Origin of the sequence: Mycobacterium lepromatosis (assembly GCF_000975265.2) — a bacterium.
GTDB classification, from domain to species: domain Bacteria; phylum Actinomycetota; class Actinomycetes; order Mycobacteriales; family Mycobacteriaceae; genus Mycobacterium; species Mycobacterium lepromatosis.
In genome coordinates, this window is record NZ_CP083405.1 from 57672 (window position 1) to 288357 (window position 230686).

A 230686-nucleotide genomic window follows, 5' to 3' on the forward strand; every position below is an offset into this window, starting at 1 on the left:
CATATCCGCTACGGCGGGATGTATATACGAAAGCACATTAGGGCGCTGGGCGACGATTTGAAGTAATTTCTCTTCGGATCGGTTGTCGGTCGCGTTTGGAGCCAGTACGGCATCAGACCCAACAAGTTAATTTGGTAGAGGAGGTATGAGAGCGATAGCTTCGTCGCTATTATCAGAATTCTAGCCGGAGTTGGTCAGATGGCCGATCGGTTTATGAGAGGTCAGTTTCAACAGAACTTGTTTGACTTGGCCCCCACGAATTCACGAATTCGTTGCCACCGTGCCGCAACTAGACTTAGATGGTTCCTCAGGTCGGTAAAATTGCGCAACATCAAAAACATAGAGGACTGCTTCTTCCCCACCAGTCGGTTGCTGGTGCAACCGGTGTCGCCCCGGATAGCGCGGCTCCCTCTGGACGACTAACCGAGTGCGCTGCAATGAAGCCGAGGTAGGCCACGCTGGGTCGCACCGTGACCAAACTTCTGGTAAGTTAGGAGGCCGCCCCCGGAAGAAACTGGGAACCACCGGACAAGACTGCTGCAGCTGCCAACACCAAGATTAGCTTCGATGTCTCCATAAGTTTGATCTTCGAGTGGAATCCGCGCTGCTCCAGCCGGTGATCATGACGTCACCGTGCAGACGGCAACGTCGTCCCAATCGACTAGCAGGTAGCCCAATATGCTTTTGCCACCAGAATTCTCACAATTGTAGTTAACAGGGCAACCGGGTTCATCGTCGCGGCTGTTTCTCGCTCTAACCTAGTATGCGTAAGACATGTTATTGTCAAATAGCCCGGCGACGTATTGTGCCAATACAGCCCGTAGCGCTACAGGCCCGTCCGTAACTGTTGGCCACCGCGGTCTTCTCTCCGCCGGTGGTACCCGGCCGTCATCCGAACAAATCTGGAGTCACCCAGATCAGGGCTATCGGGCGCGTTTAGCGCAGCCATTATGCGTCTGCCAACGCCACCCAGATCAGATTTAGCGGTGCGGAGGGTGGGGCTTTGCAGCACGGTGTCGTGCATGACCCTCACCGTCGAAACCGGAACCGATAGGACCGACCGCCACATCAGGGGTGATTCGCTGTCGTGCGTTGACGCCATATTACGCGGGCGATACGCTTTGACGTGTTGCATTTGTCAACCGCACGGCGGGTACAGTTACTTCACTACCTGCGGTGGGTGTCACTCCAGGGTTGATGTCTCCCCTGCTCGCCCCCAGGCTGAGGGTCCATGATTGAGTTGCCTATCCGAACCTGGCGTATCGTCCGTCGTCGCCGGTTTAGCATGGTAACGTCGTGCCCCGAGATGTCCGGCATTGACGCTGGAGAATACCTGGAGGACCGGGATACTGAGCTTGATCAGGATCACTGGCGGGTACCAGCATTGTGATGAAATGCCAAAGTTGGTCTCGGAAGGCTCGGTTTAGTGAACGGAGTCTTGACCACCAGTGTTGGGGGTTTCTGGGTAGGTGGCGATTTCTGCTCGAGCAGATTTTTCAAGGTATGTTTAGGCGGTTTCCAGTTTTGGATTCCATGACCCGCTCAGTGGTGTCGGAGACGACGTTGATATTGGCCACATGTGTCGAGTTTATCCATTTATTAATTGCACAACACGCTCATTGACGTCTATCTCAATACCATTGTCTAGGACAATGATTGCCCTAGGATCTCGTCGAAATTTTGTCAACATCCCACTTAGCTTGTGCAATTAACCTGGTTATATGCCGGTACCAGGGAAGCATCGTTGCGAGATAATCCTGCAACGTCATCAATTACTTGATATTAGCATCGCTAGCGGAGTCTGCAAGCGTTAACGGTTCTTCGAAGAACACCACTGTCGAAGACTAGGCTCTTCTGTACCGGGTGGTCTCCAAAACATCGATGACCTTTCAACACAACCTATTGAACTCTTGTATCCGGCCATTGAAAGGTGTCCTAATTGGCGTCTGACACCTGCCCGAATAGGGCATTTACCCAACATGCTCACTCGTTGTTTGCGGAAATGCCCATCTTCTCTTCATCTCCCAGCCACTTGCTGGCCACATTGATCATTCCTGTCGAGGATCCCTACGCCACAGCGCCAGTCCGCCGAGCACCAGCAATGTCTACAGTAATCGTGCGCTGAATTGGCTCGCGTTCTGTGCAGCTTGAGCCAGCGATCGAGGCGTTACTTCACCGAATACGATGCTACTCGTCGATTCTGATACCACAAGATTATGCTTATTAAGCGTAACCGACATTAAGGGGAGCTAGCGGCAGCAATTTAGTGATTAAAACGCCGAGTGTTTCATAAAGCGATTGCCCTTCATGTACTAAGCCGATTACGGTACAGGACCGCCGGCTTCGTAATACCCGGCTGGCTGGTCATTAATTCGTGCTAAGCGACAAGAATGATAGCCCGTGACCCATACTGATACCGCGACACGGCTACCAACTAGCCGCCAGCCCAACAGTAACCAGCAACGCCGCCCACCGCAACACCAAGTCCTTCGGGTTTATGCCGCCACAACGATGCGTTTAAGTCGGCGGCGGTTCGCTAATCGGGCGGGAAAGGGCGGACAACCTAGCGGCGAGCTGCTCCCTGGCGGCTTCGTTGTAAGCGGTTGCCGCGCTCTGCGCGTTCTGCAAGGCCGCGTTGATCCGATCGGCGACCACCTCGTGACCAAACTCCCGCAAAGCGCCACTTTCGATATGGATATCGGTGAGCCACTGATATCCGTTAATCGTTACTTCGACGGTCTTTTCTTGATCCGAAGCCTTGAACACTCCGTCGTTCATTTGGTTACATTGCCCGTCCAGAGCAGACTGAAATTGCCCCAGCAGAGCTATTATCTGAGCTTGCATTGGATCCAAATCCATTACTTTGACTCCTTGCCGTCTTGGCAGTGGCGATTACCGATAACGTTTCAGTCCACGCCCGATGCCCGGGGTAAAGCACTTCGTCGTCTTGCTTTGCTAAGGGCTCTTGGTTTTAGAACTTCCGTTTTCCCCACAATGAATCATTCCCATGCCACCGCTGCCCATCACGCAGCCCGTGGGAGGCACTGCCACGACCTGTCTCCTGAGATGTCGGACGTCGTAAGGGGCCGGACAGATTCAGCTTCGATATTGACATACCTAGGATTCCACCGCCACCGAATGGCATCGGCTTCAACCTGGCACCCGATGTCACCGGCACATGCAGTGCATCGTACACGGCACTTGTCAGCTTCACGCCCGTGGGATAGCTAGGTGCCATCACTAGGAGACCCCCGGGAGGACATCGTGGGAGGCGTTGAGAACCACGACCGGTACCGTCCTTCAGACTTTTTATTATTCTTCATTGTGTAGTCGAGTATCAAGATACTGTTGACTCGTGTCCAACAGCGGGTCGATTTTGGCCACGGCGGCCAGTTTGGGTGGCTGCACTTTTTCGATAGTGCACTTGCTGTTGTACTAAGAAAAGTACCCACTAGACTTTTTCTGATAAGTCGCGTAGGTCTGCATGCACTGCTGTCTGGTGGGCTGGTTCGGTAGTCGGGTTGTATTCACTTCGAGCATCTGTGCATAAGACAGCTTGAGGTAGTTCGTACAGGACGTGAACTGGGATTTCACCACGAATCCACTCTTCCTAGCCATCGCGACGCTCGCTTGCACCATACGGCCAAAACCACTTGCTTTGTTGCTCCATTGAATCCGTGTCTGCGGCCGTCGCGTCACCTGTCAATTCTGGAAAGGAAGAAAACGCTTATACTCTTCTTACAACTTCTAGTTTGTAACTAATCCAGATATCCTTAAAGCTTGCGGCTGATGCCCCCTGTTCAGGTTGTTCGATTTGTGTGGCAGCTTTTTTATATGGGTGAAGTCGCGTTCGCCTGATTGCACGGCCGCGGCTGTACCTTTGGTTCCGGTGGAATGGTCCGACACAGAAACTTGGCTGTCGTTGTTCCAGACCGACGCCGATTCCTCAATCAACCTCTCCATAGGTCTTGATCGCATTCCGCATAGAGTGCGCCAGTTTCTGCCACTCCTGATATCCCGCCGCAAGATAGGTCCGCATGTTGTCGGATTCAAATTGAGTTGTGGGACCGCGTTGACTGCGATCTGAAGAGCACACGCGTCGGTAACTACATTAGTTTGGTGCTATCGCCAGTACTCCTAGCATCCCGGCGGCCCTGGCCAGGAAGCTCAGTCTGCTCCACCGTCATCGTCTGCGGTTGTGTCATGTCACATTCCGCCTCCTTAGTACTAAAGACATTTAGCGTCGTTAATGCTCGCGGTTGCCGAGCTAGGAATTCTTTTGGGCCCCGGCGTCATAATCTCGTGTGGACGATGAACTGCGGCAGCGTAATCGATACATCAATCATGCTGCGTTGCAGCAGCGCACGCTATATCATAGTTTGTCACTATTCTTCGGTAGCGCCATTTGGTAATGGCTCTCCTCAGGGGGGGAAATTTGGCGAATCGGCAACTTGCGATGTCGTGGAGTGCCGATGGTGTCTTGCTTAAGTATTACCCGCTCGCTGCCGGGGTAGGGGCCGAGATAGGTTATCGCATTTGGCCACGCCACTTTCGCCACCGGCCCGATGTGACCGCCGATCAATCTGGCGAATTTCTCGAATTGCTGCCCGAGTGTGACGATGCCACCTGCGGCCGCCGCACGCACCACGAACTGTGTGAACGTCTGGACGTCACCCAAGCTGACGCTCACGTCGACATCGTCGAATGGCATGTAGACCGCACACCGGTTCACCGTCTCGCCGACGAGTACACCCGCTGATCCGATTGGCAGCTGGCAATGCTGGTAGGCGACGAAGCTTTGACCCAACAATGCCGGCTGCTGGGCACCGCGCAGGCGATAAAATCCACATGGCGTTTTTGGTTCCCCGCGCGTCGTCAGTACCACCGTGGCCTGTGGAATCTTCCCAGGAGCCACCCGGACCCGGGTGATCGTGTGGTCGGCCCGTGCTGACCACCATGCATCCGGACCAGCGGGTGCGGTGTAGGCTACGCTGTACGCGTCTCGCCCCTGGATCATCGACCACTTCTCTTGCACGAAGCCGACATCGGTAGCGTGGTCGACCCTGTCGAAGCTCTGTCCGCAGACAGCGTCCACACCATGGCTAGCCAACTGATCTGCGATACGCGTTGTGGACGCAATCAAATAACGAGCCAGCCCCGCTGCGCCGGCGTCACGCCGCTGTGCGGACTTCCGGGTGCGCACAGGGTCGGCACGCAGCATGACCCAGGTTCGACGATACGCGGGCGCCGGGTCGGCACCGATCACCTGCTGGTACAGATTCACGACGTCGGGTGACGCGGCGTGGCCGACACGGTAACCTGCCGACACGACAACCGCTTCCAAGTCCGGACAGTGCACCGACAGCAGGTGCTCTAACAGCTGGGTCTCCAGCAAGTCGTCGGTCTGCGCTTCCCCATCGACGATGACTGTCGGCGTAAATGGTCTGGGAATCAGTTCAATGACCGATACTAGAAACCCGTTTTGCCAGCGCATAGCAACTTGATCTGCAGGTTTCACGGTGGCACCGATCACCGACTCCGACGGAGTGTCCAACGGCTTACGACTACGCCGGGAGAATGAATAGAGCGCCATCAGCCAGCCGCTTAGCCACCTGCCGGAAAATTGGACCAGGGTCAGAATCACGACCAATACCACTAGCGCAATGCCGGCCCACCAGTATTGGGTGCGGAAAAACAATATGATGTATGTTGGAGCCAACGCTGCGACGAGCAGTGCACGCCCCACGCTGAAACGTAGCCATATTGGATTTCTCATGTGCGTCGTAGTGCTCGCCTAACCAATACACCTAGTCCCAGCGTTATCGACAAGCCCAAGATCCGTTGAGCCACAACCATGATCGTCTTGCGATCAGGTCCCGACGTTATGACCGGCGGCGGAACGCTTCTTACATTGAATGGCTCTGAAGCGGACTCCGGCGGAACATCCCAGGTAAGCGCTGCCACAGCATTGATGACACCCGCGCCGACGACGTCGTCGATGCCTCCTCCGGGATGTCGCGCGGTGGCGGTGATCCGGTTGATGATCTGGGTCGGCGTCAGGTCAGGAAACCGCTGTCTTAGCAGGGCTGCCAAACCTGAGACATATGCGGCGGCAAACGAGGTACCGGCGATTGAAATCGAACCCTCATCGTCTTGCAGCGCGTTCACCGGTTCACCGTTATAGCCCAGCGCAGTGATGTTTTCCGTCGGTGCCGAGACGCCTACCCATGGTCCGTGCACCGAGAATCGGCTCGGCATCCCATTCTGTGCGATACCACCGACGGTGAGTACCAAAGGTGCATACCACGCCGGTGTGACGATTGTCTGCACCTTGCTCCAGCCGCGTGGGTCGTTGGGCATTGATACGTCAGGCATCGGATTCTGCGTGCAATCCCCGCCGGTGTTGCCTGCCGCGACTACGATCACCACACCCTTGACGTTGACCGCGTAGTTGATCGCTGCGCCCAATGTCGATTCATCGATCGGCCTATTTGGCTTGTAGCAGGCTGTTTCACTAATATTGATCACGTTCGCACCAAGATTGGCGGCGTGCACTACCGCGCGGGCCAGGCTGCGGACCGACCCAGCCGCCGGTATCGCGTTGGGATCATTGGTGTTGGGTTGCACGCCTACCGGCTGAAAGGCCTCTGAGGTTTGTCGTAACGAGAGCAGACGCACATCTGGCGCGACGCCGATGAATCCGTCTGTGGGCACGGGCCGGCCGCCGATGATAGACGCGATAAGCGTTCCATGCGCGTCGCAGTCGGATAGCCCGTTGCCAGCTTGATCGACAAAGTCGCCACCAGGTTCCGCCGGGACACGGGGCGAGACCTCGACACCAGTGTCGATCACGGCCACTGTTACCCCGGCCCCGGTAGCGAACTTGTGCGCGTCATTGACACCTAAGTAGGTGTTACCCCAGGGCGGATCGTGGAAACTGGAATTCGGCAACGTTGTGGGCGCCACGCACATCACCTTCTGTTCGGTGGGCTGGTCAGGCCCCGTCACATCGGGCGGTACCGCGCCCGGGTCAATCGAGGGTGGGTTGATCGCCAGAGCGGGAGGCGCAAACAGCAACGCCAACGTCACCGTCATCAGCAAGATACGGTGCACCTCCGACTACCCCATTCATGTCTCTAAGCTGCTGTGCTGGTGGCTCGTCACGCGTGGTTGCTCGAGGACGATCTGCTCGGACATTGGACCTGCGTTACGCACCCGCGTGCATTTTAGACTCAACAGCTGAGTAATCCGCGGTGGTCTTAGCCAAGTTTTGTTGTTCTTGTGGGACGTCTAGTCAGTGTGAACATGTGGTCGAGTCGCTCGTCGACGCTGATCTGGTTATGGGCTGGTGAGTCTGTAGCCAAGCTTGACGTCGGGGTCCGACCTGTGGAAGGGCCACGTACTACTGCTTCGAGCATGCCGGTCAGAATTTTGCTTCTCTTGAATGAGGACTTTGGACGATCTATCCACTATGTAGTGGGATGGATTCAATTGGAAAGCAAGCCAAGTGGCAGCACAACGCAGGAACAAGCCAGAAGCTTGCGGTAGTGTCGGGTCCGGGGGAGAGAGATTCCTGAAGCCGAACACGAATAGTGATCGACCAAATCGGGGCGACGGTTCAGCCGTGTGTGAGACGTGCCCGCACGCACCGGGGCCATAGTCGGCCATAGTCGAGTTGGCCCAGCAGCTCATCGAGGCCGGCATCGAGAAAGTTACCGTCGAGTCCACCGCGGGCTACTGGCGGATCTGGTACTACCTGCTAGGGGTGGCGTGGCTGTCCGGTGCAGCTGGTCAAGACCCGGGATGTGGAGAATGTGCTGGGCTGGAACAGGACTGATAAGCTAGATGCGGTGTGGTTGGCCAAGCTGACCGAGAAGGGTCTGCTGGGATCAGTTTTCGTGCCATCGGCCAAGTTCTATCCGCTGCTTCTCTACTACACCCGCCTGTGGGTGGATTTGACCCGCGACTACACTTGCTATTGGCAGCGGCTAGAAAAAACTGTTCGAGGACGCGCTGGTCAGAATATCGTCGGTGGCCTCAACCCTGATCACGCTGTCCACACGGGACATGATCGAGGGCCTGATTGTTGAGCTACCCGCCGACACCCGGGCCATCGATCACCGCACCGGCGCCGATGCGCACGGAGCCAGCACAGGTACCGACATCACTCCCGATCCCAACACTGGCGGCGCCAAACCGATTCTGGTCGACCCCGCTATCGTTGCAGAATGCGTTATCAGCACCGTTGAGCATCTCACGGAATTTTTGAGTATTAGCGTTAGCAGTGCGCAAAACATCCTGACTGAGGTCGACACTGACATGAACCGCTTAACCAGACGTGAACGCCTAGTCTCATGGGTCAAGGCTATGCTTACGGACAATTTCGTCCGGGCCGGTTAGCGGCGCTGACAAGACCAGCAAGAGCAACCCATATCTGATAAGGTGTACTCGGCGAGGCCGAAGTCGCCAAACTTGCGATTACCACTCCCACCGCCTAGTCAAAAGCTGAGATAGGCTACCGGGTTACCATTAGCCCTGTCCTGCCCCATACGCACTCTGCAAAACGACACCCAATTCCGCCGGGTCGCTTTCGCCTAACCACTAGCCCTAGTCATTTTCCTGCTAGTCAGGACAGGTTCGCACTAGGGGGCGTACCACGCGTCGACGCGCACCGGCGTCGAACAGCTGGGTAGTGCCTGTGACGTAGTGGGCCTCGTTGAAGGCGAGGCAGAGCGGGTGACCATCAAAGTTGCCATTAGCGTTGAAAGAGCGTGGGTGCTGTTTGTGTCACGCGGATTGCATACGCCGCGGCGCCCCAGATCGGGGGCTTAGCAAACGAGGATGGATGAAGATTGTGCACACTGCTACCTCAGGAACTGAATTTTTCACACGCGATACGCAAGTATCAGTTGACAGCTAGTTAATAACGCCATTGAAGAACGTGCGGATGTCGGCGCCTGCGGCGGCGATCCAGGCCAGTTCTTTGTCGGTCAATGCGACCGAACAGTAGAAACGTTGAGTGGCCAGATCCTTCTCGTCTGCATGGACTGCCTTGGCGGATGTTCTGATTCTGCAACACTACACCGCATCACATTCAAATCACCACCAGCACATTCTTTTTCCAAGCACGTATCAAAATGACCGCAGCGATTACGTCCCTGGCGTGCAGCGCTTGTAGATTTTTTTGCTGTCACCTGGCCCGTTTCGCTGCGGTGCTGAGTGGCAACCACGAATCTCGCAGCCATTTGGCGCACTCCACTACATTGTGCGCAAATCGCCAGTCTCGCATCATGCTTACTCCGCGCATGTCGGCCGGGCATACGGTAGACATGCAATGTCGCACACACCGTGTTTAGAGCTTCGCTGGTGACCAGCTCGACTATCGTGGTACGCGGCTTCCTGTAGTGTGTAGTGATTTCAACCAGGTCATCGAGTGTATAGGTTTAACCGCAAGATGCGGTTAAACCTATACACCAAGAAGGTTTTCCTGGTGAGCAATTCATCGAATTCCTTTAGTAGTCCGCGGCAATGTAGCAGAAGTCGAGTAGGTGCACCTCGAGAGCAGCTAAACAAGGTTTTTTTAGGGGTTTCCATGTCGATCATGGCTGGACGATTGTCCTGATGGCGCTCCATCAACGAAGAAAAACTCATCCATGAACAGAATGTGGCCCGGTAAACGGTTGATTAGTTAGTTGGTCTTAGGTCCTGAGGCACCGATGTGTTCACCACAAAATTCGGCCTACGTAACCTCGATAATTTCGGAACGACTTACGATGCCAAGACCGGGGTATATCTTTTTCAGCGTCTCGGTGGTAGTGGTCTTGCCGGTACCGGAATCCAATCGGCTAGCATATAGCTAGTCTGATTGGCCACTGGAAGCCCGGTAGCCAGCCGCAGCGCCCAGACCTAGACTGATTTTCTAGCTCGGCCACCGCACGCTTGCCTTCGGCCAATCCGACTTGATTGTCAAGCAACGCCCGGCCTTCCTCCGGGAGTTCGCTGCGCCGCTCTTCGTGCTCTTCCTTGCGCCGCTGTTGAACGGATCACTGGGTGATTATGTCTCATTTGTTGGTGCGGGTTTTGATGTCGTCTTCGTCGGTGACCACGAAGTGTAGCACTGGGTCGACTAACGCCTGCCTGGCAGACCCCATAAGCACACCACTTCGACAACCAAATCTAGGCTGCATCTTGGTCGTCTAGCTGGCGATGCTCCATACCGCACACTCAGCTCAGATCAATTTCGATCAAAGGAAATTCGGCTTCGTCGATTGCTATGATGGCGGTATCGGAGTGTCGATTAAGCAATTTGATCGTACAGATATGTCCTACGCGTAACTCAACGCAGTCGAGGGTGACACACGCGCACACACCTGCTCCAGATGAGCAACGGCATGGACAGTCAAGGTGTTCGTTGCTGCGGTGCGTGACCACCCACATCATTACTACTTGCGGCGGAAAGATCGCAGCTGCAACCGAGATGACGTCCGGCCAGCGCTGGGTGGCAAACATCAAGTAGGCCTCGATATGCTTCTACCATCGATGGTTCTCCCAAGAATCCATAAGAGATGAATCCGCCAGCAACGCTTCTGCTTTGTCGGATGGCGATCATCAATGAATGTATCTAGAAAACGCCAATCCTGCATGCTATGCTTCGGTCACCGAAAACAGATACGGCCTGCCTTTGATCGACACCTACAGGAGCACGCAGAGTCGGTTAATCGCACGTGTTAGAGCTACTTTACTAGCAGCAGTGCATTATCATCTGAAGCGGTTCAGCCGAGCCAGGTGTAGGGTATTGACGAATCGATCTCCGTAGTCTCCTGTAAATACACGCGGGCAAACGCACTATCGCTATCGAGTAGCGCCATCGCTTGGTGTAACCGCTTGCGTGTTGCCATCGTGGTGCTACTGGTCTTGTTGGTCATTGGGATTCATCTACCGGCTAGAGCTCAGCACTTTGCAAGTTTCTGCTCAGAAGCTACGCAACGGTTCTCGACGCTTAACAACTCGGCCTTTACCTTATACACTTGCTCAGCAGCAGGTACTTCCACCGTAGCTAGACCTGTCTGTGTGATCAGTACATGGCGCTCACCCGGTACGACTCGTCTAATTTTTCCACTAAGATAACTGTGTTCGGACGCGGCGTAGGCACAGGAATTCCGTTCACCACACTGACCGGTGTTCCCTACACTAAACTTTGCATGATCGCTAACAACTATATCGAATATTTGAATACTTTTCCATCACTGCTTATTTCGCGTGTGAATTGCTATTCATCCGCCTTCCCAGGCGTATCGGATCACAAACTACTTAGCCAACGAGTATTCGGCGGTGATGTGCACGCTATTGAAGTACCTCGCATCGTCCAGCGGCAACATAATACGATTTCCACCACCGACCTTGCTCAGCCGTACGACCGACGGTTGGAGTGGGAAACGAATGTCCTGGCAGTAGTCCACGACGGATGCAGTGCAGCGACAGCATAGGGCCACACAGATTGACCGCTACAGGTCTTGTGCCTGTTCAACCTAGCAATGTAGGTAGCATCATGCTAAGAGAAGCATTCGGCGGTTGTGCGGTTCGGACTGTAACAGTGGCGGTGGCCAGTAGCCGGGTCAAGGACGAAAAACATGGTGTTCTAGGTGATCCCACCGGCACGCATCGACCGAGATTGAGCTAGTTTCTCCAAAGTGATGTCCGTGGGGGAATATCAATTAGGTGGTCAACCAGCTGTAATCGCCGCGCACCGAGTGTTAGCCTCCCCCGTTCAGCACCTCTACCGTCGATCGGCTTAACGCTGTTTAATTTCGAAGATATCGATGGTGTCCGCAACTTTCGCACTAGTATCTCGTTAGCGCATAGCCGCTATGCGGCTATGCGCTAACGAGATACGCCGCTGCAGGGCTTCAGCATGTCGAAGGTTGAAATTTGCATAATTGATCTAAGCTTCCCTGCTGTCCGGCGTAAATTGGTATCCCAATCAATATGCCTTTTATTCTTGGGTAGTTGCCAAAACTGCTTAGCCACTACACTAAACTACACTTAAAGTAATTTTTTCTGATCTACAGAACAGCACAAAGATTTTACGCACAAAAGTGAGCTAAATTTTTACCTAACAGTAACTTTACTGTATAATTTAAAATCCATACTTAATTAACTGAGTGTATGTATAGGAATTCCCAAGCAGTTACATTTCCTCCACCACGATACCATCCTGGTAACAAACTCCACCACCAGCGCTATCATTGATCACCACACGCGGTTCGTTCTACTTAACTACTTAATTGTTCGATCATGTAGAAACTATAAGCTCACTCATAACAACAACGACTGACATCACCCCACAGGGATGTTGATGATAATTTCAATCACCAAAAGCTATGATGGTACCAAATGTATCCACTCACCATCTATCCCTACCAGGATAGAGACAAAGATGATCTCCGACTTTGATCGCACCCGTTATTGCTCTCGCCGAACTCGAGTAATTAGCGAAGCCACTACGACGGCGGCTCTAATCTGGCTGGCTAATACCAGAACCATATTGCGAACGTGGCAGTCGAAGAGGGTGGCTACCGCGGTTTACTGGATTACGTGAGCCGAAGCCGCGAGTGGAATCATTTACTCCACAGGCACACCAGAAGTTATCGCGGCCGACGAAATCTACGGCACTGTAGACTGACTTGGGTGGCTACCCAGCCTGCCAGCTTGCGTGCTTTCTGCAAAACCCGATTGATCATCTGGTGGGCATCAAACCTCGGATACTTGGCCCACAATAACGCTGAGACTTCATTGGCGTAAGCCGCTGGAAAGCGGGTTCCCCAGACCGGTATGTTCACCTAGCCCGGGTAGATAAATAGGTAGGAATTTACAGGTCCCAACCTATTTCGGGCGAAAATCTCATAATCCCGACGTCGGGTTCCTTGGCCTCCACCCAGGGCTTGGCTACCACATCACTGCCACGTATCTGCGTGGACCGCATGCCGGCGAAGATAATGGCAAAAATCGTGGGTGGCGAGTTTACCCATGCTAGGCTCGAGTCGACGGGCAACTGTTCGACTTTTTTGTTGCCGTCCCCGCGAAATCGGTTCGCCCGCAGCGAGAAGTCGTTGCCGGCGTTTATAGCCGACAGCACAGCCTGCTTGGGGTGGCCTCGGCGCGCACTGATTGGGTCACTACGTTGGACAGGTCCTCGTTTGGCGCGGTAATTGAAGAAGGCCATCGTCGCTCTCGGTAACGCGTCGTTCGCCGAGGCCAACATCTCCACGCCATCGGGAAGCTCGGCGGTCTTTGGTGTTCGTACGATAGCGCGTATGTTGCAGCTCGACATCATCGTTCACGTTCGGCAACGAGGAGATTAGCTACCATTTTTGGTCGTACCGGTTACCGCGATTGTTGTGTTCAGTCTGTTCCTTGAGCATCACATATACTGCGTTGCAGGAAATTCTTTAGGCCATGATCGGACAAACCACTCTAACGTTTTTACCGTAACCGAAGCCCTATCCTCTCACGACGAGGTCACCACGATCAGCGCATCCAGATCGCGTAGGGACTTCCCGGAGGATGGTGGAGTCCAGGGTTGAGCGGCAGTGGACGACCGAGATTGTGAAATGCTGGTCCAGTCGTCATGCGGCTTCCCAGTCGATGGCAGGGTCGAGTACTCAGTGTGGACCGGTGGCTGGTTCGCCGCCGAGGTACGTGCAGGACTGCGAAATTCATGCCGATACGTGCAATCACTTCCACGAAAGACTACCGGTTCTGGTCAGCGATCGGATCCCAGAACGGGCCGCCAGCTTGCGGATGGATTCTACCGTTAAGTCGGCCGAATGCTGCACCGGCGTCACTCGCTACGATGTGGTCCTACTTGTGGCGTTCGGCGAGGATCAATTTGACACAGGTAGCGACCTACGTTTTCTGACGCCGCTCTTGCTCAGCACCCCGACCTGGTTGGTTGCCGTCAGGGGTGGTCTGGATGGCCGCCACGAACTGGGCTGCCGCGCGTTGCGCAATTGCCGATGCGCTGCCTGGCCGAGGTCACCGACTGGGTGATTCTTCACCAACTGTGGTCGGTGGGTGTCACCGCGGCACCGTCTGCTAGAACGACAGTGTCGTCCCAGAGATTCGGTGCGGGCGGCGGGTCGATTTTGGCCACGGGCGACCAGTTTGGGTGGCCGCGTTGCCGGCGGACCAGGTATTAGGTGGGGAGCAGTCCGGTGGCGGGGCAGGGCGGTTCGTGCAGAAATCTGGGTAGGCCCTGACGGAAATGCCGGGGTTCACTTACATCTGCGGATTCCTGGACTACGGACTGGCCTGGTCGTGTGATCGAGGCGTCTCACCCGCCGGACCACAAACGATCCCGCAAGAATTGAATTGGTTGTGCTAGTTTATGGTTCTCCCAGGTGCCAGGCTGTCGACCCCATGCCACCGCCTGACTGCGGGCCGCTCCTGACTGATGAACTCCGCGACCAGCTACCGACGTCGGACTCGCGACCAGTGTCTGCCCAGGATCAGTCATAGGATGGTTCGCTGATTGACGGAACGCCGCCCATAGTGTCTTAATAGCTATATTTAGATTTTTATTAGTTCATTTTAACTCTTTATTATTTTTGCGCAAAATCAGCGGCGGTACCCTAGTGTGTCGCTGCAACTTATTCGCCATGTCCTGAGCGCAGGTGTGGGTGATGCCAGCGGCATTTCTGCCAGGCTTTATCCTGTCAAAGCTGTTCGGTTCATCCGGTTCTGCGACTCGAACGATCGTGGTACTGGGCGCCCATCGGTGTAGCGGCAAACTTGTTTAAACGGATTGATTGTATGGTCCATTGAACGGCCGCGATTCGGCCAACCGCGGATAGAACGCCAATCGCTGCGCGACATGTCGCAACAGTGGTGATCGGCAGCTGTGACGACTTTACGCCGACGTACTTCGGCGGGCTAGTATTAGGAAAGTTGGCATGTCACGCGGGTTTTGTCATAATCGTTTTACGATTTGTCGGTACCGGTTACAGGGCGACCGCCCAGTGTTGCACGGACGGATAGCCAATCGGATTATCTCCGCCTGACGAGCAGGCTAGCGATAAGGCGGAAGGAGTCGAGTCTGCCGCTTCCAGGCAGGGCTTCGCCGGAGCCGTTGATGAGGGCCACGCAGAACGTTCTGGTGAAGGGTTAGGTAAGGAATGACGGCCAAGCGCGTCGGGTTGTATAACCCGGCGTTCGAGCACGATTCGTGCGGAGTAGCCATGGTAGTCGACATGTACGGTCGGCGTACCCGCGATATTGTGGACAAGGCGATTACCGCGCTGCTTAACCTTGAGCATCGTGGTGCGCAGGGCGCTGATCCGCGCAGTGGTGACGGCGCAGGCATCCTTGTTCAGATCCCGGACGCATTCCTGCGGGCAGTCGTGGATTTTGAGCTCCCCGCTGCGAGCAGCTACGCCACCGGCATTGCGTTTTTGCCGCAGTCGTCCAAAGACGCCGCGGCTGCCTGCGCCGCGGTGGAGAAAATCGCGGTGGCCGAGGGGCTGCATGTACTGGGTTGGAGAAACGTGCCCACCGACCCTTCGTCGTTAGGTGCGTTATCCCGTGATGCAATGCCCACCTTCCGTCAGGTGTTCATGGCGGGGGCCACCGGCCTGACGCTAGAACGCCGTGCCTACGTGATCCGCAAACGTGCCGAGCACGAACTCGGCACCAAAGGTCCCGGTCAGGACGGTCCGGGACGCGAAACTATATACTTCCCAAGCCTCTCGAGCCAGACGTTCGTCTACAAGGGCATGCTCACCACTCCGCAACTCAAAGCGTTCTACCGGGACCTGCAAGATGAACGGCTGACCAGCGCACTGGGCATCGTGCATTCCCGGTTCTCCACCAATACTTTCCCGTCCTGGCCGCTTGCGCATCCTTTCCGGCGCATTGCCCACAACGGCGAGATCAATACCGTCACTGGCAACGAGAACTGGATGCGGGCTCGCGAGGCGTTGATGAAGACCGACATCTTTGGGTCGAAAGCTGACCTGGAGAAGCTGTTCCCGATCTGCACTCCGGGTGCCTCCGACACCGCGCGCTTTGACGAGGTGCTAGAACTTCTGCACCTGGGCGGGCGCAGCCTGGCCCACGCGGTGCTGATGATGATCCCTGAAGCCTGGGAACGCCACGAATCGATGGATCCTGCGCGACGGGCATTTTACCAGTACCACGCTTCCTTGATGGAGCCGTGGGACGGTCCGGCGTCGATGACATTCACCGACGGTGTTGTGGTGGGTGCCGTGCTCGACCGCAATGGCTTGCGCCCGTCGCGTATCTGGGTCACCGACGACGGCTTGGTGGTGATGGCTTCCGAGGCCGGCGTATTGGATCTGGACCCGTCTATAGTGGTCCGCCGGATGCGACTGCAACCGGGCCGGATGTTCCTAGTTGACACCGCGCAGGGGCGCATCGTCTCTGACGAAGAGATCAAAGCTAAACTGGCTGCCGAGCACCCTTACCAGGAATGGCTTGACAAAGGGCTGGTTCCAATTGATGAGTTGCCGACCGGCAAGTACGTGCGGATGCCGCATCATCGACTTATCATGCGGCAGTTGACCTTTGGCTACACCTACGAGGAACTCAATCTGCTGGTAGCACCCATGGTCCGTGCTGGTGTCGAACCGATTGGGTCTATGGGCACCGACACCCCGATTGCGGTGCTGTCTCAGCGTCCCAGGATGCTTTACGACTACTTCCACCAGCTCTTCGCTCAGGTGACCAATCCGCCACTGGACGCCATTCGCGAGGAGGTGGTGACTAGCTTGCAGGGTACCACCGGGGGTGAGCGTGACCTGCTCAGCCCCGATGAAAACTCCTGTCGCCAGATTTGGCTGCCACAGCCGATTCTGCGCAATTACCAGCTGGCCAAGCTGGTCAACCTCGACCCTGCCGACGAGATCAATGGACGCCCGCATGGCATGCGGTCTACAGTGGTGAACTGTTTGTATCCAGTCGCCGATGCCGGCGCTGGGCTGGCTGACGCGCTGACTAAGGTGCGCGCGCAGGCATCGGCGGCGATCGCTGACGGCGCGCGAGTCATCATCTTGTCCGATCGCAATTCCGACGAGCAGATGGCTCCGATCCCGTCGCTGCTTTCCGTTGCGGCGGTACACCATCATTTGGTGCGTGACCGTACCCGCACCCATGTGGGTCTTGTGGTGGAATCCGGTGACGCCCGAGAGGTCCACCACATGGCGGCGTTGATCGGCTTCGGCGCGGCGGCGGTCAACCCCTACCTGGTGTTCGAGTCGATCGAGGACATGCTCGACAGAGGTGTCATTGATGGAATAGACCGCAAGACAGCGTTGAACAACTATATCAAGGCTGCTGGCCGAGGTGTACTGAAAGTAATGTCTAAGATGGGTATTTCGACACTAGCCTCTTACATCGGTGCGCAACTGTTCCAGGCAGTCGGCATCTCTGAAGACGTGCTGGACGAATACTTCAGCGGGTTGAGTTGCCCAACAGGCGGAATCACCCTCGACGACATAGCTGCTGAAGTCGCAGTCCGCCACCGGCTGGCCTACCTGGACCGGCCGGATGAACGCGCGCATCGCGAACTTGAAGTTGGCGGGGAATACCAGTGGCGCAGGGAAGGCGAATACCACCTGTTCAACCCGGAGACTGTCTTTAAGCTGCAGCACGCCACGCGTAGTGGACAGTACAAGATCTTCAAGGAGTACACTCGTCTCGTCGATGACCAGAGCGAGCGGATGGCTTCACTGCGTGGACTACTCAAATTCCGTACGGATGCGCGTCCCCCGGTTCCGCTGGATGAAGTCGAACCTGCGAGTGAAATCGTTAAGCGTTTCTCGACGGGAGCGATGAGCTACGGTTCGATTTCCGCTGAGGCGCACGAGACCCTTGCCATTGCGATGAACCGTCTGGGTGGTCGATCAAACAGTGGCGAAGGTGGCGAGGATGCCACCCGCTTTGAGCCCGATCCCAATGGGGATTGGCGACGCAGCGCTATCAAACAGGTCGCTTCTGCGCGGTTCGGGGTTACCTCGCACTACTTAACGAACTGCACTGACATCCAGATTAAGATGGCGCAGGGTGCAAAACCCGGTGAAGGGGGACAACTGCCGGGGCGGAAGGTGTACCCTTGGATTGCTCAGGTCCGGCACTCCACCCCCGGTGTTGGCCTGATCTCCCCCCCACCGCACCACGACATTTACTCTATCGAAGATCTGGCTCAGCTGATTCACGATCTGAAAAATGCGAACCCGTCGGCTAGGGTTCATGTCAAGCTTGTCTCGGAAAACGGGGTGGGCACGGTGGCTGCGGGGGTATCCAAGGCGCATGCCGACGTGGTCCTGGTCTCGGGGCACGACGGTGGTACTGGCGCGACCCCGCTGACATCGATGAAGCACTCGGGTGCGCCATGGGAGCTGGGGTTGGCCGAGACCCAGCAGACATTATTGCTTAATGGATTACGCGACCGAATCGTGGTCCAGGTAGACGGTCAACTCAAGACAGGTCGTGACGTGATTATCGCTGCATTGCTCGGTGCTGAAGAATTCGGCTTTGCTACGGCTCCATTGGTAGTAGCTGGCTGTATCATGATGCGGGTATGCCATCTAGACACTTGCCCGGTTGGCGTCGCTACCCAGAATCCTTTGCTACGCAAGCGGTTCACTGGCAAGCCTGAGTTCGTCGAGAACTTCTTCATGTTCATAGCTGAAGAAGTTCGGGAATATATGGCACAGTTGGGCTTTCGAACTTTCAATGAGGTGATCGGTCAGGTGGGTGCGCTTGACGCGACGTCGGCGCGGGCGCATTGGAAAGCGCACAGTATCGATCTGACACCGGTGTTGCACGAGCCGGATTCGGCATTCATGAACCAGGACTTGTACTGCAGTTCGCGCCAAGATCATGGTCTGGACAAGGCGCTCGATCAGCAGTTAATAGTTATTAGTAGGGAAGCGCTGGATTCCGGCAAGCAGGTTAGATTCTCTACAACTATCGGCAACATCAATCGCACGGTAGGCACTATGCTCGGTCATGAATTAACGAAAGCCTTTGGTGAGCAAGGACTTCCAGATGGAACCATAGAAATCACGTTCAAGGGCTCCGCGGGCAACAGCTTTGGCGCCTTTGTACCCAAGGGGATTACTCTGCGTGTCTACGGAGATGCCAACGACTATGTCGGCAAGGGCCTGTCTGGTGGACGAATTGTGGTGCGTCCGTCCGATAATGTGCCGCTGGACTATGTTGCCGAAGATAACATTATCGGCGGCAACGTGATTCTGTTTGGCGCTACCAGCGGTGTGGTTTACTTGCGCGGAGCTGTAGGCGAGCGGTTCGCGGTTCGCAACTCCGGGGCCCATGCGGTAGTGGAGGGTGTGGGTGATCACGGTTGCGAGTACATGACTGGTGGCAAGGTAGTCATCCTTGGCCGCACCGGCCGTAACTTCGCGGCCGGCATGTCCGGCGGTGAGGCTTATGTCTATGATACCGGCGGCGAACTTGCGGCCAACCTGAACTTCGAAATGGTTGAACTCGAGACCCTTGACTTCGATGACGCAGACTGGCTGTATGCCATAATACAGGCGCATGTAGACGCTACCGATTCCGCTGTTGGTCAACGGATTTTGACCGACTGGTCCGAGCAGCAACGACACTTCGTCAAGGTGATGCCGAAGGACTACAAGCGGGTGTTGCAGGCTATCGCTTTAGCTAAACGCGACGGTGTGGATGTAGACAGGGTGATCATGGAGCCGGCACATGGCTGATCCGGTTGGCTTTTTGAAATACACACAGCGAGAATTACCGAGGCGACGGCCTGTCCCGCTACGGCTGCGAGACTGGAAGGAATTATATGAGGAATTCGATAAAGAGACTTTGTGGAATCAGGCATCCCGTTGCATGGACTGCGGTATTCCGTTCTGTCACAACGGGTGTCCTTTGGGAAACTTGATCCCGGAATGGAATGACTTGGTGCGTGGGGGCCGTTGGCGCGACGCGATTGAACGTCTGCACGCCACAAACAATTTTCCCGACTTCACTGGTCGGTTATGTCCGGCGCCATGCGAGTCGGCGTGTGTGCTCGGCATTAACCAGGATCCGGTGACGATCAAGCAGATCGAGCTGGAGATCATCGACAAGGCCTTCGACGAAGGTTGGGTGCGACCACTGCCGCCGCAGCAGCTGACCGGTAAGGCGGTTGCCGTGGTGGGTTCGGGGCCAGCTGGACTTGCTGCTGCCCAACAGCTTACCCGTGCGGGTCATCGCGTAATAGTCTTCGAACGCGACGATCGCATCGGCGGGTTGCTGCGGTACGGTATCCCAGAATTCAAGATGGAAAAGCGTTTCCTGGAGCGGCGGTTAGACCAGCTGCGGGCTGAGGGCACCGAATTCCGGCCCGGCGTCAACGTTGGAGTCGACATCACTTCTGAGCAGCTGTGTGCTGATTTTGATGCGGTCGTGCTCGCCGGCGGCGCCACCACTTGGCGCGAGCTGCCCATTCCGGGACGTGAGTTGGATGGCGTTCATCATGCGATGGAGTTCTTACCCTTGGTCAACCGTGTCCAGGAGGGAGATGACGTCCTCGGAGACGACGGTCAGCCGCCTATCACTGCCAAGAACAAGAAGGTAGTCATCATCGGTGGTGGCGACACCGGGGCGGATTGCTTGGGTACCGTGCACCGGCAAGGTGCGATCAACGTGCACCAGTTCGAGATAATGCCGCGTCCGCCGGATGCCCGCGCTGCGTCCACGCCGTGGCCAACTTATCCACTGATATATCGGGTATCGCCGGCGCACGAAGAGGGTGGCGAGCGGGTTTTCTCGGTTAACACCGAGGAGTTCGTAGGCAAGAACGGGCGGGTGCACGCGCTCAAGGCTCATGAAGTGACGATGCAAGACGGCCAGTTCGTCAAGGTTGAGAATTCCGTTTTCGAGCTCGAGGCTGATCTGGTGTTGCTGGCTATGGGATTCGTTGGTCCGGAAAAGCCGGGCCTGCTCACCGACCTTGGCGTGCAGTTCACCGATTGCGGCAACGTCGCCCGCGGCGCCGACTTTGATACTTCGGTTCCTGGTGTTTTCGTTGCGGGCGACATGGGACGTGGTCAGTCGTTGATCGTTTGGGCGATCGCTGAGGGTCGGGCTGCAGCGGCGGCTGTGGATCGGTTTTTGATGGGTGCAACCGCGTTGCCGGCACCCGTCAAGCCGTCGTCTGCGCCGCTTCAGTAGTGGCACCAGTTACGCTAGAAACAGGAATATAATTGCTCGGCGGGTCTTTCGCCGTTTGCCAGGTAACGGGTGTCTAATTATCTGTTGGTGGTTGCGTCACACAATGAATCGCTGTGGAATTCGTCTGAACGGGCCGATCGCAGGAGTAATAACTGTGCATATCAAACCAGTACCTCGGTCGCGGGTGGTAAGAATCACCTGGTCTTGGCTTCGACACCCGGTCAAGAGTCACGGTTTTCCCGCCAAACATGAGCGTTTGGTCACCGCTGAAGAACTGCAGCTACTCAGGGTTTGACACCGTAGATCTGTAAGGCCGTTAAGTGTACCGGACGTTTGCTCAACTTTATCGAGTTGTTATCGAGGTGAGCAGACTCGAGTCCCGGAGTCCCTCTGCTAGTGGTTCCAAGATGGCGTCGCTGTGCGGCGGGGCTGTGATACAACACCCAGGTTCAAACTTTCGACTGCCAGCGCGGCCGCGTTCTCGACGACTTGACCCGTAGTTGTGTTCTGGTTCCAGTCGAAGGTGAGCCGACAGCGTGATCTAGTGTGGATCACGTTCGATGTCTGCACAGTGGGCGGCCAGCATGTCGCGGCTTGTGCACGAACGTCCTTGGGTGTGCCACCGACTAAGTTTGAGCCGTCAACGAAGTTTCAGTGCTGAGCATAAGCACGCGGTGATGCACAAGGCGTGTTTCTCTCCGCTGCTGCCGATACGGATTAGTGGATGAGGGCGCTGTGGGCCTTTGGGCTTGTTGCGAGTAATGTTGAACTGGCAGTATTTGCCGTCGAAGTTGGTTAGCACCTGACATGCTTGCTTGCATCGGTCGAAGTGTTACGCGATTTCGTATGCGTCGGACTCCTGTTCGTTCCTGCTGGCGCCGATCTCCAGCTCGAGTCGTTCGCTTGGAGATAATGTTTGGTGGGGCAGCCTATATGGGCTAACACTGCGTGGTGGCAGTAATGAATTCCAGTGACCAGTGTACCCCAGTCGCAGCAGGGTGGTGGCCTGCGTGAGCGCGGTTAGCGTGGGCCAGCCCTCCGAGCAGAACCCATCGCTATCGGTTAAGATCGAATAGAAATGGTAGAAGGGTCCTACCCCAGACTTAAATGCTTTGATGTCGTCGGTCGTCTGCCAGAAGGCCAGCATCTGAGCCCACTTGGTATGTTGTGGTGCGCCTTTAAAGGCGAAGCGTATGCATCCCGCCGGTAGGTGTTGACATCGCGGACTGGACGGCACACCGATGTTGTGGATCTGGTGACCGCACGGCGGCAGATTGTCTACTACGAGGACCGGATCCTCTACGATTCCAGACGCATGATGGCGATCGTAACGGCGCCGACATCGTTGAGTACCTAGAAGACGTCGCACACGAACGTCACGATCAAGCCAACAGCTGGCAGACGCTGCCGGGAACTGGACTTAAAACCGCAAAAGTCATTGTCTAAGATTAAGTCGCTCGTGAACTCGACCCTTTGATCGAATCGCGTTCTACTGCGGACAATCCTGGCCGTCGGTGCCGCGCTGGCCGGCGCGAGGATGTGTATCTGCATCGGACTCCGAGCTTGTTGGAGTGCCTCGATATCGTTGTTGACAGCGTGCATTTGAAACTGCCTATGCATTCGGTCTCGATGACCCGGTGCAGGTGCTCACCGTTTTGCAACGACCACGTTAACGTGTTGGGGCCTCCGCTCTGGTAGCTGTTCGCCGCGCTGATTATAGAGGTGACGTTCACCGCCTAAGGCGGTATTAACCCGTACGGCATCGCGGTGGAAATCAACTCCTGTCCTGATCACCTTGACGACCACGCTGCTGCCCTGGTTGGTTCTGGACATCGGATGCGTGTTCAGCATCGGCATTGATGCACACGCGCCCCGATAGTTTTGGCTATGGTCGCCCAGCGCGCTGTGGACCACGAGCGTTCTCGTTGACCGGATCGTCAACACTTGTCCGTCCCGCGCTTCGCTGCAACGAGCATCTTGCCTTTGATTCGATCGATCGGTGTGACCACCACCGCGTCGATCTATGCGGCCGATATTCGGTTACCGACCCAATGCTGTTCGACGGACGTGTAGAACTAAACCCAGGTCCGCATGCAGGGTGGACGCTTCACACCGCACGAAACAGGTGTTCACATGGGGGTGTGAGGAGGTTAGCGATATATTGCTGGCCCAGATGTGTACCAAGGTGTCGAGCACCTAGGACTCCGGGAAGTGAGGCTGGTTGGTGGTGAACGAGGCAAAAACAGCGCCTGCTTGTTCATCAGGTTGAGCGCGGTCCAATTCTGTGACGGGTAGGGTGAGTGTGTGGTTCCGCATCGCATTTGCGTTCGGCCTCTATACAACATTGGCTGTGTAGGCGATCCACTTCTGAATGAAGGTCGACCACAATTCCCGGCCCTCGACATTGTCTCTGGCGACTTAGCTCGCACGGGTCACTGCTTTTTTGTGGGATCCAAAGTTTTAGAAGAATTGCTTGATCCCGGTGCGCCACCTATTGCCGCGTTTCATATTTCGATTTTTGATGCGGGTTTCGATGGCGCCGTCCGCCTTGTTAAACACGCGGTCCAGCAGTGTCAGCAGCATGGCTTCCTTGGAAGCGAAGTAGAATGTTGGTCGTGAGATGCCGGCACCTTTGGCGAAGTAATAGACCGAGATTTCGGTAAGCGGTCGGTCCTCAAGAAGTTGCTCAGCGGCGGCCCGGGAGTGCCAGTTCGCGGTCGTCACCGGACGGGTGTGTGCTGCGCCGAACCCGGCTTTGCGAAGTTTGGTCGGCAGCGGAAGCGGTCACGACAGGTAGCTTACTCCACGTCGAGACTGTCAACGCAACGTTGACGACTTCGACACAGCGTTGATAGCATGGCTGTCATGACTGAGAACGAGTACCTGGATGTTGTCATCGTGGGCGCCGGTATCTCCGGCGTGAGCGCAGCCTGGCACCTGCGGGATCGTTGTCCGACCAAGAGCTATGTCATCCTGGAAAAGCGTGCCGCCATGGGTGGCACTTGGGACTTGTTTCGTTACCCTGGCATTCGTTCTGACTCTGACATGTATACGTTGGGTTTCCGCTTTCGTCCATGGACCAAGTGTCAAGCGATTGCCGACGGTAAGTCCATCCTCGAATACGTCAAGAGCACTGCCGCCATGCGTGGTATCGACAAGTACATTCGGCTTAACCACAAAGTCACTGGCGCCGACTGGTCGAGTATGGAAAACCGCTGGACCGTGCAGGTTGAAAACAACGGCATGATCCGCATGATCTCGTGCTCATTCCTGTTTTTGTGCAGCGGTTACTATAACTATGAGCAGGGTTATTCGCCGACCTTCCTTGGCTCGGAGGATTTCACCGGTCCGATTATTCATCCACAGCACTGGCCAGAGGATTTCGATTACGCCGCTACGAACATCGTCGTGATCGGCAGCGGCGCCACTGCAGTCACTTTGGTTCCTGCGCTTGCGAATTCGGGTGCCAAGCACGTAACGATGCTGCAGCGCTCCCCTACCTACATCGTCTCTCAGCCGGCCAAGGACAAAATTGCCGCCAGGCTCAGTCGATGGCTACCCGACAAGTATGCGTACACTGCGGTCCGCTGGAAGAATATCCTGCGGCAATTGGTCCTGTACGGAGCTTGTCAGAAGTGGCCGCAACAGATGCGAAACATCCTGTTGGGCCACGTATCGCGTCGGCTTCCCAAGGGCTATGATGTGCAGAGGCACTTCGGTCCGCACTACAACCCGTGGGAGCAGCGGCTGTGTTTGGTACCTGACGGTGACTTGTTCCAAGCCATTCGCAAGGGTGTGGCCGATATAGTCACTGATACCGTTGAACAGTTTACCTCGACCGGCATCCGGCTCAAGTCGGGGAATGAGTTGTCGGCCGACATTATAATCACTGCAACGGGATTGAACCTGCAGCTGTTTGGTGGTGCTATCGCAACCGTTGACGGACAGCCGGTGGATCTCACTAAGACGATGGCGTACAAGGGTATGATGCTGTCGGGCTTGCCCAATATGGCCTACTCGGTAGGATACACTAATGCGTCATGGACGCTTAAGGCAGACCTGGTATCGGAATTTTTTTGTCGGCTGCTAAATTATATGGAAGCCAACGATTTTGGAGCTGTGGTAGTGGAGCATCCGGGTTCCGATGTCGGAGAGCGGCCGTTCATGGATTTCACCCCTGGTTACGTGCTGCGCTCGCTTGATGAGTTACCTAAGCAGGGTTCCCGCACGCCGTGGCGGTTAAACCAGAACTACCTGCGTGACATTCGGTTGATCCGATGCGGCAAGATCGCTGACGAAGGACTCCGTTTCGCTAAAAAGACTGCTCCCGTTACGGTTTAGTGGCGATAGCAAGTGCGGCGGAGCTGGAAGAAGTTGGTCGTAACCATCCAGCCATAGTAGCTAAGCCGGGGGTCATTACAGTTAGACGACGACAATGCCGTCGTCGTCGCTGTAGGCGACTTCTCCCGGCACGAACGTCACACCACCCAGGTTGACCTCGACGTCGCGTTCCCCGTCGCCGATCTTAGTGCTTTTGCGAGGATTGGTGCCCAGCGCTTTGATGCCAATGTCGATACCGCGCAGTGCGGCCGAATCTCGTACTGCGCCATTGACTATTAGGCCAGCCCAGCCGTTGGAGCGGGCTAATTTGGCGATCACGTCACCGACTAAGGCGGTGTGCAGGGAACTGGCGCCGTCGACCACCAGCACTCCACCCGCACTCGCCTGGGCGAGCACTAATTTGAGTAGCGCATTGTCCTGGAAACAACGGACGGTACTGATCTGTCCGGCGAATTCCGAACAGCCGCCGAACTGGCGGAACTGAAGATCGCAGCTGCGTACGTCGGCCTCGATGCTGTCGACGAGGTCGGCGGTTGGCCGAAATAACACGGTCACTGCTGAGACTTTGGTCTGTCGGTAGGCGGTCAGTGACGTCGCATTTGGCGGATCAGCAGCAGGGCCAGTAGACTGAGTGCCAGCGCGGTCACCAGGGCCACCGGCGAATTGCTCGCTTCCAGCGTCCCAGCGCTGTTGGAGACCGGGTTGCTAGCGCTCTCTACGGCTGACTGCGCTTGTTCCGCAACGTTTTTAGCAACATCAAGTTGGTCGTTATTTTCGATTCGCTGCTGCAGACAAGGCGGTTGATTGGCTGCCTGCGGTGGTGTGGGATTGGGGTTTTTAGGTGGAACTTTTTTGGCCGGTGCTTTAGCGGCTTTGGTGGGTACTTTCTTGGCCGGCGGTGTCGATGTTCCGTCGGGTGCGCTGTTAGGTGGATTTTGTGGGTCTGCCATGCGACCGCTCCTTTGCAGCTTTCTCGTCACATATCAGGTCATAGAATGCTCGAGTTTTATCATGCCAGCAAACGCTTGGGCGTATCGTTTGTCAGCCCCGTTACGGCCTGCGCCGTACTGCCCACCGTGCCCTCGCAGCACCCCGAAGGCCACAATGACCACACCAAACGTCCAGTCCAAGATATCACTGCCCGAATCTGTGGCAGCGGCTTTTGATGCGGCTGTGTCGGTAGGTGCCGTCTGTCGAAACGGCCACGACTTGGAAATACCACTTGGCCATCGGAAGACGTCACCCCGTAGTGCACCGGGGAGCTGCTGGCCGGCTCACGCGGTTGCACATTGACGTTAGCAACCGCGCCCCACACTGGTCGTGTAGACGATAGACCACACGTTGCCATCGGACTCGCAAGTGTGCACGGATGCAACTTGTGTAAGTCGGGGACGCGGTGAACGCCATGGCGACCAGCAACGGGCTGACCCACCTCATTTGATACGTACCAAGGGGGACATATCAGGTCACCGCCTTCCGTGTCGAGTGTGTTACGGACCGGTTGTCAACCGTGGACGTGGTCAGGTCAACCCCCAGCAGTGCTATAAGGTCTGCTTCGATGCTGTCGAGTTGCGATGAGATCGCGGAATGTGCTGCCCGGCGACGTGTGACCGGCATATTCTCCACGGCGGCGACAGCAGCCGAAAGATCGATGAGTCGTTCAGTGATCGTGGAGACGAACTGCTTGGTCGCGGCGTCTTTTGGCTTTTTCTTTTGTACGACCAGCACCGATTGCTCGGATCTGGCGATGCGCGCCGCCAGCCGCGCGCTGGGTCCGGAGAACTGGCCGATCTGAGCTAGCGGGATGCCGAGCCGATCCGCCCGACGCTTGTCGATTAGCGCGCGGGCAGCTATGGCTGTGCGATATATCAACGGCATCACGATCGGAGCCAGCAGCCGAGACACTGTCAACATCCGGCGGATCCGAGTCGGCGATAGCAACTTGCCTTCCTTGGCTGCTTTGAGTTCTGCCTCGGCGACTTTTAGAGCCACGCGGTCGCTGTTTCGCTGAGCTTTGAGTTGGGCTTTGAGGGCCTTGTCGGTGGTGCGCTGGGCGTTGTTCAGACGGCGAGCTTCATTTTTGGCGGCCAGCCGGGCCTCAAGTTTGGCGCGGGCCTTGATCGCATGGGCTTCGGCGCGACGCGTCGCGCGGCTCTTTCGTTGGTGGAACAGTCCCATCCCCGCACCGCCTCTCGGTATCTTGTGAACTATCGCTGTGCGTGTGCGCCGATCGGTGAGTCAATTCTAATCGGAATGAGCCGGCGCAAGGACGCCCGGTCGCACTGGAACGAAGGGCAGCGCGCAACAACAGACCGGTAGGCGAGCTATCGGAGATGAGTGCCGTGCTGTCCGCCTAGTTGACCTACACGTCAAGATGTTCCGCACGTCGTAACTCGTCGACTCGATCCACGATGTTCTGCTGAGCTTGGGCAGACAATCCGACGGTCCGCATCGCGATCCGGCGCACGCCTTCATCACGCATGGTGGCCAGCCATGCCAATTCTTGATCGATTTTTTCGTAGTACTCGTCGTCGGTGAAATAGGCCGGTTTTACGCGGAAGAAGTTGGCAAGGGCGGACATTGTGGCTGACGAAGGGTTTGTGCGATTACCGGAACGTAGCTGTGACAGGTAAGGAGCCGACATGGTGATGCCCTCCGCTCTGAGCGCTGCGATTACCTCGGCAGAGGTGTGCGGCCCGCGCCCGGGTGGATACACCGTGTCGAACAGGCGGTTTAGGCGGGCAGCAAATGTCGTGCTCATCGATATGACCTCCACCGAGCTGAAAGAACGACCGGTTGTCAAGTCAATAAGTATAAGTGTAAACCCAAATAGATTCCGTAATGGTGTTTCCAGTGGACAGTGACACAATCCCTGCAGAGCAAGCAACTGAGACGTTGAGATGTCCACAAGGTTAACCAAATTCTCAGGTTATCCGCAGAAACTACCTCGAGAACTCGAGTGGCATTTACTTTTCCTCTTGCTCGGCGCGGGCCCTAGGAAGATCGTGGAGCGAATATGCTCGAAACCGGGCAACCAGCAGACAACGGAAGTTTGCTATGAATTACTTTTGCTGCCCAGACTTAGCCAGTCGGTTTCGAATGGCCTGGGGCTGGGCTTCGTGGACCTTGCCACCGCTGCTTTACTCCCGGTGGAGACTGTATAGACACGGTTTGGTGATCGGCTCGGGTGCCGACGGCATATTAGTCGGCACCCGGTGGTCTCCCAGCGATTTCTGCTTTTGTTCGGCGCCGACGCAGAATTTGCGACATACCTACACTTGCCGTTGCCAGCGCTACAGCCGCTTTCACGCCGATTGCTACCGGGTCCGCCTCCACAGCGTGTTGTCTAGCAGTAGCCACAAGCCGAACGGTAGGAACTAGCAGGCTCGCCAGTCCGTGCAGCAACTACTCGCCCAGCCGCTGGTGTAGCCAGTATCCTCACACCGATTGCCAGGCAATCGACTAACACCATCCTCACTGTGGTGGCCGGTACATACGCCTGCTCCATTGTGGTCGCTGGCCAATGCTACCGTCGCCAACGTCGTTTTGTCGCTCATCTCGGTGAGCAACGAATGACGATACCAATAGTGAGAAGCACGAATCACGTTTCTCGAGTAGGCAATGCGTTGCCTTGTTTGACTGCGCCTTCCCGCCAAGCCCACACCGCAAAAGCTGGGAAAACATCCGCCAGAGACCAAGGCCACCGGTAAGGCGCTGGAACAGCGTGGCGCCCAGGAAATGGTTGATCGGCACCGATACGCTGTGCACCATGAACGCGGCGATCGCCGCCCCGGTCAGCATCACTCATCACTATATAGCGCAACGCGCAGTTCATGGTGATCAGCTGAGATCTGTCACTGAATTCGGCGAGGAAGCCCTCTGAGGCTTAACAGCGTGCCGGCCGAGCATGAAACACGACCCCTTCGGCACATCTTAGATAACCATGTTAGTCCTCGAACATCGGTTAAAGGTCTCGCCCATCGGATTTTACCGGTTCTCCGGCAGGGCTGTTTGCCAGTATGTCGACTCGACAATTGGGCTACTCTCCTTCTTCGCTAACGCCCCAGACTAGTGGGCAAATCCGGTGGGCGCTAGGAAGGCGATGAATTCGGGCCCACGCGATTCCGTGCCCGAACCATTGCGTCTAAATGTCTTTATGCGGCAAGCAACATTGCAAGAATCGCTGTGTCGGGATGGTTGATTGGATCGACGCCGACGCGACTCACCATGGAGGTGATGGTGCCGTCAGCTTCTGCCTCCACCCAAGCCGCTCGGTGCTCCAGTCCCAAATACGGCAATCCCGGCAGCAGCACGCACCCCGACGCTGCCCCCGTGCATTCCGGCAATGACGGCATCGTTTCTGAAGGCGGATGCAGCATCAGCAATGCCGGCGGCTGGTGGTCTGCGAAATATCCTGGCTGGATAGCTGATTCACCGAAGACTGTGCCTTCAGCTAGCACCAGGCCAACGGTGCCTGCTTCGGGTTCGTCAGGCAACTCCTCGCGTGCGCCGAAGACGGTTGTGGTGGACAGCAGGCCGGGTAATGACGCGACCCGGACTGCGACCATCAATAACTGGGCCCATTCTTTCGTCGAATCAGGCCATCGCCCCGAGATCACAAACCCCTTCAGGGCGCCACGAGAATGGAAAGGGGCAACCCCGATAGGCAAACCTGACCCAGTTTCCATCTCGCCCTCCGCCGGACCGTCTCAATCCTCCGTCCGAGTAACCACACTGGCTCGAGTAATTCAGCATGCCTTCGCTTTCATCGGCGTGCAACTCGACACGACTACCCGTGTTCACGTTTACTTAAGTACCCAAATTAAAGGGCCACTAAAAGCTAAGGCCGCCGTGCGATTCGCGCGACGCTCAAACCTGACTAAGATGGATTCAGTGGAATATCATTCCCTGCATCTTAGATGTTGCAGCTACGTAACGTGATTGCACATCCGCCCAGTTTACGATATTCCAGAAAGCCTTGACGTAATCCGCCTTGACGTTCTTGTATTGCAGGTAAAAAGCATGTTCCCACATGTCGACCTGCAACAGAGGAATGATACCGAGTGGGACGTTGGCCTGTTGGTCATAAAGCTGGAATGTAAGCAACTTGCTGCCGAGCGTGTCGTAACCGAGTACCGCCCAACCCGACCCCTGCAGGCCATTGGCGGCTGCGCTGAATTGAGCGCGGAATTTGTCGAACGACCCAAACGTTTCATCAATTTCAGCGGCTAACCCGCCGGTCGGCTTATCGCCACCGTTCGGCGAGAGGTTCTTCCACCAGATAGAGTGGTTGACGTGGCCGCCCAAATGAAAGGCCAGGTTCTTTTCGTTTAGAAAAATCGCGGAGTGGTCGTCTTTGGCGCGTGCCTCGTCAAGTTTGGCAAGCGCGTCGTTGGCACCTTTGACATATGCGGCGTGGTGCTTGGTGTGGTGGATCTCATTGATCCGACCGGAGATATGTGGTTCCAGCGCTGCGTAGTCCCAGTCCAAATCGGGCAGGGTGTATTCAGCCACGGCGTTCCTTCCTTTGACGTTGGTAGATCGTGTGCCGCTCACTCGCACGGTTGATCCGTGCGGCGACTTAGCGTAGTCAACGTTGCTCCATGATCGCGCACGCCGCAAGAACTACCGCTGAGGGTAGATACTTCGGATATCTGGTGGGGTGAAGTCAAGACAAAACGATGAGGGCGAGAACTGCCAGCAGTACCAGTGCAATGAGCCCGGCTCTTAGTGCAGCGACGCTGTAGGAGTAGTTCCAAGCAGGCGAGCCAGAACCAGAATACGAATTCGACGGAGCCGTCGAACCTGGACCGAGAGAGGATATGGCCATCACACGTCCTTCGTCAGCACACCCACCACTTCACAGTGAGGTGGGTCACAATCAACTGTGGTGATCGAGATCATAATGCCTTCGTCACGGCTTGAAAACCAGCCTAGACATCGATGCATTGCGAGGTAGTGAATCTGCGGATGCTCGATGGACTAGGCGCGTTCGGCAGTTATATGGCGTGCCCATCGCCGGGTCATCGATGGCGTGTCGTTGCTCGGCTAGTGCGGCAAACCCTTTCATTCTTTCTTCGAGTACCTGCTGGGCTGGATCTTTTCGCTCTGCAACGAGCGTGGCCCGCATCGATTTCCAGTAGGCTAGTCTGGTGATCCAGGTGTGTTCCCAGTGCGGCACTCGATGGAATGTTCGCGAACGGCGACGCGAATGGTGTCTCGGTTGTCGCGGGGCCCTGATGGTGCCCCAGGCGGAGAAGCCAACGGCTGTACAGTGGCGGGGTTGGAATATTGGCTTGCCGGCGGGTACTGCGCCGGAGGTTCTCGGCTGGCAGCGCACTCCCCCGGGCTTCCGGTGGATAGCGGTGCGCCCCGGTGCGGCACCGCCGAACCGACGCCGGCGGCGGCACCACATCCCGACCCCGCGTTACGCCGTGATGCCGCGTTGGGGCCTCGCGGACCGCGTTGACCAGGTCCCCACGGGTGTACAAGCACCCCTGAAACCGGTGCCGTCGTTAGCGAAGGTGCGCACCACCCTGTTCGTGTCCATGCTGGTGTTTGTTCTTGCGGCATTGGTTTACGTTGTGCGGTATGTGCTGCTGATTATCAACCGGAATGCGTTGCTGAACTTTTGGGTGGCGGCTACTGTGGACTGGCTTGGGGTGGTTGCCAGTTTGTTCGCGATCGCCGCGGAGCTGGCGTGTGTTGTGGTGTTGACCCGTTGGCTGATCGCGCGGCGGGCTGCCGCATATGTCCACCATGCCGTACCGGAGCAGCGTTCTACCCGGGAGTTAATGGCTGGGTGCCTGCTGCCGCTGGCCAATCTGTTGTTGGCTCCGGTGTACGTCATCGAACTGGCCCTGATGGAAAATTACTACCCCCAGCTGCAGAAGCCGATCTTCGTGTGGTGGATCGTTTGGGCTTTCAGCTACGCGATTTCGATCGTTGCCGTTATTACCAGCTGGGCTAAAGATGCTCAGGGCATCGCCAACAACACCGTTGCGATGGTGTTTGCGTATATGTTTGCTGCAGCTTCGCTGGCTGCCGTTGCCCGGGTCTTTGAGGGGTTCGACTGCAAACCAATCAAACGGCCCGCACATCGCTGGGTGTTGGTAGACTTAGATTGCTCTGTCGTGCACCCATCTGCAGACCCAGTTGAGTTAGAAGGGCAGGAACCGGCAGCATAGTGGTTATGATGGGGGCCGACAAGGTATTATCCGGGCATCCATTTGTGGTTGCTCACCGCGGTGCGTCGGCTGTTCTCCCGGAACATACTCTGGCTGCCTATGAGCTCGCGCTCAAAGAGGGCGCCGACGGCGTGGAATGCGATGTGCGGCTGACTCGTGACGGCCATATGGTTTGTGTGCATGATCGCCGCCTGGACCGAACCTCGACAGGCGACGGTTTAGTCAGCACGATGACGCTGGCCCAGTTGCGCGCTTTAGAATACGGTGTGTGGCACAACAGCTGGCGTCCGGACGGTACTCACGGTGATACCGGTTTGCTTACCCTAGATGCCCTTGTTTCGCTGGTTCTGGACTGGCATCGACCGGTGAAGATCTTCGTCGAAACCAAGCACCCCGTCCGTTACGGCTCGCTAGTGGAAAGCAAGTTGCTGGCACTCCTGCACCGCTTCGGTATCGCTGCACCCGCATCCGCTGACCGATCCCGGGCGGTCGTGATGTCGTTTTCGGCGGCCGCGGTCTGGCGGGTCCGGCGAGCCGCACCATTGCTGCCCACAGTTTTGCTCGGCAGAGCCGGCCGTTATCTGACTAGCGGCGCGGCTACCGCCGTCGGGGCTACTGCCGTCGGTCCTTCGCTGCTGGCGTTGAAGGAATATCCGAAACTCGTGGACCGCGCTGGCGCCCAAGGCCGGGCGGTATATTGTTGGAGTGTTGACGATTACGACGACATCGATTTCTGTCGTAATATCGGTGTGGCTTGGATTGCCACTCGGTACCCAGGTCGCACAAAGGCGTGGTTGCAGAACGGGCGCACCTGTTAGTTCGATGACAGGTGGCCACTGGTGGCGTTAGTTGCCCCTAAGCCGGTTGGTGGTCGAGCCCATCTCGCGGGCGACGAAGTTCCCGAGGTTGAGCAGGTGTTGGCTCCGGAGCGACTAGCGATCTATGCTAGGCTAATCATTAAGTTGAATTCTTCAATCTGCTCTTGAAGGAAACTCTGCGTAAACCGCTCGCTCAGCTAGTCCGCCTCGTCGCGTGCTATGACAGCGAGCCAGCTCACATACTCGGTGGCAGCGTGTCCTGCTCTAATTCCTGAGCTAACACGTCGCGCGGTTTGTCGAATCGATTGCGCGCCGTGTCCATTCCGGGGATTTCGACGTGGATGTCACTGTTGAGCAGACGCTGCACCAGTATCATCGCCTGATTGCTTAACCCGACCGCTTAGCTGTAAAAGTTTCGTTAATTCCGGCAAATCAGCGCTATCAAAATAAACTGCGATAGCCAGATATTTTACATTCCGATTAATTGTGGTAGATATGTTCTTGAAGTAACCCAAATAAATTTAGCCAAACATCTGCCATAATAGCTTATAACGGAACGATAAATCGGGCAGTATATAGTATGCAGCGAAGATCCCACCTAATCCTAATAAATTTTTCCTAGCTATGATTAATCTGTCCTTAAATATTTCCAATAAGTTTTTCTAAGTGAACTTATGTTACGTTTAAGTATGCGAATTTATTGGGTTTATTGGGCCGGTATTGATGTTGTGACCGACATCGGGGTAGGTAGTCGGCCGCTACTGCCGCCCGTAGATGGTGTGCTCTGACAGCAGGGCGTCGAAAGCCAGCGCGTCGAACGATTAACGGGTCGCGTCATGGTTCCACACCACCACCGAGCCGGCCTCATTGGTGGTTAACTCACCAGTTGGCACGGTCAGCGTGGTAGGGGATCCGCGCACTGCTCAGACGAGTCGGGCCAGATCCCACACGTGATCGCCCTGGTCCACGGTGAGTGCGTTGGCAACCGTTTGTGGCACCGAGTATCAGTGCCACGGATCGAGCCACACCGCAGGGCTGTTGGCGCGGTGCAGCAGCGCTGACACGAACTGTTGTTGGTTGACCATTCGGTCCAGGTTTGCCCGCGGTGTAGCCCGAGTGCTGACGTAGCTTAGCGCCTTGCGGCCGTCCAGCTGCTGGCCGCCAGTTGGCCAGTCGAGGCCGGCCAACGGATCGGTGCTTGGCTCGTCCGGGCACAGGGTGACGCCTCCGAGCGCGTCGACAAGGCTAACGAATCCGCTGAAGCCGATCTCGACGTAGTGGTCCAAGCGCAGACCGATAGCCTGCTCCAGCGTCTGGCTCAGCATGGGGCGCCGCCCATCCCAAATGCGGCGTTGATTCTGTCGTAACCGTGACCTGGGATCGACACATACGAATCGCACGGTATCGACACCATCGTCACTCGCTTACTCGAGCTTAGCACCTGCGCGTGTACCAACATACATCGTGTCGGTGCGGCCACTGCCGATCCCGGCGCCGATGGCCAGATCTTGCTTTTGCTCGGCGGTCAGGCCTTGACGGCTGTCCGAACCTACGAGCAGCCAGTTGGTTCCATGGCTGGCGGCTGGTCGGTTGGGGTAGTCCGTCAGTATCGGTTCACGGTGCAGTGACGTATCAAACCAAAGAGTTCCGGCGACAACGCCGCCCGAGACGAGCAACCGGTTGATCAGCAGCATGGGCACGACGAGAGCCGGCCTCAGCGGCGTGGTTTCCACCGCCGGTGGACCGGTTTCGCGACGAATTACCTGCGGGGGCTTCGGCCGGGTTTCCGGCGACAGGATCGGTCTTCGGTGCCGTCGAATATTTGGTGATCAGTTGTTGTTCACTTGGATAATTTACGTGGTTTTGGACCTGCCATCCGGCAAAGCGGCTTACAACTGGTCAAGCATCAGTTACCGTTGGCCCCGCAGCCCGTTACGAAACGGTCAGCTCAGTAACACCCGGATAGCCTGGTTCCGCCCCGTCATGTCGTTGACTAGCTTATGGAAAGGCAAGCCGGATCTCGGTCCACCGTCGTTGCCTTCTAAGCGGAATCGCACGCGGTAACGGGGCCCAGGCCCAATGGGCGCACCTGGCCGTGTCGCAGCTACCCTGGAAGCTTGGTCTATCAATCGGGCGACCACTTCGTTGTGAGTGGTTGCCAGGTGCCAGGATAAGGGTGATTCGATTTCGTCGAACGGATCGGTCGCGCTCATGCAGCAAAGCTTCAACGCTGATGAACTTGGCACTGGATGGAGGTGTCGGTGACCACCACTGATGCGATCTCTATCTGCATCAGCGTGTAGCGAGGGTCCTCCCAGTCGTCACGATCGGATATCGGAGTATCCACTTGCAGCACGCTGGATTCGGATTCTTGGTGGTGATCAGGTCGACTATCCTGGTCAAAGCGGCCGACAGTGCGTGCTGGTGTTCCCAGCGAACGCATCTACACTTTGCCGTAACGCGTATACGTGATTGACCCGAACCCTCCCGTATTTCGTCAGCGTTTCCACCCCCTGATTAGTTAAGCCTACATTAAGCTAGATAGTGAGATGCCTAAATCTAGGTAGTTTAGAGGCTGCAAGAGTGGTTGGTCGATTCGGCGCCACTAGGGTTGTGAGTGTGGCCCGCATCGCTTACCTCGGTCCTGAAGGAACCTTCACCGAGGCAGCGCTGCTCAGGATGACGGCCGCCGGACTGGTTCCTGCTACCGGCCCGGACGGCTTACGGCGGTTGCCGACCGAGAGTACGCCCGCCGCGCTCGACGCTGTTCGTGGCGGCGCTGCGGATTACGCATGCGTGCCTATCGAAAACTCTATCGACGGCTCGGTGGCACCCACGTTGGACAGCCTGGTCATCGGTTCGCCGCTGCAAGTGTTCGCTGAGACAGCGCTGGATGTGGAGTTCAGCGTCGTTGTCAAACCCGGCATCACCGCCGCCGACATAGGCACGTTGGCGGCCTTCCCAGTGGCGGCAGCGCAGGTGCGGCAATGGCTCGCTACCCATCTAGCTGGCGCTGAACTGCGGCCGGCTTATTCCAACGCCGACGCAGCTCGGCAGGTTGCTTACGGCCAGGTCGATGCCGCATTGACGTCACCGCTGGCCGCCAGCCGTTGGGGGTTGGCGGCTATTGCCGCCGGCATCGTCGACGAACCCAACGCCCGGACTCGTTTCGTTTTGGTTGGCCTGCCGGGGCCACCGCCGGCTCGCACCGGAACCGATCGTACTTCAGCGGTGCTGCGCATCGACAACGTGCCCGGAGCGTTGGTGGCCGCACTGGCTGAATTCGGCAGCCGCGGCATCGATCTTACCCGAATCGAATCCCGGCCGACCCGCACCGAACTGGGCACCTACTTGTTCTTCGTGGATTGCGTTGGACACATCGATGATGGTGTTGTCGCCGAGGCACTCAAGGCGTTACACCGTCGTTGTGCGGATGTGTGTTATCTTGGTTCCTGGCCGGTAGAATTGGCTACCGGTCCAAAGGTGTTAGCGCCACCGCTGGACGAGGCTTCGTGCTGGTTGGCCAGGCTGCGTGCAGGCAAACCCGATCAGGCTGCCGAACCACGGGGAGGCAAGCTATGAGCGGTCGTTTGGTGTTGCTACGACATGGCCAGTCCTATGGCAATGTCGAGCGCAGGTTAGACACCCGGCCACCGGGAGCGTCGTTGACGCCGTTCGGTCGTAATCAGGCTCGGGTATTCGCCCAGGCGGCTAGGCGGCCGGTATTGCTTGTGCACTCGGTGGCGATCCGGGCTTCGGAGACGGCTGCGGTGATCGGCGCCGAATTCGATGTGCCAATCCGCGAGGTTCCTGGCATCCACGAAGTCCAGGTCGGTGAGCTAGAAAACCGTAACGATGACAACGCGATTGCCGAATTTAATGCCGTCTACGACCGTTGGCATCATGGTCAGCTCGATGTGCCATTGCCTGGAGGCGAGACCGCCAACGACGTATTGGATCGCTATCTGCCGGTACTGGTCGACCTACGCATGCGCTATCTCGACGACGATGACTGGAACGGAGACGTCCTCGTCGTCAGCCATGGCGCAGCGATCCGGCTTGTCTCTGCGGTGCTGGCCGGGGTGGACGGCAAATTTGCGCTGGAAAACCATGTTAATAATGCCGAGTCGGTGGTGCTGGCACCCGTCACCGACGGTCGGTGGAGCTGCGTGCGGTGGGGAGCCTTGACGCCCCCCTTCTACCCTCCCCCGCACCGACCCGATGCCACCTTGGTGAGCCACGTTGTGACGTTGGGCAGGGACCCACTGGGCTGATCGGACCTGCTCACATCGCGAGCGCGACCAATTCAGCGTATCTATAGCCGGTACCCGCATAGCTGTCAACGTCACGAAGCTGTTTGGCAATCGCTCGGGGCTTACGTGGTCCGCCTCCATGCATTCCGGTTGGTCTAGTAGCTAGCCGATTGAATAGCTGATGACTGTTCCATGGCGTCGATTCACGCTTGCCCGGCGGTCGCGGTAGTCGTCGCTCATCAGCAGTTCATAGCACCGGGCTCAGACAACTACGGGCCATGCTCGTTGCAGAGTGAAAAGATCCAGCCCAGTTGGTATAGTTGATCGTCATAGCCGCCGAAGTGGTGGGCGATTTCGTAGATCCTTTTACCTGGTCGCCGATTTCTTCGTCGGAATCATAGCCATCCAACAACTCCTCACGGTAGATCGTGATGGTGTCGGGCAGTTCTCTAGTGTAGTCGGAGTCCCGCTCGGTCAATGCCACCCCTTTGTACAGTCCGAGTAGGTCGTCGTCCTGCAGGTGGCTATCGGCGATTAGCACGGCCACATTGGTCATCGCGGCCGTCAGTAGGTCCAGTGGATTAGTGCATCGGAGACCAGCTCGTCAAACCGCTGCGGGTCTATCCGCGCAGTCACTCGGCTAATACTCCAGAGCTGGCTTGGCCGGCAGGGGGATGGACCCTGGCCGGACGGCCGCAGCGCTCCGACATCTGCCGGGGGTGGGGGAGCCTACGGCAGGTGCGTCGCAGGCAACAGTGAGGCTACGGGAGCCATCGACGCAGGTGACTGCGGAACCGTCACAGTCGGCTGTTGCTGGGGGAGCGGTGTTTGCGGTCGGCTCGGCGGGCAGGCCGAGTCTCTCCTCTGGGATGTCGGGCGGCGGTATCGGCGGCTGGCTGTTGATCAGCAGGCGCCCTTTAGCGCTGTTCACTAGCGTGGCCCAGCCACCGTTGCCCAGCGTAGCGCCTATGCTACACGCGACCTTACGGCTGCCCGCTGCCCAACTGGACAGCGACAGGGTGGGGTAGATCAGAGTCAGGGTGGTGGTGCGCAGCTCGATCGCCGCCAGATAGCTATCGGTCAGCCGGGTGCATGCGTCCTTGATGAATGTGTCCTGTTCGGATGCGGCCGGAAGGGCATTCGGGAACCTTTCGGCCAGATTGACCGTACCGGTGACCTCCATTGCGTGCGGCGCCACGCAGTCAACGGGGACATCGATCGGCTGGTTGGTCGTAAGGTCGATGCTTAAGCATGTGCCGGCGGGCCAGACCTTGGACTGGTCGATGTTGGCAACTTTGCCCTTGAAGACGACCTGCTGGTTGTTCGCGCCGGGTAGCTGCAAGCCACACAGCATGCGGCGCTCGCCGCTCTGGCGCCATGCCCGGTCACCGGGCCACAACATGCTGGTGGTGTATTTACTGTTGGGATCGAACTTGGTGCCGAGGTAGCGGCGCACGGCCGTCTCGCATTGTTCCTCACTGATCTGTTGAATGCGAGCCGGTGACGGTGGAGCGGCGTTGGGCCCGTACTCCGAACCGGGGAAAGTTCGCATGTCGATGGACTCGGCGACTTCAAATCGGTGATCGTCGGCGCAGTTGACGATCACCGCGGCGCGTGGTGTACTATCTGGCCACATTAGGCAATCACCGCTGGTGGCGCGGTTGAACGCGAATTTACTCTTGGCGCCGGTGCTGGGCACCGGATTGCTGTCGATATAGGTGGCTAGCCGTTCAGGCCCGGTCCTAACGGTAGGAATTGCGGTTACCAGTCCACCAATTAGTAGACCGCCAAGGGCGGTGAGTAGCAGCCCTCGTCGGGTGGCCCTGGCCTGCAAAGTATTCGGTCCCTGGAACTCGACAGGCGGTTGTTCGGCCTCGCCGGTTAGGTCGTCGGCGAGTGCGAGTTCCTCTTCGGACGCGTCCAACATCTCATCCATTCTGGCAGGCCCAACAAAGTTCTTGTGACAAACGTTGCAGATGTACCACTGTTGACCTATTTGTGCGGGTGTTCCGACACGTGTGCGTAGTGTCAAAAGTAGTCTTCAAGCCGTGATCGACCTGCAATTGCTCCGGGACGACCCCGACGCGGTCCGCCGTTCCCAACTTAGTCGTGGCGAAGACCCGGCTCTGGTGGATGCCTTGCTGACAGCCGACACCGCCCGTCGGGCCGCGATTTCGGCCGCAGACTCACTGCGCGCCGAACAGAAGATCGTCAGCAAAAGCTTGAGCTCGGCATCTGCCGAGGAACGTCCGGCGTTATTGGAGCACGCCAAGGACCTCGCCGGGCAGGTGAAAGCCGCTGAAATCGCCCAGGCGGAAGCCGCTACGGCGTTCGCTGCGGCGTATATGGCAATTTCGAACGTCGTTCTGGATGGAGTGCCCGCCGGCGGAAAGGACGACTACGCGGTACTTGATGTTGTTGGCGATCCGCCGCCGTTGAACAATCCAAAGGACCACCTGGAACTTGGCGAATCACTTGGCCTGATCGACATGCAGCGTGGTGCCAAGGTGTCCGGCTCGCGGTTCTACTTCCTCACCGGTCGGGGTGCGCTATTACAACTAGGCTTGCTGCAGCTCGCGTTGCGGCTGGCTGTCGAGAACGACTTTATCCCAATGATCCCTCCGGTGCTGGTGCGCCCGGAGGTGATGTCCGGTACCGGATTTCTGGGCTCCCATGCCGAGGAGGTGTATCGGGTGGACGATTTGTACCTGGTGGGTACCTCTGAAGTGCCGATGGCCGGCTATCACTCCGACGAAATCCTCGATCTATCCGTTGGCCCGCTACGGTACGTGGGTTGGTCGTCTTGTTTCCGCCGCGAGGCCGGCAACCATGGCAAGGACACCCGTGGCATCATCCGGGTGCACCAGTTCGACAAGGTGGAGGGGTTTGTCTACTGTGCACCCACCGACGCCGAGGTTGAACACCAACGTCTGCTAGGTTGGCAACGTGAGATGTTGGCGCGCATAGAGGTGCCATATCGGGTAATCGACGTGGCCGCGGGCGATCTCGGTTCGTCGGCTGCCCGCAAGTTTGACTGCGAGGCGTGGGTTCCGACGCAGGGCAGCTACCGCGAGTTGACCTCGACGTCAAACTGCACCACCTTCCAAGCGCGCCGGCTAGCTACGCGCTACCGAGATGCAAATGGCAAGCCGCAGATCGTGGCCACACTTAACGGCACGCTGAGCACCACCCGGTGGCTGGTTGCGATCTTGGAAAACCACCAACGGCCCGACGGCAGCGTGCGAGTCCCGCCGGCTCTGGTACCGTTCGTGGGCACAGAGTTGCTAGAGTCGACCCGCTGAAGGTGTGATGAACGAGGGGCTTCTTGCCTTCAAGAAGCATTAGAGTGTTACGCGTGGTGAATCCCTCGGGGTGTTGTTGATATCTTTGTGATTGCCCAGCGTGTAGGCGGCGTAAATCATATAAGCGCCTATAGGCCTCTCGCTTAATTGCCATTCTTGGTAGCGCTCTATCCGGGGTCGTCGGGATTTGATGCAGATAAGAAGGTGGTCGTCTGTTCCCCCCCCCCCTTTTCTGGGGCGCCGCCGAAAATCTTCGTAGTTTCTATGGTTGGCATTGTGTTCTATTGATTTGGTTACGCTGTTGTTTTGGTCGGCTGCATGTCGATCGCGTCGGGCTTGTGGGTTCTGTTGATTATCCTCAGCGTCTTGCTGACGAACTACCGGCAGGTAGAGTTCGGATCGAAATGTTACTGGTAGATCTCTCGGATCAGAATGAACCGGAATGATTGCTTTGTGCAGGCGTAAAAGCATAGCGATGACTTGGGTATATCGGTGTGTCGTTATTGACACGCCACAAAAAGTTGACCTTCACTCTGGCCTACCATAAATTTTCAAAACTTCGAGCGCCATTATACGGTGGACATGTGAGCTACTTAGCTGTTGATCAAAGTGCTTGCTACGAGTTGACCGGCGCCAAGTAGAAGTGTGGTGGCGCGCTCACCAGTGATCACACGATGAATAACCTGCTCTACGGAGCTACGAAAGCCGCACTAGATCGAATTGTGCTTGCTGCTGCACACGGACTAGGGTTTCAAGGCGTGCTCGCCGACGTGATCAATTCGGGTCTGGTCGACACCGGCTGGATGACGTCCGAGTTCTGGACGCGATTAACCTTCATGAAATCGGCCGGACGTTGAGTAAACCCTTAAACATTACCATCTTGGTGCACTTTTTGCTGTCCGATTACGGACAATGGGTTAACGGCCAGCTCATTCACTGCAACGGTAGTTGCCCAAAGACCAACTTCCTGTCGGAGCTAGTGCAACATGCAGAGAAATTCTGCTATCACTCCCGTTATGAAACCACTGCTCGTATTCAACTGGGCTAAGTCTCGTCGTCCACCGTTGTAAGTGCTGTGGCGGATTGCGCGTGTCGGCGCTTTCGTCCGATCGTGGCGAAGTACAAGTCAAGTAGGAAAGAAAAAGTAAAAAAGCTACAAGCAAAAACAGCTATGGGCACCGCATACCACGCCGGCAGCTTTCTACGATGGTAAAATTGACAGCAAAATTATATTCGTAATGAGTTAGTTATGGCTGCCCGAAAAAACGGTTGTGCTGGCCATCTGCATCCGTAAGAAATACGGATAGCTTCCCGATCTCTGTACCAAGTTACCCTGCCCGGATACGCCGTGCACAAAGTGTATATTTAAATATCATCCCAGTGCGGTAGCCGCTGTACCAGCTGCGCAATATATGCATTACAGCGGCGAAAACGGCGGTTCTCCAGCAGGTTTTGGCGTAACCCTGTGGGTTTGACGTGATGATCCAGCTGATGACAAGTAGGCCACGGGCGGCGTGGACAAGAAGCGAGATCATGGGTAGTGCAAGATGCGATGTTATACTAGGGATTACGTGCATTCCCGGTTGCAAGGAGGAGGACCTGTTCCGTTAACTGCTTTGACTCAGCAGCTTTATCCAACAGGGCGAGGAACTCCTCGTACCTAGCTTGGAATAAACGCCGAGCTCGGCCGAATTCTGGTCACGTCCAAGGCGATCAAGGTCGACCTGAAGAGCAGGCATACGTCAAGTGTTAGCTAGCGGTGGAAGTCCGAGGTTACCCGAATGCGTAACCGCTGAACGAATAGGACAAATGCCTCGGCGTTTGTACCATCAGATCGCTTCCAGCGCAATTACCTTCGACGTGCCAGAAGGGAAGTGATAGCGGTGCAACGTGATTGCCACGTGATTTAGCTGGACGGGTTATCGTTATAAGATTCCTGCGGAATTGAGGCAATGTTCGGCAACTCCGCAACTGATGGCCCATTGAGCTGAGGAAAAGGCCGTCATCCCATCGCCATTGCCTACCCTATACAGATTGCATATCAGTATGTTTCTCGCGTACCACTCCGAACTCCAATAGATCGGTTTTGGAGGTGTGGGAAGCGGCGATGAATCTCCTCGCCGTCTAGAGTGATCGATGCGGAATTATCCTGATCCCCCTTAACCAGCTGTCGGCCTAAGAAATGTGCTCGTCAGTCAAACACGTTGAAGAACGTGTACAGATATTCGTTGTAGCCACCGATCCGCCAAGACTTAAAGCGCGTGGACAAGAAAATGGTGTTGACCCAGTCCGGCTCGTGATCAAGCGCTACTGGTAAGTAGCCACTTCGGCGCTATCTCGAACTCGTAGCGCATCTTCATTATTAAAAGTTCGTTCACGCGCGACATATTTCGGAAAGCCCAAAAACACAGTGTCAAACATGATCACCAATTCGACAAGGGGGCTAATTCTGTCACCTATAACATTGCTTTGCAACGTGATCAGTTCGAACAGCACATGCGATCTCTCTAGCAGAGGATCGCCTTCCACGAGCTCCCAGCCTGTCTGCTTCGCATTAAGGACGGAAGCCATCTGTTAGGCATAGTTGGTGGTGTACGCGGACTGTCTGGTGCTGAAGATCGCCCCAACTTGCTCGGCCTTGGAGTAGATGGCTCAGCGAATTCAGTGTCCTGCTAACGGATCGACCCGATAAAGTCAGCAAGCCACGGTAGTGCCCGTGCCTACGTATCGGATCCAGGAACACCATGTTGGGGTGGTGCAACTCGTGGTAAGAAAATCATGGCAGCACCACACAGATGGCCCTCACCTGAGTTATGTATCGGGGTGCACGATCCATCTGCCATTGGCGTTTCTGGGTAGCGGATACCTCCTCGGCGTGCGCAGGCATGTTGTAAAACACAGATTACCATATCACAATCGCACCGAAAGTAATGCAGTAGATGTACCATAGACATGGACGAACTAAGGCGTTAGCTATTTCAAATAGACGGGATGAGCGTAGTTTATGTTGACAAAACTTGGCCGTGCAGTCAGAAACCACTAGCGTCGAGTAGCTGATCGGGCCGAAGTCGGGGGTACGCAGGGCTATAGACCGTTAAGTTCAGCTTGCTTTTGGGGCTGGTCAGGGGGTGCTTGACCGAGTTGGTGGTCTCGAAAAATCAGTGAAACCCTAAATTCCGCAGATTGGTTACTGTATAGTCGGGCACATCAGTACCACCGCAACTTTACTTAACATAGTCGGCAGGTGCTCAGCGTGGAAGTTATCCTTGTGTAGATGTAAGACATGCAAGTAGTCGCCATCATCTTAGTGGTGTTCTAAAAATATTTTAGAGTCCTATTTTTCCTAATTATTTATTTTGTTTTCGGGAAAGGGAACCAGGATGCGAAATAGGTTGGATTGCACGAGGTATAGTACGGAATGTTGCCCACGTGGGTCTCGATCAAAAACGTTGGCGCAGCCTACGCCTGTGCCCTACACAACTACCGTCCGGTTTCTTCGTATGCTTGTTTAGGCCGCTGCGATTGGCGGGTATGTGCCGCATCGGGCTTAGCCCGAAGTAGTCAACCTTCGGCCGCCGCACCCGGTCGGTAGTAATCAATGTGCGGCGGGTCTGGCTTGATGCCGTAGGCAGCGGAAAACTCTGCGTACCACACCCGACCGAGGTAGTTTCAGCCCAACGGACAGCTTCGCTACCACTAGGTCGGACACACCGAAACTGCCGAAATCGACATGTCCACCGCAGCAGTCATTGTCGATTTGGGTGCCGGGTGAGCAGGCATAGCCGTGCCCGACCACCAGCTGGTCCACCGGAGGCGGTTTGCCCAGACGTGTTTGTTGTGGCCGGCGTTAGCGTGGCCAGCCGGCAGGTAACTTAACAGTCAAACGGGAATGACCACACCCGGCTAGCTGGTCGTGTACCGTACCCAGCCTCGCGCCGATCGCTCGCACCGCCACATCCGGTTTGCCCGCAGCGTCACACTCCTGCACTGCCGACCGGCCGGGCAGCGCGCGAGCACGCAAGCCATCCCGGATAACCGCCTGGCATCGTGTCTCTGCCCAAGTTAAGCACCCGTGGTACCACAAGAAGTTGAGCCTTCTCGAGCAGGCCGCGCTTCATTGGCGACTTGCCTTCACCACCTCGATCAACTCGTTGCCTAAACTGATGAAAGTCTACCCGAAAAGTAACACCGCTGAGCGTTGACCTAGATTGCATGCAATCGGGTTTTTGGCAGCAAGCTGTCCGGTGACGACAGGTACCTGTGGTGGGGACATCAGGTCAGGTAAGGATAACATCATCGTCTTTGTCGCCCGTTACGACGACGCACTGTCACAGGAGCACTAAGCTAATTGGCTGTGGAACCGACATACGGGGCTGTCATTCAGTTTGTTCGCCTGATTTGGCGGATTCAGGGTCTGAAGATCAGTGTCCGGGGTATAGAAAACTTACCTACCACCGGCGGTGCCGTCATCGCCATTAACCACACCAGTTACCTTGACTTCACTTTTGCGGGTTTGCCTGCTTATCAGCAGGGCCTAGGGCGCAAGGTGCGGTTTATGGCCAAACAAGAGGTATTCGATGGCAAAATTACCGGTCCGATTATGCGCCGCCTGCGACACATCCCTGTGGACCGGCAAGAGGGGGCCGCGTCTTACGAAGCCGCCGTGAGGAATCTCAAAGATGGTGAGCTCGTCGGCGTTTATCCCGAGGCGACGATCAGCCGAAGCTTTGAGATAAAGGAATGCAAAAGGGGAGCGGTGCGGATGTCAGCGGAGGCCAGGGTGCCGATAATTCCGCACATCGTCTGGGGTGCACAGCGGATCTGGACCAAGGACTACCCCAAGAAGCTCTTTCGCCCGAAGGTGCCGATTGTGGTGCTCGTCGGCGAACCGATTGAGCCGGTGTTGAGTGTAGCGCAATTAAAGGCCTTGTTGCACTTTCGGATGCAACATCTGCTGGAACGAGCACAAGAGCTGTACGGACCGCACCCGGCTGGGGAGTTTTGGGTGCCGCATCGGCTGGGCGGTGGTGCCCCTTCGTTAGTCGAGGCGGCTCGCCTCGACGCCGAGGAGGCAGCCGAGAGGTCGGCGCGGCGCGTCCAGCGTGCCAATCGAGCCGGGGCGGCGGAGCGGCGGGTGTCCGGGGATCAGTTGCGCTAACTATCTCGTGTCGGCGGCTTCGATGATGTAACGGTTGAAGGTGGTTAATTCCTTGATCAAGTACGTCGGCACCATCCTGGTGGGCCGGTGCGCTGGGGCGGGTACCTTTGCCGTGGTCGTACAGCGATTATGCATGAAGGGATTGCTCGGCTTATATCCGGAGGCCACCATCACCTCCAGTTTAGAATTAGAATTCGGGGAGTTCAAAACGGGGGTAGCCCGGATGGTAGTGGAGGCGGTCAAAATTGGAGCCGAAGGTGTGATGCCACTGGGCCGTAGCCGAAGCGGCTCACGCTGATCACCCCGATCTGGCTGTCGGGTGGTTTGTCTCAGTGACCGATCCGACTAGGTCGTCCCCGACGCCGACCCAGCCAACGCTCATAGCTTGCGACGTTGACGGCACGTTGCTCGATGAGCACGAAACCGTAACCGCGCGTACCCGCGACGCGGTATGCTCCGCCGTAACCGGCGGAGCATACTTCGTTCTGGCCACGGGCCGCCCGCCGCGTTGGGTGCGGCCGATCGTTGACGCACTTGGCTTTCCGCCGATGGCGGTGTGTGCCAACGGTGCCGTGATCTACGATCCTGCGACCGATCGGGTGGTATCGGCGCGCACGCTGGCCGTTGACATCTTGGGCGAGTTAGTCGAGATCGCAACGCGCGTCATCCCTGGCGCGGGTTTGGCTGTCGAGCGTGTCGGTGATCGCGCCTATGACAGCGCTACCCTACAGTTCGTCAGCTCGGCGGGTTACGAGCATGCGTGGCTCAACCCGGACAACATCGAGGTGTCGATCGAAGATCTGCTTAGCGTCCCGGCTATTAAGCTTCTGATCCGCAAGTCCGGTGCCCGCAGCGCGGATATGGCTGCCGAACTAGCCAAGCATGTCGGGATCGCGGGCGACATCACCTACTCCACCAACAACGGGCTAGTGGAGATCCTGCCGCTGGGAATCAACAAGGCCACCGGCGTCGAAGAGGTCAGACGGCCGCTAGGGATCGCGGCTGGCAACGCGGTGGCTTTCGGCGACATGCCCAACGACGTTCCGATGCTGCTAAGGGCGGGTCACGGCGTGGCAATGGGTAATGCTCATCCCGCCGTGCTGGCCGCCGCCGACGAGATCACTACCCCCAACACCGATGACGGTGTTGCCCGGGTGTTGGAACGCTGGTGGCGTTAACCACTTGCCAGTGAATCTAGAATCTAGGTGTCGCACTCAGCCTCAGCTGTGGAAAACTGCCCGTGTTCCTGTGTTCTGGCATGCTGCCCTTAACGTCCCGGCGGACCGCGAGGGTGAACAGGAACAAGACCTGCCGGGAAGCCGGTCAAGCCTAACAACCATCATTGGCCAGGTTGGCGGCAGACTAATGCCGGGGAGGAGTCCGCAAAACCGCAGCGGCAGGTCGAGCAGGTGTGGCTCGATGCGTCAGCCAAGCGACGCCGTCGATGGGGTGCTGATGGCTGCGCTGGCCGGCTTCGGGGTGGCCGGTGGTGTCGCGGGTCTTAGGTATTTGGTGTTGTCTCAGCTTAACGGTACTGCCTAATGCCCCCAGGGGGCCCGGCCGGCTGGTGATTTGTAGGACAGCTATTGACGATTTGCATGAACTCACCGAATACGTCCGTAAACTCAGACCTTGGTCAGAAAAGGGCTAACATCACCATCGGCAGGGCGTCGGATGCGTTGGTGGCGAGAAATGTTCGGGCGGCACTGTCGGTCCGCTGGGGGGTTGTGTTGCCGACGGCTTCGAGATTCTGTTGACGCCTTGGGTGAGGTTGCCAGTCAGCCTCTCGAAGTTCGACGTGCGATGCTGTCAGTTTTGCGTGATCTGCACCGGCTCTTGTATGTTCGCGCCTGTCGGCAACTCGAGCTGACCATGTTCGTAACTTGGCGAGGCCCCAGGAATTGCAATCGCCCTGCTCTCCAGCCCTTTGATCAGCTTATCTGGCGGGTCGTTGAATTGCGTCCAGAATTTCATACATCAGTGCGTGGACTGTATTTGCCCGGGCAATCGGTGTTGCCGACGTCGCGGTGGGTGAAGATGGAGGGCATGGTCGCGGTGGCGCCAGCCGTAAAGGTGGTGTAGCGGCTCCCCGCTGATTTCAGTGCCATCGTGCTATCGGGGTCGACGCCGTCCAGGCTCTAGGCTCCAGCTGAGCAGTCGGCCGACGGGTCGGATTGGGGTCGGCGTTGGCGCCATGTCGTCAAAGTCGCCGATCCTGGCCACACCCAAGGTGCTGTGGATTGAAGCCACCGGTGTGGAAGGCTTTCCTGACTAGTGGGCTACCCGGCTATGTCTTCGAACACTTGGCCGTTATTTGTCGACTAGCGTGTTGTAGGCGATGTTGCACCAGCCCAGTGTTTGGCTGTGGTAATTGTAGATGGCCTTGCCAATATCGGTCGATTCCAGCGGCGAATAGTCATTGCTAACCGCGTTGTGGTGCACGACCGCGGCACGAACCCCGTTGTCATATTGCGGAGTACCGTATCGCAGTAACTCGTCATCGCCCCCACTCCGCGCGGTGATGATGCTGGGTGCCTTGTCTGGCATGATGACCCCGTCCGGCGGTGTTCATTGCGTTCGGGCCGGCGCTTGCGGTGGCGAAATGAGGATCGCGGAGATGTTCTGGGTGCTTGGTCCGAAGGTCCGAAGGGTAGTTCCTTGGTGGCCGGCTTGTAGTTCAGGCCGTGTTTATTGGGTTATCGGGCTTATCTAATCTTCCGAGACAGCGCCGCGTGGCCGGGTCACTGGACCGCATAGGTGGGACGGGTGATTGCGATTTGCAAAGTTCTGGTGGTGCCGATGCACACTGGATCTGTGCTGCGCGGTCTTTCGTTTCGGATGGCCGGGTCGAAGCATCGTGGGCTGCCGGGTGTGGCTGCGACAGTCTCATATTCGGCTTGGTACTAAGGCCTTCCACGAATCACCGGGGCGTTTTGCACGCACGCGTCTGGCGGCGTCTCGAAATGGTGGAGTCGGGAGCGCTTTCGGGTGTTAGATTTGCAATCCACGAGATGATGACGACTATTACCGCGATAGCGGTAATAGTCGTCATCATCAGGCTGCGGGGACGACACTAGTCGATGTTATGTGTGTATTCATGAAGCGATCCGCCGTATGTGTCCGGAATCTTGCTCAAAGCTTGTTTGTCGGCCCCATAGAGGGGTAGTTGCTGGTAGGATTTTTTGCCGTTAGGCTAAGTGCTACCCGGCAGTGCTGGCAGGTGACAGGTTCTTGACGGGCTTCTACGTGACAGGAATCAGTGATGTCGTGACCGGCGTTACTGAGCCCGACAAGGCGCCGGCTGCACCGCCGTTCTGGACGGCCTGAATGATCGCTGGCATCACCGCACCTTTGATTAGGTCGATGACCTGCATGGTGCCCAAATCGTTCGCAGCTTGAACTAGGTCACTGACAATCCCACCGCTGCTGGTACCGATCGGGCTGGTCGGTGATATACCGTCCAATGTATAGGAATCGCCGATGATCGGATAGGTGCCGTCAGGGCCCGGGTTCAATGCAATTGGCGTGGTAATCGGTACCTCACCGGGGTAGGGTCCGCCCGGGTTCAGGTCCGGTCTCGGGTTGGCTATCATGGGAGTTGTCAGTCCCGTGCCCGGCGCGGTGAGCCCAGGTGTCCCCAGCGCCTGATTTGTCAGACCAGGGCTGGTTACACCGGGATTTCTCAGGCTAGTGTCGGTATCACCGGTGCCAGTTAGCGAAGGGACCAGCGGTAGGTTGATTCCGAACTGCGACAGTCCCTGCGAAAGCACGGACAGCACTTCTTCGGGCAGGTCAGCTATCGATGCTGCTTGTTTGAATTCATAGTGCTCGGCCGCGGGTTTGGCGCCGACAGTCGATTCGTAAACAAGGAAATATGCGCATGGACTCGCGATTGCCAGGGCAGCGACCGTGCTCATGGCTGTTGAAAGCTTGCGTCGGCGTCGGTTCGGCACGGAAGTCTCCTCAATCTGGACTATTTGTGTTGTCGGGCTTGTTTGCCCTCGACGTCTCGAGTGTGCAGGAGTGAGCCCCACCCGGTTGATGGTACGAGTATGGTCGGTGTGACCAGAGTGGTTATATCGAATCGTGAGGTAATTGCGACCTTAGAGTTCGCCCCCTCGATTACCGCCGTTGTCAGCTGTTATTGCCTGGTCGAATCACGACCAACCCGAGCCGTCACATAAGGGTTATGCCCGAAAAGTCAGATACCCTAGGCAGTCCATGACCGTTCGTTTCGATCTCCTCGTTGTTGGCTCGGGGTTTTTCGGCCTGACAATTGCCGAGCGTGTGGCAACCCAGCTGGACAAGCGTGTGCTTATTGTCGAGAAGCGTCCGCATATCGGTGGCAACGCTTATTCTGAAGCCGAGCCGCAAACCGGCATTGAAGTTCACAAGTATGGCGCCCACCTGTTCCATACCTCTAGTAAAAGAGTGTGGGACTACGTGCGGCAGTTCACCGAGTTCACCGACTACCAGCACCGGGTTTTCGCGATGCATAACGGCCAGGTATACCAGTTTCCGATGGGACTGGGTCTGGTGTCGCAATTCTTCGGTAGATACTTCACTCCCGACGAAGCGCGACAGTTGATTGCCGAGCAGGCCTCTGAAATTGATACGGCGGATGCAGAGACCCTTGAGGAGAAAGCTATCTCACTGATTGGCAGGCCGCTCTATGAGGCGTTTGTCAAGGGATACACAGCAAAGCAATGGCAGACCGACCCCGCCGAACTTCCGGCTGCCGTGATTAGTCGGCTTCCGGTGCGATACACCTTTGACAACCGATACTTCAGCGACACCTATGAGGGCCTGCCGGTCGACGGTTACGCGGCATGGTGCACGAAAATGGCCGCCGACGACCGCATCGAAGTGAGGCTTGGCACCGATTGGTTCGATGTTGCCGATCAGCTGCGTGCCGACAGCTTCGACGCACCGGTTGTTTACACCGGCCCGCTGGACCGCTACTTCAACTACGCTGCAGGTCGCCTTGGCTGGCGCACCCTGGACTTCGCGGTGGAAGTGCTACCTATCGGCGACTTTCAGGGGACGCCGGTGATGAACTATACTGATATCGATGTGCCTTTCACGCGCATACACGAGTTTCGTCACTTCCACCTTGAGCGTCATTACCCGATTGACAAGACAGTGATCATGCGGGAGTACTCCCGTTTCGCGGAGGATGACGATGAACCGTACTATCCTATCAACACCGAGGCCGACCGTGCCGTGTTGGCCGCTTATCGGGCCAGGGCGAAGTCCGAGACCGTGTCGTCGAAGGTACTGTTCGGCGGGCGGCTGGGAACCTACCAATATTTGGATATGCATATGGCCATTGCCGGCGCGTTGAACATGTACGACAACATCCTTGCACCGCATTTGCGTGACGGCTCTCCCTTGATGGAGGAAGCAGCGATAGCCACTGCCCAGCAAGCGGCAACGGCTATCGGCAGGGAAGGCGGCACGTCATGACTGCCGTGAGTCTACTTGCCCGAGTCATCCTACCGCGTCCGGGTGAGCCCCTCGATGTCCGCAAGTTGTATTTAGTGGAGTCGAGCACCAACGCCCGGCGTGCGCATGCTTCGAGCCACACTACGTTGCGGATCGGTGCGGAGTCTGAGGTGTCGTTCGCCACGTACTTCAATGCGTTCCCGGCCAGTTACTGGCGTCGCTGGACTATCTGCAAGTCGGTGGTGCTACGTGTCGAGGTGACCGGAGCTGGCCGTGTCGACGTCTACCGTACCAAGGCCACTGGTGCCCGCATTTTCGTCGAAGGTCGCGAGTTCGCCGGTGTTGAGGATGACTCCAGTAAGGCTCAAGTCGTGGAGCTCGAAGTGGGGCTGCAGCCGTTCGAGGACGGCGGCTGGATTTGGTTCGACATCACCACCGACACGAGGGTAACCTTGTGCAGCGGCGGCTGGTATGCTCCCATCCCGGCTCCGGGTAGGGCCAATATCGCGGTAGGCATCCCGACGTTCAACCGGCCTACAGACTGCACCAACGCGCTGGCTGAACTCACCGCCGACCCGTTGGTGGACGAAGTGATTGGGGCGGTGATCGTGCCCGATCAGGGCGTTCGGAAAGTGCGCGATCATCCGGACTTCCCCGCTGTGGCCGCCCGGCTGGGCGACCGGCTTTCCATTCACGACCAGCCTAACCTAGGCGGTTCTGGCGGCTATAGCCGAGTGATGTATGAAGCGCTGAAAAACACTGATTGTCAACAGATTTTGTTCATGGACGACGACATCCGCATTGAGCCAGACTCAATTCTGCGGGTTCTGGCGATGCACCGCTTTGCCAAGAGTCCAATGCTGGTGGGTGGCCAGATGCTCAGCCTGCAGGAGCCGTCGCACCTGCACATCATGGGTGAGGTGGTGAACCGATCGAACTTTATTTGGACCGCTGCGCCGCACGCCAAATACGACCACGATTTCGTCGAATACCCGTTGAACGACAAAGAGGACAAAAGCAAGCTGCTACACCGGCGTATCGATGTCGACTATAATGGCTGGTGGACGTGCATGATTCCGCGGCAAGTCGCCGAAGAATTGGGTCAGCCGCTGCCGCTGTTTATCAAATGGGATGACGCCGACTACGGTCTGCGGGCTGCCGAGCACGGCTATCCAACGGTCACACTGCCCGGCGCAGCGATCTGGCACATGGCCTGGAGCGATAAAGATGACGCCATCGACTGGCAGGCCTACTTTCATTTGCGCAACCGGCTGGTGGTGGCGGCCATGCACTGGGACGGCGACGTCACCGGCCTGGTCCGCAGTCATCTGAAAGCGACGCTGAAACACCTTGCTTGTCTTGAATATTCAACGGTGGCAATCCAGAACAAGGCTATCGACGATTTCTTAGGCGGCCCGGAGCATATATTCTCGATTCTGAAATCAGCTCTGCCTGAAGTGCACCGTATGCGCAAGGAGTACCCCGACGCGGTTGTCTTGCCAGCAGCGACTGAATTGCCGCCGCCTGTGCATAAAAACAAGGTGATGAAGCCACCGGAGAATCTGCTCGCCATCGTCTATCGACTGGTGCGCGGGATATTCCACAATCTCACCGCGGCAGACCCCGAATGCCACAAACGCCCAGAATTCAACGTACCCACTCAGGACGCGCGCTGGTTCCGACTATGCATGGTTGACGGTGTCACCGTTACCACCGCCGATGGATGCGGCGTGGTCTACCGGCAGCGTGACCGGACCAAGATGTTTTCACTACTGTTTTCCTCATTACACCGTCAGCGTCAGCTGGCGTGTCGGTTCGACGAGATGCGCAAGATCTACCGCGATGCATTGCCTGTGTTGTCTAGCAAGCAGAAGTGGGAGGTGGCGTTGTTGCCAACCCCAGACCCTCCCACAAGCTTCTCCGCCGAACAAGAGTCCGAGCATGCCTGAAGATGAGGAGCCTACTGGCGAACTGGCCGCAATGGCGGCTGTTCAATCGGTGCTGGTTGTCCGGCCCGGTGTGCTGCCCACGGCGCGAGGAATGTCGCACTTCGGAGAACACAGCATTGGCTGGCTGGCAATGTCATTGCTTGGCGCGATCCTGGTTCCGTGTCGCCGTCGGTACTGGCTGGTTGCGGGGGTCGGTGTGTTCGCCGCACATGCGGCTGCTCTGTTGATCAAACGGATAGTCCGGCGTACCCGGCCGAACCATCCGGCCGTCGCAGTGAATGTCAGTACACCCAGTCCGCTCAGCTTTCCGTCGGCACATGCCGCCTCGACCGCAGCCGCCGCCATATTGATCGGCCGAGCTAGCGGACTGCCCAAGGGAATAGTTGCCGCGGTGCTAGTGGTTCCGATGGCGCTGTCGCGGATAGTGCTGGGGGTGCACTATCCCAGCGACGTAGCCTTCGGCGTCGTGCTCGGTGCCGCGGTCGCAGGTACTACCGCCCGTTTTGATAGTCGGTTATCAAGCATATGGCCTGCCCAACACGGCCTCAGCGCGGGAGGTGCGCTCAAATGAGCGAAGACGTAATGATCGGGTCTCCAGGGAACCTGGTTATCGGTGTGATGATGGCCCTTCGCCCGCGGCAGTGGGTGAAGAACGTGTTGGTGTTGGCTGCGCCGTTAGCCGGGTTGGGCGGCGGCATGCACTACAGATATGCCGAACTACTGACCGAAGTGTCGCTAGCCTTTGTGGTATTCAGTCTGGCGGCCTCATCAGTGTACCTGATTAACGACGTGCGCGACATCAAGGCGGACCAGAAGCATCCGACCAAGAAGTTTCGGCCGATCGCGGCCGGCGTGGTGCCCGAGTGGCTGGCTTACATGCTCGCAATGGTGTTGTGTGTGGCATCCTTGGTCATTGCCTGGCTACTGACGCCAAATTTGGTACTAGTAATGGTGATCTACATTGGCATGCAGCTGGGATACTGCTTCGGCCTCAAACACCAAGCAGTGGTCGACATCTGCGTCGTGTCGTCGGCATATTTGATCCGGGCCATCGCCGGCGGTGTGGCCACCAATATCCCATTGTCACAGTGGTTTTTGCTGACAGCGGCGTTCGGATCGCTATTCATGGTGGCTGGTAAGCGATATGCTGAGCTGCAATTAGCCGAACGCACCGGTGCGGCGATCCGCAAGTCCCTGGAAAGCTACACTAGTACCTATCTGCGATTCGTTTGGACGTTGTCTGCCACCGCGGTCGTGATGTGTTATGGGCTGTGGGCGTTCGAGCGCGACCGGCACTCGGGCTCCTGGTTCGCGGTTTCGATGGTCCCGTTCACTATTGCGATCCTGCGTTACGCGGTGGATGTCGACGGCGGCCTGGCCGGAGAGCCTGAAGGCATCGCGCTACGTGACCGGGTGCTTCAGCTACTGGCACTAGCGTGGGCCGGAACAATTGGTGCCGCCGTTGTCTTCAGCTAGTCCCGATTTGCCTGGTATCACGGGCCCAAAGGTTCCGGTTATGCGGCGCCGGCTGGTGGGTAGGCAGGCCAGTTGGCCGCTGTTTCCGTACCACATTGTAGTCCGGGTCAGCCTGTGGGTCAGTGTGTTGCTGGTGGCTGCGCTGTTTGGTTGGGGGGCCTGGCAACGACGTTGGATTGCTGACGACGGATTGATCGTCTTGCGCACTGTGCGCAACCTGTTGGCTGGCAACGGACCGGTGTTCAACCAAGGTGAGCGGGTGGAGGCGAACACCTCCACGGTGTGGACTTATTTACTTTATGCGGGGAGTTGGGTCGGCGGGCCGATGCGCTTCGAGTATGTGGCGTTGGCCGCGGCTCTTGTGCTTTCTGTACTCGGCGTGGCGCTGCTGATGCTGGGTACGGGCCGGTTGTATGCACCTAGCTTGCGGGGTCGTCAGGCGATCATGCTGCCCGCCGGTGCGCTGGTTTACGTTGCGCTGCCGCCGGCGCGGGACTTCGCCACATCCGGCCTGGAGAGCGGCTTGGTTTTGACCTATCTGGGGCTGTTATGGTGGATGATGGTCTGCTGGGCGCAGATACTGCGGAATCGTTCGCAAAGCCGGAGATTCATTGGGACACTGGCCTTCGTGGCGGGGTGCAGTGTTTTGGTCCGCCCCGAGTTGGCGCTGATGGGTGGATCTGCCCTGATCATGCTGATGATCGCGGCTAGGACCTGGTCGCTTCGCGTACTGATCATGGTGGCTGGCGGATGCCTGCCAGTTGCTTACCAACTTTTCCGGATGGGCTACTATGGCTTACTGGTGCCGGGTACCGCCTTGGCCAAGGACGCGGTGGGCGACAAGTGGTCACAAGGCATAATTTATCTGTCAAACTTCAACCAACCCTACGCACTTTGGGTGCCGCTGGTGCTCTTGGTGCCTTTGGGATTGTTGTTGTTGATGTCGATTCGTTGTTGGCCATCCTTTATGCGCCCTATGGAGACCCCCAACTGCGGACGTGTGGCCCGGGCGGTACAAAGCCCGCCGGCTGTCGTGGTCTTCGTCGTCGTCAGCGGATTGCTGCAGATGTTTTACTGGATCCGGCAAGGCGGCGACTTTATGCACGGCAGGGTGCTGTTGGCGCCGTTATTTTGTTTGCTGGCTCCGGTCGTGGTTATCCCGGTGGCGCTTTCCGACGGTGGGAACTTTTCGCGACAGACTGGTCATTGCCTGGCAGGCGTGACCAGCCTGCTGTGGCTGGGGGTCGCGGGTTGGTCGCTGTGGGCAGCCAACTCGCCGGGGATGGGTGATGACGCCACCCACGTCAGCTACTCGGGGATTGTCGACGAACGACGCTTCTACGCGCAGGCAACCGGTCACGCCCATCCGTTGACCGCAGCTGACTATCTGGATTATCCGCGGATGGCTGCGGTCTTGGTAGCGCTCAACAACACTCCTGACGGCGCGTTGTTGCTACCATCTGGCAACTACATTCAGTGGGATCTTGTGCCGATGATCCAGCTGCCACCATCTGCACCAGGAAGTCCCTTAGGTAACCCAGTGCTCCAAAACCCTCAGCACACGGTATTTTTCACCAACCTCGGCATGCTTGGCATGAATGTCGGGCTCGATGTTAGGGTGATCGATCAAATCGGGTTGGCAAATCCGCTGGCGCAGCACACCGAACGGCTGCAGCACGGCCGGATCGGGCATGACAAAAACCTCTTTCCGGACTGGGTGATCGCCGACGGTCCATGGGTGAAATGGTACCCAGATATTCCTGGCTATCTCGACCAGGCATGGATTGCGCAAGCGGTAGCGGCTCTGCAATGCCCTGAGACTCAGGCGGTGCTGAGTTCAGTGCGCGCCCCGATGGTCCTGCATCGGTTCATCTCCAACCTGTTGAATTCGTTTGAGTTCACCCAGTACCGGTTCAACCGTGTTCCGCTCTACGAGCTCGCCAGGTGTGGGCTGCCGATGCCTGACGTGCCTCCTGCTGCCCCGCACGAGTGAGCACTCGACGACGAACTCGTAAATGCGTGAAGTTGGCGTTTTTCGGCCGTTGCGCCGGCCCGAACAGCAGGAGTTTGGACAGGCATCGCTCGAATCGGCGGTCGCGACTGATCGGCCGATGCCGTGAAATACTGCCAGTAAAATCGCATATCGAGTCCTCACCTGCGCGGTGACGCCCAGCCAGACGTGTTCGGAAATGTTCTTTCCAGGGCCTCTTGTGGTGTGAAAATCACCGAAAACCGACGCTGAACGGCGATTTGAGTGACTAGCTCGATGACGGTGGAAGCCCTAAGTTGTGGTTGACTACACGGGCACTACAGCGTTTAGCGCATGCAGTCCTACCTGATTAAGGATGCGCCGAAACGTAACAATGCGCGTAAAGGATGAGGAAGCAAGGATGAAGTTTGTTGATAGGTTTCGAAGTGCCTTGGCGGGTATACTGTGCCGATTCGTGGTTGCAGCCATGAGTGCAGCTCTGCTGTCGACTCTGATCGGTGTCGTTGGCTCGGCAACCGCGGCAGCATTCTCTCGGCCGGGACTGCCGGTGGAGTACCTACAGGTGCCATCACCGTCGATGGGACGTGATATCAAGGTGCAGTTCCAAAACGGCGGCGCTAACTCGCCCGCGCTGTACCTGTTAGATGGGTTGCGCGCGCAAGACGACTTCAGCGGTTGGGATATCAATACCACCGCTTTCGAGTGGTATTATCACTCCGGCATTTCGGTAGTCATGGCGGTCGGAGGACAGTCCAGCTTCTATAGCGACTGGTACAACCCGGCCTGCGGCAAGGCCGGTTGCCAGACTTACAAGTGGGAGACCTTCCTGACTAGCGAGCTGCCGCAGTACCTGCAGCGCAACAAGCAGGTAAAACCCACCGGCAGCGCGGCGGTCGGTCTTTCGATGGCCGGCTTGTCGGCCCTGACGCTGGCGATCTACCATCCGGAGCAGTTCATCTATGTTGGCTCGATGTCGGGCTTGCTGGACCCCTCCAACGCAATGGGTCCCTCGCTAATCGGTCTAGCGATGGGTGATGCTGGCGGCTACAAGGCCGTGGACATGTGGGGCCCGAAGGAGGACCCGGCATGGAGGCGTAACGACCCAACGGTGAACATTGGCACCCTGATCGCCAACAACACTCGCATCTGGATGTACTGCGGCAACGGCAAGCCTACAGAACTGGGCGGCAACAACCTACCCGCCGAGTTCCTCGAGGGTTTAGTGCGTACCAGCAACATCAAGTTCCAGGACGCTTACAACGCAGGCGGCGGCCACAACGCCGTCTTCAACTTCCCGGACAGCGGGACACACAGCTGGGAGTACTGGGGTGAACAGCTAAATGCCATGAAGCCTGACCTGCAGCAGCATTTAGGGGCCACCCAGAGCACTTAGCCCATACCGCTAACGGCAGCGAACTTCACAGGTCGCTGCCGTTAGCTATTTCCGGGTAGCTTCAATGCGTGTGGTGTTATTCACTACCCTACGGAGGCGGGTTCGGTTTTCATCGAATAGTGTGCACGCAGCCGGCGATGGAGGTAGGCATGCGGGGTTTGTCAGCAGTTCTGCGGGTGCTCTGTGTCGTCGCCCTGGCAATCGGGGCGGTCTCTGCGTCCATGCTGGCGGGAACCGCCGGCAACGCCAAGGCTGCGAGTTACGAATCCTTGATGGTGCCGTCGGGCGCGATGGGCCGTGATATTCCGGTCGCCTTCATGGCCGGTGGTCCGCATGCAGTGTACCTGCTTGATGCCTTCAATGCCGCTTTGGATGTCAGTAATTGGGTGACTGCAGGCAATGCGATGACCACGTTGGGCGGCAAGGGTATTTCGGTGGTGGCGCCCGCCGGCGGCGCCTACAGCATGTACACCAACTGGGAGAATGATGGCAGCAAGCAGTGGGACACTTTCCTGTCCAGCGAACTTCCCGACTGGCTGGCCACCAAACGGGGTCTGGCGCCCGCCGGCCACGCGGCTGTCGGCGCCTCGCAGGGGGGGTATGCTGCGATGGCGCTGGCGGCCTTCCACCCCGACCGTTTCGGCTTCGCTGGTTCCTTGTCCGGGTTTGTGTACCCCTCGAGCACAAACTACAATGGTGCGATTTTGGCTGGTCTGCAGCAGTTTGGCGGTATCGACGGCAACGGGATGTGGGGCGTCCCGCAGCTGGGCCGGTGGAAGTGGCACGACCCCTACGTGCATGCTTCGCTGTTGGCGCAGAACAACACCCGCGTGTGGGTCTACAGCCCGATGACTATGGGGGGCGATGATGCCGCAATGATCGGCCAGGCGGCCGCGTCGATGGGCAGTTCTCGGGAGTTCTACCAGCAGTACCGCAGCGTCGGTGGGCACAACGGTCACTTTGACTTCCCGGGCGGTGGTGGCAACGGCTGGGGTACGTGGGCGCCGCAGTTGGTTGCTATGTCGGGCGATATCGTCGACGCCATTCGCTAGGGACGAGCCAGTAGTACAGGAGGTGTTGTGGTGACGAGTCGGTATCGTGTATGGGGCGTGTTCGGGTGGTTAGCGGTGTGCATCGTCACCGCACACTGTATGTGCACTGGAACCTTGCCAGTGACCTACCGATTCTGTTAGTAGGAGACCCCGAATGGTCGAGAAGGTGCCGCGTAAGCGTCACAGAATCCTCGCCTGGACAGCCGCCTTGTCGATGGCGGCCGTAGTGGCGTTAGTCATTGTGGCTGTGGTGATCCTGTTGCGTAGCAATGAATCCACGCACAGTGCGGTGCCGTCTGACGTGTTGCCTATTCCGTCTAACGCACCTCACCCACGGAAGCCCCGGCCCGCTTTTCAAAACGCGTCTTGTCCCGATGTGCAGTTGCTTGTTGTTCCTGGCACTTGGGAGTCGTCTTTGCAGGACAATCCACTCGATCCGGTGCAATTTCCGAATGCGTTGCTGCGCAACTCGACTATAACGATCGGCCAGCAGTTTCCCACCTCCCGAGTGCAGACGTACACGATTCCTTACACTGCGCAGTTCCATAATCCGCTAAGTGGTGACAAGCAGATGACCTATAACGACAGCCGTGCGGAAGGCACCCGCGCGATGGTCCAAGAGATGGTCAACGTGAATAACAGGTGCCCCTTGACTAGTTATGTACTAGTGGGTTTTTCGCAGGGCGCGGTGATCGCCGGCGACATCACCAACGATATCGGGACCGGCCACGGACCCGTCGATGACGATCTAGTGCTCGGTGTGACACTGATTGCCGACGGCCGTCGTCAACAGGGAGTGGGCAACGACGTCGGGCCCAACCCTCCGGGTGAGGGTGTCGAGATTACCTTGCACGAAGTGCCGGTTTTGTCGGGGCTCGGTATGACCATGACAGGCGCGCGGCCTGGTGGTTTTGGCGTGCTGGACAGCAAGACCAACGAGATTTGCGCTCCCGGAGACCTCATTTGCGCTGCACCGGCGGAGGCATTCAGTGTCGCTAATTTGCCGGTCACACTGAACACCTTAGCAAGCGCCGCCGGTCAGCCGATCCACGCGATGTATGCTACCGCTCAGTTCTGGAATCTCGACGGAGCGCCCGCGACCGTTTGGACATTGAATTGGGTACATCGGCTTATCGAAGGTGCGCCGCATCCTAAACATGGATGACCCTTAGCCTAGGTTACTAGTGGGCAAAATCATCGTCACCTTGTGATTTGGTCTGCCGCGTGCCACCACTTAACATTAAGAGAAATTTAAGGTCATGTGGTTGACCCGTTCGGGTGGAAGCTAATAGTGGCCAGCGTACGCCTAAATGTGCACCGTGCGAAGGCTGGCCCGCGCGCAGGTGGAACCGTCGGCGAAGCCGACCGAGAGATGTGTCGTGACAGGAGAGGGTCGCATGACTTACCACAACCCGTTCATCGTGAACGGAAAGATCAGGTTCCCGCCTAATACCAACCTGGTCCGTCACGTCGAAAAATGGGCAAAGGTTCGCGGCGACAAGCTAGCCTATCGATTCCTGGATTTCTCCACCGAACGCGATGGTGTCGCGCGCGACATTCTGTGGTCCGAATTCAGCGCCCGCAACCGTGCAGTGGGCGCCCGCTTACAGCAGGTCACCAAGCCGGGTGACCGCATCGCCATCTTATGCCCGCAGAACCTGGATTATCTGGTCTCCTTTTTCGGGGCTCTGTATTCTGGCCGGATCGCGGTGCCGTTGTTCGATCCGGCCGAGCCGGGGCATATCGGCCGGTTGCACACAGTGCTCGACGACTGCACACCCTCGACTATCCTTACTACTACCGGCTCCGCCGAAGGTGTCCGCAAGTTCGTCCGGGCTCGTTTTGCTAAGGAGCGACCCCGCGTCATCGCGGTTGATGCGGTCCCCACCGAGGTTGCCGCTACCTGGCAGCAGCCCGAAGCAAACGAGGAAACCGTGGCCTATCTCCAGTACACATCGGGCTCCACCCGCATTCCGAGCGGGGTGCAGATTACCCACCTGAACCTGCCCACCAATGTAGTGCAGGTGCTGAATTCCCTGCAAGGACAGGAAGGCGACCGTGGAGTCAGTTGGCTTCCGTTCTTCCACGACATGGGTCTCATTACGGTGCTGCTCGCGTCGGTTCTTGGCCACAGTTTTACCTTTATGACGCCCGCGGCGTTCGTGCGCCGGCCCGGTCGCTGGATTCGCGAACTTGCGCGCAAGCCCGAAGACACCGGCGGCACCTTCTCGGCCGCGCCGAACTTCGCGTTTGAACACGCCGCGATGCGCGGGCTGCCTCGAGATGACGAATTGCCACTGGACCTGAGCAACGTCAAAGGCATCCTCAACGGCAGTGAGCCGGTGTCACTGGTGTCGATGCGCAAGTTCTTCGAAGCGTTTGCACCGTACGGTTTGAAACAGATCGCCGTCAAGCCGTCCTACGGGCTGGCCGAGGCGACACTGTTTGTCTCGACCACCCCGATGGACGAGTCGCCCACGGTGATCTACGTGGACCGCTACGAGCTGAACAATCAGCGATTCGTCGAGGTGCCCGCCGATGCACCGAACGCGGTAGCCCAGGTCTCCGCGGGCAAGGTCGGGGTAAGCGAATGGGCGATCATCGTCGATGCCGACACTGCCAGTGAGTTACCAGACGGGCAGATCGGTGAGATCTGGCTTCACGGCAACAACCTCGGTACCGGTTATTGGGGCAAGGAAGAAGAGTCCGCCCAGACCTTCAACAACCTCCTCAAATCGCGGATTAGCGAGTCGCGCGCCGAAGGAACCCCCGATGACGCGTCGTGGGTGCGTACCGGCGACTACGGCACCTACTTCAAGGACCATCTCTATATAGCAGGACGGATCAAGGACCTCGTCATCATCGACGGGCGCAACCATTATCCGCAGGACCTGGAATACACGGCACAGGAATCGACTAAGGCGTTGCGTGTTGGCTACGTAGCCGCCTTCTCCGTCCCAGCCAACCAATTGCCCCGGGTGGTGTTTGACGACCCGTACGCCGGCCTAAAGTTCGACGCCGAGGACACTTCCGAGCAGTTGGTGATCGTCGGGGAGCGCGCTGTTGGCACGCACAAGCTCGACTACCAGCCCATCGTTGACGACATCCGCGCGGCCATCGCTGTGGGGCATGGGGTGACAGTGTGTGATGTGCTGCTGGTGCCGGCTGGAACGATTCCCCGCACTTCCAGCGGCAAGATCGGGCGGCGCGCCTGCCGAGCCGCCTATATTGACGGTAGTCTCCGCAGCGGAGCCAGTTCCCCGACGGTTTGCGCTGCTGAATTCTGAGCAAGGCACACATGGCTGACATAGACGCACCCCCATTGAATAACGATCCCCACGCGAATTTACCGGTTGCAAAAACCGAGATGTGCGTCCGCGACGATGCAGAGCGAAGCGAGGAGGAGGCTCGGCGCACAACACGCATAACAACCGTGCCCGAGATGCGGCAATGGTTGCGCAACTGGGTAGGTAAGGTCGTTGGGAAATCGCCCGACGACATTGACGAGTCGGTGCCGATGGTGGAGCTCGGACTGGCGTCTCGGGATGTTGTGGCGATGGCCGCCGACATCGAAGATCTGACCGGCGTCACCCTGTCGGTCGCGGTGGCCTTCCAGCATCCGACCATTGAATCTCTAGCGACTCGCATCATCGAGGGTGAACCGGAAACGACCGACGACGAAACCGACGCCTTCGACTGGTCGCGTACCGGCCCCGCAGAGCGCATCGACATCGCGGTCGTGGGTTTGTCGACGCGGCTACCGGGTGACATGAACTCCCCCGAGGAAACCTGGCGGGCGCTGCTGGAAGGCCGTGACGCCATCACCGATCTGCCCGCAGGCCGATGGTCGGAATTCCTTAGCGAGCCACGGCTGGCGCAGCGCATCGCGCAGGCCCGCACCCGTGGCGGCTATTTGAAAGACATTAAGGGTTTTGATTCCGAGTTCTTTGCTGTAGCCAAGACCGAAGCCGAAAACATCGACCCGCAACAGCGGATGGCGCTGGAACTGACCTGGGAGGCCCTCGAGCATGCCCGCATCCCTGCGTCGATTTTGCGCGGCGAGGCCGTCGGCGTGTATATCGGCAGCTCCACCAACGACTACAGCTTCTTGGCAGCCTCGGACCCAACGTCCGCCCACCCCTATGCGATCACCGGTACCAGCAGTTCTATTATTGCTAACAGGGTGTCGTACTTCTACGATTTCCGTGGGCCGTCGGTCACTATCGATACCGCATGCTCGAGTTCGCTAGTGGCAATTCATCAGGGCGTGCAGGCACTGCGCAACGGCGAAGCCGATGTGGTTGTGGCCGGGGGTGTCAATGCCTTGATCACGCCGATGGTGACTCTTGGTTTCGACGAGATTGGTGCGGTGCTGGCTCCTGACGGTCGGATCAAGTCTTTCTCGTCGGCCGCTGATGGCTACACCCGCTCTGAAGGCGGGGGCGTGCTGGTACTCAAGCGGGTGAACGACGCTCGCCGTGACGGCGACCAGATTCTGGCGGTGATCGCTGGCAGCGCGGTAAATCATGACGGTCGGTCCAACGGTCTGATTGCACCCAACCAAGATGCTCAGGCCGACGTGCTGCGCCGGGCCTACAAGGACGCCGGTATCGACCCGCGCACCGTCGACTACATCGAGGCGCACGGTACCGGTACCGTCCTGGGTGACCCGATCGAGGCCGAGGCTCTGGGTCGCGTCGTCGGTAGGGGGCGTCCCGCCGATCGGCCGGCGTTGTTAGGTGCAGTGAAAACCAATGTGGGGCACCTGGAATCGGCGGCCGGTGCCGCCAGCATGGTCAAGGTGGTGCTGGCTCTGCAGCATGACAAGCTACCGCCGTCGATCAATTTCGCTGGACCCAGTCCGTACATCGACTTCGATGCGATGCGCCTGAAGTTTATCGACACGGCGACTGACTGGCCGCGCTACGGAGGCTACGCGTTGGCCGGGGTGTCGAGCTTCGGTTTTGGTGGCGCCAACGCGCACCTGGTGGTGCGCGAAGTGTTGCCGCGGGATGTCATCGAGCCTGAGCGGCAACCCGAGACCCCTGTGCCGGCAGTTACCACGACCGAGACAGCCGCACTGGAAGGCCACGTGCTGCAGTTTGACGAATGCGGTGAAATTACTACCAACGTCACCGACTTTGAAGAGTCCGATTCTGAGCTGCCGGGCATGACCGAAGAGGCGTTGCAGCTCAAGCAAGCTGCACTGGAAGCGCTTGCAGTAAAAGAAATTACGGCACCCTTGATTCCGTTGGTGGTGTCGTCATTTTTAACCTCACGCAAGAAAGCCGCCGCCGCCGAGCTGGCGGATTGGATGGGCAGTCCGCAAGGCCGTGCGTCGTCGCTGGAGTCGATTGGTCGATCGCTGTCACGGCGTAACCACGGTCGCTCTCGCGCAGTAGTGCTGGCCCATGACCATGACGAAGCTATCGAAGGTCTGCGGGCGATTGCCGAGGGCAAGCATCGGCCGCATGTGTTCAGCGTTGACAGCCCGGTGACCAACGGCCCGGTGTGGGTGCTCGCCGGGTTCGGTGCTCAGCACCGCAAGATGGGCAAGAACCTGTATTTACGCAACCAGATCTTTGCCGAGTGGATTGAGAAAGTCGATGTCCTCGTACAAGATGAGCTAGGCTACTCGCTGCTTGAGCTTATCCTAGACGATGCGCAGGATTACGGCATCGAGACCACCCAGGTAACCATTTTCGCGATTCAGATCGCACTCGGTGAGCTGCTCAAGCATCACGGTGCCAAGCCTGCAGCGGTGGTCGGCCAGTCGCTGGGCGAGGCTGCGTGTGCCTATTTTGTTGGTGGGCTGTCGTTGCGCGACGCGACTCGAACGATCTGCTCGCGCTCGCATTTGATGGGCGAGGGCGAGGCGATGCTGTTCGGCGAGTACATCCGTCTGATGGCGTTGGTGGAGTACTCCGCCGACGAGATCAAGACGGTGCTCTCCGATTTCCCCGATCTCGAGGTGTGCGTCTACGCCGCACCCACCCAGACCGTCATCGGTGGTCCGCCTGAGCAGGTGGACGCGATCATCGCCCGCGCCGAAGCTGAGGGCAAGTTCGCTCGCAAATTCGCGACCAAGGGCGCCAGCCATACCCAGCAGATGGATCCGCTGCTCGGCGAACTCGCTGCGGAACTGCAGGGCATCAAGCCGATGAGTCCGACTGCCGGCATCTACTCGACGGTGCACGAGGGCAGCTACATCAAGCCCGGCGCCGATCCGATCCACGACGTGGATTACTGGAAGAAGGGGCTGCGTCACAGCGTCTATTTCACCCAGGGCATCCGCAATGCCGTCGACAGCGGCCACACCACGTTCCTGGAGTTGGCGCCCAATCCGGTGGCGTTGATGCAGGTGGGTTTGACTACGGCTGCGGTCGGCTTGCATGATGCCCAGCTGATCCCGACGCTTTCCCGCAATCAAGACGAAGTTGAGTCGATGATCTCGACCATGGTGCAGCTTTATGTGTATGGCCATGACTTGGACATCTGGACTCTGTTTAGTCGTGCTGTTGGACCCGAGGATTACGCGGACATTCCGCCGACCCGGTTCAAGCGCAAGGAACATTGGCTCGACGTCCATTTCGCCGGATACGGTTCGGTGTCCATGCCGGGGAACCATGTCGCATTGCCGGATAGTCGACACGTCTGGGAATTCGCCCCCCGGGACAAAACGGATCTCGCGGCGTTGGTGAGAGCCGCTGCATCGCAAGTATTTCCGGACGCACACTTGACAGCTGCTGAACAGCGTGCGATACCCGGCGATGGTGCACGGCTGGTGACGGTGTTGACTCGGCATCCAGGCGGTGCCTCGGTTCAGGTGCATGCTCGCATCGACGAATCCTTCACGCTGGTGTATGATGCATTCGTTGCGCGGGTCGGTCAAGAATCGGTTCTGCCGGCGGCAGTAGGTGCGGGAACGGCGATTGCTTCGACCACGGCGCCGACTGCGCCCATCACGGGAGATGTGGTAGCTGCCGAGGAGTTGGACGTAGAAACCCTGTCAGACAGCCTGACCAAACGTTACCTATCGTCCGATATGGGCAAGTGGTCAATCGATTCCGGCGAGACCATCGGTCACCGGTTGAGCACGATTGTGGCTGCGGCCATGGGTTACGAACCTGAAGACCTGCCCTGGGAGGTGCCGCTGGTCGAGCTGGGTCTGGACTCGTTGATGGCGGTGCGGATCAAGAATCGTGTTGAGTACGACTTCGACCTGCCGCCGATCCAGTTGCAGGCTGTACGCGACGCTAATCTTTACAACGTCGAGAAGTTGATTGAGTACGCGATCGAGCACCGCGACGAAGTCGAGCAGCTGCATGAATACCAGAAGACCCAGACGGCAGAGGCTATCGCCAAGGCGCAGATGGAACTGCTCAGCATCGTGCCACCGGCGACGCTACCCGCTTCCGAGGCGCCGATTCCCCCGCCGCCCACGGACCCGACTGGCCCGCCCAGTAACGGGGCGCAGTCCAATCTGGTAGCAGCTGCGGAGGTACTCAACTCCGACGTACCGCCGCGTGATGCTGCCGAGCGGGTCACCTTCGCTTCCTGGGCGATCGTCACTGGAAAGTCCCCAGGCGGCATTTTCGATACGTTACCCAAGCTGGATAGTGACACTGCTGCCAAGATGGCGCAGCGGCTCTCCGAGCGCGCTGAAGGACCGATCACTGCCGAGGACGTGTTGACGTCGGAGAACATCGAGGCGCTGGCCAACAAGGTGCGCAACTATTTGGAGGCTGGGCAGATCGATGGCGTCGTCCGCACTATCCGACCCCGGACCGAGGGCCCTGCAGGTGAATCCAGGGTGCCGGTGTTTGTGTTCCACCCGGCCGGCGGCTCGACCGTGGTGTACGAGCCGTTGCTCAAACGGCTGCCTGCTGATACCCCGATGTACGGCTTCGAGCGGGTTGAAGGCTCGATCGAAGATCGTGCGGCGGCCTACGTGCCGAAGTTAATCGAGCTGCAAGGTGATGGGCCCTACATTCTGGCCGGTTGGTCGTTGGGCGGGGTCTTAGCCTATGCGTGTGCGATCGGGCTGAGACGCGCGGGTAAGGAGGTCGCGTGGGTGGGGTTGATCGACGCGGTGCGTGCGGGCGAGGAGATCCCGCAGACCAAGGAGGAGATCCGCAAGCGCTGGGACCGCTACGCGCGGTTCGCCGAGAAGACCTTCAATGTTGCCGTCCCGGCGATCCCTTATGAACATCTTGAGGAACTCGACGACGACGGCCAGGTCCGGTTTGTGCTGGACTTTGTCAGCCAAAGTGGTGTGCAGATCCCGGCTGGGATCATCGAGCACCAGCGCACGTCGTATCTGGATAACCGGGCGATCGACACTGCCCAAATTCAACCATACGACGGGCATGTCACCTTGTATATGGCTGATCGCTACCACGACGATGCGATCATGTTCGAGCCACGCTATGCCGTCCGTAAACCGGACGGCGGTTGGGGAGAGTACGTTTCCGATCTCGAGGTGGTGCCAATCGGTGGTGAGCACATCCAGGTCATCGACGAGCCGATCATCGCTAAGGTGGGCGAACATATGAGCCAGGCGTTGAACAAGATTGAGGCTGAGCAGAAGGCGCCTAAATGATTACGAAGAGCACAGCTGAGAGCCTGGCTGAGCTTCGCGCTCGGCTGGAGTTAGCCTCCGAGCCTGGAGGTGAAAAGGCTGCCGCCAAGCGCGACAAAAAGAGTATCCCAAGTGCCCGGGCCCGCATTTACGCACTGGTCGATCCAGGCACGTTTCTTGAGGTCGGCGCGCTGACGCGCACTCCGGGCGATCCCAACGCGCTCTATGGAGACGGCGTTGTCACCGGACATGGCCTCATTAACGGCCGGCCGGTCGGGGTGTTTTCGCATGACCAGACGGTCTTTGGTGGCACGGTCGGCGAGATGTTCGGCCGCAAGGTGGCCCGGCTCATGGAGTGGTGCGCGATGGCCGGATGCCCGATCGTCGGCATCAATGACTCTGGTGGCGCAAGAATTCAGGACGCGGTGACTTCGTTAGCATGGTACGCCGAGCTGGGTCGCCGACACGAGCTGCTGAGTGGAATTGTGCCGCAGATCTCTATTATTTTGGGCAAATGCGCTGGGGGAGCGGTGTATTCGCCGATCCAGACTGACTTGGTGGTTGCAGTGCGTGGCCAGGGTTACATGTTTGTTACTGGCCCTGACGTCATCAAGGACGTGACCGGAGAAGATGTGAGCCTAGACGAGTTGGGTGGCGCCGACTCCCAGGCTAGATACGGCAACATCCACCAGGTAGTGGAGTCCGAGGCGGCCGCATTCAGTTACGTGCGCGATTTCCTGTCATTTCTGCCGCCTAACTGCTTCGACAAGGCGCCGATCGTGAACCCCGGTCTGGAGCCTGAGGTTATGGCGCATGACCTCGAGTTAGACTCGATCGTGCCGGATTCGGACAATGCGGCATATGACATGCACGAGGTTCTGTTGCGGATCTTCGATGACGGCGATTTCCTGGACGTCGCCGCACAAGCCGGACAATCCATCATCACCGGTTATGCTCGTGTCGATGGCCGCACTGTTGGTGTGGTGGCTAGCCAGCCTATGCACCTGTCTGGGGCGATTGACAACGAAGCCTCCGACAAAGCTGCGCGGTTCATCCGGTTCTGCGACGCGTTCAATATCCCGTTAGTTTTCGTGGTAGACACGCCTGGGTTCTTGCCGGGGGTAGAGCAGGAGAAAAACGGTATTATCAAGCGTGGCGGCCGGTTTTTGTATGCAGTGGTGGAGGCCGATGTACCGAAAGTGACCATCACGATTCGCAAGTCTTATGGCGGCGCGTACGCGGTGATGGGATCCAAGCAGCTGACCGCCGACTTGAACTTTGCCTGGCCGACCGCGCGTATCGCCGTGATCGGTGCTGACGGCGCCGCGCAGCTCTTGATGAAGCGCTTCTCAGATCCGAATTCGCCGGAGGTGCAGTCTATCCGCAAGACCTTCGTTGACAACTACAACCGCAACATGGCGATACCGTGGATTGCTGCCGAGCGCGGGTTCATCGATGCTGTGGTTGAGCCGCACCAAACTCGGCTGTTGCTGCGCAAGTCGCTACATCTGTTGCGAGACAAGCAGCAGTGGTGGCGGGTGGGACGTAAGCATGGACTCATTCCGTTCTAGGGCGATTTTGCCGGTGAGCACAAGGCCTGTCGGCTTTCAGTAAAGCGCTATACACATGCGCTATCGTGTGTTCCAAACGCCCACCGCTGCAGGTTTCTTAGCTTTGCTTATGATTAGTGAATCGGAGTAGAAGTAGCTTGCTAATCTGCAACTTTGCGTTATAGTAGGGACTAGTCTGTGCTATCCAAACTTGAATGAGAACTTGCTGACCATGAAATTTAATGATGTGTAAAATAATGCAGATACTATGATTGCTAATGCTTACACCGGAGTAGAGAAATGTTATTTCATATGCTTATGAGCACGTTGATAAGTACGTTGCTGCACCAGCGGAGTGAATACTAAATCGAGCCAAGTCAGATAAAGTTCTATCGCATGAGATAGAGCGCTTTTCCCGCTAGTTTAACCACATGTTTGACACTACTGAAGTGGTGGGACGTGATAACGGGCCATTGGTAATCAACGGTATGGAAAAGCGGAAATGAATCTGGGTTGTTCTCATGACTCTGCGGCTATAGTGTTGGTTGCAGAGCAGAAATTTATTTGCTGCTGATTTCGAGTAGTTCACCACGTTGAAGTGCAGACACGATGTCACTGAATAATTGGCTGGCGTATAGCTTGATGACGGAGTCGATGACTATCGCCGCAACCGAATCGACCAGTTGAATTTGCTAATCCGGAGTCTGTACGTGGCACGCTCCGCACTGCCCCGCTAGCCCTTATAGTATCAACGCGCCGTCCACAAGTTTGTCGAAACGTTCCAGCGTCTTGTCGGTATTAGTATTAGGTTTATATTGGTGTAGTTGTCACCGGACCGCGGTCGGCTAGATGGCGCTTATGCATACGGTCGGGTAACGAATGCCCTGCGGCAGCCGCCCCGGGTGGCTTATTCCTCAGGTAACCTGCTTGGTGAGCAACCCACCGACGTAAACATCTTCCATTAACTAGGGCCAGCGGGAACTACTCGTGCCTTGATGAGGTTCGCTACCAGGCGCGTGGTGGCCCCATCATAACCGTCGTCGGAGACCGACCCCGTGTCGCGTAGCTGCGCCAGCAGCGTCTCGTGTGCGTGAGTCTGTTGTAAAATCATGCCGGCTAGCGAGACACAGAATGTTGTCGAGGCCTTACCCGATGGTGTTTATCTGCATATCACGCAGCAGCCTGATTACCGACCAGTGCTCGATGTAGCTGTCGCTTCTGTGGTGATCCCAAGCCGGCCCACCTTCAGTTTGGTGACCGGTCACCACGATGCGTTGCCATATGCTACGGGGGCTGGCGGCGGCAGGCCGATCCGAGCGACAGCAACGGTTAGTTTGGCCGCATTCGTCACGATGAAAATAGACCACCGCCCAGGCATAGCACAGCGACTCAATCAGGGCGCGAGACGCTTTACCCCCAGCTCGACCCAAGCTATCTAGAGCTCTGCGGCGTTGGTCAGCTTTCCAATTCATGTGGCTAAGTCCATTGCCATCGCTGAAGGTATCCTCGCCGCGTCAACCTGCCCGTCGAGCTATCTTCTCCAGTGCCCGATCGGAGTCGCTGATTCTTTCGGTCAGCCGCTGACCAGCCGGCCCGCTCATTTACCGGAGCCGAATTTGGCTAGCTATACTCCCGCCCGTCTGGCTGTGCGTAGGCGGTTACCAGCCTGTTAGACCATTCCGCTGCTAGGGCCTAGTGCGCAGCATTGCGATATCGGCCTGATTGAGCAGCTAGTTGGACGCGAGCATCACCAACGATGAGCTCACCTTGGCCGCTCGCGTGTCGGAGCGTAGTGTCTGCTGCTCATCCAACATTGGGCTTGGACTGCGTGAACGATCCCTTCATGATGTCGCGGCTAATGGCATGTCCCCAGCGGTTGAGCCGTGGCGGAAGTCAGCGACCCCTCCCGTTGCATAGTGTGTAGCCGCCGCCAACCCGTCGTACTACAGGTGGTACGTTAAGGTGAACTGCAATGTGGGACTGGTTAGGTACCAATTGCGCCCTGCCGCACCGTGATAGTTGTCCGTTTAGTAGCGCGGCACCTTTTCTTCAATGGAGAAGGGTGACCTACCCACAGGCTCTAAGTCATACTTAAATACATTCCAGGTCTCAGGCTATTATACCGGGGCTGGTCGTTGCGTGATTTTGCGGTGTCGAATTTCACGAGTTTAGTTATATTGTAGCGGTAGCTTTTTGGCGAATGCATTCAACAGTGATTGTGATCGCTGAGAAGGCGGTATAGATGGTGAGCTGGCCACGGTCTCAGGGCTCATAGATCCTATCGACCACTTGTTGCCGCGTAGGCAGAACCAGACCTGGGATATCTGATGTTTGGCTGTCGACGTGGTGCTGGTGCTCGTTTTAGTCGGAACGGATGAGTTTACTTCGAATATCCAACAGTTGTGCTGAGCGGCGACGCGTCGCCAGGTGTCACTTTGAGTTGATTGACCTATTCGGTGATCGAAGGCAGTCCTACTTGCAGTTGATCGGTGGCCAGGAGGAAGCTCACTAGGGCCACTGCCGCGGTGAGCTCACCGGAATCAATTAGGGGCTCTTAAGATAGTGTAGCTGCACCGTCGCGTAGGAGGCAGTGCTACTGACGACTTACCAGCGCTGGGAAGGCCGGAGCCGACGATGAAGCCAGGACTGAGCAAATGCCTTCTCCAATAGGCGGTTGGTTGCTGCATCGTGTTGAGCAAATCTCGTCCGTTAGCATGGAATGACGTTTTGGTCGGTGGGCCAGCTCGGATCCTATTGGCGTGTTTTGGTATGTTGCGTGGCCGTTTTGCCGATGATGGTTCGGGTTAACTCAACTCCCCATTTTACCTGTGTTTTCATCGGAGCGACGATGATCTTTGTGTTGTTTGCGATTGGATTCACCAGGATGGGGCGGTTTGTCGGTGATGCGAAAGCGTTCTACTCGTATATCCAAACTGATTTCGACCATATCCGGAGTGTCGGAGTCACCGTGCTAGCGATCAGTAGCTGTTTCCTACGGTTGGTTCCATCAGCTGCTATCTGGGCGCGGTGACCGCTAACACCGTTGCCCACATGGGTTGCCTGGGTTCACCGCGGTGGTTGTGAACAGTGTTGTTGCTGGTCTTTACCGGGTGTTGTGGAGCTACCGCGACATCGAACTGAGCACCAAGGTGCTTGCCTGTAGGCTCGTTGCCGAGTGCGTTGTCGTCGGCGTCGCGCTGGTCGCTGCCGGAAAGCATCTGGAAGGAACGCTAGATTGGCCATGTTTGATCTGGCTGTGCTGTTATGAGGTGTGCCTGTCGTTAGGGGTGATATTTGCGTTCTTGTGTTTTGTTGGATTCAAAGTCACCGTTGTTTTCGCAGCTAAACGATCGCCCCGGAACGTATCCTGCTGGCCGTCGCATACATCGCAATGATCGGGATCGGACTGTTCTATGTCGCCTTGCCGTGGGCCCTGGCGGTCGGTGCGTGCGTGGACATATTGTAGCGGCCGCTACTGCCGATCCGGTGAATCTCGTTGTGGGCATAGCCAAGATTCATGTAAGCTTGGCTATATAGGACACGATGCAGCTGTTGCCCAGCCTGTCCGCCTGCACAGACTTTCTATAACGTATCAATTCGTTCTTGATCGCGGTAGCTTGCTGCTGTCGCAAGCGGTGGGTGTTGTTCACGTCAAAAACGGTTTACTTGCGCCCACATCACTAGCCAAAACGATCGTTACTGTTGTTGCGGCGCTGCGGATCGTGGCGGCGCGAATGGATCCGGTCACGCAGATCTACTCTTGGTTGTTGGGAATCGCCACCTTGGGGGTGGTGTTGATGCCGCAAACTTCGCTGACTGTGGTGGTTTTCTTTTTGGCCGCAGTCAGATATCGGGGCATCTACGTTGGTGTCAACACGGATCGTGCCGATGACTATACTGGTCCGTCTGGCCTGGATCGCGTTCTCAAACTTTGTCTTGCTCGTTGGCGATGTTGCGGCTAGCCCAGGGTTGCTGGCGGGGATTGTTTCAGTTCATCGCGGCCATGATCCTCTGGGGACTTCTGTGAACTCGTAGCTTGCATGCTTACCGAGCAGTTAGTCAGCCGACACCGATGTCTGCCGGGCATGAGGCATCGAGTGGCGTTTTTTAGTCTGCACGGCTCGTTATGACGGAACAGTGGCCCCTGGAACCGTCTGCTGAGTTGACCTCGCCGCGACAGCTAGTATGAAACCGAACAGTGACTTCTCGCTGGACTTGCCACGGTGCGGAAGAACATGCTCCCAACGTTGCTGTACGTCTTCTACGTCTGTGCATGTTTTCGCCGACCGCCTGTTCATGGTGTGTACTGATCAGCCGGCGTGTCAACTATTGGCAGTTCGTGTGTGCGGTGCAGGTTTTTGCAGAAGCCCTCACTCGTGACGGGGTTCGGGTGCTGAGGTCGAGTTTCGGTCTTCATGTCGAACCGGCCGCAGTGGCCAGTTGCCTTTTAGGTGCATTGCTGGCCGGTGCGATCGTGGTACCGTTGTGTTCCTGGTGGACCCATCCGGGAGCTAGATTACGCGCTATAAGATTGCTTTGTTCGGGTGGTCATCACAGATTGGGAAAAGGCTTGCCTGTCCTCGGACATTCGTCGGGTATCGGTGTTCGGCGGGTGTACGTTACTGAAGACAGTATTGCACTGGGCCACGATAACCCTGCTGTTGTGGCGCTCGAGAAGGTGATTAGCGACTAGTCGGCCTGGGATGGTCTGCCCGATGCGCCGCCGATGTGCCCCTTCTTTGTCGGTGCCTTTGTTTCGTGCGATCGGGTTGGTGGTGCTCCTCGGTACCTCCCGCGCTAGTCGGCGACCGGTTCACTTATGTTCCCGCTCTGGGATCCTTTTGCTGCCCTATGCCTGATTGAACATGAACGGTGCACCAGCATCGGTAGTATGTTACTTATTTCTGGCATATTTTGTGTAACCGCGACCGTGCACAGTTCAGTCTGTCATCGATAGAAACGGTCAACTATGGTGGTGCCCCAGCATTATCGCTAGCACACTTGATGACCGACACCTGGCAAGACTCTTTGCCGGACAAGAATATTTCGCTCACTTCGATAGCTGTGGTTTGGTGTTGCCTACCGGAGAAATGATTATCGTCAGTGACACTGGAAGACCTGTGGGCCCTACTCATGTCGGCAAGCTATGGGTATGCAGAGACAACGTGATCGCTGGCTACTAGAATAACTCTGTCGCTACCGCTGATGCGTTCACCGATGGTTGGCTGCACGTTGTAGATTTAGCCCGAATCAGCTCCTAGGGATATCCGATTAGCGTCGATCGCAAAGAAGACATGCTCATCAGCGGCAGGAAAACATCTGTAACCGTTGAAATCTAGCCGTGCTCTATGTGCATACCGCTATTGTTGACGTCGCTTTTTATCCTACTAGCTATACCCCCTTAGGGGAAGAATCCGCCGCGGTGATCCACCTGGCTGCGCCCGATGCCGATATCAGCCCCAACGATCTATCCTTCTGGCTCGCTCAGCGCATGGACCGATACAAACTTCCGGTAGCAATAACCGCCGGTGAACGCTGCAAGATCAATGGAAAATCATCAAATATACACTGCAACAGTATTTCTCCTAACACCCTAAGCCGGACCTTTCTTGACGGGAGATTTCGTCTCACACTCAAGGCTGGACCGTGTTCAATTCGGTGATCGTTAGTAGGATGGACAGGACCAGGGTGGGATCGAATTCCGCAATCAGGCTTTTGGAGTACCTCGGTTACCCCACGACGACAGACCAACGCTAGTCTATATGGTATGTTATGGTGTGCTGGCGGTCACCACGTATGCGTCTAGCTCCAGGTCCTTGAAGATGTCCGCCTCGCTTCTGATGCCCGAGTCGAATACGATTCTGGTTTGATCTCCGACCGCGGTAACGATGTCAACCAGCGCATCGGCTGCCCCGGTGACTGAATCTATTTGCTGTCCAATGTGGTTCGATACGTCGATGCTTTCGACGCCGAGTTCGGCGGCGGACCACACGGCATGCTGAATACCCTTCAACAAGATCGGCAGCCGAGTCCGTTTTTGTAGTTAGGCGATGTTGTCCCAATTAAACTTTGGGTGCGAATAGGTCGCCAAAAACGTTTCTACGCTGGCGCGGGGCACCGGTGACACCAGGTTGCTGAGGAAACTACCGGGCATGTCCCGCTCTGGGGAGATCAATGTCCGTAATACCTCGATTTTAGCTACACGTCGGGTCGTCGACCGGACCGATGCTTTGTGACTGTCCTCTCGCTAACCGACTGGGCGAATGCGGTGTCGGAGTAGTACTGCGCGATGCCGATAGCTCGGGCAAATGAAAAAGATATCGAGATCATTTGACTATTAAAATAATTAATATGGTTTCTAAAATAACTTCTAGGGAGTAGTAATTGAGGGATTTGGCGCGTCGAATCAGACTAGCTATGATCGCGTCGTTAGTGGAAAGGTACGGTTGAAACCAGAGCGGCGGGTGCTCGTTGCCTGTTTACCGGGTAACGTTATCCATTTCTGCCACGGTGTCTTTCATCGGCGCCGAGCTTTGGTTTGGGAAGATGTATAGTACCTCTATGGCAGTGGCGGCCGAGCCGATCTCAACGTCTACTTGGTTGCGCATCAAGTCGGCTGCTCTGACCAGAATCACCAGCGACGTATGCCCAGAATCGTTTTGAAATATTTTGCTAAGAAAGGAGATCCAACGCCGATAAATTCATCTTCACCACCAACGAAGATGCGTGTCCGGCCACACCTGTGCGATAGGTTGTGTTTTAGTGGCCTCTGCCAGGATGGGGTGGTGTAATGAAGTCACGGCTTAATCCGGATTTTGCCCGGTGACCACCATCCGCTGCGGGTAGCGGTGTCCAAGCCGAGCTGCGCGGGATGGGTATCCACAATGGGGTCGAACTTACGCAGTGAGCCCCAATCACGGCCCCAGTTGCGGGACAAGTATGTGGACATCACATGGGCCCGCAGCAGCAGGTCGGTGATGCCTAACAGGCCACCGTTGGCGCCGTCTTCCCAGGTATCGGTATCTATTTTCTTAGCTGAGTAGTCCGGTGTTATGCGGAATTTCGGAATATCGGTGACACCGTTAGCGTGCAGCATTGGCTGCTGACACGGGAACGCCAGCCCGACCTCCCAGTCCAGCAACACCGGCTGCGACGAACCGACGTATTCTTGCAGCGAGCTCAGTTCCGGCACCCGCGGCGGGGTCACCGCGATCCAATCTTCCGGTGTCAGGGAGAGGTTCTCGGCCACAACTCGGACCGCAACCGCGTCGACGGGCATCTGGGATCGCGCGAAGCGCAGGTTACGCCACGCTTTTGGTTGTTCGCCGTACAGATCATCGGGCACTAGTCGTCCCGCTGGCACCAGGCCGCCGTCGGTACTGGGCTCGCCGTATTCCAGCACGACGGTCTGTCCATACGTGTGTCCGTGCAGCACGCTGTTACCGGTGATTTTCCCGGCGGCTGTTATCACCACCAGAGGATGTCTGTCGTCGGGTTTAGGCAGTTGGTACCAAGCGGAGGTAAGTCTACTCTGTTGTTGGGCACCGGTGGTGTAGGTACCTGCGAGCGGCACCCGATTGGGGTTAAGGCCGTAGGGTAGCGGGACCACCGATCCATTGATGCCCGGCGCTTTCAACTTCGCCGGGGCGTCCCAGTCGTAGTCGGTGCCAGGCTGATTGGGTGTTACTCGAATCGCTTCGGCCACTGTGTGTTCCGGCACGCCGTTCGGTGTGAAGCCGATCGCGTTGACGCCACCCAGTGGCCCCAGCGGGCCGTAGTTGCTGGGCAGCGCCGTCATGTAGCCCGCGTTGCTGTCCGGCTCGACGAGTACGTCGTCGGCCAGGCCGCATCCGCCAGTGAACGCTCGTATGTTGGCCCACCCGTTGGAGTAGGTAGGGTACTGTCGTACGATCCCGGCCACCATCGATGCTATGAAAACCAACGTCATTAACCCGGCTGCGAGCGGGATAGGAGCCCAGAAAGACGTCGTCCAGGTCCGGATCAGCCGACCTTCCCCATGCTCGCTGGTTGTTAAATGCAAATAGGCCACATAGAGTGCGACAATCGCAAAAAGTATGAAAAATATTGTGCTGAAAGTTATTCCGTCAATGCGTGGCATGGCATTATTAAACGGAACGCCGTAGCTGGAGACATACCACCAGCCGTTGGTGGTCGCGAAGCACAAAGTCATGACGAATAACAGTGCCGCCAGGAACGCCATCCGATTACGAGACCACCGCAGCACCTCATGGGACACCAGTACGGTTGTCAATGCGGCTATCGCCGAGCCTACCGCGGCGAACAGCCCGAAGTGATGCACCCACTTGGTTGGGGCGAATGTCAAGAAGAATATGGTACCCAGGATGTTGCCGATGAGACGCCACACCGGACCACGAGCTAAACCGGGAATTCGTTTGCGGCGCAACATGATTAACACTGCAGTGAACAGGCACAGTGTGGTGATCAAGAAGCCGAATCGGCGTGACAGTGAACCGTCGACAGTAGGCAAGATGAGGTAATAATAGCGTAGGTTCTCTGTGTACCATGCCTGCGCAGGACCGATTGCGGTTCGAACCTTGGTGGCCTCCAACACCGTTGCTAGCGTTTGCTCGGCGAATACCACAGTGAGAACCACGGTGCCAGCAGCCAGCAGTGGAGCTACCAGCGGACAGATTCCGACGACGCGGTGCCTGCGCACCAAAATGCGCAGCATCGGTCGACCGCCAGCCAGCAATGCTGCCACCGCGATCAGCCCGGTCGGCTGGATGCCTATCGTGAACGCCGCAGCCAGAGCAGCCAGCGCCGCTGGTGTCATGCGACCGTAGATAATTGCCCGCTCAATGAGCACATACGTGATTAGCGCGCCCAGCGTGATTTGGCCTTCAGGACGCAGCCCGTTGTTGAAGGGCATCCACGCCGCTAACAACACTAACCCGGCGGCCCACAACGCGGGTTTGAAGCTCGCAACCGCGGGACCTAGTCGTGGCAGGACTTCGCGTGACAAGAGCAGCCAGCATGCCATTCCACAGATCAAGTCGGGCAGCCGGATCCAAATGCTGGCGTCGCTGACATGGGTCATAAGCGCTAGTAGGTTGTAATACCAACCGAAGGGGTCTTCTGGGCTGCCGAACCAGCGGAAATAGTTCGCCATGTAACCGGAGTGGTCGGCAGTGCGCGCCATCTGCATCTGATAACCGTCGTCGGAGGAGTTTGCGCCGATCACATGCCACAGCAGGAACCCGAATATCACCGCGGCATCGGTCAGTGTGAACGTGCTCCACCTAGCCGGAATGAGCCGACGTATCCGCCGGCCATCCAACTGGTCGAGGCGCCACAGCGCGACCAGCGCGACGCTGGTAGTAACGATTGCCAACACCATCGCAAACCGTTTTAGTGTCGTTGGTGTGCTAGAGAACCGGGTGTCGATGGTTGCCGACAGCCGCAATCCGAACGGCGCGGCACCGGTTAGATCAGTGAACACCCCGACGATTTGCGGGCGTAGGTTCGGATCTGGAAAGCCGCCATGCAGCGGATTGCCGGCTGAATCGGTTAACCCGACGAAGGTGGCGAAGGTGCCGGCGTGAGTCGACGTGACCTCGATGCTGGAACATCCGGGGGTGCCTGCGTCCCCAGCCACCTGGTTGCGCGGCACACTCAAGATCACTACATTGCGGTCGGTGACGTCCACCCGCTGACTGTTGACGACGACGAACAACGCGTTGAGGTTAGCGTCTTTCCCCTGCTTGGGCGCGGTACCTAGGACCACCCCGCCGCTAGGTGGCAAGGCGTCGACCACAGCGCACGGCACGGCGGCGGTCATGTCGACCGGTGTTAACGAAATCAACGGCGCTGTTACATTATTCAATTGGCCGTTCTGTGGCCAGTTCAGCGTTGCCGTTGTCTGCACCACCGGCAGCAGCGGTGTTGCAACCGACAACACGAAGCCGATCAGCCCGGCGATGGCAGCAACCCTACGCGCCACCCGCACATTGCGGCTGGTAGTGCGGTTTGCGATTGTGACTCGGTGTGCGGAGTACATCACACTCACGGCAGTGCCCTAATCGATCCTCGCCGGCTCCAGCCAGGCACTGTGATCGTTCCCTGCTCCACAACCGCCTCTGGTGCCTGGTCGACGGGTATTAGCCGGTAATACTGTTCCACCGACCCCCAGTCTCGGTACCAGTCGCCACGCAGGTACGTCGAGATCGTCGAGGTTCGCAATAACGCCTGCAGGAACAGGAAAGGCCCGCCGGCCTCGCTGGATTGCCACAGGTTCGACGATGCAGCTGTCTGTTTGTGGTCGGGCAGTATGCGGTACTGCGGGAGTTCGGCAATGCCAAGGTGTTCGGAGAATGGCCGCTGGCAGGGGAAGTTCGCCGCGGTAGCGATGTCCATCAGCACCGGGATCTGAGACCCGAGCAACTGCTGCAGAGTTTGTAAGATCGGTACCCGCGGCGGCGTGAATGCTAGCCATTGTTCCGGGCTTAGGTTCGGGTCGTAAGCCACGACGCGTGCCACATTGGCCTCCGGTGGTGCCCAGGTAAGCGGGAACCGCAGATTGCGCCATGCCGGTTGCGGCCCAATATCGATCGGCATCACCTGCGCGAGTGGTTGGATGGTGCCGTCGGGACGGGTGACACCCCACTGCAGTTTGAGCGATTGTCCGTAGATGAAGTTGCCGTCCTCTTTGTAGGACCAGATGGCACCGGCGGCTGAGATTACCACCAGCGGTCGGTCCGCGATGCTTTCTTTCCAATGAAGCGGCAGCTGATACCAGGCTGAGGTGGCTGAGGCGGCGAGTGTGTTTTCGCCGTAGCTGCCCATCACCGGTGTACGGGCCGGATCCAGGCCGAATGGCAGCGCCACATGCGACCCGTTAACCCCCATCGGGCCTTTTCCTCCAGCGGTGCCCGCGGAGTCGCTGAAAGTGACGTTGGGTTTGTTGGGGGAGGCGTCGGAGTTGACCAGTCCGGGTTTGCTCACCACCGGCTCGGATTTCAGATCGTCGTTCACGCCTTCGGGTTTGAAGCCGATGGGATTGATCCCGCCCAGCGGCCCGGTAGGACCGAAGGTTTGTCCCGGAGCCGGCTGCAACATCCCGGCATTGGGGTCGGGCTCGGTCAGCACGTCATCGGCCATAGCGCAGACGCTGGGTGCGAGCCCAGCACGGAGTGCGGCTAGGTTGGCCTTGGCGGTGGTGTATAGTGGGTAACGGGCCGAGGCTCCTTTGGCCAGCGAGCCGACTTCGCAGATGACCAGGGTCGTCGCGGCTACCAACAGAGGGGTCGTCGTCAGGAAGCGGTTGCGGCGGGTGTTTTTGACTTCGGTGTGTCCGGTATAGCCGAGCCGTAAGTGTTCCCTGCCAGCCAGTAGCCCGGTCAGGATTGACAATGTCAGGAACATCGACGTCACCGGGTGACCGGCGATGACGGGCTGGATGTCGAACCAGGGAACCCCGTAATTGCCGACGCCGAACCAGCCGTTGATGCCGGCGGTGGCCCACGCCAGCACGAACAGGAGCGCAGTGATATACATCGCCAGATTGCGACGGTTGTGTAGGCTAATTCGGGCGAAGGCGAACGCAGCAATAGCACCGAGTGTGCCGGTCAATCCGGCGAACGCACCGAACTGGATGGCCCACTTGGTGGGCGTGAACGTCAAAAGGAGCAGGCTGGCTGCGGTGGTGCCGATAAGTCGCCAGGTAGGGCCGCTGGCTAACCCCGGTACCCGGCTTCGGCGAAGTACCACCACCAGAACTCCGAACATGCACAACAACAGCACCAGCACCGGGAATCGCCGGGTCATTGAGCCGTCGGCGTTGGACTCTACCGTGAGGAAGTAGTAGCGCAGGAAGTCTTGGTAACAGGCTATCGTCGGCCCGACCTTGTACTTGATGCGCGCCGACTCACCGACTGTGGCCAGCGTTTGACTATGGAACACCACCAGGGTGATCAGCGCCAAAGACGCCGCCAGCACCAGCAGTGGTGCCAGCAATCCGTCGGTTACTCGGCGTCGGCGCATAATCTGGGTGATAGCTCGCGCCCCGGCCAGCAGCGCTGCGATAGCGATCAACCCTTGTGGTGCTAGGGTCGCGGTCAAGATTGCGACCACTACTGCAGTCGCGGCCGAAGCCAGTCGCCGCAGTGCGATAGCGCGTTCCACCAGCACCCAGGTGAACAGCACCCCGGCCGCAATCAGCGGTTCGGGACGCAGGCCGTTGTTGAACGGCAGCCACGCGGCCAGGAATACTGCACCCGCGGTGAGCACCGCCACCCGGTTGGTTGATAGACCACCCTTTCCTGGGCCCAGCCGCCGTAGCACCCAATGGTTGATTATGAGCCAGCATGCGATACCGGCTAGCGTGGCCGGTATCCGCATCCACACACCGGCGGTACTCACCGTCGCCAATTTGGCCAGCACGGTGAGATACCAGTCGAACGGTGCCTCTGTTGCCCCGAAGTATCGATAATAGTTGGCTAAGTAGCCGGCCTCCGGCGCGACTCGCGCGATGGTCAGGTTATAGCCGTCGTCCGACGAGGTGGCGCCGATGATGTGCCACAACAGCAGCGTCGTGAGCACTCCCCCGTCGGCGATCCTGGTGGCACCTCCTGCTCGTGGAGGAGTCGCCAGGATGGCGCGCCACCGGGCCAGCCAAACCATCGGAGCCCGCCAGTTGATCAGGCGGTGGCCGTTCCGGTTACGTCGGTCCAATGCCGCCAGAGCTAGAATAGCGATTAAAATCGCCAGAGTCCCTAGGCCTACCGCGATATTTTTGATCGCGGTAGGCGTCGTGATAAAGCGGGTGTCGATGTCGATGCGGGCCGACAGCCCGGGCTGTGCGAGCACTGTCAGGTCGGTGAAGATCCCACCGAATTGTGGTTTTTTCTCGGTTTTTAAAATTCCTGAGGCGCCTGGTATTCCAACAAAATCCGCGCCTACGCCGCGAGCGTTGGCCCAGATGTGCAAGAAGCCGCAGTTGCTAGCGGTCACCGCTGAGCGTGGTGCTACCGCGGCCACCGAATCCCGAAACGCAACGACGACCACGTCTTTGTCGGCGCGCACGACGAGCCCGTTTTTGCCGGCATCCGCACCACCAGGGGGCAGCGTGGAGATCACCAGTCCGGCGCTGGCGGGTAGGGTGGCCATGGCCGAACAGGGAATCGAGATATCTAGCGCGCGTGGTGCCCCGGACACCAGTGGGGCAGTTATTTGGGTTACGCGTCCATCCGTGGTGGCACTTTGCGGCCACAGGATCGTCGCCGTGGTTTGTTTGACCGGCAGCAACGGAACCACGACGCACATTAGCAGACCCACGATTCCCGCAACGATGGCTATCAACCGGCTAATCCGTTGCGGTGGTTTATGACCATCATGGGGCACGAGGGTCGATCGTAAGCGACGCCGCTGTGTCCGGTGAGGATACGGGGTGATGCAGACCTTAGTGGGACTGGCCTAGCCGTGCGACCCGGGTGGCCTTTCCGGCGCCACCGCGCTTCGGAGATAACCGAAGGCCGGCCGGCCATCGCCATCAAGAATGCTGCGCCAGGACCGGTGATCTTCGGGACACATCCGTGCACCCAATCGAGGTCACCTCGCGTGCGCTGGTAAGACACCGGGGTAAAGCGCACTTCGATTTAGCTGGTCTTATACCAAAATAACTTTCAAACTGCTAGGTCGGAACGATACCCGAGCGAAATACTACCTGCTGGGGAGAATCGTAGACTACTGTACGTGCTCATCAGCATGTGCTGCCGTCAATGCCGCGGTCATGGATATGCTCTCTCACCCAAGGTTTGATACGGCCAGTAGGTTGTGCTCGCGCGGCTTGAAGTCGCCGAATTGCTCGATGAAGGAAGCGAATGCGCGATAGCTCGGAGTGTTGATGACAACCTGGTGCTGAAACGGTGGAAGTTCGCGGTTATGTCGCGAGTAGTCTCCTTGGATCTAGTCTTGGCGAACGGTGGACCCTCTGGACGTAGGTGCCCAAAGGAAACCAATTCGTGATGCCCGACTTATCCGGTGGATTTGAGCACTTTGCGGTGCTGCGAATCGGTTGGCTTGCTGTTTCCGTTGCGAATCCGCGGACGGCCAATAGACCGTGCACAATGCGTTCGTAATGTCTCGTAGGCCAGGGCTAACCAAAGTCCTGCTATCTCGGTAAGTGGCTACGGATAGGCGTCGCTCAATACCTAATTAGGGAGGCATCCGGCAGAGAGCGGAGGCAATTGAATGCCTCGCGGCGGATGTCGAGCACGCATTTTGCACCTCGTTTCCGGAGCGACCCCGGATGGCGTTCTAATGGCGAAGCGGGGCGGGGTTCCACAGACCGCTGCGAGTGGTTGTGCCTAGCGACAGACGAGCGGGCTGGGCGTTAGGGTAGTAAGGCGTCAAGCGCTGCAATGCACCCCAGTCGCGGGACCAGTCGTCTTTGAGGTAGCTGGCTACTGTATTCGCCTTCACCAGCAACTCAGTGACTCCTAGCGGCCCACCGCCGTTATTATCCATAACCGGTGAATTGGCTTCGGCACCGAATCGGTCAGGGAGAATACGCCACTTCGGCGTTTCGTCGACCCCATATTGATGGTCGAACGGCCGTTGGCAGGGGAATGCCAGACCCACCAGCCAGTCCAGGAACACCGGGTCCTTGTAGCCGACCACATCCTGCAGGGTGCGCAACTGCGGAATCCGCGGTGGCGTGAGTGCAATCCAATGCTGTGGCGCCAAATCCTCGTCGTCGGCGACTAGGCGGATCTGAGTCGCCGTGCTTGGGATAGCCGACAGGGGAAGCCGTAGGTTACGCCAGGCCGGCGACGCCCCGACGTCGGAAAATTGGAATGATCCACCGGGCTGTCCGCTTGCTGCTCCGCTATCAGTGGCCCATTGCAGTTTCACCTCGTGACGATCGAATCGGCCTGCTGCACTCACGACCAACAACGGCCTGGCCTTGTTCCGTGCTGGTAGTCGGTACCAGTCCGACCGCAGTCTGGCGACCACCTGAATGCCGGACTGCCAGCTTCCCAGCACCGGTGTGCGAGCTGGATCCAAGTTGTAGGGCAGCTGGGCGCGGGAGCCGTTGATTCCTGGTGCGGCATTGGTGCCACCCTCGTTGCCGGCTTCGCCGCCGGTGATCGTCCCGTTTTCTTTTAAGACATCGCGTTCACCCGGGCGTTCCATCACCGGGTCGGCTGACACGTCGGCTGGAATTCCGTTGGCCGTGAAGGCTTCCGATAAGCTTGTCCCCAGTGCGTCGGCTACCGGTGCGGACACCGGGAGCAACATGCCGGCGTTGGGATCCTGCTCGACTAAAACTTCTTCGGCCAGTCCACAAGTCTGTCCGGTTAACGCCTGCAGGTTGGACCTGCCCACCGTCCACGCCGGGTACTGGCCGATCATCGCCAGGGTCAGCGATGTTACCTCGAATATGACCAGCAACCAGGACGCAATTGCTAACGGGGACTGAACGATTCTGTCTATTCGTGCTCCGAATTTGGTTTTGGCAGGCCCGTTGGTGGTAGCCACGAAGTGAAACCATGCTGCCAACAGCAACACCATCACCGTGAGCTCGAGTAGTGCGGTGGTTATAGACCATCGCAGCTTCGGAAACGAATTTGACCATGGCACACCGAAATTGGAGACGTACCACCAGCCGTTGACGCTAGCGAACGACAAAGCCACTACGAACAGCACCACAGCAGCGAACACGGTGCGGTTGCGTCGGGACCGTAGTGCCGCACTGGCTACTGCGACCGCAGCTAGTGCCCCCAGTGACCCGGCCAGTCCTGCAAACACTCCGAAGTGGTGTGTCCACTTGGTTGGGGTGAACATCATCGCCAGAAACGAGATGACGGTGATGCCGATGATGCGTCGGCTGGGCCCGGCTGCAAGGCCTGGAATTCGACCCTTGCGCAACGACATTGCCACCGCCACCGATAGTGCGACGAGCAACGCCAGCACGGCGAAACGTCGGGCGACCGAACCATCTGGGCTAGCCATGAATAGTCGTTCGTAGCGTATGTGCTCATCAAACCACTTCAGGCTAGGCCCGACGGCGCGCTTGAGCAAGCTGGCCTGACTCTCGCCGGCGAACGTTTGGTCTCGGAAGATCAGAATCGCGGTGACTGTGGCCGCAGCCAGGATGGGCGCCACCAACGGCATCGCGCCAAACTGCTTGGAGCGGCGTTGCAGGATGGTCAACAACGGCCCAACAGCGACTAGCAGCGCGCCAATGGAGGCGATACCCGTTGGCCCGGAGAATAGGGTCAGTGCGCCGACAATGCAGGCGACCGCCACCGGCAGCAGCCGGCTGGTGGCCACCGCGCGCTCCACCGAACACCAGGTCAACAGAATGCCCAGGGCGATGATCGGCTCCGGTCGCAGGCCGTTGTCCAGTGGCAGCCACACCGCGAGGAACATACCCGCCGCAGTCCACGCCGCGGCGCGGCTGGTCTTGGCGGCGTGCCCCAGTCGGGGAATGACTTCCCGGCTGATTAGCCACCAGCATGTCAGTGCCATCGTTAGGGTCGGCAACCGCATCCAGGCGCTGGTGGTAGTCACGTGTGCCCACAGTGCCAACAGGTCGTAGTACCAGCCGAACGGTGCTTCGGGTGTGCCGAACCATCGATAGTAATTGGCCATGTAGCCGGCATGCTCGGATACGCGGGCCATCGTCAGGATGTAGCCATCGTCGGATGTGTTGGCACCAACGAAATGCCACCATGTTAGTACGGCGATGAGCAGGGCATCTAAACCGCCGATGGACCACCACCGGTACGGTAGGAACCGCCGGTGCTGGGTGCCATCAGCGGTGTCAAGAAGATGAAGGGCGACTAACCCAACTATGGTAAGCACCACTCCGAGGATCATCGCGATCATCTTTAGCGGTGTGGGGCTGCTGCTGTAGCGAGTGTCGATGGTCGCGGAGAAGTGCAGGCCTGTCGGGGTCGGTCCGGACAGATCGGTGAACACCCCGACGATCTGTGGCCGGAAGTCATAGCCGCTGCGTTCGCCGCGCAATGGTGCGCCGGGGTGCTCGGTATTAGGCCCGTGGGTTAACCCGACGAACTCCGCGGTGATCTTGTCGAAGTACGCGGCGAACGTCAAGCGTTGGCAGGCCGGGCTGAGCACTTGGCTCATCGGGGCACTGACCACCGGAACGTTGCGGACCACGAGCACCAGGTTGTCGTTGGCGCGCTGTATGAGGAGCCCCCGGTCGACGGCCTTTGGAGCCTGTTTGGGCACAGTCGACAGCAGTACAGTCTGGTCCGCACTTTGCGGTCCGGCCAGCCCAGCGGCGGCCGCACACGGCACGGTAACGTTCAGTTCGGTAGCCACATACCCGATCAGCGGTGCCTCGACGCTCTTGAACGTGCCGTTCTGCGGCCAGTTCAATTGAGCGGTGGTCTGGTTTACCGGGAGGAACGGGGTTGCCATCGCGAGCAAGGCCCCGAGCAGGCCGGCGATCACGGCAAGGAGGCGAGCGATCCAGTAGTTTGCTCCCGCGTCGCTCACGGAGGTTGATGCTAACCCTGCGCCAATCCACACCCCGCCGCGGCGCGAGGTAGGGTTCCCACCTGTTTGGAGGGAGAACAAGGCAATTGGGCTAGTTGTTGGACCGCGTCAGGCGCGGTGTCGGTAGCCATCAGGCGTTCCCCACCGGCTTGCGGATGGCCAGCACAAATGGGCCGATGTCTTGTACAGCGAAACGTTGGCCCGAGAAGAGGGCCGCCGGCAGGTCGACGGTATAGCGACGGACGTTGGGTTGGTTGGGGTACACGTCTTTGGCCAATCGCAAGGTGTAGGTGTTACCTACGCCGCGGCGCATCACGAATACCGTAGGTGGTGGCCAGGGCAGTGTGTCCAGCGCATGGATGAACTCGCTGGTCGTCGTGAGCCTGGACCATTGCTGAATCTGTGCGGCCCGCAGGTCGAACTGTGCCAGCGGGTTAGCGTAGTGCGATGTCAATCCCTGAAAGCCCCAGTAGGGATAGTAAGCTAGAAAGCTGTAGTCGGCGGTAAGCACGACGGTCTGATCGCGTGGTTTGCCGGTGATGTGCAGGATGGCTTCGTCGATGGCCCAGTAGTATTTCTCGGAGCCCGGTGGCCGCCGGTCTCCGCGCTGGCCGTGGCCGTCGGTGTCGGTGTAGGCAATGGTGAGATCCGGTCGCAGCACATCGGGGATTTCTTGGCTGAACGCGATCGCCCCTGCCAGTCCGATGGCGCTGGCGATCGAGAGTACGGCTTGGTTGTACTTGGCCAACGCTTGAGTAGTTTCGATGAACCCGAACACGCCGGCGGTCACTAGCAGCACGGTCAGTGTTGGTTGTAGTCGGAACGACAGCAACGTGGTGCGCGCCAATGTGGTCAGAATCGACAGCAGTGACCACAGGTAGACGGCCAGTATGCTGATCACTAGTGCACTTGCTCGCACTGACGAGCTCGTGCGTACCACCAGCCACAGGGTGCCTAGCATGCAGATCGTCCCAAGCAGCGAGAACTGCAACATCGGGAAGGCGAGTTCGGCGCCGTCGGCTGGCAGGTAGTGCTGGGCGCTACCGGTGTTGCTGACCGGGTCATGGGCTGCCCGCGCCAAGAATGGCAGCCAGGTGATGGCCCCGATGGCCGAAGCGATGACGACGATTACGGCCAGCCGGCGCAGCGGGTCGAAAGTCGCCCGGAAACCTGCACGGCGCCAGCGCGCCCCGGCCAGCAGCAGGGTCATCAGTACCACCGTGAAAGCGGCGTAGGCTAGCAGCAGTGTGTACCAGGTTGCGGTGAAGCCGAGGAAGATGCCGACGCCGACTACCGTGGCCCAACCTCGTTCATTGCCGAGCGTGCCCCCAGCCTCACGTTCGGCAGCGCGCAGACCCGACCACGTCAGAACCAGAACGGGCGGCAGCAGCACCGTGATCATTGCGGCGTAGGGTTCCGGCGAGCTGTGGACCAGCGTTACTGCTGCGGTGGCGATGGTGACTAGCAGGGCATATTCGAAGCGGATCATCTGCCACCACAGCACCAGCGTGATGGCGACCGCGATAGTGATGGACGTGATTGCCCATGGCTTGAATATCTCCCAGGCTGGGGTTCCGGTCAGCGCCGCGGCGCGTCCGCCGATCCAGAACCAGCCCGGCGGGTAGAATGGTGGTAGTCCTAGATAGGTCATGTCTTGTAGGGCAGCGCTGTCGGTGAGCCTGGTCAGATATTCGGTGCGGAACTGCTGGTCGACGGAGATGCCGAATAGATAGAGCTTGGTGGCTCCTAGCGGCATGCCTAGCGTCACGACGGTGAAGGTAGACACGAACACCAGCCCACCGAGTTGCGCGAAACTCCGGAATCGCCCTGCCCGCCATACCCACCCAACGGCCAGCAGACCGGTCAGGGAACCGACCTGGCCGACGGTAGTTAGCGCATGCAACGTGTTTGACGATGGAAAAGCCGGCCAATGCACCTGGGCAATGGCAATCAGCGACACTACGGCCACTCCGATAGCCACCAAGACGGCTAACACCATCTGGCCGAGGTTGGCCAGTGCATTACGCATGGTCAGATTGGCAGCTTGCGGAAGATGCTTCGCGGGATGTGTCGCAACACCATCATCACATAACGGAATGTTACTGGTGCCCAAACCAATTCCTTACCTTTAGCGGCTGCGGTAACCGCGAGGTCGGCGACGTACTCCTTGTCGACGGTCAGTGGGGCTTCCTTGACATGCGCGCTCATTCGGGTGCGTACCTGGCCGGGCCGGATAACCAGAACGCGGATGCCGTACTCGTGTAGTGTCTCTGACAATCCTAGGTAGAAACCGTCCAGGCCGGCCTTGGTGGAACCGTAGACGAAGTTGGACCGTCGCACCCGCTCGGCGGCGGCCGAACTCATGACAATAATCTGGCCGAACCCCTGCGCGCGCATCTTCTCGCCGAGCAGTACACCCACGGAAACTGCTGCGGTGTAGTTGATTTCAGCGATCTGCACAGCCTTGCGTTGGTTCTGCCACAGCTCTTCTGCGTCGCCGAGTAAACCGAACGCTACAATGGCCACATCGACGTCGCCGCCGGTAAATGCCTGCTCGATCACCTTCGGATGGCTGTCGGTGTCTAGCGCCTCGAAGTCGATCAGCTCTACTGACCTCGCGCCCGCTGCCGTCATCTGCGCTACCGTGTCTTCACGGTTCGGATCGTCGGGCTTAGCGGCTAGCACGATCCGCGCGGGGGCGTTGCGCAGGTAGCGCTTGCAGATGGCCAGCCCTATCTCGGAGGTTCCTCCGAGCAGCAGCACTGTCTGCGGGTTTCCTACGGCGTCGAGCACCATTTAGAGCAACTCCAAACGTCGGGCCATGTCGGAGGAGAAAACCCGCAAGGGGTCGACCTTGCGGCGCACAGCGATCCACTCGTCGATGCGCGGGTACATGGCGTGAAAAGTGTCAGCGGTGGTACGGGAGTCTTTGGCGGTGTAGAGTCGGCCGCCGAATTCCATGACGCGGCGGTCTAGTTCGTTGACAAACTCGTTGAGTCCGGATTTGATCGGGAAGTCCACGCAGATATTCCAGCCTTGGATCGGGAAACTCAGCGGTGCCTGGTTACCGGGACCGAACAGCTTAAATACGTTGAGAAATGAGTAGTGGTCGCTGACTTGCATGTCACCGATGATCCTTTTGACCTTGTCGATCGCCTCGGCAGGTATCACGAACTGGTACTGCAGGAAGCCTGCTGCGCCGTAGGCGCGGTTCCATTCGCCGAACATGTCCAACGGGTGGTAGAACTGCGTCAGGTTCTGGATCTTTCCTCGGTAGGTGCCAGACTTGCGGTACCAGAGTTCACCGATCGGCATGAAGGTATATTTGTTGGCTAACCCGTTCGGAAAAACATCGGGCAAGGTAAGTAATTGTGGTGCATCAAATTTCAGTGGATTGCGCCGCAGCTTTGCGGGCAACTGGTCCAGCCTGGCTAAGCAGCCGCGCGATACCGCCGCACGGCCCAGCTTCGGGGAAGCGCTGATGGCGTCGAACCAAGCGCTGGAGTAGGTGTAGTCGGCCTCGCTGCCGTCGCTATGCAATGCGATGGTTTCGTCGAGGCTGGTGGTGACGTCGCCGTCGGCGATGAAGTAAGCTGTCTCGGTCGGCGTCATTTCGATGGTGGCACGCAGGATGATGCCGGTTAGGCCATTGCCACCTACGGTGGCCCAGAACAGTTCGGAATCCTTGCCTGTTGGCGTGAGGCGGCACACTTCGCCGCTGGCGGTCAGCAAGTCCATGCTGCGCACGTAGTTGCCGAAACTGCCCGCGTTATGGTGGTTTTTGCCGTGGATGTCGCACGCGATTGCACCGCCGATGGTTACCTGTCGGGTTCCCGGCAACACCGGTATCCACAGGCCGAACGGCAGGGCTGCTTTCATCAGCTTGTTCAAGTTGACGCCGGCGTCGACGTCGGCCAACTTGGTGTCGGCGCTTATGCAGTGGATGGTGCTCAGCGGGGTCATGTCGATCACCAACCCACCACCGTTTTGCGCATTGTCGCCGTAGGATCGGCCTAGTCCGCGGGCTATCACCCCCCGGCCGCCGGCATCGGCGACCCGTGCCACCACCTTGGCGATCAGCTCGGCATCAGGGGTGCGAAGCACGTTTGCCACCGACGGTGCAGTGCGCCCCCATCCGGTCAGCCGGGTTGCGGTCGTGGACACTTCCATGCTCAACATCGTCAAAGTAGAGTACCGCTTGGTTTTGCGACGGTGCGGGACGCTTCTGCCCGATGGTCCAGCTGGCTCAGCGGATTCGGAAGATTACGACTCGTTGCACAATGAAATTGATCACCGTGGCGATGCCTTGTGCAATCACGAAGGAGATGGGTATCGCCCATGGTCGTTGGTAGTGGAACACGAAAAGGCAGAGATGATTGAGCCCCACCTGCACAGCGAAAGTGATTCCGTAGAGAGCCATGACAGCGGCGAACCGAGTGGTGCTTGGCGACACCTGGAACGTCCATCGGTGGTTGATTAGGTAGGCGGTGATAGTGCCTATTACGACGCTGGTGAATTTCGCCAGGTCGACCTGCAAGCTCCCCCCACGATAGAGTGCCACATAGACGCTGAAGTCGACCGCCGCTGCCAGGCTACCGGTGACGATGAAGCGCAGCACTTGCGTTGGCAGGTGTGAATGTTGGTGCGACGTGGCTACAGATTCTGGGGGTTCCATTGGGGCGAGTCTAATGGGACCGCTGGGTTCTGGGCGACTGCTCGGTGTAGCGTTAGGTGGGTAACTTCACCGCCAGTAATATGGACCCGGTGTGTTACTTGTAGCGTGGAATAGGTCACTGTGTTGCTCGGTTGGCGGCTGGCCAGGGTTTGGCCTAACAGAATGCATGTCGCCGCGCAGCACTGCCGATTCGTTGACCCGCGACGAGTCGGTCCGCTGGTTTCTGACCGCCGAGACTATGAATTCATCAGATCGTTGTATCTTTCGACCGCGTCTCTACGATCACCGACTATGCTGCGGTCGTGCGTGACCTCGACTTCGAGGTGATCCCGCGCCGCATATGTCAGAACCGCTGATTGGACTTCTTTGCTCACGATCATAGCGAACACGCAGTGGTTCTGACCGAACGTCCAGCTTGCTTCGTCCGTTCCTAGGTTACCCGATTACTCATGTGTACCGAGTATTTGATTCGTCGCTTCTCGTCGTTACATCGGCACGACGCAGTCGTCATCAACGTACGACCAAGCATTTGCAGCCAGTCATTTACCCGGATCCTCATTCGGTCGACGGTTCTATCGTCTGTTGTTGGGCTTGGCTAATGCATAGTCATTCGGCCAGCTACCTCACGTTGGGTGTAGGCTGCGATACGACAAAACTCGTAAAATTTGGCGTGCAACATCTTTCGGATTTCCTGGCAAGCCGCTGCTCGCCCTGTGATGCCAGCCTGCTGTCCAGTCGGGTGAACCATTTGGTAGGTGCGGCAGGCTGGGCTACACCCAGTAGGGCACCCGCGCGCGGTATCGCCGCATCGCGAACGCTGCTAAGAGCCACCCGGCGGCTGTGAGCGTTACCACTACTGCCCAATGCCGCAGTTCCTGGTGAGCACCCAACAATGGTGCACGCACGATATCGAGGTAGTGTAGCAGTGGGTTGAGTTCGACCATGCTTGACCAGCGCCCCTCTCCTTGTTGCCGCAGTGTGTCGTCGTTCCAGATGATTGGCGTAATAAAAAACAACAACTGCACGACGGAGAACAGCAGAGGGCCGATGTCACGGTAGCGAGTTGCCAGGATGCCAAAACACAGTGACACCCACACACTATTGAGGACTATCAGCGCCAGCGCCGGAAAGACCGACAGATCGGCCCACGACCACGGTTTAGGGAAGAGGATCCCAACGATTAGGTAGACGATGATATTATGCGTGAACAAGATCATCTGCCTCCACACCAGCCGGTAGACATGCACGCTCAATGGCGTGGGTAATTGTTTGATCAGGCCCTCATTGGCGACGAACACTTCAGCGCCTTCCAGGATTGCGGCATTAATCAAATTCCAGATGATCAACCCGAGAGTGACGTAGGGCAGGTGCGCAGATAGGTCCAGGTGAAACAGCTTCGCATACAGCCCGCCCATCGTTATGGCGGTGGTCCCGGTCGCGATGGTGATCCAGAACGGTCCTAGCACCGAGCGGCGGTAGCGCTGCTTGATGTCCTGCCAGCCCAGATGTAACCACAGTTCGTGGCGGTGGAAGCCCTCGATCAGATCACTTCGGGCGCGAGCAAGAGTCCGTGACTGTGCCGCCGCATCGACAAATGTCATTTGCACCGTTCCTCCTCATCGTTTTGCTCTTCATCGTCTCCGGTGCGCGTCATGAGGATCATCTCATGTCGGGCTTACCGAAATTCTCGCGACGTCCCAAGCGATGCAAGCGAATCCACTCTTGTAACCCCTTGGGGTCGCGTCGGATAACGAGGAAGAACCAGCTGAACCTAAACCACTCCTGGGCCAGCAGCTTGCGTTGACCCGGTTGTGCCATCAGGTAGCCGCGGTTTCGGTAAGTGAAGAACCGCTTGATGGGGTCCTCAGGATACTGGGTGTGCATGCGGCCGCCCAGGATCGGCCGGAACTCGGCGGATCCGCAGGGATGTAGGTAGATCGTCTCCAGGCAAGTCCCGAACGGCAGGCCGGACCGTGCCAGCCGGCGATGCAGCTCCACCTCGTCGCCGCGTATGAACAGCCGCATATCCGGAACGCCGATCGATTCCAAGGTGGACGCCCGAAACAGTGCGCCGTTAAATAGCGACACGCTGCCACGCAGCAGATCTTGCCCTTCTTCGGTACGCAATTCGCTTGCTCGCCTAAGCCAGACTAGACCGCGCCGCAATGGAAACGCAAGTAGTTCTGGATCTTTCATGTTGCACACCATCGGTGACACCTCAGCCAGGCTGTACTTATCGGCACATGCCAAGAGGGTCGCAAGCACCCGGTTGTCCTGCGGGATCCCGTCGTCGTCTGCCAGCCAAACCCAATCAGCGCCTAGCGTCAGAGCGTGCAACATTCCTAGCGCGAAACCTCCTGCCCCGCCTAGGTTTCGGCGTGAACCCAAGTAAGTGGTTGGGATTGGTTGACCATCAACCAGATCGCGCACCTTGCTGTGTCCAGCACCGTCGTTATCCACTACGATCAAGTGATCAGGCAATCGGGTCTGGGTGCTCAGAACATCCAACGATTTTGCCAGCTTGTCGGGCCGCTTGTGGGTAACCACGACGGCACAGACATATTCACTCATCTCCGGAAGTTTTTTGCGCGGAGGCATTTTCGGCTATCACCTTGCGCACATGCCGGGCCGCGTCTTCGCCTTCGTAGGCGCGCACTACGTCTTCGATGCCGCCGCTGAGTTCGATGATTCCGTGGTCGATCCACATCGCGGTCTTGCACAATCGGGCCAGGAACTCGTTAGAATGGCTAGCGAAGACCAGGATTCCAGAGCGCTCCACCAATCTCTGCAGCCGGGATTGAGCTTTCTTCAAGAAGTCGGCGTCCACCGCGCCGATTCCTTCATCGAGTAACAGGATCTCGGGGTCGATGCTAGTGACCACACCCATCGCCAGTCGTACTCGCATCCCGGTGGAATACGTGCGTAGCGGCATCGACAGGTAATCGCCGAGCTCGGTGAACTCGGCGATCTCGTCCATTTTGCCCAGCATCTGCTTGCGGGTCTGCCCGAGGAACAGGCCGCGGATGATGATGTTCTCGTAGCCGGAGATCTCGGGGTCCATACCAACCCCGAGATCGAAAACCGGTGCTACTCGGCCGGTGACCTTCGCCCAACCGCGGGTGGGTTCGTAGATGCCCGAAAGCAGGCGCAGCAGCGTCGATTTCCCGGCACCGTTGTGCCCGACCAAACCCACTCGGTCACCCAGGCTTAGCGACATTGTGATGTCCCGCAATGCCTCGATGACGACGACGTTGGAGTTATTGCGCCCAATGGTGCCACCCGCCTTACCCAGAACGGCTTTTTTCAACGAACGCGACTTGGCGTCGAAAATGGGAAATTCCACCCACGCATTGCTTGTCTCGATATGGGGACCCGACACCATGAACTACTTTCATCAGTAGGTTTACAGGTATTGTCCGGTACCGTGACTGCCGGTTTGGCCTGATTTGCCTGTGCTCGGTGGCAGCACGCTTTGGCGCATTTGCTCCAGCTGTGCTCGGGCGGCCATCTGTTGAGCGAACAGTGCGGTCTGGATGCCGTGGAACAGCCCTTCCAGCCAGCCGACCAGCTGAGCCTGTGCAATACGCAACTCGGCGTTCGACGGTGCTGTACCCTCGTTGAATGGCAGGGTGAGCCGGTCAAGTTCCTCGCGTAGTTCGGGCGCCAGGCCGTCCTCAAGCTCCCGGATGCTGGTGGCGTGGATCTCGCGCAGCTGGTTGCGGCTGGCTTCGTCGAGAGGCGCGGCACGTACTTCCTCGAGCAGTTGCTTGATCATGGTGCCGATTCGCATAACCTTGGCGGGCTGCTCGACCAGGTCGGTCAGGGAAGGTTCGTCGGCGTTTCCGCTCTTATCCGCGCCGCGGATCGCCATGGTACGCGGATCGGCCCCACCGATTATCTCGATGTCGTCGTCGTTGCTGGTACTCAATCCAAACACCGTCCTTTTCGTACTTTCTAGGTGTGAGTCGCTGTGGCGTTTCCGCGCCACTCGAAGATCCGCGCAGCACCGTTGTCATACATTTTCTTCCACGACTTTGATTCCTCTAGTGACACTAGTCCGTCGGGTACGGCAAACCCTCGCACTGTCGGGCTGGTGGTCAGGATGTAGCGAATATTGAGTACTCGGACCGCTTCGACGACCCACGGATTGCCAGTGTGCGCGTAAGCCCAGAAGGCGTACCGGAAATAGCCAGGGCCCGTCTGCTGCGGGAAGTCGTAGTGGGTCCACAGCGGATGCAGGTCGGCCACCGCGTACATCCAGGAGCTTCCGTCGGTATTGGAGTTGCCAATGATGGTGTCGTGTGCACCTGGCAGGGTCGCCAGGTAGGACATAGCGTCAAGATCTTTCTGGTTGACCATCACCGAGTCGTATTTGTCGCCGAACAGGACCAGATGTCGAAAAAGATAGTGCCAGGCGGTTAACACGGTGGCCGCCACCAGCAGCACCGCGGTGGCTGTTGTCCAAACGGGTCTGGGTAACGGTGCGAACCGGGAAGTGACTCGCCGAACTCCTACGACCAGGAATAGTACTCCGGCGAACAACGCGATGCCTGCCATCGGCGTCAGCAGCATGGTCACTACTGCCGAGAGCCGTCGCGGGTCGTTGTAGAAGAACTGGCTGAAACCTTCGATGGCGTCGCCGATCGGGCCGCGAAACGGCGCCCCTGAGTAAACAGTCATCATGGTCAACACCAGCCAGGCCATCGGGGTCCACCAGATTTTCTGGTACAGCAGAATTGCCATGCCAATGGCGGCTAACGCCACCAAACCGTATTGTGTCGGGAAATCGTTCAGGTGGCGGGTGTGCAAAAGAAGTGCATCGATCACGCCTTGTTTCACGCTCTTGAAGCTGGGGAATGAGTGCCCGGCTATGATATCGGCCTGCTTTAACACCCCGATGAACTGCGGCGCAAGTATAAGAGCGGCCGGCATCGCTACGGTGGCCAGGGTCTGCGCGTCGGCTGCCCGGCTGCGCACCGGGTGCAATAGCGCGTTCAGTAACCACCAACCCAACAGGAAAAAGATGACGACGAACCCGCCAGTGAGATGCACCGAGAAGGTGCCCACCAGTGCCAGAATGGCCACTGGTGTACGATCGCGGTGGCGCAACGTCGAGGTGATCAAGACCATCGTTGGTACCGCGACCCCGTAAGCTGCCAGGTTAGGCATCGCGGCGACACCGAATTCAACATAGGGGACCGAGGTGAACGCCGCCGACAACGCGGCCGCGGTGGCTGACGCCCCAGCGGCGCGCTTTTGCGTCGTAACTGGGCGCAACAGATGCCAAGTGAGGGTAGCTGCACTGACCGGAAACAGCCAAACTGCCGCCGCCAGCGAGGTCACGGTGTAGCCGGTGGTGGGTGCCGCCCCGGTGAGTTGGCAGTAGACTGCTGCCAGAGCATGAAAAACTGATGGATAATACAGCACCGAGTGTGTCTCGACGTTGCGAAGCTCACCCATGTGGGTGGGCGACGCCTGGCCGGTGTCGAGGATAAAACGCACCGTGTTGGCGTGCCAGAGCGCGTCCCAGGTGCTGGGTATGGATTGCCAATGCAGCAGGCCACGATAGGCCGCCCAGCCAATCAATAAGGCGCCCAACAACACTCCACCCGCCACCGTTGCCGCTGGCCATCTGCTGATCCCTCGGGCTTCGGCCGCGGTATCGCGGTAGCGGGCTAGCAGGAGCCGAAAAGCAATCATAAACATGCTCACCGCGACCAGAGCGGCCAATGCTGTCCAACCGTTCCAGGGTATTCCGACCACACCAAAAGGAATGGTCGCCAGCGCAATCACACCGTACGTCAACGCTGGACTAACCGCAATAGCTATCGGCCAAGTTAGCGCAGCGAAACGCGCGACGATTGTTGCCGGCACGATCAGCAAGAACAATGCGATCAGAGTTCCGCAGCATAGCCCCACTCGACTAGTATGGCTTCCTGGGTGACTTTGCTCCCGACATTCTCGACTGGTTGGAATGGCTTGGCCGATTCTTGGTATCCGCTACCGTCGCGAATTCGCGGACTGGCGAAACTCTAAGGTGGCTGGCATGGCATACGACGTTGCCCGGGTGCGTGGTCTCCACCCGTCTCTGGGTGATGGATGGGTGCATTTCGATGCGCCGGCTGGGATGCTGATTCCGGATTCCGTCGCGACCACAGTGTCGACTGCATTCCGCAGATCCAGTGCTACCACATCAGGTGCTCACCCGTCCGCGCAGCGCAGTGCCGCGGTGCTGGCCGCGGCGCGTGCCTCGGTGGCCGATTTATTCGGTGCCGACCCGGCCGGTGTCGTGTTGGGCGCCGATCGCGCGGTCTTATTGTCGTCGCTGGCCGCAGCCTCGTACTCGCGTGCCGGCCTGGGATACGAGGTGATTGTCAGCCGTCTCGACGACGAGGTGAACATAGCTCCGTGGCTGTGGGCGGCACACCGCCACGGAGCGAAGGTGAAATGGGCCGAGGTCGATATCGAGACCGGCGAATTGCCTACGTGGCAGTGGGAGAGCCTGATCGGTGAGTTGACCCGGCTGGTGGCCGTTACGTCCGCGTCGGGGACGTTGGGTACCGTCACCGACCTGCGAGCGATGACCAAGCTGGTCCACGATGTCGGCGGGCTCGTCGTAGTCGATCATTCCGCCGCTTCCCCCTACCGGCTGTTCGATGTCCAAGAGACCGAGGTTGACGTGGTGGCGGTGAACGCTCATGCATGGGGCGGTCCACCGATCGGGGCGGTGGTGTTTCGCGACCCAGGGTTGATCGACACCTTCACTTTGGCGTCGACGGATCCCCACGCCGTGGGCCCGGCACGTCTCGAGGTTGGTTTGCACCAGTTCGGACTGCTGGCTGGTGTAGTAGACAGCATAGAATACCTTGCGGCACTTGATGAGTCGGCTCGTGGCAGCAGGCGCGAACGGCTATCGGTGTCAATGCAATCCGCCGGGTCGTATCTGAACCGGATATTCGACTACCTGATGATGTCGTTGCGATCGTTGTCGTTGGTGATGGTGATCGGCCGTCCGGAGGCGCGGATACCGGTTGTCAGTTTCGCACACCAAGGGGTGCCTGCAGACAGGGTGGTGAAGCGCCTGGCGGACAACGGAATTCTGGCGATATGCGACCCAAGGTCACGTGTGCTAGACGTCCTCGGCGTAAATGACATCGGCGGCGCGGTTACCGTCGGGCTAGCGCATTATTCGACGACGGTCGAAGTCGACCAGCTAGTGCGAACGCTGGCGTCGCTTGGCTAGCGGTACAGCGTGCGGTCAAGTTTCGCTTTCCGAGCCTGCGACGGTCAGCACGATCTTCCCGGACACCTTGCCTGACACCAACAGTTGGTGCGCGTCAGCTGCCTGTTGGAGAGCCATGCGCGCTCCGATGATGGGCCGCACAGCCCCGGCGGCGATCATCGGCCAGATCGAGGTCGTGACTGCGGCCACGATTTCGCTTTTACTGTTCGGGCCGTTCACGGGCCGGGCTCGCAGTGTGCTGCCGATCACCCGAGCCCGTTTGCTCAGCAACTTGCCGAGGTTGAGCTTGCCCTTTACCCCCCCCTGCAATCCTATGATGATAAGCTGCCCATCGGTGGCCAGAGCGTCGATATTGCGGTCCAGATACACCGCGCCCATGATGTCGAGGATTATGTCGGCGCCGCAGCTCTGCTGCTGCAGCCGCGCAACGAAGTCCTCTTCGCGGTAGTTGATGGTGATCTGGGCGCCCAGTTTGCGACAGAATTCCAGTTTTTCTTCTGATCCAGCGGTGACCGCCACCTTGGCGCCCAACGCTCGTGCCACCTGGATCCCGTGGCTCCCTATGCCACTGGTGCCGCCGTGCAACAGCAGTAGCTGTCCTGCGCTCAGATGAGCGGACATCACTAGGTTCGACCACACCGTGCAGGCCACTTCCGGTATTCCCGCGGCGTCAGCTACGTTGATACCCTTGGGGATCGGCATCACCTGACTGGCGGGAACGGCGACATATTCCGCGTAGCCGCCGCCGGCAAGCAAAGCGCAAACTTCTTGTCCGTCAGACCATTCGGTGACACCTGGGCCGACTGCCGCGATGACACCGGCTACCTCCATGCCGATAATCGCGCTGGTCCCTGGCGGCTGCGGATATTTTCCAGCTGCCTGCAGCACGTCGGCGCGGTTGACGCCGGCCGCTGCAACCTGGATAAGTACCTCGCCGGGGCCTGCCGCGACATCGGGTACTTCCCGCCATTTCAGTTGGTTGGGTGATTCGGCGACGACGGCATACATGTCGTTACAGTACTACCCCTTATTTTATTCTTGATTTTATTCTTGTAAACGGTGGCGTGGCAGAGCGGCCTAATGCGCTCGCCTTGAAAGCGAGAGACGGCTAAAATCGTCCGAGGGTTCAAATCCCTCCGCCACCGCCGTGGTGTACTGGTAATGTGATATAACGTGTGATTGTAAGTTGATACTCTGGTAGAATAGGAATTTTGCGTAAGCTGGCGCAGCGATGTTAGTGCGCCGGGATCTCGGCGGTGATTGTGTTCATCAACGCGCCGTAGCGTTCGGCGTTGGTGTCCTGACCGGGTTTGCCGCTGCTGATCACACCGGCGGCCAGGCTGCGCTGGGGGTCAGCCCAGATGGCGATGTTAACCAGGCCAAGATGTCCGAACGCTGCTGGCGCGTTGCGTCCGAATGGCCCGAACTTGTTCGTTCCCAGGATGAATCCTGTACTCCAGCGAGCCGGCATCAGCCCCACCACGAAGTCCGGCCGTAAACGTCGGCATTCGGTTACTGCACTGCGCAGTGTTTCCGAGCGCAGCACCCGTATGCCATCGAGTTCGCCACCTCGAAGCCAGATTTCGGCGAACCGGGACAGCTCGTTGGCGGTTGACACGGTGTTGGACGATGGCACGATGGTGGTGAGAAAAGGCAGAGTGTTGGTGTAGGGGATGACTTCGTGCACGGTTCCACCGATCGCCTTACGGAAGACCGCGGCAATGATCGGAGGCAACGGTCGTCCGGTGGCATGACTCGGAGCGACCAATGGGAAGTCCTTCTCGGCCACACCGAAGTTGGTCCAACGGAAGCCCAGCGGGTCCAGGATCTCGGTGGCAAGGATGTCGCGAATTTCCTTACCGGTTGCCGTCCAGATGATCTCGCGCATCAGCGGACCCCAGGTTAAGGCGTGGTAGATGTGCACCAAGCCCGGGCGGTAGAACGGTCTTAATTCGCTGAGCTTTTGCTGTGCGTACGCGTGGTCGTCAGCGCGGGTGACGTCTGGTCTGGGTCCTGTGGGGCAAGGGACGCCCGCGCTGTGGGTCAGCACATGCCGGATCGTGGTGCGATGTTTGCCGTGGCTGGTGTAGGTTGGTATATAATCGCACACTCGGTCATCGAGTGAGAAGTGTCCCCGCTCCACCAACATATGAACCACGGTCGCGGTGATGGCCTTGGCCGCTGAGTACGTGCAGAACGGCGTGTCAGTCGTGACGGGAATTTTTTCGGCATCGGGCGGATCAGTTGGTGCGTTGCCCCAGCCGTGGCCGATCGCACGGTTTAGCACAACCCGACCGTTTTGTCGGATGCATAACTGGATTGCGGGGTGCATGCCGGCCTGGTACCAGTGGCGAGTAGCCCGCCAGATTCGTTCGACGGCGGCGCTGTCGATGTCGGAATGGTCCTCGTCGCCAATTGCCGTCACGGCGTCGAGGTCGGTCGGGACACAGATCTTTCCGTCTGAAGTCAAAGCAGATGCCCTACTCCCCGGTGAACTGCGGAGCCCGTTTGGTGACTGTGGCCGATATACCCTCGGTTAGATCCTTGGACGGCAGGAAGGCCGCGTTCCACGCAGCGACGTAGCGCAGGTTCTCTGAGATAGCAGAGGTGCGTTGCTGGCCCAGGACATCCTTGATGCCGTAGACCGCTAGTGGCGGATTGGCGGCGATCTCGGCAGCGGTGGCATGGGCGGCGGCCAGCGTCTTGTCGGCGTTGTCGTAGACATCATTGACAAGGCCAATTTTCTCGGCACGGGCCGCGCCGATGTCTTTGCCCGTCAACGCCAGTTCACGCAGATGCCCGTCGCTCAAGATCAGTGGGAGGCGGGCTAGACTGCCCATGTCGGCCACTATGGCCAGTTTGACCTCTCGCACTGAGAACTTGGCGTCGGCGCTAGCATAGCGGATGTCGACCGCGGAGATCAGGTCGACGGCGCCACCAATGCACCACCCGTGCACCGACGCGATCGTGGGCGTGCGGCAATCAGCGACGGCGTTTATCGCCTTCTGCATCCGCAGCACCTCGGCGTGGAAGTCGGCGCGGGGACGGGCCAGTGCGCTGTCGGTCAGCAACGGGGCGAACGTCCTGCCCATCGCGGGCACGTCCAGGCCGTAGCTAAAGTTTTTTCCTGATCCGGTGATGACGACGGCCCGTACCTCACGGTTGGTGTCTAGCTCTGCGAACACCTCCGGCATCTCCGACCAGAAGGCCGGCCCCATCGCGTTGCCCTTGCCCGGCCCGATCAGTGTTACCTGTGCAACCCGATCTTTGGTTTCGACGGCAACGGATTCGTATGCCCGATTTATGTCTGAGTCCATATCAAGACCATAGCGTGTCAGGGGTCCGCCGAGGTGCACGAGGTAAAGACGAAGGTCTTCACCTGCTTGGCGTGTCCACGCAGGAAATGAGCGCATACCAGCGCTTGGCGCACTAGCTCGTATGCGATCTAACGGGTGACTAGTAATTCGCCGCTTGTTTCTACCTCTGTGTCGCAACGTTGACCGAGTCGCCAAGCGCGTTTAGGTCCACGACAGCTTCGCCAACATTGCCCATGTCTGTCACGTCGGCATTCGCCGCCACACCGATTTTCCTCCAGGAATTTTTTTAGTGCCATAGCCAATGACTTGCAACAGATTTCATCCTTCCTTAACTGTTGGCGATCGATATTAGTTCTCGCTGATGCCTTTAACGAAAAACGTCATAACTTCGACGCGGGTTAACTTGTCAACCAACATCTTTTCTGCGCAACAGCTCCCGCGTCGTAACTCCGTCAAACTGGTTGAACGGTGCGACGAGATCCGAATCAGCATTGGCTTCACCCATGGTGGTTGACCAGCGCACGTCGGCGCACAACCCCGCAATGTCAACCTCGGTTCCCCCGGGGAGTCCTGTCGCAGCCACGTACGCACAGGTTCGGATTCTTGCGTAACCGTGTGTCGTCTGTGGAAGCAAAAATGTGGCCCACTACGCTACCGAACTGCTTACTGTACCCTTTACAGTGCGGTTCCTGCGATAACAATCGGCGGCACTGCTCTATTGTTTTGTTGTAGCTTAGTGTGTCCCTCGGTTAGCAGCGTGTGCCACGATACTCGAGCTGGTCACCGGCGGATCCGGAGACGTGAGCGATACACGGTCGGAATTGTCCATGCCGCTACCTCATACACTTTTGCCGTCGTGAGTTATGGGGTTTTAATGCAACATGTTTCGTGTTGTCACTGTTGCTTAGCAACGTCTCCTTTCGATACTTCCCTCGAAATCGAGGTCATGGACCTGAAACAGGCTAGAGTGGGTACGGCTCTTCTGAACAAGTAGTTTGCTACTCTTCACAACAAAGGGTTTACCAGGATCAATCCCGCATTAATATGAATTGCGGCCTACCTGTCCATCTGGACTCAATCATCTAACTATCGTTGTACCAGACTTTTTGACCATTCTTAAACATCATTGGACACCGGAAGAGTGTTTGGTTGCGGGACGGCCCTTGCACGCAATACGGGGGGTAGCGAGCCTACAGCGGATCCCCACACTAGATACTAGTATTAAGGAGGCCAGGATGTCTTTACTGTTCATGCTGCTCATCAACGCCTTGACCGTACCGGCGTTGTTGTCCTTGTTCCCGGCGTCTACACACACCAGCGACAGTACGTAGGCTGCCGACTTGAAGGTCTTGCTGAATCAACCGGTTTTTCAATTGGTCGTTCATTTTGTTTCCGACGTGGAATTCGCCGCTCTTCTGCTCGTCGATAGTGATTAAGACACCGCACGGTTCCGTATGTGCTGACCATCATGCGCGCATTCGGTTCCTGCTTAACGAAATTCAGTGTGTGATACCCCAGGTCACCCAGACGAAGTTGGTTTGTACCGGCGGAAGCGCGAACCCAGCGTAGCGCCACGTGGCGCTGACACGGTCCTGGTCGCTGACCAGGGCTTCGGTGCTGGCTAGCAGCTCTTCGGCGGCCTTAATTGCGACAATGGCGTCGTCTTGTCTACGGCTTGACACGGTGAACGGTACGTAGACCTTGTCCAGAGTGGTGATCACGTCGGAGTGGTCGATCGCATAGCCGGCTCGTAATCCCGTTAGCCGGTACTCCTTTGAAAAAGTGCTCAGCACAACGACATCGGGATGATCCCGTACCAGTGTAGGGCTGTCCTACAGCAAACCGTAGCGGATCTATTTGACATAAGCTTTGTCGATGACGATCGGCATTAATGCCGGAACCGGCTCCACGAAACGGGCCAGCTCGTCTGGATCTACGATGATGGACGTCGGATTAATTTGGGGTTGCAAACGAAAAACAGGCGGGTGCGGCTGGTGATCGCAGCCAGCATCGCGTAAAAGTCATAAGGTGGAATCGGCCCACGGTACTTTCCCGGCGGCTGCGCCAGCAGTTTGGACTTGCGTCGAATAGAGTTCAAAGCTGCACCACCCGAAAACGACCTCGTTGCTGGCTGAAGCAGTGATCTGGGCTAGTTGTTGGAGCATGCTGACTGAACCGCACATGCATGAGACCAGGCCCCGTCTTATCGAGCGCACAAACTGTCAACCCGGCTAGCCCGGTCTGCAGGCGAGCCATCTATTTCGACAGTATATGTTGCTGCTGTGTACGCTATGCCTCTCCGGCGTTCAGGGATTCTAGGAAAAGGGTCGGGTACCCTCCCAGGAGGGTCCAAAGGAGGCGTGCCAGAGCGGCCGAATGGGGCTCACTGCTAATGAGTTGTCCCTCTTAAGGGGACCGGAGGTTCAAATCCTCTCGCCTCCGCCGCGGATATAACTAAAAACAGGCGCCCGTAGCTCAACGGATAGAGCATCTGACTACGGATCAGAAGGTTAGGGGTTCGAATCCCTTCGGGCGCGCCCTGTGATGTCTCACTGCCAGCAATGGGTGTACTATGCTTAATTACGTGCCATAGTCTCTGTACCCGCCGTAGCCTGGTTGGCCACCGTGAGCGATTTCGTGAGAGTTCTTTTGCTAACCTCCATCAGCCGCTGATCTTAAACACGTGCTGATATCAGCTGAGATGACAGTCGCCCCAAGTATAGATTGACCCGGATAACCGAGAAGTTTGACTATCACGATGCCGAGCTTAAAGTAGGCCGGCGCGATGTACTAGTTGATATGCGACAAGTAGCGGACGGTGTCGCCAGCATATCCTTGCGATTGCGAATAGGTTGTCGGTGCTGGCTAACTCAGCTAGCTCGCCAAGGTCGTGGAAGAACGCACTGGACTCATCCGGTTGGCGCCATGTCGGCCAGTAGCCAGCCCAGGGTCAGCAAAGGGTTTACCGATCGTGCAAATTTCCCCATCCACGATGGCAATCATGTCTGGCTTGGCGCGGGAGAACATCACATCGGCAGCGTTGGTAGGAACATGGCGCCCAGGCGGTTGTACGGCGTTGCTCCACCAGGCTGCTACCCGCTCGATGCCCGGGATCTGCGGTACCGGGTAGTTCTCGTACTGTTGTCAGGACTCTAATCTTTGAAAGCCATCGCGACACTTGGCGTTCCATCAACCCCACTGGCTTACAGAAATCGGCAAGCCTACCCGCGACATGGTCGGCGGCACCTAACTTCGTTAGTGCATCGTGAGACAAACCGCGTGCCGGGATTGTCCGCGTGTAGTGGTGGAAGGATGGTCACCGTCTACGAGGTGCCCACCAGTGTTGTTAGCGCAGCTGGCGATCAAGTGGGAGTTCGACACGTTGGAATCGGCTAATGCGGCAAGGACTTTGGTTTCGCGCAGGCCGAAGCTGTTGCTGCCGGGATGTCGTGCTGCGGTCCGTGCCGCATAACATAGAAGGATAGCCTCAGCCGGCTGAACCGCAACATGACGTTCGGCATTCAACATCGGTGACCTCGGGCAACATCGTCCAGCGTGCCCTCGCCCAGCCCTTGCTGCTACATCCATTTCGAGCTGGCCAGTCAAGTCCACGTTGAGATCCAGTTACCCAGGGGCTTCGAACCTATTCGGTGGATGGTGGAGCTCCTTACTTGAGCTGCAGGCCCAGCGGCTTGATGATGATGCCGCCGCTCGTATCTGTTGCTTGGTCCAGGCAGACTAAGAGGACATCGGGCAGCTTAGCACGCTAAACCGAGTGTGCAGCAATCTCGCCTCGGTGAGAGTCCATTTTTTGCATCGGCATCGAAACCATCTTCGGCTTTGACCGCCGAAATCTCCGCGGCGCCGAAATCAGCCAATGCACGCAGGCCACGCATCGGCGGTGCCGCTCACTCGGCACGACCGCAGGTCAGCATCACAAAACGATCGTGGCCGCCACCATTTTAGGCATCATGCACGATGGTCGCCACGATTAGCATCGACACGCCCGGGGCGAGTCGGCCACCACACAGCACATCATGGTGTCGACGCTCTCCGCGGTGATATTACTATCGAAAGCGTAGATCCTCGACCTGCTCCAGCACACTGCAGAGCAGGGCTTGCTCGGCGACGCCCTTCAACAACCTCAGCTATACGACAGCACAGCTGATACAAGTTCCGATCCATCCTGGCAAAGAAGAGCCAAAGGTTTGCAGGATAAGGGTTTGATACATCACGGTGGTGATTCTGGTCGGCGGAGGGGCGGGTGCGTTTCTTGCCAGTGCAGGCTCAGTGCCTGTTATTGATCGCATATATGCGTTTATTGCTGGCGGCAGTTGGCTGGCTTCCAACGTTTTTTGGCGAGGGTTTCCTGGACCCCGACCTTGGTTCGACGACCGCAGGAGGTAGCGCAGCGCGTTGTGGGCCGTGGCTGCCAAGCTGGCGCACACATTAGGTAACGGACTTCGAAGACCTCTGGTATCCGGAGGAGCGTACGGTTGTTGCCGACTAGCTGTGCGATCACGGCTGGGACGCTCTCCTTGGCCACCTTCATGGAGCTGCTGGCTGCCACCATCGGAGGCAGCATTCCGCCATACGTCGAGGATATAATGCCACTTACCCGTTTCGTGTTCGCGCAGTAGCCAGCAAACTGACGCGCTACGGCAGAGGTATGATGTGTCATGATACGCCTTGAGCGTAGTCAGTTCAGCTAGCGCATGAACGCGAGGCGCAGGATTCGCACCGCGTTTCGTTGGCGTGGCCTCTAGCTGGGGGCTAACTGTTCGGCATGCAGCTTGAGCTTTTCGGTGAGCCGATCGAGCGCGGTGTTGAGGAGCATCTTCACCATAGGCGCGGGTACCGGCATAGTGAGCTCGACATCGAGATCTACGGTCAGTACACTGCCACCCTCCGCCTCCGTCACACTGAACAGTTGCTCCTGCTTGGAATACAGGTCGCCTTGCTGCATGACGGTTTGGATCTGGTTCACCCCCGGGTAGTACACGGCCTGGATATAGGTACCTTGCATACCTTGAAAGTCGATGTCGATGCGCAACTGGCTGGGACGTCCGTCGTCGTAGTGCGCGAGCACCCAAACGCCTTTGATCCACTCGTGCCATTGTGGGTACGACTCGAAATCGGCGACGATGGCCATGATCGTTGCAACGTCAGTATCGATCTCGACGGTTTTACTTAAAACTGGCATTGGCGAAGCATAGCCAGGGTGCCCGCCAGCCACCGAACAAGCAGTTTGGCCGTCCCTGCCGGCTACGGACGTCTACGATTCGGTGACCTTGGTCGCTACCCTACCGGCCCGTGCTCACAATGCTGTATTTTCCAAGTTCACACATAGTGCGTGTAGGCTACGGCGTCGAGGTGGGGGATTAACGCTTTAGAGGTCGCCAGCGATGTGGGAAAGGATGCCGGTATGAAGGCGGCACCGAATACTGTACCTGAGTCTCAGTCTCGTAGGATGAGAATCCTGTTTATCGCGGAAGCAGTTACGCTAGCCCACGTTGTGCGGCCGTTTGTCATGGCGCGCTTGCTTGACCCGAGCCGTTATGAAGTGCACTTCGCTTGTGATCCGCGGTACAACAAACTTTTGGGCCCGTTACCTTTCCCTCACCACCCGATCCACACCATCCCCAGCAAGCGTTTTCTCGACAACATGGCTCAAGGTCGACTCTTCCTCTACGGACCGCGAACGTTGCGGAAGTACGTCGAGGAGGACAGCCAGGTGCTGGCCGAAATCGCGCCGGACCTCGTGGTCGGCGACCTTCGCTGGTCGCTGTCCGTTAGCGCCCGGTTGGCCAGTATTCCCTATATCGCAATCGCTAACACCTACTGGAGTCCCTACGCCCGCCGTTGCTTTCCGCTGCCGGACGTGCTCTACACCCACCTACTGGGTGTTAGGTTGGTTAAACTTCTTTACCGGCTGGAACGCCCATTATTTTTCGCTCTTCAGTGTCTGCCGCTCAACTGGGTCCGCCGCAAGCACGGGTTGCCGAGCCTGGGTTTCAATCTTTGCCGCATTTTTACCGATGGCGACTACACCCTCTATGCTGACGTGCCCGAGTTGGTGCCGACGTACGATCTGCCGCCCAACCACCAGTATCTCGGCCCTGTTCTTTGGTCGCCTGCAGGAGAGCTGCCGAGATGGTGGGATTCGCTGCGAACTGACCGGCCGATCGTCTACGCAACGTTAGGCACTTCCGGCGGAAAGAATCTGTTGCAGGTGGTGTTGGATGCCCTGGCTGACTTGCCGGTGACGGTCATCGCTGCTACTGCGGGTCGTAGTGAGCTGAAGAATGTGCCCACCAACGCCTTCGTGGCCGATTACTTGCCAGGCGAGGCTGCCGCAGCACGTTCTGCTGTCGTGATCTGTAACGGTGGCAGTTTGACGACGCAGCAAGCCTTCGTGGCCGGGGTGCCGGTGGTCGGGATCGCCGGTAACTTGGACCAACACCTGAATATGGAAGCCGTTGAGGCGGCCGGCGCAGGTATCCTGCTGCGAAGTGAGCGGCTCAAGGGGCGGCGGGTGGCGGATGCGGTAAATCGGGTGCTTGGTCAGTCCGAGTACCGACAAGCTGCCCGGCGACTCGCCGAAGTGTTGGAGCGATACGTTGCTGGACTCCCGCAGCACGTGGATAATGTGTTGCGCGCCGTCTCGCAGAACGTGCCCGTGGCATCGCTGGCCAGCTAAGAGGAGGCCACTGCGTTTCGGCGAACGCTACACATCGCCATGTCCTGCAGTGTGTGATGTGTGACGGTTACGGCAGGGTGGATACACTGCTGTAACTGACTAGGTATTGCGAGCGCGTTTAACTGCGAGTTTGAAGCTTGACGCGATTCGCGGCGGCATCGCTGCGACCAGTGTGGGTATGAACAGCTGCAGTAACGAATGATGTTGTAGGTAGAGCTGATTCGGCGAGAATGTACAGCAAAGAAGTTGCCCGCACAGTTAGGTGCGCTGTACGTGCGGCATATAGCCAACGGTGATAACGCGAACGCTCTTGAGCACCTTAGCCAAACGCATGGTGCCTAGTAGATTGCTCCGGCGCGAACAGGTGATGATTCAAAAGGATCACGTCGCCGTCGGTCAACTGTCACTCTATGCACCGGCGTAAATCTTGGAATGGGAGTGTGGTTTCCTTTAGTCTTCGCCACAATTTCTGGATTCCAAGGTGCAGCACCCTCGACGCTGGCTTAGAATACATGCGGGTTAAAATTTTGAATCACTTTGACGAGTCACCCTTCTCGGGAAGTGGCGATCGCGTGGCGCCTGACTGGCCGAGTGTCGGCCATTGTTGAAACGACAGCTCGATGCCGAGTACGGGATACAGTTGTCCGTCTCGACGAAAGGAATCTGTTATGAGAGCAACCGGAGCTTCGAAGGCGCTCATGTGGCGCATAATCGAAGAGAGTTGGAATAACGCCCAGTTCTACTTCGCGAAGGATCGCCACCGGATTAGGGTCGTGCAGCAGGCGCTCAATAGGTGGGAGGCGCCTATTTATCTTGAGATCGGCGTTTCGCACGGATTTGTGTTCCGGCGTATTGCTGCCGACGAGAAGGTCGCCGTTGACCCTGCTTTCAAGCTCTCGGCCCGCTCTCGTCAGCTCGCTGCCGCGAAGGCGCGTGCCACCCACTACTTCGAGATGACCAGCGACGCCTTTTTTGCGGATGAGACGGTCTTTCTCGAACAGCACGGCATTGACGTTGCGCTGATTGATGGGCTACACACTTATGGACAGGTCGTGCGTGACGTCGAGAACATCCTGCGTTATCTGCGCGATGACGGGATTATTGTCTTGCACGACTGCAACCCCAAGCAAGCTTCGGTCGCCTACCCGGCGACGTCCTACGCCGACTTTCGTGCGCATAACCACTGGTGGAACGGCCCCTGGTGTGGCGATGTTTGGAAATCGATCATCCACTTGCGCAGTACCCGGCATGACTTGCTAATCGCCGTGCTGGACTGTGACTGGGGCGTCGGGATCCTACGAAAAGGATCACCGGAATCGCCCTTGTCTTACTCGGCTGCGCAGATCGAGGCGCTCAATTATGCGGATCTCGCCGCCGACCGTGAGCGTTTACTTAACCTAAAACCACCCGCCTATTTAGACGAATTTCTCAAAACTCAGCGCTTGATCTTGCCAAAATCTTACCATACCGCCCGAGCTGACCCTACTTGAGCACGACTCGACAAACCAATTCTTTCACCCGCGAGTATCGTTCATGCTGCCCCGCTACCATTGCTAGAACGTTGGATCAACTAACGCTGAATGTGGCGCATAATTCGAGACCAAAATTTTTCATGGCTGGCGAGTATAGATTACTTAAATTGAGGTATCGATTTTGTTGTCAAATTGAAGCAATATCAATCTTTTATTAGAATTTTGCTGTGGACAAAAGGGTCGCATAGCTAGAGCTATATGAGGAGATGAGGAATGGGGCGAGTGCAACAAATACTAAGTTATGTGTCCGGAATGATTTACCGACCTACCGACTCGATAACCGAAGAATATCACAAGTGGTATTACAGTAACTTCGTATGGAATACTACCACTTGGATGGGGATTAAATGCTTGAAGTCGGTCAGCGATATGTGGAACTATCAGGAAATCTTGACCGAGTTGGAGCCATCCCTAGTCATCGAGTTCGGTAGCCGCTTCGGCGGCTCTGCGCTTTTTTTTGCCAACGTCATGATGCACATCGGCCAACCGTTCAAGGTGCTCTCGGTGGATATTTCTCACAAGGATCTCGACCCAGCAGCACGCCAACCAAATATTTTGTTCATCGAATCGCCATCCACCGTCCCGACTATCGCCGAACAAATTCAACGCCTTAAAAGTGAATACCCCGGCAAGGTCTTCGCCATCCTGGATAGTGATCACTCGATGAAACAAGTACTGGCCGAGATGAAACTACTACAGCCTTTACTCTCTGCCGGTGACTATCTGGTCGTGGAAGATTCCAATCTCAATGGCCATCCCGTCCTTCCGGGGTTTGGGGCTGGCCCGTATGAAGCCATTGCGGCATACGAGCGCGAATTCCCGGGCGATTACGAGCACGATGTGGCGCGGGAGAAAAAATTCGGTTTTACATTCGCGACCAACGGATTCTTGATCCGCAAATAAGAGTATTATAGTGCGAGGCAACTCGGTGACCTTATCTCGAGCGGCTCAGATGTCGGTAACCACTATTGGGTTATTACCGAGAGGCGTTCGGGCAACGAATTTTGTAGCCTCAACTTCGTCCGCACCTAGGGCCGCGACGGCAGCTTTGTCACATGCCGATCGTGCTGGCCGATGACGCGTCATTTTCGAAACAGCCTGTCGCCCGTGTAGGCTACGGCGTCGAGGTGGGGGGATTAACGCTTTAGAGGTCGCCAGCGATGTGGGAAAGGATGCCGGTATGAAGGCGGCACCGAATACTGTACCTGAGTCTCAGTCTCGTAGGATGAGAATCCTGTTTATCGCGGAAGCAGTTACCCTGTCCACTGTTGTGCGGCCGTTTGTCATGGCGCGCTTGCTTGACCCGAGCCGTTATGAAGTGCACTTCGCTTGTGATCCGCGGTACAACAAACTTTTGGGCCCGTTACCTTTCCCTCACCACCCGATCCACACCATCCCCACCGAGTGGGTTCTCACTAGGATCGCCCAGGGCCGACTGTTCTATACTATTCGAACGTTGCGGAAGTACGTCGAGGAGGACAGCCAGGTGCTGGCCGAAATCGCGCCGGACCTCGTGGTCGGCGACGCTCGCTGGTCGCTGTCCGTTAGCGCCCGGTTGGCCAGTATTCCCTATATCGCAATCGCTAACGCTTACTGGAGTGCCCACGCACCTCGCCGTCGATTGCCGCTGCCGGACGTGCTGTGGACCCGGATCCTGGGTTTTCGGCTGGTAAACATCTTGTTCAGGCTATATAGCCCATTGATCTTCGCCATCTATTGTCTGCCGCTCAACTGGGTCCGCCGCAAGCACGGGTTGCCGAGCCTGGGTTCAGACATTGGCCGCATTTATACCGATGGCGACTACACCCTCTATGCTGACGTGCCCGAGTTGGTGCCGACGTACGATCTGCCGCCCAACCACCAGTATCTCGGCCCTGTTCTTTGGTCGCCTGCAGGAGAGCTGCCGAGATGGTGGGATTCGCTGCGAACTGACCGGCCGATCGTCTACGCAACGTTAGGCACTTCCGGCGGAAAGAATCTGTTGCAGGTGGTGTTGGATGCCCTGGCTGACTTGCCGGTGACGGTCATCGCTGCTACTGCGGGTCGTAGTGAGCTGAAGAATGTGCCCACCAACGCCTTCGTGGCCGATTACTTGCCAGGCGAGGCTGCCGCAGCACGTTCTGCTGTCGTGATCTGTAACGGTGGCAGTTTGACGACGCAGCAAGCCTTCGTGGCCGGGGTGCCGGTGGTCGGGATCGCCGGTAACTTGGACCAACACCTGAATATGGAAGCCGTTGAGGCGGCCGGCGCAGGTATCCTGCTGCGAAGTGAGCGGCTCAAGGGGCGGCGGGTGGCGGATGCGGTAAATCGGGTGCTTGGTCAGTCCGAGTACCGACAAGCTGCCCGGCGACTCGCCGAAGTGTTGGAGCGATACGTTGCTGGACTCCCGCAGCACGTGGATAATGTGTTGCGCGCCGTCTCGCAGAACGTGCCCGTGGCATCGCTGGCCAGACAAGACGAAGTCACGACCTAGCTGGCAGCTAAGAATATCATGTGACTGTTGGGTTACTCGTCGACCGTAGGTGGAGGCGCTTAATCGCGCTACTTCACTTGTTCACTTGCGATCGTAAGTGCTTCTTAGCTCGAAGTTGTGTGCATGCCTAACGGATTTCTCGCTCCAAAACGCCAAATTCCACGCTGCGATTCCGCGTCAACCTTGCTTGACCACGATTAGCTTCAGGTTCATCTTTTGCCGCACCCGGAGCACTTTAGCAGTGACTGGATTGGGTGTCAGCTCAGCCGGGTTGTTCCTATGACCACGCCTGCGCTGGGAAGCCGCGTCAACAGCGCATCACCCATCGCCGCGGCGGGAGTAAGCACACCCCGCAGCTCGGAAAGCCGATCGCGATCGAGCGCCAGTGTCAGACCACTTGCGGCAAGCAGCCCCGCTGTCGACTTGTACGCGTCAACGTTGTGCGCGAAAGTTGCCATATAGCGTGCACCAGTCGTTGTCGTGGTGTACGTCTCGAACGTGTATTGACCCCGCTCCTGAGTTTTTCGGCTTGGACCGCTGCCTGGTTTGGGGGTGACGCGTTCCACGAACCTTCGGGGTAATCGGTTGAAATACCTATTTCCCAAGCCGATGGCACCAGCCACAACACTGGTGACAGCCGCAGAAGCGACCGGTGCCGCCCACGATTTGCCCAGACTCATCGTCTCCGAGTATCGGAATTGCCGACCATAAGACCAATCCTGTAATGCATTGCTACGCCGAACAATTCGAGTGTTGAATGGGCCTTGAATAAATCCGCCGGTCCAGAAGCCGGCAAGTTCGGGGGCCAGATCACTTCCTCGATGCCGGGGAAAGTCCGGCTGCGGACCCAGCTCGGGTTCGGCGTCTCGGTCCGTGGTCAGAGTATATGGGTCGGTGACGAGCCGAAGGGCCTCAGGATTGTTGGATGTAGTCCGCATTGCCTCCGAATATGTTGCAACCGAGCCACCGGAGACCCAGTACTGAGAGATCGAGCGAAGCACAAGGTGAGTGTCGCAGAGTTCACCGGTGCCGTCTTCGATTGCCCGGCGGTACAGCTGGTAGACGTTTAGATCCGAAGGGATCGAATCGAATCCGCACGCAAGGATTATCCGAGCGCCAGTGGCGGCGGCTTGTTTGTGGTACAAATCGATACTGTTCCGACAGAACATCAGTTCGCCAGTCAAGTCGGCATAGTCCGTTCCAGCTTTCGCACAGGCCGCCACCAGCGGCAGGCCGTAGCGCATATAGGGCCCAACAGTTGTCAGCACCACCTGGGTTCGGGCCGCCATCGCCTCGAGCGTCGACGGTTGCGACGCGTCGGCTACGATCAGCGGCCAGTCCTGTGCGGTTGGGCCCAACAGTGCCCGCACGTTCCGTAACCGTTCGCTTGACCGGCCGGCCAGCGCGATCCGTGCAGTGGATTCGCTAAGTGCGAGGTGTTCGGCTGTCAACTTGCCAGAGAAGCCAGTAGCCCCGTACAAGACGATGTCGAACTCACGCTTATCTGGCCTCATCCGGGTGACATTACCCGAGTGCTTGCCATCGACGCCGCCTCAGTCCTTGGCGAAGGAGTACATCCGATATGACAGCTCCCCGCCCTCCAGGTAGCGGGAAAGCTGCGTGCCTTGCACGCCAATGAATTCGCGGCCAGCGAAGCGCAGGAAGGTCGGCAGATGGCGATCGACTAGGTCTCGCGATTTTTGTGAATTGACATCAATGCCGCGAAGGACCTCGGCATTGATTTCTCTCTGTGAAAGTTGTCGCAACCGGCTATCGGCGAGGTCAACTTCCCATGCAGCGACCTGATTGCTGGGACGCAGGTCAGCGTAGACGAAGTACCCTCCTGGGCACAGCACGCGAACCACCTCGGCAAGAAAGCGTGGAAAGTGCGGGTAGCAGTGCGAGGCTTCGATATTGAGTACTACGTCGAAGGATTCATTGTCGAAGGGCAGGTTTTCGGCGTTCCCTCGCACAAATTCCAACCCTGGCAGCTGGTGTAGCTTTTGGCACAGCTTGATGCCTGCCGCATTCAAGTCCAGCCCAGTGTAGGAGGCTGGGTGCAAGGTGCGGGTGAGGTACGAGGCCCCGCCGCCGTGGCCGCAACTAACTTCCAGTATTCGTTTGCCGCTCAGATTGACCTGGGTCGCCGTGCGATGGTAGAGGTTGATGTGGGCTCGGTTAGGCTCGTCAGATGCCTCTAGGGGCAAAGCCATCGGCGGATCTTCTTCATAAGCCCAGTTGATGAACATAACCTCGTCGGTACCAAGTTTATGTGTCATTAGCGGATACCAGAACCTCCAAACCCTCTTGTATATGGAGGTACTGCCTGCGCCGGCTAGAAAGCTATGGGTTCGTGTAAAGGCCATGGGTAAGGAGTATGGCAAAAACTCTGGGTCACTGCCATGGCACGTGGCGTGAGTTCGCCGCCGAGGCGTTGTTGGAATGCCTGAGCGCAGGAAGCGGCTGTCGCTGCGGTAGTGTCGTCGGCATGACGTTAGTCGACAGCACGGAAGTTGAATGGGGACAATAAGCCGTGACTGGATTTCGTTTCGGCTTTGTTGATGCGCTTGTGCATACGCTGTTTCCGCCGAGCCTGCCGGCGCGGGCCAGTATCTTGTCCGGTGCAGTCTTGGGTGCTGATTCTTACTGGGTCGGCGATCATTTGAACGCGCTGGTGCCGCGTTCAGTCGCGACGCCTGAATATCTCGGAGTTGCGGCGAAGCTGGTACCCAAGATCGACGCCAACTATGAGCCGTGGACTATGTTGGGAAACCTCGCCGCTGGGAGTCGGCTCAACCGCCTGCGACTAGGTGTGTGCGTGACCGACGCTGGTCGCCGCAATCCAGCAGTCACGGCCCAAGCCGCTGCGACTCTGCATCTGCTTACCCGGGGTAAAGCCATACTTGGTATCGGTGTTGGGGAGCGTGAAGGCAACGAACCTTACGGCGTAGAGTGGACCAAGCCGGTTGCGCGGTTCGAAGAAGCTTTGGCTACAATTCGCGCGTTGTGGGATTCAAACGGGGAGCTGGTTTCGCGTGAATCTCAATTTTTTCCTTTACATAACGCCTTGTTCGATCTTCCGCCATATCGAGGGAAATGGCCCGAAATCTGGGTCGCGGCACACGGGTCGCGGATGCTGCGGGCCACTGGACGCTACGCCGACGCCTGGATTCCGATTGTTTTGGTTCGTCCCACCGACTATACTCGTGCACTTGAAGCTGTGCGTACCGCGGCATCCGACGCCGGACGTGACCCAATGTCTATTACTCCTGCGGCGGTGCGCGGCATCATCACTGGCCAGACTCGCGATGACGTGGATGAGGCGTTGGACTCTGTCCTCGTGAAAATGACCGCGCTCGGAGTACCTGGGGAAGCCTGGGCGCGCCACGGCGTTGAGCATCCAATGGGAGCCGATTTCTCTGGTGTGCAGGACATCATTCCTCAAACCATAGATGAGGAGACAGTTCTGTCATATACGGCTAAAGTCCCGGCCGCGCTTGTGAAAGAAGTCCTTTTTAGTGGGACGCCCGAGGAGGTCATCGATCAAGTAGCGGAATGGCGCGATCACGGCCTGAGATATCTGGTAGTTATCAATGGCAGTCTGGTTAATCCGAGTTTACGCAAGACTGTTTCGGTGCTCTTGCCGCACGCCAGGGTACTGCGTGGACTCAAGAAGCTATGATATGCGCCATTATGGGTGAAAATGCCGGTAGTTTGACCTAGTTTCTTGAGCGCGCCAACAACGACCAGTGGCAGTTCTTTCGGCTTATTAAGCCTAGGACTCAAGCATGTTCTCAAGAGCATAGCCAATTAACTTTAGCCCGACATTACTAATCCGGTCCAGGCTACCGACTTACGTGTAATCTGTGCACATAAGGCGTTTGCTGAAGCTCACGAAGTATGAGCTTGGTCACTTTCGTTGCGCGAGTGGGAACGACTGGTAAAGGCGCATTGTTCTCTGCCGCAACGGATTTGCTGCGATTCGTGCGAGTGTATGACGCGCTGCACCGCGTGGCCCGGCCAATCATGATTCTGGCGTCATGACTTGATCTCGTGACGTGTGTTCCGCCAGAATCAGTCACGAGACCGGATCGATAGGGTGTCAACGCGGACGCCATACTGCCTTCGATGCGATCAACAGGTCGATCTCGAAGGCTAGATCACTAGGACGGGCTAAGCTGGCCCCAAACCTGTATCACACAAACTCGGGGTTCTGTTAGCGCTGATGCTGTGCAGGGTAATCAGCTTAGTTGTTTCGGCAAAAAGCCACGTCCTTTACCTCGCTATCGTGGGACCTCATCAGATTTCGCGTCGCGGAGCCGGGCGAAGTACGAATCGTCTATGCATCGACTCGGATTCGAGGACACGGTAGCGAAACGGTCGTACCTTCTTGCCGTGAAGAGCCGAAGGATCATCATGAAAGCGAACGTGTCATTTCACGTTGGGGGTGAGGTGGCAACGCAGCCTGCGCCGGGCACGGCTGAGCAAACGGGACAACCGGTCAACGGGACTGCAACGCGATTCGCGATAAGTGAGTCGATGCTCACCGATCTGTTGCAGAAAGCAGCCAGCCAGTTCCCCAATCGCGCGGCGTACAAGTTCATCGACTATGACGTGGATCCAGCGGGGTTTACCGAAACTCTCACATGGTGGCAGGTCTATAGACGCTCGATGAGCGTGGCGGACGAGCTTAGGATCTACGCGTCGGACGGCGATCGGGTCGCTATATTGGCTCCGCAGGGGCTTGAATACATCGTTGCCTTTATGGGCGCGCTGCATGCAGGTCTCATCGCTGTTCCTCTTCCCGCGCCTCAATTTGGCATTCATGACGAACGAATTTCTGCAGCATTGCGGGATTCCTTGCCCAGCGTCATTATTACGACATCGGCGGCCATCGCTGAGGTCACAAAATATGCGTTACATGTACGCTCTGCACCGGTAGTCGTGGCGGTAGACGTGCTGGACCTGGACTCTCCACGAGAGCTCGATCCGAGTCGGTATACGCATCCAAGTACAGCATATCTACAGTACACATCGGGGTCCACCCGCGCACCGGCTGGTGTTATCGTTTCGCATAAGAACGTCATCACCAACTGTGTGCAGCTAATGTCTGACTACTTGGGGGATATAGAGAAGGTTCCGTCAACTGCTGTCTCGTGGTTGCCGTTTTACCACGACATGGGGTTGATTCTCGGCGTCGTTCTCCCGATGATCAATCAAGACACTGCAGTGTTATTGAGTCCGATGGCATTTTTGCAACGACCGGCTCGCTGGATGCAATTACTGGCCAAATATCGCGGCCAGATTTCCTGTGCGCCGAATTTTGGTTTCGAATTAGCGGTGCGCAGAACGTCAGATGACGATATGGCTGGACTTGATCTCGGGCATGTGCGGGCGATCGCCACTGGGGCCGAACGAGTAAACGCCGCGACGCTCCAGCGTTTTACCGACCGGTTTGCCCGCTTCAACCTCGACGAGACGGCAATTCGACCGTCATACGGACTTGCTGAGGCGACGGTGTACGTGGCTACGGCCGGGCCAGGACGTCCACCTAAAAGCATCTGTTTCGACTACCAGCACTTGTCGGCCGGTAAGGCTAAGCGCAGTGACAGCGCCGCGGGTGATGGTGTGAACTTGGTCAGTTACGGTGTGCCGCGAGCGTCGGTACTGCGGATTGTCGACCCCGATACCAGGATTGAGAACCCGGAGGGGACGGTCGGGGAAATCTGGGTACAGGGGGACAACGTCGCTAGTGGTTATTGGCGCAACCCCGAAAACACTGAGCGGACGTTCGGTGGAAAACTTGTTAATCCTTCGCCTGGTACACCAGACGGCCCGTGGCTGCGAACCGAAGACCTCGGCGTCATTTTTGAAGGCGAACTGTTCATAACGGGTCGGATCAAGGATCTCTTGGTCGTGGATGGGTCCAACCACTATCCGGATGACATCGAGGCGACAATCCAGGAAATCACCGGTGGTCGGGTCGTGGCTATAGCTGTTCCGGATGAGTGCACTGAGCAGTTGGTCACCATCATCGAACTCACAAAGTGGGGTTACGCGGATTGTGATGCGATGGACAAGCTGTGTACGGTCAAACGTGAGGTCACCTCCGCGGTATCCAAGTCGCACCGGGTGCGCGTCGCGGACGTCGTTATCGTGGCTCCGGGTTCAATTCCCGTTACCACTAGCGGCAAGGTTCGACGTGCAGCTTGTGTCGAGCGTTATCTAAACCACGAATTCAACCGTCTAGACGCTACGGAATGAATGTACACGTATGTGGTTTTTGTCCACTTAACCCCGGGATGAGAAATGACCAATCGTACTCTGTCTAGGGAAGAAATCCGAAAGCTCGATCGCGACCTTCGGATACTTGTCGCAACGAATGGTACCCTCACGCGGGTTCTCAACGTAGTTACTAACGAAGAGATCATCGTTGATATTATCAATCAACAAATTCTTGATGCAGCGCCGAAAGTACCTGAATTAGAGAATTCGGAAATTGGTCGGGTTCTTCAGCGTGACATCTTGCTTAAAGGCCGGAAATCAGGAAGACTATTCGTCGCTGCGGAATCATTGATTGCCACTGATGTGCTACCTCCTGAAATTACGACGTACTTGACAAATACCCACCAGCCTATCGGCGAAATTATGGCAGCAAGCCGCATCGAGACCTATAAAGAGGACGCTCGGGTCTGGATAGGGGATGTACCGTGTTGGCTCACGGATTACGGATATGGGGATTTACCAAAGAGAGCTGTCGGTCGCCGATACAGACTTATAGCTGGAGGTCAACCAGTCATTATTACTACCGAGTATTTTCTTCGAAGTGTATTCCAAGACATTCCGCGTCAAGAACCCGATCGTTGCCAGTATTCAAACGACATCGACATCAAGAGTGGAGATCACTTTGTCCTTCATGGTCGAGTCCTTAAAAATCTCTAGTGCTGACAATGTCAGATTACAGTTCTCGAGTCTGTGGAATGAAATTGCTTTGTGCATTGCGACACCAAGTAGATTTTTGTTCGTTCGACAAGCCAGAAAGAGTATAAATTTAGAGCTGCCTAGGGTGGTTATCCGATAATGCGGAGTGAAAACCTGGCAGCACTACTCGCTCAACAGGCAGCAGAAGCGGGATGGTACGACAAGCCTGCCTACTTTGCGCCGGACGTCGTGACTCATGGTCAGATTCATAACGGTGCGTTACGTCTTGGAAAAGTGCTGAAAGACCGCGGCCTTTCGGCGGGAGATCGCGTTCTGTTGTGTCTCCCTGATTCGCCAGACCTAGTCCAGCTATTGCTGGCCTGTCTGGCTCGCGGGATCATGGCGTTCCTAACGAATCCGGAGCTCCATCGCGACGACTACGCGTTTCGGGAACGCGACACCACAGCGGCGCTTGTCATCACAAATGGTCCGCTCTGCGATCGGTTTCAACCGTCGAACGTGCTAGAAGCTGCTGAACTGTTGTCCGCGGCGGCCCAAGTCGAGGTCGAGCCGAGCGACTACGAACCTGTGAGTGGTGATATGCATGCGTTCGCTACGTACACATCCGGCACTACGGGTCCGCCAAAGGCGGCGATTCATCGGCACGCCGATCCGTTCACGTTCGTCGACGCGATGTGTCGTCAAGCATTGCGGCTCACTCCTCAAGATATCGGGCTATGTAGCGCCCGCATGTATTTTGCTTATGGCCTAGGCAATTCGGTCTGGTTTCCGCTCGCGACAGGCGGGTCCGCAGTCATAAATTCAGTGCCGGTCAGTGCGGAATCTGCCGCCATACTAAGTATGCGATTCGAGCCATCTGTGCTTTACGGTGTACCAAGTTTCTTTGCAAGAGTTGTCGGCGCATGTTCCCCGGACTCTTTCCGATCGCTGCGTTGTGTGGTATCCGCAGGAGAGGCTCTTGAGCCGGCTCTCGCCGAGCGGCTCGTGGAATTCTTTGGCGGTATTCCCGTTCTGGACGGAATTGGATCTTCGGAGGTTGGCCAGACATTCGTATCGAATAGTGTTGATGAATGGCGTGTGGGGACTCTAGGAAAGGTTCTTCCACCTTACGAGATTCGCGTTGTAACGCCGGATGGGGCAACCGCTGGGCCTGGGGTTGAGGGGGACCTATGGGTCCGCGGACCATCGGTTGCACATGCCTATTGGAATCGTTCTGATTCGCCCCTGGAGAATGACGATTGGCTGAACACGCAGGATAGGGTATGTATCGACGGTGACGGATGGGTTACGTACGGTTGCCGTGCGGATGACACGGAAATCGTCGGAGGCGTCAACATTAATCCACGGGAGGTTGAGCGGCTCATTATTGAGGCCGACGCCGTGGCGGAGGCCGCGGTTGTTGGAGTAAGGGAGTCTACCGGCGCGTCTACGCTGCAGGCGTTTCTGGTTCCGGCGAGCGGTGCGTTCATTGATGAGTCGATTATGCGAGATGTCCACCGGCGATTGCTTACCCAACTAACTGCTTTCAAGGTGCCGCATAGATTTGCTATTATCGAGCGGCTTCCGCGATCTGCGAACGGGAAAGTGTTACGTAACGCGCTTCGTGCCGAGAGTCCAACGAAACCGATTTGGGAACTTTCGTTGACCGAGCCTCAGTCCGACACAAAGGCACAGCTTGACGGTTGGTCGGCATCGAACGCGCAGGGTGCTGTGAGACATGCTGTCGGAGCGACGCTCAAACAGCGGTTGTCTGCTTTGCAGCAAGAACGTGAGCGGCTGGTCGTGGAGGCCGTTTGTGCGGAGGCCGTTAAGATGTTGGGGGAGTCGGATCCTGGGTTGATCAATCGGGATCTCGCCTTCTCGGATCTGGGTTTTGATTCGCAAATGACAGTTACGCTGTGTAATCGATTGGCGGCAGTTACCGGCCTGCCCCTGCCTGAGACGGTCGGGTGGGATTACGGCTCGATATCGGGACTTTCCCGGTATTTGGAGGCTGAATTGTCCGGTGCGCGCAGTCGGGTGGGAACGCCTCTTCCAGTGAATTCCGGAGCGAAGGGCCGCTCGCCAATCGACGAGGAGTTGAAGAGAATCGAAGAGATGGTGGTGGCGATCGGAGCCAGCGAGAAACAGCGCGTAGCTGATCGTTTGCGTGCCCTGCTGGGGATCATCGTCGACGGAGAAGCTGATTTGAGCAAGCGGATCCAGGCTGCCTCGACTGCTGACGAAATTTTCCAGCTAATCGATTCTGAGTTTTGTGAATAATGATGAGGAGTGGTAACTGGCCATGACTGCGAGTGTTGAAGGGGCCGACCAGCAGAGCGAAAAACTTATACGTTATCTCAAAAAGGTTGTTGTCGAACTTGACGAGACACGTGCTCGGTTACGGGAATACGAACAACGCGCTACAGAGCCGGTGGCGGTGATCGGGATCGGGTGTCGGTTCCCAGGAGGCGTGGATAGTCCAGACAGGCTGTGGGATGTCGTTTCGGAGTGTCGCGATGTCGTGTCGGAGTTTCCAACGGATCGAGGTTGGAACGTCGATGCGCTGTTTGATCCCGATCCCGATGCGGAAGGCAAGACCTACACGCGATGGGGTGCGTTTTTAGACGACGCGGCCGGCTTTGACGCCGGGTTCTTTGGCATCGCCCCTAGCGAGGTGCTGGCGATGGATCCTCAGCAGCGATTGATACTGGAGGTTTCATGGGAGGCATTAGAGTACGCGGGGATTGACCCATTGTCGTTGCGCGGGTCCGCCACTGGAGTGTTTACTGGGATTTTCGCTCCGAGTTATGGCAGCAGGGACACTGGGGGACTACAGGGCTACGGATTGACCGGCACCGCGGTGAGTGTGGCCTCGGGGCGCGTGTCATATGTGTTGGGGCTGGAGGGCCCGGCGGTATCGGTGGACACGGCGTGTTCGTCGTCGTTGGTAGCGATCCATTGGGCGATGTCGTCGTTGCGCTCAGGTGAGTGCGATTTGGCATTGGCCGGTGGGGTGACGGTGATGGGGTTACCGTCGATTTTTGTGGGCTTCAGTCGTCAGCGGGGGTTGGCTGCTGATGGGCGTTGTAAAGCGTTTGCGGGCGCGGCTGACGGTACTGGCTGGGGCGAAGGTGCCGGTGTGGTCGTGCTCGAGCGGCTCTCGGACGCACAACGATTGGGCCATACGGTGCTGGCGGTGGTGCGTGGTAGTGCGGTCAATCAGGATGGTGCGTCCAATGGGTTGACTGCACCCAACGGGCTTGCCCAGCAACGCGTGATTCAGGCAGCGTTAACTAATGCAGGGCTGTCTTCGGCCGACGTGGATGTGGTCGAGGCACACGGAACTGCTACCACGTTAGGTGATCCTATCGAAGCGCAGGCATTGCTGGCCACTTATGGGCAGGGACGTCCGGCAGACCAGCCGTTATGGGTAGGTTCGATCAAGTCGAATATGGGCCACACTCAGGCTGCCGCGGGGGTGGCCGGGGTGATCAAGATGGTGCAAGCGATGCGTCACCACGTGATGCCGGCGACGCTGCATGTGGATGAGCCTTCTCCGCGGGTGGATTGGACCACCGGCGCGGTGTCGGTGTTGACCGAGGCCCGGGATTGGTCGGTTGAAGGGCGTCCGCGCCGGGCGGGGGTGTCGTCGTTTGGGATCAGCGGCACCAACGCGCATGTGATCTTGGAAGAGGCTCCAGCTCCGGTTGAGGCGGGCGACAGCACTCCGGACCAGCCGCGATTGTCGGTAGTGCCCTGGGTGGTTTCGGGTAGATCGAAAGAGGCGTTGCTGGCGCAAGCGCGCCGATTGGCGTTCTATGTGCAGGCTGACCCGGAGTTGGATCCGGTCGATGTGGGGTGCGCTTTAGCGGCGCGTTCGGTATTTGAGCATAGAGCGGTGGTCGTCGGCGAAAGCCGTGAGCAACTAATCGCGGGGCTAGCTGGGCTCGCAGTGGGCGAGTCGGGCGCTGGTGTGACGATCGGTCAAGCAGCCCCGCTGGGCAAGACAGTGGTCGTGTTTCCTGGCCAGGGGGCGCAGCGCCTCGGGATGGGCCGGGAGTTGTACAGCCAGTTGCCAGTGTTTGCGGAGGCGTTCGATGCGGTAGCCGATGAGTTGGATCGGCATATGCGATTGCCGTTGCGTGACGTTGTGTGGGGAGCCGACGCGGGTTTGCTTGACAGCACCGAGTTTGCTCAGCCGGCGTTGTTCGCGGTGGAGGTGGCGTTGTTCGCGGTGTTGCAGCACTGGGGCCTGCGACCGGATTTTGTGATGGGGCACTCCATTGGGGAGTTGTCGGCGGCTTACGTGGCCGGAGTGTTGGCTCCTGCCGACGCGGCAATGCTGGTGGCGGCGCGAGGCCGGTTGATGCAGGCGTTGCCGGCAGGCGGCACGATGTGGGCGGTGGCTGCCTCGGAAGACGAGGTGGTATCGTTGCTAAGTGAGGGTGTTGGGATCGCTGCGATCAACGCGCCCGAATCGGTGGTAATCTCCGGTGTGCAGGCCGCGGTGAGCGCTATTGCGGATAAGTTCGCTGCGCAGGATCGGCGGGTTCATCAGCTGGCGGTTTCGCATGCTTTTCATTCGCCGTTAATGGAGCCGATGCTCGAGGAGTTTGTGCGCGTCGCGGCTCAGATTGAGGTGCGCAAGCCGCAGATTGGACTAGTGTCAAATGTGACGGGCGAGTTGGCTGGCCCTGATTTCGGTTCTCCGCAGTACTGGGGTGAGCACGTTAGCCGGGCGGTGCGTTTTGTCGACAGTGTCCGTCATTTGCAGACCCTGGGCGTGACCCACTTCATCGAGGCTGGCCCCGGCAGTGGTTTGATAGGCGCTATTGAGCAGTCCTTGGCTCCGGCTGAGGCGGTGGTGGTGTCGATACTGGGTAAAGACCGGCCTGAGCTGGCCTCGGTGCTTGGTGCTACCGGTCAGTTATTCGCCACTGGTGTGCCAGTGGAATGGGCTGCGGTGTTTGCCGGTTCAAATAGGCGGCGGGTGACGTTGCCCACCTATGCGTTCCAGCGCCGACGATTTTGGGAAACTCCGGGAGCGGATGGGACCGCCGCTGTGGCCGGTTTGGGCCTGGGCGCAACCGAACATGCGCTGTTGGGTGCGGTGGTCGAGCGACCCGATTCTGGCGGGGTGGTGTTGACCGGCAGGTTATCGCTGGCGGATCAGCCGTGGTTGGCTGATCACGTGATTGGCGGGGTCGTGCTGTTTCCCGGTGCGGGTTTTGTCGAGTTGGTGATTCGTGCCGGTGATGAGGTCGGTTGCGCAGTCGTCGAGGAGTTGGTGCTGGCGGCACCGCTGGTGCTGCACCCAGGCTCGGGGGTGCAGGTGCAGGTGGTCGTGGCGGCCACTGATGAGTCGAATCGCCGGGCAGTGTCGGTGTATTCCCGGGGTGATCAATCCTATGGAGGTTGGTTGCTAAACGCCGAGGGCTTGTTGGAGGCGGATGCCGCGGAAACCACCGCGGATTTGTCGGTGTGGCCACCGGAAGGTGCCGAGAGTGTGGATATCTCGGATGCCTATCCGCAGTTAGCCGAGCGCGGTTACGCCTACGGCCCGGCTTTTCAGGGCTTGGTGGCGATATGGCGGCACGGTTCGGAGTTGTTCGCCGAGGTGGTCGCTCCCACTGGTGTGGCTGTCGACGGGATGGGAATCCACCCGGCATTACTGGACGCGGTGTTGCATGCTTTGGGGTTGGTTATCGAGAACACTCAAGCGGCCATCGAGACGCGACTGCCATTTTGCTGGCGCGGAGTGTCGCTGCATGCTGGTGGTGCTGGGCGGTTGCGGGCTCGCTTCACTTCGGCAGGGGCGGATGCGATCGCAGTGGATATCGCAGACTCCGCGGGGTTGCCGGTTTTGACTGTGCGTTCGCTGGTCACTCGTGCTATGACCGCTGAACAGCTGCACACCGCCGTGGCCGCGGCTGGCGGTGCACACAAACATGGGCCGCTGGACCTAGTGTGGTCGCCAATACCGGTTAGCAGCAACGGTCACGGCGGTGGCCTGCCTTCCGTAGTGTCTTGGGCGGACTATCGTGCTGGCAGCGGCAATGACGCGGGCATCGTGGTGTGGGAATTCGGGTCTGTTGGTGACCAAGCACCTGTGGACTCGGTATCCGCGGTATATTCGGCCACCCATGCCGCCCTTGAAGTGTTGCAGTCTTGGTTTTACCAAGATCGAGCAGGCACGTTGGTGGTGTTGACCCGTGGTGCTGTCGGGTTGGTCGGTGAGAATATCAGTGACCTGGCCGCCGCTGCGGTATGGGGCATGGTGCGGTCGGCGCAGGGCGAACATCCCGGCAAGGTCGTGTTGATCGACACCGACACGGCGGTGGACGTGGCGGTGTTGGCAGACCTTGGCGAATCCCAACTGTTGGTGCGTTGCAGTACCGTACATGCGGCTCGGTTGTCTCCGACCCCGCAGTTGTTGGCGCTGCCGGCCGGGAAGTCGTCGTGGCGTTTGGTCGCTGATGGCGGTGGGACGTTGGAGGATTTGGTTATCCAGCCCTGCCCGGAAGTGCAAGCATCGCTGCAGGCGGGGCATGTGCGGGTGGCGGTGGCTGCGGTCGGTGTCAACTTCCGCGACGTGGTGGCCGCCCTGGGAATGTATCCCGGACAAGCCCCGCCACTGGGTGCAGAAGGCGCCGGGGTGGTGATCGAAGTCGGTCCCGAGGTGACCGGTGTGGCCGTCGGTGACGCAGTGATGGGTTTCCTCGGTGGGGCGGGTCCGCTGGCAGTTGTTCACCAACAACTGATTACCCAGATGCCGCAGGGCTGGTCGTTTGCTGAGGCCGCCGCCGTGCCGGTGGTGTTTTTGACGGCCTTGTTTGGGTTGGCGGATTTGGCCGAGATCCGCGCTGGGGAATCGGTCCTTATACATGCCGGGACCGGCGGTGTGGGCATGGCAGCAGTGCAGTTTGCTCGCCACTGGGGTGTGGAAATTTTCGTCACCGCTAGCCGCGGTAAGTGGGACACGCTACGCGGCATGGGGCTTGACGACGACCACATCGGTGATTCTCGGACATTGGAGTTTGAGGAAAAGTTCCTGGCAGTCACTGAGGGCCGGGGGGTTGATGTAGTGCTCGATTCGCTTGCCGGTGATTTCGTGGATGCTTCGTTGCGCTTGCTAGTCAGGGGTGGGCGTTTCCTTGAAATGGGCAAAACAGATATTCGCGATGTGCAGGAGATCGCTGCCAACTATCCTGGTGTGCAGTATCGGGCGTTCGATCTGTCGGAGGCCGGCCCGGTGCGCATGCAGGAGATGCTATGCGAGGTGCGTCAGCTCTTCAACACCCAGGTACTGCATCAATTGCCGGTCACTACCTGGGATGTGCGCTGCGCGCCGGCGGCCTTCCGGTTCATGAGTCAGGCCCGCCACATCGGCAAGGTTGTCTTGACCATGCCTTCGGCGCTGGCTGATGGGCTGGCCGACGGCACCGTTCTAATTACTGGCGCCTCCGGGGCGATCGGTGGGGTATTGGCCCGCCACATGGTCAGCGCCTACGGAGTGCGCCATCTGGTGTTGGCTAGTAGGCGGGGTGATCGTGCTGAGGGAGCGGTTGAGTTGGCTGCTGACTTGGTTGATGCCGGCGCTAAGGTACAGGTGGTGGCCTGTGACGTTGCCGATAGTGATGCTGTGCGCCGATTGTTCGCCCAGCTGTCGCGGGAGTTTCCGCCGGTGCGAGGCGTGATTCACGCTGCCGGGGTGCTCGATGACGGGGCAATCACTTCATTGACACCGGATCGGGTCGATACGGTGTTGCGAGCCAAGGTGGACGCGGCGTGGAACCTGCACGAAGTCACCCGCGATCTGGACTTGTTGATGTTTGCGCTGTGCTCCTCGATCGCGGCCACGGTGGGATCGCCGGGGCAGGGCAACTACTCCGCGGCAAACGCCTTCCTCGATGGACTGGCCGCTTACCGGCAGGCCGCAGGGTTGGCCGGGACATCGCTGGCGTGGGGGTTATGGGAGCAGCCCGGCGGCATGAACGCTCACTTGAGCAGCCGTGACCTGGCCCGGATAAGTCGCAGCGGGCTGGCTCCGATGAACCCCGCCCAGGCGCTGGAATTGTTTGACGCTGCGTTGGTGCTCGATCACCCCTTCATAGTGACTGCCCTTCTGGACCGGGCCATACTTGATGCCCGAGCCCAGGCTGGCGCGTTGCCGCCATTATTCAGCAATTTGGTGCGACGTCCGCGGCGGCGCCAAATCGAGGACTCCGGGGATGCCACCCAGTCGAAGTTGGCTCTGGCCCAGCGCCTACAGGGGCTGGCCGCGAACAGGCAACTTGAGTTGCTGGTAGGGGTCGTATGCTTGCAAGCAGCGGCGGTGCTGGGCCGGCCCTCTCCCGAGGACATCGATCCCAACACCGAGTTTCAGGAGCTCGGTTTCGACTCGCTGACAGCCGTCGAATTGCGCAACAGGCTAAAGTCAGCGACCGGGCTAACGTTGCCGCCGACCGTGATCTTCGATCACCCCACTCCCACCGCGGTCGCCGAATACGTCGCTCAGCAAATGCTAAAAAGCCGACCAGTGGAATCCGGTGATGGAACGCCACAGGCTGTCGAACTGAAGGCAGAGAAAGTGTCCGTCCACACTTAACACATTCAAGTATCCCTTATTATCCGGGTTGCGAGCCCACTAGACAGATCGAGGTGGTTAGCAAATGAATGATCGGAAGTGGGTGGTGTCATCCGTTGTTTTGGTCACGTTGAGCGCCTGTTTGGCGTTGGGGCTATCTGGATGCTCTTCAACGAAACCTGATACCCAGGAACAGAGTAGTTCGTCTAGCTCGGCGTCCTCTGACCCCGCGCTCGCCGCCGAGATTAAGCAGTCGCTGGAGACGACAAAGGCTTTGTCCAGCGTGCACGTAGTGGTTCAAACAACCGGGAAAGTTGATGCCTTGCTCGGTATCAGCAATGCTGACGTCGATGTCCGGGCCAATCCACTCGCGGTAGAGGGCATTTGCACCTACAATGACCAGCCCGGAGTCCCGTTTCGGGTGTTGGGCGACAACATCTCGGTGAAACTGTTCGACGACTGGAGCAATCTCGGCTCCATCTCCGACTTGTCAACTTCACATGTGCTCGACCCCCACACGGGTATTACGCAGTTGCTGTCGGGTGTTACCAACCTACAAGCGCAAGGAGCCGAGGTGATTGACAGAATCCCGACCACCAAAATCACTGGAACCGTCCCTACGAGCTCGGTCAAGGTGCTTGATCCTAAGGCTAGGGGCTCGAAGCTGGCAACCGTGTGGATTGCCCAGGACGGCTCGCATCACCTGGTCCGGGCAAGCATCGACCTCAGTTCCGGGTCTGTTCAGCTCACGCAGTCCAAATGGAATGAGCCGGTGACCCTAACTGGTTAGGGTCACCACTTAATCGGCCCGGCAGTTTCGACCACGCTACCATGGCCGCTTTGGCGGCCATGGTAGCGGGAATTCGACACCTGTTCCACCGCAGTCAGTGCGCCCAGCCCGATAACCAGAACCGTACCAACTTGGCTGAGCGCACTGAGGGAAGCTCCCGCCGCCACCACCAGTCCGGTGCCGAATATGGCGCCGAGCACAGTCAGCGGCACAACTGCGCGCCGCACGGACACGGTCGCCGCAGTCTTTGTTTCTGTCTCAGCCGAGACGCGAACGGCCTTGAGGCCGGCAACCAGATACGGTACCCCACACGAAACGAGGACGGCGAAGGACACCAGCGGGACCGAGGCCTGCAGCTCGCGATCCAGGACATGCTGCCAGAGCGCAACTGAGATTCCCAACCCGCTGAGGTAGGCGGCTAGCACTCCTAGGCCAACCGCAACCCCACTGCCGGCGCTGCTCCACATGCTGACCAGGACCACTAATGCCAATAGCATGGCTGTCAACAGCACGACGTCGTGGGTGAGGGCAGCACGGGTGGCCACGGCTACTTGCACGGCCCCGCCCAGCGTGATCCGGCTGTCAACGAGGCTTCCGTATTTCATCGCCTTGCCGGCGGCGATTTCAAGCTGATGCGCGCGTGCTGCGGTATCAAGACCCGGGTTGTGCGCGTTTGTATAGACGAACAGGCGGGTCGCCGTTCCATCTGACGAAAACATCGATTCCCGTACGTGCTGGTAAGCTGAACTCCTCAGTTCTTTCATGGATAGGTGGAAGCCGCCCTCACCGGTATCGACGAAGTCTTCACTGAGATTTTTCAGCATCGCCGATGCTTGCGCTATTTGCGGCATGAGTTCCTGAATGGTGGATTCCAGCCTGGGTATGAAGGAGCGTACTTGCTTCAGCGCCGCCCGCATCTGCGCCACCATGTGCGGTACCTCGTTCAAGGAGCTCATTGTTCGGTCCGATATCGCCGAGATACGGTCGACACCATTGGACAGTTGGTCGATGCTAGTGGCCACTTTGTCGTAGGGCTCAATGACCTTGTGCATGGCCGAACACAGTACGTCGTTGGGACAGTTTGTGACGCTGACGACCCAGCCGCGGACTGTCTCCAGGTATCCCGAAAATTCAGCTGTTTTGCTTTTAATGTTCCGTGCGGCGGAGAGCACCGGGTTGAGGTACTGTTGTACTTGATGGGCACCGGCTAGAGCCACATTGACGGTGCTTTCCAGTTGGTCCACCGCATCGCTCATTTGATCGATCATGGTCTTCATTTGTTTTATCGCCGTCACCGCCGGTACGAACGATCCGGCCTGCTGACCCAGCTGATCAGCGAGTCTTCCCGCGGCGGAGCTGAGCGAGGCGTCGGTCCACGGCACACCAGCCGGCCATGCCGCCGACTCCACCTTGCGTACGCCGGGAATCTCCATCAGACGATGACTGACTTGGTCGATGGCGATGAGCGCCGCGGGATCCCTGAGGTCCCGGGCGGATTTGATGAGCAGAATGTCGGGTAGCAGATTGCCCGGGAGGACTTGTGCACCACTTTGCCCGGTATGGTCCTCGGCCAGACTCAACCGCATTCCGATGACTGGTAGTGCGCAGGTGGCCAATACCACTGCTGTGACGCGTGCCGGACTAGAGAATTTGGGTACTAACAACCGACGTATCCAGGTAGTGTCGTTCACCTGCGGTGATACCTGCCCGTTTGGTCTCGCGAGCTTGATCAGTGTAGGCAGCAGCATCAACGAAGCTGCAAGTGCCACACTGACACTCAGGGCGACGGTGCTGATGCTGCGTAGTGCTGGTGTTCGGGCAAGCAGTAACGTGCCGGTGAGCAATGCGACACACCCCCCGAGCAGCGCCAATGCAGGTAAGCGGTTGCGGTAAGTGGGCACGGCCGAATCACCTGCGTCGGACCTGGACGCTAGCAGGGTGGAAGCGGTGATGGTACCGATAGTCAGTACTGCAGCCAAGGTCCAAGAGAATCCCGAGACGGTTCCCCCAGCTTGTCCCAGCACCACTGCGGCGAGCGGCCAGGCCGCCGCGAGTGAGAAGTCGGCTGTCAGCAACATGATCCCCACGATCCGTATGGACTGCCGTGCTCGCAGCAGGAATAAGATGGCGATCACCGCCGCTGCGGTCACGATCGCCATGCCCTGCCAGGCAGTCATCGCCATAGGCATGTCGTTAGTGGTCGCCGGGACCACGATGCGGGCGTGTAGCTTCTCACTCGGCGGTAACTGGCGGACCACTGATCGGATAGCGCCGAGGGATTCCCGAGCTTGGGCTGTCCCCGCCTCGCCCTGCAGCCAGATCAAGGCTATTGCAGAGCGGCTGTCGGGACTGGTCCCCAGCGGAGCGGTGAGGGGATCCGACCACCAGTCGAGGACAGATCCCACGTCGCGAGTATCGGCGCGCAGGGCGCTGACGGCGGCGTCGTAGTAAGGCTGATCTTCAGGTTCGAGTGTCCTGCTGCCTTCCACCACCAAGTAGGCGATGGCGTTCGTGCCGGCGCCTGGGAAAGCCTGCGCAATCTGGTTGGTTGTGGTGATTGTCATGGTGTCTTGCGGCAAGAGCGCCGAGTTATTATCGCGCGGTTTCGCCTGTGTCAGCGTGAAAATTAAGTTCGCGATCACCACCGCTGTGACCCAGGCGGTGATGACAAGGAGGTTGGCGAGCCGGGGTGACCTATGGCTGTCGTCGGCTGACACGCTCGTGAATTTCAGATGGATGTGCCAAATTCTACACAGTTAGAGTGTCTGGCTAAGCATCTATGCGGTCGAACTGATCCTGCCTGTACCGTTCGACACATGTCGATCGTCTGACTTTGCCGCTTGTGGTAATCGGGATCGAGCCAGGTGCCACCAGGACTATATCTGCGACGCTTAGTCCGTGTGAACTCGATAAAGCCGAGATGACTTCACGTTTGATAGCGCTTAGTCGGTCCATCGCATACTGGTCTGTGTCACCCAGCTTCTTGAGCTCAATTATGGCGACCAGCTTCTCGGTGTTGCGGTCAGGAATCGATATGGCCGCGCAGCGGCCTCGGCTGATTTCCTGGATCGTCGCCTCAATGTCTTCCGGCGAATGGTTGCGACCGTATACGATTAGGAGATCCTTTATACGGCCAATGATGAACATTTTGCCGTCGATTACGAAACCCGAATCTCCCGTTCTCAACCAAGGACCTTCGGGTGTGCCCTTCGAAGGGGAGACAATCTTTCCGCCGAACGTGCGCTCACTCTCGTCAGGTTTTTGCCAATAGCCATTAGCGACGTTGTCACCGTGTACCCAGATCTCGCCGACGGTTCCATTCTGGCATTCTATGCAGGTATCCGCGTCGACAATTCGCATGATCGGTGACGGCGGCAAAACGTAGCTGATCAAAGGTGTACCGCTGCCGCTTGTACACGGCTTGGCCTGGCCGGTGGACAAACTCTCAGCATCGAAGTTAACGAGTTCCGCTGGTTGACCTGATTTGCTGCTTGTCACGTACACTGTTGCTTCTGCGAGCCCATATGAAGGCCGAAGCGCTTTTTCCTTCAGGTTGAAACGAGCAAAACGGTTGTTGAAGCGTTTAATGGTCGCGGGCTGTACTCGTTCGCTGCCATTGAGGATAAAGTGTATATTACCTAGGTCAATCCCGGTCATATCGTTGTCAGATATTTTTCTTGTCGCCAGTTCAAAGGCGAAGTTCGGCGCCGCCGAAAAGACTGGAAACTCACTGGCCAGCATGTGCATCCACCGGGCTGGGCGCTGTAGGAACGACACTGGACTGGTGAGTAATGCCGGACATCCCCCTAAAATCGGTGCGCAAACTCCCATTATCAACCCCATGTCGTGGTAAAACGGCAGCCACGATACACTCATCCCACCTGCCGGGGAGACCCCGTCAGTGTCCGCAAAGTAGGTGGACATCAGCTGTTCGAAATTGGTTCGAAGGTTGTGATGCGATATTATCACCCCCGCGGGTGTCCGCGTCGACCCTGAGGTGTATTGCAAATAGGCGGTGGATAGGTGATCGCCGTTACCGACGCCGGACCCGTTCGGCGAATCAAGATCTAGCAAATCAACTTCCATTACTAATGGCATAGATTTACTAGACCGCCGCGTAACGTGCTGCACAACATCGTCCACGACGGGCGATGTTGTTAGGATAGCCACAGGTGATGAATCGTTGAGCACCGACTCGAAACGTTCATCCGTTACGCCGCCCTGTGGCACCGACAGGGGAACGGCGATGCGCCCGGCTTGCAATGCGCCGAGAAAAGCGACGACGTAGTCGAGTCCTTGTGGAGCAGAGATCGCTACCCGATCACCCGTTGAACCGCAACGATTTAACTCTTGTGCCATGTTCAGCGTTCGCCGGTACAGCTGTGACCAGGTCAAGGTTATCCTGACACCCTCCCAGTCCTGTTCGTAATCCATAAACGTGAAGACCGGGTCGTTCGGTTGTAGACGCGCACACGTGCGCAGCACGGCGGGGATGGAACGCAAACTCATGGTGATAACGTTACTGGACTAGCTCTGGCATTGTCGCAACTTGGCGAATAACAATAACTTCCAGTACCGATTTCGAAGTGTTGGCTAAATCACATTTTAGTCAGATCAGTGGTGATTACCACCGCGGCCGGCAAATTCACGGCGCCGCCCCATCGGCCGGACAACGGTTATATGGAAGGATTACTTTAATATATAGGGTGGCGGAGGTCATGCTGGCCTTGGCCTGCGCGGCCGGTCAATGACGTAGTTAGCCTGGCTCGGTTTAGGGACCTCGGCCAGATGCAGGGAAATTGTGCTACTGTTCCTATAGTCTCCCCATGAGAAGTTTAAGCTGCAGTTCTATACCTGTGTACCTGCTAACGGTGGCGAGATCCGGGTCAGCTTGGTGTGTGAAGCTCTGCGCTGCGGCAGCGCTGGCGTTGCCCGTGTGAAAATTTCGGTAATGTCGCCGGGTCATCCCGGTTGAGCTGAGACGAGGTTAATAGACGATGGAAACAAGTGTCACTCCCATTGCGGTTATCGGGATGGGATGTCGACTTCCTGGGGGTATCAACTCGCCAGACAAGCTATGGGAGTCGTTGTTGCGTGGCGACAACCTGGTCACCGAAGTCCCAGCTGACCGCTGGGACGCTGACGATTTTTATGATCCTGAGCCAGGGGTTCCCGGGCGCTCGGTGTCGCGGTGGGGTGGGTTCCTCGACGACGTCGCTGGCTTTGATGCCGCGTTTTTTGGCATCAGCGAGCGGGAGGCAACCTCGATCGATCCTCAGCAGCGATTGTTGTTAGAAACCTCGTGGGAGGCGATCGAGCAGGGCGGTCTGGATCCGGCGTCGTTGGCCGGCTCTTCGACAGCCGTTTTTACTGGGTTGACCCACGAAGATTACCTCGTACTTACCACCGCTGCGGGCGGTTTGGCCAGCCCGTACGTGGTAACCGGCCTTAACAACAGTGTGGCGTCTGGGAGGATCTCTCACACATTGGGCCTGCACGGTCCGGCTATGACGTTTGACACCGCGTGTTCTTCGGGTCTGATGGCGGTCCACTTGGCCTGCCGTAGCCTACATGACGGCGAGAGCGACTTCGCTTTAGCAGGCGGTTGCGCAGTGCTGCTGGAACCGCACGCAAGTGTGGCGGCATCTGCGCAGGGCATGCTTTCGTCGACCGGTCGATGCAAATCATTCGATGCCGACGCGGACGGATTTGTGCGTTCCGAAGGCTGCGCGATGGTGTTGCTTAAGCGACTGCCGGATGCGCTGCGCGACGGTAACCGGATCTTTGCCGTGATCCTCGGCACGGCCACCAACCAGGACGGTGGCACGGAGACGCTCATGATGCCATCCGAAGATGCCCAGGTCGCCGTGTACCAGGCGGCATTGACGGCGTCGGGTGTGGAGCCCGAAACTGTGGGTGTTGTGGAGGCGCACGGCACCGGCACACCAATCGGTGACCCGATTGAGTACCGCAGCTTGGCGCGGGTTTATGGTGCGGGCACTCCCTGCGCGCTTGGCTCGGCCAAAAGTAACATGGGGCATAGCACAGCATCGGCTGGGACTGTCGGGTTGATCAAAGCGATTATGTCGCTTAGGCACAGTCTGGTGCCTCCGCTGTTGCATTTCGATCGACTGCCCGATGAACTTACCGAGATCGAAACGGGACTCTTTGTTCCGCAGAAGGTTACGCCGTGGCCCCTCGGCGGATGTAACGCACCGAAGCGAGTGGCGGTGTCCTCATTCGGGATGTCTGGAACCAATGTGCACGCCATAATAGAAGAGGCCCCAGCGGAAGCTTGCGCAACCGCCGCACTTGAGACTTCGACGGGAGACGCTAAGCTGGTCCAGCGGCTGTTCATGCTGTCGTCCACGTCCAGCGCCGCACTGCGGGAGACTGCGTGCCAGCTTGCCACTTGGGTGGAAAAACACCAGGACTCCGTGCCGCTGTCGGATTTGGCGTACACGCTGGCGCGGGGCCGTGCGCACCGGCCGGTGCGCACGGCGGTGATTGCCGCGGACCTTCCCGAGCTCGTCGAAGGTTTGCGCGAGGTTGCCGGCGGTGAAAACTTATATGCCGCCGCGGTGGGACATGGTGATCGGGGACCGGTTTGGGTTTTCTCCGGCCAAGGGTCGCAATGGGCGGCGATGGGCGCGCAATTGCTGGAAAATGAGCCAGTGTTCGCCGCCACTATTACCAAGCTGGAATCGGTGATCGCCGCAGAGTCGGGATTCTCGGTGACCGAGGCGATTACGACGCAGGAGACGGTGGCCGGGATCGACAAGGTGCAGCCGGCGGTGTTCGCCGTGCAGGTCGCGTTGGCTACCACCATGGAGCAAACCTATGGCGTTCGCCCGGGTGCGGTCATCGGACACTCGATGGGGGAGTCGGCCGCAGCCGTGGTTGCCGGTGCCCTGTCGCTTGAAGACGCGGCGCGCGTTATCTGCCGCCGCTCGAAGCTGATGACTCGCATCGCCGGTAGCGGAGCCATGGGGTCGGTGGAATTGCCTGCTAAGCAAGTGAATTCAGAGCTCATGGCCCGAGGCATCGACGATGTCGTGATCTCGGTAGTGGCTTCACCGCAGTCTACGGTGATTGGCGGTGCCACAGAAACTGTGCGTGGCCTGATTGCGCAGTGGGAGCAGCGTGACGTGATGGCGCGTGAGGTGGCTGTCGATGTGGCGTCGCACTCGCCTCAAGTCGATCCGATACTCGACGATTTAGCTGCGGCACTGGCCGACATAGCTCCGATGACACCGAAGGTTCCCTACTACTCGACGACCCTGTTCGACCCGCGTGAGTGGCCGGTGTGCAACGGTGCTTACTGGGTGGACAACCTGCGAAACACTGTGCAGTTCGCCGCGGCGGTGCAGGCCGCGATGGAGGACGGCTACCGGGTCTTTGCCGAGCTTTCACCACACCCGTTGCTGACCCACGCCGTCGAGCAGACCGCCCGAGCCCTTGATATGTCGGTTGCTGCCCTGGCCGGTATGCGGCGCGAGCAACCGCTGCCGTACGGGCTGCGCGGCTTGCTGACTGATCTGCACAGCGCAGGCGCTGCGTTGGACTTTGCGGCGCTGTATCCTGCGGGCCGGCTGCTGGATGCGCCACTGCCGGCGTGGACTCACCCTCGTTTGTTCATCGACACAGATGGGCAAGAACAGCGGGCGAAAGGTGCCTGCACCGTTACCGTGCATCCGTTGCTGGGTTCGCATGTGCGCCTGCTTGAGGAACCTGAGCGCCACATTTGGCAGGGCAACGTTGGTACTGCGGCGCTGTCCTGGCTCGCCGACCATCGGGTGCATAACGTTGCCGCTCTCCCCGCCGCCGCCTATTGTGAAATGGCGTTAGCTGCGGCCGTGGAGGTCTTCGACGAAGCGGCCGAAGTCCGTGCCATCGCTTTTGAGCAGATGCTGTTGCTTGACGACGAGACCCCGATCGACGCCATTGCGTCGGTGGATGCGCCTGGTGTTATCAATTTTATGGTGCAGGTAAACCGGGACGGTGAAAAGATGCGGAACGCCACCGCAACGCTGCATGCTGCTGAGGTCGACTGTCCTCCACCGGCCTGTGACATCGCTGCCCTGTTGGCGGCGCACCCGAATAGTGTTAATGGGGCTGAAATGCGGGAATCGTTCGCCGAGCGTGGTGTTCAGCTAGGTGCTGCATTCACTGGCTTGGCCACTGTGCACACTGCCGAGGCGGAAGCCGGCACCGTGCTGGCTGAGGTCGCGCTGCCTGCTTCGATTCGCTTCCAGCAGAGTTCCTATCACATCCACCCGGCGTTGCTAGACGCTTGTTTCCAATCCGTAGGCGCCGGCGTCGACGCCACTAAGGTCGGTAGTAAGGGGGGCCTGCTGTTGCCGTTGGGTGTGCGCAGCCTGCGTGCCTACAGACCTACACGGAATGCCCGCTACTGTTATACTCGGTTGACCAAGATCGAACCCAGAGGCGGTGGTGAGGCCGACCTCGATGTGCTGGACGAGCACGGAACGGTTTTGCTGGCTGTGCGTGGGCTACGCATGGGAACTGGTACCACTGAACGCGGGGAGCTCGACCGCCAGCTCGGCGAGCGACTGTTGACCCTCGGATGGCAACAGCGGACGTTGCCTGAGGCAGCTCACGTCGGGCCTGGTTCGTGGTTGTTAATCGACACCTTCAACGCCTCCGAAATCCCCGACATGTGGGTTTCCAGGTTGACGGATGCGCTGAAATCCAGCGGTACCCAAGACACCGAATGCGCCAACCTATCCTGGCGGATCCAGGATGATCCTGTGGTTAGCCGCGAAAAGCTTGTCCGCCAGCTGCGTGGCCGCGATGGTGTGGTAATTCTCTATGGGCCACGCGCCGGTGCCCTCGATGAGCAAAGTCTGCTGGCCGGTCGTGAGCAGGTCCGTCATCTGGTTCGAATCACCCGGGAGTTGGCTGACTTCGAGGGTGAGCTGCCGCGTTTGTTTGTTGTAACCAGGCAAGCCCAGATAGTTCAGGCGGGGGATGCGGCCAACTTGGAGCAGGCTGGTCTGCGTGGTCTATTGCGGGTGATCAGCAGTGAACACCCGATGCTGCGCACCACTCTGGTCGACGTGGATGAACACACCGACGTTGAACGGGTGGCCCAGCAACTGCTGAGTGGGTCGGAAGAGGATGAGACTGCCTGGCGGAATGGCGACTGGTACGTGGCACGGCTGAAGCCCAGTCCGTTGAGCCATGAAGATCGGCGAACAGTGGTGTTGAACCCCGAGCACGACGGGCTGCGGGTGCACGTTCGCAGGCCGGGTGACTTGCAATCTCTGGAACTCGTTGCCAGTGAACGAGTTCCGCCCGGTACTGGACAACTTGAAGTCGCAGTCAGCATGTCCAGCATCAACTTCGCCGACGTTCTAATCGCGTTCGGCCGATTCCCCATCATCGATGATCGTGAACCGCAGTTAGGTATGGACTTCGTGGGTGTGGTGACTGCGGTCGGGGAGGGTGTGTCCGGCCATCAGATCGGTGATCGTGTTGGCGGTTTCGCTGAAGGCGGTTGCTGGCGGACGTTCCTAACGTGTGACGCCAATCTCGCCGTTACGCTTCCGTCCGGCTTGACCGATGAGCAGGCGATCACGGCGGCCACCGCGCATGCTACCGCTTGGTATGGGTTGAATGACCTGGCCGGGGTCAAGACCGGTGACAAGGTGTTGATTCACTCCGCTACCGGCGGCGTGGGGCAGGCGGCCATTTCGATTGCCCGCGCCAAGGGTGCGGAAATCTTTGCGACCGCTGGCAACTCAACAAAGCGAGCGATGTTGCACGAGCTGGGCATCGAGCATGTCTACGACTCGCGCAGTGTCGAATTTGCCGAGCAAATCCGGCGCGACACCGATGGGTACGGCGTGGATATCGTGCTGAACTCGCTGCCCGGTGCCGCACAACGCGCCGGACTGGAGCTATTGACCTTCGGCGGCCGTTTCGTCGAAATCGGCAAGGCCGATGTTTACGGCAACACCCGGCTGGGACTCTTCCCATTTCGTCGCGGCCTAACATTTTATTACTTGGACCTCGCGTTGATGTCCGTCACCCAGCCCGACCGGGTCCGCGAGTTGCTAGCCACAGTATTCAAGCTCACCGCTGACGGTGTCCTCACCGCACCGGAGTGTACCCACTACCCGCTGACCGATGCGGCCAATGCTATCCGGGCAATGAGCAACGCCGAACACACCGGGAAACTTGTGCTCGACATACCGCGAACCGGCAGTAGAAGCGTGGCGTTGCCACCGGAGCAAGCGCCGATCTACCGCCACGATGGATCTTACATTATCACTGGTGGTTTGGGTGGTCTCGGCCTATTCTTCGCCTCCAAGCTGGTCGAGGCGGGTTGTGGTCGGATCGTGCTGACCGCGCGTTCGCAGCCCAACCCCAAAGCCCGGCAGACCATCGAACGTCTCTGTGCTGCCGGCGCCGACATAGTGGTGGAGTGTGGTAACATTGCTGAGCCCGGTACCGCGGACCGGCTGGTGAACGCGGCTACCGCTACTGGGCTTCCGTTGCGTGGTGTGCTGCACTCGGCGGCGGTGGTCGAGGATGCCACGCTGGCCAACATCACCGACGAGCTAATTGACCGCGACTGGTCGCCTAAGGTTTACGGTTCGTGGAACCTGCACTGCGCGACGATCGGGCAGCCTGTGGACTGGTTCTGCTTATTCTCCTCGGGAGCAGCTCTTCTGGGCTCGCCAGGTCAGGGTGCCTACGCGGCGGCCAACAGCTGGATCGATCTTTTCGCACATTGGCGCCGTGCCCAGGGTCTGCCGGTCAGCGCGATTGCGTGGGGTGCGTGGGGTGAGGTTGGCCGTGCTACCTTTTTGGCCGAAGGAGGGGAAATCATGATTACCCCCGATGAAGGTGCGTATGCCTTCGAGATGCTGGTGCGCCATGATCGTCCCTACAGCGGTTATATTCCTATCCTTGGGGCGCCATGGTTGCCGGACCTCGTCAGACGCAGCCCGTGGGGTGAAATGTTCGCATCCTCTGGGCAGGGTTCAAGGGGCCCAAGTAAATTCCGCATGGAGTTGCTTGCGCTGCCGCAAGATGAATGGTCCGGCCGGTTGCGGCGTATGCTAGTCGAGCAGGCTAGTATGATTCTGCGTCGCACGATTGACGCGGACCGCTCCTTCATTGAATATGGTCTGGACTCGCTGGGTATGCTCGAGATGCGTACCCAAATTGAATCCGAGACCGGAATACGGCTGACCCCCAATGTCATAGCTACAAACAACACTGCCCGCACCCTGGCTCAATACTTGGCGGACACGCTGGCTGAGGAGGGGGCAGCAGCACTGACTGCTATGGCGCCACCGCAGACACCCTGAGGAACGGATTGCCTTACGCCGTAAGGTGTTTTGCGGGTCGATAGCGGGGTCAGACTAAGTCCAGGAAGAGTGATGCCTTGTGGTGGGTGCTCTTTTTGTTGTGAGCCACCAGATGCCTTTCGTTGAGCATCGGTGACGGATTAAAGTAGGGCAGGTGCCCGGTGCCGCCTGCCAACGCCGCACCTCCGAGTGTTTGCTAATTACACCACATGGCAGTTTTTGCAATTTGGTCGTGCCAAAATGCATGAACAAGGTGGAACTTTGAGCGGCTCAATGGCAGCCTCGATAACCCCGCCCCGCTTCCAATATCCACCAGGCTGAGCAGTTCTCGCGGCCTAATCAGCGACACCGTGAAAAGTTTGGCCCGAGTGCGTCGCAGCCGCACGTAAGCTTTCAAAGGTGCCGGACCCGCCTCTGGCTCCGCCACCGACCTGAAGAATGCACCACCTCGTATCTAGTTCGGAGCGCAGGTTCGCCACCACCAGCCTGTCATTGGCCGATATCAAACAGACCAGCAAGCATCTCGGCGTCATCATTTATTACATATCTTAGCCATGTCGACCAGTGTGCTTGTGTGTATTGCTCTTGCGTTACGACGGCAAGGCAAATCCCCCCTTGCTTGCGATTGTCCCGATTAACCTCGATTCGTCACAGGAGCGGATTTCTGGGAGCTATGGCTCATACTTTGTCGGTAACGTTTCCTGTGTACATCGAAGACCCGCTGGAGCAGGTACGGCGTTGTCTGGCCATGGCGGTAACGACAGCCAAGGAGCTTCATCAGTTCAGAGGACCAGGGCTAGTTTAACTGCTGGTTGGCCTACATCTCGCCCGTGTCTGCGGAAGCTTTTATTCGGTTGGCATCGATCCGCAAAGTCTTGAACAAGATGCCCAACCTGGTCATTATGACCGTTGCCTGCCTCTTACCGTGGCGTGTTAGGCACCGAAACTCTATTCGGTGGGGCCGTTGGGCCCTTGGAGTGCGTTCACTATGACCGCATGGCGCTACATTGATCAGCTCAATCTCTCGGTACTGACAGACGATGCCATTGTTCAGGACCCGCATGAAATGTCGGAGGCTTTAAACGTGGAATTCATCCAAATCCTTAGGAGCGGAGCCCTTCCCAAGGAGTTTACGGTCATGTGACCGTGGATGGCGCCAGGGTCAGTTGCTGCAAGCATCGCGTGGCCGAATTGGTGCGTCGAAGAACACATCACCCCGCGGGAGCTGGTGAGGGTCCGCAGCGAAACGTAGAAGCCGCGTCAAGTCCGGTGGATATTCTGACGAAGTCCAGCAGTTTTGCCAATGCGTCTGCTGTGTGTGTTGGCCGCTGCGGCCATTGCGCGGTTTGAGTATTTTGCGTGGTGACTACGTTCTTCAGGTTCCTGGCTCCGCGCAAATCCAGCGCAGTATTTGTTGTCGCCTGATGCGCCGAGCCCGTGCACGCTCAATTCGATACTCTCACCGACTTCGCCGTGTGCTATCCGGATGTTGTCGGTCGAGCTGGGCAGGTTGGCCGATGACCCAGACGAGTACGCTTAACTGGGCATTTGTTGAGGCCAACGTCGCTGCGGTCTTCACCGAAACGGGCCTGCAACGAAGCCCCAGATTGTTCCGCGGTTGGCTGTCCGCGGCGCCGCTGGTCCGTGCCGGCACGTGGATCATTTTCATGTACAGATTGATCGGAACGCCTAAGAGGAGTGGCCGTCACGCATCCCAGTGCCGCTGTGGTCGTCGACGTCGAGGCGCAAATGTTTTTGCAGGACAACTTGATTGGCCCGGGTGACTGGGACTGGGGTGCCGGCCCGGCTGTCAGTGGCTTTCGACGCATTGTGCGAGGAGATGTGGCTGTTCTGGTGCAACAGCGCCTGCTTAATACCCACGTCACGATCGTTGGTGCGCCCCGGGATGGACCTTTCTCCATGGATGGTTACTCGCAACGTGACCTCCGTGGGGGTAGCGACACCGCAGTTGTCTCGCGTTAGGCCACCTAGGCACTTATAGCAGTGGTGCTTTCGTTCGGGTAGAACGTGACGGGCTGTATTTCTACGGCGTGGCAAACTGCCAGGTGCAGATAGATTTCGCCGCATCGAGCTCGGTGAGGTCTACGGTGCGCTAGTACACTTGCCGGGTGTCGCGTCGGCTCGGCGCGGTTCGCCGTACCTTTACCGGCGCGCCGGTGCGGGTTGGCTACGTGGTCAGCGCGGACCCATCGTTCAATATTAACGAAGCCCGCAGCCAGCTCGCCTAGCAGCTGTCCACCGCACTGGTGTCACGACTGTTCGAGTCCACGAGCTGCCCTACCCGCACGTGGGGCAAGATCGACCTGGATGCGCTGCCATCATTACCATCCAACACCGTCGACGAGGAAACACCTGAATTGGGTGGCATGACGGGGTGGGTGGCCAGAGAGGTGGTAGGGTCTACTGGGGGTTGTGGTTAACGGTCCGGAGGACGATTTCTTCGCGCTCAGCGTAGGCTGGCAACCGTCCGGCTTGTGGTCACGCTGTGGCAGCAGTATCCGCAGTTCACCGTTTCCGATCTGTGCTATTGCCCTCAGTTGGGCTCGTCAGCAGGGTTCCATGGCGAGCTTGAACCCCCACCGCAGGTCACCGAACAGGTGGTGCAACTAACCCCCGTGTCTTACCCACGCGGTGTCGGCTAATCTTGTCGGTGTCGTTGGTGCTAAGCCAGCGATTTTGCAGTGGGTGACTTGGCCGGCGCTGGGCACCAATGTCGCGTACGTCCTACACCTGCTGCCGTGGATTGGTGCTGTACGCCAGCGTCTGGTTGCGCTGAAGTTTGTGCTGTTCGTCGCTTCGGTCGGGCTACTGGGGATCGCGGTGCTGCTTGCGCACATTTTGTTATGGAAAGTGGAGCCCGGTACCTACCCCAGTGTTGTGTCGGTATACCTGTGCATGTGGCTTTGTCGAGCTACTGGCCGAGGCCAGTAGCGCCGAGAACCCGATCAAATCGTCATGGCTGGTGTATTAGCCCATGCATTAGGCGCCACTACCGGTGTGTCGGGACGTAACCTCACCTCGGGTTGCAGCGAGGGCTACCGCCTGGTGTCCGGCTGCTGGGGGTTTGTGGGTGGCGTAGTTGTCGCAGATGACGCGCAACTGGATGTGTGGGTGTGTTTTGGTGGCGAGTTTGAAGGTAGTAGCCCAATCCGGCTTGGGTGCGATCCAGCTGCTTGGATCTGGGGCTTCATTGTTGACGTTGAGCACAACCACGGCCGCGGGTTGAGTGAGCCTGGGCGTGGTGCCGCGGATACTTTCGATCCGTTTCCCAGACTGCTTGCCGACCCTGGTGCACGCGTCTTTGCCCACCAGGCTCTCCACGGTTATTGCTGTTAGGAGGTGGGACGCTGGTCCAAGGGATGAGGATCGTGGTGCTTCGGTAGTGGTACCGGTCTGGTACCGCGGCCGGGTTCAACCGGGTGCTCTCTTTTGCCTCAATCGGTTTTCACCGTTCTTCGGAGGTGGTGAACCGACGATGAATGTCTTTCCACCTCCAGCGATACCGTGCTCGAAACCATCGAATGACCCGTTACCACGCGAAGTGGCACCGGCGGCTAAGGGTGTGTTTGCAGGCCATGGACCGGACGTAGTTGGTCCACCTGCGCAGGATCTGGTTTGATCGTGTGCCAGCACACCACCGGATTGCGCTGTGATTTCCTGTTCGTCAGGGCACGGATCTTGGCTTGCACACACCGTTGTGTCCGGTCGGCGATAGAAGTCTAGACATGCCACTTGGTCGTTCTGTTCTTGCGTTTTCACCCGGTGTGTCAGCTGCGAAAGTCCACACCGTTACCGAGATGCATGATCTGTGTCTTTGCAGCCGACAACTGCAGACCCAAAGACGTAAGCACCGAGTCGATTTCATTTGCAGGGCTTCAGCGTGTTTGATTGTGTTGTCCTCGGCAGGCCTTTGGATGAGCCACCGACTACACAGGTAAGCAGTTGACATCGAGCCGCCCGGCTTCCATGGCCCGCATCAGATGTTCATCGAGCGCAGACAAGGCGATGTTGGTCAGCAACGACGACAAGATATCGCCCTGAGCCGTTTCGGTGTGAGTGTTCTCGTGCTCACCAGACTTGGTGAGCACACCAGCCTGAAAAACGTCTTCACCAGGACCAGTACGTGTTTATCCTTGACTTGCAATCACATTCCGCTCCAGCAAGAGCGGAATGTGAGCTGAAGTCACGGCGCACCTCGATGTCTGGCAATACAGCACCCATCGATAGCCTTGAGTGCTGTATTGGTCAAGCTCGGCGATCGCGTCCTGAGATCGCCGCTTGGGGTGGAACCCAGGGGGACTGGCGCGAAATCGGTCTCGAAGACAGGACCCAGCACCAGCTTCAACGTATCCTGAACGATTCGATCCGCGATAGCCGATGTACCGAGCTTTCACAGTTTCCCAACCTCCGGATTCGGGAATCTTACGTTTCCGCACCAGCAGCGGTCGCAACGAACCGTCCTTCAACCAGTCCGCAGGTGGTCAAAACCCGCTACCCCGACGATTTCTTCGCCGTGGGCGACGGTCTAGTCCCCACGCCAGCAGTTATTCGCCCCCATGGTCGCCTGTGACCGGGTCAAACACCACCAACAACGTCGCGGGATCACACACGAGATTGAACAGGTCATCGAACTTGCCAGCCACGATCGACCGCAGCCCCACGATGAAGTTTGACTGTATCTACGATACCCGTCACCAAGGCCCCAACCGGGCCGGTTGATCAAGAGCGCCGACAATCACCGGCGTGTCGTCGACAGTACAGCATCTTTTCCTTCCTCCAACCCGCTGCCATCCTTTCTCCACGCGCACGGGCCTTTCCCCGGCTCAAAGTACTACGGTGACCCCGCCTCTGACCCGATCGACCGACGATGAACCCAACCCGATCAAGCGTGTTGGCCGCACAGCACCCAGGCAGGACCTAGGACGGTTCCCACCCTCCCCGGCGTCACCCAGGCCAGGCTGCTACCGCTTCACCGTTCTTGCTGCGACAGGACCGGCGGCGAAGATCTCTCACCTTCACGTTCAATCATCAAGGCTGCGTAGCGCACATAGATCCAGGTAGAGCCCGACCACATCACACAGTCTGGCCTCCCGCCCGGGAACTTGACAGTCTCCACACGATGCGGCTGGATGCCCCTATTTACGCCAAATCCACGCGACCGAGGCGAATGCGATCCCCAGCCGATCAGCCATCAACCGCGCCGCCCAATGCGTCACACCCAGATAAACGAGCGATTCACCCGTACCCACCAACATCTCTTACAAGCACCGAAGCACATCCCGTCCCCGGCGTGCCCGAACCAGGATATCAGTATTTAGCCACCCCACCGGACACCACCAACCCAATCCACGCCCGCGTCACTTGCCCCACCAGCACACACGACGCCCTCGTCAACCACTCCAGCCGACCCCGATCACCAACGCGCAACTCCAAGGCGGCAACCACATACACCACCCACTTACCTCAACCAACCAAACGTACCCACCCAATAACACACACCACTAGCTGCCTGAGGTCATTCAGGTAAAGCGAGTTCGCTTTTGGTTGTTCAGCGCCGGTACTTATAGCCGTGCCAGGCCGCGATCAGCGCTGGCAGCAGTGACACGAATATAATGCTCAGGATGATTTTCTCTAAATTCTGGTGAATGAACGGCACGTTGCCCAGGAAGTAGGCGGCAACCGTGACCCCATCGCCCCAGAGGATGCCTCCCACGATGTCGAACCCCAGATACAATGGATAACGCATGTAGGATACGCCAGCGATTACCGGGGTGAACGTTCGCATGAATGGCAAGAAGCGGGCTAGGATGATCGTCCACGGCCCGTATTTCTCGAAGAAGGCGTGCGATTCGGTCACGTAGTGTTGCTTGAAGAAGCGTGAGTCTTCCTTCTTAAACAGCGCGGGGCCGATACGGCGGCCGATGAAATACCCGAGCTGATCGCCTAATATCGCCACCACCGCTACGGAAGGGGAAAGCACCCAGATATCGAGCGTCCCCTTAGCAGCTAGCAGACCCCCTGTGAACAGCAGAGATTCGCCAGGTAGCAACGGGAACAGCAAGCCGGTTTCGACGGAGATGATGACCAGGATGGTGGGAAGTACCGCGGACGCGAAAAGGCCCTGGGGACCAATCCAGAACATCGGGTCGAGGATGGGCGGCACGGCCACGATGGCGGTGTTCATGACGTCACAACATACCGGCCGAAACATGTAGTCTCTGCTGGCTGTGGATAAAAAATCCCCTGAAGACTGGCGGCCAACCGGCATTCGGGTGTTGAGATACTGGGCAGACTCTGTTTTTCAGGAAGGAAATTTCATGCCTATCGCAACACCGGAAATCTACGCCGAGATGTTGAGACGAGCCAAGGAAAACTCATACGCTTTTCCGGCCATCAACTGTACGTCTTCAGAGACCGTCAACGCCGCTATCAAGGGCTTTGCTGACGCCGGCAGCGACGGTATCATCCAGTTCTCCACCGGTGGTGCGGAGTTCGCCTCCGGGCTCGGTGTCAAGGACATGGTGACTGGTGCGGTAGCGCTGGCGAAGTTCACTCACGTCATTGCGGCCAAGTACCCGATCAACGTAGCACTGCATACCGACCACTGCCCTAAGGACAAACTGGATAGCTACGTGCGCCCGTTGCTGGCGATCTCGGCTAGAAGGGTAGCGGCCGGTAAGGATCCGCTGTTCGGATCCCACATGTGGGATGGCTCTGCGGTACCGATCGATGAAAATCTGGCCATAGCCCAAGAGCTGCTGAAAGCCGCGGTGGCCGCCAAGATAATTCTCGAAGTTGAGATCGGTGTGGTCGGCGGCGAGGAAGACGGCGTGGTCGACGAAATCAACGACAAGTTGTACACTACTCCGAATGATTTCGTGAAGACCATCGACGCTCTGGGCGCCGGTGAACACGGCAGGTACCTACTGGCGGCGACGTTTGGCAACGTGCACGGTGTCTATAAGCCCGGCAACGTCAAGCTGCGTCCCGATATCCTGGCCCAAGGCCAGAAGGTGGCAGCGGCCAAGCTCGGTCAGTCTGAGGGCTCGAAACCGTTCGATTTCGTGTTCCACGGCGGTTCCGGTTCGGAGAAGTCGGAAATTGAGGAGGCGCTACGGTACGGTGTGGTGAAGATGAATGTTGACACCGATACCCAATACGCATTTACCCGCCCGGTGTCCGGTCATATATTCACCAACTACGACGGCGTACTTAAGGTCGACGGCGATGTGGGCAACAAGAAGGCGTACGACCCGCGCAGCTATCTTAAGAAGGCCGAAGCGTCGATGACCGAGCGAGTGCTTGAGGCCTGCAACGATCTACGTTGCGCCGGAAAGTCGGTGATGGCTAGTTGACTGCCGAGTTAGCCGTTAGGGGACTGGCAGATCTTCCACTGATCGTCGCGGAACTGCAGATCGATGCTGCGTGTCGAGCGGACCTTCGGGTCGTAGGCCATGAACGTGGTGATGTTTGCTTCGGCGTGTTGGCCGTTGACGACGACCTGGTCGATGCTGGCGATCACCGGATATTGTTTGGCCGCTGACACTCTGTGGTACGTTTCGTCCCACGAGTACTCGTCGTATTCCACGTAGCCTTCACGTGTGGTACCGCAGGTAATGGAGCGCAACGTCATCAGGTTGCCAGTTTGCACCGCGACGTCAAAGCTCTGGATGGTTTGCCGAACCTGTTCTGCCGGCGAAGTTTTCATGTGTTTACCGTGGGTTAGCAGCACGGTACCGAGGATTGCGATCGCCGCTAACGCCAACACGATCATGATCAGCGCCAGCGCCCAGCCCCAATGGAAATGTCGGGATGTCCGCAACTTGGCCCCTAGTCGTGGTGGAATCGATTGCGGCACAGCAGTTTTTGAGGAATATCCAGGATTCTCCGAGTGATTGTACGAGGTCGGGGGAGGGTAGATGGCTTCGGTCGCGGGATCTGGTGCAGTGGCAATGATGACAGTCGCCTTGGCGTCGAAGCCGGGTGCTGTGAAGCGGCGATCGTGCTGCTGTTCGTCCAGCTCGGGATCCTGGTTCGGCTTGAGTTTGGTTATCACCACCGTCTCGGTCTCGGAGTCGCTATGCGTTAGCGGGTAAATTGCTGCGATTTCTTTGCCGGGAGTCATGGTCGCGTTGTCTTTGGCGTCGGGTAGATTGGACACGATGTCGTCCTTATCGACAGCGCGTGGAGCGAACCCGGGGCGGTTTAGTGTGATGCCGCGATCGGGCTCGGGTTCATTAGGCATGAACGTTCCTGTCTTCCCGCTATCGAGTCAATATGTAGAGTTTAGCGACTTTGCACCGGATTGAGGTGTGCGTCGAGGTGTCGTCGCGGCAGCCGACGGGGCGAACGGCAGAATGGAGACTATGACGTCAATGGGTGATCTCCTAGGGCCTGATCCGGTACTGTTGCCCGGTGACAGCGCCGCCGAGGTGGAACTGCGCGCAAACAAGGGCCCCGAAACCGTTGCTGCCATGCATCCGTCCGCGTCGGTGGCCTGGGCGGCACTCGCCGAGGAAGCACTGGCCGATGATAAGGCCATTACAGCTTACGCGTATGCTCGCACTGGTTACCACCGCGGTCTTGATCAGCTTCGCCGCAAAGGTTGGAAAGGGTTTGGCCCTGTGCCGTATTCGCATGAGTCGAATCGCGGCTTCCTGCGTTGCGTGGCCGCGCTGGCGCGGGCTGCGGACGCCATCGGTGAGACCGACGAGTACGAACGCTGTCTGAATCTGCTTGACGATTGTGACCCCGCAGCTCGCAACGAGCTCGGGCTCTAGACGGTTTCCGAACAGTCACCGATGCCGTCGGTACGCTCGATCTGGAGTGTACCGTAATTCAGCCCCCCGAGCAGCCATCCTCGTTCCCGTGCCATAGCCTGCCCACGTGATGGACAAAGTTGCCGTTGCTGGTCAGGTGCGCGGCGGGACATATCCTTGCCGGGCGAAAGTGTTCACACGTGCAGGTCGTGTACTTCGATGACACCGCCGGCGTCCTAGTGTTGACCGCAGTGCCTCTACATCGATGTGGGCCGACGACGATTCGGAAAGGATCCGCAATGCCGCTCGGGCTAGCGAGATCGCCCGTGACATCACCCAGAGCGCCACCAGCACGGCAACCCCCACGTCGGCGTAGGGCCAGTGCGTGGTGAGAGTGACAACACCGGTGATCAACACACCGATGCTGCCCACGGTGTCTGCGACCGCCTCCATATAGGCACCCTTAACTGCCAGGCTGTCCTCCGAGTGCGGGCGTAATAACAACGCTACCACGAAATTGGCAGCTAGGCCGGTCAGCGCTGCCATTACCATCGGCAAACCCGGGATAGACGGGGCTTCCTTGAGCCGTTGGATTGCTTCGTACAGGATGAATATTGCGACCCCGATCAGCAGCACGGCGTTGGCTATCGCGGTAAATACCTCGGCGCGATGCCGGCCGTAGGGGCGGATGGGTGACGAGCTGCCACGCTTGGCCAGCACCACTGCGGCCAGACCCATGGACACGGCGACTACGTCGGTGAGCATGTGTCCCGCATCGGCGAGCAGTGCGATCGAGTTGATCAGCAACGCGATGGTCAGCTCCACACCAAAGAACACCATCAAGATCGCTGCGGCAACGATCATGCGGGGGATCGTCCGATGCATCGCGAACTCGGCGGGAGTGTAACTACCCCCAGCACCCATGACGTGGAATATATGCGTGTTTGCGCATGTATTGCAAGCGTTAGAACCAGCGGCTCCAAAAATGGGTCAATGCATCGACCACGGCCGCCAGCCAGTGGGGTACACCAGGCAAGTCGAGTCGAAGAGCGCCAGTACATGATCACGAAGAGTGACTTAGTTCATGCCCGGTGCCAATACCAAAGAACAACAAAATAAACATACCGTACTGCTTGGTCCATGGTACCATGCTGGGTCTGGGGACTTGGATGCGGCTATAAAGCGTCGTGGCCTTCCAGGTCAGGAGTCTATCGAGCAGGTAGACTGCATGTTGACCGCCGCTCTGGAACGCTATACCTGTCTACAAGACTGTGTGCGCAGAGTCGTATTACAGCCTGATCAGCAATATTATCGTTAGCAACGCCAACGCAAGGTTGGCTCGTTCCCGCCAAGCTGACCAGTGTGCGGACGGGTAGGCGTCATGAACCAGGTCCGCAAGTACACGGTTGCGCCCAGCACGATTGAACCGCATCGGCACCAGCAGTGAGAGCGCCGGATCGCGGTAGTGCAGCAGATCCAGCGTCAGGTAGCCGCTGCACTGCGATATCGTGACTATCAAGACGTCCTGTTTGCCGAATCGCGAGGCCGTAAGTGCGTGTCCGCATTCGTGCAGACACAGCGACACCAAACAGCCGGCGCGATCACGGAGAGGAAGATTCCGGCATATGCCAGTGGCCGCACGCTCACTCCGCCGAGTTACGACAGCACACCCCAGCGGTGGTCAGTCTGACCAGGGCCACCAAGATTTGAGATAGGTCGCACCGATTTGTGCTGAAAAGGAGAACTCACCGGCCCCAATTACCGGACCAGCATCCAGCCTTCGACGTTCCGGTAGAACGTCGATCGACGCACCCGACGGCGCGCCGGGACACCATCACGCACCACAGCGACACCGGTGCTGCCCAGCTGCACTGCTCGGCCAGTGAGCCATTGGCGCCAGATGCCGATGCCAGCTCGGGGGGTATGCAACCTGGCTCGTAAACCCGGCATGGCCAGCGTCGGTGCTATGTGCACGCCAGCAACATCGCCGTCGAACAGTCGGACGTTATCAACGACTGCCTCACCATGCAACGCCTGCCGGTCGACCACCGGAAGCCAGTCTGCCCTGCCCACGATCACCGACCCGGTCTCGTCGCGGATCAGCGGTACCCGCGTGGCGTAACCGCGCCGAGCGCGTCGCGCCGCTCGGCGGCCGGCCGGAAGATGATAGACGCGAGTCGCCACGGTGCGTTGGTGCGGTACATAAGCAACCTCAATGTCGAGCCGGTCGGCACGCAACAGCCGGCTCAGCACCGCCGCCAGGTCGCTGTCGCCGCCAACGACCACCAGTCGCCGGTACGGGCCGATCGTCGCGTCAATGCAGTCGATGTCGTCGGGACCGTCGGCCCGGTGGGTGGATAGCGTGGTTAGGGTGTTCCATCGTTTTCGGGTTCGGTCGTCGCCAAACAGCAACACCGCCACGCCGAGGGCGCTATCGGACGTGTTCAAGACACTCCTCGCAAACAGTTGGGTTTGAGCTAAAATCGCCCGGGGCCTCTGCCACTACCACCGATACGTGGCTGAGGGTGCCCTAAAGCGGGCCGTGCACGGCTCGCATCATTGCAAGGCTAAGTTGATCACCGGCTGGACCACAATAAGCAGGCGTAAACACGTGGGATTTAGGTGGAAGCAAGTCATGCCGGCAGTCGTCCTCATCGGCGCCCAGTGGGGCGACGAGGGCAAAGGTAAGGTCACAGACCTGCTAGGTGGACGTGCACAGTGGGTGGTGCGTTATCAGGGTGGCAATAACGCTGGGCACACCGTTGTTTTGCCTACCGGCGAGAATTTCGCACTGCATCTGATCCCGTCAGGTGTGCTGACGCCGGGCGTCACCAACGTCATCGGTAACGGTGTGGTGGTAGATCCCGGAGTGCTGCTCAGCGAACTGCAAGGCCTGGAAGATCGCGGTGTCGACACTTCCCAGCTGCTGATCTCCGCCGATGCACACCTGCTGATGCCTTACCACGTGGCTATTGACAAGGTCACCGAGCGTTACATGGGCAACAAGAAGATCGGCACTACCGGCCGCGGTATCGGGCCCTGTTACCAGGACAAGATCGCCCGCATGGGGATACGGGTCGCCGATGTCTTAGCCCCTGGGGAGTTGACCCACAAGATCGAGGCTGCGCTCGAGTTCAAAAACCAGGTGTTGGTCAAAATCTACAATCGCAAGGCGTTGGACCTGGCCCAGGTTGTCGAAACGCTGCTGGAGCAGGCGCAGCAATTTCGACATCGCATCGCCGACACTCGGCTGCTGCTCAACGATGCCCTCGAGGTCGGCGATACCGTGCTGCTTGAAGGTGCACAAGGCACCCTGCTCGACGTTGATCACGGCACCTACCCGTATGTGACGTCGTCGAATCCGACAGCGGGCGGGGCGGCGGTGGGCTCCGGTATCGGACCGACCCGGATCCACACTGTGCTGGGCATTCTCAAGGCCTACACTACTCGGGTGGGTTCTGGTCCTTTCCCCACCGAGCTGTTCGATGAGAACGGCGAATACTTGGCCACGACTGGTAGCGAGATCGGCGTGACGACAGGACGACGTCGGCGCTGCGGGTGGTTTGACGCCGTGATCGCCCGCTACGCTACCCGGGTCAACGGGATCACCGACTACTTCCTGACCAAGCTTGACGTGCTGTCCAGCTTGGAAACGGTGCCGGTCTGCGTCGGCTATCAGATCGCCGGTGTGCGCACTCACGACATGCCGATAACCCAAAGCGATCTCGCCTGTGCCGAGCCGATCTATGAGGAGCTGCCGGGCTGGTGGGAAGATATCTCCGGAGCGCGGGAATTCGAAGACCTGCCCGCTAAAGCGCGTGACTACGTATTGAGGCTAGAAGAGCTTGCCGGAGCACAGGTTTCGTGCATAGGTGTAGGTCCGGGACGGGATCAGACCATCGTGCGGCGCGACGTCCTGCAGGGCCGTCCGTGACTTACTACTCTTCCCGGTGCCCAGAAGACTTACCTCCAGAAGGCCCGGAACACAGACACCATAGCGGCTTTCCCGAATACGAGCTGGTTAACCCTGGTTCGGGTTTTCGCCGATTCGTGGCAACCGTGCGTCGCTTGCAGGACCTGGCGGTGTCCGCTGACCCCAGCGACGAGGTATGGGATGCCGCCGCCGACCGCGCTTCGGCTTTGGTCGAGTTGCTAGGTCCATTTGCCACCGATAAAGGCAGAGCGCCGGCCGGGCGGATACTGGACATGCCTGGCATGGGCAGTCTTTTGCTGCCGCCCTGGACGCTGACCCGATATGGCCCTGACGGTGTTGAAATGACCGGATATTTCACCCGATTTCACGTCGGGGTCAACCACGCGGTGCACGGCGGTGTGCTGTCGCTGGTGTTTGATCACGTGTTCGGCATTATCTCGTATGCCGCGGAACGGCCGATCAGCCGGACGGCTTTCCTGCACGTGGATTACCGTAAGATCACCCCAGTCGATGTGCCGTTGGTGATGCGGGGGCGGGTCACCAGGACTGAAGGTCGCAAGGCGTTTGTGTCCGCAGAGCTGGTCGACGGCGACGAGATGCTGTTGGCCGAAGGCAATGGCATGATGGTGCGGTTACTTGCTGGACAACTCTAAATGAGGGACTTTTGGCTAGCCGATTATTGGTTCTGCGGTGGCACCGCAATGCTGGCATGTCCGACCAGGTTGGTAGGAAAAGGGCGGCGTAAGTCGGGTATGGTCAACCCGGAGTCTGCCGAGTGGCTCCCAGCCGGGGTCGCTGGCGCAAGGGTCAACGGGGAGCCCCCCAGACCGCAAGGCCGGTCATGCCGCTGCCAATCAAAACTGGCCAATGCGATGCCGGTATGGGGGTGTCCGAGCCATATTGTTCGCCTATCGAGTAGGCAGTGCTGGGCAGCATTGCCGCGATTTTGCATATCCCCGTCGGAAAGGGCCAGATCTGGGGAACCGAAAACTCGCTAACTGTGGCAGCTCGACCAGTAACCGCTGTCACCGAATATATTATTCAACGGCAAGGAAAGAATCTTCGCCATCAGTGATTCCCTGACTACAGTATACTTGTTGTTTTGCCAGCGGCAGCGTTTTGTTGTTCGTCGACTTCATCTTTGTGCATGGACTCTCCCCAGCTTCCTCGCCGCTATGCCCATGCTCTCAAACGAGACAGCCACAGCTGTGAGCATCTGAAGGTCAAGATCTGCGAGAAGAGGGGTGGGCCAGCCCGGGACGGTTGCCGCGGCTTCCGATGTCACTGCTCGACTCGCCAGCTTCGTCGCGTCCCTGGTGTACTCCGCGATAGTAGCCGCCGAAGAGCCGACGTAAATGTCCCATTGCGGCGATGTCCTGGTCCTAAAATTTCGCTATATTGGGCTTCGATGGTCGTGATTGCCGGGGTGTTTCGGCACAGGATATTAGTCTGGGCCAGTGATGTCACCATGCTGCGATTGTTGCCAAGGGTACTGTCATTGTCATCGAGTAGGCTGCCTTGTAGGTTTACATCGTAGGCAGTGGGTTTCGTTAGCGGCTTGCTCAGCCTAGACGGTGGTAGTTGTTATCCACGTCATGAAGGGGCCGCCGTGGCCATCATCGACAGCGACGAGGTACATTGGCTGATGAGCCCAGAAATCACTCAATCGTAAGAAGTTGAAGTCGAGTCCAGTGTTCCGTAGCTAGCTTCTGCAGGACTGTTGTCGTGGCGACTGTAGGCCCCAAGTTGGGGCCGGAATAATCTAGCGGACTTGATTTCTGGGGGGGCAGCGCTTCGAACTCCAAGTATGGCTATTTTCTCCCAGGTCCGGCGCCGACCGTGTTGATAGCTTCGGTGTCTGCATATGAGCCCGTGTTGCATGCCAGCATGGCCACGAACTAGTCGTGAATAGTGGCAGCTTGAGCGTGTGCATCACCGAGCCGATGTTTGCCAAATCTCTTGTGGCCTTTCTCAATATTTTCTGTTGTGTTGTCACGGAGGACATGGGTTTCTACTTAACGAACGTTCAAATCTGCGGCGGGCCTTCCTTTGGTTAGTGGAGCTCTCGGTCCTCACCGCTGGCATCAGGTACCCGCGAAATCGGTGGCAGGCGGCAAGCACCTGGGGAGCAATCCGATTCAGCCGGCCCGAACACCGTTGCAGGACCGGATCAGCTATCGAAACGCAAACCAAGTTGTTAATCGCTTGGTTGAGTCATCACTCACTGGCCTTTACTTCCTTGCTTGCCAGCACAGAAAAAAGACACTTCAACAGATTTGCACAAAGATACAAACAATTGAAGCGAGACATGACTTTAAATTCTTATTCGGGTTGCTTCGAGAGCGTAGGTTGGGAACGTTACCAATTCTCCGCCAAGCATCCTATCCCGGAGCAACATGCATGTTTGCCCCAGACTGCGGGGCCATTCGACCGAGCGAGAGGGTGAGTGGGGGACCGACGGGAAGCACGATCCTGTCGACAGACACTAGCTCCCGTTGGCTCCCGCAGGGGACGAAACGACAGCGCTTGTCGGCGTCTGCCAGTGCAGCAACGAGCCCGCCGTCGACACCTTGTCTAGTGCGCTTTAGGTGCCAGAAAGCGATCTTCGGATGTTTTGACTATATAGGCAGCCCACCGAGGCCACGTGTAAGCTTGAAATTACGCTAGCTACGACACCTCGGACTCCGCACCGACCGACGCATAAATAAAGTGAAATTACTTCGGCTCTAATGGCTTTCAGAGTTCAACGTGGACACGGTGCCCACGATCGAATCGTCCAATTGGTTGCCTTGGTCGTCGGTGACTATCTGAGCGCCGACGAGACCGCGTCGTGTTGCTCGGCACCGACAAGGCTTATCCTAACCCGCTACGGTCGTCTGGATCTGTTCTGCCTTGATGTTATAGACTATACCCCAATCGACCTCGTGGAACTTGAGCCATCGTTATCCATGGTGACCTACAGGGGAGTTAACGGATCGGATTGGGCCAAGCTCGTTACTGATCTTGTCCGGTTCGTATTCCTACTCGCTTGCAACAACGGTGAACAACTATATCAACTTCGCTGAAAATGACTGAACACGTGGTGAGGGGCGTTCCTGGGGTCGACGGTACGCGCCATGTCCGCCAGCGATAAGTTCCAGATCCGGGAGGGATTTATTTTCGGTATGAGCCGATCCACTAGAAGCCGGATGTTTCTGACTACCTGGGGAGCCGCCACTAGGTAAGGACTTCGCGTAACGTAGATATGCTTATCGATAGTTTTGCCTTCTTCGGATAAATGGGGGTGGTTCTCAGGCGTTGATATCAGGAACCCTTAGAAGATGAAAGTACCAGGTAGAACACCTATGAGCATAGAGATAAACCGTCCCTACGCAGGGGATATCACCCCACTGCAGGCATGGAAGATGCTTAGTGACAACCCGCACACGGTGTTGGTCGATGTGCGCACCGACGCTGAATGGCGGTTCGTCGGGGTACCCGATACGTCGAGTTTGGGCCGCGAGGTGGTGTACATCGAATGGAACACATCTGACGGACTGCCAAACGTGAATTTCCTCGCTGAGTTGCAGGAGCGGATCCCGCCAGCAAACGCCGAGCGGGGGGAACGCCCGGTGGTGTTCCTGTGTCGTTCGGGTAACCGCTCTATGGACGCTGCGCGGGTCGCGACTGATGCGGGGATCTCTCCATCGTACAATGTGCTGGATGGCTTTGAGGGCCATCTCAATGCGGAAGGTCACCGCGGTGAAACCGGTTGGCGGGCGGTTGGATTGCCGTGGAAGCAGCTGTGACTCGGGCCAGCGATGAGGTGTGGGCAGTTTTCGCGTGCGGGGGGCCGGTGCAGATGACCGATGATCGCTCTGTTCGTACGCCTAAGGCTCTGCCGGACGGCGTCACCGCGGCAACCATAGGCGTGCGTGGTGGCTTGTTACGGTCCCGGTTCGAAGAAACCGCCGAGGCGATGTATTTGACTTCTGGTTACGTCTATGAATCAGCGGTTGTTGCGGAAAAGTCATTCATCGGCGAGCTAGACCACTTTGTGTATTCGCGTTACGGCAACCCTACCGTGACGATGTTTGAGGAACGGTTGCGCCTGATCGAGGGAGCCCCGGCGGCGTTCGTCACCGCGAGCGGCATGGCCGCGGTATTCATTTCGCTAGGTGCGTTGTTGGCCTCCGGCGACCGGTTGGTGGCCGCGCGCAGTCTGTTTGGGTCATGTTTCGTTGTGTGCAATGAGATTTTGCCCCGATGGGGTGTTGAGACCGTTTTCGTCGACGGCGAAGACCTTGTACAATGGGAGCAGGCGCTCTCGGTTCCTACTCAAGCAGTGTTCTTTGAGACGCCGTCGAATCCTATGCAGTCGCTGGTAGATATCGCGGCCGTGACTGAGCTTGCTCACGCCGCTGGCGCAAAAGTTGTTCTAGACAACGTCCTTGCTACACCACTACTGCAGCAAGGCTTTCCGCTCGGGGTTGACGTGGTAGTCTATTCCGGTACAAAACACATTGACGGTCAAGGGCGGGTGCTGGGCGGTGCCATTCTGGGTGACAAGGAGTACATCGAAGGCCCTGTACAAAAGCTGATGCGCCACACTGGCCCAGCGATGAGCGCTTTCAATGCCTGGATATTGCTGAAAGGTCTTGAGACACTTGCCATTAGGGTCAATCACTGTAATTCCTCGGCGCACCGTATTGCAGAGTTCTTGGAAAAGCACCCGGCGGTGAGTTGGGTGCGCTACCCATTTCTGGTTTCGCATCCACAGTACGACCTGGCGAAGCGTCAGATGTCGGGTGGTGGGACGGTAGTGACCTTTGCGCTCAACTCCCCGGAGGATGCCGCTAAGCAAAGGGCCTTCGAGGTATTGGACAGGATGCGGCTGATCGATATTTCTAACAACTTCGGTGACGTTAAATCGCTTATTACGCACCCGGCGACCACCACTCACCGGGCGATGGGCCCGGAGGGCCGCGCTGCGATCGGGCTCGGTGACGGTGTGGTGCGTATCTCTATTGGCCTCGAAGACGCCGCCGATCTGATCGCTGATATCGATCAAGCCCTGAGCTAGTAACGCTAGGCGAGTGCAGTGCGTGCTTGCCAAGCAGCGGTGTGGTTTGCACGTATCTGGATTGCATCTGCAGTAGGAGACGTCGGTGAGAACCGCGACTTTCTGTGGGAAAGGGTACCAGTCCTAGCTTGCCGAGGGATGGATGCCGTCTTGTCTCAGCGGAAAGGGGCAATATCGGTTGATAACAATCGATATTGCTGAACCCCTACTCGGTCATGACAACCCGGCGGTCGCCCGGCGAGCAATCCGTATTGTATCGGGATCCGGTTACGCCATGTCCTGTTTGCGTTACCTTTAGGGAAAAGAGCGCCTACGAAGTGTCCACCCAGTGCGGTCTTGATCGGGCCGAGAGCTGGATGGCATCCAGAAGTACCTGTGGAACATACATATTTGGCCAATCGCCAGGACGCTGCGACCGTTAGCCGGCGGCTGATTGTTCAGCGTGTTCGGTTTCTTCGTCGGCAGCAAGCACTCCTTTGTGTCTGCGTGTGTTACCGCCGTTCAGTTAATGATCAGTCTGGGCGTAGATCATATGGCTGGTAACGGTCGTCTGGCCGTGAGTCACACCCAAGAAGGGGGTTCCCAGGTGACCCATGGAGGCGATTCCGTTTCGATGGCCAACCAAGGTTATACAAGGGAAGCGCCAGCCACGCCAACCAGACGATTAAAGTGCGTGCTTAACAGCCCGAATCCGTCGAACTGCTTTTGCGAGAAAGTCATCGATTTCGAACCAGTCGGCGACATATGGGCAACATGCTCGGTGCAAAGCTTTCTGCCCGTGTCGCGCACCGCGATCTTATCGCTTGACATCGATAGCGATGAACGCATCGCAGGCATGAAAACAGCCCCAGGCAGTTGATGACTACCACTTTTGCCGCGAATTCTGTTGTGAAGTTGGTGACTTGGTCGATGCGGTACCAACAGGTGGTGTTGACCACGATGTTGGGCACGCTGGCCTCAGCGTGGGTGTGATCACGCAAGGCATCGCCATATTCTGGGTATCGACTTGGTGCGGGTCGGCGACATCTATTGGCAGCGCGGTGATCGGCTCGGGCTGCTGATCCGCGGTGGCCGTCGCCGCAGCCTCGTCGAGATTGGCAGCCACGACCCGGCTGCCCTGTGCGGCGAACGCCAGCGCTATTGTCTTGCCGATAGCCGATCCTGCGCCGGTCGCCCCCTCCAATCGTGCGTGCGAATCGGTGCTTCATGGCGGGCTAATCTAGATTCACCACCGCGGCGTGGTCAAAGAGTCGCGTAATCTTGCCGCATGCAACCGAGGCGCTCCCTGGCATGGCTAGCTACCGACATCGTTGCCGTGTTGGTGTTCTGCGCTGTCGGGCGCTGCAGTCATGCCGAAGGCCTCACCGTCACCGGCGTTGCGGCTACTTTGTGGCCGTTTCTTACCGGAACGGTTATCGGGTGGCTGGTGTCTCGTGGCTGGCAGCGGCCCACGGCTGTCTTTCCCACCGGCGTCGTTGTCTGGCTGTGCACCGTGGTGGCCGGCATGGCGTTGCGCAAAGTTAGTTCCGCGGGTGCCGCCGTGAATTTCATGGCAGTAGCCGCGCCGGCTACCGCGGCATTGTTCCTTGGTTGGCGTGCTGCCGTTGGCCTGATCCTGAGGCATCACTCAGCGCGTTAGCGCTCCGGCTTGTTTCAACGCCGCTTCCGTGGCCTCGCGGATGGGACCGCGCCATAGCCCGTCGTGGCCGGGCGCCAGGATGTGAGTTTCCAGAAGGCCCAGTGCGTCTAGGCTGCGCAGACACTGCTGCTGGCTATGGGCTGAACACCGTCGTCAGTAGCTGCGGTCCACGGTGACGTAGCAGCGCATGGCCGGTTATGAGTGCGTCACCACTGATCAGCATGCCGTCGACGACATACGAGCAATGCCCGCCGGTATGCCCCGGAGTGAAAATAGCCATCGGGTGACCCGGTACCCCGGCGGCCGTCTCCGCAGTTAGTGGCTGGGCAGTCAGGATACCGTCGCGGATCAGGCCGCCACTACGAAGTACGTGAACGGACCAGATCGCCCACCGGGGTTGCCACATGCGCATCGCGATATTGAGGAGCGGGACCTGTTCTAAGTACTTCCGTTTGGTGTGTCCGACTTCGTCGGCATGGCAATACACTGGAGTATGGTGTTTACTGGCGAACCAGATTGCTGAACCCATATGGTCGATGTGCGCGTGGGTTAACAGAATGGCACGCACGTCGGCAGCCTCATAGCCAAGCTGGCGCAGCGAAGCCAACACGTCGTCGCGGTCGCCGGGATAGCCGGCGTCGATCAACGTGACGCCAGTGTTATCGGCAGTCAGCGCCCAGTTCGCCGCGCTGCCATGAGCAAAATGCACCGAGTCGGTGACCTGGAAGAGAGTCACCGTTGCCATGTCGGAGAGTCTAAGTCTGATGCGTGGCTACCTGCTGCGCCCGGCTCGGTTGCGCTTGCGATCGTCACCAGGAGTAGAAAGAACGAGTGGCTGAATTGAGACTTGGATACAAGGCGTCAGCTGAACAATTCGCGCCGCGTGAACTAGTCGAACTCGGGGTTGCCGCCGAAGCTCACGGGATGGACAGCGTCACCGTCAGCGATCATTTCCAGCCGTGGCGCCACCAGGGTGGGCACGCGTCATTCTCATTGTCGTGGATGGCTGCAGTCGGTGAACGCACTAACCGGATTCTGCTGGGTACTTCGGTACTTACCCCAACGTTTCGCTACAACCCTGCCGTTATCGGGCAGGCCTTCGCCACCATGGGCTGCCTCTATCCGAACCGGGTCTTTCTCGGAGTTGGCACTGGTGAAGCGCTGAATGAGATCGCCACCGGGTATCAGGGTGCTTGGCCGGAGTTCAAGGAGCGGTTCGCCCGGCTGCGTGAATCCGTGCGGCTGATGCGGGAGCTGTGGCGTGGTGACCGTGTCGACTTCGATGGCGACTATTACCAACTCAAAAGTGCGTCGATTTACGACGTACCCGAAGGCGGTGTGCCAATCTACATTGCCGCGGGCGGCCCGGAGGTGGCCAAATATGCCGGCCGCGCCGGCGATGGTTTCGTCTGCACCTCCGGCAAGGGGGAGGAGTTGTACACCGAAAAGCTGATGCCTGCTATCCTAGAAGGGGCAGCAGTGGCTGGCAGAGATGCCGACGACATCGACAAGATGATCGAAATCAAGATGTCTTATGATCCCGATCCCGAGCTGGCCCTGTCCAACATCCGGTTCTGGGCGCCGCTATCGCTGGCCGCCGAGCAGAAGCACAGCATTGACGACCCGATCGAGATGGAGAAGGTCGCCGACGCACTGCCGATTGAGCAGGTTGCCAAGCGTTGGATCGTGGTGTCGGATCCTGATGAAGCCGTAGCAAGGGTTGGCCAATACGTGACGTGGGGCCTTAACCATCTGGTGTTTCATGCGCCCGGCCATGACCAGCGTCGGTTTCTCGAGTTGTTTGAGAAAGACCTGGCGCCCCGGCTGCGGCAGCTGGGCTGAAGGCGAGCGGGCACCTAATCCTGTGACCTGCCTCGCCGCACCCAAACTGGTGTCCGTCAAGGCGACGATCGCAATGAATCAGTGTCAGTTGACGATCCTGGGGCCTACGTGCGCACCACAATCGCCAAAGTGGGCATGTTTCAGCCGATCACTCGGATCGATGACGCACGCTATTTACGTCCTGGAACTACTATTGGCTCACACCACCGCGAGCTTACTCTATTAGCAGGTGCTCCGGCGTTACCTACCGGCAGTATCACGCGACGGTCGAGGCATGCGACGCTGTCGTGATTGTCAGCAACCGCTTACCTTGACTTGGGAGTGGGATCGATTTCGTGGCCGGTCAATGTACGCATCGTGGTCAACCAAGGCGCGCCTGTTCTGTTCGCGGTGAGTGCCAATGCCCACAGCCCCGACGACCTCGTCGGTGTTGTCGGTGTGTGCCTAAGGGACTGTCCGCCCAGCGTGCCCACGCCTCGATGGTGGTGGCCCATCGGTACAACTTGAGGACGTGCTCGAGGCACTGCGCGTGTTTGCCCCGCCTAGCTATCTATATGCCGCACAACACGTTATTGCTGGCGGTCCCGATCGTTATCGAACTGAAGATGGCCGTAACCGGGAAGCCAATTAGCGGTGACGTGCCTCTGTGGGATCGCGCGGTTACCGACGTGTTAATCGCCAGGGTAACCCGCCGACCATGTTGCCGGAACGGCAGCGTGACGGGATGGTGGTAATTACACCCGGTGACTGCTCTGATGTGGTGCTTGCCATAACCAGTTCCCATTTCGCCGAAGGGTTTCCGGAGTTTTCGTGCATCATCTTAAACGGTGAGTTCGAACTGCAGCCATTGATCGTGTAGCTGATTCGGGACTGCGGGCTGCGGTTGCCGATCATCATCACCCACCTTGGGTACCTACGAGAGGGCCAGGGTAGCCGTCTCGACTCGCAACCGGCTCAAGGCAACCGCGCAGCGCAAGACTGATCGGCACTGGCACCGATGGACCGTCCACGTTGATGGCGCAGACCTGTTGACCCAGTTTGCCATCTCGATCCCGCCCGCTGCCATACTGCCGATGGTCACCTATTGCTTGCAGTAGCAAGCTCAATCAGGTGTTGACCTACAGAACTGCAGGCTGGTGACGGTCGGGCATCGGGTGGTTTACGACGGCAACGCGTTCCACCATCCGACACTGTTGAATGGTGCGCTTGTCGTTGAGATTAAAAAGTCGTCCCATTTGGCTACGCTGCATAAGACGTCTGTGGTGAAAGAAATCGAAGTGACACGGAAGTTGCCGCCCAGCATTCCGCGTATCACGATGTTCGCCAACGTTTTCTTTCATGATCTATAACCAGTGGTTGCGACCTACGCCATTGATCGTCGGCTGGCTGAGCGATAGTAGATTCGCTGCTATGGATTTCATGGCCCGTTGTATCAATACGTAAGCAAGCAGGTCACCGCTGTCCTGGACAGATCATACTACAGTCTTAATCAAATTGTGTTGAAACTTACGGTACCTTGGCCTAGGAGAGATCGCTGTCAGTCGGCTGCTCGATGCGTCCATGGTCCTATCTCCGCTGGAGGATTTGATTATTATCACTCGCAGTGATGCATATAGATTCCAGCGTCATCAGCTACTTGTGGCGCGTCGGTTCAATCGGTTTGTCGATGAGATCGAGTACATGCCCAATCACCGGTCGGTGCCGGCGTGCTGGCCGGAGAGCACTATTTGCTCGGCTACACACGATGATAGAATCACGTTACAGATCAGCATAATTGACGTACGGCATGTTTATCATAGCACCGGTTATGTAAGTACATCGGAACCGATCTTGCGACGCTGGAGCACATCCCTGCGGTGAAGCTCACCGCAGGGATCGGCGAAAATGACGCGCACCTGCGCGGGGATGCGTTGCTCGGCATGGTGGGATTCGGCAGCATGTTGGATTAGGACTGAAATCTATATCAAGGAACAAAGCTTGGAGGACTGTGCGCATTGCTCAGGACAGCTCACGATTGCTGTGCTGGTGGTGCCAACCAACGAAAAACTGGCTATCATTCGTGACTGTGGGCACGTGCTCGCACGTAAGGTGGAATTCCTAATGAGAAGTCTAAGCGTGTTGTTCACGCTGCTCGGCGGATAAGACGTTACTTGTACGAGTTGTCGAGTTCGGTTACTGCGCTGACGGATTCGGCGATCTCGTCGACCAGGAGGCGTCTGGGATCGTCATAAAATGATGAGGAATCTGTGCCGAGGAGTGCCAGTTTCCGCTCTCGTAGGCGGAGGCATGGTAGCATCGAAGAGTGCAGTGACTTCCATAAGGGTTGGTGGCGCCTCGTTAGGCTTGTCTAGAATGCCTATCTTAGGTAGGAGGGTAATGCACGACCGCGCCGGTTTTCGTTGAGCTTCACGCTGGCGAGTCGTCGGGTACAGGGGTAGTGCTCGCCGAGCTCAGACGCGATATGCCTGCTTAGCATCTGGCCAGCGGTCATAGAACCACGTAAAGTGGGGAACTCACTCCTCGTAAGGTCTTAACTAAGAAGCGGACCGGATAGTGACTTTAGCTCATCTTAGACTAGATCGTCAACGTAAAGGTTTCGAGGAATTCTAAGCCGAAGACCACATGTATATAAGAAGCAAAGTATCGCCAGATTTATTGGGATTTTAATGACATATCGAAGTTTGTCATCTCGATAGACGTAAGACTTATCCTACTGTCTAAGTGGACAAATTTAATTGTTAGCAAATCTTCATATGTTCTTTCTTCACTTTCGTGAAAACTGGAGTAGAAAACTTGGGTACAGGGACTGTGTTGTATGATTTCGACTGCGGAACAGGATTGATGAATTTTTGAGTGTCGCTGACACTACCTAAAGCCATAATTTTCAACGCAATTCGATAATACTGTTGTCTGTATTCTCCAACTTAGCGCTCCGGTCAATCATCGACTCAAACCATTCAAGCAGTAGTTTAGTGAAGCGTGTTACCGACACGGATCCACACCACGAAGGAAATATTGGTTTTTAGGAGGAGTATGTCAGAGAATCCCCCAATCTTTTGTGACGAGCACGACGTCGTACTCTATGGCATAGCGCCAGAATGTCGATCTGATACACTGCCCAGTCTGATGTCGTTCGCATGCTCCTAGACGTGACCATGTACAGTGAGCTATCTGAGCTTAATACTGGCGGAGGTCGCGTATCGATCAGAAAATACACAGATTACGATCCAATCCGGATTGCGTGATCGGCCTGCGCCACCGCATACTGAAAGTATACTTGATGTCTTCAGCGGTTAGGTGGGAATAGTCTCTACTTCGGATTTCCCTCCGTAAGGAGCGATAATACATCAGCGATGTGCATACGGGTGCCATGAATGACTGGACGTTCGTGAGCGATCTTTCGATTGACGACAATAGTATTCAAGCAAGAGCATCCACCATGGATACCGTCAGCCCCGCTGTCGGACAGGAATATATGAGGTATAAAATTTTCTTCGCGATTCTGGTGCAAAACATGTTGGGATGATGATTTCTCGGCATCACGGACCTCCTTATGTTTCACCACGTTATAGCCACTGCTTCTCCCAAGACCGGCACTACACCGATCACAATCACAACTCACCCACCAACACCACCGTGACCTGCCATGAGTGTTATACGCCGTAGCTAAAATTTTAATAGAGGTGCGAGGTCTGTTTGTGGGTCTCGACGATCTGCAAGATAAGACCCAACAGCCACCTCAGAAACGGCTTAGCCTCCTCATGCATCTACACCGCCGACGGACCCCAGAATTGCGCTTGCAGTTCGGTGACCACTTGACTCAACGGCGCAGCAGCTCCGGAAGGCATCCCCCTAACCACCGTCTACTCCTGAGCTTCTGGAATTAGATGCACGAAAAGTTGCAATCCTACAAGTGGAGTCCTGAGATTACCGAAAACAAGACCTCGCGCCTTAAGAGAGTCCAGTGCGTGTTGGCACGGTAACTCCACGGTTGGAATCCGTGGCCTAGATGCACGATCCCAGCCTGAAACACTCACTAGAACTAGAATGTACTAGTGGGCCGCACTTTGTTGGCCATATTCACTAAAGTATAGCGGTGCTGTTGGGTGGGCGCGACTCGGGCCAGGCTGCGTAGTGACGCTTCAACACCTAGTCGCAATCCGTGTTTCGTGAACGGGAAACCGAGGATGTGATTCGCGCTGGCCTGATTATCGGCTAACCAGTCCATCGCGCCCCCCAGGACCAGAGCGCGGATCTGCAACACACGCGGCTCGGTAGGCGACAGCGTCTCCACTCGCCTGGCGGCGTCACGGATCTGCTGCTCGGTGATTTCGTTCGTTGATCGGCCGGACAGCAATGTCACCGCACTGGTCAGGAGCGCGGTGGTGAAATGGCGCGAGGTAGGCGGCACTTCATCAAGGGTGCACACCGCGCCGGTGCGGTCACCCTCGGCCGACTGGAATCTCGCCAGCCCGAAAGCCGCTGATATCACGCCGTCGTTGGTACGCCACACCGTACGGTAGAACTTGTGCTCATCGCTCTCGCCGGCCAGCTCGGCGGTAGCGGCCAGCGCAAGCTTGGGTGCCAGCTCGCCGGGAAAGGTGTTCAACACCTCGGTGAAATGTTTGGTGGCCGAGTCGTAATCGCCGGTGAGGAGCTCGGCGACAGCCCGATACCAGACAAACCGCCATTGCCAGCCAACCCGATCGGCCAGGTCGTCGAGTTTCCGGTTGGCCTTGACCACATCACCCAGGTCCAGCAACGCACGGATTTCCATCAGCGGCAGTTCAATCGACTCAGCCAAGTCGATACCCTGAGCATCCAGCATGCCGTGCCGGGCTGCGCGCAGCGAGTCCAGTGTCTGCACCGGCTGGGAGAGCACCGTAGCCTGCAGTACCGGGGCAGCCACGTCGGTCGGATCAACCAGCGGAACCTGCAGTGCCGTAACGATATCTTTGGCGGTGAGCTTCTCCGAATGCAACTTGCCGTCTAGATACACGTCGGTGTGGGCTACCAGCAGGTCCACACCGAACGTCGAGCGGCACGGGCTAAAGATAGTTGACAGGCCAGCCCGCGGTACCCCAGTGTCTTGGGCGACCACTTCCCGCAGCACACCTATCAGCTGCGCGGACATCTCCTCGGCGGAGCTGAAGCGGCGCCGCGGGTCGGGGTTGATGGCACGGCGTAGCAATCGGGCAAAAGAGTCGTAAGTGGTCAATACTGGATCGTCTTCGGGCAGCCCGTCCACGTAGCGGCCGTTGCGGGTGCGAAGGTTCAACGTGAGCGCCGCAAGTGTGCGGCCCACGGTGTAGATGTCGGTGGCCACCGTCGGGCCAGTACGTACGATCTCTGGCGCCTGATAGCCGGGTGTGCCATAGATGCAGCCGAACGAGTTGATCCGCGACACCGCGCCTAGGTCAATCAATTTGAGCTGCTCTTCAGTGAGCATGATGTTCTCCGGCTTCAGGTCGTTATAGACCAAGCCGATGGAATGTAGATAGCTCAGCGCAGGCAGGATTTCCAGCAGGTAAGCGATGGCCTCGGCGACGGGCAGTTTCTCGGCGTTGCCCTTTTTTGAGTCCCGTTTCAGCGATCGTCCACCGATGTACTCCATGACAATGTAGCCGACCGGATCCCCGTATGTGTTTTTGTGCTCCACAAAGTTGAAGATCTGAACGATCTGTGGGTGCACCACCTCGGCGAGGAATTGCCGTTCGGCCACTGCGATCGCCTGCGCCTCGGCGTCACCGGAGTGAACCAGGCCCTTAAGCACCACTGGCCGGTCGTTGACGTTATGGTCGAGTGCCAGATAGACCCAGCCCAATCCCCCGTGCGCGATGCAACCCTTGACCTCGTACTGACCGGCGACGATGTCTCCGGGACTCAGCTGAGGTAGGAACGAATACGGACTGCTGCAGTATGGGCACCAGCCTTCCTTAGCTCCTTGGGCTCCATCAGCCTCCTGGCCCTCCGACTCGCATCGGCCGACCGGCCGTCCGCAATTCCAGCAGAATCGTTTGGATTCCGGCACCACAGGATTGGTCATCAGGGCCTCAAGTGGATCAATATCGCGCACTCGGCGGATTTCCACGAGTCCGCCGCTAAGCTGTTTGAGCGGCGGTAGTATTCTGTTCGCTGGCGTTATACGGTCTTGCGGCTTGGTGTCAGTACTGGGAACAGAGATAGGCGGAAGTTCATTGTCGTCATCAAAATTGGGTCGGAATATCGCCTGGGTGGCCTGCGAGGGCCCTTCCGTTGTGCCGGACGGCGGGTCTGCCCGTTGGTTGGCCTGGCCCACGCCTTCGGTGTCGTGGTCTAGGTGTTCTTTCTTCATAGACTCGGCCATCAATCCACATACCTCGGTGTGGGCGGGGACGGCGGCGGCCCAAGGACCGTTAACCACTTTCGGTACAATGTGTTCCAAGTGCCGTCCCTACGGATGCGCTCTAGTGTGCCGTTGACGAAACGGACCAATGTGGTGTTGTTCAAGCTAATCCCGATGCCATAGGGCTGGGCGGACATATTAGGCCCGACGATGTGCAAGTAGGGGTCTTCTTCGACTAGCCCGGCTAGGATCGCGTCGTCAGTGCTGATGGCGTCGATCTCCCGCTGCTGCATTGCCACCAGGCAGTCAGCCCAATTCTCCGCCGACACAATGATCGGCGATGGTGTTATTTCGCTAACTTGATGTAGCGAGGTGGTACCGCGTGTCATGCAGACTCGTTTGTTGGATAGGTCGGATGGCTTCGTGATTGGTGAGTCACGAGGAGCGAGGATGCGCTGTTTAGCGTCGAGGTAAACGGTGGAGAAGTTCACTAGCTTGCGTCGCTCGCAGGTGATCGTCATCGTCTTAACGATGATGTCGACCTCCGATTTCTGTAACGCGGCGATGCGCTCTGCGGTTGACAGGATGCGGTACTCGATATGTGATGGGGTGCCGAAGATATCGCGCGCCACCTCGCCGGCGATGTCGATGTCGAATCCGGTGATTTCGCCGGTGATCGGGTCGCGAAAGCTGAACAGGTTGCTGCCGATTTCGAGCCCGACGATCAGCCGGCCACGGGCGCGGATCTCGGCCACCGCAGCGTCTGCCTCGGCCTTGGTGGGGAAGGGGCGCAGGCTGGCGGTCGGGTCGCAGTCCTTCTCGGTGTTGTCGTGTGGCAGTGAGGGTGTCGGCGGTACTTGCTCCATGCCGACTGGTGTGGGTGGCGGCAGCGTTGGCATGCTTGCCACCGTCAGGAGCTCAGCATGGCTGCAAGCGACCAGCACCATCGCCGCGCCAAGTACACTGTAGGCGCACTGGATCCTGGACCGGCGTTTCATCACCGATACTCCTTCAACCGCGGCCACAGGCCGAGGGCGACCGCGATGGCGGCGCCCAGGCTGAGTATTATGCCACCGATTTGAGCACCGGATAACCCACTGTGCGCACTCAGGATGTCTTGGCGCAAGCGAGTGCGGCTTTGGTCCACTGTCTTGACTAACTCGTCGTCGAGCTTGTCAAACGCGGGGGGGGAGTCGTCCTCACCGCTACCCAGCGCAACCTTGGTGGCGGCCCGATAGTTACCTACCGAGATGTAGGAGTTCATCCGATCATTCGCCTGCTGCCAGCGGACCAGCAGCTGGTCGACGTTTTGCAGGTCTTCCTTGTCTACGGTGTCACTGCGTGACAAGTACTGGCCGATCTCTTGGTGCATGGTGGCGATGCGGGTGTAGAACGCTTTCTTTCGGCTTTCGTCATCGCCGTGCCGGATCAGCGACAGCGTCTCGTCAGCTCGCGCCTGCTGAGCGGTGATCTCGACGTTGGTAACGGTTCTCAGCGACTCGGCCGCGGTGTCTTTGGCGCTGCGACTGGCGGTCGTGGAAATCGTCAATGCGGTTCCGACCCACATCACCATGACGAGAATGCAGAGCGCGCCCACCACTAGCCCGAGGTTGATTCGACGCCTGGTGCGCCGAGCCAGCCAGCGGTGGGATAACGCGCCGAAGACCACGGTAGTGGCAACGATGAGAATCACCGGGAGTGGAATTTGAGTGGATGCGGTGGTTTCGCTATCTACCCGGTTCGACGTCTCCTGGTACAGTTCTTGTGCTGCGGTCAGGATTGTAGATTGCATCAGCCCCGATGCTTCTGACAGGTACGATGACCCGACCGGGTTGCCTTCCCGGTTATTGGTGCGGGCGATCTCGATCAACCCGGTGTAGACGGCCAGTTCAGCGTTGATCCGGCCCAGCAATTCCACCAGCCGGGTGTCGGTCAGTCCGCTCGACGCCCGGGTTGCCGCCACTGCGGCGTCGGTGATGGCTTGTTCGTAACGCAGCCGGACGGTGCGCGGTTCAGCTTGGGCGATGAATGCGGTTGCCGCTGCGGCGTCGGCAACTGACAACGTGGTGTAAAGTTTTCCAGCCGCGAACGACAGCGGCTCGGTGTGGCTAAGTACAGTAGTCAGCACATGTTGCCGGTGGTTAATGGTTGTCGAAGTAGCGAACGCGCTGAGACCGCCGAGAGCTGCTAAAACGATTCCGATAGTCAAGATGCGGCCCGGTGTGGTCGAGATGAACCACCAGCGTGGATGAGCTGGTTCACCCGTCGACCGAGACCCTAACGGCTCGGTCGACGGGTGAACCAGCTCAACCATCACGTCTGTTCCGACCCCATTACTTTCGACATTTTTTGTTGGCCGTCTAGAACATCTAGAAGCGAATTCTAGGAGGATGTTGCCGTGGATTGGGGAAGGCGGATCCAATTGGGTCGATTGGGATCGGTATAGCTCTGTGGTCGTTCTGCCGGTTCGCAGGCACGCATCCGGCGCCGAGCGGGTAGTGCCTGCATATTCCTAGAATGCGCGCCGATCGAACATGACGGATGGGTGGTATCCCAAACCCGCGGCGTCCACTACTGGGGCCGGTATGGCGCACCTGGTTTACTGCTCCGAGCACCGCTGCCCGACGGAACCCCCGCGGTGTTACTGCAGCATCAGACGTCGTGGAGTCCAAGGCGGTGCTTGGGGTTTGCTTGGGGGCACTCAGAATAGCCACGAGTCTCCCGAGGAGACCGCGGTCCGCGAAGCTCGCGAAGAAGTCGGTCTCGTTGCGCAGCGACTCGCTGTACGGGTTATGCTGATAAGAGCCGAGGTCTATGTTCTGCATAGTACTACTTGGACTTAATGACTTAACTATTACCTTATCTATCCATGGTTGTTGCTTATGCCCGCGGGTTGCTACATAATTGTGCTCAACCGGGAAAGTGCCAAATTGGGCCATGTCGCTGATTTCGTGGTGGCCGACTTGCCGCTGAATCCCGGGTTGGCTACCAACTGGCAACGGCTGGAGTGATGCCCCGGTCGACTCGGATGCCAGTTTCGACGATCATCGCCGGCAAAGTCTGCCTGGCATCATGGAGATCTAGATGGGAGTCTTCGTATACGGTGTCTGCCGGGTGATGCGGATCAGGCACCCTTGCAGCTGAGTCACCGGATCAGCTAGTTGCTGGCAGCGCCGAAATGAGTTGTTCAGCTGCGGCTCGGGGGTCGGCAGCCGTGGTGATTGCCCGCACCACGACGATACGGCGGGCACCGGCATGGAGCACGTCGGGCAGCCGCTGCGCGTCGATCCCGCCGATAGCGAACCACGGTTTGTCTCCGGCGAGTTCGGCGGCGGCTCGCACCAGCTCAAGGCCCGGAGCCGGGCGGTCCGGTTTGGTTGGGGTAGGCCAACAGGGCCCAACGCAGAAATAGTTGACCAGGCCGGCGTCTAAGGCGGCCGCAGCCGCGGCAACCTGATTCCGATCATGGGTGGACAGGCCGATCAACGTCTGGCGGCATACGATCTGCCGCGCCACGTCAGGCGGCAGATCACCCTGTCCTAGGTGCAGCACGTCGGCACCCGCCGCGCGGGCAATATCGGCGCGGTCGTTGACCGCGAACAGGGCGTCGTGCCGTCCCGTCGCGTCGGCGAAGATCTCGCACGCGGCCAGCGCGTCACGTGCCTCTAGTGGGCCAAACTGCTGTTCACCAACCGAACCCTTGTCGCGCAACTGGACGATGTCCACCCCGCCAGCTAAGGCAGCGTTGACAAATTGGGCTAAGTCACCGCGTTCACGTCGCGCGTCGGTGCATAGATACAGCCGCGCCTTGGCGAGACGGGTGGACAGACAGATTGCGGGCTGCCGATGAGGCTCCTGCACACCACGACGTTAGCGTAAGATCCGAAGAACTCAAGTACACGGGAGTCCCGGGGAGTACGAATCTGCGGGGCTGGGAGTGGGCACAGCCAGAGCGACTGAACCTGCCCTGACCGTCACACCTGATCCGGGCCATGCCGGCGAAGGGAGGTTCAAGATGCCGTCAGGCCCACCCGCGGGGTCGCTGGCCGTTATCGGCGGCGGTGTCATCGGGTTATCGGTGGCACGCCGCGCAGCGCAGGCCGGGTGGTCCGTACGTGTACACCGGACCCGCAAGCAAGGTGCGTCCTGGGTTGCCGGGGGCATGCTCGCCCCGTACAGCGAAGGCTGGCCCGGTGAAGAACGGCTGTTGCAGCTGGGCCTGAGGTCGCTACGGCTATGGCGCCAAGGTGGATTTACCGACAGGCTGGCTCCGGAGGTTATTACCGCACGTGAGTCACTGGTGGTGGCCGTCGATCAGGCTGATGTCGCTGACCTACGCACGGTTGCGGACTGGTTGTCCGCGCAAGGCCACCCGGTGATCTGGGAATCAGCTGCCCGCGACGTCGAACCCCTGTTGGCACAAGGCATCCGACATGGCTTTTGGGCGCCGACAGAACTGGCAGTGGACAACCGGGCCTTGCTCGCCGCGCTGTGCTTGGACTGTGAGCGTCTAGGGGTGCGGTGGGCTTCGCCGGTGAACGATCTGTCCTGTGTCAGCGCAGAAGCGGTAGTGATTGCCAATGGCATTAGCGCTCCCGCGCTCTGGCCCGGCCTGCCGGTACGTCCGGTCAAAGGGGAAGTGCTGCGTTTGCGCTGGCGAACTGGTTGTATGTCATTGCTGCAGAGAGTAATTCGAGCTCGTGTGCATGGCCGGCAGGTGTACCTGATTCCGCGTTCGGACGGGGTGGTCGTCGGTGCCACCCAGTACGAACACGGTTGCGATAACGCCCCGGTCGCATCGGGAGTGCGTGACCTGCTTGACGATGCGTGTGCCGTGCTACCGGCGTTGGGCGAGTACGAGCTGGCTGAGTGCGCGGCTGGACTGCGCCCAACGACACCGGATAACCTGCCACTTGTGTACCGCCTGGATAACCGTACGCTGGTAGCTGCCGGCCATGGCCGATCGGGATTTCTGTTGGCACCATGGACAGCTGAGCAGATCATGTTCGAACTTGCTGCGGTCGGAGCGCAAGCGTGATCGTCTTATGATTATCGTAGTCAACGAGAGACAGGTCGAGGTCAACGAGCAAACCACCGTTGCTGCACTATTGGAGTCGCTGGGCTTCCCGGCTATTGGTATTGCTGTGGCGGTAGATTTCTCAGTGTTGCCTCGATCTTACTGGGCAACAAAAATTTCTGAGCTCCCCGCTGTTACTGAGAGGTCTGAGCCGATCCGACTCGAGGTGGTTACGGCGGTGCAAGGTGGTTGAACCAAAACTCACGATCGGGAACCGCACTTTCGCCTCGCGGCTCATCATGGGTACCGGGGGAGCCGCTAACTTGGCTATATTAGAAGAGGCGTTGATCGCCTCAGGCACCGAGCTGACGACAGTAGCGATCCGCCGGGTCGATGCTGGTGGTGGAACCGGATTGCTTGACCTGCTCAGTAGGCTTGGCATCATGCCGCTGCCCAATACCGCCGGGTGTCGCAGTGCCGCAGAGGCGGTGTTGACCGCACAGCTGGCTCGCGAAGCGCTGAACACCAACTGGATCAAACTCGAGGTGATCGCAGACGAACGCACCCTACTGCCGGACGGTCTTGAATTAGTAAGGGCAGCAGAACAATTGGTTGACGAGGGCTTTGTAGTTCTGCCGTATACTAACGACGACCCGGCGCTGGCTCATCGACTGGAGGGCACTGGCTGCGCGGCAGTGATGCCGCTAGGTGCGCCGATTGGCACTGGCCTCGGCATCAACAATCCACACAATATCGAGATTATCGTCGCGCAGGCCGGAGTCCCGGTGGTGCTCGACGCCGGAATCGGTACCACGAGCGACGCTGCCTTAGCGATGGAATTAGGTTGCGACGCTGTGCTCTTGGCTTCTGCGGTGACTCGCGCCGTCGACCCTCCGGCCATGGCCGCCGCGATGGCCTCTGCTGTGACCGCCGGCTATCTTGCGCGCCGGGCCGGGAGGATTCCAAAACGCTTTTGGGCTCAGGCTTCTAGCCCGGAGCTGATGCGGACCGCTGAGAAGTTGGGCAATTGAACTTCCGGCCGGCGATGCACCGGTGTGTTGCACTGGGATAGTTCGGTGGCGTCCTGTCCAGGTGTTCGGGTCCCGTGCTGCTGGCGTGCCATGGGGGTTAGGTCGATCAGCACGACACTAATCCGCATTTGGTCGCCGTGCGACTCAACCTGCAGCTTGTTGACGTCACCTTTTCTGGCACCATCACGCCCATGTATTGGCCGAGCCATCATTACAGTGCCCCGCTTTAAATTGCTAAGTTGGAAGGTTGGGAGCCATTGTTGACGATCACTCTCGGGAGCAAAGACGTTGGATAAACCCCGTTTCTGATGGCTGCCATGCTGTCGCGGGTAACGCACCATCTCCCGGTAGTCGGTGGCCCTCTCCCGTTAACTGCTGAACTGCGATACACGCGATCGAACGCTGAACGGAGTGTTCGATTCATTGTGCGGGGTCCGTCGGGTAGTGTGCCAACACGGTCTAGTCTTCTTCGTCGACTACTTGACACCGTTGCCGCCTGCGAGTGTGCTGGCTCTGCCAGGTTATACAGCTAGCTGCGTCACACATTTGTTTCAGCAGTCGTGATCCCCTGTTTCCTCCAGCGTAGTGGGTAAACACCACAATGCTATCAGGTGGCGACGGTTCCCTTCTTCCTGCTGTCGGTGGATTTGCTCGGGTTATCAAGTCCACCGAAATAGGGGAGAGACCGGGCCGTGGCCACGGCCCAGCGGATAGGCGTCGCGCAGACATTCGGTGACCCAGCGCTTACCGAAGCCGACTGCGTCCGGCACAGTGTATCCGTGTGCCAGCGCACAGGCCACCGCAGCCGCCAGTGTGTCACCGCCACCGTGGTCGTTGCCGGTTTGCACCCGCGGCGCGTCGAACTCGTAGAAGGTGACGCCTACGGAAGAGCTACCGTAGAGCAGGTCGCAGCTGCGGTCCGATGACCGTAGGTGTCCCCCCTTGACTAGTGCCCACTGTGGGCCCAGGGCATGTAAGGCCATTGCAGCCGCATGTTGCGATTCGGTGTCGACCACGTCGATACCCACCAGTAGACGCACTTCGTCGAGGTTCGGCGTCACTACCGTGGCAAGCGGAAACAATTGATCACGAAGCGAATCTATGGCCTCATCCGCTAGCAGTGTGCCTCCGTGCATGGATGCACATACCGGGTCAACGACCAGCGGTGTCGTCAATTCGAGCCGCTGCCAAGTCTCTGCCACCGCGGCGATGATGCTTGACGACGCCAGCATACCGGTCTTGGCGGACTGGATGCCGATGTCGGTGACGACAGCCTCGATCTGACTGGCCACAACTTCGGCGGGGACTTCGTGAAAGTCTTTGACTCCCAATGTATTCTGTACAGTTACCGCAGTTACCGCAGTGCATGCATGGACACCCAGAACCGCCATGGTGCGCATATCGGCCTGGATTCCCGCGCCACCCCCGGAGTCCGACCCGGCTATGGACAGCACCCGTAGCGGTGTCGTTCCCGGGGGCGGTGCTGGCAGGTAGTTCACTGCGTTATCGGCAGATACACCCGGTTGCCATGCCCGGCGAACTCGGCCGATTTCTCCGCCATCCCCATCTCGATGGCTTCCTCGGTGTCGAGTCCGTGCTTGGCTGCGTATGCCCGTATATCAGCGGTTATCCGCATCGAGCAGAACTTCGGCCCACACATCGAACAGAAGTGCGCCGTCTTAGCCGGCTCGGCCGGCAGTGTCTCGTCGTGGAACTCTCGTGCGGTGGGGGGGTCAAGCGATAGTGCGAATTGGTCATTCCAGCGGAATTCGAACCGTGCCGTGGACAGTGCATCGTCACGTTCCTGCGCGCGGGGATGCCCCTTGGCCAGATCCGCTGCATGCGCGGCAATCTTGTAGGCGATCACGCCGTCCTTGACGTCTTTGCGGTCTGGCAGCCCCAGATGCTCTTTCGGGGTCACATAGCACAGCATCGCGGTACCGGCTTGGGCGATCATGGCCGCGCCAATCGCCGACGTTATGTGGTCGTAGGCCGGTGCGATGTCGGTGACCAATGGGCCTAGCGTGTAAAAGGGTGCCTCCTCGCACAGTTCCTCTTCTAGCCGCACGTTCTCCACGAGCTTATGCATCGGGATGTGCCCGGGTCCTTCGATCATGACCTGTGCACCATGGTCTTTCGCGATCTTGGCCAGCTCACCCAGAGTGCGCAGCTCGGCGAACTGTGCAGCGTCGTTGGCGTCGGCGATTGAGCCGGGACGCAGTCCGTCACCGAGCGAGAAAGTGACGTCGTAGCCCGCGAAAATGTCGCAGAGCTCCGCAAAGTTTGTGTACAAGAAAGACTCCCGATGATTGGCTAGACACCAGGCCATCATGATCGACCCACCACGGGATACGATGCCGGTAACCCGCTTGGCGGTCAACGGTACATATCGCAGCAACACACCGGCGTGCACAGTCATGTAATCCACACCCTGTTCGCACTGCTCGATCACTGTGTCGCGGTAGATCTCCCAAGTGAGCTTGGTTGGATCGCCCTTTACTTTCTCCAGTGCCTGATAGATCGGCACGGTGCCAACCGGAACCGGCGAATTGCGCAGGATCCACTCACGTGTTTCGTGGATGTTTTTGCCGGTGGACAGGTCCATAATTGTGTCTGCACCCCAGCGGGTGGCCCACACCATCTTGTCGACCTCCTCGGCGATCGACGATGTCACCACCGAATTGCCGATGTTTGCGTTGACCTTGACCGCAAATGCCTTACCGATGATCATCGGCTCGATCTCGGGATGGTTGTGGTTGGAAGGGATCACCGCGCGGCCGGCGGCGACTTCATCGCGCACCAACTCGACGGGCATGTCTTCGCGGTCGGCGATGAACGCCATCTCTGCAGTAATCTCTCCGGCACGGGCCCGCTGCAGTTGTGTGCCACGGTCACGGATTACGCCGGGCCGCGCTGGCAACCCAGCCGTCATGTTGATCACCGCGTCAGGATCAGTGTAGGGTCCAGAAGTGTCGTAAAGGTCGAAGTGGGCTCCGGTGGACAGATGCACCCGGCGGAACGGGATCCGCAGGCTAGACTCGCCATCCGGGCTTGCTACCACTCGGTAAACCTTGCTACTTCCAGTGATCGGTCCGGTGGTTATGGATGGTGCACTGGCTTCCGACAAGTTTTCAGTCATTTTCATCTCCCTACGCCGGCATTACCCGATCAGGTTCGTACGGTCGACGGCCCCGAGCCGTCCTCTCAGCGCACTTGGCGTGTGCTCCCGCGTGGTTTTTGTTGTGCCCCTCCATGCTAGCGCAGTGTTCCGGTGGTCGGTATACGCGAAAGATACAGAACCGGACGAGCCCATCGCTATGGCAACTGCCGATTAAGCGGTGCTGTCGACTAAAAAACTGTTGTGTAGCACAAGTATGCAGACGATCGTGCGCGCATCAAGGATTTACTCGATCATGCGTTGCACTCTAAGGAGTTGTTTTCGAGTCGCCACAGTTTCGTATACACTTCGGGTGGTGTGCACGGCGCGATCGTGGTGGCTGAACAAATATTTGGCTGAGAAGGGCACGGTGTTGGACACCGCAAGCTACTAATCGATCTCGCTGACGCGATGGACGAAACCCGATCCGAAACGCAGCACGAGGTCCTTGATGTGGTGCGCCCTCACTACTTTGATTGAGCGTCACCACAACCCATAACCACATAAATGGCGTTCGAGCAACCATATCAAAGCTAGGTTCAGTACTTTAACCACCGTGGTGTGGTAATATTTCATGTGTCCGGTTGCGATCGCATCGTGGCGTGAGCCTTCTTCGTGTGGCACATATCAACACTGGCCCAGGCCTAATAAGGAAAACCTAAGATGAAAGCTACCCGCTTTACATCGGGGCTATCAGTAGCTCGTTGAGCAGTGTGTTGACGAACATCGCATAATTCTTGCAAAATAAGAAATGTAGTGTTTCCCTTCGCTGAAATTGAAACAATATGGTGGCAAGCGCAATGCTTCCCTTCCGTTGAGCATTTACACCAACTGCTGGCGGCTAACGGCATTGTTCAGCCGCACGAGATATCCGGTACCTCATTGCATGAATGTTGAGTTCGATGTCAGGATCGCCGGACAAGCGCACCAGCACTGAGCTCACTCTATGGACTAAAGTCCAACAAGACCGATCCAGCACAGTCGTCACTAGGATTGTGAAGTTTGCACCCCAGCTCATTACCTTCGATGGCTATCCAGCGGCCAAATGTGTCGTAATTCGTGCCAAACGGTGTGTAAGAGTCCTTTCCGGTAGCCGCGAAGCCCAGTGCATCGTCTGTGACTTGGCGCGTAGTAATTGTTACCGAGAATTGTTGATTTCAATCTGTAAGTCATGTCCAAGATTTTATTCATGCCGGTTACTATTTAGCCATTGTTCACCATCCCAAAAGAATTACCCAGTACGATCTCTGCATCGGTGCTTTGCTTTGTATGACGTTATGAACGTGTATTCCCCTACGGCCTGATGTCTTTGGGTTCTGGTTCGACCCATGAGGATGATTGCCGACCCGTCAACTATATCGGATCGGTGAGCCTCTCACGAGCGCCCAACTCGTGTGAATCAGAAGCAGGCTAACGGTTCATACAACCCATGGAGCAGCCTAGCTGCATCGCCCGTCTTGCCAACTAGCATGGACTGGTTGCTGTCACTGTAGCGTTGAGTTGCGACCGTCACGCAGAAGGGTATGCGCACGGTTGGTAGTGTGCCGGGGGGGATTGCTGCCAGCAGAGGCAGGGATCTCGGAAGAGCTAGAGGTTGTGACGTAACGGTTTCGTGAGCTACCAGCTGCCAATCGGGCCCAGCAGGAGATTGCTATGTGGTTGTGCGCCGTGGAAACCCAGCCTGTCGATCTTGTCCATGGCCTGGGAAGTGAGGTGCCCCATGACTGCCGGCGGCGAGAAGCCTCCCGTGACGCTTGCCGAAAAGATCGATTAAGTTGTTCTAGATCGTCCGTACGCCGAGTGAGGAGCGGCATACCAATAAAATGAGATTGCAACGGCGCGCCAGGTGGTCACGGGAGAGAGTGTCTCGCCGACGTACCTATGGTAGCCGTTTCGCGGCCCGACAAAGACAATCCAATGAAGTGTCATCTGGAATCGTTGGCTGACTTTTTCGATGTGTCGGTTACCTACTTCTTTGATGACGACCCGGGTAAACAGATCGAATCAGAACTGAAAATGATTAGAGCAGTGTGTAATACTGATTTATGCAATATAGCCTTGCATGCGGTGAACCCATCGCCAAACGGGTTAGGAACCGTTAGCGACATTATCGACATGCTCGTCAAGTGTGACGTTTTCGAATGAACGGATGGCAGACGCGGCGAGAACAACGTAAATGTAAACGATTTCACGTCTTAATCACTATGACAGCGGGTACTCATGAACGCAAACTGATGCCCAGCACTTCAAATTCGATAACATACGTATTTCGTACCGGATTTCAGTCGAGATCAAACCCCTTGACAGTCGCAATGGATTCCATGCCGGTACGTCGTGCTAAGCCAGCCATGATTCTACCTTGCTGTAAGGACTGTACCGACTGTGCATGTGATGTGTGTAATACTAGTGACTTGCTCGACATCTTTGACCAGAAGTTCGCAGGGAAGCTTTGGTTGGTGTTTTCGGCAACTTAACCGCCGGCCCCGAGCTGCGGTTCACCGACGGGGGCGATGATCGAGGTTTTGCCGTGCCAACCCCGCTGGATGTTTTTCCAAGCATTGATGCCAATGATCTCGTGCTTCTGCGGCTATGGCTGCTCACTGAGCTGGCTCAGTGGCGGCTTGACGAATAAACTGCTCAGACATCGCAATTGATCGATCCTAATGACGCTCGCGACCGGGCACTAACACAGGCGAATTCAACGATGCACCCGGGCAGAGCGCCGCGAACACGAGACACGTTAACCAGCATACAGTAGATCATCCGGTCCTGGTAATCGACTACGGGCAGCGGACTAGACTCTCCTCACCCGGTTGATCACAGCCAATAGTGTTAAAGCCAACGAACTAGCTGGGCTGCTGTTCTACCTGCTCTTTTCCTGGTACGAGGTGCTCATAGACCTGCTGGCTAGTCCGGTGCTGACGCTGTCAAGTAAGCATGAACAGCTGTAAGCCCTACATTTAGGCTCCGACCAAATCGAAGCGGTCGACGACACTACTGCAGTTCTTTCTCAACGCCAGTGTTGGCTGGACCACGCTTTGCAGTCACCGATGTTGAGATCGGTAAGCACACAGTCGCCGCCGGGCAGAGGGTACGGTTGTGTCTTGCATCGGCTAACCAGGATCCGCAAAGATTTGACCGCACCGACGAGATCAACCTGACCCGACCGCCCCATGCCCCATAACGCAGCATCGGCCGTGCCCACCCAGCTCTATATGCGCTAGCCGGGGTTGTGCGTGCTCGACCACGGGGATGCAATTGTCTGGCGTTCCCGATTTCGCCAACGCGGGCTGCTCGTTCTACCAGGGAACCGGGCTAAACATCATCGCCAGTATTTGATAAGGGGCAGACTCATCGATCTGTAATCTAGTCAAGTCCCATCTCGAATGTAACTTGAAGGACGTGAATCGGAAATGCAGAGTAAGTAACAGCATTCGGTTACGCTGGTATTCACTAGGCTCAATCAATTCGATGCATAAGCCGATGGTACGCGACGGTCAGATAGTCGAGGTCGTACCGAGGCCCGGTCGAAGATGTCGCCAAGACTACGGGTGTACTTTGTCGGCTAATTTTTCCTGCCGAGCGATCACCGTTATGCAACAGTGCGAGAGTCGGTCAGTCACCAGAAGTCGGGATGTCCTTTCTGGTAATGACGGCAGAGTACATAGCTTCTTTAGCAACGGATTTAGCGAATGTCTATTCGACGATTAGCTTGGCCAACATGGCGGCTCTGGCTCCGACGACAGGTGCGCTTGCGACGAGTGGCAACGCAGTGTCGGCTGCGCTGGCAGCGCTGTTCGTCATGCACACCCAGGCGTATCAGGCACTCAGCACTCAAGCGGCGTTGTTCCATAACTAGTTCGTGCAATTGACGAGTGGTGAAGCGGGCCAGTATGCCGTCACAAAGGCTGCCAACGCCTTGCCTGTGCACATGGGAGAGCAAGAAGCGCTCAATGTGATCAATGTTCCGACCCAGACATTGTTGTGCCGCCCGCTGACCGGTAATGAGGCTATGGCCACCTGTGTACCGGGCAAAACGGCGGATATGGCCGATTGTTGTTCGGCAACGGTGGCATCGTAGGCAGGGTGGGAACGCTTGCTGGCCGACCGGGCGCATTGGGGCCAGCGTAGAGGCGTTAGTAGCTTGCCGCTACGATCTACACACTGAATGGTTGTCTGAAATTCCTGAGATCGAAGCGTTAATCGACTATTTGCTGCGTAACGCGGTCGGTTTGCCGATCGACCGTCTCGATGTGGCCGCGCTGTCCGTGCTGGAAAACCTTCGATCCGCCCATCGACGCGTTTGCGCGACCAGACCACCGTGGTCGGGGGCCAACCGGTGGAGCAGGTAGCTAGGACTGCGGGCGGACACGATGGTGTTGAGCGCTAAATCTGTCGCGCGTAGGCTGGTTACGTTGGTCCGATAAGCTAACTTCGGCATTGCTGTGCCCGGGCCAAGGGCTGATCGCGCTGCGCATCAATCCGGGTATCTCCAGTAGGGTGCCCGGCTTTGACCTCACTGAGGCCGGGACCCAAAAGCAGCTATCTGCCTGGTTGGTTGCCACCCCGAAACAGTTCACCAGGCTTGCTGTCTCGGACCGGATGCTCTGGGTGTCAATGTCGAGAGGCCTGGCGGGGCTTCTGGTCGGCGACACCGGTCGGATTAAGACCATCATTACCGACCAGAAAGGTGATCGCTGGTATCGGCAATGCCTACAGCGACGAGATTCTGCATGTTGCCAAGATTTCGCCGTTCGCCGCAGCCGGGAAGTTATCGGAAACAGCTCATCCCCTCCACGAAGCGATGCTGTCCGGCGCAGTCAGAAGATCCATTGGCCAGGGTGCTGCCATGCTCAAAGAGGAGAAGCGATCCGTGCTACAGGTTCATGCACGTACTGGGTTTGTCGTGCCCGGATTCAGAAGATACCGTGCATGAAGTATCATTTTCGTACAGGTCTTTTCAGTACTGTTCAACGTTCCAGACCGGTGGCAAGGTGTTGGCCGACTGGCGCATGTCGCCGCTGCTTAAGTAGTCGATATGCCACCCCGGGTTACTCACCAGAAAATTCTCATCGCTAGTGCCAGTTCTGTCCTGTGCGTTGGGATGGCACATTCTCTCGCTTCCACGAGTAGTGACCTGGCACTGTGTGCCCTTCGCGTCGATAGGGTGAACGGGATGTATAGATGAACTATCATAGCCATTAAGATTGCTGTTACTGCTCTGGACTTTCACCACCATGCGCAAGTGCTGAAGGTGTTCTCCGAACTCAGTGATGATCCTGGTGGGAATTGCCCGTATAGTAACCCGCATTGGCGGCGGTCGATACCAACTTGGTGACCTCACTGGTGTAGAGAAACCACACTGGATATGTGCACGAAAAGCGACTTAGGGCACCATCTGGCGCCCATATCCTCGGTGTTCAGTGACAAAAGGGAGATGGCCTTAAAAAGGATTCCGCCGCAAGCAAAGTCGGAATACGCTCACTGGGTGGATCGTTGTGCACCGAATACCCAAGTGGCTCGATCAAGATCTTGGTGGTAGAAAAAGGTTACATATAAACAGAGATGACGACCAAATCAGCGAACACAATGTTCATGGTAGACAAAGCAACTGACGTTAAGGCACTTGTCGACGCGACAGAACGCGATCCTGGTCGGGCCGTGTTGCCATGGCGGCCGTGGGCGGCGCTGGTACAGCTGATGCGTGTGCTGCTGCCGCCGTTGACCAAGCGATTCTTCTAGCCGCGGGCACACGTGTCTGTACAACGACACGCCGCATTGAGTAATATTTCGCGGACGCTCGTCGCGTAAGCCACGTCAGCTCATACGTCCTCGTTCTGTGCGGTAGCGACGGACCAGCGTATCAGTGGAACTGTCTAACTGTTGCGTGGGCGAGACTTTGCCGGTAATTGCCGGAAGCAATGCTTTGGCTTGTGTCTTGCCTAGCTCCACGCCCCACTGGTCGAACGAGTCGATGCCCCAGATCACACCCTCGGTGAACACCTGATGCTCGTAGAGTGCGATCAGTTGGCCCAATACCGACGGGGTGAGTCGGTTGGCCAGAATCGATGTTGTCGGACGATTTCCAGGCATCACCTTGTGTGGCACCACTTCTGCGGGTGTACCTTCAGCTGCGATTTCTTCCGCGGTCTTGCCGAATGCCAGCACTTGAGTCTGGGCAAAGAAATTGCTCATTAACAGGTCATGCATGCTGCCGGTGCCATCGACAGTTGGCAAATCGTCGATGGGTTGGCTGAATCCGATGAAATCGGCCGGCACCAGCCGGGTGCCCTGATGCAGCAACTGGTAGAAAGCGTGTTGGCCGTTGGTTCCCGGTTCTCCCCAATAGATTTCACTGGTGTTGGTGGTAACTGGTGTGCCGTCGGCGCGTGTCGATTTGCCGTTAGATTCCATGGTTAGCTGTTGCAGGTAAGCCGCGAAACGCGCCAAGTCGTTGGAATACGGCAGCACGGCTCGTGATTGCGCACCCAAGAAGTCGGAATACCACAGTCCGATCAGGCCTAGCAGCGCAGGAGCGTTGGACTCTAATGGCGCGTTCTGGAAATGTTGGTCAACGATGTGGAAGCCCGACAGGAAATCAGCGAAGGACTCTCGCCCGACGACCGCCATCAGCGACAGACCGATCGCTGAATCTACCGAATAACGGCCGCCAACCCAGTCCCAGAACCAGAACATGTTAGCCGTGTTGATACCGAAGTCGTCAACTAGGCGTTTGTTGGTAGAGACAGCGACGAAATGCTTTGAAACGGCGGCGTCGCCAAGTGCGTCAGTCAGCCAGCGCCGCGCGGCAGTGGCGTTGGTCAATGTTTCTAGCGTCGAGAACGTCTTCGACGCTACGATGAAAAGGGTTGTGTCAGGCTCTAAGTCTGCCAATTTAGCGGTCAGGTCTGCGGGATCGATGTTGGACACGAAACGCGCCGAGATCCCCGCGTCGGCATAGTGGCGCAGTGCCTGGCACACCATAACCGGACCCAGGTCTGAACCACCAATGCCGATGTTGACGACGGTGTTGATACGTTTCCCGGTGGCGCCGGTCCATTCGCCGCTGCGTAGCCGGTCGGTGAAGTCACCCATGAAGTCCAGCACCGCGTGTACGTCTTGGACTACGTTTTGGCCGTCGACGATCAGTTTCGTGTCTCTGGGTAGCCGCAGCGCGGTGTGTAGCACCGACCGATTCTCCGAGGTGTTGACGTGTACGCCGGCGAGCATCTGGTCGCGGCGTTGTTCAAGGCCGGCAGCTCGGGCTAGATCGACCAGCAGCTGCACCGTCTCGTGGGTGATGCGATGTTTGCTGTAGTCGATGTAAAGGTCACCAACTGTGATCGCGAACTCACGGCCGCGATCGGGATTAGCGGCGAAGAACTGGCGTAAATGGGTTGCCCCGATCTCATCGTGATGCCTGCGCAAGGCGTCCCACGCCGGGGTGGCGGTGATGTCGGGGATTGCTTGCATAGAAGTCATGGTTTTGACCCTAGTTCGCTTTGATACGACGGTGCAGGTAGATCGGTTTGGCGCGTTTAACCGGCGCCCATTACACGCTGCAAATCTGGCTGCATAAGCTGCAACTTTCGATCCCAGTATTCCCCAAGTGTGGGTACCGTTTGTCCGGTACGTTGAACAGCCAAGTCTTTGCTCTGAACTGGTTTGTCGCCCGCACGTACACCCAACGCCGGTGTCGTTCGCGACCAGCCTCGTGATATTGACTGTTGGATTGGATCGTTACGGGGGTGTTGCTCACGATGTATTGTTAGCCCCTGCAATTGCTTGGCCCGAGCTGCTGGTGCACCTAATCGGTTCTTGCTGGCATTAGTGGCCAAGCCGGCCTCTGCCTAATCGCAACAACAGTATTGCCAGATCCTTGCCATCAGGACCGAGCTCACTATAGCGTTCGATAACCTTCATCTCGCGGCTATGTACCAGGCGAGTGCCGCCGGACGCCATTCTTACCTTGCTGATCGCCTGGGATATTTCAGCACGCCGCTTTACCGTAGCGAGAATCTGGGCGTCCAACCGGTCGATCTCCTCGCGCAACTCCTCGATGTCGATCAGTTGCGGAGCTTCGACCACCTCGGTGTTCATCTCGGTTAACTCCGCGTTTTCGTGATGTTGGGGTTTTGGTCTCATTTGGTATCAGACCTCACAAAGAGACTTGAACCCCAAAGCCGGAAGTGGATCAGGGCTCTGCGAAAGCAGCTAAACCACGGGCACCGTTAGCCGGTACCTGTAGAAAAACCGGCGGTGCAACTCATGGTTTGAGAACTGCATGGGGCGATGCTTGTTGAACACAAAATCGAGTGTGCCACTCACGGCCGGGGTTGTGCAAAATCGCGGCTCAAATAATTTTATTGCCAAGAAGTCTTAGTGTGACGTCGGTAGCGTTCGACGGCGGATCGCGCAGCACGCTGGTCGTGAGTAACTTGGATTTCGATGCTTAGCGAGCATGCTGCGATGCCACGGCCTCCGGAAAGTAGTTAGTCGAAAGCCCTAGAACAAACACCGCCAGATAGCCTTTAGCATCTCAATGCTGTTCTCGCTTGGGTCGTCACAATGGTCTGAGATGGGCTTTTTGACAGGATTTGTGTCGACGCTTTGAGCGACAACTACTTGAGATCATTAGTCAATGAGTTTGGGTGCAGCGGATTCTGAATTCAACTTGAGTAACATCGGGGTTGCGCAGCAGCGCATGACAGGCTACACTAGCATTATATCGCATTACGACTTAAGGTAAACCGTTCGGCTAATCAGAATAACAATATCATCGCCTGATGCCTAATTGCTTGCCCCGGTGTCCTCTCCGAGCAGTTGGTCAGATTCACGCTGGATAGCACTAGTCCTGGTGTGTCAAATCATGATTGCTGCGTAGCCAGGTTTGTTGCCGTCGGCAGCAGGTTTGGAACTACAAACTACATTGAGTGCGCATACGACCGATGCCAAGCCCGCCTCTAAAGCAGATCGACTGCTTGATGGCCTCAACCCGCAGCAGCGCCAGGCGGTGGTACATGAGGGTTCCCCACTGCTGATTGTGGCAGGCGCGGGTTCGGGCAAAACTGCGGTATTGACTCGGCGGATTGCTTATCTGATTGCAGCCCGAGGTGTCGAGGTCAGTCAGATCCTGGCCATCACCTTCACCAACAAAGCCGCTGTGGAGATGCGCGAACGCGTGGTCCGACTGATTGGAGCCCACACTGGGCCGTCTATGTGGGTGTCGACGTTTCATTCGACCTGTGTGCGCATTCTGCGTAACCAGGCTTCGCTGATCGGCGGCCTCAACTCCAATTTTTCGATCTATGACGCCGATGATACGCGTCGTCTGCTGCAGATGATCGGCCAAGACATGGGACTCGACATCAAGCGGTATTCGCCACAGCTGATGGCCAACGCCATCTCCAACCTAAAGAACGAATTGATCGACGCCAAACGTGCGGTAGCCAACCTTTCTTCAGACGCTGATGACCTGGCTCGCATCGTTGCTGCCGTCTACGGCGAATACCAGCGGCGACTGCGAACAGCCAACGCACTGGACTTCGACGACCTGATCGGGGAAACTGTCGGGATTCTGCAGGCTTTCCCGCAAATCGCCGAACATTACCGGCGGCGGTTCCGGCACGTCCTAGTCGACGAATACCAAGACACTAACCACGCACAGTACGTGCTGGTGCGGGAATTGGTCGGTCGCGGTGCTGGGCATTCACCTGACGACGTGCCGCCGGGAGAGTTGTGCGTTGTAGGCGATGCTGACCAGTCGATCTACGCGTTCCGCGGCTCCACTATTCGTAACATCGAGGACTTCGAGCGTGACTACGCGGACACCAGGACGATTCTGTTGGAACAGAATTACCGCTCGACGCAAAACATTCTGTCGGCGGCTAACTCCTTGATCGCCCGTAACTTCGGACGCCGCAACAAGCGACTGTGGACCGACGCTGGCAAAGGCAAGTTAATAGTTGGATACGTTTCCGACAACGAGCACGACGAGGCCAAGTTTGTTGCCGATGAAATCGATGCTCTGGTCGGGCGTGGCGAAATCACCTACAGTGATGTGGCTGTTTTGTATCGCGCTAACAACTTATCGCGATCATTAGAGGAAGTGTTTATCCGCGCCGGGATTCCGTACAAAGTTGTTGGGGGATTTTGCTTTTACAAAAGCAAGGAGATTCGCGACATTATCGCTTACCTGCGAGTTCTATATAACCCCGGCGACGTCGTCAGTATGCGGCGCATCCTCAACACACCGCGTCGCGGCATCGGCGATCGCGCCGAGGCTTGTGTGTCGTTGTATGCCGAAAATACCGGAACTAGTTTCGCCGCTGCGCTACAGGCTGCGGCCGAAGGCAAAGTGCCGATGCTGAATACCCGGGCGGAGAAAGCGATCGCGGGTTTTGTTCAGCTCCTTGACGACCTGCGGTGTCGTGTCGATAACGATCTGGGTGATCTGATCGAGTCCGCTTTGGAACGCAGCGGATACCGCAGGGAGTTGGAGTCCTCCACTGACCCGCAGGAGTTAGCCCGTCTGGACAACCTCAATGAACTCGTAAGCTTCGCACACGAATTCAGCACCGACCAGGCCAACGCTGCCGCGCTCGCGAAGTCCTTGCATACCCCCGAGGATGGAGATGTGCCGGACACCGGTGCATTGGCGGCGTTTTTGGAAAAGGTGTCGCTGGTTTCCGACACCGACGAGATCGCCGAGAACAATTCCAGTGTCGTTACACTAATGACGTTGCATGCCGCGAAAGGATTGGAATTCCCGGTGGTGTTCGCCACTGGATGGGAGGACGGCACGTTCCCGCACATGCGAGCGCTGGGCGATCCTACCGCGCTCTCGGAGGAGCGTCGGCTGGCCTATGTTGGCATCACCCGGGCCCGTCAACTTCTCTACCTAAGTAGAGCCATCGTTCGGTCTTCATGGGGGCGGCCCGTGCTCAACCCTGAGTCGCGGTTCCTGCGAGAAATTCCGCCAGAACTCATTAACTGGCGGCATAGCAATTCTAGCCAAACGTACAGTACGCCGGTGAGTGGCGCAAGCCGGTTTGGTACGGTCCGCTCGTCGTCGATCCGGTCCGGGGCGAGCAAGCGTGCGCTGCTAGTGCTGGCGTCCGGTGATCGAGTGACGCACGACAAGTACGGCCTGGGTCGGGTTGAGGAAGTCTCCGGTGTCGGTGAATCAGCGATGTCACTGATCGACTTCGGCAGTTCGGGGCGAGTGAAACTGATGCACAACTACGCCCCTATCACCAAACTTTGAGCCGGCGCGACTCAAATCACTCTAAAAACCAGCGTTTGGCTCGCGAGTGTAACGCCAACATTACGCTGGACGATGGCGACAGCAAAAGGGCACGCACAATACACGTTATGCGGGCGCTTGCGATGAAATTACAGCACCGTAGGTTAGCAAAGCGACTATCTGTTGAGGCAGCTCTTAATAGAGCGCGTTGTAGCAGCATACTAGCCCGGACACGGTGGATAGGGCAAATACCAGAAGAAAAATTCTACCGCACTGTAAAACAGCCGATGATCGCTGGCTGCCAATGCTGCCAGCTGTGCCCCGGACCCAGGCTGTGCGTCAGCCTGTTGCTGGGAGCCCACGGTAAGTGTGGCGGGGCATGTTATGTGGCCTGAAAATCCACATCCAAATTCGAATTTGCGGAAATTGATCCTGTCGAGGCGTGTCGGATGATCCTGGTCTGTGATCCGTTGGAAGACGCTGTAAGGTCGGGTAGGTTGTGGAGAAGAGAGTGGATCGTCCGACACGGTCGCAAGGTTAACCGGTGTAATTGCCGACGTATATTCCCCGCTTAGCTAGCCACGGCACGGGGTCAATTCGTTCACTGCCGCCGAGCAGCACTTCGAAATGCAGGTGCGGTCCGGTGGAGTTGCCTCGGTTACCCATGGTGGCTATCTGGTCACCCGCCATCACGTGCTGACCGACGTTGACCAGCGTGGTGTCGACGTGACCATAAAGTGTGACTGTGCCGTCGGCGTGGCGCAGCTTAACCCACATGCCGTAGCCGGCGGTCGGCCCAGCGTCGATGACCACACCATCGGACACCGCAAGGATCGGGGTTCCGATCGCGTTGGCCAAGTCGATACCGGCGTGTAGCACACCCCAGCGGTATCCAAAATTTGAAGTGCATATACCTTTCGTTGGCATCACGTAGAGCGGCTGCGACAGCCGCGCCTCACGTTGAGCACGCTCATGAGCGAAGGCTGTGCCTTTGGCGTGCTCCTCGTTGTGCACCGCGGCACTAGCCGCGGGATGGACTGTGATGACCTGAACACCGTGGGTTGCGTTGCTGACCGCCCCGCCGCTCAGTTCCGATGCGTTGGCGGTCAGCACTGTCTCGGTCTTGGGGATATCGGCATGACTAGTGACAGTATGTGCTGCCGCGGCAACTGCTCCGGCGGCCATTGCCGAGATCAGCAAACGGCCCCTGGCCGCGCTGGTCGGTTGCTTTCGGTGCTGGCCGGGTTGGCATGGAGCGCTGGTGCAGTTCGGGGTAAGGTTGTCAGGCGCGGCTAGCGGTTCCGAGACCAGGCTGCCGATGTCCTGGAGATCGTCGATCTCTGAAGTCCGCAACACTTGCGTTTCGTTGTAGAAGTTGTAGTCGTCGCTGAACTGGAGTTCGTCAATTTCGGCGAAACCTAGGTCGTAGAGGTCTTCGAAGTCGTCAAAGCCGTCGACGGGAATAATTTCGGTGACGTCGTTGCGTTTATGCTTCAACCAGCGGTCGCGAAATGAGCGCACGGCTTCGGCAGTCATGAAGGAGTGAACGGGATGGTGCTGGAGCAACCTAAATGTCCTCGGATCGTGACCATAACGTTATCTGGACGGTGAGACCGTATCGGCTAACGGATACCGCTGGCAAATCAGGAACAAATTCCACCTGAAATTGTGATTTGTATCACTGCGTCGTACGAGTAGCGGGTTTAGTGACTGATATCACATCAGTGGTATGCGGTGGCAGCCACGGTTTGGTATGTGACACAGTTTCATCGTGCGAGTTGCCAAATTGGAACCGTCGCCTAAAACCTATTGGCCAATGCGAAGACAGCGAGCCCATGGACCTTTTTGAATATCAAGCCAAGGAATTGTTCGCCAAGCACAGCGTCCCTGGCGTGCAAGGACAGGTGACTGACAGTGCGGAAGGCGCTAAAACCATCGCCATCGAGATTGGTTGTCCAGTAATGGTGAAAGCGCAGGTAAAAACAGGCGGGCGCGGTAAAGCGGGTGGCGTCAAATACGCTGCAACCCCGGAAGACGCCTATATCCAGGCCAAGAACATTCTTGGCCTGGATATAAAAGGTAATCTTGTCAAGAAATTGCTAGTGGTCGAAGCTAGCGACATCGCTGAAGAATATTATGTCTCCTTCCTGCTCGACCGGGCCAATCGGACATACCTTGCGATGTGCTCGGTGGAAGGCGGCATGGATATCGAAGAGGTGGCCGCCACCAAGCCTGAGCGGCTGGCCAAGGTCTCGGTGGACGCGGTAAAAGGTGTAGATTTGACCTGCGCGCGTTCTATTGCGCAGCAAGGCCATCTGCCGGCTGAGGTGCTCGATGCGGCCGCGGTCACCATCGCCAAGTTGTGGGAGCTCTTTGTAATCGAAGACGCCACCCTGGTGGAGGTCAATCCGTTGGTGCGCACTCCCTCCCGCGGGGACGGCGGCCCGGGTAAAATTTTGGCGCTGGACGGCAAGGTCACTCTTGACGACAACGCCCATTTTCGCCAGCCCGGCCATGCCGAATTCGAGGATCGCGCGGACACTGATCTGCTGGCGTGGAAAGCCAAGCAACACAACCTCAACTACGTCAAGCTTGATGGTGAGGTGGGGATCATCGGTAACGGCGCGGGTCTGACCATGTCGACCTTCGACGTCGTCGCCTATGCAGGGGAACAGCACGGGGGGGTTAAGCCGGCCAACTTCCTCGATATCGGTGGCGGCGCTTCCGCCGAGGTGATGGCTGCCGGCCTGGACGTGGTTTTGAGCGACGTGCAGGTCAAGAGCGTGTTCGTCAACATATTCGGCGGGATTACCACGTGTGACACCGTCGCTACCGGAATTGTCAAGGCGTTGGAAATCTTGGGTGATGAGGCCGACAAGCCTTTAGTGGTACGCCTGGACGGCAATAACTTCGGTGAAGGCCGACGCATTCTAGCCGAGGCCAACCATCCTCTAGTGATGCTGGTCTCAACGATGGACGAGGCCGCTGATAAGGCCGCCGAGTTGGCCAACTCCCGAAAGGACTTGACTGAAATATGGCGATTTTCCTAACCAAAGACAACACGGTCATCGTCCAGGGCATCACTGGCAGTGAGGGGACCGTTCACACCGCCCGCATGCTCAAGGCAGGAACCCAAATCGTGGGCGGCGTCAACGCCCGCAAAGCGGGAGCCACCGTAACGCATGAGGACAAAGACGGCCGGATCATCACGCTGCCGGTGTTCGGCACTGTGGCCGAGTCCATCGAAAAAACCGGCGCCAACGTCTCGATTATCTTTGTGCCAGCTCGGTTTGCCAAGGACGCCATTATCGAGGCCATCGAAGCCGAAATTCCGCTGCTGGTCATCATCACCGAGGGAATTCCATTGCAGGACAGTGTATATACATGGGCCTACAATCTCGACAAAGGTGCTAAGACTCGTATCATCGGCCCCAACTGCCCCGGCATCATTACTCCCGGTCAGTCGTTGGTTGGCATTACCCCAGCTACTATAGCCGGCGCCGGTCCGATTGGTTTGGTATCCAAGTCGGGCACCTTGACCTACCAGATGATGTTCGAACTCAACGATTTCGGCTTCTCGACCGCGATCGGTATCGGTGGTGACCCGGTGATTGGTACCACGTACATCGATGTCATCGAAGCCTTCGAAAAGGATCCCGATACTAAAATCATCGTCATGATCGGCGAGATCGGTGGGGATGCCGAAGAGCGTGCGGCCGACTACATCAAAGCCAACGTGTCCAAGCCTGTTGTCGGATATATCGCGGGATTCACTGCGCCGGAAGGTAAGACGATGGGCCATGCCGGTGCCATCGTGTCCGGATCGTCGGGCACTGCAGCTGCCAAGAAGAACGCTTTAGAGGCAGCGGGCGTCAAGGTAGGTAAGACCCCGTCGAAGACGGCTGTGCTGGTCCGCGAGATTCTGCGCACCCTGTAATGGGCTGGCGCAGACCTCTCCCGTCGCTACACTGCAGCGGTCAGTTGGTCGGCTAGTCGCTCGATGTAAACGATGACCTTATCCTCGGAGCGATCCGGCATGCTGAACAGCACCCCAGTCACCCCGAGCTCGGCGGTCCACTCACGCCATCTTCCCGGGCATCGGCTTGATGTCCAGGGTCACAATCTGTAGAGAACCGGCGTGGCAAGTGGCCGCCTAGGTGTCCTCCAGTAGCTTTACCGGCTCGTCGATGTCGTAGTCACGCGGAGTCGTGATCCAGCTGTCGACGGCGCGGGCAATCCACGTGAAGTTCTTCTCCGATGTTCGCGCCGTTCACTAGCACCGGAGTGTAAGGCTGCGCCGGCTTGATCCAGACCCAGCTAGACCCGAACCTGACGAACTCGCCGTCAAGACGGCTTCATTCTTTTGTCCATAATGCCCACATTGCTTCGAGGTATTCGTGCACCACGGTGCGGCGCCGCCCGGATGGCACGCCGTGATCGGTGAGCTCGTCTGTCTTCCAGCCGAACTCGACGACGAAGTTCACTTGTTCGCCAGACAAATTGCCCAGGTTGGTAATGTTTTCCGCCAGCGTGATTGGGTCATGTTAGACGAGCAGCCCCGCCGCCGTGGACAGCCGCAGTCAGCCGACGTAACCGCGCATGTCGCTCCCCAACTCACCTATGGGTCACCGGTGCGCATATAGCGGTCGTTGGACAGTTATGCATCATCCGTAACCCGGTGGTGGGGCCTCGGTGACATTGGTATTTGGGTTATTAGGGGTGTGTTAGGGCGAGTAAAGCGTGCGGAAGCCGTGGCTTTCCGCACGCTTAGCTGCTGCCGCGGGGGGTGATGCCGCGGTCACTGGTGTAAAGGCAAGCCCGTAGCCCCTACCAAGAACTACTAGTAGCGTGTTCCACGTACGACGGGGCCAGGGTAGTGGTCGACGATTTCGTTGGCCACCGGTGGTAGGCGAACTGACACGCAGGTCATCCCGGCGCGGTCGCCCTAACGTGCGCTAGCGTTGGTGATCGAATACGCCGCAACGTAAGCGCTGCCAATTTGGGCGTTTATCCAACGGTGCGCGTGGAAGCACAGCGTTGCACTGCAGCAGTGACGCCGTGACGACACTGGAAATAACAGGAGGAATCATGACCTACTTGCCCGGTAGTCCCGGATATCCATTCGCGCAGCCCGCCGGGTCATACCCAGCCGCGACACCCTCTTTTGCCAAAAGCGATGTAGGTGAGAGCCAGCTTTACCAATATTTGACGATCGCGGTGGCGGTACTCGGGTTGGCAGTGTACCTTGGAAATTTTGGCCCGACATTTACATCGAGCGCCGACATTGGCCCAGGCTCCGGTGAACTTGCCAGTGACGCCGGCCCTGCGGTCGTCGTTGCGCTGCTGGCCGCCCTGCTTGCCGGGTTGGCTCTGCTGCCCAAGGCGAAGAGCAGTGCCGGAGTAGTCGGGGCGATCGCGGTTCTGGGTGCGTTGTTGACGATCTCGGAGATGATCAAAATGCCCACCGGCTTCTCGATCGGTTGGGCGATGTGGTTCATTCTGGCTTGCAGCGTGCTCCAAGCGATTGCCGCCGTCGTCGCGCTTCTGCTGGAGGCAGGAATTATAACTGCGCCGGCACCGCGGCTGAGTTACGATCCTTACCTACAATACGGACAGTACGGGGCTCAGGCGTATTACGGGCCACCGAGTGGACAGCTGCAGGTCGGACTGCACGCGCACAGCCCGCAGCAGTCGCCTGCCGGGTACGGATTGCAGTACAGCAGTTATACTTCAAGCCAGACTCAGACCCAGGCAGGGATGCCGACTACGGGCGGATTTAGCGCGCAGCACTCGGAGCAGCAAGAACCATCCACCCCACCCACCGGCTTCTCAAGTTTTAGCCCGCCACCATCGGTCGGCGCAGGCGCCGGGTCGCAGGCTGGGTCGGCTCCGGTTAGTTATTCCAATCCCACCGATAGTCAGCAGTCCTACGGCCAGGGTCGGGAGTCGACATCGTCATCATCGGGGTCAGCGCCGGTTTAACCGGGCGCTTTCGCGCCTAGCTGGGCAAATGCGCTAGGAATCACACGGGTGGAGGAGGACAATCGGGCCACGGGTGTTCGCCAGGCGTGTGACCTGCTAAAGGTCGCATTCGGTCCGGCAGTGGTAGCATTGGTCATAATCGCTGCGGTCACCTTGCTCCAGCTGTTGATCGCCAACAGCGATATGACCGGTGCGTTGGGCGCCATCGCCAGTATGTGGCTCGGCGTGCATCAGGTGCCGACCTCAATCGGCGGTCGCGAACTGAGCATAATGCCGCTGCTACCGGTCCTGTTGATGGTGTGGGCTACCGCCCATAGCACTTCGGAAGCCACCTCTGCGTACTCGTCGTGGCTCGTTGTCCGCAGGATTGTTGCGTCCGCGTTGGGTGGGCCCTTACTGATAGCAGCGATCTCGCTGGCGGTTATTCATGACGCCTCGTCGGTGCTGACCGAGCTGCAGACGCCCAAGGCCTTGCGCGCGTTCACTGGCGTGCTGGTGGTGCATGCCATCGGTGCGGCGATCGGGGTGAATTCGCAGATGGGTCGACGGGTTCTGACGGCATCGCGGCTGCCGGATTGGGTGGGTGATTCAGTGCACGCCGCGACAGCCGGGGTGCTGGCGTTGCTTGGGCTTTCCGGTCTGGTGACGGCGGGATCGCTAGTTGTGCACTGGGCGACAATGCAAGAGCTTTACGGCATCACCGATTCGATATTTGGCCAGTTCAGCTTGACAGTGCTGTCGGTACTGTATGCACCCAACGTGATTGTGGGCACTTCAGCGGTCGCGGTCGGTTCCAGCGCCCATCTTGGTTTTGCGACGTTTAGTTCGTTCACTGTTTTTGGCGGAGATATCCCGGCATTGCCAGTATTAGCCGCGGCTCCCACACCGCCGCTCGCGCCAGTTTGGGTCGCCTGGCTGATCGTTGGCGCGACATCTGGGGTTGCGGTCGGGCAGCAATGCGGGAGACATCCGCTGCCTCTTTTTGCCTCGATGGCTAAGCTGCTGGTTGCGGCGGTGGCCGGGGCACTGATGATGGCATTGCTTGGGTATGCCGGGAGCGGCCGGCTGGGCAATTTCGGCAATATCGACGTGAATCAGGGTTCCCTGGTGGTCGGGGTTTTCTTCTGGTTCTCGATCGTTGGTTGGGTAACGGTGGTGTTGACCTGCGGGATCAAGCGTTTTCCCAGAACACCCAAACCACCACCGGGCCTGTCTGCCGAAGAGCAAATCGATGCAGCGCCGGGAGACCACGAGGCGTACTTTACCGTCGATCTCTATGAAGAGGACGAAACACCCCACGCTAAGCCCGGCGAGGCATCGGATTAGCCGCATCTTCGCCAGACTACGCTCACAGTGTGCAGGAACCGCTCTGTATTCCCCCCAGTGCACCAGCGCGGGTGGTGGTGTTGGCATCGGGAACTGGTTCGCTCCTGGGTTCATTGATCGACGCAGCTGTTGGCGATTACCCAGCGCAGGTGGTGGCCGTCGGTGTCGATCGTGACTGCGGGGCGACAGAGATCGCCAAGGCGGCATCAGTGCCGACCTTTATCGTCCGACTCACTGACCCACCCGGGCGTGATGCCTGGGACGTCCAGATAACCGAAGCCGTCACGGCGCACAAGCCCGATCTGGTCGTCCTGGCAGGATTTATGAGAATACTTGGGCCACAGTTTCTTTCACGATTCTTTGGCCGTATCGTCAATACCCATCCGGCGCTGCTGCCGGCATTTCCGGGTACGCATGGCGTGGCTGACGCATTGGCCTACGGTGTGAAGGTCGCAGGCGCTACGGTGCACCTAGTGGATGCCGGCATTGACACCGGGCCTATATTAGCGCAGCAATCCGTTCCGGTGCTCGACAGTGATGACACCGGGGCTTTGCATGAACGCATCAAGGTCATTGAACGACAGCTGTTGGTCGACGTGGTGGGCGTAATCGCGACCAGTGGCGTGACCTTGGTCGGGAGAAAAGCGACGATCGGACGAAAGGCGATCATAGGATGAGCAGTGACGACGAGCGGGACATGGCAAGAAGACCGATTCGCCGCGCGTTGATCAGTGTGTACGACAAGACCGGCCTGATTGAACTTGCCCAGGGTTTGAGTGCGGCGGGTGTCGACATCGTCTCGACCGGATCGACGGGGAAGGCCATTGCCGGTAAAGGGATTGCGGTGACACCTGTGGAGGAACTGACCGGGTTCCCCGAGGTACTTGACGGCCGGGTCAAGACATTGCACCCTCGGGTCCATGCCGGCCTGCTGGCCGACTTGCGTAAACCCGAGCATGCCTCGGAGCTTGAGCAACTCGGAATCGAGGCGTTCGAACTAGTTGTCGTCAACTTGTATCCGTTCAGCCAAACGGTCGAATCCGGTGCGACTGTAGACGAATGTGTCGAACAGATCGATACTGGCGGACCTTCGATAGTGCGAGCGGCCGCAAAGAACTATCCCAGCGTGGCGGTGGTCACCGACCCACTTGGGTACGTTGGCGTGCTTGCCGCAGTGCGGGGCGGCGGATTCACCCTTGCCGAGCGTAAAAGGCTGGCGTCGATGGCATTTCAGCACATCGTGGAGTACGACATCGCCGTCGCTAGTTGGATGCAGTCGACGCTAGCACCCGAGCAGCCACCAACGGCGTTTCCGCAGTGGTTTAGCCGCAGCTGGCGTCGCTCGGCAATGCTGCGCTACGGCGAAAACCCGCACCAGCAGGCGGCTCTGTACAGCGACCCCAGTGCCTGTCCTGGCTTGGCTCAGGCCAAGCAGCTGCACGGGAAAAACATGTCCTACAACAACTTCACTGACGCAGACACGGCCTGGCGTGCTGCCTTCGACCACGAGCAGTCGTGCGTAGCAATCATCAAGCACGCCAACCCGTGCGGGATTGCAATCTCGTCGATTTCGGTCGCCGACGCACATCGCAAGGCTCACGAATGCGACCCGTTGAGTGCCTACGGCGGAGTTATCGCCGTCAACACCGAGGTCAGCCTTGAGATGGCAGAGTACGTGAGCACCATCTTCACCGAGGTGATCGTTGCGCCCTCCTACGCGCCAGGCGCCGTCGACGTGCTGACCTGCAAAAAAAACGTCCGGGTCTTGGTGGCCTCCGCACCGCTACGCGGTGGTAGCGAGCTACGGCCGGTCAGTGGAGGACTGTTGATCCAGCAACCCGATCAGCTTGACACAGCAGGTGACAACCCAGCGAACTGGACCTTGGTTACCGGATCACCGGCCGGCCCGGCGACGTTGACGGACTTGGTCTTTGCGTGGCGTGCCTGCCGCGCGGTGAAGTCGAACGCAATTGTGATCGCCGCCAACGGCGCCACCATCGGTGTTGGCATGGGTCAGGTTAACCGAGTCGACGCCGCTCGCCTTGCCGTTCAGCGTGGCGGCGACCGGGTCCGTGGCGCAGTGGTGGCCTCCGATGCGTTCTTTCCCTTTGCTGACGGACTTCAGGCACTGGCCGCGGCCGGAGTCACGGCGATAGTGCACCCCGGGGGTTCCGTGCGTGACGCGGAGGTAACCGCAGCTGCAGCCAAAGCCGGGGTTACTTTGTATCTCACCGGAGTTCGCCACTTTGTGCACTAGGCCGTGCGCGTCAATGTGAGTCAAACCCGGGGCTGGCGCAGTACCCGGGTCAGGTCAGGTATATGCAGTAGCGCTTGACTCGATCATATGCTGTGACATATGCACGAAACACTCACATGACCATATATGTTTATGTTTTCGGATGCCACTAAAATCTGCTGTTGAGTACCACTTATGGAACGGGCACCAGTCGTGAGTGACAACATGGGCCGCTAGCTACGGCTTTCGGACACATTACGACTGCCCAATGTGACGGTAATACCCGATGCCGATCGGTATTAAGACTGCCCCTGTAGAACATTAGGTGCAGTACGCGATAATACTCGCATCAACTTCATGGTGCCGGGTTCCTCGATATGCAGACGAGATCTTGTTCTGGTTGCGCAGCCACGCATCGAGCATAACGCAATCTTACTTCACCCATAGCAACCTAAAAACACTGCCAGTGCTGCATGTGTTGGCAACCGCTACACTCTTTTAGAACCTGCGGTAGGTTCGTAGTTCGGCGCAAACTCTACGTAAAGCAGCAGGCCATGATGAAACTCACCGGCCGCTAGTCGGCGCTTTGATGGCGGCTAGGGATAAGTAATGAATAGTATGAGCGTTGTTTTGGTGAATCTAGACGATGCCGCACAACTGTAAACGGGTGCTGGCACGGAGAAATTTCTAGGATACATTGTGTTATTTCCCACCATTTGGTGGATACTCGGTGCTCCGGTCCGGTGACCACAGGCCTTCTACTTATGCATCCCTTCCTGGGGCCAATCCTGCTCGCAGCTACCTCAGGTTCTGAAGTCCGTTCCGCGGCGCCGGGCATTTTTGGACGTCTGGTTATAGTGGAGCGTGCTTCTGGATCGGAGTGATTGCCACTCTGGTCGTGATGTATTCGCAGTAATGGATCATTCGAAAGCCGGATCGCTAGCAGTTCCAGCATCGACCATGGTGGTAGGCACGGCGGGATGCGGGTTGACTATGATGGGTACAATATCTCACTGTTCGATCCATTTCGGATCTGGTCAGCGAGGTTGTCGCGGCGATGACAAAAATCGAGCATAGTCCAAATCGGAATGCTGGTCGCAATTTATGCGCATTATTAACTTGGTCGGCCCGACAACCGCGTTCGCCGTGTTGACTGCACTGGCCATCTTGGGGGCGTTAGCGTAAACAAATGCACCGATATCGAGGGTGTTGGCTACCGCACGTGCACTGCATGATCTACTGTTATCGTCTCCTCTCCCCTACTGCCGACTTTGGCATCGGTGTCTCAGCGGGTCTAGTCTTTGCCAGCAACATCGGTGCCAAAAACCGGTACGAATGCACTGTGATCGGCGAAGCGGTCAACAAGGCCGCACGGCTAACCGACTTTGCTAAGGCCTCGGACCGGAGAACTCTGTGTTTGTCACCGGCCATCGACCGCTCCGAGCCGGCTGAGCGTGAGCACTGGGTCGGATACTATTCCAGTGTATTGCGTGGCTGCTCCACGTTTGGGCTCCGATAAGCACTAGCGGGGCAGTGCGGAGAATATGCAATGTAACATTGCGTGACTGACTGGTGCTTGAATAAAGCTAGCCTCTATTGCGTGTCGGGAATTAACGGGGTCGAGGACTATCCGAGCACGTGGTGCACCCCGCTCATAGGATCGTTCGGGGTTCCCGCTGAGAAGTTGGCCGACAAGGGAAACAACTGCGCAGCGCGATGTGACTCCGTGGTTGGCGGGGTTGATCGCAGTTCAGCTGGGATCTCTCTTGTGCCGCAATGGCTTGGATATGGCGTCAGTGGGTGGCCAGCCGTAGCTGAAAGCCGAAACTTCCGTCGGCCCCAAAAACAACAACACATAACACTGTCGTTCTTTCTGTCAGGAAGCCTTATTCGAGGAGGTGCTCGTGCAAAAATTAGCTAAATGCATTGTTAATTGTTTTTGGGCTTTCTATGGGTGACCGTGTTGTAGTTATCTGCGGTGGTCACCTCTGAATATTAAATGGCGCTTTTATTTAATTTTTGAGATCATGGACGGAGTTCTTTTACTGTTCTGGAGGCTGCAAACCGCTTGGGAGAAAAATCTCTTATCATCCATTTTGGTGACTTTCCGCATTAACTGGGCATGTGCTATGAACACTTCTCCTGTCGCCGGGTTATGGAGCTGCTGAAAAAGCTCTACTGCTAGGATATCCTGTCGATACTGCTGCAAAGCCGCCACGTTGTGGTGGCTGATAAAACGAGCACGGGGGTGGACTACCGCCCCGCGGTTGTGTGCTACGGTCCCAACAAGCAGGACATGTACGCCGATTCGGCACGCGGTCCCGTTAACAGTGCTCGCACTGCCACGGTTCCCCGAACATCGTTCGGCCATCTAACAGGGATCTCTGGTTGCAGCTATTCCAAGCAACGTCATCCGGCTTGGCACCACGGTTCCGGGACATCACCAGTGCTCAAGGTGTGAGCTGGCTGACTGAATACTGACCCAGCTCAACGTCAATACCGGTCAACAAGCAGTACTTGGCGTCGTCCTGGCACGCGTGGAAGCTCTCGACCGTTAAGGTTAAGTGACCAAGAGGGAGATCATAGTGACCGATACCAACCTCATCGAAAACGAAGAACGCCAGGCGCTGCGCAAAGCGGTGGCTGCTTTGGTAGCCAACTACAGTCAAGTAGTATTTCTTGGAGAAGGCGTGTTCCCGCCAGCACACCGACGAATTATGCTCCGAAGAAAACAATCTCGTATTTCTCGATGATGTGCAACTGCTCGCCTACACACTCGTCGCAGCCTAGGATGCCATAGTCGCACAGCTTTTCGCTGTCCTGAACCCCGAACGCATTATGGGCACGGCCAGCACCATAGTAATGGTACGCCTCACGATCGATAAGGCCGTAGGGGCGACGTGCAGAAAGTTTTCCACCCTGATAGATACCCATCAGGTTCTGTCGCATACGTTGGCGCAGAGTAACGTTGATGTCTAACTCGCCAAGATGATGCAAAAGGCCTCAGCGTCCTACGAAAATGGCGACGACTTTGGCACAGCCGAGGCCATCAACATGGTCAAATACGAAGGCAGTCGACCAAGTCATGCAGTCAATGGGCGGCAACGAGCTAACCCAGGAGTATGGCGATGCCACAATGGTGACCTCAGTCAGGTTCGAATGGATCGTGCCGATTAGTCGCGAGATAGTACTGAACTTCGTTGCATAGACATCGCTGGGTCCTAACGACCATCTTCCTGATGGATGCACTCGTAGACTACGCCGGCCATGACCACTTACGTGAGGTCCTTTCGCCCGGCTGACACTGAACTCTCCCAAATAACCGCAACGCACTCTCGAGCACCCTTATTAACCAACTGCACCAGGACCTGCGAAACGCAACAGCAGGTTCGGTGTCGCGATGGGTGGTCTTAGGACACACCGGCGGTATGTTTTGCGTCGGTGCTAGACCTGAGGAATGCCGGCGACGGTGACCCATTCTATATGTCTGTTACGCGTGCCCAAGCAATGACGACGTTGCTACGCGACATCGTCACAGAGCCGCTACCGGTGATCGGCGCCATAGATCGTCATACCCGCGCCAACGATAATCTCACTCACTTTATCTAGCGCAGATATCGGCCCACCACACCGCCGGGTATTACGCTAACCAGCGAAAGGTGCGTAGGCTGCCGAAAGCCGCAAAGATCGGATTGATTCCGATGGCCGCTGACTACGTTGATGCCACGGTCGGGTCATTGGTAACCTCGATAGGTCACAATTCACCACAGGGTCTTGCGGTGTTGAAGGCACTTACCACCCCGTTGTTCTTGAAGGATTCAACCGGTACGCCGAATGGCCCACCAATGACTCGGCCCGGCTGTTTGTCTCCGACGAAACTCGTGGAGACCTGCTTGTGTGACTGCAAAAACGGCAGACGAGTTGGATCTATTACCACTCGCCGATGATACGAGCCGCTGAGCGGCCCGAGGTGGGAGAGGGCCATCAAGGATCAAACGATACGGTAGCTGTAAAGTCAGCAATTTAGGCACTCCTATTGCTGCAGCCAAATCTTTAGGTCGTACGCTCGTGGGTGATGAGCAATTCAGCGCAACGTAACGCGAAGGGTGCACGTGACCAGCCTTTGCGTGCAGCAGACACCGACCGCATTCAGATTGCGCAGTTGTTAGCCTATGCCGCTGAGCAAGGCCGCTTGGAGCTGAAAGACTACGAAGACCGACTTGCTAGGGCGTATGCAGCGACCACGTACCAAGAGTTGGAGCAGCTGCGGGACGATCTGCCAGGGTCACAAGTAAGCGCCCGTCGAGGTGGCAATCCCAATCCGGCTCCATCAATACTGCTGCTGGCCCTGATGAGCGGATTTGAGCGGCGAGGTCGATGGAATGTGCCGAGGAAGTTGACTACATTCTCTTTTTGGGGTAGTGGGGTGGTGGATTTACGCTACGCGGACTTCACGTCGACAGAGGTTGAACTCCATGCGTACTCGGTGATGGGCGTGCAGACTATTTTGCTGCCGCCCGAAGTAAACGTGGAGATCACTGGCCACGGTGTGATGGGTAGCTTTGACCGTCAAGTACGAGGTCAAGGCACACCAGGCGCACCAACAGTGAAGATTCGCGGCTTCTCGCTGTGGGGCGGCGTGGGAATCAAGCGCAAAGCCCGCAGGCCTCGCAGGTAGCAGACGACCAGGTCTGATCACGTACTCGCATGTACTCGGCAGTGACTGGTTGACCCCTGATGCTCGTGCCATACTCCGGCGAAAAATTCCGAGAATGGTGAATCCGAGCAAGGAGCCGTTATGTTCGAAGAGTTGTGGGCGATTCCTGACGTACTCTGCTATGCGGGTAATGAGCTGGCCAAGCATAACAATTCGTTACTGGTGTCACGGCGGTCCTGCCGACGCGAAGCGGAAAACGCTCAGTTGGGATGGGTCGGCTCGTTGACGGCCGCGTTGTCGGTATTGCTTGACCGGTTGGTGGTGGCCAGCACCAAATAACATAGGCCACTTCGGTTAGAATTCCGGTGTCATGTATGTCGCCGCTGCCGGATGCACCGCGACCAAGCAGCGCAACGCGACCGCCCTGAACCAAGTGAGCGACACCATCTATGGTGGAATCTAGCCCACGCCATGGCGTTGCACCTGGTTGATATTGAGCGCTGGGATCCTGCGGCGATCACGACAGTCTTGGAGACTACGATCAAGCACACGCACGGCAACCACACCGCCTCGTATGCGCTAAGCAAAATCATACGGTTTCTGGATTTTGGCGGTGACATTGCAGCAACAGCCCATTAAGCAACCTAATGCACCGCGCTTATCCTCGCCACCTACGAAGACGCCTAGGAAGCCATCGCGCGTGCCACAGAGAAGTCGGCTGACGAAGTTGCCGCAATCCGTTGGCGTTGCCGATGATTCGTCAGAAAGCTCGGGATCATCAGCGCACGATTGTCGACACCACTGGTACGATACTGTTGTCATTATCCACTGTGGACCAGAACTGCATCCTTGACACCGCAATCATACTGAGGAAAAAGCTTTTAGCTGTCCGCTAATGCAGAGCATGCAGATGAGGATTTGGCAACTCGATTCGCTTCACTGACGTTGATTGCCCTCGAGCAAGTCTATGCCAAAATCAGCCCAAATGCCGCATATTCCACAGCCAGGAAGTAACCCCACGCGGTCGACACTTGGGGAATTTTGCTGATTCCGGGCCAGCAGGATCGGGTTACACAGTGGTTCTGAAACTCCATCCGCAACCTCGATGGCATCACTACCAAGTTCCGCAATGAGAACAATATAACTGTGCTGCAACACGAAGTACCCTTCTGCAGAACGGTTGGTGCGAAGGTAACAGAGTCTGTCCTCAGAACATCGATAAGTTGACGGATCTCAGGCAGCCACGAGATACATTGGCTGGCACACGGCGGAGTCAGCTTGACATTGCTTTTCACCACAAGAAATCTCGGCAAAGTACTTGCAGCAGTTAGGGTCGGAGATGTCTACAAAGTGTTCCGTTTCGGAGTCACCGTCGATGGGATGAACTTTCTAATCAACTCCACTGCTGCACAGATGGTTATCAACGTCCAAGTCCAGCGTAACAAAGCAGTCGATTTGCGCCGATGACCTTGGCATTGCGAATCCCGTTACGGTGGACTGTACTACCTCGCTGTTTTATGATCTATCGGATAGCCTACTAGAGGTCGCCCATGACTGGCTCTCCTGGGCTGGCGAGGGACAACTGATCAGCTTCTATACGCGCTTGGCGGTCAACACAACTATGGCGGATAAGTACATAACCGCGTTCGGGTATTCCCATGTAGGTCGCTAACCATCAGCCTGGCATTTCAGCAGGGTGCACCCGTCCACGACGTTGTCTTGTATGGCTCACCGGGTACCAAGTTCAGTAACCCCGCTACGCTTGGAGTTGAACCTGAATATGCTTATTACATAATCGTAAACAACAACTCGTTCGCCATTCTGATTCCTCATGCCGGCGTGTTAGGCAGGAGCCTGCAAGATGTGTTTGGTTTCATCGAGCTGTACATCCAATCAGGTTTCACTCTATGATGGAAAATCCGATAATTGACAGTGGAATTGCTACGCATACGGCAACGCCGAATATCCTTGTGTCAAGCCTAACTGACGGCTACGCATGAGCGGCTACATTTTGGCCACGGTGCTGGCCAGAACTGCAGAACGATCCGATCAAACCACCTCCTTCTGCGCTCCCCCGTGACAGGCGTGGATCATCATCGCTGCACCTTAGTCATGAAGAAACGATGAGCGACTACACCAACTGGATGCGTTGAGCCGACAAATTTCACTTCATAAGCGATGTCGTGGCCCAGCGAGTAGGACCGTCAGTATAACATGGCCAGGCCGGCAGCCAGACCTGAAAACATCGTGCAGCAGCTCGCCAACGTAGACGTCACAGTCCAAGCGAAACTTGCGCAATACTCATCAAGTAAAATTTTTTACAGCGCAAGTTTTACATCAAACCAGGCACTGGAGCGACCCGTTCATCGCTTCCGTCGGTCAGCCAAAGGGATACCATCTGTTCTTTGGCAGCCCTGCCCCAACGTAGGGGGCAATGGCTGCATATCGTGACCGAGTTGGCGTCAGTGTTCGCGGTGGTGCACTTTCGTCCCAACAACTCCGCGCTCGGGAGTCCGTTATTGCCGCTGGGCACGCCCAACAACTCCCGAATCAGCTACACTGATACATTAATTGACCAGGTCACCGCCGACACCGAGCATCCGACCCGGACATATACTAGCCCATACTTGTACGAATTCCCTTGGCGGACGACAAGCCCCAACATCTCCTAGCTCGGTAGTTATGATCTGCAGCACCACCTAACCGCGATCACAATCACAACTCACCCACCAAAACCACCGCGACAACAAAATAGTACGAGTTCGTCGTGGCCCCCGTGAGAAAGTGTAAGTCACGTGGCAGATTGCTAGCGCGTTCCCACTCGTCGATATTGGGCAGGGTCTCTCGTTCTGTGAATGAGCGCAAAGTCTTTCGCAGCTGTTAGTGTTCCATTGCGGCTGTGCCGAACTTCGGCCCACTCTGGCGTAGGTCGTCACCTTCGACGTGGGCGATCCTTGCCCCGATACCGAAGCCCTCGGCCAGCGCCTTTACCGTATCTTCCAGCCCGGCGAGGTTCAGGCTACCGGTGTTGGCGACTATGCATACTCCACGATCGCGGGCCAGTCCCAATGCAGTCTTCAAGTTGGGTCAGGAAGGTCTTGGTGTAGCAGCGGTCGGGGTGTTTTTCCTGCCACTACCAAGAAGCATCGAAGTCACTTCGGCCATTTAGTCACCGGCGAAGAAGTCGAGTTCACCACCGGTGAATGTTTTGGGTATAGCTGATAGTCGGTCACCGTATAAGGCCGAGCAATTTCTGATGCGGACGGTGTGAAAACCATCTGCTTCTCCACTTCAAGAGACTACCAAACCTAATTTGAGCGCAACACCCCAACCAGCTGGTTGCCTGCTGTTATCAATGTCATGTCAAGGTCTCGCCAGAGCGGCCGTATGCTACCCACAAGACACGCCCTGTGACGAATCGCTCTGGCTTATGTGTCACTGCGCAGCGCGGTCGGTGGGCTGGCCAGTTTGGTGAGCAATAGATCACTCAATCTATCATAATACTGGTAATCGTTAACCTCGATCGAGTAGTAAGGGCCGATAATGGCTACACCCAAGCGCAGGATGTCGCGCGCGAACACCCGAAGCCGACGCGCGCAGTGGAAGGCTAATCGGATCGAGCTTGTCGGTGTGAAAATGGTGGGGGAGCGACACAAGGTGCCTCGCAGACTGCTCAAGGCGGCACGTCTTGGTCTTGTCGACTTCTAAAGCGTTAATCCTGATTCCACTGTTGCCGTGTAACGGGGTCGACGCACGCGTCGTTGACTGGAAAATTGCGATTCAGTGTCAGCGCTCCTCGCAGACGCCGGGACCGAGTTAGTGGCCCTGCGGATACTTGCCGTTGACGACGATCGCGCGGTGCGTGATTCCCTGCGCCGGTCGTTGTCGTTCAATGGTTATTCGGTCGAATTGGCCAACGATGGTGTCGAGGCGTTGGAAATGGTCGCCCGCGATCGGCCTGATGCTCTCGTTCTCGATGTCATGATGCCTCGTCTGGACGGTTTAGAGGTCTGCCGTCAGCTCCGAAGTACTGGCGACGACCTACCGATCCTGGTGCTAACCGCCCGCGATTCGGTTTCCGAACGGGTCGCTGGCTTGGATGCCGGTGCCGACGACTACCTGCCCAAACCGTTCGCCCTCGAAGAACTGTTAGCGCGGATTCGGGCGCTGCTACGCCGCACCAAACCCGATGACGCTGCCGAGTCTGCAGCGATGAGTTTTTCCGACTTAACCCTGGACCCGGTGACTCGTGAAGTCGTCCGTGGGCAACGCTGGATCAGTCTGACCCGTACCGAATTCGCATTGTTGGAAATGCTGATCGCTAATCCGCGGCGGGTACTTACACGGAGCCGTATCCTCGAAGAAGTGTGGGGATTTGACTTTCCTACCTCGGGCAATGCACTGGAAGTCTATGTTGGGTATTTGCGCCGCAAAACCGAGGCCAATGGTGAGCCGCGGCTAATACACACTATACGTGGAGTGGGTTATGTATTAAGGGAGATGCCGCCTTGATGGTTCGGTTTGCCTGGCGCCGGCGAGCATCGTTGCGAGCCACCAGTTCGTTATCTCTGCGGTGGCGGGTAATGCTCCTGGCAATGTCCATGGTGGCGATGGTCGTCGTCTTGATGGCATTCGCGGTCTACGCGGTGATCTCGGCGGCGCTGTACAGCGACATCGATAACCAACTGCAAAGCCGGGCGCAGTTGCTGATCGCTAGTGGTTCGTTGGCAGCCGACCCCGGCAAGGCCATCGAGGGCACTGCCTACTCGGATGTCAACGCCATGTTGGTGAACCCGGGTCACTCGATTTACACGGCTAATCAGCCGGGTCAGACCCTTCCGGTCGGAACGGCGGAGAAAGCTGTCATCCGTGGCGAGCTGTTCATGTCGCAACGCACTGCATCGGACCAACGAATACTAGCCATACACTTGCCCAACGGCAGTTCGCTCTTGATATCCAAGAGCTTACGTCCAACCGAAGCCGTCATGACCAAGCTGCGTTGGGTGCTTTTGGTTGTTGGAGGTATCGGCGTCGCGGTCGCCGCAGTGGCCGGGGGGATGGTGACTCGGGCAGGACTTCGTCCGGTGGGGCGTCTGACCGAAGCAGCCGAGCGAGTGGCGCGTACCGATGACCTGCGGCCCATCCCGGTGTTCGGCAGTGACGAATTAGCCAGGCTCACTGAGGCATTCAACTTGATGTTGCGTGCATTGGCTGAGTCTCGGGAACGTCAGGCACGGCTGGTTACCGACGCCGGACATGAGTTGCGCACCCCATTGACCTCGCTGCGCACCAACGTCGAACTGCTGATTGCCTCGATGGCTCCCGAAGCACCGCGGCTACCCGACCAGGAGATGGCAGATCTGCGTGCAGATGTAATCGCGCAGATTGAAGAATTGTCCACGCTGGTAGGCGATTTGGTGGACCTCACTCGAGACGACGCTGGGCAGGTGGTGCACGAGCCGGTCGACATGTCCGAGGTCCTTGAACGCAGTCTGGAGCGTGTCCGGCGGCGACGCAACGATATTCACTTTAACGTCCAGGCGATCGGATGGCAGGTCTATGGTGATTCCGCCGGCCTGTCGCGTGCGGTGCTGAATCTCATGGACAACGCGGCCAAGTGGAGCCCGCCGGGTGGCCACGTCGTCGTAACGATGCGCCAACTCGACCCGTCGCACGCTGAACTGGTGGTTTCCGACTACGGTCCGGGGATTCCGCCGCAAGAGCGTCGGCTGGTGTTCGAGCGCTTCTACCGATCGGCTACTGCACGGTCGTTGCCGGGTTCGGGCCTTGGGTTGGCAATCGTCAAACAGGTGGTTATCAACCATGGAGGTTTGCTTCGCGTCGAAGACACCGCGCCGGGAATGCAACCCCCGGGCACGTCGATTTACGTGCTGCTACCCGGACGCCCGATGCCGATTTCAGCGTACTCCACGCTCGCGGACCAGGACATGGGCGAAGCCAATTCCCAGGACAAGACCGACCCAGCTATGCAGGTTTCTGGTAGATTGGCGAACTTTGGGGATTCCGCGCACGTTATCTCAGTGGACTATTAGTCCGCGCGGGCAGGGTAGTTGGCAGTTACTGTATGAAAAGTCGGCCCGCATGAGCCAACATAGAGGAAGAGCGACTTAGCGACATGACGAATCACCCGAGGTATTCGCCACCGCCGCAGCAACCGGGATACTGTAGCGCGCCTAATCGCGCTGTGTCGTCCTCTTACGCCGAGGAGCAGCAAGCGTATCACCAGCAAGTCGACTGGCGCTATCAGCAGTCGCTTCCGTTGCAGCAGTATCATCGAACCTACGAGCCATTTGGTGGTGCGGGTACGGTCCCGCTGCCGTCGATGATTCCACCCGGCGGGGTAGCCGAAAGACGCTATCGCGCAGGAATGTTGGCCGTTAGCGCGCTAGCGATAGCAGTGGTATCGGCTGGTATTGGCGGCGTGGCGGCTACGGTCGTTGAGTTGGGCACGCGCGTCGCGGGTGGCGACGGTGCCGGCCCGATAACCGGGCCGGCTGCCAGCGTTCCGGCGGCGAACATGCCGTCGGGTAGCGTCGAGCAAGTTGCCGTCAAGGTAGTGCCCAGTGTCGTCATGCTGGAGACCGATTTGGGTCGTCAGTCTGAGGAAGGCTCTGGCGTCATTTTGTCGGCCGATGGGTTGATCTTGACCAACAACCACGTCGTCGCGGCTGCCGCCAAACCAGGGAGCAGTCCGGGCGGTGGTCTGGCGCCGAAAACCACGGTGACTTTCTTCGACGGCCGCAACGCGTCGTTCACGGTGGTCGGTGCCGATCCCACTAGCGATATTGCGGTGGTTCAGGTGCAGAGTATTTCCGGACTGACCCCGATTACGATTGGCTCTTCCGCGGATCTGCGGGTGGGTCAGCCGGTGGTGGCTATCGGCTCCCCGTTGGGTTTGGCGGGTACGGTGACCACCGGAATCGTCAGCGCGCTTAACCGTCCCGTGTCGACGACCGGCGAATCGGGCAACCAAAATACGGTGCTGGACGCGATTCAGACCGATGCGGCGATCAACCCAGGTAATTCTGGTGGTGCGTTGGTCAACATGGGCGGCCAGCTGGTGGGAGTCAACTCTGCTATTGCCACACTCGGCGCTGATTCGGGTGATGCACAGAGCGGCTCTATCGGGCTTGGCTTCGCGATTCCCGTCGACCAAGCCAAGCGCATCGCTGACGAGTTAATCAGCACTGGCAAAGCGACACATGCGTCGCTGGGTGTCCAGGTGACCACCGACAAAGGCACCCCGGGCGCCAAGGTTATGGACGTCGTGGCCGGTGGTGCGGCCGCGAATGCTGCCGTTCCCAACGGTGTCGTTCTCACTAAGGTCGACGACCGCCTGATCAGTAGCGCCGACGCGTTGGTCGCCGCCGTGCGGTCCAAAGCACCCGGTGACAAAGTGTCGCTGACCTATAAGGACCAGTCTGGTAGCAGTCGCACGGTTCAGGTCACACTCGGCAAGGCGGAACAGTAATTCCGAGCTAACGTGTTAGTCGATAAGTAATCGCGTCAGAGCTCGGATATACGGTTGCACCCATGGAGAAGGGTGTGGAGTTGGTAGTCGGCCGTGCACTTGTTGTCGTTGTCGACGATCGCGCCGCGCATGGGGATGAGGACCACAGCGGGCCGCTGGTCACTGAGCTGTTGACCGAGGCCGGGTTCGTCGTCGACGGTGTGGTTGCGGTGGCGGCTGACGAGGTCGAGATACGCAACGCATTGAACACTGCAGTGATCGGTGGGGTAGACCTGGTGGTCTCGGTCGGTGGGACTGGTGTTACACCACGTGACGTCACTCCAGAGGCCACCCGCGAGATTCTGGATCGGGAAATTCTAGGTATCGCCGAAGCCATTCGCGCTTCGGGGCTGTCCGCTGGAGTCACCGACGCCGGATTGTCGCGTGGTCTAGCTGGTGTTTCGGGCAGTACGTTAGTGGTAAACCTCGCCAGCTCATGTTATGCGGTGCGCGACGGGATGGCGACACTTAATCCCCTGGCCACCCAGATCATTGGGCAATTATCGAGTCTGGAGATCTAAGCTGGCACCGCTACGGTCAGGTGACTGCGCGAGGTCCGTGGTTTGGGGGTGGTGTCAGATCAGCTGTACCGACGTGCCGGCCAGACGGAGCCCCGTTGCTTTGGGTGAGAAGATCGCGGATTTCGGTGAGTAGGACAACTTGGGCCCCGATTAGGTCGGCGTCAAACCGCTCGGCCTTACCATGCTTGCGTAGCGTGGTGTAGGGCAACACGACCAGGAAATACACTACCAAAGCGATCAGCAAGAAGTTGATCGCGGCCGAGAGCACGATGTTCAAGTCGATGGCCTGACCGCCCCCTATGCTGATCTTCAAGGCGTTGAGATTGGTTTGTTGGTTGACGCCGACCCGATTGATCAACGGCGTGATGATGCTGTCGGTGAACTTGGTGATCAACTCGGTGAACGCGGTACCGATAACTACCGCTACGGCCAGGTCGACGATATTGCCTCGTGAGAGAAACTCCTTGAACTCTCTGAACATGGGAGGTCCTTTCTAGACTGGACACAGTTTGCTGTGTATCACGTGTTGAGCGGTTGCCAGGTACCAGTGCAAGGTCAAAGTCACCGTATGACTGAGCGTTGAGCCTGTTACCGTATTCGCCAAGCGAACCGAAAGCGCCACCAAACACTACGTGTTCGGCGTTATACGGCCTGGAATTTCTGCTTTGCAGACACAGGAACTACGACAGCGTCGGTGGCCACTATTTGCTGACTGCCGGAGCGGTGTTGGCCGGCGCAGCCAGCACGGTCCGGGGCCAAGGCGGTCGATATCCGACCGAATAGGCTTGGATTCAGTAATGATTCTCCCACGCTGCATAGAGTTAAGCGCAGTATAGCACTGGCGATACCGGGCAGAAACTTGTTGTGGATAACCGGCTAATTCGGAGCGGTCGCGACGGCCGGCGCAGAGGAGCTGCTTGACTTATCGTTGGATCCCGAATCGTTCTTCGAAGACCCGTTGGTCGAACTGTTCGATTTCTTGTCTGATTCGCGGCTATCGGTGCGGTAAAAGCCACTGCCCTTGAACACCACGCCAACGGCGTTGAATAGCTTCCGCAGCCGACCGGAGCACTTGTCGCAAGTGGTCAAGGCATCATCGGCGAAGGCTTGCACAACGTCAAAGCGGTTAGTGCACTCGGTGCACTCGTAGCTGTAGGTCGGCACAAAAACCTCCGGGTAGTATCGTCTACTTTGGCACTCTACCGTGCCAAGTGCTAGAATTGCCATGTGACGGTGGTTATTCTTTAGCTTGATAGTGCGATCACTCCACGCTCGGGCGTAACTGCATGGGTCATGCGAACATCGTGTGGTTCCGATGGCAACTCGTTGAGTAACTCGGTATCCCGTATCAGCGCGATCAGCCGGGCATGCGGATCGCGGTCTGCTAACGAACGGTCGTAGAAGCCGCCGCCTCGGCCTAATCGCACCCCGCGGTAGTCGACTGCCAGCGCCGGGACAAGCACCAGGCTGGCCTCGGCTAAGGCTGACTTGGGCAGCCACAGTTCGGGTGGCTCGAGCAACCCCCAGGGCCCGGGGGTCAGTCCACCGGGTCGGTACTCGCCCCATTGCAGTGGCAGTGGAATCTCATCGCTGCTGGTACGCGCAACCGGTAGTAACACTCTTCCCGTACTGCGGAGCAACATATCCAGCATCCCGATCGATCCCGGTTCGGTGCCTATCGGCGCGTACGCGCAGACCGTGCTGGCGCTGGTCACCAGCAGCTCCAGGTGCTGGTTGAGCATCCTGGTCTCGGCGGCCTGAACGTCGTTGGCAACGCTGCGCCGGGCAGCCAGCAGCTGTTTCCGTAACGCGGCCTTGCTAGCGGTCACCATGCGCTCCACGATGCCACCCTCAGCTTTTGTGTCGCCACATCGAATCGGCAAACCCGGTGCACGTTATCGTGTGAACGATGTCACTCCCCTCAAGCGCGCAAGTCCCGATTCCATTCACTGCGATCGTTCCTGCGGCCGGCCTAGGCACTCGTTTCTTGCCAGCAACCAAAACGGTGCCCAAAGAGCTGCTGCCCGTCGTAGACACGCCCGGTATCGAGCTGGTTGCAGCCGAGGCCGCTGCGGCCGGGGCTGAACGTCTGGTGATTGTCACCTCCGAAGGCAAGGATGGGGTGGTCGCTCATTTCGTCCAAGACCTGGTGCTTGAGGGCACACTGTTGGCACGCGGCAACAAAGCTATGTTGGCCAAGGTGCGTCGTGCGCCGGAGTTAATCAAAGTGGAGTCCGTCGTGCAGGCCGAGCCGCTAGGACTGGGACATGCTATCGGCTGCACGGAGCCCACACTGGCGCCAGACGAGGATGCCGTCTCGGTGCTGCTGCCCGATGACTTGGTGTTGCCGACTGGCGTGCTGGAGACGATGTCGAAGGTGCGGGCCCGCCACGGCGGTACAGTGTTGTGTGCTATCGAGGTGGCGCCTGAAGAGATCAGCGCATACGGTGTTTTCGACGTCGAGCCGGTTCCCGATGGAGACAATCCTGACGTGCTGAAGGTCGTCGGCATGGTGGAAAAGCCCAAAGCCGAAGATGCCCCTTCGACGTTCGCGGCAGCCGGTCGCTATGTGCTTGATCGTGCAATCTTCGATGCGTTGCGTCGCGTCAGTCGGGGTGCAGGCGGCGAGGTGCAGATCACCGATGCGATCGCGCTGCTGATCAAGGAGGGTCATCCGGTCCACGTAGTGGTGCATCGGGGATCTCGACACGACTTGGGAAATCCCGGCGGCTACCTGAAAGCTGCGGTTGACTTTGCGTTGAATCGTGACGACTATGGTCCGGATTTGCGTCGGTGGTTGGTGGCGCGATTGGGTCTAACCGAGCAGTAGCTTGGCTACCAGACCCCAACAGCCGACCACGGCGAGCCCGGCCTGCCCGACACGGTGCCCCCGGGTAGGGCTGAGGGCAGAAAGGCGCGTTTGTGCGTTCTGTGGAAGAGCAGCAGGCTCGGATATTGGTCGCCGCGGTAGCCCCACGGCCAGTACGTGTCGCCATTGCCGAGGCGCAGGGATTGATGTGCACCGAAGAAGTGATGACCGAACGGCCACTGCCCGGTTTCGACCAGGCGGCGATTGATGGCTACGCGGTACGCAGCGTCGACGTATCGGGTATCGGTGAGTCGGGTGTAGGTGAATCCGGTTCATCCGATGAGGATGGGCGTTATGGGCTGACCTTGCCGGTGATGGGAACCATCGAGGCTGGTGCGCGCACACCCAGCAGGCTGCAGCCCCACCAGACTGTACGAGTGCAGACGGGGGCTCCGCTGCCTGTATTGGCCGATGCAGTCCTGCCGGTGCAGTGGACCGACGGCGGGATGTCGCGCGTGCGGATTCTGCGCGGCGCGCCGTCGGGTGCCTATGTGCGGCGCATGGGGGACGATGTGCAGCCCGGTGAAATCGCCGTGCGTGCCGGAACAATTATCGGGGCGGCCCAGGTGGGGCTGCTGGCGGCGGTCGGCCGCGAACGAGTGCTGGTGCATCCGCGGCCACGGCTGGCAATCATGGTCGTAGGCGGGGAACTGGTCGACATCTCGCGTACCCCAGGCAACGGGCAGGTGTACGACGTTAACTCCTATGCATTGGCCGCGGCCGGCCGTGATGCCGGCGCGGAAGTGAACCGCATCGGCATCGTCAGCAACAACCCGAAGGAGTTCGGCGAAATTGTCGAGAGCCAGATCAGCCGGTCCGAAATCGTGGTGATCGCCGGAGGAGTCGGGGGGGCGGCGGCCGAGGTGGTGCTGTCGGTGCTCTCGGAGCTAGGCGAGATGGAGGTCGTTCGCGTCGCCATGCATCCTGGCTCCGTCCAGGGCTTCGGGCAGCTGGGGCGCGAGGGCGTTCCGACATTTCTGCTGCCAGCCAATCCGGTTAGCGCCCTGGTGGTTTTCGAAGTAATGGTTCGGCCGTTGATCCGGCTGTCGCTGGGCAAGCGCCAGCCGATGCGCCGGATCGTGCAGGCCCGCACGCTATCGTCGATCACTTCAGTGGCCGGACGCAAAGGTTACCTGCGCGGTCAGCTGATGCGAGATCAGGACACCGGTGAATATTTGGTGCAAGCGCTTGGTGACGCTACTGGTGCGTCGTCGCATTTGCTGGCGACGCTTGCCGAAGCAAACTGTCTGGTCGTGATTCCCAGTGGTGCCGAACAGATTCGTACCGGTGAGGTCGTCGACGTTGCTTTCCTTGCTCAGCGCGGCTGACCGGTCCTACTGCACGCTCTGGTGAACCTGTTGCGCACCAACGCCCGGCATCCGGGTTGGCCGTCGAACGTTGGACCGCTGCGGGTTCCGGCTGGTGTTATCCGGTTGCGGGCTGTGCGGTTGCGGGATGGTGCGCAGTGGAGCCACATCAGGTTAGCTGACCGAGCGTACCTCGAGCCGTGGGAACCTAGTAAGGACGGCGATTGGGCGGTGCGACACTCGGTTGCCGCGTGGCAGGTGCTGTGCTCGAATCTGCGGTCGGAGGCCCGTAAAGGTCGTATGTTGCCTTACGCGATAGAGCTCGATGGCAGCTTCTGCGGCCAGTTGACCATAGGCAACGTTACCCATGGGGCGTTGCGGTCGGCATGGATAGGCTATTGGGTATCGAGCTCGGCGTCCGGCGGCGGGGTAGCAACCGGAGCGTTGGCGTTGGGCCTTGACCACTGCTTCGGCCCGGTCATGTTGCATCGCGTGGAGGCTACCGTGCGCCCCACGAATGTGGCGAGCCGGGCCGTGCTGGCAAAGGTTGGGTTCCGCGAAGAGGGGTTGCTGCGCCGCTACCTCGAGGTCGATCGAGAGTGGCGTGACCACCTGTTGATGGCCCTCACCATCGAAGAGGTATCCGGGTCGGTTACGTCGAACCTGGTACGGGCCGGTCGCGCCAGCTGGCTCTAAGTCATACATTTATGGTGAAGAACTGCCCACTGCCGTGTGACTGATGTGACATGAGTAATTAATTTTGGTGCTTGTCAGCTGTAAATTACAAGTGTGTAATTGTTCTGGTCCATTGACCCTGCCGGGTTGGTCACCTGTTGGCCTTGCCGGGGAAAGGAGCAGGTCGTCATGCCGGGCATCCCTCAATCGCTGTTGTGGATTTCGTTGGTGGTGCTGTGGCTGTTCGTGCTAGTGCCGATGTTGATCAGCAAACGTGATGCGGTTCGGCGCATCAGTGATGTGGCATTGGCGACTCGGGTGCTCAACGGTGTTGCCGGTGCTCGACTCCTCAAGCGAGGTCGTCCTGCTGCGGGACATCGTAGCGACCCCAACTGGAAGCCGGACGAGGACTGGCGGCAGAACCCGGTCGAGGGCGAACTCGCTGAAGCTGACCAGAAACTAGATGAAGGCCAGGACCAAAACGTCGGCGATATGCAGCGTACACGTCCGGTGTTCATGAAAGTTGCGGTGGCTGAGCCCACCGGTATCGACTACGTCGACGTTGTCGACGATTCGGGGGGGCGGCCGGTTGAGGACAGTGCTGACGTGACTGAGCCCGCCCTGCTCGTGGTCGATGAGAGCGGATCGCTGGGTCAAGAAGTTGAGGTTGAGCAACGCCAAGGTGACCGGTACGGATGCGTCGACGCCTCGTCGGTCCCGGGACTCAAGCAGAAGAACGCCAAGTCGCCAGTGCCAGTCGTACCGGCTGTCTCGCGGCAGCGTCGGTACGACACCACGACGGCCGCCGCGGTCAGTGCGCGCAAGTACGCGTTCCGTAAACGCCTGTTGATGTTTATGGCGATCATCTTGGTTGGCTCGGCTGCAGCAGCGTTCGAAGTGGATTCAAATGCCTGGTGGATTTGCGGTAGCGCCACCACTGTCACAATGCTTTATTTGGCCTATTTGCGCCGGCAAACCCGGATTGAGGAGAAGGTGCGTAGCCGTCGGATGCATCGGATGGCACGTGCCCGGCTCGACGTGGAGAACGCTCATGACCGCGAATGTGACGTAGTTCCGTCGCGGCTGCGACGTCCGGGTGCGGTCGTCTTGGAAATCGATGAAGAGGACCCCATCTTCGAACACCTGGACTACGAGATGCCGATCCGGACGTTTGGCTGGCCCAGGGACTTACCACGAGCCGTGGGTCAGTAGCGCCCGCCGACGGGCGGCTGGGGCTGTCCTGTAACTGGTAGCCTGCTAGCAATCAGGGGCTATGGCGCAGTTGGTAGCGCGACTCGTTCGCATCGAGTAGGTCAGGGGTTCGATTCCCCTTAGCTCCACATGCGCGACATCTGTCTGAGGACATGTGTATGCATATGTGTCTTGGGATCGTTCACGGTTTGGTTGTGGTTGGTAGTTTTTTCGTTTAGGCGAATTAGAGTTCTTGTATGTAGGCGACCGTCGGTAGTTTCACAACGCGGGCTGTTTGGTGCGGCCTTGGCATTAGTCCGCTGAGTCGGCTAGCATGTCGTGCGACATTCGCCACCTAATGTGCATTGCGTTGCGATGCCAAAAATTGGCTCAAGTATTTGCTAAGACATGCGCGCCATACAGGTTCTCAGCCACCGGCCTTCCTACTTGGGAATCATGATCACCAAATACTAACTGCAAAAATACCCGTCGAATCCATCGAGCAGGGTTTCTTGCTGGTTTAACAGCCACGACGGCGATTAACGTTTATCCTAGACGAATGCCCCAAATGTCTCAGACGCGCCTCACCCAGGTTTGCCAGCGGTGACCGAACTGCAACACGCGCCGTGCTTGCTGCTCGATGCCCACCAGCCTAGTCGACTAGCGTCTGTCGGTCGAACACCGTGATCCCCGTCGAACATAAGGATGCGGTCCGTGCGTAGCGTATCTCGTAGACAGTTTCCCTGTATAGCTTGTCAGGATCGCTATCCAACCGCCAGGACGGACACTCGACCATCTCGTGCGCTATCCGAAACGACATCTGGTATTAGGTACAACGCACCGAAATAGCATACAGCGTTGAATGTTTCATCGTCAAAAATCAACTTGTTCGCGGTCCGCGGTTGTTCAGCACCGCCCGCGTCAGCGTCGGAGCAGAAATGTCGAATTCGATCGCGAGGCTCCCCTTCGGAAGTCGTCGTGTCAGAATTCCGGTGAAATTTCCTGGACAGCAAGTGGTTTCGAACAAGCTTGTTAGCACTGCGATAAACGCATGGCCGGCGTCTTGCGACGCTGCTTAATTTGGGTGATGATGCTGTTGGCGGCGTAAAAGGAGGCCGGACGCCACAGCCGGTTTGTAAACTGTTGTAACGAAACGACTGTTCGTTCATGGCACGCTGAGCCAAGGTTGGGTCGGAAAGCTCGTTGATTCGCCCAGCACGTTTAAAGACCCATTCCACAGCAAGGCGTTCGTGTTGAGTAGACCGCAGGTCACCTCGAGTGGGTCCTAGCTTGGATCGTTATCGGTATTGGTATTCACCGAAGACGGGCTAGTGCTGGCGCCCAACCGCGCGTTTTGTTGCCGTCGCAGCAGCAACAGCCATACTCTGATTTGTATTGGACCGCGAGACGGGAACGGGGGTGGCGGGTTCATGGCAATGTGGGCACTGCTAGTCCCGTGCCTAACCTCTGAGACCTTCGGGATATCGCAGTGGCCGAATTGATCGCTGATAGGGCGGAAGAGTTCGCCGCAATGGATATCTTCCGGGGACTCCCGACCGAGGACCTGATGTCGGTGGCAGCGAGCGTTGAGCCCGTGCTGGCCGCAGCTGGCGAGGTACTTATGCAGCAGGGTGAGCAGGCTGTTTCGTTCCTGCTGATCTCGTCGGGTAATGCAGAGGTCAGGCGGGTCGGCGACGATGGCGCGGTGATCGTCGGGCAGGCGTCCCACGGCACGATCATTGGCGAGATTGCTTTGTTGCGTGACGGTCGCAGGACGGCAACGGTCATCACGACCGAACCGCTGACCGGTTGGATAGGTGACACTGACGCCTTCGCCCAGATGGTGCAGATTCCTGGCATCACGCAGCGGTTGTTGCGCACGGTCCGGCAGCGTCTCGCCGCTTTCATCACGCCCATCCCGATATGGCTTCGCGACGGAACCCATCTGATGCTGCGTCCTGTCCTCCCCGGTGACACCGAGCGCAGCCTGCAGGGTAACGTCCGATTTTCCCGTGAGACTCTGTATCTGCGGTTTATGTCGGCTCGTGCTCCCAGCGATGAGCTGATGCACTATCTATCAGAGGTCGACTATGTAGACCACTTCGTCTGGGTGGTGACCGACGGAGGTGATCCGGTAGCCGACGCCCGGTTCGTCCGTGATGAGAGCGATCCGACGCTAGCCGAAATCGCGTTCACCGTAGCCGATGCCTATCAGGGTCGGGGAGTCGGGACCTTCCTGATCGGCGCTTTGTCCATCGCTGCCCACGTCAACGGCATCAATAGATTTTCTGCTCGGATGCTGACCGACAACGGACCCATGCGCGCGATCATGGACCATCACGGCGCAGTCTGGCAGCGCTACGATGTCGGTGTCATAACCACCGTCATCGATGTTCCCTGCCAACGGGACTTAATCATCGGGCGCCCGATGGCCGACCAGATCGCGGGTGTTGTTCGTCAGGTAATCGGCGCAGTTGGTTGAGCTGCGCCCAGCGTACCTCCGGTGATATTCACGAACGTGCAGAAGTTAGCGATTGGAGCGGTGTTGACGTTTGTGGCCACCAAAATGTGTGTGGCTACCCACACCCGCAGCGGTTCAACCATGGCCGTCTGCCCTTTAGCACGCACGTGTCAACTTGGCCAACATCTGCAGGATCGGTCGCAAGCTGCCGCTCGGCTTTGAAGTGACCCACGGTATTCTTAGCGCGGCTTCACCGAGGTTGATCTGGGTACTAACAGCGGATGCGATGCTGAAGCCGTCGTAATGCATGGACACTCCCTGACTCTGGCCATGGAACTGATCAATCCACGCAGAGCGTGTCTAGTGTCAGGTGCGGGGGCATCGTTGACGCGATAGCGGTGCCCAGCACCGGTGTCCGTGGTCTTCGGCCGCTACCTCCTCGCGGCATGTGAGCAATGGACCATGATGGTTGGACGCACCGCCGCCAGCGTCCATTTCACTGGGCGACGCGTATTGACGGCGTCGATACCCTTGGTATGGCGGTCGATGTGTGGACATCTGTCGAGTCCGGTACCGAAATTGATTTGCGGACATATACATACACTCCGTACCGGGACAACTATTACGCATTTGCTACATTGACCACCGACCTCGGCTCAGCGTTCTCGGCGCTGGCGCCGTAATTCTCCTACAACCCGCTGGCCAAAAAGGTGTACATGTTGCGTAGCTAAACGTCTACTTTGGGTAGATTGGCTAGGATGTTGATTGAAGATGGCATTCGCGGCATCATCAGCGTGCTTGTCGTCGGCTGCTGCTCGGGACCGGTTACCTCTTCTACAAAAGTTAGCATCACCAAAGGTCACCGGAGTGAAGTCGAGCTATGGGTCTGATTTCACTGTCACCGGCCTTGGTGAAAGGGCGATCGACCCCAAATTTCTTTCTGTCGGCGCGGAAGCTGCCCGACGGACTGACCTTCTAACCGGCTAATTGCGCGAAACTGGCGGTTGAGCCTCGATATGCAGGGCAATATGGCGGCGGTCTCTGCTGAGGGCAACGGCAACCGGTTCATCATCATCGCGGTGGAGACTTCCAAGCCATTCCGCTTAACTATCCTGGGCAGAATTGCACGAAGGTGTCATTCTCCGGGGCCCCGGTGCGGGGTGAAATCGAGGTAGTCGATGCGCTGCACCTTGTGAGAAAGCGCGTACGTTGGCCGTGCGCCGTGTCTTGCAGACGGTAGTAGCCGGGACACCCCGTACCGGTGAGCTTTACGACTACACTGCTGTGTTCGGTGACTATCAGATGATGGTCATTGCCAATTCGTTGGTAGTTCCGTGACAGTCGGTGGGGCCGGTGGACACGCAGCGTGCCCGCGACTTATTCGTAAAGACGGTGAGCACGATTCAGAGTTGACCCGGCTGCTAGTCCGGTAGGAATACCTAGCGCACGTCGCGTGGTCGGAACTGGATGCTGACCCGCGGTCCTGTTGACGCGGAGGTTTTAGGAACGGCATGCTCCCAAGTGCGTTGGCAGGAGCCGCCCATCACTAACAGATCGCCGTGTGTCAGTGGCAGTCGCAAAGATGGCCCGCCGCCACGTTTACGTAACGCGAATACTCGTGTGGCGCCAAGGCTGATAATCGCCACCATGGTGTCTTCTGAGCTGCTGCGGCCTATGGTGTCGCCATGCCAGGCGACGCTGTCGGAACCGTCGCGGTAGCAGCACAATCCGACGCTGGTGAAGGGTTCACCCAGTTCGCCGGCGTAGATGTCGTTGAGTCGACGGCGCAGCCTCGTCAGCAGTGGATGCGGAGGATCGTCAGTTGTCAGGTCGTGAAAACTCACCAGCCGGGGAACGTTGACCACCTTGTCGTACATTCGTCGGCGTTCAACACGCCACGGTACCCCAGACAATAACGCGTCCAGCAGCTCCGCTCCGTCTGTAAGCCATCCGGCGCGGAGCTCTATAAAGGCGCCGTCACCCAGTTGTCTTCGCTCGTGATACTCGAACAACGAGCCCTGAAGTGCGATCCCCACACTAACCAGTATATCGCACATTAGTTCGATTAGCTATGATGGACTGGTTCAGTGTACTAAATATAACCGGTGCCGCGGGGGCGAACTTCTTCTCGCTGTGACTGTTGCCAGGCTAGGTGTGCATTCCGAGGTAGGGCCGTTGAGGGTCGTTATCTTGTACCGTTCGAGCGTCCAACTGCGACGACTCAAACTGTGCAATAATGATCCGCTGCTCTTCGACAAGTTGCTCTGGGGCTCGCGCGCAGGAGGAGCACAACCAATTTGCCGAACTGCTGCGCTCCCGCGGCGTGGAAGTGTTGCTGCTGAGTGAACCTTTGACGAGTGAGGTCGCCCGGATGCATCCCGGATGCATGAGGTCCGGTATGGCCGCAGATGCACGGTGTCTCGGTGCGGCTTTGGCACAAGAACTTTCAGTATATCTGCGTAGTCTCGACTCCGTCACACTGGCCCACGTGTTGACAACTGGAATGACGTTCAACGCGCTTCCACCAGAGACCCGGACTGACGCTTCATATGCATCATGAGACGGATTTTGTCATCGAGCCGTTGCCGAACGTGATGTTTACTAAGGACTCGTCAATCTAGGTCGGGCCGCGTGTGGTGACCCTTACCCCGGTACTATCGGCCCGCACCTTCCGGCTGGCTGATTGGATCTATGCTTAGCCTAGGTGTTTCACCGGCGTGCGGGAATCCTACGAATTAAAGGTCCGTTCCTGTCAAAGGTGGTGGCGTGCTCCAGTGCGCTTCGCGCGTGATCGCGGTGGTAGTAGGCGAGCAGATCACATCGGCCGAGGCGGAAGCTTTGGCGCACTGCCTTTTTGACGATGACCTTGCGCACACGGTGCTAGCTGTACCGATCGTGTAAAGGAATGTGCAGATGTACCTGAACACCGTGTATGTGAGGGTCGACACGGACACGGTGGTGATGTATGCAAACGTCGTCAATATGCACCCGGCATTCGCGATCCAACGTGCGCCATGTTGTGACTATTAGCGACGCTGTTCTATGTTCTCTAGTGCCCCGCAAGGCGATAGGTATTGACAAGATGCTGGTCATTGACACCGAACTAGATCCCGTTATCGCCGAACTTGAACAGTGGAACGATGTCGACAACACGTTGACATTGACTACTTGTGTTGTTGCCTCCTATGAGCGTAGAACATAACATAATTCCTGCTTGTGGATATGAGGGTATAGAAGTGGTAACCGTAGCAGGTTCCGACTTGGCACTGATACCAGTTTATTTTAGTTTTATGTTCTGCCTTGTTGACGCTATCCACAGTAGTTTTTCAGTGCCGAGATTGCCGCAACTGTTACGGTTAGCACCCCAAACACAGCCTTCGCTGCAATCTTGTTGTAGCACCTAGCGCCAACTGGGAAGCCAGATCTCCATGTTCCAGATCTGGTGTGAGATAGGCAGGCCGGTGAGCACAGGAAACAGCCAAACGAAGTTCGTCACCACTAAAGCCACATAACAGGAGACGGCGATTAGCCTGAGTGTGTGTCGTTCGTCGTTATGGGTACTAGGGTCTCTGGGACTCGAGTCGCGCCCCGGGGAGTAGAGAATGTCGCCGAGGATCAGCGCGATGCCCATCACTAAGAACGGTGCCATCGTTGCCGCATAGAATAAGTACATCTGCCGGTCAATGTCGGCGAACCACGGGAGCCACCCCGCGCAATACCCAACCAAAACAGCCGCGTAGCGCCAATCTCGCCGAATGGCCGTTCGCCAAGTAGCGTAGACCAGGACGGGCACCGCCAGCCACCACATCGCGGGCGTGCCGACTAGCATCTCGGCTTTGACGCATGACTGTGCCCCGCAACCGGGCACGTCTTGCTGGTCAATCGCGTACAGCACCGGCCGCAACGACATTGGCCAGCTCCACGGTTTGGATTCCCACGGGTGGTAGTTGCCTGCAGAATTCGTCAAGCCAGCGTGGAATTGCAGTGTCTTGGCGTGGTAGTACCACAGCGACCGAACGGCGTCGGGCAGTGGGATCATCCCGTGACGTCCAATCGTTTGCCCTACCTGGTGCCGGTCGATCGCGGTCTCGGACGCAAACCATGGTGCATAGCTGGTTATGTACACCAAAAAAGAGATGAGCCCCAGTGCATATCCGGTGGGGATAACGTCACGTCGTAGGACTCCCCACCATGGGTTAAGCACCTGGTATTGGCGTCGGGACGACACATCGAACGCCAACGACATAACACCAAAGAACAACACGAAGTACAGACCGGACCACTTTGTCGCGCAAGCCAATCCGAGGAGTACACCGGCCAGGAAGCGCCACCAGCGCACACCGAGCCGCGGACCCCAAACCGTTTCGGTGGACCGCCCTTCCGTGATCGCTGTGTGCATTCGTTGGCGGACCTGATCGCGGTCGACGATGAGTGCGCCGAACGTTGCGACCACGAAGAAGGTGAGGAAGCCGTCGAGTAGCGCGGTGCGTGCGGTAACAAAGCTGACGCCGTCGCAGATAACCAACAGTCCCGCGATGGTGCCAATTAGTGTCGAGCGGGTGATCCGCCGCACGATCCGCATCACCAGTGCCACCATGACCACGCCGAGTAGTGCACCGCTGAATCGCCAGCCCACGCCGTTGTAGCCGAAGATGGCCTCCCCGATGGCAATCAGTTGCTTGCCGATCGGGGGATGAACAACCAGGCCGAAGCCGGGGTTGTCTTCCACCCCATGGTTGTGCAACAACTGCCACGCCTGCGGCGCATAGTGCTTTTCGTCGAAGATGGGTGTGCCGGCATCGGTCGGTGAGCTCAGATTGAGGAAACGCGTCCCCGTTGCCAGTAAGGTGATTACGCCGGTCGCGATCCAACCGCGCATATCATCGGTTGGCCCGAAATCTGCCACAGGGGTCAGCGGCGCCGGGCTTATCACGGGTACGATGCGCTCCTCCACGGCGGCGAGTGTTTCGATGGGTGGGGCGGTCATTACGTCGATCGTAGGCTGTCATTCATGACCGATGGTTGCCTGTTGCTGGGTGCCACCCCGTTGGGCCATCCTTTAGATGCGTCGAGAAGGTTGACCGACGCGCTGCGCTGTGCCGATGTCGTGGCGGCTGAAGACACCCGGCGGGCGAGAGCTCTGGCGAAAACGCTCGGCGTAGTCATCACCGGTCGGGTGGTCAGCCTGTTCGACCAGGTAGAGGCCGTGCAGGTGTCTGCCCTAGTAGCCGAGATCGAAGCTGGCGCCACGGTGCTGGTGATTAGCGATGCCGGAATGTCGGTGATCAGCGACCCCGGTTACCGGCTGGTCGCGGCGTGCATCGCCGCTGGCCTGCCGGTGAGGTGTCTACCTGGGCCGTCCGCAGTTATGACGGCGCTGGCCGTGTCCGGGCTTCCATCGGATAAGTTTTGTTTCGAGGGTTTCGCACCACGCAAGACCTCGGCGCGTAGAACCTGGTTGGCTTCGTTAGCCGACGAAAGGCGCACCTGTGTGTTCTTCGAATCGCCGCGCCGGTTGGCCGCATGCTTGCGCGATGCCGTAGACCAGCTCGGCAGTGCCCGTACGGCGGTGGTCTGCCGGGAGCTGACTAAGGTGCACGAGGAGGTGGTGCGTGGATCGCTTGACAAGTTAGCAACCTGGGCGGCCAACGGTGTGCTCGGCGAGATTACCGTCGTGCTGGCTGGTGCGACTCCGCGTGCCGACCTGTTCTCGCTAGTTCCCGAGGTGGAGAACCTCGTAGCAGGGGGTGCCCGCGTTAAGGACGCGTGTGGCCAGGTGGCCGCTGTGCATTCGTCTGTGCGCTCGCGCCAGCTCTACGATGCGGTCTTGAGGGCACGCCAGGTGTGGTTGTGTTGGTGGTTTAGGGTTGGTCGCGGCGTAGGTGGGCTGCTTGCAAGGGCCGCCGAGTAGTTGGCGTTGGTCACCGGCCGCGACATCGAAGCTGGCGATGCTGGGGGTGCGTCTGGTGTGGCGGGTGGCCGGGGATCAGTTGCGCTTTTCTGGTGATGTGTTAGCCCGCCACGCGCACAAGTCACCAGATCACGCCGTGGATGGCTTTTATCTTCCTTCCGCGGTCGATCCCCACAAAAAGTCAAGTACTGCCCTAGGCTAGAGCACCGCCGTACGCGTCATCACCGGCTGCGAGGTCATCGACGAACTGTGAAACCAACACGGCACCAACACAGCCGGGGGCACACCGGCTGGCCGAGGGCCGGTGAACAAACAGACACCCCACAGCCATAGCATGCACCCGAAAGCGCCCCCAACACCCAGCGCCAACAAGATCTAGGCTAGCCCACCAAACTCCCGACCGTATCGGCCAGCGATGGCACACCAGAACACTACTTCACCTGCCACCTATGAAACCGACCAACAATTCCTGCCACAAACACCAACACCCCCGGCCACCACAGCCAACCACCCGTTCACCACACCCCCTGACCAACACCCCAGTTGGATTTGTCTTAGAGCACAAGAGTTCACACGGAGTTAGCACAGCATGCCCGGCTCTATCTTCCCCGTCATCCACGTTTATCCGAGCAGTTGCCCGACCTTGCCCCTGATGCCAAAGACGTCTAGGGTTACGTGAGTTTCGCTGTTGGTCCAGCTGGATCCGTAGAGCAGTTCCGCCGCCGACCAGCCCGCCGGCACTGCCGGCTCCACTCGCTCCATATCATACCGTAAGATGGATTGAACCCCACCGACTCCGCCGGTGCCAATCAGTCCCGCCACAGTGCGTTGCTATCATTTCGGTGGTCGAGCCAAAACCGCCCGCGATGTCGCTACCGATGAAGATATTGCCGGCTCCGCCGTTTTGTTCTGTCTAATGGGGGGAGCCGTTGCCGATTAGAGGTCGCCAAACGCCGTCTCGGTGGGCGTATCGACGCTGCTAGACAGATCCCCGCGTGCACTACGGTCCGCAACGGTGAGGAATTCGGGACGTCGACGTCCGCATAGATCGTTGCCCGGGCGGCGGTCAAAGCGTGCACGAACTGGTTATGGAAAACGCCGCTTGAGCGCTGAGTTCCTGATAAGCATGGCCGTAGAATACGGAATACTTCGGCCTATGATTGCCGATTCCTCGTAGTGCCCCTGTTACCAGCTTCCTGGTCCGGGCAACGGTGGCGCTACTGGCCGCCGTTAGCAGTATCTCCGGGGTTGCGATCACGAACGATAACTGGCACTTGCGAATATCTCCTGACCACTCAAGACCGTTAAGAGTCCATGGCATAGTGGCTGAGTGCACGACAGGGCCTGTTTGGCGACCCGGGATGATCAAGTTCGAGGTGAGTACCATACATCGATATTCATTTAGAGCCACTATATATTGATATTGCAGTCGTGGGAATTTGGTGCAAACAGCTTTCCAGCGTTCTGGTGTAAGGTTGTAGTGGTAATCACCGAAGTACCGAAGCGGTCGACGAGTCTGCTACGGGGAGTGTCCACGACCTGGCTGCCATGCCAAAAATATCCCGACTTTCTGATCAGGGCGGCGATGCGCGTGTTGCGCTGCACTGGGACAGATCGAGCAAGAATATGATAGATATCTATGGGCTGCTCGACCTAATCACCGCTATTCTAGCGATGATTAGATCCAGGCCTTATCAGTTGTGGTTTTGGGCAGTTTTGTATCGGCAAGTTCATCATTGGTGAGCAATTGCAGCATGACCAGACCGGGCTAAACGTATCAGGTTCTAGTTCCACTAGGTTGACGGTTACATGTACCGGCGCCCAAGTCCAAGTCGTTGTCGAACCTGAAAATCAGTAGTATACCACCACAGCTTCATGGAAGGTTTCTTTTGTCATGGATTACATCACGGGGTCCGTTCGTAAAAACGCTTATCAGGTGCTTGCTCTGTCAATTGTAAAGTGGGCAGGGCGCGTCAAGCCATTTCACTCAAGTCGAATTGTTGAGGTCGAGGAGCGCCCGATCTACTCCCGCCTATGCTAACCTGCTGAAGACACGCTCGGCCAGACCATCGATGGATGTCCATGGATCTTTGAGCACCAGCCCGCTAGTTGATTATCCGTGCGCTCAGATGGTAATGGTGGTTTTGCCCCGGCTTCAACGCGTTGCGCGTGCGGAAGCCTGTCCTGATCGGTTTTTCTCGGCCAATCGGTGAGATCCCACTTGCTGCAAAGCTTTTGGCCTGGCTCGGTATCAAGGCACCATTGTAAGCACTTTTGTTTCGTTGTGCTTGAGTTCGCGCGAAGGAAGATCGTCCGCGAAAGCCCTGCTATAGATGACTTTCACGCCGGGATTCTTGCCACTATTGGCCAGCGACTCTCGGGTGTCGGTGGCCACGTCACGGGCTAGATCGCAGGTCAAAAGGCTAGAGGTGGGCAGCTACGGCGGTTGCTCATAAGCAGGACTAGTCCACACTTGCACACGGTTATAACCACCGGTTCGGGTAGAAGGCCTGGAAACCGTCAGGCATGAGTTGAGCGTTGAATGCGTCCTATGCGTTTCCACGAGTTAGCTACTTGTGAGGCATACGGCGAAGTCATACTTAAGTTTATACAGTTGGGTAGATCTGCTGGCAAATGTTTATCTACGCGACCCTTAGATTATGTTGCTGCGTGGGGCACGCCGCGTCTCTGGGTGTCTATCAAGCAGCACAAGATAATTGGCTGTGGGGACCGTGACCACAGGCGCGCTGGGGCTGTTTGCGAGCCTACCGCATCTGGTCGCGGCGATTGCTGATCTAGTGTTTGCAGATTCGAAGTTACCTGGCCAAACTGGGGCAACTGGACTGATCGCACAACTTAAACGTGGGCTCGCCGGTTACGGCAACCTGTGTATCCCGCCCCGGACGAACAGCCGCCAGGTCGTTGCTCCAACCTCGCTGGTCCTGCCGGTCCCGCCGATCTGGCCGAACTTACCAGCACCACTGGCGTTGCTATGCTTACTCGGGCACGCAGGTGTCGTGGGGCATAAGTAGGCATCCCCCTCCCCATCGTCTGGGCGAGTGCGTTTATCACTGTGAGTAACTCTTGCAGAGGATTTTGGCTTAATGCACTGTTGGCCAGCGTAAACGATTGCACACAAGTCTTGATCGACGCCACCCGCCCGACTGGCGTCGATCACGCACGGTGCGTGGTTGCACCAAGCAATGCCTATCTTCAAGAAAGGACAACGTCGTTAAGCTTGCTATCCGCATTTGTGGTGACCTGAGTTGTGCACTCCGGTCGTTGTGCATTCTGGTCGGAGCAAGGTACTTTTTTGCTACGTCCTTATGGTCTAGTATCACGAACGTAGTGTGTTGTCCGAAATGTTTGAAGTGCGGTGTTACGGCAGTTAGGTATTTCGTTACAAGCGAAGCAGTGCGTTCGGGTGTAGTAACGAAGCAGATTGTTGACGTCGACCGTCTAGGGTTCGATCTCCATCCACTGCGGCTAAGCGTGACTCCTGGACCCAATTCAGCAAGCACCGGCTACAGTGTCTACGCCGCGCCGGCTTTGTCTAGAGGTCGTTGCCGCATTTTGTTTACTGGCACACAACGGACATCCGCTCGGGTATCTCCAGTTCGATGAAGTCGACCACCTCTCCAGTAAGCCTGCGGCGCAGGATCGATAAAGATGTGCTAGAATTTTTTCTCCCAGCAGCGCGGTGAGGTGGTGGACCAGGTACGTGTCCAGCGGATAGTCACGAACGATCAATACCACTAGGGCGCCTTGGCCGCGCCGACTAACGGCCGGTGAGTTTTGTCATGGCCTGCCGCCAGCACGATGCGACTGTCCCGGGAAAGCTGGCGAACACCTCCGTGTCTCAACCGACGCTATCGACGTCCAGCTCCAGCGCGTTGGTGGTGGGCCGGCCGTGCAGCCGGCCCTGCTCTACCGTGCTGCGCTCCCGCGGCGAGATAGCCGGCGCGACACGATGTCACCGTGCCCGACCGCGTCGGAGCGATATCGTTCAGCCGCTTTGCCGCACCCAGTGCGGTGAGTTCCGTAGCACATCGCGACCGCATGAACGTCAAGGTCTGCGCTCTCTCAGCGATCAGGTCTGGCCATCACTCGTGCCACTTTGGCGTCCGCGGAGCAGCGCGCGGAAGCTCCGTTTTCGCCGTGCAGGTCAGGTTAGCCCGCAGAGCGGACTCTCACAACGTGAACTGCGGGATCCCTGTGGTGAACCGTCGTTGATGACTTCCTCGACTGGTTGGCTGATGAGTTCGGCGAGTCCATTTTCGCGCCGGTGACGATCACCGCCAAGATGTTACCTGGCTGGGCAGAAGAGCGATGGCACCGCCGCTAGCCGCGCTTCAGCACCATTACTGCATTGGAGCCGAAAAACGTCATGGTAGTTGATGGCAATCATCGACGAACACAAAACGAAGGCTACGCAACAAGACGGCCCAACCGGGGGTGGCGAACAGCCACCGGTAACGCTCGCGGGCAAAGCAGCGCACCTCGGCAGGACTGTCGCCGCCGTAGGAAGTGGGTGCGACGTCATAATAACCATATAACCGCAGCACGGCGCTGACCAGTGCGTGAGCGGGGTGTAACTGGTTGTAGCCGAGCGCTTTAGTCGGCGATCAGTAACAGGGCTCGGGCTTTCGGGTCTGCCGCCAGCGTATTGCGCCCGGGAAGTTGATGACGAGTGATTGCCCGACGCGGTGCCGGTGTCCACAACACACATAGCGGCCGGAGTGAGTCAGCTTGGCGGCCAGGGACTGATCTAACCCCGGAGAGCTGATGCCGCGGTCGGCAGACGATCGTACTATGCCGGCTCAGCCCAGGCTGGCTAACGATCCTGCTCACCGCCGCAGGATGGTAACTCGGCAACATGGCGCAACGGATGCTCGTTTAGCATGTTACCAGGGGATAAAGGCGGCAAGCAGTTCACTGCCGAAACTCGCCATTGCAAACCCTCCTTGATTCTTCGCGATTCCACGATTTCCGGGCCTCGCAGCCGCGTCATGCCTCCCGAAATCCAGCGTAGGGATGACCGCTGGGGTTAAGAGACCATCCCGTCAAGAATCACTCCACGACAAGAGTCTGTCGCCGAGACGAGGAACATGATTGACTGGTGGCGGTCGCAGCTTCTGTGTTCGTGTCACACTTTCGCAGGAACAATGTTGCGGTCGCGGTTCCT

Annotated in this window: 168 protein-coding genes, 4 tRNA genes, 20 pseudogenes and 1 riboswitch; of the genes and pseudogenes, 112 read left to right on the top strand and 80 right to left on the bottom strand. The window is 57.9% G+C overall.

Going from position 1 to position 230686, the window contains the following annotated elements; all coding sequences use genetic code 11:
• Positions 1-2517: 2517 nt before the first annotated feature.
• From MLPF_RS00235 to mycP, 4 genes are all read right to left on the bottom strand, one after another.
• The gene (locus MLPF_RS00235; RefSeq protein WP_045842197.1) at positions 2518-2859 is read right to left on the bottom strand and encodes a YbaB/EbfC family nucleoid-associated protein; all 342 of its coding nucleotides are present in this window, start codon (positions 2857-2859) and stop codon (positions 2518-2520) included.
• A gap of 1087 nt (positions 2860-3946) precedes the next feature.
• Positions 3947-4096, bottom strand: coding sequence for a hypothetical protein (locus tag MLPF_RS16685; RefSeq protein WP_420329562.1), 150 nt, complete (start codon positions 4094-4096; stop codon positions 3947-3949).
• Between the two features lie 276 nt (positions 4097-4372).
• The gene (gene eccE / locus MLPF_RS00240) at positions 4373-5776 is read right to left on the bottom strand and encodes a type VII secretion protein EccE (protein ID WP_045842194.1); all 1404 of its coding nucleotides are present in this window, start codon (positions 5774-5776) and stop codon (positions 4373-4375) included.
• Positions 5773-7113 (bottom strand): type VII secretion-associated serine protease mycosin, encoded by a 1341-nt coding sequence (gene mycP, locus MLPF_RS00245; RefSeq protein WP_045842193.1) that lies wholly within the window; start codon positions 7111-7113, stop codon positions 5773-5775. Before mycP ends, eccE begins: the two co-directional genes overlap by 4 nt.
• A gap of 668 nt (positions 7114-7781) precedes the next feature.
• Between mycP and MLPF_RS00250 the strand changes: the two genes are divergently transcribed.
• From MLPF_RS00250 to MLPF_RS00260, 3 genes are all read left to right on the top strand, one after another.
• Positions 7782-8090, top strand: a complete 309-nt coding sequence (locus MLPF_RS00250) for a hypothetical protein (protein ID WP_050039385.1) — start codon at positions 7782-7784, stop codon at positions 8088-8090.
• Complete coding sequence (locus MLPF_RS00255; RefSeq protein WP_156146889.1) at positions 8032-8400, top strand: hypothetical protein; 369 nt, start codon at positions 8032-8034, stop codon at positions 8398-8400. The genes MLPF_RS00250 and MLPF_RS00255 overlap by 59 nt, the downstream gene beginning before the upstream one ends.
• Before the next feature lie 1559 nt (positions 8401-9959).
• The gene (locus tag MLPF_RS00260) at positions 9960-10115 is read left to right on the top strand and encodes a hypothetical protein (protein WP_156146888.1); all 156 of its coding nucleotides are present in this window, start codon (positions 9960-9962) and stop codon (positions 10113-10115) included.
• A gap of 2753 nt (positions 10116-12868) precedes the next feature.
• Here MLPF_RS00260 and MLPF_RS00265 read toward each other — a convergent pair.
• Positions 12869-13330, bottom strand: a complete 462-nt coding sequence (locus MLPF_RS00265; RefSeq protein WP_237817221.1) for a hypothetical protein — start codon at positions 13328-13330, stop codon at positions 12869-12871.
• A gap of 233 nt (positions 13331-13563) precedes the next feature.
• Here MLPF_RS00265 and MLPF_RS00270 point away from each other — a divergent pair, with 233 nt between their 5' ends.
• From MLPF_RS00270 to MLPF_RS00280, 3 genes are all read left to right on the top strand, one after another.
• Positions 13564-14049, top strand: a complete 486-nt coding sequence (locus MLPF_RS00270; protein ID WP_156146893.1) for a hypothetical protein — start codon at positions 13564-13566, stop codon at positions 14047-14049.
• A gap of 1124 nt (positions 14050-15173) precedes the next feature.
• Positions 15174-19757, top strand: coding sequence for a glutamate synthase large subunit (gene gltB / locus MLPF_RS00275; RefSeq protein ID WP_045842210.1), 4584 nt, complete (start codon positions 15174-15176; stop codon positions 19755-19757).
• A complete protein-coding gene (locus MLPF_RS00280; RefSeq protein ID WP_045842211.1) occupies positions 19750-21216 on the top strand; it encodes a glutamate synthase subunit beta in 1467 nt (488 codons plus the stop codon). The genes gltB and MLPF_RS00280 overlap by 8 nt, the downstream gene beginning before the upstream one ends.
• A 343-nt stretch (positions 21217-21559) precedes the next feature.
• On the opposite strand, the pseudogene MLPF_RS00285 reads toward MLPF_RS00280, so the two are convergent.
• Positions 21560-22411: pseudogene (locus tag MLPF_RS00285) on the bottom strand (LLM class oxidoreductase).
• A 15-nt stretch (positions 22412-22426) separates the two neighbouring features.
• Between MLPF_RS00285 and MLPF_RS00290 the strand changes: the two are divergent.
• Positions 22427-22573 (top strand): hypothetical protein, encoded by a 147-nt coding sequence (locus MLPF_RS00290; RefSeq protein WP_162196843.1) that lies wholly within the window; start codon positions 22427-22429, stop codon positions 22571-22573.
• Positions 22574-23412: 839 nt separating this feature from the next.
• Here the strand turns inward: MLPF_RS00290 and MLPF_RS16015 are convergent.
• A pseudogene (locus MLPF_RS16015) lies at positions 23413-24004 on the bottom strand (TetR/AcrR family transcriptional regulator).
• A 77-nt stretch (positions 24005-24081) separates the two neighbouring features.
• Between MLPF_RS16015 and MLPF_RS00300 the strand changes: the two are divergent.
• On the top strand, positions 24082-25557 hold the full coding sequence (locus tag MLPF_RS00300) for a flavin-containing monooxygenase (protein WP_175266284.1): 1476 nt from the start codon (positions 24082-24084) through the stop codon (positions 25555-25557).
• Positions 25558-25638: 81 nt separating this feature from the next.
• Here the strand turns inward: MLPF_RS00300 and rraA are convergent, their stop codons facing one another.
• The 4 genes from rraA to MLPF_RS00320 form a co-directional block, all read right to left on the bottom strand.
• Complete coding sequence (rraA, locus tag MLPF_RS00305) at positions 25639-26112, bottom strand: ribonuclease E activity regulator RraA (RefSeq protein ID WP_045842214.1); 474 nt, start codon at positions 26110-26112, stop codon at positions 25639-25641.
• A 29-nt stretch (positions 26113-26141) separates the two neighbouring features.
• Complete coding sequence (locus tag MLPF_RS00310) at positions 26142-26507, bottom strand: Rv3852 family protein (protein ID WP_045842215.1); 366 nt, start codon at positions 26505-26507, stop codon at positions 26142-26144.
• Positions 26508-27018: 511 nt separating this feature from the next.
• Entirely contained in the window at positions 27019-27735 is a 717-nt protein-coding gene (locus MLPF_RS00315; RefSeq protein ID WP_045842216.1) for a DUF6474 family protein, read from the bottom strand.
• Between the two features lie 184 nt (positions 27736-27919).
• Positions 27920-28318 carry a helix-turn-helix domain-containing protein gene (locus MLPF_RS00320; protein ID WP_045842221.1) on the bottom strand — a complete coding sequence of 133 codons (399 nt, stop codon included), beginning with the start codon at positions 28316-28318 and terminating at the stop codon, positions 27920-27922.
• 963 nt (positions 28319-29281) lie between these two features.
• Here MLPF_RS00320 and MLPF_RS00325 point away from each other — a divergent pair.
• Positions 29282-29440 (top strand): hypothetical protein, encoded by a 159-nt coding sequence (locus MLPF_RS00325; protein WP_193386702.1) that lies wholly within the window; start codon positions 29282-29284, stop codon positions 29438-29440.
• Between the two features lie 271 nt (positions 29441-29711).
• Here MLPF_RS00325 and MLPF_RS00330 read toward each other — a convergent pair whose 3' ends face one another.
• On the bottom strand, positions 29712-30245 hold the full coding sequence (locus MLPF_RS00330) for a hypothetical protein (RefSeq protein WP_045842218.1): 534 nt from the start codon (positions 30243-30245) through the stop codon (positions 29712-29714).
• 202 nt (positions 30246-30447) lie between these two features.
• Positions 30448-31071 (bottom strand): superoxide dismutase, encoded by a 624-nt coding sequence (locus tag MLPF_RS00335; RefSeq protein WP_045842219.1) that lies wholly within the window; start codon positions 31069-31071, stop codon positions 30448-30450.
• A 638-nt stretch (positions 31072-31709) separates the two neighbouring features.
• Here MLPF_RS00335 and MLPF_RS00340 point away from each other — a divergent pair.
• From MLPF_RS00340 to MLPF_RS00350, 3 genes are read left to right on the top strand one after another with little or no spacing between them, the layout of a single operon-like run.
• The gene (locus MLPF_RS00340) at positions 31710-32744 is read left to right on the top strand and encodes a DUF4328 domain-containing protein (protein WP_045842220.1); all 1035 of its coding nucleotides are present in this window, start codon (positions 31710-31712) and stop codon (positions 32742-32744) included.
• 5 nt (positions 32745-32749) lie between these two features.
• Positions 32750-33562 carry a glycerophosphodiester phosphodiesterase gene (locus tag MLPF_RS00345; protein ID WP_045842222.1) on the top strand — a complete coding sequence of 271 codons (813 nt, stop codon included), beginning with the start codon at positions 32750-32752 and terminating at the stop codon, positions 33560-33562.
• A 21-nt stretch (positions 33563-33583) separates the two neighbouring features.
• The gene (locus tag MLPF_RS00350; protein WP_237817223.1) at positions 33584-33730 is read left to right on the top strand and encodes a hypothetical protein; all 147 of its coding nucleotides are present in this window, start codon (positions 33584-33586) and stop codon (positions 33728-33730) included.
• A gap of 67 nt (positions 33731-33797) precedes the next feature.
• Here MLPF_RS00350 and MLPF_RS00355 read toward each other — a convergent pair whose 3' ends face one another.
• The 3 genes and pseudogenes from MLPF_RS00355 to MLPF_RS00365 all read right to left on the bottom strand — a co-directional run bounded on the left by MLPF_RS00355 (position 33798) and on the right by MLPF_RS00365 (position 36005).
• A complete protein-coding gene (locus tag MLPF_RS00355; protein WP_156146895.1) occupies positions 33798-33938 on the bottom strand; it encodes a hypothetical protein in 141 nt (46 codons plus the stop codon).
• 382 nt (positions 33939-34320) lie between these two features.
• Positions 34321-35256 (bottom strand): annotated as a pseudogene (locus MLPF_RS16690) (LCP family protein).
• A gap of 530 nt (positions 35257-35786) precedes the next feature.
• Positions 35787-36005, bottom strand: a complete 219-nt coding sequence (locus tag MLPF_RS00365; RefSeq protein WP_050038802.1) for a hypothetical protein — start codon at positions 36003-36005, stop codon at positions 35787-35789.
• A 176-nt stretch (positions 36006-36181) separates the two neighbouring features.
• On the opposite strand from MLPF_RS00365, the gene pheA reads away from it, so the two are divergent.
• Both pheA and MLPF_RS00375 read left to right on the top strand, forming a co-directional pair.
• The gene (gene pheA, locus MLPF_RS00370) at positions 36182-37144 is read left to right on the top strand and encodes a prephenate dehydratase (protein WP_045842225.1); all 963 of its coding nucleotides are present in this window, start codon (positions 36182-36184) and stop codon (positions 37142-37144) included.
• Positions 37141-37836 carry a histidine phosphatase family protein gene (locus MLPF_RS00375; RefSeq protein ID WP_045842223.1) on the top strand — a complete coding sequence of 232 codons (696 nt, stop codon included), beginning with the start codon at positions 37141-37143 and terminating at the stop codon, positions 37834-37836. Before pheA ends, MLPF_RS00375 begins: the two co-directional genes overlap by 4 nt.
• Before the next feature lie 248 nt (positions 37837-38084).
• Here the strand turns inward: MLPF_RS00375 and MLPF_RS00380 are convergent.
• Positions 38085-38451: pseudogene (locus MLPF_RS00380) on the bottom strand (metallopeptidase family protein).
• Positions 38452-38472: 21 nt separating this feature from the next.
• Positions 38473-39751, bottom strand: a pseudogene (locus tag MLPF_RS00385) (septum formation family protein); the annotation flags it as partial.
• 112 nt (positions 39752-39863) lie between these two features.
• Here MLPF_RS00385 and serS point away from each other — a divergent pair.
• Positions 39864-41117 carry a serine--tRNA ligase gene (gene serS / locus MLPF_RS00390; protein ID WP_045842224.1) on the top strand — a complete coding sequence of 418 codons (1254 nt, stop codon included), beginning with the start codon at positions 39864-39866 and terminating at the stop codon, positions 41115-41117.
• A gap of 674 nt (positions 41118-41791) precedes the next feature.
• Positions 41792-41974 carry a hypothetical protein gene (locus tag MLPF_RS00395; RefSeq protein WP_050038804.1) on the top strand — a complete coding sequence of 61 codons (183 nt, stop codon included), beginning with the start codon at positions 41792-41794 and terminating at the stop codon, positions 41972-41974.
• Positions 41975-42677: 703 nt separating this feature from the next.
• Here the strand turns inward: MLPF_RS00395 and MLPF_RS00400 are convergent.
• Together MLPF_RS00400 and MLPF_RS16695 are read right to left on the bottom strand one after the other, a co-directional pair.
• A pseudogene (locus MLPF_RS00400) lies at positions 42678-43018 on the bottom strand (hypothetical protein).
• A 61-nt stretch (positions 43019-43079) separates the two neighbouring features.
• Positions 43080-44561, bottom strand: a pseudogene (locus MLPF_RS16695) ((2Fe-2S)-binding protein); the annotation flags it as partial.
• Between the two features lie 910 nt (positions 44562-45471).
• Between MLPF_RS16695 and MLPF_RS00410 the strand changes: the two are divergent.
• The 5 genes from MLPF_RS00410 (at position 45472) to MLPF_RS00425 (ending at position 48357) form a co-directional block, all read left to right on the top strand.
• Entirely contained in the window at positions 45472-46275 is an 804-nt protein-coding gene (locus tag MLPF_RS00410) for a lysophospholipid acyltransferase family protein (RefSeq protein ID WP_162196845.1), read from the top strand.
• 40 nt (positions 46276-46315) lie between these two features.
• On the top strand, positions 46316-46573 hold the full coding sequence (locus tag MLPF_RS00415; RefSeq protein WP_236684809.1) for a 1-acyl-sn-glycerol-3-phosphate acyltransferase: 258 nt from the start codon (positions 46316-46318) through the stop codon (positions 46571-46573).
• Between the two features lie 34 nt (positions 46574-46607).
• Positions 46608-47453: a Cof-type HAD-IIB family hydrolase gene (locus tag MLPF_RS00420; protein ID WP_045842228.1), complete on the top strand. Its 846-nt coding sequence runs from the start codon at positions 46608-46610 to the stop codon at positions 47451-47453.
• 241 nt (positions 47454-47694) lie between these two features.
• Entirely contained in the window at positions 47695-47817 is a 123-nt protein-coding gene (locus MLPF_RS15395; RefSeq protein WP_272946054.1) for a hypothetical protein, read from the top strand.
• 261 nt (positions 47818-48078) lie between these two features.
• The gene (locus MLPF_RS00425) at positions 48079-48357 is read left to right on the top strand and encodes a hypothetical protein (protein WP_156146897.1); all 279 of its coding nucleotides are present in this window, start codon (positions 48079-48081) and stop codon (positions 48355-48357) included.
• 228 nt (positions 48358-48585) lie between these two features.
• Here MLPF_RS00425 and MLPF_RS00430 read toward each other — a convergent pair whose 3' ends face one another.
• Both MLPF_RS00430 and MLPF_RS00435 read right to left on the bottom strand, forming a co-directional pair.
• Entirely contained in the window at positions 48586-48822 is a 237-nt protein-coding gene (locus tag MLPF_RS00430; protein ID WP_050038807.1) for a peptidoglycan recognition protein family protein, read from the bottom strand.
• A 695-nt stretch (positions 48823-49517) separates the two neighbouring features.
• Positions 49518-50228, bottom strand: a complete 711-nt coding sequence (locus tag MLPF_RS00435) for a hypothetical protein (RefSeq protein ID WP_045842229.1) — start codon at positions 50226-50228, stop codon at positions 49518-49520.
• 268 nt (positions 50229-50496) lie between these two features.
• Between MLPF_RS00435 and glf the strand changes: the two genes are divergently transcribed.
• The 11 genes from glf to MLPF_RS00490 all read left to right on the top strand — a co-directional run bounded on the left by glf (position 50497) and on the right by MLPF_RS00490 (position 69732).
• Positions 50497-51741 carry a UDP-galactopyranose mutase gene (gene glf / locus MLPF_RS00440; RefSeq protein WP_045842230.1) on the top strand — a complete coding sequence of 415 codons (1245 nt, stop codon included), beginning with the start codon at positions 50497-50499 and terminating at the stop codon, positions 51739-51741.
• Positions 51738-53669, top strand: a complete 1932-nt coding sequence (locus MLPF_RS00445; RefSeq protein ID WP_045842231.1) for a glycosyltransferase — start codon at positions 51738-51740, stop codon at positions 53667-53669. The genes glf and MLPF_RS00445 overlap by 4 nt, the downstream gene beginning before the upstream one ends.
• On the top strand, positions 53662-54240 hold the full coding sequence (locus MLPF_RS00450) for a phosphatase PAP2 family protein (protein WP_045842232.1): 579 nt from the start codon (positions 53662-53664) through the stop codon (positions 54238-54240). The genes MLPF_RS00445 and MLPF_RS00450 overlap by 8 nt, the downstream gene beginning before the upstream one ends.
• Positions 54237-55145 (top strand): decaprenyl-phosphate phosphoribosyltransferase, encoded by a 909-nt coding sequence (locus MLPF_RS00455; RefSeq protein WP_045842233.1) that lies wholly within the window; start codon positions 54237-54239, stop codon positions 55143-55145. The genes MLPF_RS00450 and MLPF_RS00455 overlap by 4 nt, the downstream gene beginning before the upstream one ends.
• On the top strand, positions 55132-57138 hold the full coding sequence (gene aftB, locus MLPF_RS00460) for a terminal beta-(1->2)-arabinofuranosyltransferase (protein WP_420329563.1): 2007 nt from the start codon (positions 55132-55134) through the stop codon (positions 57136-57138). The genes MLPF_RS00455 and aftB overlap by 14 nt, the downstream gene beginning before the upstream one ends.
• 397 nt (positions 57139-57535) lie before the next feature.
• On the top strand, positions 57536-58528 hold the full coding sequence (gene ag85A, locus MLPF_RS00465; protein ID WP_045842235.1) for a diacylglycerol acyltransferase/mycolyltransferase Ag85A: 993 nt from the start codon (positions 57536-57538) through the stop codon (positions 58526-58528).
• Positions 58529-58677: 149 nt separating this feature from the next.
• Positions 58678-59580, top strand: coding sequence for an esterase family protein (locus MLPF_RS00470; RefSeq protein WP_045842246.1), 903 nt, complete (start codon positions 58678-58680; stop codon positions 59578-59580).
• Positions 59581-59734: 154 nt separating this feature from the next.
• Positions 59735-60745, top strand: a complete 1011-nt coding sequence (gene culp6 / locus MLPF_RS00475; RefSeq protein WP_045842236.1) for a carboxylesterase Culp6 — start codon at positions 59735-59737, stop codon at positions 60743-60745.
• A gap of 232 nt (positions 60746-60977) precedes the next feature.
• Positions 60978-62867, top strand: a complete 1890-nt coding sequence (gene fadD32, locus MLPF_RS00480; RefSeq protein WP_045842237.1) for a long-chain-fatty-acid--AMP ligase FadD32 — start codon at positions 60978-60980, stop codon at positions 62865-62867.
• Between the two features lie 80 nt (positions 62868-62947).
• Positions 62948-68182: a polyketide synthase Pks13 gene (gene pks13 / locus MLPF_RS00485; protein ID WP_420329564.1), complete on the top strand. Its 5235-nt coding sequence runs from the start codon at positions 62948-62950 to the stop codon at positions 68180-68182.
• Entirely contained in the window at positions 68179-69732 is a 1554-nt protein-coding gene (locus MLPF_RS00490; protein WP_045842239.1) for an acyl-CoA carboxylase subunit beta, read from the top strand. The genes pks13 and MLPF_RS00490 overlap by 4 nt, the downstream gene beginning before the upstream one ends.
• 1267 nt (positions 69733-70999) lie before the next feature.
• Here MLPF_RS00490 and MLPF_RS16700 read toward each other — a convergent pair.
• Together MLPF_RS16700 and MLPF_RS00495 are read right to left on the bottom strand one after the other, a co-directional pair.
• Positions 71000-71077 (bottom strand): annotated as a pseudogene (locus MLPF_RS16700) (hypothetical protein); the annotation flags it as partial.
• A gap of 1648 nt (positions 71078-72725) precedes the next feature.
• Positions 72726-72929 (bottom strand): hypothetical protein, encoded by a 204-nt coding sequence (locus MLPF_RS00495; RefSeq protein ID WP_045842242.1) that lies wholly within the window; start codon positions 72927-72929, stop codon positions 72726-72728.
• Between the two features lie 399 nt (positions 72930-73328).
• Here MLPF_RS00495 and MLPF_RS00500 point away from each other — a divergent pair, with 399 nt between their 5' ends.
• Both MLPF_RS00500 and MLPF_RS15400 read left to right on the top strand, forming a co-directional pair.
• Positions 73329-73673 carry a hypothetical protein gene (locus MLPF_RS00500; protein WP_045842243.1) on the top strand — a complete coding sequence of 115 codons (345 nt, stop codon included), beginning with the start codon at positions 73329-73331 and terminating at the stop codon, positions 73671-73673.
• Positions 73674-74281: 608 nt separating this feature from the next.
• The gene (locus MLPF_RS15400) at positions 74282-74404 is read left to right on the top strand and encodes a hypothetical protein (RefSeq protein WP_282435821.1); all 123 of its coding nucleotides are present in this window, start codon (positions 74282-74284) and stop codon (positions 74402-74404) included.
• A 1077-nt stretch (positions 74405-75481) separates the two neighbouring features.
• On the opposite strand, the pseudogene MLPF_RS00505 reads toward MLPF_RS15400, so the two are convergent.
• The 14 genes and pseudogenes from MLPF_RS00505 to MLPF_RS00570 form a co-directional block, all read right to left on the bottom strand.
• Positions 75482-75742, bottom strand: a pseudogene (locus MLPF_RS00505) (alpha-hydroxy-acid oxidizing protein); the annotation flags it as partial.
• A 448-nt stretch (positions 75743-76190) separates the two neighbouring features.
• Positions 76191-76346, bottom strand: a complete 156-nt coding sequence (locus MLPF_RS00510; protein ID WP_237755927.1) for a hypothetical protein — start codon at positions 76344-76346, stop codon at positions 76191-76193.
• Between the two features lie 161 nt (positions 76347-76507).
• On the bottom strand, positions 76508-79750 hold the full coding sequence (locus MLPF_RS00515; protein WP_045842259.1) for an arabinosyltransferase domain-containing protein: 3243 nt from the start codon (positions 79748-79750) through the stop codon (positions 76508-76510).
• A 5-nt stretch (positions 79751-79755) separates the two neighbouring features.
• Positions 79756-83091: an arabinosyltransferase domain-containing protein gene (locus tag MLPF_RS00520; RefSeq protein WP_045842247.1), complete on the bottom strand. Its 3336-nt coding sequence runs from the start codon at positions 83089-83091 to the stop codon at positions 79756-79758.
• A gap of 915 nt (positions 83092-84006) precedes the next feature.
• Positions 84007-87252, bottom strand: coding sequence for an arabinosyltransferase domain-containing protein (locus tag MLPF_RS00525; protein WP_162196847.1), 3246 nt, complete (start codon positions 87250-87252; stop codon positions 84007-84009).
• A 97-nt stretch (positions 87253-87349) separates the two neighbouring features.
• The gene (locus tag MLPF_RS00530) at positions 87350-89248 is read right to left on the bottom strand and encodes a galactan 5-O-arabinofuranosyltransferase (protein ID WP_045842249.1); all 1899 of its coding nucleotides are present in this window, start codon (positions 89246-89248) and stop codon (positions 87350-87352) included.
• Positions 89249-89250: 2 nt separating this feature from the next.
• Complete coding sequence (gene dprE2 / locus MLPF_RS00535; RefSeq protein WP_045842250.1) at positions 89251-90015, bottom strand: decaprenylphospho-beta-D-erythro-pentofuranosid-2-ulose 2-reductase; 765 nt, start codon at positions 90013-90015, stop codon at positions 89251-89253.
• Positions 90016-91398: a decaprenylphosphoryl-beta-D-ribose oxidase gene (dprE1, locus tag MLPF_RS00540; protein WP_045842251.1), complete on the bottom strand. Its 1383-nt coding sequence runs from the start codon at positions 91396-91398 to the stop codon at positions 90016-90018.
• A 67-nt stretch (positions 91399-91465) separates the two neighbouring features.
• The gene (locus MLPF_RS00545; RefSeq protein WP_045842252.1) at positions 91466-91894 is read right to left on the bottom strand and encodes a GtrA family protein; all 429 of its coding nucleotides are present in this window, start codon (positions 91892-91894) and stop codon (positions 91466-91468) included.
• 770 nt (positions 91895-92664) lie between these two features.
• On the bottom strand, positions 92665-93495 hold the full coding sequence (gene wzm, locus MLPF_RS00550) for a galactan export ABC transporter permease subunit Wzm/RfbD (RefSeq protein WP_045842253.1): 831 nt from the start codon (positions 93493-93495) through the stop codon (positions 92665-92667).
• Positions 93496-93553: 58 nt separating this feature from the next.
• Positions 93554-94465 carry a galactofuranosyltransferase GlfT1 gene (glfT1, locus tag MLPF_RS00555; protein WP_045842254.1) on the bottom strand — a complete coding sequence of 304 codons (912 nt, stop codon included), beginning with the start codon at positions 94463-94465 and terminating at the stop codon, positions 93554-93556.
• Positions 94458-95276: a galactan export ABC transporter ATP-binding subunit Wzt/RfbE gene (gene wzt, locus MLPF_RS00560; protein WP_045842255.1), complete on the bottom strand. Its 819-nt coding sequence runs from the start codon at positions 95274-95276 to the stop codon at positions 94458-94460. Before wzt ends, glfT1 begins: the two co-directional genes overlap by 8 nt.
• Before the next feature lie 21 nt (positions 95277-95297).
• Entirely contained in the window at positions 95298-95822 is a 525-nt protein-coding gene (locus MLPF_RS00565; protein ID WP_045842260.1) for a bacterial proteasome activator family protein, read from the bottom strand.
• A gap of 26 nt (positions 95823-95848) precedes the next feature.
• On the bottom strand, positions 95849-97813 hold the full coding sequence (locus MLPF_RS00570; protein ID WP_045842256.1) for a DUF6541 family protein: 1965 nt from the start codon (positions 97811-97813) through the stop codon (positions 95849-95851).
• A gap of 127 nt (positions 97814-97940) precedes the next feature.
• Here MLPF_RS00570 and MLPF_RS00575 point away from each other — a divergent pair, with 127 nt between their 5' ends.
• Positions 97941-99137, top strand: coding sequence for a cysteine desulfurase-like protein (locus MLPF_RS00575; protein WP_045842261.1), 1197 nt, complete (start codon positions 97941-97943; stop codon positions 99135-99137).
• A 15-nt stretch (positions 99138-99152) separates the two neighbouring features.
• Here MLPF_RS00575 and MLPF_RS00580 read toward each other — a convergent pair whose 3' ends face one another.
• On the bottom strand, positions 99153-100145 hold the full coding sequence (locus MLPF_RS00580; RefSeq protein WP_045842257.1) for an NAD(P)H-quinone oxidoreductase: 993 nt from the start codon (positions 100143-100145) through the stop codon (positions 99153-99155).
• A 50-nt stretch (positions 100146-100195) separates the two neighbouring features.
• On the opposite strand from MLPF_RS00580, the gene MLPF_RS00585 reads away from it, so the two are divergent.
• Positions 100196-100282, top strand: a tRNA-Ser gene (locus MLPF_RS00585).
• Between the two features lie 89 nt (positions 100283-100371).
• Here MLPF_RS00585 and lipE read toward each other — a convergent pair.
• From lipE to MLPF_RS15405, 5 genes are all read right to left on the bottom strand, one after another.
• Positions 100372-101607 carry a lipase LipE gene (gene lipE / locus MLPF_RS00590; protein ID WP_045842258.1) on the bottom strand — a complete coding sequence of 412 codons (1236 nt, stop codon included), beginning with the start codon at positions 101605-101607 and terminating at the stop codon, positions 100372-100374.
• A gap of 10 nt (positions 101608-101617) precedes the next feature.
• Positions 101618-102442, bottom strand: coding sequence for a crotonase/enoyl-CoA hydratase family protein (locus MLPF_RS00595; protein WP_162196848.1), 825 nt, complete (start codon positions 102440-102442; stop codon positions 101618-101620).
• 418 nt (positions 102443-102860) lie between these two features.
• Entirely contained in the window at positions 102861-103037 is a 177-nt protein-coding gene (locus MLPF_RS00600) for a hypothetical protein (protein ID WP_156146901.1), read from the bottom strand.
• 540 nt (positions 103038-103577) lie between these two features.
• On the bottom strand, positions 103578-103769 hold the full coding sequence (locus tag MLPF_RS00605) for a hypothetical protein (protein ID WP_193386704.1): 192 nt from the start codon (positions 103767-103769) through the stop codon (positions 103578-103580).
• Between the two features lie 184 nt (positions 103770-103953).
• Positions 103954-104247 (bottom strand): aminotransferase class I/II-fold pyridoxal phosphate-dependent enzyme, encoded by a 294-nt coding sequence (locus tag MLPF_RS15405; RefSeq protein WP_050038811.1) that lies wholly within the window; start codon positions 104245-104247, stop codon positions 103954-103956.
• Positions 104248-104808: 561 nt separating this feature from the next.
• On the opposite strand from MLPF_RS15405, the gene MLPF_RS00615 reads away from it, so the two are divergent.
• The 4 genes from MLPF_RS00615 to MLPF_RS00625 all read left to right on the top strand — a co-directional run bounded on the left by MLPF_RS00615 (position 104809) and on the right by MLPF_RS00625 (position 107094).
• Positions 104809-104896 (top strand) — tRNA-Ser (locus MLPF_RS00615).
• 22 nt (positions 104897-104918) lie between these two features.
• Positions 104919-104991, top strand: a tRNA-Arg gene (locus tag MLPF_RS00620).
• 803 nt (positions 104992-105794) lie between these two features.
• Positions 105795-105926 carry a hypothetical protein gene (locus MLPF_RS15410; protein WP_272946056.1) on the top strand — a complete coding sequence of 44 codons (132 nt, stop codon included), beginning with the start codon at positions 105795-105797 and terminating at the stop codon, positions 105924-105926.
• 1024 nt (positions 105927-106950) lie between these two features.
• A complete protein-coding gene (locus MLPF_RS00625) occupies positions 106951-107094 on the top strand; it encodes a hypothetical protein (protein WP_156146903.1) in 144 nt (47 codons plus the stop codon).
• A 122-nt stretch (positions 107095-107216) separates the two neighbouring features.
• Here the strand turns inward: MLPF_RS00625 and MLPF_RS00630 are convergent, their stop codons facing one another.
• Positions 107217-107657 (bottom strand): SRPBCC family protein, encoded by a 441-nt coding sequence (locus tag MLPF_RS00630; protein WP_045842264.1) that lies wholly within the window; start codon positions 107655-107657, stop codon positions 107217-107219.
• 222 nt (positions 107658-107879) lie between these two features.
• Here MLPF_RS00630 and MLPF_RS00635 point away from each other — a divergent pair, with 222 nt between their 5' ends.
• From MLPF_RS00635 to MLPF_RS00650, 4 genes are all read left to right on the top strand, one after another.
• The gene (locus MLPF_RS00635) at positions 107880-109154 is read left to right on the top strand and encodes a glycosyltransferase (protein ID WP_237817224.1); all 1275 of its coding nucleotides are present in this window, start codon (positions 107880-107882) and stop codon (positions 109152-109154) included.
• 668 nt (positions 109155-109822) lie between these two features.
• Positions 109823-110644 carry a class I SAM-dependent methyltransferase gene (locus MLPF_RS00640; protein ID WP_045842267.1) on the top strand — a complete coding sequence of 274 codons (822 nt, stop codon included), beginning with the start codon at positions 109823-109825 and terminating at the stop codon, positions 110642-110644.
• Positions 110645-110899: 255 nt separating this feature from the next.
• Entirely contained in the window at positions 110900-111589 is a 690-nt protein-coding gene (locus MLPF_RS00645) for a rhamnosyl O-methyltransferase (RefSeq protein ID WP_045842268.1), read from the top strand.
• A gap of 277 nt (positions 111590-111866) precedes the next feature.
• Positions 111867-113159, top strand: a complete 1293-nt coding sequence (locus MLPF_RS00650) for a glycosyltransferase (RefSeq protein WP_237817225.1) — start codon at positions 111867-111869, stop codon at positions 113157-113159.
• A gap of 257 nt (positions 113160-113416) precedes the next feature.
• Here MLPF_RS00650 and MLPF_RS00655 read toward each other — a convergent pair whose 3' ends face one another.
• Complete coding sequence (locus MLPF_RS00655) at positions 113417-114673, bottom strand: saccharopine dehydrogenase family protein (protein WP_045842271.1); 1257 nt, start codon at positions 114671-114673, stop codon at positions 113417-113419.
• 39 nt (positions 114674-114712) lie between these two features.
• Positions 114713-115525 (bottom strand): phthiotriol/phenolphthiotriol dimycocerosates methyltransferase, encoded by an 813-nt coding sequence (locus tag MLPF_RS00660; RefSeq protein ID WP_045842272.1) that lies wholly within the window; start codon positions 115523-115525, stop codon positions 114713-114715.
• Between the two features lie 167 nt (positions 115526-115692).
• On the opposite strand from MLPF_RS00660, the gene MLPF_RS00665 reads away from it, so the two are divergent.
• From MLPF_RS00665 to MLPF_RS00695, 7 genes are all read left to right on the top strand, one after another.
• On the top strand, positions 115693-116841 hold the full coding sequence (locus MLPF_RS00665; RefSeq protein WP_045842273.1) for an LLM class flavin-dependent oxidoreductase: 1149 nt from the start codon (positions 115693-115695) through the stop codon (positions 116839-116841).
• Between the two features lie 218 nt (positions 116842-117059).
• The gene (locus MLPF_RS00670) at positions 117060-117203 is read left to right on the top strand and encodes a hypothetical protein (RefSeq protein ID WP_156146904.1); all 144 of its coding nucleotides are present in this window, start codon (positions 117060-117062) and stop codon (positions 117201-117203) included.
• Between the two features lie 495 nt (positions 117204-117698).
• Complete coding sequence (locus tag MLPF_RS00675; RefSeq protein WP_272946057.1) at positions 117699-119423, top strand: AMP-binding protein; 1725 nt, start codon at positions 117699-117701, stop codon at positions 119421-119423.
• Positions 119424-119468: 45 nt separating this feature from the next.
• A complete protein-coding gene (locus MLPF_RS00680; RefSeq protein WP_045842274.1) occupies positions 119469-120101 on the top strand; it encodes a chorismate--pyruvate lyase family protein in 633 nt (210 codons plus the stop codon).
• A gap of 138 nt (positions 120102-120239) precedes the next feature.
• Positions 120240-122363, top strand: coding sequence for a p-hydroxybenzoic acid--AMP ligase FadD22 (locus MLPF_RS00685; RefSeq protein WP_045842275.1), 2124 nt, complete (start codon positions 120240-120242; stop codon positions 122361-122363).
• Between the two features lie 22 nt (positions 122364-122385).
• A complete protein-coding gene (locus MLPF_RS00690; protein WP_045842276.1) occupies positions 122386-128691 on the top strand; it encodes a type I polyketide synthase in 6306 nt (2101 codons plus the stop codon).
• A gap of 64 nt (positions 128692-128755) precedes the next feature.
• Positions 128756-129460 carry an LppX_LprAFG lipoprotein gene (locus MLPF_RS00695; RefSeq protein ID WP_045842277.1) on the top strand — a complete coding sequence of 235 codons (705 nt, stop codon included), beginning with the start codon at positions 128756-128758 and terminating at the stop codon, positions 129458-129460.
• 2 nt (positions 129461-129462) lie between these two features.
• Here MLPF_RS00695 and MLPF_RS00700 read toward each other — a convergent pair whose 3' ends face one another.
• Both MLPF_RS00700 and fadD28 read right to left on the bottom strand, forming a co-directional pair.
• On the bottom strand, positions 129463-132177 hold the full coding sequence (locus MLPF_RS00700) for an MMPL family transporter (protein ID WP_175266291.1): 2715 nt from the start codon (positions 132175-132177) through the stop codon (positions 129463-129465).
• A gap of 52 nt (positions 132178-132229) precedes the next feature.
• On the bottom strand, positions 132230-133969 hold the full coding sequence (gene fadD28, locus MLPF_RS00705) for a fatty-acid--AMP ligase FAAL28/FadD28 (protein ID WP_045842278.1): 1740 nt from the start codon (positions 133967-133969) through the stop codon (positions 132230-132232).
• Between the two features lie 488 nt (positions 133970-134457).
• Between fadD28 and pks2 the strand changes: the two genes are divergently transcribed.
• The 4 genes and pseudogenes from pks2 (at position 134458) to MLPF_RS00720 (ending at position 143754) form a co-directional block, all read left to right on the top strand.
• Entirely contained in the window at positions 134458-140802 is a 6345-nt protein-coding gene (gene pks2 / locus MLPF_RS00710) for a sulfolipid-1 biosynthesis phthioceranic/hydroxyphthioceranic acid synthase (RefSeq protein WP_045842279.1), read from the top strand.
• Between the two features lie 955 nt (positions 140803-141757).
• Positions 141758-141946, top strand: a complete 189-nt coding sequence (locus MLPF_RS16705) for a WS/DGAT domain-containing protein (RefSeq protein WP_050038815.1) — start codon at positions 141758-141760, stop codon at positions 141944-141946.
• Between the two features lie 369 nt (positions 141947-142315).
• Positions 142316-143225: pseudogene (locus tag MLPF_RS16710) on the top strand (hypothetical protein); the annotation flags it as partial.
• Positions 143226-143454: 229 nt separating this feature from the next.
• Positions 143455-143754 (top strand): hypothetical protein, encoded by a 300-nt coding sequence (locus MLPF_RS00720; protein WP_052696412.1) that lies wholly within the window; start codon positions 143455-143457, stop codon positions 143752-143754.
• A 48-nt stretch (positions 143755-143802) separates the two neighbouring features.
• Here the strand turns inward: MLPF_RS00720 and MLPF_RS00725 are convergent, their stop codons facing one another.
• The 4 genes from MLPF_RS00725 to MLPF_RS00740 form a co-directional block, all read right to left on the bottom strand.
• Positions 143803-144144, bottom strand: coding sequence for a hypothetical protein (locus MLPF_RS00725; protein ID WP_237817226.1), 342 nt, complete (start codon positions 144142-144144; stop codon positions 143803-143805).
• Positions 144145-144749: 605 nt separating this feature from the next.
• Positions 144750-144911, bottom strand: coding sequence for a hypothetical protein (locus MLPF_RS00730; protein WP_193386758.1), 162 nt, complete (start codon positions 144909-144911; stop codon positions 144750-144752).
• A 1219-nt stretch (positions 144912-146130) separates the two neighbouring features.
• A complete protein-coding gene (locus tag MLPF_RS00735) occupies positions 146131-146274 on the bottom strand; it encodes a hypothetical protein (RefSeq protein ID WP_156147023.1) in 144 nt (47 codons plus the stop codon).
• Positions 146275-146371: 97 nt separating this feature from the next.
• Positions 146372-147007, bottom strand: a complete 636-nt coding sequence (locus tag MLPF_RS00740) for a DedA family protein (protein WP_045842383.1) — start codon at positions 147005-147007, stop codon at positions 146372-146374.
• Positions 147008-147140: 133 nt separating this feature from the next.
• Between MLPF_RS00740 and fbaA the strand changes: the two genes are divergently transcribed.
• Positions 147141-148178 carry a class II fructose-bisphosphate aldolase gene (gene fbaA / locus MLPF_RS00745; RefSeq protein ID WP_045842382.1) on the top strand — a complete coding sequence of 346 codons (1038 nt, stop codon included), beginning with the start codon at positions 147141-147143 and terminating at the stop codon, positions 148176-148178.
• Positions 148179-148186: 8 nt separating this feature from the next.
• Here the strand turns inward: fbaA and MLPF_RS00750 are convergent, their stop codons facing one another.
• A complete protein-coding gene (locus MLPF_RS00750; protein ID WP_045842381.1) occupies positions 148187-149068 on the bottom strand; it encodes an Rv0361 family membrane protein in 882 nt (293 codons plus the stop codon).
• Between the two features lie 121 nt (positions 149069-149189).
• Between MLPF_RS00750 and MLPF_RS00755 the strand changes: the two genes are divergently transcribed.
• The gene (locus MLPF_RS00755) at positions 149190-149603 is read left to right on the top strand and encodes a DUF3151 domain-containing protein (RefSeq protein ID WP_045842386.1); all 414 of its coding nucleotides are present in this window, start codon (positions 149190-149192) and stop codon (positions 149601-149603) included.
• On the opposite strand, the pseudogene MLPF_RS00760 reads toward MLPF_RS00755, so the two are convergent.
• From MLPF_RS00760 to MLPF_RS00770, 3 genes and pseudogenes are all read right to left on the bottom strand, one after another.
• Positions 149600-150506, bottom strand: a pseudogene (locus MLPF_RS00760) (cation diffusion facilitator family transporter). The gene MLPF_RS00755 and the pseudogene MLPF_RS00760 overlap by 4 nt on opposite strands.
• Before the next feature lie 364 nt (positions 150507-150870).
• Positions 150871-151101: a hypothetical protein gene (locus tag MLPF_RS00765; protein WP_236684822.1), complete on the bottom strand. Its 231-nt coding sequence runs from the start codon at positions 151099-151101 to the stop codon at positions 150871-150873.
• 239 nt (positions 151102-151340) lie between these two features.
• Complete coding sequence (locus MLPF_RS00770; RefSeq protein ID WP_045842380.1) at positions 151341-152030, bottom strand: hypothetical protein; 690 nt, start codon at positions 152028-152030, stop codon at positions 151341-151343.
• Between the two features lie 187 nt (positions 152031-152217).
• On the opposite strand from MLPF_RS00770, the gene MLPF_RS00775 reads away from it, so the two are divergent.
• From MLPF_RS00775 to MLPF_RS00795, 6 genes are all read left to right on the top strand, one after another.
• The gene (locus tag MLPF_RS00775) at positions 152218-153516 is read left to right on the top strand and encodes an adenylosuccinate synthase (RefSeq protein WP_045842385.1); all 1299 of its coding nucleotides are present in this window, start codon (positions 152218-152220) and stop codon (positions 153514-153516) included.
• Positions 153513-154169: a PaaI family thioesterase gene (locus MLPF_RS00780; protein WP_045842379.1), complete on the top strand. Its 657-nt coding sequence runs from the start codon at positions 153513-153515 to the stop codon at positions 154167-154169. Before MLPF_RS00775 ends, MLPF_RS00780 begins: the two co-directional genes overlap by 4 nt.
• Before the next feature lie 887 nt (positions 154170-155056).
• Positions 155057-155188: a hypothetical protein gene (locus MLPF_RS15415; RefSeq protein ID WP_282435822.1), complete on the top strand. Its 132-nt coding sequence runs from the start codon at positions 155057-155059 to the stop codon at positions 155186-155188.
• A 1672-nt stretch (positions 155189-156860) separates the two neighbouring features.
• Positions 156861-157304 carry a rhodanese-like domain-containing protein gene (locus MLPF_RS00785; RefSeq protein ID WP_045842377.1) on the top strand — a complete coding sequence of 148 codons (444 nt, stop codon included), beginning with the start codon at positions 156861-156863 and terminating at the stop codon, positions 157302-157304.
• Positions 157305-157357: 53 nt separating this feature from the next.
• A complete protein-coding gene (locus MLPF_RS00790; protein WP_045842384.1) occupies positions 157358-158578 on the top strand; it encodes an O-succinylhomoserine sulfhydrylase in 1221 nt (406 codons plus the stop codon).
• 433 nt (positions 158579-159011) lie between these two features.
• A complete protein-coding gene (locus tag MLPF_RS00795) occupies positions 159012-159437 on the top strand; it encodes a hypothetical protein (RefSeq protein WP_162196853.1) in 426 nt (141 codons plus the stop codon).
• Between the two features lie 3 nt (positions 159438-159440).
• Here MLPF_RS00795 and MLPF_RS00800 read toward each other — a convergent pair whose 3' ends face one another.
• Entirely contained in the window at positions 159441-159761 is a 321-nt protein-coding gene (locus tag MLPF_RS00800; protein WP_050038848.1) for an SDR family NAD(P)-dependent oxidoreductase, read from the bottom strand.
• Positions 159762-159845: 84 nt separating this feature from the next.
• Here MLPF_RS00800 and MLPF_RS00805 point away from each other — a divergent pair, with 84 nt between their 5' ends.
• Positions 159846-160217 carry a DUF3054 domain-containing protein gene (locus tag MLPF_RS00805; RefSeq protein WP_045842376.1) on the top strand — a complete coding sequence of 124 codons (372 nt, stop codon included), beginning with the start codon at positions 159846-159848 and terminating at the stop codon, positions 160215-160217.
• Here the strand turns inward: MLPF_RS00805 and MLPF_RS00810 are convergent.
• A pseudogene (locus tag MLPF_RS00810) lies at positions 160206-160962 on the bottom strand (MBL fold metallo-hydrolase). The gene MLPF_RS00805 and the pseudogene MLPF_RS00810 overlap by 12 nt on opposite strands.
• Positions 160963-161048: 86 nt before the next feature.
• Between MLPF_RS00810 and fgd the strand changes: the two are divergent.
• The 4 genes and pseudogenes from fgd to MLPF_RS00830 all read left to right on the top strand — a co-directional run.
• Positions 161049-162059 carry a glucose-6-phosphate dehydrogenase (coenzyme-F420) gene (fgd, locus tag MLPF_RS00815; protein ID WP_045842375.1) on the top strand — a complete coding sequence of 337 codons (1011 nt, stop codon included), beginning with the start codon at positions 161049-161051 and terminating at the stop codon, positions 162057-162059.
• Positions 162060-162756: 697 nt separating this feature from the next.
• Complete coding sequence (locus MLPF_RS00820) at positions 162757-162918, top strand: DRTGG domain-containing protein (RefSeq protein ID WP_156146927.1); 162 nt, start codon at positions 162757-162759, stop codon at positions 162916-162918.
• Positions 162919-163192: 274 nt separating this feature from the next.
• Positions 163193-163408 carry a hypothetical protein gene (locus tag MLPF_RS00825; RefSeq protein WP_082082288.1) on the top strand — a complete coding sequence of 72 codons (216 nt, stop codon included), beginning with the start codon at positions 163193-163195 and terminating at the stop codon, positions 163406-163408.
• 462 nt (positions 163409-163870) lie between these two features.
• Positions 163871-164008, top strand: a pseudogene (locus MLPF_RS00830) (acetate kinase); the annotation flags it as partial.
• A gap of 2093 nt (positions 164009-166101) precedes the next feature.
• On the opposite strand, the gene MLPF_RS00835 reads toward MLPF_RS00830, so the two are convergent.
• From MLPF_RS00835 to glnX, 3 genes are read right to left on the bottom strand one after another with little or no spacing between them, the layout of a single operon-like run.
• On the bottom strand, positions 166102-168405 hold the full coding sequence (locus MLPF_RS00835) for a serine/threonine-protein kinase PknG (protein WP_045842395.1): 2304 nt from the start codon (positions 168403-168405) through the stop codon (positions 166102-166104).
• Complete coding sequence (locus tag MLPF_RS00840; RefSeq protein WP_045842398.1) at positions 168405-169382, bottom strand: glutamate ABC transporter substrate-binding protein; 978 nt, start codon at positions 169380-169382, stop codon at positions 168405-168407. The genes MLPF_RS00835 and MLPF_RS00840 overlap by 1 nt, the downstream gene beginning before the upstream one ends.
• Complete coding sequence (gene glnX / locus MLPF_RS00845) at positions 169382-170701, bottom strand: protein kinase G-activating protein GlnX (RefSeq protein ID WP_045842394.1); 1320 nt, start codon at positions 170699-170701, stop codon at positions 169382-169384. Before glnX ends, MLPF_RS00840 begins: the two co-directional genes overlap by 1 nt.
• Positions 170702-170969: 268 nt before the next feature.
• On the opposite strand from glnX, the gene MLPF_RS00850 reads away from it, so the two are divergent.
• Positions 170970-171227, top strand: a complete 258-nt coding sequence (locus MLPF_RS00850) for an NUDIX domain-containing protein (protein WP_427901945.1) — start codon at positions 170970-170972, stop codon at positions 171225-171227.
• A gap of 30 nt (positions 171228-171257) precedes the next feature.
• Positions 171258-171395 carry an NUDIX hydrolase gene (locus MLPF_RS00855; RefSeq protein ID WP_193386709.1) on the top strand — a complete coding sequence of 46 codons (138 nt, stop codon included), beginning with the start codon at positions 171258-171260 and terminating at the stop codon, positions 171393-171395.
• Positions 171396-171537: 142 nt separating this feature from the next.
• On the opposite strand, the gene thiE is transcribed toward MLPF_RS00855, so the two are convergent.
• Positions 171538-172245 (bottom strand): thiamine phosphate synthase, encoded by a 708-nt coding sequence (thiE, locus tag MLPF_RS00860; RefSeq protein WP_045842393.1) that lies wholly within the window; start codon positions 172243-172245, stop codon positions 171538-171540.
• A 154-nt stretch (positions 172246-172399) separates the two neighbouring features.
• Between thiE and thiO the strand changes: the two genes are divergently transcribed.
• From thiO to thiG, 3 genes are read left to right on the top strand one after another with little or no spacing between them, the layout of a single operon-like run.
• Positions 172400-173422: a glycine oxidase ThiO gene (gene thiO / locus MLPF_RS00865; protein WP_045842392.1), complete on the top strand. Its 1023-nt coding sequence runs from the start codon at positions 172400-172402 to the stop codon at positions 173420-173422.
• Positions 173423-173429: 7 nt separating this feature from the next.
• A complete protein-coding gene (gene thiS, locus MLPF_RS00870; protein WP_045842397.1) occupies positions 173430-173654 on the top strand; it encodes a sulfur carrier protein ThiS in 225 nt (74 codons plus the stop codon).
• Positions 173647-174432 carry a thiazole synthase gene (thiG, locus tag MLPF_RS00875; RefSeq protein WP_045842391.1) on the top strand — a complete coding sequence of 262 codons (786 nt, stop codon included), beginning with the start codon at positions 173647-173649 and terminating at the stop codon, positions 174430-174432. Before thiS ends, thiG begins: the two co-directional genes overlap by 8 nt.
• Positions 174433-175091: 659 nt before the next feature.
• Here thiG and thiD read toward each other — a convergent pair.
• Together thiD and thiC are read right to left on the bottom strand one after the other, a co-directional pair.
• A complete protein-coding gene (gene thiD, locus MLPF_RS00880; RefSeq protein ID WP_045842390.1) occupies positions 175092-175931 on the bottom strand; it encodes a bifunctional hydroxymethylpyrimidine kinase/phosphomethylpyrimidine kinase in 840 nt (279 codons plus the stop codon).
• Entirely contained in the window at positions 175928-177571 is a 1644-nt protein-coding gene (gene thiC, locus MLPF_RS00885) for a phosphomethylpyrimidine synthase ThiC (protein ID WP_045842389.1), read from the bottom strand. The genes thiD and thiC overlap by 4 nt, the downstream gene beginning before the upstream one ends.
• A riboswitch (TPP riboswitch) is annotated at positions 177562-177672 on the bottom strand. (Overlaps the previous gene by 10 nt.)
• A 2366-nt stretch (positions 177673-180038) precedes the next feature.
• Here thiC and MLPF_RS00890 point away from each other — a divergent pair.
• The 5 genes and pseudogenes from MLPF_RS00890 (at position 180039) to MLPF_RS00910 (ending at position 183331) form a co-directional block, all read left to right on the top strand.
• Positions 180039-180221: a hypothetical protein gene (locus tag MLPF_RS00890; protein WP_045842388.1), complete on the top strand. Its 183-nt coding sequence runs from the start codon at positions 180039-180041 to the stop codon at positions 180219-180221.
• Between the two features lie 181 nt (positions 180222-180402).
• Positions 180403-180540, top strand: coding sequence for a hypothetical protein (locus MLPF_RS00895; protein ID WP_156146929.1), 138 nt, complete (start codon positions 180403-180405; stop codon positions 180538-180540).
• A gap of 683 nt (positions 180541-181223) precedes the next feature.
• Positions 181224-181448, top strand: coding sequence for a PE family protein (locus MLPF_RS00900; RefSeq protein WP_175266296.1), 225 nt, complete (start codon positions 181224-181226; stop codon positions 181446-181448).
• A 691-nt stretch (positions 181449-182139) separates the two neighbouring features.
• Positions 182140-182622 (top strand): annotated as a pseudogene (locus MLPF_RS00905) (Fpg/Nei family DNA glycosylase).
• Between the two features lie 532 nt (positions 182623-183154).
• Positions 183155-183331, top strand: coding sequence for an SDR family oxidoreductase (locus MLPF_RS00910; protein ID WP_236684812.1), 177 nt, complete (start codon positions 183155-183157; stop codon positions 183329-183331).
• A gap of 75 nt (positions 183332-183406) precedes the next feature.
• Here the strand turns inward: MLPF_RS00910 and pgi are convergent, their stop codons facing one another.
• A complete protein-coding gene (gene pgi / locus MLPF_RS00915) occupies positions 183407-185071 on the bottom strand; it encodes a glucose-6-phosphate isomerase (protein ID WP_045842281.1) in 1665 nt (554 codons plus the stop codon).
• Between the two features lie 345 nt (positions 185072-185416).
• Entirely contained in the window at positions 185417-185734 is a 318-nt protein-coding gene (locus MLPF_RS00920) for a chorismate mutase (protein WP_082082277.1), read from the bottom strand.
• 784 nt (positions 185735-186518) lie between these two features.
• On the opposite strand from MLPF_RS00920, the gene MLPF_RS00925 reads away from it, so the two are divergent.
• Positions 186519-188855, top strand: coding sequence for a UvrD-helicase domain-containing protein (locus tag MLPF_RS00925; protein ID WP_045842308.1), 2337 nt, complete (start codon positions 186519-186521; stop codon positions 188853-188855).
• Positions 188856-189371: 516 nt separating this feature from the next.
• Here the strand turns inward: MLPF_RS00925 and MLPF_RS00930 are convergent.
• A complete protein-coding gene (locus MLPF_RS00930) occupies positions 189372-190370 on the bottom strand; it encodes a M23 family metallopeptidase (RefSeq protein WP_045842283.1) in 999 nt (332 codons plus the stop codon).
• A gap of 299 nt (positions 190371-190669) precedes the next feature.
• Here MLPF_RS00930 and sucC point away from each other — a divergent pair, with 299 nt between their 5' ends.
• Both sucC and sucD read left to right on the top strand, forming a co-directional pair.
• Positions 190670-191884, top strand: coding sequence for an ADP-forming succinate--CoA ligase subunit beta (gene sucC / locus MLPF_RS00935; RefSeq protein WP_045842284.1), 1215 nt, complete (start codon positions 190670-190672; stop codon positions 191882-191884).
• Positions 191869-192771 carry a succinate--CoA ligase subunit alpha gene (gene sucD / locus MLPF_RS00940; protein WP_045842285.1) on the top strand — a complete coding sequence of 301 codons (903 nt, stop codon included), beginning with the start codon at positions 191869-191871 and terminating at the stop codon, positions 192769-192771. Before sucC ends, sucD begins: the two co-directional genes overlap by 16 nt.
• Positions 192772-192797: 26 nt before the next feature.
• On the opposite strand, the pseudogene MLPF_RS00945 reads toward sucD, so the two are convergent.
• Positions 192798-193625, bottom strand: a pseudogene (locus tag MLPF_RS00945) (LLM class flavin-dependent oxidoreductase).
• 297 nt (positions 193626-193922) lie between these two features.
• Here MLPF_RS00945 and MLPF_RS00950 point away from each other — a divergent pair.
• From MLPF_RS00950 to MLPF_RS00970, 5 genes are all read left to right on the top strand, one after another.
• A complete protein-coding gene (locus tag MLPF_RS00950) occupies positions 193923-194816 on the top strand; it encodes a DUF5336 domain-containing protein (RefSeq protein WP_045842287.1) in 894 nt (297 codons plus the stop codon).
• A 39-nt stretch (positions 194817-194855) separates the two neighbouring features.
• Entirely contained in the window at positions 194856-196142 is a 1287-nt protein-coding gene (locus MLPF_RS00955; RefSeq protein WP_045842288.1) for a cell division protein PerM, read from the top strand.
• Positions 196143-196171: 29 nt separating this feature from the next.
• Positions 196172-196819 (top strand): phosphoribosylglycinamide formyltransferase, encoded by a 648-nt coding sequence (gene purN / locus MLPF_RS00960; RefSeq protein ID WP_045842289.1) that lies wholly within the window; start codon positions 196172-196174, stop codon positions 196817-196819.
• Positions 196816-198399, top strand: coding sequence for a bifunctional phosphoribosylaminoimidazolecarboxamide formyltransferase/IMP cyclohydrolase (purH, locus tag MLPF_RS00965; protein WP_045842290.1), 1584 nt, complete (start codon positions 196816-196818; stop codon positions 198397-198399). Before purN ends, purH begins: the two co-directional genes overlap by 4 nt.
• A 1201-nt stretch (positions 198400-199600) precedes the next feature.
• Positions 199601-199897, top strand: a complete 297-nt coding sequence (locus tag MLPF_RS00970) for a hypothetical protein (protein WP_427901946.1) — start codon at positions 199601-199603, stop codon at positions 199895-199897.
• 931 nt (positions 199898-200828) lie between these two features.
• Here the strand turns inward: MLPF_RS00970 and MLPF_RS00975 are convergent.
• Positions 200829-201086 carry a hypothetical protein gene (locus MLPF_RS00975; RefSeq protein ID WP_050038822.1) on the bottom strand — a complete coding sequence of 86 codons (258 nt, stop codon included), beginning with the start codon at positions 201084-201086 and terminating at the stop codon, positions 200829-200831.
• A gap of 4 nt (positions 201087-201090) precedes the next feature.
• Between MLPF_RS00975 and MLPF_RS00980 the strand changes: the two are divergent.
• The 8 genes and pseudogenes from MLPF_RS00980 to MLPF_RS01005 form a co-directional block, all read left to right on the top strand.
• Positions 201091-201586, top strand: a pseudogene (locus MLPF_RS00980) (acyl-CoA dehydrogenase family protein); the annotation flags it as partial.
• Positions 201587-201617: 31 nt separating this feature from the next.
• Positions 201618-202279: pseudogene (locus tag MLPF_RS00985) on the top strand (enoyl-CoA hydratase-related protein).
• Positions 202280-202453: 174 nt separating this feature from the next.
• Positions 202454-203056 carry a DUF1707 SHOCT-like domain-containing protein gene (locus MLPF_RS00990; protein ID WP_045842295.1) on the top strand — a complete coding sequence of 201 codons (603 nt, stop codon included), beginning with the start codon at positions 202454-202456 and terminating at the stop codon, positions 203054-203056.
• A 120-nt stretch (positions 203057-203176) separates the two neighbouring features.
• A complete protein-coding gene (locus tag MLPF_RS00995; RefSeq protein ID WP_050038824.1) occupies positions 203177-203374 on the top strand; it encodes a hypothetical protein in 198 nt (65 codons plus the stop codon).
• A gap of 132 nt (positions 203375-203506) precedes the next feature.
• Complete coding sequence (locus MLPF_RS01000; protein WP_156146911.1) at positions 203507-203674, top strand: hypothetical protein; 168 nt, start codon at positions 203507-203509, stop codon at positions 203672-203674.
• 645 nt (positions 203675-204319) lie between these two features.
• Entirely contained in the window at positions 204320-204502 is a 183-nt protein-coding gene (locus MLPF_RS16715) for an alpha/beta hydrolase (protein WP_427901951.1), read from the top strand.
• Between the two features lie 207 nt (positions 204503-204709).
• On the top strand, positions 204710-204946 hold the full coding sequence (locus MLPF_RS16720; RefSeq protein ID WP_082082280.1) for an alpha/beta hydrolase: 237 nt from the start codon (positions 204710-204712) through the stop codon (positions 204944-204946).
• 536 nt (positions 204947-205482) lie between these two features.
• Positions 205483-205707, top strand: a complete 225-nt coding sequence (locus MLPF_RS01005; RefSeq protein ID WP_175266301.1) for a hypothetical protein — start codon at positions 205483-205485, stop codon at positions 205705-205707.
• 229 nt (positions 205708-205936) lie between these two features.
• Here the strand turns inward: MLPF_RS01005 and MLPF_RS01015 are convergent.
• Positions 205937-206293 (bottom strand): annotated as a pseudogene (locus MLPF_RS01015) (acyclic terpene utilization AtuA family protein); the annotation flags it as partial.
• 285 nt (positions 206294-206578) lie between these two features.
• Here MLPF_RS01015 and rpmF point away from each other — a divergent pair.
• The 5 genes from rpmF to MLPF_RS01040 all read left to right on the top strand — a co-directional run bounded on the left by rpmF (position 206579) and on the right by MLPF_RS01040 (position 211087).
• Positions 206579-206743: a 50S ribosomal protein L32 gene (rpmF, locus tag MLPF_RS01020; RefSeq protein ID WP_082082281.1), complete on the top strand. Its 165-nt coding sequence runs from the start codon at positions 206579-206581 to the stop codon at positions 206741-206743.
• Between the two features lie 117 nt (positions 206744-206860).
• On the top strand, positions 206861-207547 hold the full coding sequence (locus MLPF_RS01025; protein WP_045842309.1) for a response regulator transcription factor: 687 nt from the start codon (positions 206861-206863) through the stop codon (positions 207545-207547).
• Positions 207547-209088, top strand: coding sequence for a HAMP domain-containing sensor histidine kinase (locus MLPF_RS01030; RefSeq protein WP_045842297.1), 1542 nt, complete (start codon positions 207547-207549; stop codon positions 209086-209088). Before MLPF_RS01025 ends, MLPF_RS01030 begins: the two co-directional genes overlap by 1 nt.
• 83 nt (positions 209089-209171) lie before the next feature.
• Positions 209172-210527: a S1C family serine protease gene (locus MLPF_RS01035; RefSeq protein ID WP_162196849.1), complete on the top strand. Its 1356-nt coding sequence runs from the start codon at positions 209172-209174 to the stop codon at positions 210525-210527.
• Between the two features lie 62 nt (positions 210528-210589).
• The gene (locus MLPF_RS01040; protein WP_045842298.1) at positions 210590-211087 is read left to right on the top strand and encodes a MogA/MoaB family molybdenum cofactor biosynthesis protein; all 498 of its coding nucleotides are present in this window, start codon (positions 210590-210592) and stop codon (positions 211085-211087) included.
• A gap of 16 nt (positions 211088-211103) precedes the next feature.
• On the opposite strand, the gene mscL is transcribed toward MLPF_RS01040, so the two are convergent.
• The 3 genes from mscL to MLPF_RS01055 form a co-directional block, all read right to left on the bottom strand.
• On the bottom strand, positions 211104-211568 hold the full coding sequence (mscL, locus tag MLPF_RS01045; protein ID WP_045842299.1) for a large-conductance mechanosensitive channel protein MscL: 465 nt from the start codon (positions 211566-211568) through the stop codon (positions 211104-211106).
• A 395-nt stretch (positions 211569-211963) separates the two neighbouring features.
• Positions 211964-212251: an FmdB family zinc ribbon protein gene (locus MLPF_RS01050; RefSeq protein ID WP_045842300.1), complete on the bottom strand. Its 288-nt coding sequence runs from the start codon at positions 212249-212251 to the stop codon at positions 211964-211966.
• 80 nt (positions 212252-212331) lie between these two features.
• Entirely contained in the window at positions 212332-212919 is a 588-nt protein-coding gene (locus tag MLPF_RS01055; RefSeq protein ID WP_045842311.1) for a 5-formyltetrahydrofolate cyclo-ligase, read from the bottom strand.
• A gap of 77 nt (positions 212920-212996) precedes the next feature.
• On the opposite strand from MLPF_RS01055, the gene MLPF_RS01060 reads away from it, so the two are divergent.
• From MLPF_RS01060 to MLPF_RS16730, 9 genes are all read left to right on the top strand, one after another.
• The gene (locus tag MLPF_RS01060; RefSeq protein ID WP_045842301.1) at positions 212997-213917 is read left to right on the top strand and encodes a UTP--glucose-1-phosphate uridylyltransferase; all 921 of its coding nucleotides are present in this window, start codon (positions 212997-212999) and stop codon (positions 213915-213917) included.
• Positions 213918-214009: 92 nt separating this feature from the next.
• Positions 214010-215284 carry a molybdotransferase-like divisome protein Glp gene (gene glp / locus MLPF_RS01065; RefSeq protein ID WP_045842302.1) on the top strand — a complete coding sequence of 425 codons (1275 nt, stop codon included), beginning with the start codon at positions 214010-214012 and terminating at the stop codon, positions 215282-215284.
• A 21-nt stretch (positions 215285-215305) separates the two neighbouring features.
• Positions 215306-215959: a GNAT family N-acetyltransferase gene (locus MLPF_RS01070; RefSeq protein ID WP_045842303.1), complete on the top strand. Its 654-nt coding sequence runs from the start codon at positions 215306-215308 to the stop codon at positions 215957-215959.
• Between the two features lie 168 nt (positions 215960-216127).
• The gene (gene sepX / locus MLPF_RS01075) at positions 216128-217150 is read left to right on the top strand and encodes a divisome protein SepX/GlpR (protein ID WP_045842304.1); all 1023 of its coding nucleotides are present in this window, start codon (positions 216128-216130) and stop codon (positions 217148-217150) included.
• 55 nt (positions 217151-217205) lie between these two features.
• A tRNA-Ala gene (locus MLPF_RS01080) sits at positions 217206-217278 on the top strand.
• Positions 217279-218660: 1382 nt separating this feature from the next.
• The gene (locus tag MLPF_RS01085; protein ID WP_156146917.1) at positions 218661-219611 is read left to right on the top strand and encodes a GNAT family N-acetyltransferase; all 951 of its coding nucleotides are present in this window, start codon (positions 218661-218663) and stop codon (positions 219609-219611) included.
• A 434-nt stretch (positions 219612-220045) separates the two neighbouring features.
• A complete protein-coding gene (locus MLPF_RS01090) occupies positions 220046-220273 on the top strand; it encodes a DUF5642 family protein (protein ID WP_175266302.1) in 228 nt (75 codons plus the stop codon).
• 345 nt (positions 220274-220618) lie between these two features.
• Positions 220619-220765 carry a DUF5642 family protein gene (locus MLPF_RS16725; protein ID WP_420329565.1) on the top strand — a complete coding sequence of 49 codons (147 nt, stop codon included), beginning with the start codon at positions 220619-220621 and terminating at the stop codon, positions 220763-220765.
• Positions 220766-220805: 40 nt separating this feature from the next.
• On the top strand, positions 220806-220928 hold the full coding sequence (locus MLPF_RS16730) for a DUF5642 family protein (RefSeq protein ID WP_420329566.1): 123 nt from the start codon (positions 220806-220808) through the stop codon (positions 220926-220928).
• A 101-nt stretch (positions 220929-221029) separates the two neighbouring features.
• Here the strand turns inward: MLPF_RS16730 and MLPF_RS01100 are convergent, their stop codons facing one another.
• Positions 221030-221626 carry an alpha-ketoglutarate-dependent dioxygenase AlkB gene (locus MLPF_RS01100; protein WP_193386707.1) on the bottom strand — a complete coding sequence of 199 codons (597 nt, stop codon included), beginning with the start codon at positions 221624-221626 and terminating at the stop codon, positions 221030-221032.
• A 200-nt stretch (positions 221627-221826) separates the two neighbouring features.
• Between MLPF_RS01100 and MLPF_RS16735 the strand changes: the two are divergent.
• Together MLPF_RS16735 and MLPF_RS16740 are read left to right on the top strand one after the other, a co-directional pair.
• Positions 221827-222211, top strand: a pseudogene (locus tag MLPF_RS16735) (arginine deiminase family protein).
• A 344-nt stretch (positions 222212-222555) separates the two neighbouring features.
• A complete protein-coding gene (locus tag MLPF_RS16740) occupies positions 222556-222792 on the top strand; it encodes an arginine deiminase family protein (RefSeq protein ID WP_236684813.1) in 237 nt (78 codons plus the stop codon).
• Positions 222793-222990: 198 nt separating this feature from the next.
• Here MLPF_RS16740 and MLPF_RS01115 read toward each other — a convergent pair whose 3' ends face one another.
• Positions 222991-224532, bottom strand: a complete 1542-nt coding sequence (locus MLPF_RS01115) for a dolichyl-phosphate-mannose--protein mannosyltransferase (protein WP_162196850.1) — start codon at positions 224530-224532, stop codon at positions 222991-222993.
• Positions 224533-224601: 69 nt separating this feature from the next.
• Here MLPF_RS01115 and rsmI point away from each other — a divergent pair, with 69 nt between their 5' ends.
• Positions 224602-225501: a 16S rRNA (cytidine(1402)-2'-O)-methyltransferase gene (gene rsmI, locus MLPF_RS01120; protein ID WP_236684814.1), complete on the top strand. Its 900-nt coding sequence runs from the start codon at positions 224602-224604 to the stop codon at positions 225499-225501.
• On the top strand, positions 225473-225703 hold the full coding sequence (locus MLPF_RS01125) for a hypothetical protein (protein ID WP_237817227.1): 231 nt from the start codon (positions 225473-225475) through the stop codon (positions 225701-225703). The genes rsmI and MLPF_RS01125 overlap by 29 nt, the downstream gene beginning before the upstream one ends.
• Here the strand turns inward: MLPF_RS01125 and MLPF_RS01130 are convergent.
• The 4 genes and pseudogenes from MLPF_RS01130 to MLPF_RS16745 all read right to left on the bottom strand — a co-directional run.
• On the bottom strand, positions 225700-225870 hold the full coding sequence (locus MLPF_RS01130) for a hypothetical protein (RefSeq protein WP_237817104.1): 171 nt from the start codon (positions 225868-225870) through the stop codon (positions 225700-225702). The genes MLPF_RS01125 and MLPF_RS01130 overlap by 4 nt on opposite strands.
• A 252-nt stretch (positions 225871-226122) precedes the next feature.
• Entirely contained in the window at positions 226123-226323 is a 201-nt protein-coding gene (locus MLPF_RS01135; protein WP_045842313.1) for a hypothetical protein, read from the bottom strand.
• Between the two features lie 1429 nt (positions 226324-227752).
• Positions 227753-227920 carry a PAS domain-containing protein gene (locus tag MLPF_RS01140; protein WP_156146919.1) on the bottom strand — a complete coding sequence of 56 codons (168 nt, stop codon included), beginning with the start codon at positions 227918-227920 and terminating at the stop codon, positions 227753-227755.
• 1259 nt (positions 227921-229179) lie between these two features.
• A pseudogene (locus tag MLPF_RS16745) lies at positions 229180-230453 on the bottom strand (DEAD/DEAH box helicase); the annotation flags it as partial.
• Between the last annotated feature and the right edge of the window lie 233 nt (positions 230454-230686).

What these genes read in the sequence shown, in the direction of transcription:
- dprE1 (WP_045842251.1), bottom strand. Translation starts at nt 91,398, where the DNA reads ATGTTGAGCATGGAAGTGTCCACGACCGCAACCCGGCTGACCGGATGG.
- MLPF_RS00930 (WP_045842283.1), bottom strand. Translation starts at nt 190,370, where the DNA reads ATGACTGCCGAAGCCGTGCGCTCATTTCGCGACCGCTGGTTGAAGCAT.
- MLPF_RS00575 (WP_045842261.1), top strand. Translation starts at nt 97,941, where the DNA reads ATGGCATACGACGTTGCCCGGGTGCGTGGTCTCCACCCGTCTCTGGGT.
- MLPF_RS00430 (WP_050038807.1), bottom strand. Translation starts at nt 48,822, where the DNA reads ATGCCAGACAAGGCACCCAGCATCATCACCGCGCGGAGTGGGGGCGAT.
- pgi (WP_045842281.1), bottom strand. Translation starts at nt 185,071, where the DNA reads ATGACTTCTATGCAAGCAATCCCCGACATCACCGCCACCCCGGCGTGG.
- MLPF_RS00775 (WP_045842385.1), top strand. Translation starts at nt 152,218, where the DNA reads ATGCCGGCAGTCGTCCTCATCGGCGCCCAGTGGGGCGACGAGGGCAAA.
- MLPF_RS00695 (WP_045842277.1), top strand. Translation starts at nt 128,756, where the DNA reads ATGAATGATCGGAAGTGGGTGGTGTCATCCGTTGTTTTGGTCACGTTG.
- ag85A (WP_045842235.1), top strand. Translation starts at nt 57,536, where the DNA reads ATGAAGTTTGTTGATAGGTTTCGAAGTGCCTTGGCGGGTATACTGTGC.
- MLPF_RS00995 (WP_050038824.1), top strand. Translation starts at nt 203,177, where the DNA reads ATGTTCGAAGAGTTGTGGGCGATTCCTGACGTACTCTGCTATGCGGGT.
- rpmF (WP_082082281.1), top strand. Translation starts at nt 206,579, where the DNA reads ATGGCTACACCCAAGCGCAGGATGTCGCGCGCGAACACCCGAAGCCGA.
- MLPF_RS00490 (WP_045842239.1), top strand. Translation starts at nt 68,179, where the DNA reads ATGATTACGAAGAGCACAGCTGAGAGCCTGGCTGAGCTTCGCGCTCGG.
- MLPF_RS00635 (WP_237817224.1), top strand. Translation starts at nt 107,880, where the DNA reads ATGAAGGCGGCACCGAATACTGTACCTGAGTCTCAGTCTCGTAGGATG.
- MLPF_RS00670 (WP_156146904.1), top strand. Translation starts at nt 117,060, where the DNA reads ATGAGCTTGGTCACTTTCGTTGCGCGAGTGGGAACGACTGGTAAAGGC.
- thiO (WP_045842392.1), top strand. Translation starts at nt 172,400, where the DNA reads ATGCCGTCAGGCCCACCCGCGGGGTCGCTGGCCGTTATCGGCGGCGGT.
- MLPF_RS00300 (WP_175266284.1), top strand. Translation starts at nt 24,082, where the DNA reads ATGACTGAGAACGAGTACCTGGATGTTGTCATCGTGGGCGCCGGTATC.
- MLPF_RS15395 (WP_272946054.1), top strand. Translation starts at nt 47,695, where the DNA reads ATGCGTCAGCCAAGCGACGCCGTCGATGGGGTGCTGATGGCTGCGCTG.
- MLPF_RS00280 (WP_045842211.1), top strand. Translation starts at nt 19,750, where the DNA reads ATGGCTGATCCGGTTGGCTTTTTGAAATACACACAGCGAGAATTACCG.
- MLPF_RS00355 (WP_156146895.1), bottom strand. Translation starts at nt 33,938, where the DNA reads ATGATACTGGTGCAGCGTCTGCTCAACAGTGACATCCACGTCGAAATC.
- MLPF_RS00470 (WP_045842246.1), top strand. Translation starts at nt 58,678, where the DNA reads ATGCGGGGTTTGTCAGCAGTTCTGCGGGTGCTCTGTGTCGTCGCCCTG.
- MLPF_RS00900 (WP_175266296.1), top strand. Translation starts at nt 181,224, where the DNA reads ATGTCCTTTCTGGTAATGACGGCAGAGTACATAGCTTCTTTAGCAACG.
- MLPF_RS01060 (WP_045842301.1), top strand. Translation starts at nt 212,997, where the DNA reads ATGTCACTCCCCTCAAGCGCGCAAGTCCCGATTCCATTCACTGCGATC.
- MLPF_RS00805 (WP_045842376.1), top strand. Translation starts at nt 159,846, where the DNA reads ATGCAACCGAGGCGCTCCCTGGCATGGCTAGCTACCGACATCGTTGCC.
- MLPF_RS00950 (WP_045842287.1), top strand. Translation starts at nt 193,923, where the DNA reads ATGACCTACTTGCCCGGTAGTCCCGGATATCCATTCGCGCAGCCCGCC.
- MLPF_RS00675 (WP_272946057.1), top strand. Translation starts at nt 117,699, where the DNA reads ATGCTCACCGATCTGTTGCAGAAAGCAGCCAGCCAGTTCCCCAATCGC.
- glf (WP_045842230.1), top strand. Translation starts at nt 50,497, where the DNA reads ATGACCGTTCGTTTCGATCTCCTCGTTGTTGGCTCGGGGTTTTTCGGC.
- fadD32 (WP_045842237.1), top strand. Translation starts at nt 60,978, where the DNA reads ATGACTTACCACAACCCGTTCATCGTGAACGGAAAGATCAGGTTCCCG.
- sucD (WP_045842285.1), top strand. Translation starts at nt 191,869, where the DNA reads ATGGCGATTTTCCTAACCAAAGACAACACGGTCATCGTCCAGGGCATC.
- rsmI (WP_236684814.1), top strand. Translation starts at nt 224,602, where the DNA reads ATGACCGATGGTTGCCTGTTGCTGGGTGCCACCCCGTTGGGCCATCCT.
- gltB (WP_045842210.1), top strand. Translation starts at nt 15,174, where the DNA reads ATGACGGCCAAGCGCGTCGGGTTGTATAACCCGGCGTTCGAGCACGAT.
- MLPF_RS00345 (WP_045842222.1), top strand. Translation starts at nt 32,750, where the DNA reads ATGATGGGGGCCGACAAGGTATTATCCGGGCATCCATTTGTGGTTGCT.
- glfT1 (WP_045842254.1), bottom strand. Translation starts at nt 94,465, where the DNA reads ATGAGTGAATATGTCTGTGCCGTCGTGGTTACCCACAAGCGGCCCGAC.
- pks13 (WP_420329564.1), top strand. Translation starts at nt 62,948, where the DNA reads ATGTGCGTCCGCGACGATGCAGAGCGAAGCGAGGAGGAGGCTCGGCGC.
- purH (WP_045842290.1), top strand. Translation starts at nt 196,816, where the DNA reads ATGAGCAGTGACGACGAGCGGGACATGGCAAGAAGACCGATTCGCCGC.
- MLPF_RS00265 (WP_237817221.1), bottom strand. Translation starts at nt 13,330, where the DNA reads ATGTCGAGCTGCAACATACGCGCTATCGTACGAACACCAAAGACCGCC.
- MLPF_RS00630 (WP_045842264.1), bottom strand. Translation starts at nt 107,657, where the DNA reads ATGCCAGTTTTAAGTAAAACCGTCGAGATCGATACTGACGTTGCAACG.
- MLPF_RS00755 (WP_045842386.1), top strand. Translation starts at nt 149,190, where the DNA reads ATGACGTCAATGGGTGATCTCCTAGGGCCTGATCCGGTACTGTTGCCC.
- MLPF_RS01035 (WP_162196849.1), top strand. Translation starts at nt 209,172, where the DNA reads ATGACGAATCACCCGAGGTATTCGCCACCGCCGCAGCAACCGGGATAC.
- MLPF_RS00835 (WP_045842395.1), bottom strand. Translation starts at nt 168,405, where the DNA reads ATGGCCGAGTCTATGAAGAAAGAACACCTAGACCACGACACCGAAGGC.
- MLPF_RS00530 (WP_045842249.1), bottom strand. Translation starts at nt 89,248, where the DNA reads ATGCGTAATGCACTGGCCAACCTCGGCCAGATGGTGTTAGCCGTCTTG.
- MLPF_RS00270 (WP_156146893.1), top strand. Translation starts at nt 13,564, where the DNA reads ATGGTGGAGTCCAGGGTTGAGCGGCAGTGGACGACCGAGATTGTGAAA.
- MLPF_RS00495 (WP_045842242.1), bottom strand. Translation starts at nt 72,929, where the DNA reads ATGCTTTCCGGCAGCGACCAGCGCGACGCCGACGACAACGCACTCGGC.
- MLPF_RS00785 (WP_045842377.1), top strand. Translation starts at nt 156,861, where the DNA reads ATGAGCATAGAGATAAACCGTCCCTACGCAGGGGATATCACCCCACTG.
- MLPF_RS00660 (WP_045842272.1), bottom strand. Translation starts at nt 115,525, where the DNA reads ATGGCCTTTACACGAACCCATAGCTTTCTAGCCGGCGCAGGCAGTACC.
- MLPF_RS00990 (WP_045842295.1), top strand. Translation starts at nt 202,454, where the DNA reads ATGAGCAATTCAGCGCAACGTAACGCGAAGGGTGCACGTGACCAGCCT.
- MLPF_RS00310 (WP_045842215.1), bottom strand. Translation starts at nt 26,507, where the DNA reads ATGGCAGACCCACAAAATCCACCTAACAGCGCACCCGACGGAACATCG.
- MLPF_RS01000 (WP_156146911.1), top strand. Translation starts at nt 203,507, where the DNA reads ATGGCGTTGCACCTGGTTGATATTGAGCGCTGGGATCCTGCGGCGATC.
- MLPF_RS00640 (WP_045842267.1), top strand. Translation starts at nt 109,823, where the DNA reads ATGAGAGCAACCGGAGCTTCGAAGGCGCTCATGTGGCGCATAATCGAA.
- MLPF_RS00515 (WP_045842259.1), bottom strand. Translation starts at nt 79,750, where the DNA reads ATGTACTCCGCACACCGAGTCACAATCGCAAACCGCACTACCAGCCGC.
- MLPF_RS00235 (WP_045842197.1), bottom strand. Translation starts at nt 2,859, where the DNA reads ATGGATTTGGATCCAATGCAAGCTCAGATAATAGCTCTGCTGGGGCAA.
- MLPF_RS00455 (WP_045842233.1), top strand. Translation starts at nt 54,237, where the DNA reads ATGAGCGAAGACGTAATGATCGGGTCTCCAGGGAACCTGGTTATCGGT.
- MLPF_RS00655 (WP_045842271.1), bottom strand. Translation starts at nt 114,673, where the DNA reads ATGAGGCCAGATAAGCGTGAGTTCGACATCGTCTTGTACGGGGCTACT.
- thiC (WP_045842389.1), bottom strand. Translation starts at nt 177,571, where the DNA reads ATGACTGAAAACTTGTCGGAAGCCAGTGCACCATCCATAACCACCGGA.
- MLPF_RS00750 (WP_045842381.1), bottom strand. Translation starts at nt 149,068, where the DNA reads ATGCCTAATGAACCCGAGCCCGATCGCGGCATCACACTAAACCGCCCC.
- sucC (WP_045842284.1), top strand. Translation starts at nt 190,670, where the DNA reads ATGGACCTTTTTGAATATCAAGCCAAGGAATTGTTCGCCAAGCACAGC.
- MLPF_RS00320 (WP_045842221.1), bottom strand. Translation starts at nt 28,318, where the DNA reads ATGAGCACGACATTTGCTGCCCGCCTAAACCGCCTGTTCGACACGGTG.
- MLPF_RS00315 (WP_045842216.1), bottom strand. Translation starts at nt 27,735, where the DNA reads ATGGGACTGTTCCACCAACGAAAGAGCCGCGCGACGCGTCGCGCCGAA.
- sepX (WP_045842304.1), top strand. Translation starts at nt 216,128, where the DNA reads ATGCCGGGCATCCCTCAATCGCTGTTGTGGATTTCGTTGGTGGTGCTG.
- MLPF_RS00365 (WP_050038802.1), bottom strand. Translation starts at nt 36,005, where the DNA reads ATGCGTTCGCTGGGAACACCAGCACGCACTGTCGGCCGCTTTGACCAG.
- MLPF_RS00910 (WP_236684812.1), top strand. Translation starts at nt 183,155, where the DNA reads ATGACGACCAAATCAGCGAACACAATGTTCATGGTAGACAAAGCAACT.
- MLPF_RS00920 (WP_082082277.1), bottom strand. Translation starts at nt 185,734, where the DNA reads ATGAGACCAAAACCCCAACATCACGAAAACGCGGAGTTAACCGAGATG.
- pks2 (WP_045842279.1), top strand. Translation starts at nt 134,458, where the DNA reads ATGGAAACAAGTGTCACTCCCATTGCGGTTATCGGGATGGGATGTCGA.
- MLPF_RS00680 (WP_045842274.1), top strand. Translation starts at nt 119,469, where the DNA reads ATGACCAATCGTACTCTGTCTAGGGAAGAAATCCGAAAGCTCGATCGC.
- fadD28 (WP_045842278.1), bottom strand. Translation starts at nt 133,969, where the DNA reads ATGAGTTTGCGTTCCATCCCCGCCGTGCTGCGCACGTGTGCGCGTCTA.
- MLPF_RS00650 (WP_237817225.1), top strand. Translation starts at nt 111,867, where the DNA reads ATGAAGGCGGCACCGAATACTGTACCTGAGTCTCAGTCTCGTAGGATG.
- MLPF_RS01055 (WP_045842311.1), bottom strand. Translation starts at nt 212,919, where the DNA reads ATGGTGACCGCTAGCAAGGCCGCGTTACGGAAACAGCTGCTGGCTGCC.
- MLPF_RS00395 (WP_050038804.1), top strand. Translation starts at nt 41,792, where the DNA reads ATGAATAACCTGCTCTACGGAGCTACGAAAGCCGCACTAGATCGAATT.
- wzt (WP_045842255.1), bottom strand. Translation starts at nt 95,276, where the DNA reads ATGGTGTCGGGTCCCCATATCGAGACAAGCAATGCGTGGGTGGAATTT.
- MLPF_RS01040 (WP_045842298.1), top strand. Translation starts at nt 210,590, where the DNA reads ATGGAGAAGGGTGTGGAGTTGGTAGTCGGCCGTGCACTTGTTGTCGTT.
- MLPF_RS16740 (WP_236684813.1), top strand. Translation starts at nt 222,556, where the DNA reads ATGCAAACGTCGTCAATATGCACCCGGCATTCGCGATCCAACGTGCGC.
- MLPF_RS00330 (WP_045842218.1), bottom strand. Translation starts at nt 30,245, where the DNA reads ATGGAAACTGGGTCAGGTTTGCCTATCGGGGTTGCCCCTTTCCATTCT.
- MLPF_RS00840 (WP_045842398.1), bottom strand. Translation starts at nt 169,382, where the DNA reads ATGAAACGCCGGTCCAGGATCCAGTGCGCCTACAGTGTACTTGGCGCG.
- MLPF_RS00690 (WP_045842276.1), top strand. Translation starts at nt 122,386, where the DNA reads ATGACTGCGAGTGTTGAAGGGGCCGACCAGCAGAGCGAAAAACTTATA.
- fbaA (WP_045842382.1), top strand. Translation starts at nt 147,141, where the DNA reads ATGCCTATCGCAACACCGGAAATCTACGCCGAGATGTTGAGACGAGCC.
- MLPF_RS00580 (WP_045842257.1), bottom strand. Translation starts at nt 100,145, where the DNA reads ATGTATGCCGTCGTCGCCGAATCACCCAACCAACTGAAATGGCGGGAA.
- mscL (WP_045842299.1), bottom strand. Translation starts at nt 211,568, where the DNA reads ATGTTCAGAGAGTTCAAGGAGTTTCTCTCACGAGGCAATATCGTCGAC.
- MLPF_RS00850 (WP_427901945.1), top strand. Translation starts at nt 170,970, where the DNA reads ATGGCGCACCTGGTTTACTGCTCCGAGCACCGCTGCCCGACGGAACCC.
- MLPF_RS01030 (WP_045842297.1), top strand. Translation starts at nt 207,547, where the DNA reads ATGGTTCGGTTTGCCTGGCGCCGGCGAGCATCGTTGCGAGCCACCAGT.
- MLPF_RS01090 (WP_175266302.1), top strand. Translation starts at nt 220,046, where the DNA reads ATGGACCATGATGGTTGGACGCACCGCCGCCAGCGTCCATTTCACTGG.
- MLPF_RS00645 (WP_045842268.1), top strand. Translation starts at nt 110,900, where the DNA reads ATGGGGCGAGTGCAACAAATACTAAGTTATGTGTCCGGAATGATTTAC.
- culp6 (WP_045842236.1), top strand. Translation starts at nt 59,735, where the DNA reads ATGGTCGAGAAGGTGCCGCGTAAGCGTCACAGAATCCTCGCCTGGACA.
- eccE (WP_045842194.1), bottom strand. Translation starts at nt 5,776, where the DNA reads ATGAGAAATCCAATATGGCTACGTTTCAGCGTGGGGCGTGCACTGCTC.
- MLPF_RS01085 (WP_156146917.1), top strand. Translation starts at nt 218,661, where the DNA reads ATGGATATCTTCCGGGGACTCCCGACCGAGGACCTGATGTCGGTGGCA.
- MLPF_RS00450 (WP_045842232.1), top strand. Translation starts at nt 53,662, where the DNA reads ATGCCTGAAGATGAGGAGCCTACTGGCGAACTGGCCGCAATGGCGGCT.
- MLPF_RS00445 (WP_045842231.1), top strand. Translation starts at nt 51,738, where the DNA reads ATGACTGCCGTGAGTCTACTTGCCCGAGTCATCCTACCGCGTCCGGGT.
- MLPF_RS00425 (WP_156146897.1), top strand. Translation starts at nt 48,079, where the DNA reads ATGCTGTCAGTTTTGCGTGATCTGCACCGGCTCTTGTATGTTCGCGCC.
- thiS (WP_045842397.1), top strand. Translation starts at nt 173,430, where the DNA reads ATGATTATCGTAGTCAACGAGAGACAGGTCGAGGTCAACGAGCAAACC.
- MLPF_RS00740 (WP_045842383.1), bottom strand. Translation starts at nt 147,007, where the DNA reads ATGAACACCGCCATCGTGGCCGTGCCGCCCATCCTCGACCCGATGTTC.
- MLPF_RS00545 (WP_045842252.1), bottom strand. Translation starts at nt 91,894, where the DNA reads ATGGAACCCCCAGAATCTGTAGCCACGTCGCACCAACATTCACACCTG.
- MLPF_RS00375 (WP_045842223.1), top strand. Translation starts at nt 37,141, where the DNA reads ATGAGCGGTCGTTTGGTGTTGCTACGACATGGCCAGTCCTATGGCAAT.
- dprE2 (WP_045842250.1), bottom strand. Translation starts at nt 90,015, where the DNA reads ATGGTGCTCGACGCCGTAGGAAACCCGCAGACAGTGCTGCTGCTCGGA.
- wzm (WP_045842253.1), bottom strand. Translation starts at nt 93,495, where the DNA reads ATGACATTTGTCGATGCGGCGGCACAGTCACGGACTCTTGCTCGCGCC.
- MLPF_RS00790 (WP_045842384.1), top strand. Translation starts at nt 157,358, where the DNA reads ATGACCGATGATCGCTCTGTTCGTACGCCTAAGGCTCTGCCGGACGGC.
- MLPF_RS16725 (WP_420329565.1), top strand. Translation starts at nt 220,619, where the DNA reads ATGGCGGCGGTCTCTGCTGAGGGCAACGGCAACCGGTTCATCATCATC.
- MLPF_RS00820 (WP_156146927.1), top strand. Translation starts at nt 162,757, where the DNA reads ATGTTGCCGGAACGGCAGCGTGACGGGATGGTGGTAATTACACCCGGT.
- MLPF_RS00685 (WP_045842275.1), top strand. Translation starts at nt 120,240, where the DNA reads ATGCGGAGTGAAAACCTGGCAGCACTACTCGCTCAACAGGCAGCAGAA.